The organism is Salmonella sp. GDC200615, from assembly GCF_050574145.1.
GTDB classification, from domain to species: domain Bacteria; phylum Pseudomonadota; class Gammaproteobacteria; order Enterobacterales; family Enterobacteriaceae; genus Salmonella; species Salmonella enterica.
In genome coordinates, this window is sequence record NZ_CP192247.1 from 861,147 (window position 1) to 1,091,832 (window position 230,686).

Annotated in this window: 186 protein-coding genes, 17 pseudogenes, 1 riboswitch and 1 other annotated feature (2 of these 205 only partly in view); of the genes and pseudogenes, 115 read left to right on the forward strand and 88 right to left on the reverse strand. The window is 52.6% G+C overall.

Annotated elements, in window-relative coordinates:
• The 3 genes in view from creB to creD are tightly spaced (at most 57 nt apart) and all read left to right on the forward strand, a layout consistent with a single transcriptional unit that may run on beyond the window.
• Positions 1–310, forward strand: partial view of a two-component system response regulator CreB gene (gene creB, locus ACQ29O_RS04105; protein WP_001541504.1) — the end only. 380 nt of this gene lie to the left of the window's left edge; 310 of the gene's 690 nt are visible here — the last part of the coding sequence; its start codon lies off the left edge, out of view; the stop codon is at positions 308–310.
• Positions 310–1,734, forward strand: a complete 1,425-nt coding sequence (creC, locus tag ACQ29O_RS04110) for a two-component system sensor histidine kinase CreC (RefSeq protein ID WP_001219533.1) — start codon at positions 310–312, stop codon at positions 1,732–1,734. Before creB ends, creC begins: the two co-directional genes overlap by 1 nt.
• Before the next feature lie 57 nt (positions 1,735–1,791).
• On the forward strand, positions 1,792–3,141 hold the full coding sequence (gene creD / locus ACQ29O_RS04115) for a cell envelope integrity protein CreD (protein ID WP_000920395.1): 1,350 nt from the start codon (positions 1,792–1,794) through the stop codon (positions 3,139–3,141).
• Positions 3,142–3,198: 57 nt separating this feature from the next.
• On the opposite strand, the pseudogene sthE reads toward creD, so the two are convergent.
• The 8 genes and pseudogenes from sthE to arcA form a co-directional block, all read right to left on the reverse strand.
• Positions 3,199–4,246, reverse strand: a pseudogene (sthE, locus tag ACQ29O_RS04120) (fimbrial major subunit SthE).
• 40 nt (positions 4,247–4,286) lie between these two features.
• Entirely contained in the window at positions 4,287–4,844 is a 558-nt protein-coding gene (locus ACQ29O_RS04125) for a fimbrial protein (protein WP_020937330.1), read from the reverse strand.
• Positions 4,845–4,861: 17 nt separating this feature from the next.
• Positions 4,862–7,399 (reverse strand): fimbrial outer membrane usher protein, encoded by a 2,538-nt coding sequence (locus ACQ29O_RS04130; RefSeq protein ID WP_001160707.1) that lies wholly within the window; start codon positions 7,397–7,399, stop codon positions 4,862–4,864.
• Positions 7,400–7,444: 45 nt separating this feature from the next.
• Positions 7,445–8,128 (reverse strand): annotated as a pseudogene (sthA, locus tag ACQ29O_RS04135) (fimbrial biogenesis chaperone SthA).
• A 70-nt stretch (positions 8,129–8,198) separates the two neighbouring features.
• The gene (locus tag ACQ29O_RS04140; RefSeq protein ID WP_000482236.1) at positions 8,199–8,744 is read right to left on the reverse strand and encodes a fimbrial protein; all 546 of its coding nucleotides are present in this window, start codon (positions 8,742–8,744) and stop codon (positions 8,199–8,201) included.
• 338 nt (positions 8,745–9,082) lie between these two features.
• A complete protein-coding gene (locus ACQ29O_RS04145; RefSeq protein WP_000811635.1) occupies positions 9,083–9,754 on the reverse strand; it encodes a winged helix-turn-helix transcriptional regulator in 672 nt (223 codons plus the stop codon).
• Between the two features lie 384 nt (positions 9,755–10,138).
• The gene (locus ACQ29O_RS04150; RefSeq protein WP_000749515.1) at positions 10,139–10,453 is read right to left on the reverse strand and encodes a hypothetical protein; all 315 of its coding nucleotides are present in this window, start codon (positions 10,451–10,453) and stop codon (positions 10,139–10,141) included.
• 266 nt (positions 10,454–10,719) lie between these two features.
• On the reverse strand, positions 10,720–11,436 hold the full coding sequence (gene arcA / locus ACQ29O_RS04155) for a two-component system response regulator ArcA (RefSeq protein ID WP_020937331.1): 717 nt from the start codon (positions 11,434–11,436) through the stop codon (positions 10,720–10,722).
• A 95-nt stretch (positions 11,437–11,531) separates the two neighbouring features.
• On the opposite strand from arcA, the gene yjjY reads away from it, so the two are divergent.
• The 6 genes from yjjY (at position 11,532) to thrC (ending at position 17,802) form a co-directional block, all read left to right on the forward strand.
• Positions 11,532–11,672, forward strand: coding sequence for a protein YjjY (gene yjjY / locus ACQ29O_RS04160; protein WP_001541509.1), 141 nt, complete (start codon positions 11,532–11,534; stop codon positions 11,670–11,672).
• A 399-nt stretch (positions 11,673–12,071) separates the two neighbouring features.
• Positions 12,072–12,758 (forward strand): tRNA/rRNA methyltransferase, encoded by a 687-nt coding sequence (locus tag ACQ29O_RS04165; RefSeq protein WP_001266771.1) that lies wholly within the window; start codon positions 12,072–12,074, stop codon positions 12,756–12,758.
• Positions 12,759–12,971: 213 nt separating this feature from the next.
• Positions 12,972–13,037: a thr operon leader peptide gene (gene thrL / locus ACQ29O_RS04170; protein WP_001575544.1), complete on the forward strand. Its 66-nt coding sequence runs from the start codon at positions 12,972–12,974 to the stop codon at positions 13,035–13,037.
• Positions 12,973–13,093 (forward strand) — a sequence feature (Thr leader region). Its footprint overlaps the gene before it by 65 nt.
• A gap of 25 nt (positions 13,094–13,118) precedes the next feature.
• Positions 13,119–15,581 carry a bifunctional aspartate kinase/homoserine dehydrogenase I gene (gene thrA, locus ACQ29O_RS04175; protein WP_001264682.1) on the forward strand — a complete coding sequence of 821 codons (2,463 nt, stop codon included), beginning with the start codon at positions 13,119–13,121 and terminating at the stop codon, positions 15,579–15,581.
• A 1-nt stretch (position 15,582) separates the two neighbouring features.
• Complete coding sequence (thrB, locus tag ACQ29O_RS04180; protein ID WP_000241682.1) at positions 15,583–16,512, forward strand: homoserine kinase; 930 nt, start codon at positions 15,583–15,585, stop codon at positions 16,510–16,512.
• Between the two features lie 3 nt (positions 16,513–16,515).
• Positions 16,516–17,802 (forward strand): threonine synthase, encoded by a 1,287-nt coding sequence (gene thrC / locus ACQ29O_RS04185; RefSeq protein WP_235645485.1) that lies wholly within the window; start codon positions 16,516–16,518, stop codon positions 17,800–17,802.
• A gap of 93 nt (positions 17,803–17,895) precedes the next feature.
• Here the strand turns inward: thrC and yaaA are convergent, their stop codons facing one another.
• Positions 17,896–18,669 (reverse strand): peroxide stress protein YaaA, encoded by a 774-nt coding sequence (gene yaaA / locus ACQ29O_RS04190; protein ID WP_000906175.1) that lies wholly within the window; start codon positions 18,667–18,669, stop codon positions 17,896–17,898.
• Between the two features lie 78 nt (positions 18,670–18,747).
• Positions 18,748–20,178 carry an alanine/glycine:cation symporter family protein gene (locus ACQ29O_RS04195; protein ID WP_001113812.1) on the reverse strand — a complete coding sequence of 477 codons (1,431 nt, stop codon included), beginning with the start codon at positions 20,176–20,178 and terminating at the stop codon, positions 18,748–18,750.
• A gap of 268 nt (positions 20,179–20,446) precedes the next feature.
• Here ACQ29O_RS04195 and tal point away from each other — a divergent pair, with 268 nt between their 5' ends.
• Together tal and mog are read left to right on the forward strand one after the other, a co-directional pair.
• The gene (tal, locus tag ACQ29O_RS04200) at positions 20,447–21,400 is read left to right on the forward strand and encodes a transaldolase (RefSeq protein WP_000130175.1); all 954 of its coding nucleotides are present in this window, start codon (positions 20,447–20,449) and stop codon (positions 21,398–21,400) included.
• 110 nt (positions 21,401–21,510) lie between these two features.
• Positions 21,511–22,101 (forward strand): molybdopterin adenylyltransferase, encoded by a 591-nt coding sequence (gene mog / locus ACQ29O_RS04205; protein ID WP_000380373.1) that lies wholly within the window; start codon positions 21,511–21,513, stop codon positions 22,099–22,101.
• A gap of 56 nt (positions 22,102–22,157) precedes the next feature.
• Here the strand turns inward: mog and satP are convergent, their stop codons facing one another.
• The 3 genes from satP to ACQ29O_RS04220 all read right to left on the reverse strand — a co-directional run bounded on the left by satP (position 22,158) and on the right by ACQ29O_RS04220 (position 24,027).
• Positions 22,158–22,724, reverse strand: a complete 567-nt coding sequence (gene satP / locus ACQ29O_RS04210) for an acetate uptake transporter (protein ID WP_000528525.1) — start codon at positions 22,722–22,724, stop codon at positions 22,158–22,160.
• 149 nt (positions 22,725–22,873) lie between these two features.
• On the reverse strand, positions 22,874–23,587 hold the full coding sequence (gene msyB, locus ACQ29O_RS04215) for an acidic protein MsyB (protein ID WP_001103477.1): 714 nt from the start codon (positions 23,585–23,587) through the stop codon (positions 22,874–22,876).
• Positions 23,588–23,622: 35 nt separating this feature from the next.
• Positions 23,623–24,027 carry a DUF2541 family protein gene (locus ACQ29O_RS04220; RefSeq protein ID WP_001258084.1) on the reverse strand — a complete coding sequence of 135 codons (405 nt, stop codon included), beginning with the start codon at positions 24,025–24,027 and terminating at the stop codon, positions 23,623–23,625.
• 348 nt (positions 24,028–24,375) lie between these two features.
• On the opposite strand from ACQ29O_RS04220, the gene dnaK reads away from it, so the two are divergent.
• The 4 genes from dnaK to ACQ29O_RS04240 all read left to right on the forward strand — a co-directional run bounded on the left by dnaK (position 24,376) and on the right by ACQ29O_RS04240 (position 29,216).
• Positions 24,376–26,292, forward strand: coding sequence for a molecular chaperone DnaK (gene dnaK, locus ACQ29O_RS04225; RefSeq protein WP_000516125.1), 1,917 nt, complete (start codon positions 24,376–24,378; stop codon positions 26,290–26,292).
• Between the two features lie 85 nt (positions 26,293–26,377).
• A complete protein-coding gene (gene dnaJ, locus ACQ29O_RS04230; protein ID WP_001119009.1) occupies positions 26,378–27,517 on the forward strand; it encodes a molecular chaperone DnaJ in 1,140 nt (379 codons plus the stop codon).
• A 280-nt stretch (positions 27,518–27,797) separates the two neighbouring features.
• A complete protein-coding gene (locus ACQ29O_RS04235) occupies positions 27,798–28,745 on the forward strand; it encodes a LysR family transcriptional regulator (protein WP_000534912.1) in 948 nt (315 codons plus the stop codon).
• Positions 28,746–28,871: 126 nt separating this feature from the next.
• The gene (locus ACQ29O_RS04240; protein WP_000026889.1) at positions 28,872–29,216 is read left to right on the forward strand and encodes a phage holin family protein; all 345 of its coding nucleotides are present in this window, start codon (positions 28,872–28,874) and stop codon (positions 29,214–29,216) included.
• Between the two features lie 60 nt (positions 29,217–29,276).
• Here the strand turns inward: ACQ29O_RS04240 and ACQ29O_RS04245 are convergent, their stop codons facing one another.
• The gene (locus tag ACQ29O_RS04245; protein ID WP_001068128.1) at positions 29,277–29,810 is read right to left on the reverse strand and encodes a glycoside hydrolase family 108 protein; all 534 of its coding nucleotides are present in this window, start codon (positions 29,808–29,810) and stop codon (positions 29,277–29,279) included.
• 16 nt (positions 29,811–29,826) lie between these two features.
• On the reverse strand, positions 29,827–30,270 hold the full coding sequence (locus tag ACQ29O_RS04250) for a winged helix-turn-helix domain-containing protein (protein ID WP_000860680.1): 444 nt from the start codon (positions 30,268–30,270) through the stop codon (positions 29,827–29,829).
• Positions 30,271–30,650: 380 nt separating this feature from the next.
• Between ACQ29O_RS04250 and ACQ29O_RS04255 the strand changes: the two genes are divergently transcribed.
• The 12 genes and pseudogenes from ACQ29O_RS04255 to ACQ29O_RS04310 all read left to right on the forward strand — a co-directional run bounded on the left by ACQ29O_RS04255 (position 30,651) and on the right by ACQ29O_RS04310 (position 45,226).
• Positions 30,651–32,750 (forward strand): glycosyl hydrolase family 18 protein, encoded by a 2,100-nt coding sequence (locus ACQ29O_RS04255; RefSeq protein ID WP_000235801.1) that lies wholly within the window; start codon positions 30,651–30,653, stop codon positions 32,748–32,750.
• A 91-nt stretch (positions 32,751–32,841) separates the two neighbouring features.
• Positions 32,842–35,838: pseudogene (locus tag ACQ29O_RS04260) on the forward strand (chitinase).
• A gap of 280 nt (positions 35,839–36,118) precedes the next feature.
• The gene (locus ACQ29O_RS04265; protein ID WP_000738617.1) at positions 36,119–36,823 is read left to right on the forward strand and encodes a winged helix-turn-helix transcriptional regulator; all 705 of its coding nucleotides are present in this window, start codon (positions 36,119–36,121) and stop codon (positions 36,821–36,823) included.
• A 429-nt stretch (positions 36,824–37,252) separates the two neighbouring features.
• The gene (locus ACQ29O_RS04270; protein ID WP_000743357.1) at positions 37,253–37,795 is read left to right on the forward strand and encodes a fimbrial protein BcfA; all 543 of its coding nucleotides are present in this window, start codon (positions 37,253–37,255) and stop codon (positions 37,793–37,795) included.
• Between the two features lie 100 nt (positions 37,796–37,895).
• Positions 37,896–38,582: a fimbrial biogenesis chaperone BcfB gene (gene bcfB / locus ACQ29O_RS04275; protein WP_000742558.1), complete on the forward strand. Its 687-nt coding sequence runs from the start codon at positions 37,896–37,898 to the stop codon at positions 38,580–38,582.
• A gap of 4 nt (positions 38,583–38,586) precedes the next feature.
• Positions 38,587–41,208, forward strand: coding sequence for a fimbrial usher BcfC (gene bcfC / locus ACQ29O_RS04280; RefSeq protein WP_253336207.1), 2,622 nt, complete (start codon positions 38,587–38,589; stop codon positions 41,206–41,208).
• The gene (locus tag ACQ29O_RS04285) at positions 41,209–42,216 is read left to right on the forward strand and encodes a fimbrial protein BcfD (RefSeq protein WP_000701246.1); all 1,008 of its coding nucleotides are present in this window, start codon (positions 41,209–41,211) and stop codon (positions 42,214–42,216) included.
• Between the two features lie 7 nt (positions 42,217–42,223).
• Positions 42,224–42,760 (forward strand): annotated as a pseudogene (locus tag ACQ29O_RS04290) (fimbrial protein BcfE); the annotation flags it as partial.
• Positions 42,761–42,775: 15 nt separating this feature from the next.
• Complete coding sequence (locus ACQ29O_RS04295; protein WP_001243232.1) at positions 42,776–43,294, forward strand: fimbrial protein BcfF; 519 nt, start codon at positions 42,776–42,778, stop codon at positions 43,292–43,294.
• The gene (gene bcfG / locus ACQ29O_RS04300; protein ID WP_001135028.1) at positions 43,260–43,991 is read left to right on the forward strand and encodes a fimbrial chaperone BcfG; all 732 of its coding nucleotides are present in this window, start codon (positions 43,260–43,262) and stop codon (positions 43,989–43,991) included. The genes ACQ29O_RS04295 and bcfG overlap by 35 nt, the downstream gene beginning before the upstream one ends.
• A 63-nt stretch (positions 43,992–44,054) precedes the next feature.
• On the forward strand, positions 44,055–44,900 hold the full coding sequence (locus ACQ29O_RS04305; protein ID WP_000291392.1) for a DsbA family protein: 846 nt from the start codon (positions 44,055–44,057) through the stop codon (positions 44,898–44,900).
• Between the two features lie 38 nt (positions 44,901–44,938).
• Entirely contained in the window at positions 44,939–45,226 is a 288-nt protein-coding gene (locus tag ACQ29O_RS04310) for a hypothetical protein (protein WP_000839833.1), read from the forward strand.
• 99 nt (positions 45,227–45,325) lie between these two features.
• Here the strand turns inward: ACQ29O_RS04310 and ACQ29O_RS04315 are convergent, their stop codons facing one another.
• Positions 45,326–45,775, reverse strand: a complete 450-nt coding sequence (locus tag ACQ29O_RS04315) for a winged helix-turn-helix domain-containing protein (protein WP_001250363.1) — start codon at positions 45,773–45,775, stop codon at positions 45,326–45,328.
• Positions 45,776–46,144: 369 nt separating this feature from the next.
• On the opposite strand from ACQ29O_RS04315, the gene ACQ29O_RS04320 reads away from it, so the two are divergent.
• Positions 46,145–47,149: a LysR family transcriptional regulator gene (locus ACQ29O_RS04320; protein WP_001247393.1), complete on the forward strand. Its 1,005-nt coding sequence runs from the start codon at positions 46,145–46,147 to the stop codon at positions 47,147–47,149.
• 7 nt (positions 47,150–47,156) lie between these two features.
• Here ACQ29O_RS04320 and ACQ29O_RS04325 read toward each other — a convergent pair whose 3' ends face one another.
• Complete coding sequence (locus tag ACQ29O_RS04325) at positions 47,157–47,597, reverse strand: winged helix-turn-helix domain-containing protein (protein WP_000158346.1); 441 nt, start codon at positions 47,595–47,597, stop codon at positions 47,157–47,159.
• Between the two features lie 522 nt (positions 47,598–48,119).
• Here ACQ29O_RS04325 and ACQ29O_RS04330 point away from each other — a divergent pair.
• On the forward strand, positions 48,120–49,838 hold the full coding sequence (locus ACQ29O_RS04330; RefSeq protein ID WP_001036511.1) for an aryl-sulfate sulfotransferase: 1,719 nt from the start codon (positions 48,120–48,122) through the stop codon (positions 49,836–49,838).
• A gap of 45 nt (positions 49,839–49,883) precedes the next feature.
• On the opposite strand, the gene ACQ29O_RS04335 is transcribed toward ACQ29O_RS04330, so the two are convergent.
• On the reverse strand, positions 49,884–51,455 hold the full coding sequence (locus ACQ29O_RS04335) for a bifunctional metallophosphatase/5'-nucleotidase (RefSeq protein WP_020936817.1): 1,572 nt from the start codon (positions 51,453–51,455) through the stop codon (positions 49,884–49,886).
• Between the two features lie 98 nt (positions 51,456–51,553).
• Positions 51,554–52,315 carry an outer membrane protein OmpK gene (locus ACQ29O_RS04340; protein WP_000791534.1) on the reverse strand — a complete coding sequence of 254 codons (762 nt, stop codon included), beginning with the start codon at positions 52,313–52,315 and terminating at the stop codon, positions 51,554–51,556.
• A 593-nt stretch (positions 52,316–52,908) separates the two neighbouring features.
• Between ACQ29O_RS04340 and ACQ29O_RS04345 the strand changes: the two genes are divergently transcribed.
• The 6 genes and pseudogenes from ACQ29O_RS04345 to nhaR all read left to right on the forward strand — a co-directional run bounded on the left by ACQ29O_RS04345 (position 52,909) and on the right by nhaR (position 61,095).
• Positions 52,909–54,402 carry a sulfatase family protein gene (locus ACQ29O_RS04345; RefSeq protein ID WP_000831880.1) on the forward strand — a complete coding sequence of 498 codons (1,494 nt, stop codon included), beginning with the start codon at positions 52,909–52,911 and terminating at the stop codon, positions 54,400–54,402.
• 98 nt (positions 54,403–54,500) lie between these two features.
• Positions 54,501–55,691 (forward strand): anaerobic sulfatase maturase, encoded by a 1,191-nt coding sequence (locus tag ACQ29O_RS04350; protein ID WP_000971148.1) that lies wholly within the window; start codon positions 54,501–54,503, stop codon positions 55,689–55,691.
• 18 nt (positions 55,692–55,709) lie between these two features.
• A complete protein-coding gene (locus ACQ29O_RS04355) occupies positions 55,710–56,963 on the forward strand; it encodes an IS1/IS1595 family N-terminal zinc-binding domain-containing protein (protein WP_001055836.1) in 1,254 nt (417 codons plus the stop codon).
• A 126-nt stretch (positions 56,964–57,089) separates the two neighbouring features.
• A pseudogene (locus ACQ29O_RS04360) lies at positions 57,090–58,805 on the forward strand (aryl-sulfate sulfotransferase).
• A 162-nt stretch (positions 58,806–58,967) separates the two neighbouring features.
• On the forward strand, positions 58,968–60,134 hold the full coding sequence (gene nhaA / locus ACQ29O_RS04365) for a Na+/H+ antiporter NhaA (RefSeq protein WP_000681340.1): 1,167 nt from the start codon (positions 58,968–58,970) through the stop codon (positions 60,132–60,134).
• A gap of 61 nt (positions 60,135–60,195) precedes the next feature.
• Positions 60,196–61,095, forward strand: coding sequence for a transcriptional activator NhaR (gene nhaR, locus ACQ29O_RS04370; RefSeq protein WP_000062872.1), 900 nt, complete (start codon positions 60,196–60,198; stop codon positions 61,093–61,095).
• A 54-nt stretch (positions 61,096–61,149) separates the two neighbouring features.
• Here the strand turns inward: nhaR and ACQ29O_RS04375 are convergent, their stop codons facing one another.
• The 3 genes and pseudogenes from ACQ29O_RS04375 to rpsT all read right to left on the reverse strand — a co-directional run bounded on the left by ACQ29O_RS04375 (position 61,150) and on the right by rpsT (position 65,319).
• Positions 61,150–63,189 (reverse strand): glycoside hydrolase family 31 protein, encoded by a 2,040-nt coding sequence (locus ACQ29O_RS04375; RefSeq protein WP_253336205.1) that lies wholly within the window; start codon positions 63,187–63,189, stop codon positions 61,150–61,152.
• 39 nt (positions 63,190–63,228) lie between these two features.
• Positions 63,229–64,601, reverse strand: a pseudogene (locus tag ACQ29O_RS04380) (MFS transporter).
• 454 nt (positions 64,602–65,055) lie between these two features.
• Positions 65,056–65,319: a 30S ribosomal protein S20 gene (gene rpsT, locus ACQ29O_RS04385; RefSeq protein ID WP_001518655.1), complete on the reverse strand. Its 264-nt coding sequence runs from the start codon at positions 65,317–65,319 to the stop codon at positions 65,056–65,058.
• A 105-nt stretch (positions 65,320–65,424) separates the two neighbouring features.
• Here rpsT and ACQ29O_RS04390 point away from each other — a divergent pair, with 105 nt between their 5' ends.
• The 8 genes from ACQ29O_RS04390 to rihC all read left to right on the forward strand — a co-directional run bounded on the left by ACQ29O_RS04390 (position 65,425) and on the right by rihC (position 73,860).
• Entirely contained in the window at positions 65,425–65,640 is a 216-nt protein-coding gene (locus tag ACQ29O_RS04390; RefSeq protein ID WP_001575565.1) for a YaaY family protein, read from the forward strand.
• A 7-nt stretch (positions 65,641–65,647) separates the two neighbouring features.
• A complete protein-coding gene (gene ribF / locus ACQ29O_RS04395; RefSeq protein WP_000767311.1) occupies positions 65,648–66,586 on the forward strand; it encodes a bifunctional riboflavin kinase/FAD synthetase in 939 nt (312 codons plus the stop codon).
• A 44-nt stretch (positions 66,587–66,630) separates the two neighbouring features.
• Positions 66,631–69,465, forward strand: coding sequence for an isoleucine--tRNA ligase (gene ileS / locus ACQ29O_RS04400; protein ID WP_024143561.1), 2,835 nt, complete (start codon positions 66,631–66,633; stop codon positions 69,463–69,465).
• Positions 69,465–69,965, forward strand: coding sequence for a signal peptidase II (gene lspA / locus ACQ29O_RS04405; protein WP_253336203.1), 501 nt, complete (start codon positions 69,465–69,467; stop codon positions 69,963–69,965). Before ileS ends, lspA begins: the two co-directional genes overlap by 1 nt.
• A gap of 154 nt (positions 69,966–70,119) precedes the next feature.
• Complete coding sequence (fkpB, locus tag ACQ29O_RS04410) at positions 70,120–70,569, forward strand: FKBP-type peptidyl-prolyl cis-trans isomerase (RefSeq protein WP_000047267.1); 450 nt, start codon at positions 70,120–70,122, stop codon at positions 70,567–70,569.
• A 2-nt stretch (positions 70,570–70,571) separates the two neighbouring features.
• Complete coding sequence (gene ispH, locus ACQ29O_RS04415; RefSeq protein WP_001166427.1) at positions 70,572–71,522, forward strand: 4-hydroxy-3-methylbut-2-enyl diphosphate reductase; 951 nt, start codon at positions 70,572–70,574, stop codon at positions 71,520–71,522.
• Positions 71,523–71,721: 199 nt separating this feature from the next.
• Complete coding sequence (locus tag ACQ29O_RS04420) at positions 71,722–72,924, forward strand: XAC2610-related protein (RefSeq protein ID WP_000516323.1); 1,203 nt, start codon at positions 71,722–71,724, stop codon at positions 72,922–72,924.
• Between the two features lie 15 nt (positions 72,925–72,939).
• Entirely contained in the window at positions 72,940–73,860 is a 921-nt protein-coding gene (gene rihC, locus ACQ29O_RS04425; protein WP_000127276.1) for a ribonucleoside hydrolase RihC, read from the forward strand.
• 21 nt (positions 73,861–73,881) lie between these two features.
• Here the strand turns inward: rihC and citB are convergent, their stop codons facing one another.
• From citB to citS, 6 genes are all read right to left on the reverse strand, one after another.
• Entirely contained in the window at positions 73,882–74,568 is a 687-nt protein-coding gene (gene citB / locus ACQ29O_RS04430; RefSeq protein ID WP_000377410.1) for a citrate response regulator transcription factor CitB, read from the reverse strand.
• Position 74,569: 1 nt separating this feature from the next.
• Positions 74,570–76,189 (reverse strand): citrate sensor histidine kinase CitA, encoded by a 1,620-nt coding sequence (gene citA / locus ACQ29O_RS04435; RefSeq protein WP_001670823.1) that lies wholly within the window; start codon positions 76,187–76,189, stop codon positions 74,570–74,572.
• A 134-nt stretch (positions 76,190–76,323) separates the two neighbouring features.
• On the reverse strand, positions 76,324–77,625 hold the full coding sequence (locus ACQ29O_RS04440) for an oxalacetate decarboxylase subunit beta (RefSeq protein ID WP_000444887.1): 1,302 nt from the start codon (positions 77,623–77,625) through the stop codon (positions 76,324–76,326).
• A gap of 12 nt (positions 77,626–77,637) precedes the next feature.
• A complete protein-coding gene (gene oadA / locus ACQ29O_RS04445) occupies positions 77,638–79,410 on the reverse strand; it encodes a sodium-extruding oxaloacetate decarboxylase subunit alpha (RefSeq protein ID WP_343095986.1) in 1,773 nt (590 codons plus the stop codon).
• Between the two features lie 15 nt (positions 79,411–79,425).
• Positions 79,426–79,668, reverse strand: coding sequence for an oxaloacetate decarboxylase subunit gamma (locus ACQ29O_RS04450; protein WP_020936820.1), 243 nt, complete (start codon positions 79,666–79,668; stop codon positions 79,426–79,428).
• A gap of 158 nt (positions 79,669–79,826) precedes the next feature.
• Complete coding sequence (gene citS / locus ACQ29O_RS04455; RefSeq protein WP_000183602.1) at positions 79,827–81,167, reverse strand: citrate/sodium symporter CitS; 1,341 nt, start codon at positions 81,165–81,167, stop codon at positions 79,827–79,829.
• Positions 81,168–81,411: 244 nt separating this feature from the next.
• Between citS and citC the strand changes: the two genes are divergently transcribed.
• The 10 genes and pseudogenes from citC (at position 81,412) to caiF (ending at position 93,461) form a co-directional block, all read left to right on the forward strand.
• Positions 81,412–82,455, forward strand: coding sequence for a [citrate (pro-3S)-lyase] ligase (gene citC / locus ACQ29O_RS04460; protein ID WP_001181446.1), 1,044 nt, complete (start codon positions 81,412–81,414; stop codon positions 82,453–82,455).
• A gap of 29 nt (positions 82,456–82,484) precedes the next feature.
• Positions 82,485–82,778: a citrate lyase acyl carrier protein gene (gene citD / locus ACQ29O_RS04465; RefSeq protein ID WP_000691461.1), complete on the forward strand. Its 294-nt coding sequence runs from the start codon at positions 82,485–82,487 to the stop codon at positions 82,776–82,778.
• A pseudogene (locus ACQ29O_RS04470) lies at positions 82,775–83,568 on the forward strand (aldolase/citrate lyase family protein). The gene citD and the pseudogene ACQ29O_RS04470 overlap by 4 nt, the downstream one beginning before the upstream one ends.
• Positions 83,569–83,578: 10 nt before the next feature.
• Complete coding sequence (gene citF / locus ACQ29O_RS04475) at positions 83,579–85,099, forward strand: citrate lyase subunit alpha (protein WP_000665573.1); 1,521 nt, start codon at positions 83,579–83,581, stop codon at positions 85,097–85,099.
• Positions 85,099–85,650, forward strand: a complete 552-nt coding sequence (gene citX, locus ACQ29O_RS04480) for a citrate lyase holo-[acyl-carrier protein] synthase (protein ID WP_000679046.1) — start codon at positions 85,099–85,101, stop codon at positions 85,648–85,650. Before citF ends, citX begins: the two co-directional genes overlap by 1 nt.
• A complete protein-coding gene (gene citG / locus ACQ29O_RS04485) occupies positions 85,628–86,536 on the forward strand; it encodes a triphosphoribosyl-dephospho-CoA synthase CitG (RefSeq protein WP_001103238.1) in 909 nt (302 codons plus the stop codon). Before citX ends, citG begins: the two co-directional genes overlap by 23 nt.
• A 179-nt stretch (positions 86,537–86,715) precedes the next feature.
• Positions 86,716–87,537 carry a 4-hydroxy-tetrahydrodipicolinate reductase gene (dapB, locus tag ACQ29O_RS04490; RefSeq protein ID WP_000544037.1) on the forward strand — a complete coding sequence of 274 codons (822 nt, stop codon included), beginning with the start codon at positions 86,716–86,718 and terminating at the stop codon, positions 87,535–87,537.
• Positions 87,538–88,398: 861 nt separating this feature from the next.
• Complete coding sequence (gene carA, locus ACQ29O_RS04495; protein ID WP_000597280.1) at positions 88,399–89,547, forward strand: glutamine-hydrolyzing carbamoyl-phosphate synthase small subunit; 1,149 nt, start codon at positions 88,399–88,401, stop codon at positions 89,545–89,547.
• A gap of 18 nt (positions 89,548–89,565) precedes the next feature.
• The gene (gene carB, locus ACQ29O_RS04500; RefSeq protein WP_253336194.1) at positions 89,566–92,793 is read left to right on the forward strand and encodes a carbamoyl-phosphate synthase large subunit; all 3,228 of its coding nucleotides are present in this window, start codon (positions 89,566–89,568) and stop codon (positions 92,791–92,793) included.
• A 272-nt stretch (positions 92,794–93,065) separates the two neighbouring features.
• Entirely contained in the window at positions 93,066–93,461 is a 396-nt protein-coding gene (gene caiF / locus ACQ29O_RS04505; RefSeq protein WP_000333324.1) for a carnitine metabolism transcriptional regulator CaiF, read from the forward strand.
• Positions 93,462–93,538: 77 nt separating this feature from the next.
• Here caiF and caiE read toward each other — a convergent pair whose 3' ends face one another.
• The 6 genes from caiE to caiT form a co-directional block, all read right to left on the reverse strand.
• Positions 93,539–94,135: a carnitine operon protein CaiE gene (caiE, locus tag ACQ29O_RS04510; RefSeq protein ID WP_000122863.1), complete on the reverse strand. Its 597-nt coding sequence runs from the start codon at positions 94,133–94,135 to the stop codon at positions 93,539–93,541.
• Positions 94,136–94,244: 109 nt separating this feature from the next.
• A complete protein-coding gene (gene caiD / locus ACQ29O_RS04515) occupies positions 94,245–95,030 on the reverse strand; it encodes a crotonobetainyl-CoA hydratase (RefSeq protein WP_253336192.1) in 786 nt (261 codons plus the stop codon).
• Positions 95,031–95,083: 53 nt separating this feature from the next.
• Positions 95,084–96,637 carry a crotonobetaine/carnitine-CoA ligase gene (caiC, locus tag ACQ29O_RS04520; RefSeq protein WP_020936821.1) on the reverse strand — a complete coding sequence of 518 codons (1,554 nt, stop codon included), beginning with the start codon at positions 96,635–96,637 and terminating at the stop codon, positions 95,084–95,086.
• A 62-nt stretch (positions 96,638–96,699) separates the two neighbouring features.
• Positions 96,700–97,917, reverse strand: coding sequence for an L-carnitine CoA-transferase (caiB, locus tag ACQ29O_RS04525; RefSeq protein WP_001016213.1), 1,218 nt, complete (start codon positions 97,915–97,917; stop codon positions 96,700–96,702).
• Positions 97,918–98,028: 111 nt separating this feature from the next.
• Positions 98,029–99,171, reverse strand: coding sequence for a crotonobetainyl-CoA dehydrogenase (gene caiA / locus ACQ29O_RS04530; protein WP_000347128.1), 1,143 nt, complete (start codon positions 99,169–99,171; stop codon positions 98,029–98,031).
• 46 nt (positions 99,172–99,217) lie between these two features.
• A complete protein-coding gene (caiT, locus tag ACQ29O_RS04535) occupies positions 99,218–100,723 on the reverse strand; it encodes an L-carnitine/gamma-butyrobetaine antiporter (protein ID WP_000787075.1) in 1,506 nt (501 codons plus the stop codon).
• A gap of 480 nt (positions 100,724–101,203) precedes the next feature.
• Here caiT and ACQ29O_RS04540 point away from each other — a divergent pair, with 480 nt between their 5' ends.
• The 8 genes and pseudogenes from ACQ29O_RS04540 (at position 101,204) to ACQ29O_RS04575 (ending at position 107,065) form a co-directional block, all read left to right on the forward strand.
• Positions 101,204–101,974, forward strand: coding sequence for an electron transfer flavoprotein FixA (locus ACQ29O_RS04540; RefSeq protein ID WP_000692191.1), 771 nt, complete (start codon positions 101,204–101,206; stop codon positions 101,972–101,974).
• Positions 101,975–101,989: 15 nt separating this feature from the next.
• Positions 101,990–102,931: an electron transfer flavoprotein subunit alpha/FixB family protein gene (locus ACQ29O_RS04545; RefSeq protein WP_001032201.1), complete on the forward strand. Its 942-nt coding sequence runs from the start codon at positions 101,990–101,992 to the stop codon at positions 102,929–102,931.
• 49 nt (positions 102,932–102,980) lie between these two features.
• Positions 102,981–104,267 (forward strand): FAD-dependent oxidoreductase, encoded by a 1,287-nt coding sequence (locus ACQ29O_RS04550; RefSeq protein WP_001287768.1) that lies wholly within the window; start codon positions 102,981–102,983, stop codon positions 104,265–104,267.
• Positions 104,264–104,551 carry a ferredoxin-like protein FixX gene (gene fixX / locus ACQ29O_RS04555; RefSeq protein ID WP_000203733.1) on the forward strand — a complete coding sequence of 96 codons (288 nt, stop codon included), beginning with the start codon at positions 104,264–104,266 and terminating at the stop codon, positions 104,549–104,551. Before ACQ29O_RS04550 ends, fixX begins: the two co-directional genes overlap by 4 nt.
• A gap of 146 nt (positions 104,552–104,697) precedes the next feature.
• Positions 104,698–106,038 carry an MFS transporter gene (locus tag ACQ29O_RS04560; RefSeq protein WP_001674927.1) on the forward strand — a complete coding sequence of 447 codons (1,341 nt, stop codon included), beginning with the start codon at positions 104,698–104,700 and terminating at the stop codon, positions 106,036–106,038.
• A gap of 88 nt (positions 106,039–106,126) precedes the next feature.
• Positions 106,127–106,357, forward strand: a complete 231-nt coding sequence (locus ACQ29O_RS04565) for a YgdI/YgdR family lipoprotein (protein ID WP_001172089.1) — start codon at positions 106,127–106,129, stop codon at positions 106,355–106,357.
• A gap of 26 nt (positions 106,358–106,383) precedes the next feature.
• A pseudogene (locus ACQ29O_RS04570) lies at positions 106,384–106,478 on the forward strand (glutathione-regulated potassium-efflux system oxidoreductase KefF); the annotation flags it as partial.
• A 170-nt stretch (positions 106,479–106,648) separates the two neighbouring features.
• The gene (locus ACQ29O_RS04575) at positions 106,649–107,065 is read left to right on the forward strand and encodes a hypothetical protein (protein WP_161600087.1); all 417 of its coding nucleotides are present in this window, start codon (positions 106,649–106,651) and stop codon (positions 107,063–107,065) included.
• Between the two features lie 223 nt (positions 107,066–107,288).
• Here ACQ29O_RS04575 and srfN read toward each other — a convergent pair whose 3' ends face one another.
• On the reverse strand, positions 107,289–107,579 hold the full coding sequence (gene srfN, locus ACQ29O_RS04580; protein WP_000745961.1) for a DUF1471 family virulence protein SrfN: 291 nt from the start codon (positions 107,577–107,579) through the stop codon (positions 107,289–107,291).
• Positions 107,580–108,476: 897 nt separating this feature from the next.
• On the opposite strand from srfN, the pseudogene ACQ29O_RS04585 reads away from it, so the two are divergent.
• A pseudogene (locus tag ACQ29O_RS04585) lies at positions 108,477–110,366 on the forward strand (sulfatase-like hydrolase/transferase).
• 204 nt (positions 110,367–110,570) lie between these two features.
• Here ACQ29O_RS04585 and ACQ29O_RS04590 read toward each other — a convergent pair.
• Positions 110,571–110,651, reverse strand: a pseudogene (locus ACQ29O_RS04590) (hypothetical protein); the annotation flags it as partial.
• 121 nt (positions 110,652–110,772) lie between these two features.
• Here ACQ29O_RS04590 and kefF point away from each other — a divergent pair.
• From kefF to folA, 3 genes are all read left to right on the forward strand, one after another.
• Positions 110,773–111,303, forward strand: coding sequence for a glutathione-regulated potassium-efflux system oxidoreductase KefF (kefF, locus tag ACQ29O_RS04595; RefSeq protein ID WP_000600699.1), 531 nt, complete (start codon positions 110,773–110,775; stop codon positions 111,301–111,303).
• The gene (gene kefC, locus ACQ29O_RS04600) at positions 111,296–113,158 is read left to right on the forward strand and encodes a glutathione-regulated potassium-efflux system protein KefC (RefSeq protein WP_000377163.1); all 1,863 of its coding nucleotides are present in this window, start codon (positions 111,296–111,298) and stop codon (positions 113,156–113,158) included. The genes kefF and kefC overlap by 8 nt, the downstream gene beginning before the upstream one ends.
• Before the next feature lie 198 nt (positions 113,159–113,356).
• On the forward strand, positions 113,357–113,836 hold the full coding sequence (gene folA, locus ACQ29O_RS04605) for a type 3 dihydrofolate reductase (protein WP_000624379.1): 480 nt from the start codon (positions 113,357–113,359) through the stop codon (positions 113,834–113,836).
• A gap of 105 nt (positions 113,837–113,941) precedes the next feature.
• Here folA and apaH read toward each other — a convergent pair whose 3' ends face one another.
• Genes apaH through lptD form a run of 6 tightly spaced genes read right to left on the reverse strand, consistent with a single transcriptional unit; the run spans position 113,942 to position 120,688 of the window.
• The gene (gene apaH / locus ACQ29O_RS04610; protein WP_000257211.1) at positions 113,942–114,790 is read right to left on the reverse strand and encodes a bis(5'-nucleosyl)-tetraphosphatase (symmetrical) ApaH; all 849 of its coding nucleotides are present in this window, start codon (positions 114,788–114,790) and stop codon (positions 113,942–113,944) included.
• Positions 114,791–114,800: 10 nt separating this feature from the next.
• Entirely contained in the window at positions 114,801–115,178 is a 378-nt protein-coding gene (gene apaG / locus ACQ29O_RS04615) for a Co2+/Mg2+ efflux protein ApaG (protein ID WP_000610894.1), read from the reverse strand.
• Between the two features lie 2 nt (positions 115,179–115,180).
• Entirely contained in the window at positions 115,181–116,002 is an 822-nt protein-coding gene (rsmA, locus tag ACQ29O_RS04620; RefSeq protein ID WP_001065397.1) for a 16S rRNA (adenine(1518)-N(6)/adenine(1519)-N(6))-dimethyltransferase RsmA, read from the reverse strand.
• Positions 115,999–116,988 carry a 4-hydroxythreonine-4-phosphate dehydrogenase PdxA gene (gene pdxA / locus ACQ29O_RS04625; protein WP_000093009.1) on the reverse strand — a complete coding sequence of 330 codons (990 nt, stop codon included), beginning with the start codon at positions 116,986–116,988 and terminating at the stop codon, positions 115,999–116,001. The genes rsmA and pdxA overlap by 4 nt, the downstream gene beginning before the upstream one ends.
• The gene (gene surA / locus ACQ29O_RS04630) at positions 116,988–118,274 is read right to left on the reverse strand and encodes a peptidylprolyl isomerase SurA (protein ID WP_000800482.1); all 1,287 of its coding nucleotides are present in this window, start codon (positions 118,272–118,274) and stop codon (positions 116,988–116,990) included. Before surA ends, pdxA begins: the two co-directional genes overlap by 1 nt.
• 53 nt (positions 118,275–118,327) lie before the next feature.
• A complete protein-coding gene (gene lptD / locus ACQ29O_RS04635; RefSeq protein WP_000746129.1) occupies positions 118,328–120,688 on the reverse strand; it encodes an LPS assembly protein LptD in 2,361 nt (786 codons plus the stop codon).
• Between the two features lie 253 nt (positions 120,689–120,941).
• Here lptD and djlA point away from each other — a divergent pair, with 253 nt between their 5' ends.
• Positions 120,942–121,754 carry a co-chaperone DjlA gene (djlA, locus tag ACQ29O_RS04640; RefSeq protein WP_001200595.1) on the forward strand — a complete coding sequence of 271 codons (813 nt, stop codon included), beginning with the start codon at positions 120,942–120,944 and terminating at the stop codon, positions 121,752–121,754.
• 94 nt (positions 121,755–121,848) lie between these two features.
• On the opposite strand, the gene rluA is transcribed toward djlA, so the two are convergent.
• From rluA to ACQ29O_RS04660, 4 genes are all read right to left on the reverse strand, one after another.
• A complete protein-coding gene (rluA, locus tag ACQ29O_RS04645) occupies positions 121,849–122,508 on the reverse strand; it encodes a bifunctional tRNA pseudouridine(32) synthase/23S rRNA pseudouridine(746) synthase RluA (protein ID WP_253336191.1) in 660 nt (219 codons plus the stop codon).
• A gap of 11 nt (positions 122,509–122,519) precedes the next feature.
• Positions 122,520–125,426, reverse strand: a complete 2,907-nt coding sequence (gene rapA / locus ACQ29O_RS04650) for an RNA polymerase-associated protein RapA (RefSeq protein ID WP_001116966.1) — start codon at positions 125,424–125,426, stop codon at positions 122,520–122,522.
• Between the two features lie 173 nt (positions 125,427–125,599).
• On the reverse strand, positions 125,600–127,951 hold the full coding sequence (gene polB / locus ACQ29O_RS04655; protein ID WP_001746602.1) for a DNA polymerase II: 2,352 nt from the start codon (positions 127,949–127,951) through the stop codon (positions 125,600–125,602).
• A gap of 43 nt (positions 127,952–127,994) precedes the next feature.
• The gene (locus ACQ29O_RS04660; RefSeq protein WP_000877512.1) at positions 127,995–128,615 is read right to left on the reverse strand and encodes a YdcF family protein; all 621 of its coding nucleotides are present in this window, start codon (positions 128,613–128,615) and stop codon (positions 127,995–127,997) included.
• Positions 128,616–129,132: 517 nt separating this feature from the next.
• On the opposite strand from ACQ29O_RS04660, the gene ACQ29O_RS04665 reads away from it, so the two are divergent.
• Positions 129,133–129,552 carry a DUF4751 family protein gene (locus ACQ29O_RS04665; protein WP_020936822.1) on the forward strand — a complete coding sequence of 140 codons (420 nt, stop codon included), beginning with the start codon at positions 129,133–129,135 and terminating at the stop codon, positions 129,550–129,552.
• A 5-nt stretch (positions 129,553–129,557) separates the two neighbouring features.
• Here the strand turns inward: ACQ29O_RS04665 and araD are convergent, their stop codons facing one another.
• From araD to araB, 3 genes are all read right to left on the reverse strand, one after another.
• Positions 129,558–130,253: an L-ribulose-5-phosphate 4-epimerase gene (gene araD / locus ACQ29O_RS04670; protein WP_000888706.1), complete on the reverse strand. Its 696-nt coding sequence runs from the start codon at positions 130,251–130,253 to the stop codon at positions 129,558–129,560.
• Between the two features lie 140 nt (positions 130,254–130,393).
• The gene (gene araA, locus ACQ29O_RS04675; protein WP_045161034.1) at positions 130,394–131,896 is read right to left on the reverse strand and encodes an L-arabinose isomerase; all 1,503 of its coding nucleotides are present in this window, start codon (positions 131,894–131,896) and stop codon (positions 130,394–130,396) included.
• A gap of 10 nt (positions 131,897–131,906) precedes the next feature.
• Positions 131,907–133,616 carry a ribulokinase gene (gene araB, locus ACQ29O_RS04680; RefSeq protein WP_000951811.1) on the reverse strand — a complete coding sequence of 570 codons (1,710 nt, stop codon included), beginning with the start codon at positions 133,614–133,616 and terminating at the stop codon, positions 131,907–131,909.
• A gap of 339 nt (positions 133,617–133,955) precedes the next feature.
• Here araB and araC point away from each other — a divergent pair, with 339 nt between their 5' ends.
• Both araC and ACQ29O_RS04690 read left to right on the forward strand, forming a co-directional pair.
• Complete coding sequence (gene araC, locus ACQ29O_RS04685) at positions 133,956–134,801, forward strand: arabinose operon transcriptional regulator AraC (RefSeq protein WP_000852387.1); 846 nt, start codon at positions 133,956–133,958, stop codon at positions 134,799–134,801.
• A 118-nt stretch (positions 134,802–134,919) separates the two neighbouring features.
• A complete protein-coding gene (locus ACQ29O_RS04690) occupies positions 134,920–135,687 on the forward strand; it encodes a DedA family protein (protein ID WP_001148372.1) in 768 nt (255 codons plus the stop codon).
• 38 nt (positions 135,688–135,725) lie between these two features.
• On the opposite strand, the gene thiQ is transcribed toward ACQ29O_RS04690, so the two are convergent.
• The 4 genes from thiQ to sgrR all read right to left on the reverse strand — a co-directional run bounded on the left by thiQ (position 135,726) and on the right by sgrR (position 140,822).
• Positions 135,726–136,433 (reverse strand): thiamine ABC transporter ATP-binding protein ThiQ, encoded by a 708-nt coding sequence (gene thiQ, locus ACQ29O_RS04695; protein WP_000915980.1) that lies wholly within the window; start codon positions 136,431–136,433, stop codon positions 135,726–135,728.
• Positions 136,417–138,027 (reverse strand): thiamine/thiamine pyrophosphate ABC transporter permease ThiP, encoded by a 1,611-nt coding sequence (thiP, locus tag ACQ29O_RS04700; protein WP_000235640.1) that lies wholly within the window; start codon positions 138,025–138,027, stop codon positions 136,417–136,419. Before thiP ends, thiQ begins: the two co-directional genes overlap by 17 nt.
• The gene (gene thiB, locus ACQ29O_RS04705) at positions 138,003–138,986 is read right to left on the reverse strand and encodes a thiamine ABC transporter substrate binding subunit (RefSeq protein WP_000915328.1); all 984 of its coding nucleotides are present in this window, start codon (positions 138,984–138,986) and stop codon (positions 138,003–138,005) included. The genes thiP and thiB overlap by 25 nt, the downstream gene beginning before the upstream one ends.
• A gap of 31 nt (positions 138,987–139,017) precedes the next feature.
• A riboswitch (TPP riboswitch) is annotated at positions 139,018–139,117 on the reverse strand.
• A 46-nt stretch (positions 139,118–139,163) separates the two neighbouring features.
• Positions 139,164–140,822 (reverse strand): HTH-type transcriptional regulator SgrR, encoded by a 1,659-nt coding sequence (gene sgrR / locus ACQ29O_RS04710; protein WP_001139043.1) that lies wholly within the window; start codon positions 140,820–140,822, stop codon positions 139,164–139,166.
• Between the two features lie 92 nt (positions 140,823–140,914).
• Between sgrR and sgrT the strand changes: the two genes are divergently transcribed.
• Both sgrT and ACQ29O_RS04720 read left to right on the forward strand, forming a co-directional pair.
• A complete protein-coding gene (sgrT, locus tag ACQ29O_RS04715; protein WP_001248755.1) occupies positions 140,915–141,037 on the forward strand; it encodes a glucose uptake inhibitor SgrT in 123 nt (40 codons plus the stop codon).
• A 318-nt stretch (positions 141,038–141,355) separates the two neighbouring features.
• A complete protein-coding gene (locus ACQ29O_RS04720) occupies positions 141,356–141,637 on the forward strand; it encodes a DUF5339 family protein (protein ID WP_000755258.1) in 282 nt (93 codons plus the stop codon).
• 53 nt (positions 141,638–141,690) lie between these two features.
• On the opposite strand, the gene leuD is transcribed toward ACQ29O_RS04720, so the two are convergent.
• The 5 genes and pseudogenes from leuD to leuL form a co-directional block, all read right to left on the reverse strand.
• A complete protein-coding gene (leuD, locus tag ACQ29O_RS04725) occupies positions 141,691–142,296 on the reverse strand; it encodes a 3-isopropylmalate dehydratase small subunit (protein ID WP_000818268.1) in 606 nt (201 codons plus the stop codon).
• Positions 142,297–142,306: 10 nt separating this feature from the next.
• On the reverse strand, positions 142,307–143,707 hold the full coding sequence (leuC, locus tag ACQ29O_RS04730; protein WP_001140625.1) for a 3-isopropylmalate dehydratase large subunit: 1,401 nt from the start codon (positions 143,705–143,707) through the stop codon (positions 142,307–142,309).
• A 2-nt stretch (positions 143,708–143,709) separates the two neighbouring features.
• Positions 143,710–144,801, reverse strand: coding sequence for a 3-isopropylmalate dehydrogenase (leuB, locus tag ACQ29O_RS04735; RefSeq protein ID WP_000042328.1), 1,092 nt, complete (start codon positions 144,799–144,801; stop codon positions 143,710–143,712).
• A pseudogene (gene leuA / locus ACQ29O_RS04740) lies at positions 144,801–146,372 on the reverse strand (2-isopropylmalate synthase). Before leuA ends, leuB begins: the two are co-directional and overlap by 1 nt.
• Positions 146,373–146,459: 87 nt before the next feature.
• Positions 146,460–146,546: a leu operon leader peptide gene (gene leuL, locus ACQ29O_RS04745; RefSeq protein WP_001575587.1), complete on the reverse strand. Its 87-nt coding sequence runs from the start codon at positions 146,544–146,546 to the stop codon at positions 146,460–146,462.
• 656 nt (positions 146,547–147,202) lie between these two features.
• On the opposite strand from leuL, the gene leuO reads away from it, so the two are divergent.
• From leuO to mutT, 23 genes and pseudogenes are all read left to right on the forward strand, one after another.
• Positions 147,203–148,147 carry a transcriptional regulator LeuO gene (gene leuO / locus ACQ29O_RS04750; RefSeq protein WP_001115420.1) on the forward strand — a complete coding sequence of 315 codons (945 nt, stop codon included), beginning with the start codon at positions 147,203–147,205 and terminating at the stop codon, positions 148,145–148,147.
• Positions 148,148–148,468: 321 nt separating this feature from the next.
• Positions 148,469–150,192, forward strand: a pseudogene (gene ilvI, locus ACQ29O_RS04755) (acetolactate synthase 3 large subunit).
• Between the two features lie 2 nt (positions 150,193–150,194).
• On the forward strand, positions 150,195–150,686 hold the full coding sequence (gene ilvN / locus ACQ29O_RS04760) for an acetolactate synthase small subunit (protein ID WP_001563086.1): 492 nt from the start codon (positions 150,195–150,197) through the stop codon (positions 150,684–150,686).
• A 283-nt stretch (positions 150,687–150,969) separates the two neighbouring features.
• Entirely contained in the window at positions 150,970–151,974 is a 1,005-nt protein-coding gene (gene cra / locus ACQ29O_RS04765) for a catabolite repressor/activator (protein ID WP_000762406.1), read from the forward strand.
• A 605-nt stretch (positions 151,975–152,579) separates the two neighbouring features.
• Positions 152,580–153,038, forward strand: a complete 459-nt coding sequence (gene mraZ / locus ACQ29O_RS04770; RefSeq protein ID WP_000488294.1) for a division/cell wall cluster transcriptional repressor MraZ — start codon at positions 152,580–152,582, stop codon at positions 153,036–153,038.
• 1 nt (position 153,039) lies between these two features.
• Positions 153,040–153,981, forward strand: a complete 942-nt coding sequence (gene rsmH / locus ACQ29O_RS04775) for a 16S rRNA (cytosine(1402)-N(4))-methyltransferase RsmH (protein ID WP_000970444.1) — start codon at positions 153,040–153,042, stop codon at positions 153,979–153,981.
• Positions 153,978–154,343, forward strand: coding sequence for a cell division protein FtsL (gene ftsL / locus ACQ29O_RS04780; RefSeq protein ID WP_000625651.1), 366 nt, complete (start codon positions 153,978–153,980; stop codon positions 154,341–154,343). The genes rsmH and ftsL overlap by 4 nt, the downstream gene beginning before the upstream one ends.
• Before the next feature lie 15 nt (positions 154,344–154,358).
• Positions 154,359–156,124, forward strand: a pseudogene (gene ftsI / locus ACQ29O_RS04785) (peptidoglycan glycosyltransferase FtsI).
• Complete coding sequence (murE, locus tag ACQ29O_RS04790; protein WP_000775076.1) at positions 156,111–157,598, forward strand: UDP-N-acetylmuramoyl-L-alanyl-D-glutamate--2,6-diaminopimelate ligase; 1,488 nt, start codon at positions 156,111–156,113, stop codon at positions 157,596–157,598. Before ftsI ends, murE begins: the two are co-directional and overlap by 14 nt.
• A complete protein-coding gene (gene murF / locus ACQ29O_RS04795) occupies positions 157,595–158,953 on the forward strand; it encodes a UDP-N-acetylmuramoyl-tripeptide--D-alanyl-D-alanine ligase (protein ID WP_000626627.1) in 1,359 nt (452 codons plus the stop codon). Before murE ends, murF begins: the two co-directional genes overlap by 4 nt.
• Positions 158,947–160,029, forward strand: coding sequence for a phospho-N-acetylmuramoyl-pentapeptide-transferase (mraY, locus tag ACQ29O_RS04800; RefSeq protein WP_000964141.1), 1,083 nt, complete (start codon positions 158,947–158,949; stop codon positions 160,027–160,029). The genes murF and mraY overlap by 7 nt, the downstream gene beginning before the upstream one ends.
• Positions 160,030–160,031: 2 nt before the next feature.
• Positions 160,032–161,348 (forward strand): UDP-N-acetylmuramoyl-L-alanine--D-glutamate ligase, encoded by a 1,317-nt coding sequence (gene murD / locus ACQ29O_RS04805; RefSeq protein WP_020936824.1) that lies wholly within the window; start codon positions 160,032–160,034, stop codon positions 161,346–161,348.
• Positions 161,348–162,592, forward strand: a complete 1,245-nt coding sequence (gene ftsW, locus ACQ29O_RS04810) for a cell division protein FtsW (protein ID WP_001239803.1) — start codon at positions 161,348–161,350, stop codon at positions 162,590–162,592. The genes murD and ftsW overlap by 1 nt, the downstream gene beginning before the upstream one ends.
• Positions 162,589–163,656, forward strand: coding sequence for an undecaprenyldiphospho-muramoylpentapeptide beta-N-acetylglucosaminyltransferase (gene murG / locus ACQ29O_RS04815; protein WP_000016615.1), 1,068 nt, complete (start codon positions 162,589–162,591; stop codon positions 163,654–163,656). The genes ftsW and murG overlap by 4 nt, the downstream gene beginning before the upstream one ends.
• Before the next feature lie 118 nt (positions 163,657–163,774).
• The gene (gene murC, locus ACQ29O_RS04820; protein ID WP_001096073.1) at positions 163,775–165,250 is read left to right on the forward strand and encodes a UDP-N-acetylmuramate--L-alanine ligase; all 1,476 of its coding nucleotides are present in this window, start codon (positions 163,775–163,777) and stop codon (positions 165,248–165,250) included.
• Positions 165,243–166,163: pseudogene (locus ACQ29O_RS04825) on the forward strand (D-alanine--D-alanine ligase). Before murC ends, ACQ29O_RS04825 begins: the two are co-directional and overlap by 8 nt.
• 1 nt (position 166,164) lies before the next feature.
• Positions 166,165–166,995 (forward strand): cell division protein FtsQ, encoded by an 831-nt coding sequence (ftsQ, locus tag ACQ29O_RS04830; RefSeq protein WP_000075728.1) that lies wholly within the window; start codon positions 166,165–166,167, stop codon positions 166,993–166,995.
• The gene (gene ftsA / locus ACQ29O_RS04835) at positions 166,992–168,254 is read left to right on the forward strand and encodes a cell division protein FtsA (protein WP_000588463.1); all 1,263 of its coding nucleotides are present in this window, start codon (positions 166,992–166,994) and stop codon (positions 168,252–168,254) included. Before ftsQ ends, ftsA begins: the two co-directional genes overlap by 4 nt.
• A gap of 60 nt (positions 168,255–168,314) precedes the next feature.
• A complete protein-coding gene (gene ftsZ, locus ACQ29O_RS04840) occupies positions 168,315–169,466 on the forward strand; it encodes a cell division protein FtsZ (protein WP_000462785.1) in 1,152 nt (383 codons plus the stop codon).
• A 100-nt stretch (positions 169,467–169,566) separates the two neighbouring features.
• A complete protein-coding gene (lpxC, locus tag ACQ29O_RS04845) occupies positions 169,567–170,484 on the forward strand; it encodes a UDP-3-O-acyl-N-acetylglucosamine deacetylase (RefSeq protein ID WP_000595487.1) in 918 nt (305 codons plus the stop codon).
• A 278-nt stretch (positions 170,485–170,762) separates the two neighbouring features.
• Positions 170,763–171,260, forward strand: coding sequence for a secA translation cis-regulator SecM (gene secM, locus ACQ29O_RS04850; protein WP_000014333.1), 498 nt, complete (start codon positions 170,763–170,765; stop codon positions 171,258–171,260).
• 61 nt (positions 171,261–171,321) lie between these two features.
• Entirely contained in the window at positions 171,322–174,027 is a 2,706-nt protein-coding gene (secA, locus tag ACQ29O_RS04855) for a preprotein translocase subunit SecA (protein ID WP_000905756.1), read from the forward strand.
• A 151-nt stretch (positions 174,028–174,178) separates the two neighbouring features.
• Positions 174,179–174,574, forward strand: a complete 396-nt coding sequence (gene mutT, locus ACQ29O_RS04860) for an 8-oxo-dGTP diphosphatase MutT (protein WP_000736053.1) — start codon at positions 174,179–174,181, stop codon at positions 174,572–174,574.
• Positions 174,575–174,607: 33 nt separating this feature from the next.
• Here mutT and ACQ29O_RS04865 read toward each other — a convergent pair whose 3' ends face one another.
• Positions 174,608–175,597: an aldo/keto reductase gene (locus tag ACQ29O_RS04865; RefSeq protein ID WP_001200037.1), complete on the reverse strand. Its 990-nt coding sequence runs from the start codon at positions 175,595–175,597 to the stop codon at positions 174,608–174,610.
• Between the two features lie 85 nt (positions 175,598–175,682).
• Here ACQ29O_RS04865 and ACQ29O_RS04870 point away from each other — a divergent pair, with 85 nt between their 5' ends.
• Positions 175,683–176,624 carry a LysR family transcriptional regulator gene (locus ACQ29O_RS04870; RefSeq protein ID WP_001747254.1) on the forward strand — a complete coding sequence of 314 codons (942 nt, stop codon included), beginning with the start codon at positions 175,683–175,685 and terminating at the stop codon, positions 176,622–176,624.
• Here the strand turns inward: ACQ29O_RS04870 and yacG are convergent.
• From yacG to coaE, 3 genes are read right to left on the reverse strand one after another with little or no spacing between them, the layout of a single operon-like run.
• A complete protein-coding gene (gene yacG / locus ACQ29O_RS04875; protein WP_001286419.1) occupies positions 176,621–176,812 on the reverse strand; it encodes a DNA gyrase inhibitor YacG in 192 nt (63 codons plus the stop codon). The genes ACQ29O_RS04870 and yacG overlap by 4 nt on opposite strands.
• A gap of 9 nt (positions 176,813–176,821) precedes the next feature.
• The gene (gene zapD, locus ACQ29O_RS04880; RefSeq protein ID WP_000557441.1) at positions 176,822–177,565 is read right to left on the reverse strand and encodes a cell division protein ZapD; all 744 of its coding nucleotides are present in this window, start codon (positions 177,563–177,565) and stop codon (positions 176,822–176,824) included.
• On the reverse strand, positions 177,565–178,185 hold the full coding sequence (gene coaE / locus ACQ29O_RS04885; protein WP_001270913.1) for a dephospho-CoA kinase: 621 nt from the start codon (positions 178,183–178,185) through the stop codon (positions 177,565–177,567). Before coaE ends, zapD begins: the two co-directional genes overlap by 1 nt.
• 225 nt (positions 178,186–178,410) lie before the next feature.
• Here coaE and ACQ29O_RS04890 point away from each other — a divergent pair, with 225 nt between their 5' ends.
• Entirely contained in the window at positions 178,411–179,454 is a 1,044-nt protein-coding gene (locus tag ACQ29O_RS04890; protein ID WP_001217365.1) for a GMP reductase, read from the forward strand.
• 30 nt (positions 179,455–179,484) lie between these two features.
• Here the strand turns inward: ACQ29O_RS04890 and hofC are convergent, their stop codons facing one another.
• The 4 genes from hofC to nadC form a co-directional block, all read right to left on the reverse strand.
• Positions 179,485–180,687, reverse strand: a complete 1,203-nt coding sequence (gene hofC / locus ACQ29O_RS04895; protein ID WP_000114102.1) for a protein transport protein HofC — start codon at positions 180,685–180,687, stop codon at positions 179,485–179,487.
• Positions 180,677–182,062, reverse strand: a complete 1,386-nt coding sequence (gspE, locus tag ACQ29O_RS04900; RefSeq protein WP_253336190.1) for a type II secretion system protein GspE — start codon at positions 182,060–182,062, stop codon at positions 180,677–180,679. The genes hofC and gspE overlap by 11 nt, the downstream gene beginning before the upstream one ends.
• Before the next feature lie 9 nt (positions 182,063–182,071).
• Positions 182,072–182,509 (reverse strand): prepilin peptidase-dependent pilin, encoded by a 438-nt coding sequence (gene ppdD, locus ACQ29O_RS04905; protein ID WP_000414989.1) that lies wholly within the window; start codon positions 182,507–182,509, stop codon positions 182,072–182,074.
• Between the two features lie 221 nt (positions 182,510–182,730).
• Positions 182,731–183,624 (reverse strand): carboxylating nicotinate-nucleotide diphosphorylase, encoded by an 894-nt coding sequence (gene nadC, locus ACQ29O_RS04910; protein ID WP_001135135.1) that lies wholly within the window; start codon positions 183,622–183,624, stop codon positions 182,731–182,733.
• Between the two features lie 87 nt (positions 183,625–183,711).
• Between nadC and ampD the strand changes: the two genes are divergently transcribed.
• Together ampD and ampE are read left to right on the forward strand one after the other, a co-directional pair.
• Positions 183,712–184,275, forward strand: coding sequence for a 1,6-anhydro-N-acetylmuramyl-L-alanine amidase AmpD (ampD, locus tag ACQ29O_RS04915; RefSeq protein WP_000936326.1), 564 nt, complete (start codon positions 183,712–183,714; stop codon positions 184,273–184,275).
• Positions 184,272–185,126, forward strand: coding sequence for a beta-lactamase regulator AmpE (ampE, locus tag ACQ29O_RS04920; protein WP_000171972.1), 855 nt, complete (start codon positions 184,272–184,274; stop codon positions 185,124–185,126). The genes ampD and ampE overlap by 4 nt, the downstream gene beginning before the upstream one ends.
• Before the next feature lie 91 nt (positions 185,127–185,217).
• Here the strand turns inward: ampE and ACQ29O_RS04925 are convergent, their stop codons facing one another.
• The 3 genes from ACQ29O_RS04925 to aroP all read right to left on the reverse strand — a co-directional run bounded on the left by ACQ29O_RS04925 (position 185,218) and on the right by aroP (position 189,111).
• Positions 185,218–186,168, reverse strand: a complete 951-nt coding sequence (locus ACQ29O_RS04925) for a glycoside hydrolase family 43 protein (RefSeq protein WP_000024768.1) — start codon at positions 186,166–186,168, stop codon at positions 185,218–185,220.
• Positions 186,168–187,574, reverse strand: a complete 1,407-nt coding sequence (locus ACQ29O_RS04930; RefSeq protein ID WP_000357537.1) for a glycoside-pentoside-hexuronide (GPH):cation symporter — start codon at positions 187,572–187,574, stop codon at positions 186,168–186,170. The genes ACQ29O_RS04925 and ACQ29O_RS04930 overlap by 1 nt, the downstream gene beginning before the upstream one ends.
• 163 nt (positions 187,575–187,737) lie before the next feature.
• Positions 187,738–189,111, reverse strand: a complete 1,374-nt coding sequence (gene aroP, locus ACQ29O_RS04935; protein ID WP_254486129.1) for an aromatic amino acid transporter AroP — start codon at positions 189,109–189,111, stop codon at positions 187,738–187,740.
• Between the two features lie 562 nt (positions 189,112–189,673).
• Here aroP and pdhR point away from each other — a divergent pair.
• The 5 genes from pdhR (at position 189,674) to ACQ29O_RS04960 (ending at position 197,358) form a co-directional block, all read left to right on the forward strand.
• Complete coding sequence (pdhR, locus tag ACQ29O_RS04940; RefSeq protein ID WP_000331767.1) at positions 189,674–190,438, forward strand: pyruvate dehydrogenase complex transcriptional repressor PdhR; 765 nt, start codon at positions 189,674–189,676, stop codon at positions 190,436–190,438.
• 159 nt (positions 190,439–190,597) lie between these two features.
• Positions 190,598–193,261, forward strand: coding sequence for a pyruvate dehydrogenase (acetyl-transferring), homodimeric type (gene aceE / locus ACQ29O_RS04945; protein WP_000003854.1), 2,664 nt, complete (start codon positions 190,598–190,600; stop codon positions 193,259–193,261).
• 14 nt (positions 193,262–193,275) lie between these two features.
• Complete coding sequence (aceF, locus tag ACQ29O_RS04950; RefSeq protein WP_000963607.1) at positions 193,276–195,159, forward strand: pyruvate dehydrogenase complex dihydrolipoyllysine-residue acetyltransferase; 1,884 nt, start codon at positions 193,276–193,278, stop codon at positions 195,157–195,159.
• Positions 195,160–195,360: 201 nt separating this feature from the next.
• Entirely contained in the window at positions 195,361–196,785 is a 1,425-nt protein-coding gene (gene lpdA, locus ACQ29O_RS04955) for a dihydrolipoyl dehydrogenase (protein WP_001519338.1), read from the forward strand.
• Between the two features lie 288 nt (positions 196,786–197,073).
• A complete protein-coding gene (locus tag ACQ29O_RS04960; protein ID WP_000765363.1) occupies positions 197,074–197,358 on the forward strand; it encodes an outer membrane protein in 285 nt (94 codons plus the stop codon).
• Positions 197,359–197,395: 37 nt separating this feature from the next.
• Here ACQ29O_RS04960 and ACQ29O_RS04965 read toward each other — a convergent pair whose 3' ends face one another.
• Both ACQ29O_RS04965 and ACQ29O_RS04970 read right to left on the reverse strand, forming a co-directional pair.
• A complete protein-coding gene (locus ACQ29O_RS04965; protein WP_000757458.1) occupies positions 197,396–198,187 on the reverse strand; it encodes a DUF2950 family protein in 792 nt (263 codons plus the stop codon).
• Between the two features lie 12 nt (positions 198,188–198,199).
• Positions 198,200–199,823 (reverse strand): annotated as a pseudogene (locus ACQ29O_RS04970) (DUF3300 domain-containing protein).
• 388 nt (positions 199,824–200,211) lie between these two features.
• Between ACQ29O_RS04970 and acnB the strand changes: the two are divergent.
• Positions 200,212–202,809 carry a bifunctional aconitate hydratase 2/2-methylisocitrate dehydratase gene (gene acnB, locus ACQ29O_RS04975; RefSeq protein ID WP_000888958.1) on the forward strand — a complete coding sequence of 866 codons (2,598 nt, stop codon included), beginning with the start codon at positions 200,212–200,214 and terminating at the stop codon, positions 202,807–202,809.
• Positions 202,810–202,848: 39 nt separating this feature from the next.
• Here acnB and ACQ29O_RS04980 read toward each other — a convergent pair whose 3' ends face one another.
• The gene (locus ACQ29O_RS04980) at positions 202,849–203,313 is read right to left on the reverse strand and encodes a membrane protein (RefSeq protein ID WP_000110443.1); all 465 of its coding nucleotides are present in this window, start codon (positions 203,311–203,313) and stop codon (positions 202,849–202,851) included.
• A 416-nt stretch (positions 203,314–203,729) separates the two neighbouring features.
• Positions 203,730–204,053: a low molecular weight protein tyrosine phosphatase family protein gene (locus ACQ29O_RS04985; RefSeq protein ID WP_001101536.1), complete on the reverse strand. Its 324-nt coding sequence runs from the start codon at positions 204,051–204,053 to the stop codon at positions 203,730–203,732.
• A gap of 270 nt (positions 204,054–204,323) precedes the next feature.
• Between ACQ29O_RS04985 and yacL the strand changes: the two genes are divergently transcribed.
• The 5 genes from yacL (at position 204,324) to ACQ29O_RS05010 (ending at position 208,892) form a co-directional block, all read left to right on the forward strand.
• Positions 204,324–204,686, forward strand: a complete 363-nt coding sequence (gene yacL, locus ACQ29O_RS04990; RefSeq protein ID WP_061672701.1) for a protein YacL — start codon at positions 204,324–204,326, stop codon at positions 204,684–204,686.
• Positions 204,687–204,920: 234 nt separating this feature from the next.
• Complete coding sequence (locus tag ACQ29O_RS04995) at positions 204,921–205,874, forward strand: 2-keto-3-deoxygluconate permease 1 (protein WP_001022089.1); 954 nt, start codon at positions 204,921–204,923, stop codon at positions 205,872–205,874.
• Positions 205,871–207,142 carry a D-threonate kinase gene (gene dtnK, locus ACQ29O_RS05000; protein ID WP_000782194.1) on the forward strand — a complete coding sequence of 424 codons (1,272 nt, stop codon included), beginning with the start codon at positions 205,871–205,873 and terminating at the stop codon, positions 207,140–207,142. The genes ACQ29O_RS04995 and dtnK overlap by 4 nt, the downstream gene beginning before the upstream one ends.
• Entirely contained in the window at positions 207,132–208,115 is a 984-nt protein-coding gene (locus tag ACQ29O_RS05005) for a D-threonate 4-phosphate dehydrogenase (protein ID WP_000448745.1), read from the forward strand. The genes dtnK and ACQ29O_RS05005 overlap by 11 nt, the downstream gene beginning before the upstream one ends.
• Before the next feature lie 9 nt (positions 208,116–208,124).
• Complete coding sequence (locus ACQ29O_RS05010; RefSeq protein ID WP_000678254.1) at positions 208,125–208,892, forward strand: DeoR/GlpR family DNA-binding transcription regulator; 768 nt, start codon at positions 208,125–208,127, stop codon at positions 208,890–208,892.
• A 29-nt stretch (positions 208,893–208,921) separates the two neighbouring features.
• On the opposite strand, the gene speD is transcribed toward ACQ29O_RS05010, so the two are convergent.
• The 3 genes from speD to ACQ29O_RS05025 all read right to left on the reverse strand — a co-directional run bounded on the left by speD (position 208,922) and on the right by ACQ29O_RS05025 (position 211,051).
• A complete protein-coding gene (gene speD / locus ACQ29O_RS05015; RefSeq protein ID WP_000734295.1) occupies positions 208,922–209,716 on the reverse strand; it encodes an adenosylmethionine decarboxylase in 795 nt (264 codons plus the stop codon).
• A gap of 20 nt (positions 209,717–209,736) precedes the next feature.
• Positions 209,737–210,597 carry a polyamine aminopropyltransferase gene (speE, locus tag ACQ29O_RS05020; protein ID WP_020936828.1) on the reverse strand — a complete coding sequence of 287 codons (861 nt, stop codon included), beginning with the start codon at positions 210,595–210,597 and terminating at the stop codon, positions 209,737–209,739.
• A gap of 106 nt (positions 210,598–210,703) precedes the next feature.
• On the reverse strand, positions 210,704–211,051 hold the full coding sequence (locus ACQ29O_RS05025; protein ID WP_000846613.1) for a YacC family pilotin-like protein: 348 nt from the start codon (positions 211,049–211,051) through the stop codon (positions 210,704–210,706).
• 201 nt (positions 211,052–211,252) lie between these two features.
• Between ACQ29O_RS05025 and cueO the strand changes: the two genes are divergently transcribed.
• On the forward strand, positions 211,253–212,863 hold the full coding sequence (cueO, locus tag ACQ29O_RS05030; protein ID WP_253336189.1) for a multicopper oxidase CueO: 1,611 nt from the start codon (positions 211,253–211,255) through the stop codon (positions 212,861–212,863).
• A gap of 77 nt (positions 212,864–212,940) precedes the next feature.
• Here cueO and ACQ29O_RS05035 read toward each other — a convergent pair whose 3' ends face one another.
• A complete protein-coding gene (locus ACQ29O_RS05035; protein ID WP_000829726.1) occupies positions 212,941–215,331 on the reverse strand; it encodes a glucose/quinate/shikimate family membrane-bound PQQ-dependent dehydrogenase in 2,391 nt (796 codons plus the stop codon).
• 205 nt (positions 215,332–215,536) lie between these two features.
• On the opposite strand from ACQ29O_RS05035, the gene hpt reads away from it, so the two are divergent.
• On the forward strand, positions 215,537–216,073 hold the full coding sequence (hpt, locus tag ACQ29O_RS05040) for a hypoxanthine phosphoribosyltransferase (protein WP_000683342.1): 537 nt from the start codon (positions 215,537–215,539) through the stop codon (positions 216,071–216,073).
• A 57-nt stretch (positions 216,074–216,130) separates the two neighbouring features.
• Here the strand turns inward: hpt and can are convergent, their stop codons facing one another.
• Positions 216,131–216,793, reverse strand: a complete 663-nt coding sequence (gene can, locus ACQ29O_RS05045) for a carbonate dehydratase (RefSeq protein WP_000651591.1) — start codon at positions 216,791–216,793, stop codon at positions 216,131–216,133.
• Between the two features lie 108 nt (positions 216,794–216,901).
• On the opposite strand from can, the gene ACQ29O_RS05050 reads away from it, so the two are divergent.
• Both ACQ29O_RS05050 and ACQ29O_RS05055 read left to right on the forward strand, forming a co-directional pair.
• Positions 216,902–217,828, forward strand: coding sequence for an ABC transporter ATP-binding protein (locus ACQ29O_RS05050; protein WP_000150619.1), 927 nt, complete (start codon positions 216,902–216,904; stop codon positions 217,826–217,828).
• Positions 217,825–218,595 carry an ABC transporter permease gene (locus ACQ29O_RS05055; RefSeq protein WP_000983418.1) on the forward strand — a complete coding sequence of 257 codons (771 nt, stop codon included), beginning with the start codon at positions 217,825–217,827 and terminating at the stop codon, positions 218,593–218,595. Before ACQ29O_RS05050 ends, ACQ29O_RS05055 begins: the two co-directional genes overlap by 4 nt.
• Positions 218,596–218,714: 119 nt before the next feature.
• Here the strand turns inward: ACQ29O_RS05055 and ACQ29O_RS05060 are convergent, their stop codons facing one another.
• The 4 genes and pseudogenes from ACQ29O_RS05060 to stiA form a co-directional block, all read right to left on the reverse strand.
• Positions 218,715–219,794, reverse strand: a complete 1,080-nt coding sequence (locus tag ACQ29O_RS05060; RefSeq protein ID WP_000794041.1) for a fimbrial protein — start codon at positions 219,792–219,794, stop codon at positions 218,715–218,717.
• Positions 219,795–219,802: 8 nt separating this feature from the next.
• A pseudogene (locus ACQ29O_RS05065) lies at positions 219,803–222,349 on the reverse strand (fimbrial outer membrane usher protein).
• A gap of 26 nt (positions 222,350–222,375) precedes the next feature.
• A pseudogene (gene stiB, locus ACQ29O_RS05070) lies at positions 222,376–223,058 on the reverse strand (fimbrial biogenesis chaperone StiB).
• 47 nt (positions 223,059–223,105) lie between these two features.
• Positions 223,106–223,645 (reverse strand): Sti fimbria major subunit StiA, encoded by a 540-nt coding sequence (gene stiA / locus ACQ29O_RS05075; protein ID WP_000777532.1) that lies wholly within the window; start codon positions 223,643–223,645, stop codon positions 223,106–223,108.
• A gap of 369 nt (positions 223,646–224,014) precedes the next feature.
• On the opposite strand from stiA, the gene ACQ29O_RS05080 reads away from it, so the two are divergent.
• Both ACQ29O_RS05080 and ACQ29O_RS05085 read left to right on the forward strand, forming a co-directional pair.
• Positions 224,015–224,455 (forward strand): PTS sugar transporter subunit IIA, encoded by a 441-nt coding sequence (locus ACQ29O_RS05080; protein ID WP_000901959.1) that lies wholly within the window; start codon positions 224,015–224,017, stop codon positions 224,453–224,455.
• 61 nt (positions 224,456–224,516) lie between these two features.
• On the forward strand, positions 224,517–225,746 hold the full coding sequence (locus ACQ29O_RS05085; protein WP_020936829.1) for a polysaccharide deacetylase family protein: 1,230 nt from the start codon (positions 224,517–224,519) through the stop codon (positions 225,744–225,746).
• Between the two features lie 6 nt (positions 225,747–225,752).
• Here ACQ29O_RS05085 and panD read toward each other — a convergent pair whose 3' ends face one another.
• The 6 genes from panD to gluQRS all read right to left on the reverse strand — a co-directional run.
• The gene (gene panD / locus ACQ29O_RS05090; RefSeq protein WP_253336179.1) at positions 225,753–226,133 is read right to left on the reverse strand and encodes an aspartate 1-decarboxylase; all 381 of its coding nucleotides are present in this window, start codon (positions 226,131–226,133) and stop codon (positions 225,753–225,755) included.
• Positions 226,134–226,227: 94 nt separating this feature from the next.
• Positions 226,228–227,082 carry a pantoate--beta-alanine ligase gene (gene panC / locus ACQ29O_RS05095; protein ID WP_000905354.1) on the reverse strand — a complete coding sequence of 285 codons (855 nt, stop codon included), beginning with the start codon at positions 227,080–227,082 and terminating at the stop codon, positions 226,228–226,230.
• Between the two features lie 125 nt (positions 227,083–227,207).
• Entirely contained in the window at positions 227,208–227,999 is a 792-nt protein-coding gene (gene panB / locus ACQ29O_RS05100) for a 3-methyl-2-oxobutanoate hydroxymethyltransferase (RefSeq protein WP_000805487.1), read from the reverse strand.
• A gap of 120 nt (positions 228,000–228,119) precedes the next feature.
• Complete coding sequence (gene folK / locus ACQ29O_RS05105) at positions 228,120–228,599, reverse strand: 2-amino-4-hydroxy-6-hydroxymethyldihydropteridine diphosphokinase (RefSeq protein WP_000150773.1); 480 nt, start codon at positions 228,597–228,599, stop codon at positions 228,120–228,122.
• Complete coding sequence (gene pcnB / locus ACQ29O_RS05110; RefSeq protein ID WP_125540466.1) at positions 228,596–229,993, reverse strand: polynucleotide adenylyltransferase PcnB; 1,398 nt, start codon at positions 229,991–229,993, stop codon at positions 228,596–228,598. The genes folK and pcnB overlap by 4 nt, the downstream gene beginning before the upstream one ends.
• A 161-nt stretch (positions 229,994–230,154) precedes the next feature.
• A protein-coding gene (gluQRS, locus tag ACQ29O_RS05115; protein ID WP_000132295.1) for a tRNA glutamyl-Q(34) synthetase GluQRS crosses the window boundary here: on the reverse strand, positions 230,155–230,686 show its 3' portion. It continues 365 nt past the right edge of the window; the window shows 532 of its 897 coding nt (coding positions 366–897); its start codon lies off the right edge, out of view — the gene reads right to left on this strand; it ends in the stop codon at positions 230,155–230,157.

A 230,686-nucleotide genomic window follows, 5' to 3' on the forward strand; every position in this document is an offset into this window, starting at 1 on the left:
GCCGTCGCCGGTGGTGCGTACCGGACATTTTGAACTCAATGAACCGGCGGCGCAGATCGCCTGGTTTGGTACGCCGCTCTCGCTGACGCGTTATGAGTTTCTGCTTCTTAAAACCCTGCTGCTGTCGCCGGAGCGCGTGTACTCGCGTCAGCAATTGATGGATATTGTCTGGTCTGATGCCCAGGAGACCTTCGAGCGGACGGTCGATACACACATCAAAACCCTGCGCGCTAAGCTACGCGCGATCAACCCGGATCTCTCGCCAATTAACACGCATCGTGGAATGGGATACAGCCTGAGGAGCGTCTGATGCGCATCGGAATGCGTTTGCTGCTGGGCTACTTTCTTATTGTCGCCGTCGCCGCCGTGTTTGTGCTGTCTATCTTTGTTCAGGAGATAAAGCCGGGCGTCCGCCGCGCGACGGAAGGGACGCTGATTGACACCGCAACGCTGCTGGCGGCGCTGGCCCGCGACGATCTCCTTTCCGGCAACCCGACTGACGGCCAGCTGGCGAAGGCATTCGCCCAACTGCAACATCGCCCGTTTCGCGCCAATATCAGCGGGATCGTCAAAGTGCGCAATGAATACCATGTCTACATGACGGATGCACAGGGGAAGGTGTTGTTTGATTCGGAAAACAAAGCGGTGGGGCAGGATTATTCTCGCTGGAATGACGTCTGGCTTACGCTGCGCGGACAGTATGGCGCCCGCAGCACGGCAAAAGATTCTGCCGATCCCAATAGCACCGTGATGTACGTAGCCGCGCCGATAATCAGCGATGGACGGATTATCGGCGTCCTGTCTGTCGGTAAACCGAATGCGGCAATGGCGCCGGTGATTAAGCGCAGCGAACGGCGCATTCTATGGGCCAGCGCCGTTTTACTGGGGATTGCGCTGGCGATTGGCGCGGGGATGGTCTGGTGGATTAACCGCTCCATCGCCCGGTTGACGCGCTATGCGGATTCCGTCACCGAAAACCGCCCACTTGCGTTACCTGCATTAGGCAGCAGCGAGCTGCGTAAACTGGCGCAGGCGCTGGAGAGTATGCGCATTAAGCTGGAAGGCAAGAATGACATTGAGCAGTACGTGTATGCGTTGACTCATGAGCTGAAAAGTCCGCTGGCGGCGATACGCGGCGCGGCGGAGATTCTGCGTGAAGGACCGCCCGCGGATGTGGTTACCCGCTTTACAGAGAATATACTGGCGCAAAATACGCGAATGCAGGCGCTGGTAGAGACCCTGCTGCGCCAGGCGCGGCTGGAAAACCGGCAGGATATCCCTCTCGCGCTGGTTGCTGTTGATGAACTATTTACGCAGCTTAGCGAGGCGCGCAGCATTCAGTTGGCGGCAAAAAATATCACCCTTACTCTACGGCCTTCCTCGCTGGTTGTCGTCGCCGACGCGGAGCTTCTGGCGCAGGCGCTGGGCAATGTGTTGGACAATGCTATCGACTTTACGCCTGAAAATGGCGTTATCACATTAAGCGCTCAGCCGATGGGGGAGAAAGCGATCCTGCAGGTGACGGATTCCGGCTGTGGTATTCCTGATTTTGCGCTGCCGCGCATTTTCGACCGATTCTATTCGTTGCCCCGTGAAAACGGACGTAAAAGCAGCGGGCTTGGGCTGGCGTTTGTCAGCGAGGCGGCGCGGCTCCTCAACGGTGAGGTGACGTTGTGCAACCGTCCCGAAGGCGGCGTGCTGGCCTCGTTGACACTTCACCGTCACTTCACATAACTTCAAATTCTCCCCACATCGCGTTCTTACACTGCTGGCATTGCAAAGGAGAACGCTATGTTGAAATCCCCCCTGTTGTGGAAAATGATTACGTTAGGCGGCGCCATGATCCTGCTGTTAATTCCCCTGATGATGGTACGGCACACCATCGTGGAACGTGCTGATTATCGAAGCCATGTGGAGAATGCTATTCGTCAGAGTACCAGCGGCCCACAAAAGGTTGTCGGCCCGCTGGTGGCGATTCCGGTGACAGAGCTCTATACCGTGCTGGAAGAGGAGAAAGAGGTCCAGTATAAGCGCAGCTATCTCTATTTTTGGCTGCCGGAGTCGCTATTGGTCGAAGGCAATCAAAACGTTGAAGCGCGAAAAATAGGTATTTATCAGGGGCAGGTGTGGCATACCGATATGGCGATAAAGGCGGAGTTTGATGTGGCCCGTCTGCATGAGCTGAACAGACCGAACATTACCCTTGGAAAGCCCTTTATCGTCGTGGGCGTCGGCGATGCGCGCGGTATCAGCGCAGTAAAAGCGCCGCAGGTCAATGGTGAAACGCTCACTGTAGAACCGGGGACCGGCTTACCGGAAAGTAGAGAGGGCATTCATATCCCGCTGCCGGACAGTCAGTGGGCGACGCGCAACCTGACGTTGGCGATGTCGCTAAATTTAAGCGGAACCGGCAGCTTTTCACTGGTTCCCGTCGGGCGTAGCAGTGAAATGACCCTGACCAGCAACTGGCCGCACCCAAATTTTGTGGGGGATTTTCTTCCCGGTAAACGCGAAATCAGCGGTTCAGGATTTCAGGCCCAGTGGCAAACCAGCCGGTTTGCCACGAATCTCGGCGAACAGTTTGCTGATGCGCAAAAGGTGGATTGGGACAACTTACCAGCGTTTAGCGTCGCTGTATCGACGCCAGCCGACCAGTATCAACTGACGGACAGAGCGACGAAATATGCCATTTTGTTGATTACGCTAACGTTTATGGCTTTCTTTGTCTTCGAAACCCTGACGGGGCAGCGGTTACACCCGATGCAGTATCTGCTGGTGGGGTTATCGCTGGTGATGTTCTACCTGCTGTTGCTGGCACTGTCGGAACATATCGGTTTCACGCCAGCCTGGATCGCCGCAAGCCTGGTGGGCGCGTTGATGAATAGCGTTTATTTGCAGGCGGTGCTGAAAGGATGGCGCAATAGCGTACTGTTTACGTTAGCGTTATTGGCGCTGGATGGCGTGATGTGGGGATTGCTGCGTTCGGAAGATAGCTCGTTGCTTCTGGGTACCGGCGTTCTGCTACTGGCGCTTGGCGGCGTGATGTTCCTGACGCGCCATCTGGACTGGTATTCGCTCTCTTGTCAGCAACGTAAGTCATTACCGCCAGTAAAAGATGACGAATTACGTTTGTGGAAATAAATATAACGGGCGCGCGCGTTAACGTTTTCCCGCGCAGCGCCAGAAAATGTGATGCCGTTAGTTATAGGTCAGGTTTAATGTTGCCGTGGCATTCGCTTGCCCGGCCGTTACCGTGGCGGCGGTTTTATAGTAGCGCGCGCTAATTTTCAGGGTGGTCGACATATTCATGGTTCCGCCGTTAACCGTCTGGCTGCCATCGGCATTGGTGGTAATCGTGTGAGTAAAGAGATCAATTTTTTGATTGATTGGCAAACTGTCGGTAAAGAAACCGGCGTCCGGCGCCTGAATACCCAACTGTACGCCAACGCCGGTTGCGCTGGTTGGCGCGCTCGCATTGCTCAACTGGATGACTGAATTATCAGGGTTATTTCCGCTGGCAGGCTGGGCGCTTAACGATGCGGAAATAGCGGTGCCTTGTTCGCAGGTCAATAAGATATCCTGCTCGCCTGTGCCCGCCGTTTGACTGTTAGCGAAACTGCCTAAATTGACGCTGCCTAAATCAACGGTGATGGCAGGTGTTTCTACCCGACATCCCATCGCTTTCATAATCAATTGCGTATTCCCCAAATACAGATGGGTCAGGATATCGCCGCCGGAGTCTTCCGTTGCGCTATCGCGAAAAGATACGCGCGCCAGTGGACTTTGGAATGTCGCGGTACCGGAGGTGATCGGACCTCCTAAGGCGACCAGTTCAACATTGTAGGCGGGAGCCATCGCATGGTGTGTTTTATTGCCATCGCCATTATGGTAGGTATTATCGATTGGCATGACATTATCGTAAGGGCCAGCATTCGTTTGGGTTTTAATCGCAACGCCCACGCCGGAAATCCCGGTGCTAAATACCGGCGTGTTGTTCCCGTCATTCGCATTGATTGTCGCTGATGTATTTGGCTGCGCGCTACCGGGTTCATATAAAAATCCGACCTTATAATCGCGACTACAGCCATCCATTGTGACTTCGGAGGTGGAAACCCAGCCCGATTGCCACAAGCTGCGACGGCGGGGTGATAGTGATCGCGCCTTCATTACCGGAACGTTTACAGGAGGCGTAACTATGACCGGAATACGCGAACAGCAGAATAAGCGCCAGATATAACCTTCTCATGAAAAATTCCTGCTTTTATACCAGGTGAAATAGAAAGATGTTATTGCCATGCAATAGTGATCGTCACAACGGACGTGAAATCCCCTGCCGTGACTTTTCCATACGGGGTATACATCTTTGCGGCGACAGGCAAATTGGCTTCATGGGTATTACTGTTGATATCCACCGTGTAAGTGACGTTGTTGGCCAGATTGACCAGACTTTTACCGTCCAGGTTAAAAAGCTGTAATCCTAAATCCTGCGCCGGATTGGCCGCGCTGTTTGCATAAATCGCAGAAGCATAATTTGGATCGGGATAAGGTACGCCGTTAAATGAAATCGCGGCTTTTGTGGTCGTTGCCGGGCAATTCGTCATTTTTATGGTGAAAGGAATGGTGGCGGTATTGCCGCCGGCCACGGCGATATCCGCCCGGGCATATTGTCCAAGAGAGAGCGTGTCGGGGACCGTCACGGTACACGGATCAGCATAAATTAATCCCGTAACGTTAATGTCTACGGCATCTGCGGTATTGTATGCCGCGCTGATCGATGGCGACCATAATGCCAGACCCGTGAACGTTAACAGGGCGGCTAATGCAGCAAATCTGTTCATATTCATCTTTTATCCCACCAGAATCACTGGCATTGCTCGTGTAAGATTTCTACGCCAGAAGCGGAGGGGGAGCTCGGTATACGATAAGAGACCTGACACCGGTCTGCTGCTGTTGGTCCCCACTTCACTAATAACCGCCCTTGTTTTTCCAGTCCGGTTAACCAGGCTTGCCCCGCATCACCAACAAAACTGCTGTGATTGTCTGGTTTTGTTAAAGACGAGACGGTCGCGCCAAAAGGAACAGGAAGATTGTTTATGCGGGTTAATACCATCAATGCCTTGTAACCAATATTGGTTTTATATTCAGCCCTGACCACCGCGCCACGGGTAGGCACCAGCGTTTTACTGGTATCAATGAGCTCAATATTTTTTCTAATGCCCGTCGTATCTAAAGAGACTTCATTACGATGGTAAGGCGAAGCATAAGGTACGACGGCATAACCCCGAAAATCGGTGTCCACGCCCGTTTCGTTATTCACGGGGACACCCGCTGCGCCAGGGGCTTTAACCAATATGATGGTGTCGTCCATTGGCTGGGATAGTGTCAGGCCATTTCGATGTAACAGTACGCCGCCCTGAACGCCATAATTCAGGCGACGCATATGATTATCGTAGCTATATCCGCCGTTAATATCCGCATACGTCCCGTTATAGGTTGCGCTCACATTACCGCTGGTGGCTTTCTCTTGAGAGGAATAACCTTCCTGAACGCTCCATGAGAGATTTTTCTGTGCCAGCGCTGTTCCGTTTAAACCGACAGTATGCGTGGTATCGCCGTCTTTCGCGGAGTTCATATTGTAGGTGGCATACGTTGACGGCATAAAGGCATCTAACGGAATGCTAATATTGATTGAAATTTGCTGGTCATTACTGTCTTCCGTATCGTCGTCTTCATCCTGAGAATTATCGGCGTTCAGCGTATAAGAATAGTTAATGCCATAGCTTACGTTATGCCATGTGTTGTTATAGCCAATACCTAATGATGTGGTATGAGTGTCATTCCAGTAATCTTCATTATATAAAGTGAGTGAAATGGAACCGTAGATAATGTCTTGCGATAACGACAGGTCGGTGCGATTACGTACATGATCATAGTGACTATTATCGCTATAGGTATCCAGCACATCCTCAAGAGCGTAGTAATCTTTGGTCGAATAACGGTAGCCGGCGACAGTGAAATTGGTACCTGTTGACTGAATATCTTTGCTGTAACGAATACGCCAGGATTGTCCGGTAAGCGTATCGCTAACCACATCGCCTGCTTTAATTTTTGACCATGAGTTGGTGACGTCTAAAGACAATGCGCCCAGATCGCCAAGGTTTAAGCCTGTCCCGATGAGCGCCGCATGATAAACATCATTGCTCAGCGTACTCTCTATTCCGCCATAGGCGGTTATGCCGCCTGCTAATCCGTATAAGGCCGTCAGTTCAGCGAAGTTCTGTTGCGCGGAATGCGTATCTGATGAACGCGTGCGGCCTACCGTCAGGTCGTATTTCAGGTGGCCTTCACGCTGTAATACCGGAACGCTGGCGTAGGGCACAATGAAATGCTGTTCAGAACCATCGGATTCTTTGATGGTGACGTACAGGTCGCCCGAACCGCCGGTTGGATAAAGATCGTTGATGGCGAATGGACCCGCCGGAACGTTAGTTTTGTAGATGGTATAACCGTTTTGTTCAACGGTTACCTGCGCGCTGCTTTTGGCCACCCCGCGAATGACCGGGGCGAACCCTTTCATACTGTCCGGCAACATATCGTCATCAGAAGAGATCTGTACGCCCTTAAATGAAATACTGTCAAAGACGTCTGCGGGCGTGTTATTTTCCCCGGCGATCAGCTGTCCTTTTAAAAATTCGATATCGCGAGAAACATAGGTGTAGGCAGAATCCCAGCTATTTTGCCCATCGCTATCATGATTCCAGGTTGAGTAGTTACGAAAACGCCATGCGCCAATGTTAATACCAGGGCGCAGGTTAGCGTATTCGCTATTTTCCGTCCGGTTTTCATCAATATCGTGATCCTGCGATCCGGTAAAACTGTAGTTCAGCAAAAAAGCATTAATGCCTTCATCCCATTCGCTGGTAGGGACGAATTCTCGCGGGTCGGCGATCAACGCGATTTGAGGGATCGCTAAATCCAGCCGGTTACCGATGACATTAAACTTTGCTACAGCGCCAGCCAGCAGACTAAGATCGGTACACCCGTTTGGGTCATTTTTAAGCTCGGGGAAGTTTTCTGTTTTTACGCCCCACTGCTTGAGTTGTTCAACGCTAAGACACGGCTGTAGGGAGAGCTTATTATCTGCTGATTTTTTATTTTTAAAGGCAATATTTTTTGTTTCAACACTGGTGTTATTAATATAAATATCAACATTATAGGTGCCTTCTGCCTGCCCCCCCTTTTCGAAAACCGATAGATCGACATTCTCCACGCCCGGTTCATCATTTTCCAACGATAATGGATTAAAATGATCATGCGCTAACGCTGGTTTTATGGAACAGCATATAAAGAGAAACGATAACGCTAATTGAGAACGGGGCTCTACTCTGGAGAATTGCACAGTAAAAGTCCTGAAAGGGTAAAAGTAAAGTGAAGTCGTTAATGGCTAGAATGAACCGGAATGCGGCTCTAAACTCATCCCATAATCGCTGATTAATCGCCACGTTACCGTGCCATGAGGGGCGGCAGTAGAACCCAATTTAAATGACGCTGATGATTTTGGCGGAACGAAGGTCGCTGATTTCACTTCATGGCTGTTAAGCGTCACACTGGCAAAGTTCATATAATAGGGAGTGGGGTTATTTACGGTAATAACATCACCTGCCGTCTGCCATTTTAATTGTTGGCTCTGGCTATCAGGCGTTGATTTTGTTAATGCTGGCGGTCGATATATAAGCTTTATTTGGGTATTAATGGAGATTTCCACGCGGTTCGCGGAGGCATTATCATCAATAGAAGGAATACCCTTAATATTGAGCCAGTACATAGATTCCCGATCTGCAGGTAGGGGGGCGCCAGAGCGAATAACCCGAATACTGTTCTTTTGCCCGGCATCAAGGCGAAAAAGAGGCGGGGTGATAATAAACGCCTGCTTATTTGTGACCTAGGGATCGGCAACCGATAACCATGACTGAACAAGATTCGCTTTGCTGTCTTTATTCTCTACATTGATTGACGACTCATCATTATTGCCGTCGAAAACCAGTCGGGTTCCGCCAACAACAATGCTGGCATGGGCAACATGGCTTGTCAGTAATACGACCAACACGGATTTCTTTATGTGTTTCATTTTTTACTCTGTAAAGATGTTTTACGCTATGGACTGGCATCCTGCCTGTCCACATCAGGATGAGAATGCCTTACTGATACGAAACGGTATACGTAACCTGAGTGCTAACATCTCCACCGGTTACGGTTGCGGAACCATCGTTTGCCATGGCGGCGTAATAGATAAAGTCTGCTTTCGAGCCGTCGGTTGGCAGGTTTACTGCAGCATCATCCGTGTTATCTGTCACATCGCTATGTGAGGCGTTCTGAATAGAAATACCGACACCCGCGGCGCCCGTTTCCGATCCTTCGTCCGCGTTTTTGAAGTACGTTGGGTTGGAATCATCCGTTGCGCCGTGGAAGCGGAACATGGCCTGGGTTGGCACGCCAGTCCCTGCTTCCGGGCAGCTAACCAGGCTTACGGTAAACGGCACGTAATCGGTTGTGGCGCCTTTTTCCGCGATGCGTTCTTTGCTGTAATTGCCTAAATCAATGGTGGTATCCGTGGAGCCATTAACCTGAACCGTACACGCCTGATCGTAAATTTTGCCATTGAACGTAATCGTGTTCTGGGCAAATACCGGTGTGGATGCTACGGCAGTTAACATTGCCAGGATGATAATTTTCTTATTAAACATATTAATTGTTGCCTGATTCTATTCGCTGAAAAATAAAGATAGCTATATAAAATAAAATATTATATTTTACTCTGTATGCGCTTCTTTCTGTTCTGTAGATAAGCAGGCGGCTATTCTACGTATATCAACTATGAACTCAATAAAAATTCTGATGCAATATTGAACGGCAGTCCAGTTTCGGACCCGGTAACAAAGTTTAATAAAATACCACTAAAGAAGTATGGTTGATGACTAGATTTATAGAGCAAGATCTCTTTTTTGATAATAGTTGTTATTTCCTGGAGGATTTATTTAACTCTATATTGCTTTATTTTTAAGAATATACGACGCTTGTCCGTTTAAAATGAAACCGGCAGGTTTCGAAGCTCTAACAGTCTTCCATGCAGTATTTTTATATAGTCTCCCGCTTTTAGTTCTGAAAGTACCTGCATGATACGGCTGCGTGAAAGCCCGGTTCTCTGTTGTATGAAGTTCTGTGCGTTGATCTCAAATCGTGAGCTTTCAGGATACGACCACAGTTCAAGTAACAGCGCTTTTATCTGGCTATAGGCGTCCTGCCCGATAAGGTTTCTGTCACGGTTAGTCATGAAAGCAATGCGGTACATCAGGATGTTCGAAATGTCACGCCAGAGATGCTTTTCATCGGCTATTTCCACAAAATCTTTTACTGGGACAGGATAATATTCACAGGTGGTTTCGGCGATAAAAAAGACGTCTGAATTCTCTTCTAACTGGTATAAGTCAGCATAGGCATCTACAAGGCCTAAAATCATTGGTGAGACACCGCAGCCCATTACAATGCTGTCGATACGCCGACATACTTTAATAGCGCCTTTAGTGATTAACAGGATGTGGGATTGATTATCAATCTTGATATCCAGTGTTTTACCGGCCGTAATAGTGACAGGGGAGATGTTTTGAATAACGTGCCGATGAATATTTAAAATGGCTTGCAGGTTTTTTTCTTTCCCTGTGGGACGATACACATTCCCGCCGTTTAACTGCTTCATATCTTCCCCATTATTATGGCTGATAAAGTGGTTGACTATTAAAAGGTAAACATAAATTTAATATTCACTTAAAATTATAATTAAGTAAATTAAAATAGCCAACAAGAATATTTAAGTCAATGTATTCACCTTATCAATGCATGAGCGACAACGCTGTTTGTAAGGTTAACCATAGTAAATGTGATGATTTTATTTGCAATCATTTTATGACAGCTATCATAGGTACCGTGCTTAACGAGCGTGTAGAGCGTACAGGATAGCGAAGCGATGAACATCGCTGTTGTAGGATACGAATGAGAGAAAAGTACAAAATGCAGGCGGGCGGCGTTTTACTGAGCGAAATCGCCGCCTGCCGGAACTCCTCCCGGCGGGAGCCATAAGCGGTTAGCGGTACTGGACGATCAGACTTTGAATCTCCGGATGATCTTTTAACGACACGTGCCGTACCGTGGCGATTCCATTCATCAACGAAATAGCGTTTCCAGACGGTGTGGCGACTGTCTGCAAATGGGGGATATTATTCCGCAAACATGATACCTCGATATTGCGATCGTGAGGCGCAAGATTACAACCATATTCGACAATCTGGCCTTTGAAATGAATAACGCCTGCGGAGACCGGCGCGGTAGCAGCCAGCGCGGCTGATGAAGCTGACATCGCTGCACAAAACAGGTAGCAGCATAATGGTGATTTTTTCATCCTGTGAAACCTCACGTCCTGTGAGCATCCCCTTATTTTTTGGGGACCAACAAATCCCGTATATTACTCTTTAATGTAAATACACAAACTACCTTAACTTTCGCAAGCTGAGATAAACAGCGCTATACGACAATTTTTATGTAAAAGAGTACGTCATAACGGCAGGTCAGGAGGGAAAGCGAGGCCGCTTAGCGGAAGGGGAGCATAAGAAACAGCCAGTAAGAATAACTTACCGGCTGTTTTTACGGTTCGGCGCCTGGGCCGAATTAATCCTGCAGGTCGCCGCAGAAGCGATAACCTTCGCCGTGAATGGTGGCGATGATTTCCGGCGTATCCGGCGTGGATTCGAAATGCTTACGAATACGACGAATGGTAACGTCAACAGTACGGTCATGCGGCTTCAGCTCGCGGCCGGTCATTTTCTTCAACAGCTCTGCGCGCGACTGAATTTTGCCAGGGTTTTCGCAGAAGTGAAGCATCGCGCGGAACTCGCTGCGCGGTAGTTTATACTGCTCGCCGTCCGGGCCGATCAGTGAACGACTGTTGATATCCAGTTCCCAACCGTTGAACTTGTAGCTTTCAACGCTACGACGCTCTTCGCTGACGGTACCCAGGTTCATGGTACGGGACAGCAGGTTGCGGGCACGGATGGTCAATTCGCGTGGGTTAAACGGTTTGGTGATGTAATCATCCGCGCCGATTTCGAGGCCGAGAATTTTGTCGACTTCGTTATCGCGGCCCGTCAGGAACATCAGCGCAACGTTAGCCTGTTCACGCAGTTCACGCGCTAACAGGAGACCGTTTTTCCCTGGCAGATTGATATCCATGATCACCAGGTTGATGTCATATTCAGAGAGGATCTGATGCATTTCCGCGCCATCTGTCGCTTTGAATACATCATAGCCTTCCGCTTCGAAAATACTTTTCAACGTGTTGCGTGTTACCAACTCGTCTTCAACGATAAGAATGTGCGGGGTCTGCATGTTTGCTACCTAAATTGCCAACTAAATCGAAACAGGAAGTACAAAAGTCCCTGACCTGCCTGATGCATGTCGCAAATTAACATGATCGGCGTAACATGACTAAAGTACGTAATTGCGTTCTTGATGCACTTTCCATCAACGTCAACAACATCATTAGCTTGGTCGTGGGTACTTTCCCTCTGGACCCGACAGTGTCAAAAACGGCTGTCATCCTAACCATTTTAACAGCAACATAACAGGCTAAGACGTACCGGACACCTAATAAAACTACGCTTCGTTGACATATATCAAGTTCAATTGTAGCACGTTAACAGTTTGATGAAATCATCGTAGCTAAATGCTAGCTTTCATCACAAATTTGCAATATTCCAACTAGTTACGTAAGCCAACTAATAAATGTGATGAATCCAAAGAACAGGATCTATTTTAAATTAAATTATCCTAAATAAACAGTAGGATAACGGTGTTCTGTTAACATAAACAGCAATAGTACAGATACGCAATAGTGTAGCGTCTTTTACGAAATCAAAAATGCTTTTTCAGTGATATCAGTTAAAATTTTGTAAATTTGCGAAGCGTAATATGCTTACAAACGCCAGCTAATTTCCTGTAAATTAGTCAAAAAGAGTAATGAAATGCGTGTAACAATCGTTCTTGTCGCTCCCGCCAGAGCGGAAAATATCGGCGCAGCCGCCCGGGCTATGAAGACCATGGGATTTACTGACCTGCGTATTGTCGACAGCCAGGCGCACCTGGAGCCCGCCACCCGTTGGGTCGCACATGGATCTGGCGATATTATTGATAATATTGAGGTTTTCCACACCCTTGCTGACGCGCTCCACGATGTGGATTTTACCGTCGCGACGACAGCCCGCAGCCGGGCAAAATTTCATTACTACGCTTCGCCCGCTGAACTGGTTCCCTTATTACAGGAAAAATCACGCTGGATGCGTCATGCCGCGCTGGTTTTTGGCCGTGAGGATTCCGGTCTGACCAATGACGAGCTGGCGCTGGCGGATGTATTGACCGGCGTGCCGATGGCGGCGGATTACCCTTCGCTCAATCTGGGACAGGCAGTCATGGTGTATTGCTATCAATTAGCAGGTTTAATGCAACAGACCACAGAATCCGTTGATATTGCTGATGAATCGCAGTTACAGGCGTTACGCGCGCGCCTTTTACGCCTGCTAACGACTCTGGAGGCGACCGATGACCACAAATTAACCGACTGGCTACAACAGCGAATCGGCCTGCTGGGACAGCGAGATACGGTAATGTTGCACCGTTTGGTCCATGATATTGAAAAAAAACTAACAAAATAACGTGCTGTAATTTTTAAAATAATAAGAGATTACGTCTGGTTGCAAGAGATCATGACAGGGGGAATTGGTTGAAAATAAATATATCGCCAGCAGCACATGAACAAGTTTCGGAATGTGATCAATTTAAAAATTTATTGACTTAGGCGGGCAGATACTTTAACCAATATAGGAATACAAGACAGACAAATAAAAATGACAGAGTACACAACATCCATGAACCGCATCAGCACCACCACCATTACCACCATCACCATTACCACAGGTAACGGTGCGGGCTGACGCGTACAGGAAACACAGAAAAAAGCCCGCACCTGAACAGTGCGGGCTTTTTTTTCGACCAGAGATCACGAGGTAACAACCATGCGAGTGTTGAAGTTCGGCGGTACATCAGTGGCAAATGCAGAACGTTTTCTGCGTGTTGCCGATATTCTGGAAAGCAATGCCAGGCAAGGGCAGGTAGCGACCGTACTTTCCGCCCCCGCGAAAATTACCAACCATCTGGTGGCGATGATTGAAAAAACTATCGGCGGCCAGGATGCTTTGCCGAATATCAGCGATGCCGAACGTATTTTTTCTGACCTGCTCGCAGGACTTGCCAGCGCGCAGCCGGGATTCCCGCTTGCACGGTTGAAAATGGTTGTCGAACAAGAATTCGCTCAGATCAAACATGTTTTGCATGGTATCAGCCTGCTGGGTCAGTGCCCGGATAGCATCAACGCCGCGCTGATTTGCCGTGGCGAAAAAATGTCGATCGCGATTATGGCGGGACTTCTGGAGGCGCGTGGGCATCGCGTCACGGTGATCGATCCGGTAGAAAAACTGTTGGCGGTGGGCCATTACCTTGAATCTACCGTCGATATCGCGGAATCGACTCGCCGTATCGCCGCCAGCCAGATCCCGGCCGATCACATGATCCTGATGGCGGGCTTTACCGCCGGTAATGAAAAGGGTGAACTGGTGGTGCTGGGCCGTAATGGTTCCGACTATTCCGCCGCCGTGCTGGCCGCCTGTTTACGCGCTGACTGCTGTGAAATCTGGACTGACGTCGATGGCGTGTATACCTGTGACCCGCGCCAGGTGCCGGACGCCAGGCTGCTGAAATCGATGTCCTACCAGGAAGCGATGGAACTCTCTTACTTCGGCGCCAAAGTTCTTCACCCTCGCACCATTACGCCCATCGCCCAGTTCCAGATCCCCTGTCTGATTAAAAATACCGGTAATCCGCAGGCGCCAGGAACGCTGATCGGCGCGTCCAGCGACGATGATAACCTGCCGGTTAAAGGGATCTCTAACCTTAACAACATGGCGATGTTTAGCGTCTCCGGCCCGGGAATGAAAGGGATGATTGGGATGGCGGCGCGTGTTTTCGCCGCCATGTCTCGCGCCGGGATCTCGGTGGTGCTCATTACCCAGTCCTCCTCTGAGTACAGCATCAGCTTCTGTGTGCCGCAGAGTGACTGCGCGCGTGCCCGCCGTGCGATGCAGGATGAGTTCTATCTGGAGCTGAAAGAGGGGCTGCTGGAGCCGCTGGCGGTTACGGAGCGGTTGGCGATTATCTCTGTTGTCGGCGACGGTATGCGCACGCTACGCGGCATTTCAGCGAAATTCTTCGCCGCGCTGGCGCGGGCTAATATCAATATCGTGGCGATCGCTCAGGGATCTTCTGAGCGTTCCATTTCTGTGGTGGTGAATAACGACGATGCCACCACCGGCGTGCGGGTAACGCACCAGATGCTGTTCAATACCGATCAGGTGATTGAAGTATTTGTCATTGGCGTCGGCGGCGTCGGCGGCGCGCTACTGGAACAGCTTAAACGTCAGCAAACCTGGTTGAAGAACAAGCACATCGATCTACGCGTGTGCGGCGTGGCGAACTCAAAGGCGTTGCTAACCAATGTGCATGGCCTGAATCTGGACAACTGGCAGGCGGAACTGGCGCAAGCGAACGCGCCGTTCAATCTGGGACGCTTAATTCGCCTGGTGAAAGAATATCATCTACTCAATCCGGTGATTGTTGATTGTACCTCCAGTCAGGCGGTGGCCGACCAGTATGCCGACTTCCTGCGTGAAGGATTCCATGTGGTGACGCCAAACAAGAAAGCGAACACCTCGTCGATGGACTACTACCATCAGCTACGTTTCGCCGCCGCGCAATCACGGCGCAAATTCTTGTATGACACCAACGTCGGCGCCGGTTTGCCGGTAATCGAAAACCTGCAAAACCTGCTGAATGCGGGTGATGAACTGCAAAAATTTTCCGGCATTCTTTCCGGGTCGCTCTCTTTTATTTTCGGTAAACTGGAAGAGGGGATGAGTCTCTCACAGGCGACCGCCCTGGCGCGCGAGATGGGCTATACCGAACCCGATCCGCGCGACGATCTTTCCGGTATGGATGTGGCGCGGAAACTGTTGATCCTCACCCGCGAGACGGGCCGCGAGCTGGAGCTTTCCGATATTGTGATTGAACCGGTGTTGCCGGACGAGTTTGACGCCTCCGGCGATGTGACCGCCTTTATGGCGCATCTGCCGCAGCTTGACGACGCGTTTGCCGCCCGTGTGGCGAAAGCTCGTGATGAAGGTAAGGTATTGCGCTATGTGGGCAATATCGAAGAGGATGGCGTGTGCCGCGTGAAGATTGCCGAAGTTGATGGTAACGATCCGCTCTTCAAAGTGAAAAACGGTGAAAACGCGCTGGCGTTCTACAGCCACTATTATCAGCCCTTGCCGTTGGTGCTGCGCGGCTACGGCGCAGGCAATGATGTGACGGCGGCGGGCGTGTTTGCCGATCTGTTACGGACCCTCTCATGGAAGTTAGGAGTTTAACATGGTGAAAGTGTATGCCCCGGCTTCCAGCGCGAACATGAGCGTCGGTTTCGACGTGTTGGGCGCAGCCGTCACACCCGTTGACGGCACGTTGCTGGGCGATGTGGTATCCGTTGAAGCAGCGGACCATTTCCGTCTGCATAACTTGGGGCGATTTGCCGATAAACTGCCGCCGGAGCCGCGTGAAAATATTGTTTATCAGTGCTGGGAACGTTTTTGCCAGGCATTGGGGAAAACCATCCCGGTGGCGATGACGCTGGAAAAAAATATGCCGATTGGTTCCGGGTTAGGGTCCAGCGCCTGTTCCGTCGTCGCCGCGCTGGTCGCGATGAATGAGCACTGCGGCAAACCGTTAAACGACACGCGTCTGTTGGCGCTGATGGGCGAGCTGGAAGGCCGTATCTCCGGCAGCATCCATTACGATAACGTCGCGCCGTGCTTTCTTGGCGGTATGCAGTTGATGATTGAAGAAAAAGGCATTATTAGTCAGCAGGTGCCGGGCTTTGATGAGTGGCTATGGGTACTGGCTTATCCGGGCATTAAAGTTTCTACCGCAGAAGCACGGGCCATTTTGCCTGCGCAGTATCGCCGTCAGGATTGCATTGCGCATGGACGGCATCTGGCCGGTTTTATTCACGCCTGTTACTCGCGGCAGCCGCAGCTTGCCGCCGCGCTGATGAAAGATGTTATTGCCGAACCATACCGCGCGCGTTTACTGCCGGGCTTTAGCCAGGCGCGACAGGCGGTGTCGGAGATCGGCGCGCTGGCGAGCGGGATTTCCGGATCGGGGCCGACGCTGTTTGCGCTATGCGATAAACCGGAGACGGCGCAGCGCGTCGCGGACTGGCTGAGCAAACATTATCTGCAAAATCAGGAAGGCTTCGTTCATATTTGCCGGCTGGATACGGCGGGCGCACGAGTAGTGGGATAATCAATGAAACTCTATAATCTGAAAGACCATAATGAGCAGGTCAGCTTTGCGCAGGCCGTCACGCAAGGGCTGGGCAAACAGCAGGGACTTTTTTTTCCGCACGAACTTCCGGAGTTTAGCCTGACGGAAATTGATGAGATGCTCAACCAGGACTTTGTCAGCCGTAGCGCAAAGATCCTCTCGGCATTTATTGGCGATGAAATACCGCAGCAAATTCTGGAAGAGCGCGTCCGCGCGGCGTTTGCTTTCCCGGCGCCGGTAGCGCAGGTAGAAAGCGATGTCGGCTGCCTGGAGCTGTTCCATGGTCCGACGCTGGCCTTTAAAGACTTCGGCGGGCGTTTTATGGCGCAAATGCTGACGCATATCAGCGGCGACAAACCGGTGACGATTCTGACCGCAACGTCAGGCGATACCGGCGCGGCGGTGGCTCACGCGTTCTATGGCCTGGAAAATGTGCGGGTCGTCATTCTCTATCCGCGCGGTAAAATCAGTCCGTTGCAGGAAAAACTGTTCTGTACTCTGGGCGGCAACATTGAAACCGTAGCGATCGACGGCGATTTCGACGCTTGCCAGGCGCTGGTGAAACAGGCATTTGATGACGAAGAACTGAAAACGGCGCTGGGGCTGAATTCAGCTAATTCGATTAATATCAGCCGCCTGCTGGCGCAAATTTGCTACTACTTTGAAGCCGTGGCGCAACTGCCGCAGGGGGCGCGTAACCAACTGGTGATCTCCGTACCCAGCGGCAACTTTGGCGATTTGACGGCAGGACTGCTGGCGAAGTCGTTAGGCCTACCGGTGAAACGCTTTATCGCCGCCACCAACATTAACGATACGGTGCCGCGTTTCCTGCAGGACGGGAAGTGGGCGCCAAAAGCGACGCAGGCGACCCTGTCGAATGCGATGGATGTCAGCCAGCCGAATAACTGGCCGCGTGTGGAGGAGCTATTCCGCCGTAAAATCTGGCGTCTGACTGAGCTGGGCTATGCGGCGGTGGATGACACTACGACACAACAGACGATGCGCGAGCTGAAAGCGAAAGGTTATATCTCGGAACCTCATGCGGCGGTAGCGTATCGGGCATTACGCGACCAGTTAAACCTTGGCGAGTATGGCTTGTTTCTCGGAACGGCGCATCCGGCGAAGTTTAAAGAAAGCGTGGAGTCCATTCTGGGAGAAACGCTGGCCTTGCCTGAAGCGCTCGCCGAACGCGCCGACCTGCCGCTGCTTTCACATCATCTGCCTGCGGATTTTGCCGCCCTGCGTAAGCTGATGATGACCCGCCAGTAACCATTGCGCCCGGTGGCGCTGTCGCTTACCGGGCCTATGGGGTGGTGTCGATTTGTAGGCCGGATAAGGCGTAACCGCCATCCGGCGATGCCGTTACTGCTCGTAGCGTTTAAAGACCAGCTCGTCTTGTGTGGAGGTTTCTTCATCAAAGAAATACCCTTCACGGTCAAACGCGGTAAGCTGTTCCGGCTTCGTTAAGCGGTTTTCAATAATAAAACGGCTCATCAGTCCGCGCGCTTTTTTGGCGTAGAAGCTTACCACCTTAAACTTGCCGTTTTTCTCATCAAGGAACACGGGCTTAATCAGTTCGGCATTCAGTTTCTTCGGCTTCACCGATTTAAAATATTCCTCAGAGGCCAGATTCACCACCACCCGATCGCCCTGCGCCTCAAGCGCTTCGTTGAGCTTATCGGTAATGATATCGCCCCAGAATTGATAAAGATCTTTGCCGCGCGGATTCTCCAGGCGAATCCCCATCTCCAGACGATAAGGCTGCATTAAATCCAGCGGGCGCAATACGCCATACAAGCCAGAGAGCATACGCAGATGTTGTTGAGCAAAATCAAAATCCGCGTCGTTGAACGTTTCCGCCTGTAGGCCGGTATAAACATCGCCTTTGAACGCCAGAATCGCTTGGCGTGCATTATCCGGCGTAAAATGAGGCTGCCAGTCATGAAAACGCGTGGCGTTGAGATCCGCCAGTTTGTCGCTAATTCCCATCAGCCTGGAAATTTGCGGCGCCGAAAGCTGGCGGGCCTGTTGAATAAGCTGCTGGCTGTGATCCAACAGCTCCGGCTGGGTATAGCGGGTCGTGGCCAGCGGGCTTTGATAATCAAGCGTTTTTGCAGGTGAAATCAGAATCAGCATATTCAGTCCTTGCAGGGAATTTTCTGCGACTTTAGCAAAAAAACGCCGCAGAGTTGACCGATGGTTGCGATTGTCGGCTTAATCGCGCGATGCCGCATCCCAGGTATCTGGCGCCAGTTGTGGTTCGATATCCGGGAAGCGCCGCGGATCGAACTGCGGTCTTACGCCCAGTTTCCGTTGTCGCAGATAATCGCCGGCGAGGGTATACACCACCGGTGAGAGCAACAAAATCGCCGTCAGATTGGTAATAGCCATACAGGCCATGATCATGTCAGCGAGCTGCCATATCAGCGGAAAACTGATGAGCGTACCGGCGATGACCATGCCAAGCGTCGCAAGGCGTAATAGCCAGATGGCCTTTGCGTTATGTAACCGCAGAAAAAACAGATTGTTCTCGGCGTAAATATAGTTGGCGACGATAGAACTGAACGCGAACAGAATGACGATAAGCGCGACAAAACTGGCGCCCCATTCACCGGTCAACGAAACCATTGCATGTTGGAGAAGCTGAATGCCTTCTGTTGACGAATGGGACGCGTGATTCCCCGCCAGCAGGATAATCATCGCGCTGGCGGTACAGATGATAATGGTGTCGCTGAATACGCCAATCATTTGCACAATCCCCTGCGCGACAGGATGAGGTGGATACGACGTTGCCGCTGCGGCCGCATTAGGCGTTGACCCCATTCCCGCTTCATTAGAGAACATCCCACGCTGAAAACCGCTGGTAATAGCCTGGGTGAGCGTATATCCGGCTGCGCCTGCCGCGGCTTCCTGCCAGCCAAATGCGCTTTTGACTATCGAGGCGATAACGCCAGGCATTTGCTCAATATGCCAGAGGCAAATGAATACGCTGCCGGCGACCCACAATAACGCGATGATGGGAATCAGCCATTGCATCAGACGGGCGACGCCTTTGATGCCGCGAATGATAATTAACAGGGCACAGAACGCCAGAGCAATGCCGGAGATAAGCGGCGGAATGTTGAAGGCGAAATGGAGCGCGCGTGAGACGGCATTCGCCTGCACGCTATTAAAAATCAACCCGTAGGCGACGAGCAGAAAGAGGGCGAAAACCACGCCCATCCAGCGCATTCCCAGCCCACGCGCCATATACCACGCCGGGCCGCCGCGGAACTGGCCTGTCGGGTCACGTTCTTTATAAAGCTGGGCAAGCGAACACTCGGCGAAGGAGGTCGCCATGCCAATGATGGCCGAGACCCACATCCAGAATACCGCGCCGGGACCGCCTGCGGCGATAGCCAGCGCCACGCCGGCCAGATTACCGCTGCCAATCCGCGCCGCGAGGCTGGTACACAGTGCCTGAAATGACGTCAGGCCGCCTGGCTGCGGGCTAAGGCTGCCTTTCAGACTGCGGCTAAATTGGCGAATATAACGAAATTGAATGAATCCGGTACGCCAGGTAAACCAACATCCTGCGCCGAGCAGCAGGTAAATCATTACCGAGCCCCAGAGTATTTCGTTAATAAAACTGAAAAACTCAGGCATTAACGTCCCTCTTGTTGATGCCGTCACGCTTTGATGATCCTGTATAAGCGTGACCCATGATGTAGATGACCTTGTCAGACTAATATTAACGGCAGTTTATCATAAATACGGCGGTATCCTTTAATTGCGCATCAACCGTCGGCAGATACGCAAACAGTGCACAAGGGCAGCCAGGTGCATGTAGGCGGTTGCGCTGTGAGTGCGTCGTGTTATCATCAGGGTAGACCGGTTACATCCCCTAACAAGCTGTTTAAAGAGAAACTCTATCATGACGGACAAATTGACCTCCCTTCGTCAGTTCACCACCGTAGTGGCTGATACCGGAGATATCGCGGCAATGAAGCTGTACCAGCCGCAGGATGCTACAACTAACCCTTCTCTCATTCTTAACGCAGCGCAAATCCCGGAATATCGTAAGCTGATTGACGATGCTGTCGCTTGGGCGAAGCAGCAGAGCAGCGACCGCGCGCAGCAGGTTGTTGACGCGACCGATAAGCTGGCGGTGAATATTGGCCTGGAAATCCTGAAGCTGGTGCCGGGGCGTATTTCTACCGAAGTTGACGCGCGTCTGTCTTATGACACTGAAGCGTCTATCGCCAAAGCAAAACGTATCATTAAACTCTACAATGATGCGGGTATCAGCAACGATCGTATCCTGATCAAGCTGGCGTCCACCTGGCAGGGCATTCGCGCAGCCGAACAGCTGGAAAAAGAAGGCATCAACTGTAACCTGACGCTGCTGTTCTCCTTCGCGCAGGCGCGTGCGTGCGCCGAAGCGGGCGTCTACCTGATCTCGCCGTTCGTAGGTCGTATTCTTGACTGGTATAAAGCCAATACCGACAAGAAAGACTATGCGCCAGCTGAAGATCCGGGCGTGGTTTCCGTAACGGAAATCTACGAGTACTACAAACAGCATGGTTACGAAACCGTCGTTATGGGCGCAAGCTTCCGTAACGTAGGCGAAATTCTGGAGCTGGCGGGCTGCGACCGCCTGACTATCGCACCGGCATTGCTGAAAGAACTGGCGGAAAGCGAAGGGGCGATTGAGCGTAAGCTCTCTTTCTCCGGCGAAGTCAAAGCGCGCCCGGAACGCATTACCGAAGCCGAGTTCCTGTGGCAGCATCACCAGGACCCCATGGCGGTGGACAAACTGGCGGATGGTATCCGTAAGTTTGCGGTAGACCAGGAAAAACTGGAAAAAATGATCGGCGATCTGCTGTAATCATTAACGCGTGGCCCTGATATGGGTCACGCTACCTCTTCTGAAACCTGTCTGTCCTTCCCTTCGCAGTGTATCATTCTGTTTAACGAGACTGTTTAAACGGAATAATCATGGATACCTTACGTATTGGCTTAGTTTCTATCTCCGACCGCGCTTCAAGCGGCGTTTACCAGGATAAAGGCATTCCTGCGCTTGAGGAGTGGCTCGCTTCTGCGCTGACCACGCCTTTCGAGGTCCAGCGGCGCTTAATTCCTGATGAACAGGAAATTATCGAGCAAACGTTGTGTGAACTGGTTGATGAGATGAGCTGTCATCTGGTGCTGACCACTGGCGGTACCGGTCCGGCGCGTCGCGACGTCACGCCGGACGCGACCCTTGCCATCGCCGACCGTGAAATGCCAGGTTTTGGCGAACAGATGCGCCAGATCAGCCTGCGCTTTGTGCCGACCGCCATTCTTTCCCGCCAGGTGGGCGTTATCCGTAAACAGGCGTTAATTCTTAATCTGCCTGGACAGCCAAAATCGATCAAAGAAACGCTGGAAGGCGTAAAAGCGGACGATGGCAGCGTTAGCGTGCCGGGCATTTTTGCGAGCGTGCCGTATTGCATACAGCTGCTTGACGGGCCGTATGTCGAAACCGCGCCGGAAGTGGTTGCTGCTTTCCGTCCAAAGAGCGCCAGACGTGAGAATATGTCGTCCTGACCGGGAGATACTGATAGTAGGGTTATTCCTCCCGGTGCGGGAGGAATAAAAGAGATTTAGTGCGCCTCGCCGATTGGCAGAATAGTGCGGCCAAATTGCTCGTTTAGCACTTCACCCATCGCCAGATAAATAGCGCTGGCGCCGCAAACCAGACCAACCCAGCCTGCGATATGGATAATGGCTTCGTTACCGGTGATATTGCCGACCGCCAGCAGAGCGAACAGTACGGTCAGGCTCAGGAAAACAAATTGCAGCGCGCGGGCGGCTTTCAGCGTACCGAAGAACATAAACAGCGTGAACACGCCCCACAGACCTAAATAAGCGCCGAGTAGCTGAGCGTCAGGCGCATCCGTCAGGCCCATTTTCGGCATCAGCAGGATAGCGACCAGCGTCAGCCAGAACGAACCGTAAGAGGTAAAGGCCGTTAAACCAAAGGTATTGCCTTTTTTGTACTCCAGCAGACCGGCAAAAATTTGCGCGATACCGCCGTAGAAAATCCCCATCGCCAGAATAATACCGTCCAGGGCGAAAAAACCGGCATTGTGCAGGTTAAGCAGAATGGTGGTCATGCCGAAGCCCATCAGGCCCAGCGGTGCCGGATTAGCCAACTTAGTGTTGCCCATAATTCCTCAAAATCATCATAATTGAATGGTGAAATAGTTTCCCAGAATAACGAGTTCCGTATTCGGGGCGCGGCATAATAATCAGGGGGAAGAGGACTGTCTATGATCTAATAAGGGGGAAAAGAAAATATTTCCCCCAGTGAGGGCATTCACGCCTGAACGGCTGCCATCATTCGTCGCAGGCAGGCTATTTGCAACACTGCCGGAATAGTCACGCGATACGCGCTGCCGCTCATCGCTTTGACGCCGTTTAACGCCGCGCCGACCGGGCCGCCAAGACCTGCGCCGCGCAGCAATCCGTGGCCCAGGATGCTCATTGCGGCATGGGTACGCAAAATGCGGGTAAGCTGGGTGGAAAGCAGGTGGGAGACCCCTTTTGCCAGACTGCGATCTTTCATGAGCAGCGGCAGCAGTTCTTCCAGTTCAGAAACTTTGGCGTCTACGGCTTGCAGAAATTCCTGCTTATGCGCCGCGTCCATCTTCTGCCAGGTATGACGTAAAAAATGCTCCAGCAGTTGCTGTTCTATTTCAAACGTCGACATGCTTTTATCTGCTTTGAGTTTTAGCCGTTTTGCGACATCCAGCAGAATCGCGCGGTACTGTTTTCCGTGCCCGCGCAATTTGTTGGCGATACTGTCGCCGCCGTAATGCTGAAACTCGCCGGCAATGAGCTGCCAGTTACGGCGGTGTTGCTCCGGGTGACCTTCCATCGCTTTGAACAGCTCGTTATGACTAAGGACGCTTGACAAGCGAGCCTTGCCCTTTTCGTTATGCGTCAGCAAACGGGCGAAATCGGCGAGTTGTTCTTCGCTACAATGCTGAAGAAAGTCTAAATCCTCGTCGTGTAAATAAGTGACGTTCATTTTCAGTCTGGCTTTTGGAATAGAAATAACAGCGATTAATCGTCGCCAATGACTTTAAGTCTCGCCATATCGGAAGAATTTACCGTATGGCCTGAGAAGGTAATCTTTGATACGCAGCGTTTGTTGTCGTTATCGCTATTAATATTGATCCAGCCTGTCGTCTGGCCTTCTTTGATTGAGGAAGGGACGTTCAGGCTTTGGCTGGCGCTACGCGCAGTTTTAAAATAGACGGATGCGCCGCTAAGTTCGATGTCGCCGTGATCCGCCGTGAGTTGAATGCGCTTCACGATGCGGCAGACGGGAATTTTTAGCGCGAGATCGTTCGTTTCATTTCTGGGCATGGCAATAACACCCAGTATTTTATGGTCGTTCGCGTGCGCGACGCTACTTAACGCCAGGCCGAAAAGCAGGCCGGCGGAAATCGTTAACACAGATCGCATGGAATTTCTCTTTGACGGGTTCAATAAGCAATTACCGTCTATCATACTCTGCTCATGACAACGATTCAGTTTTGTAATCTTTTCTTTTTATTACAATTTTTCTGTGAATAGTATTCGTTGTTTAATTTATTTCATGAATGTTTGTTTGTCTGGTTTTCCATCGCGCCCTCTCGTCACTAAAAAATTTTTTCATCTCCCCCTTGATGATGTGGGTTACGACCCCATCTTGTAGTCAACCGCAGTGGTGAGTCTGAAAAAAAACGATTCAGGGTAGTTGAAACCGCACGTTTCGCCCTTATTACAGATTCACAACCACATGATGACCGAATTTTTAGTGGAGACGTTTAGATGGGTAAAATTATTGGTATCGACCTGGGTACTACCAACTCTTGTGTAGCGATTATGGATGGAACGCAGGCACGCGTGCTGGAGAACGCCGAGGGCGATCGCACTACGCCTTCTATCATTGCTTATACCCAGGATGGTGAAACTCTGGTTGGTCAGCCGGCTAAACGTCAGGCAGTGACAAACCCGCAAAACACCCTGTTTGCGATTAAACGCCTGATTGGCCGCCGCTTCCAGGACGAAGAAGTTCAACGTGACGTTTCTATCATGCCGTACAAAATCATCGGCGCCGACAACGGCGACGCATGGCTTGATGTGAAAGGTCAGAAAATGGCGCCGCCGCAGATTTCTGCCGAAGTGCTGAAGAAAATGAAGAAAACGGCTGAAGATTATCTGGGCGAACCGGTAACTGAAGCGGTTATCACCGTACCGGCTTACTTTAACGATGCGCAGCGTCAGGCTACCAAAGATGCTGGTCGTATCGCGGGGCTGGAAGTTAAACGTATCATCAACGAACCGACTGCCGCAGCGCTGGCTTACGGTCTGGATAAAGAAGTCGGCAACCGTACTATCGCGGTTTACGACCTCGGTGGTGGTACTTTCGATATCTCTATTATCGAAATCGACGAAGTTGATGGCGAAAAAACCTTTGAAGTTCTGGCAACCAACGGTGATACCCACCTGGGTGGTGAAGACTTCGATACCCGCCTGATCAACTACCTCGTTGACGAGTTTAAGAAAGATCAGGGCATTGACCTGCGTAACGATCCGCTGGCCATGCAGCGCCTGAAAGAAGCCGCAGAAAAAGCCAAAATCGAGCTGTCTTCTGCGCAGCAGACCGACGTGAACCTGCCGTACATTACCGCAGATGCCACCGGTCCGAAACACATGAACATCAAAGTGACTCGTGCAAAACTGGAAAGCCTGGTTGAAGATCTGGTGAACCGTTCTATCGAGCCGCTGAAAGTCGCACTGCAGGACGCTGGCCTGTCCGTGTCTGATATCAACGACGTGATCCTCGTCGGCGGTCAGACCCGTATGCCAATGGTGCAGAAAAAAGTGGCTGAATTCTTTGGTAAAGAGCCGCGTAAAGACGTTAACCCGGACGAAGCTGTGGCTATCGGCGCAGCGGTACAGGGCGGCGTGTTGACCGGTGATGTGAAAGACGTACTGCTGCTGGACGTTACCCCGCTGTCTCTGGGTATCGAAACGATGGGTGGCGTGATGACTCCGCTTATCACCAAAAACACCACCATCCCGACCAAGCACAGCCAGGTGTTCTCTACTGCGGAAGACAACCAGTCTGCGGTAACCATCCATGTGCTGCAGGGTGAGCGTAAACGTGCGTCTGATAACAAATCTCTGGGTCAGTTCAACCTGGATGGCATCAACCCGGCGCCGCGCGGTATGCCGCAGATCGAAGTCACCTTCGATATCGATGCTGACGGTATCCTGCACGTCTCCGCGAAAGATAAAAATAGCGGTAAAGAGCAGAAGATCACTATCAAGGCGTCTTCTGGTCTGAACGAGGAAGAAATTCAGAAAATGGTTCGCGATGCAGAAGCGAACGCTGAATCCGACCGTAAGTTCGAAGAGCTGGTTCAGACCCGTAACCAGGGCGACCATCTGCTGCACAGCACCCGTAAGCAGGTTGAAGAAGCAGGCGATAAACTGCCGGCTGATGACAAAACCGCTATCGAGTCTGCGCTGAACGCGCTGGAAACTGCCCTGAAAGGCGAAGATAAAGCCGCTATCGAAGCGAAAATGCAGGAACTGGCGCAGGTTTCCCAGAAACTGATGGAAATCGCTCAGCAGCAACATGCGCAGCAGCAGGCTGGCTCCGCTGACGCTTCTGCAAACAACGCGAAAGATGACGACGTTGTCGACGCTGAGTTTGAAGAAGTAAAAGATAAAAAATAATCGCCCTTTGAACGGGTAATTACTGGCACGGGCGAAGAGGTTTCCTCTCCGCCCGTGTATGCATGTTAAGGGCAGATAAAAAGAGATGGCGAAAAGAGATTACTACGAGATTTTAGGCGTTTCCAAAACAGCGGAAGAGCGTGAAATCAAAAAGGCGTATAAGCGCCTGGCCATGAAATATCATCCGGACCGCAATCAGGGTGATAAAGAGGCCGAAGCTAAGTTTAAAGAGATTAAAGAAGCCTACGAAGTGCTGACCGATGCGCAAAAACGCGCAGCCTACGATCAGTATGGTCACGCCGCGTTTGAACAAGGCGGTATGGGCGGCGGATTTGGCGGCGGCTTTAATGGCGGCGCTGATTTCAGTGATATCTTTGGTGACGTTTTTGGCGATATCTTTGGCGGCGGGCGTGGTCGCCAACGTGCGGCGCGTGGGGCTGATTTGCGTTATAACATGGATCTCACCCTGGAAGAAGCGGTGCGTGGCGTGACCAAAGAGATCCGTATTCCGACGCTGGAGGAGTGCGACGTTTGCCACGGCAGCGGCGCGAAAGCTGGTACGCAACCGCAAACCTGTCCGACCTGTCATGGTTCTGGTCAGGTACAGATGCGCCAGGGATTCTTTGCTGTACAGCAGACCTGCCCACACTGTCAGGGCCGCGGTACGCTGATCAAAGATCCGTGCCATAAATGTCACGGTCATGGGCGTGTTGAAAAGAGTAAAACTCTGTCCGTTAAAATCCCGGCGGGCGTGGATACCGGCGATCGTATTCGTCTGGCAGGCGAGGGCGAAGCGGGCGAGCATGGCGCACCGGCAGGCGACTTGTACGTTCAGGTCCAGGTGAAACAACACCCTATTTTCGAGCGTGAAGGCAATAATCTTTATTGCGAAGTGCCGATCAACTTTGCGATGGCGGCGCTGGGCGGTGAAATTGAAGTGCCGACGTTAGATGGTCGTGTGATGCTGAAAGTACCGAGCGAAACACAAACGGGCAAGCTGTTCCGTATGCGCGGCAAAGGCGTGAAGTCCGTACGCGGTGGCGCGCAGGGCGATTTGCTGTGCCGTGTGGTGGTTGAAACGCCGGTCGGTCTGAGCGAAAAACAGAAGCAATTGCTAAAAGATCTTCAGGAAAGTTTTGGCGGCCCGACGGGAGAGAAAAACAGCCCGCGTTCAAAAAGCTTCTTTGACGGCGTGAAAAAATTCTTTGACGATTTGACTCGCTAATCTTTTTCCCGTTGTATTTTTCTTCAGCCCGGGTGTATATCCGGGCTTTTTTCTGCCTGTACGCGCTCAGGCTTCTGTTAAACGCATCGTATCCTCTCATTTGTTGATATTTTGTTTTTACTGATAAACAAATTGATGTTAATCAGCAGTTTTGTATACGCTTATTCTTTAAAAAAACGTAATGTGATGACATTAATGATTGCTTTTTTAGATGCTGTGAATTGATTTATCTTGAGTATTATCTATATTGCTTTTTTTAGTTTCCGGAGGCAGACAGCGAATGGGATCGAAAGGTGCCAACAAGAGCTTTGATTATAATTTAATCAAAATTCTTGACGCTGTTATTTTGTCAGGAAATGCGGCTATGGCGGCAAAAAAGTTAGGCATTACACCGGCTGCCGTTTCTCTGGCGTTAAAGCGCCTGCAGAGTTATTACCCGGAAGAACTGTTTAGCAGAGGGAAAGGCGGGCTCATCCCCACAGCTAAGGCTGTCGACATTCACCAAAATTTCAGTCAGGTGATGAAACTGGTGGATGACACCTTTCTCTGTAATAGTAAAAAAGATGAAGCGTTCCAGATAACGTTATTAGGCAGTGATATTGTTGAAAGCTATTATCTTTCTCAGCTCTATAACAGCGATATATTTGACCGTATTTTGATAAATCATTTCACTGTCAGAAATATGAGTCGGGAGCATATCAGCGAACTTCTGTTTACTGCGCAAGGCGATCTGTTGATTAGTGCCGAACCTTTGCTGGAGTCCGGCATAGAGAATCAAATTATTGATAGTTTTAAATCATTTGTTTGTATCTGTAGCAGTAAACACATGCTGAGTACCCTCTCACAACTGTCGCTACATCATTTTTATTCTTCGCGTCATGCGTTATATCAGCCGGGGATGGGGGCTTCAGTGATATATCATGATAGTGAATTATTTAAGGATGAGCTTTACTATACTGGCAGGCGTATTGTCGGCTATCGCAGTGATTCGCTTAACGGTTTGATGAGCATGATCGAACGAACCTCATTGATTGCATTGATGCCTTTGAAATTAGCGCTTTTTTATAAAAATCATCGTAAATATGACATTAAATTTATTCAGCCTCCGCCCGAACTGGCTTTGAAGTCAGTTCAGGTTTATGCATCCTGGAGTAAAAATAGTAGAAATATATCGACGATTAATGAGATGGTAAGTATGTTACAAACGCTCTCCTCCTTCCGTCGTTAATACACCTCATTTTTACGCTTTGATTTAATATGGTTTTAAATGATGTGCTTTGATTTTTACCCTCCTGACAGGGCGCTTACACTCCTTGTGTTAATTATTCATTTATAATGATTTCGGAGTGTTAAAATGTCTATTCCCAACCATGTGTCGACAACGGAAGTTGTGCTATTGGAGCTAGAGATCTTACTCACTATTATTTCGATTGGCGCGTGGGGAGGCTTTGTCAGCTATCTTTTACGCAAAGATAAGACAGAATATAATAGTTCTCATGAAAGTATTAAATATTGCTTAACGCAGATCGTGATTTCCTGCTTCACCAGTTTCTTGTTAAGCGCGATTGCGATCGAAAAAGAATGCAGTTTCAACATTGTTCTGTTGGCGGCAGGCTTAGGCGGTGTTTTCGCGAGTCCGATCTTAAAGATTCTTGGGCGGCGGATTAAAAAAATTATCGAAGGTAATAATTCAGATTAATTATCATTTGCAGTATCAGGCTCATCCGTGAGCCTTTTACGCGTCTTTTTTCAGCCTGGTCTAGGTCACTCTATTCTTGATCCAGCCATAAATAAATTGTTCGTTATTGTGGTTTTTCTCAGCAACGTTTAAGTAGTACGTGCCCTGACTGCAATTGAGGGCTTTCACCAAAACGGCTTCCCCTTCCTGGCCTCGCCAGGCCAAATAATGTTCGAGAGCGGCAAGCGTCCGCGGGCCAATATTGCCATCCACATGAATATCCGGGTAGCGTTTACCTTCGTGATTAAAGACGTTCAACCAGCGTTGCAGCCACGCGCTGGGGTGGTAAGCGCCTATGTTGACTGCCGCATCGCACAGCTCGAAGGAGACTGGACACGATAGCGTCGAGATGACGTCAAAACCTGGTTTTATCCAGTAATCCTCTTCGAGAATCGCGTAGGCTTCAGCGTGGGTCAGATCCCGCATATCGCCAGCATAGCCATGCGCTCGCGCCGTGGCTTCGGTAATGCCCCAATGGGTGGCGCCGCCTTTATCTTTAGGGTTAAATACGTAACCGCCTTCAAGCGCAATAATTCCATCTATAATTGGATTCATCTTCCCTTTCCTTCGCTTAGTGAATATGCAGATACATGAGAGAACCTAACGTTACTGAAAATACGGTCGTCAGGGCGGCGATGGTTTGCCGTACAATCTGTTTTTTTCCTCCCTTTGTTTCGCTATCCGTCGCGATAATGGCGATATCACTATTCACTTTGAGACCTTGTCTTGGAATGGTAATAAAAAGATCGTTAATACCAAGCGCTTTAAGGTCACGTCTGATTAAATAGAGAATCTGCGTTAGATTTGCATCATTAACATAATGGCTTCGACTTCCCCATAACGCAGTGGTTATTTTTTGTCGCTCGATAATCTCCAGATGAGCATTCTCGATGATGAAACTGAGACATTTGGCTCTCATCGCAGTCATTTTAATAACCTGTGAATTTGAGACCGTCCTCAGTTCATATTTACCTTCATTGTAAATGCAATTGCTATTAATGATATAAGTTTTCATAACGTCTTCCTTTAGAAATGTACATCCTGGTTGTCTGTGGTGACTATATTGTATGAGAAATGTCTTAATCCAATAAATGTCACTGGTTTTATTGTATTGTCATTGTCTATAGCGAGTGTAATCACATTATTTCATTGTAATTAAATGATATTTAATTACATGATAAATGATATTTACTATGTTCTCACCAGAACGGAGTAAGCGGGCGCTGAGAGGTGTTGTTTTCTCTTCGTTAGACGGTGTTGTTAACCTCATTTTTATGATTTTTATATCATCTAAAAAGATGATGTTTTGTGATTAGCTATTTTTTATGCCTGTAACGATTATGGACCCCGCAGAACGAGCTGCGACAATTTTGAAACGTAAAAGGAAATTTGAAAATGGCTACAAGCAAACTGATTCAAGGCGATACAATTACTGAAACTACTCATGCAGCGAATGGTTTTGACCCTGCAACAAGCGATGATAAAATAAGCTATACTTCCGCTCGTGTTGCGAAACCGGTATACAATAAATATAAAAATTCCACGACTAAACCGAAGGTATTCGGTTATTACACCGACTGGTCACAGTATGACAGCCGTCTGCAAGGCAATATGTCCCAACCGGGCCGTGGTTATGATTTAACCAAAGTTTCACCGACGGCTTATGACAAACTGATTTTTGGCTTTGTTGGCATCACCGGTTTCAGAAAAATTGATACAGAAGACCGCGATGTCGTAGCAGAAGCGGCAGCGCTGTGCGGCAAAGTGAAATATGAGCCGACCTTCCTCGACCCATGGGGCGACTTCCAGTCTTATATCAACCTCGGCTTTGATGTCAGCGGCTGGGATGTGGATCCGAAGACTGTAACTCAGTCTAACGCCAAGGGTCTGCTGGGCGCGCTGCGTGATATGCAGGCAAAAGCGAAAGCCGCAGGTCACACGCTGGCGCTCTCCATGAGTATCGGCGGCTGGAGCATGAGTAACGGGTTCCACGAAACCGCCGCTTCTGACTCTTCTCGTAAAATCTTCGCCAAAGGCGTGGTGAAACTGTTCAAACAGTTCCCGATGTTCAGCGAAGTGGATATTGACTGGGAATACCCGAACAATGAAGGGGCGGGCAACCCGTTTGGTCCGGAAGATGGCGCTAACTACGCGCTGCTGATTGCCGAACTGCGTAAACAGCTGGATTCCGCTGGTCTGAGCAATGTGAAGATCTCTATTGCCGCTTCTGCTGTCACTACTATTTTTGACTATGCGAAAGTAAAATATCTGATGGCTGCTGGCCTGTATGGCATCAACCTGATGACCTATGACTTCTTCGGTACGCCGTGGGCGGAAACTCTGGGCCACCACACCAACCGCAAAGCGCTGGAAGAGGGCGGCTGGGCTGTCGAAACCATCGTTGATCACCTGCTGGCGGAAGGTTTCTCCGCTGACCGTATCAACATCGGTTATGCCGGCTATACCCGTAACGCTCGTCAGGTAGAAATTGAATCCCTGTCGCCGCTGAAAGGTTCTTACAACCCAGGTTCAGGCCCTACTACCGGTTCCTTTGAATCCGGCACCAGTGAATGGTATGACGTCATTTATAGCTACCTGGATCTGGAAAACCAGAAAGGCCGTAACGGTTTCAACGTTTACACCGACCAGGTCGCTGACGCTGACTACCTGTATAGCCCGGAATCCAAACTGTTTTTATCCCTGGATACGCCGCGTACTGTCAAAGCAAAAGGCGAATATGCAGCGAAACTGGGCCTGGGCGGCGTGTTTACCTGGACTATCGATCAGGACAACGGCGTGCTGGTTAACGCCGTGCGTGAAGGTCTGGGTTATGAAATCGAATCTGAAGTTATCGATATGGAACCGTTCTACTTTGAAGGTATCAATGTAGAAAAAGATGAAGAGCAGAGCGACAGCGACGACGCGCAGAAGGTCAACCACGCGCCGAAAGCGGCGATTGAACTGCTGGTCGTAGGCGGATCTACGGTACAGCTGTCTGGCGCAGGTTCTTCTGATGAAGATAACGATGAGCTGTCCTTTAGCTGGGGCGTGCCTTCTCAAATCACTGTGGCAGACAAAACGGCTGAAATCATTGAGGTTGTGGTACCGGAAGTTAGCGAAAAAACAGCCTTCCAGTTCACCCTGTTTGTACGCGACTGCTACAACGAACCGTCCTCTCAACAGCGCTTTGTTCTGACGGCTGTGCCTGCGCTATCTCAGGTTCAACCGGAACCGGAAGAGGAAGAAGAGATTATCGTTCCTGTACCGGACGAGGAAGAAGATACCACACCGGCTGAGGATGATACGCCAGCAGATGACAAAACGTCACCTTACGCGCAGTGGGATGCTTCTACCGTTTATGGCGCAAACTGGGGTTCTTTCGAAATCGTTAGCTGGAAAGGCCATAACTATCAGGTGAAATGGTGGTCTATGGGCAACCAGCCTGACCTGAACTGCGGTGTCGGCGGTGCATGGACCGATCTTGGCGCTTACTAATACACGGTATTAAGCCGATGTATTGGGCTTCATGATTCAAGCCCCGGTTTACCGGGGCTTTTCTCCACCAGGGACAGAGGAAGAGTAGACCATGACCATTTCCATTCACGCCAGCGCATTTGACGTCAACAGCTGGTATCAAAAAATCACCTTAACCTTCATCAATGAGAGCGGTAATGCGGTCGATATGAACCATGCCGCAATATCATTCACGGCTTCCGGGCACATCGATCCATGGGGAAATAGCGGCGGTACGCTCAAAGGGAACCTGCCGCTTACGCTGAATGAGAGTTCGTATGGCACGCTGGAAACTAACAACATCATCATTAATAACAGCGATGCATTACTTCTTCAGCCGGGCGAACGCGGGACGCTCTCTTTCAGCCTCGCGGCGACGCAGGTGCCGGTAAAAATGTCCGCCATCACCTTGACGCTGGCGTCATCGTCATCCGAAGACGCAGAGTCTGAAACCCCATCCGATCAGGAGACGCCAGCGATACCCACCGCAGACGAACAACTCGCCGAACCCGATGTGCCGGAAAAGGACAATGATCTTCAGGAACACGGCCTTACGCTTAACGTTAGCGAGTTGAATACCGCAAGTTGGTATCAACGCGTCACCTTTACGCTGACCAACCTCTACGCCCAGGCGGTAGATCTCAATCAGCTTCAACTGAATTTTACGGCCAGCGCGCACCCCGATCCCTACAGTCCGTTTCAGGGAACAATGTTGGGGAATCAGGCCGTGACGCTGGCCAGCGATGGGGGATGGCCCATCGAGAAGAATACCATCACCATTAATCATGACGGCGCGCTGATGCTGGCGGCGGGGGATACCGCCGAATTATAGTGCTATCTGGCCGCCACGCAGACGCCAGTTGCCATCAGCGATTTGAACGCGACGTTGGCCCATGATCCTGCCCGTCAGGGAAAAGTTTGCGTTCATTTTCCTGCCATGACGCAGACCGTGGCGCTCAAACCGGTGATTGAGCTGCTGTTTCCTGCCGGCGAAACCCGGCGCTTTGTCGGTGAGTGGGGCGAGGTTCTGACAATAGGCGATCTTAGCGCAGGAACGTATCGGCTTACCGTACCGGTACTGGCGAATGATGAGATGCAAATCGCGCCAGTCGAGTCCTCTTTTACCGTTACGCTGCAATCCGGCGATGCCGCCGCGCAGGTCCAGGTATCCTGTCTGCCGATTGTCCGTTATGCCAGCGCGCGTCTGATGAGTGACGCCCCTGCGCTTGGTAATGCGAAATTGACCGTTGAGATCGCCGATGCTACGCAAGCGGATGAGCGTACCGTCACGCTGATCGCCAACCAACCGCAGTTAATCACCCGGCTACTGGCGGGGCATCATTATACGGTCAATCTGCAGCCTGCGATGATTAATAACCGCTTTATATCGGCACCCATACAGCTTACGGGATTTATCCCTGCTGCGGCGCAGATTGCCGAGGTTGCTGTCGCTTACCAACAGTCGGCGCTCGACACGGCGAGTTTCGTGACGGTGGATGCCACTATACTGGGCCTGCCCGATGGCGTCGCGCCGCAGCGTTATCTGTTCAGCAGCGGTAAATATCAGTACTCATTAATGCTGGAGAGCGGCAGCGATCGGCAGACGTTGGCATTACGCTTTGCGCCCGGGCTGTATGATGTTCAGACGGACGATATTTTCATCGACAGCGTGCCGTGGCGTTGTGAACAGGCCGGGCCGCTACGGTTGTTGCAAAAGGTCAACCATGTGGCGCTGGAGTTTCTGCCCGGCGTGACGCTACAGGTAAAAGGTTGGCCTGATTACCTTGCTCATGGCGGCGTGACGGTTAACGCGCCAGAGACGGTTTCTCTTTATCGCGATATACCGTTTAGCGCGTTGTTTAAATACGATGGTTTTGACGGCGGCGGCGATCCGGTTCCGGCCGCGGAGGTTGACGTGAACGGGGATGGTTTTCTGGATTACGCGACGTTACCGATCCATAAAACCGTTGCGCTGGTGCGCCAGATAGAAAAAGAAGCCGGGCGTAGCGTCATGCCGGTAATGGTCATTTATACCGCGAATGCCAGCGGCGGTAGCGCGCTGGCGGATTTACAGGATGCGCAAAAGCTACGTAACCATTTTGGTAACTTTATTACCCAGTGTCTGGCGGCGCAGTCATACAAAGATGAGACGCATCCTGTCCCGGCCACCTTTGTGCTTAACCCGGATTTTCTCGGGGCGCTACAGCAAGGACCGTATGGCTATACCGTAGTACGGCAAAAAAACAGTGTGCCGGTGAATGCCCAACTGGCGGCGGCGATACAAGCATTACCGGCGATGGCTGGCTTTATCGTGCCTTCGTTGCCGACGTTTAGCGACGATCTCTACGGCTATATTCAGGCGGTGAACTATCTTGTTCGTCAGTTTGCCCCGGATGTGGCTTTTGGCTGGCAGACGAATGTCTGGGCGACAGGAACGGCGGACTGGGTGCTGCGCGATACCGCTGATCCGGTAGCTGAAGGGCAGGCGATCGCCGGATTTATTCATGAACTGGGCGTTTACAGCGGAGAATATGCGCCGGACTTTATTGAGTTTGATAAATTTGAGCGTGACTGTTTCAGTCCTGATGCGCTTGCCCACTATGGCTGGAATGCGACATGCTGGCTTAATTACCTGGCGATGGTCAAACAGGTGACGAAAGCGCTGCTGACGCCCGCCATGCTGTGGCAAATCCCTGGCGGCCATATGCCTACAGTAGAAGAGGGCGTCAGTAAAATCAGCGCTGCGCACTTTGCATCCGGCGGAACCTTTTTTATGGGGGACGCCCGCATTGGCAGCGATCCTGACACGCTCTCTTTGCAGCTACTCAATACGGCCTTAAATAGCGCGACTTACGGCGTCCCGACCGTCGGCGACTTTTTACGTAAAGATAAAGGGTATGACTGGGGCCAGATGCAGGCGCTGAATCTACCGGACTTTAACGTCTTTTCGATCTTATGGGGCGGTGGTTCTACTATCAGTATTACGACAATCCATTCTAACGGTGAAGACGGCGGCTGGCTGGCGGATAAAATGGTAGAGTATTATGCTGCCCCTCGCTATTTCAGATAATATCACTGCTTATTTGCATTAATCTGGACTATTAGTTTGAGATTCGAAGGCGCGTTCTTTCGAATCTCTTTTCCTGCGCCCCCTGACCTCTCATTCTTTATGCGTAATTTGTTATTAATTTTCTGTAATCATTTTGTATTAAGAATTGTCTTAATCTTAAAAATATTGCGTATTAGTGCGTTGTGAATACAGAAATACTGCATAGCGATGTTATTTATTATTAATTTAAGTACTTTTTGAGAGGTTATACTGTGACGCTACATTGAGTAGACAACCGTTAATGAAAAAAATGATGAACGACGCTTTTGCTAAAGATAATAATGAGAATTCATTACACTCTTTTCTTTTTTCTCAGCAGGCTAAACCTCACGCGGCAATTGATGCCTTATTTTCGGCCTTGTTGCCATTTGGTCAACCGTTTACGCTGGGTATCGGCGATGAGTTTTATTTACAGGCAAATGATGAACACTACATTGTATTACTGGAGTCAGGCGTTGTTTCTTTCTGTCATGATGACAAACGACTCCATATATCTTCATCGTTTGCGCCATCGGTCGTGGGTATGGTTGACAGCTATGGCGCTACCTATAACGTCCCCGCGCGACCGGAACACTTTTTGCTCGCAGAAACGGTTTGTACCGGTAGATTTGTTCGCCTGCCGGATTTTATAAAAATCGCCGATGAATGCGATTTGTGGCACGACGTGGCCCGTTGTCTGGCTTACCGTCTGATGGTGATGAGCGCGCGCGATCGTGAATTAGTCGGCGTCGATTCTTATCTGAAAGTTCGGGCGCTGCTGACTGAAATCTGGGCTTATCCACAGGCCTACCGGGAAAGCATTATCGTGTTGAATTTTATTCAACGGCGTACCGGGATATCGCGCAGTCGGACCATGAAGATTCTGTCTGAACTAAAAAAAGGCGGGTATATCCATATTGATAATGGGCGGCTGACGGCGCTCGGAAAACTGCCAGTGGCGTATTAATGCACTATCCGCAACGATATATTTACATATCTCGACTGAATTTGCCTGGTATCGTTAATAGAATGTTTTACTGAAGGTTGTTATGAAAACTATTTTTAAAAAGTCAATATGGCTAAAGGAGATAGGCCGAACGACAGGTGTAAAGTTAATATAAAACAACATGTTATGCCTGGTCCTATAAAACCAAATGTCGATGATTGCAACTTGCCGTTGGCTTGCTAATAATTAATAACATCGTTATCTCATTATAACGTAAAGATTAACTCACGACGTTGAGTGGCTGTTTTATTGCCTCTGACATTTATATCAGAACAAGAAGACACTTTTTTTCGCATAAGAAAAAGTCGTGATATTGCTGTGAAGAAATATCAGCAGCCGTTTCGTTAAAAAATCTGATTACCCTCATTTTTATATTTAAAAGGAGCTTGAATGAAAAAGCCTGTACTAGCATTAATGGTCTCTGCCATTGCCTTTGGCGGAATGTTGTCCACCGCGCAAGCGGATACTACAACCGTCACTGGCGGTACGGTAAATTTTGTCGGACAGGTCGTTGACGCTGCCTGTTCTGTTTCCGCTGACTCTGTCGATCAGACCGTGACATTAGGCCAGGTTCGCGCCAGTAAATTAACCGAGGCCGGTATGGTGGCGAATCAAAAAGAAGATTTCACCATCAAACTGGAAGACTGCGATACTCAGACCAGCCAGAATGCGGCGGTGATTTTTAATGGCCAACAGGACGCAAACCAGCCGGGGTCGCTGGCGAATACCGCTGGGGCAGGTTCGGCGACGAATGTGGCATTACAACTTTATGGACCAGATGGCCAGGCGCTGAATATCGGTGAATCGTCCAGTACTGTTACCTTGAACGATGGCGAAAACGTTATTCCGCTTAGCGTGGATTATATCGCTACCGGTACGGCGACTGCCGGTAATGTTACCGCGACGGCGACATTTAGCATGGTTTATTCCTGATTCCTTATCGGGATTTTTTTCTCGTCTGTTGGGAGGCGAGAAAGGGGCGTTACGCGCGTCACTGCGCGTAACAAACCGACGGCATCAGGATATTACGCAGATGAAAAAAAACGTACCGATTTTCCTTCGATTATTGCTACTGCTGTCGGCGGCCGGCCTGTCGTTTGCCGTGCAGGCGGGAGGCATTGCGCTGGGCGCGACCAGGGTGATTTATCCGCAGGGAAGTAAGCAAACCTCCTTGCCGATTATTAATTCTTCTGCCAGCAATGTTTTTTTAATTCAGTCATGGGTCGCCAATGCCGATGGTTCACGCTCGACGGATTTTATCATTACGCCGCCTCTCTTTGTGATCCAGCCTAAAAAAGAAAATATATTACGTATTATGTATGTCGGGCCGTCATTACCGACCGATCGCGAAAGCGTATTTTATTTAAACAGTAAAGCGATACCCTCTGTCGATAAAAATAAATTGACCGGCAACTCCCTGCAAATTGCGACGCAAAGCGTGATTAAGCTATTTATCCGCCCGAAAAATCTGGCGGAGGCGCCAGCTCATGCCCCGTCGACGCTTCGCTGCCGTAACGAGCGCGGCCAGCTAACGATTACTAACCCTTCGCCGTACTACGTTTCGATGGTTGAACTGTACAGCGCGGGGAAAAAACTGCCGAATACTATGGTACCGCCGAAAGGCGCGATCACTCTCCCGGCGACGCCCGGCCAGGTATCTTTGCGCACGGTAAACGATTTTGGCGCAACGACGCCAGCACGCGTTTGTCCAGCTTCATGATGTTATGCGTAATCAGCTTTTCATGACGCGATATTACTCCAGCGTAACTAAACCCGTATTAACCCCGCTGGCGTTGGCTATCGCATTGGCGCCTGCGCCGGGGTGGGCGGAAAACTATTTCAACCCGGCATTTCTGTCTGACGACCCGTCTGCGGTGGCCGACCTATCGACCTTTTCCCGTAATGCCCAGGCGGCAGGGATGTATCGCGTTGACGTTTACCTGAACAATACGTTTCTCGCGACCAGAGACATTGCCTTCCAGGCGGTGAAAACGACGGGAAAAAGCGCGCCCACCGATGACAGCGGATTACGCGCCTGCCTGACGCCTGAAATGCTTAAAAATATGGGGGTAAACACCGGGGCGTTTCCACTGTTGGCGAAGGCGGCGGCGGGAAGTTGCCCTGATCTCGCCAGTGCGATACCGGCCGCCCGGACCCGCTTTGATTTTGCGCAGCAACGTCTCGACATTAGCATCCCGCAGGCGGCGATGGTTGCCAGCGCCAGAGGCTATATCCCACCGAAATACTGGGATGAAGGTATTAATGCGTTGCTATTGAATTACACCTTTACCGGCGCGAATAGTCAGGATCGGAGCCCAGGCGGCAGTGCGGAGAACAGCTATTTTCTTGGATTGAATAGCGGCCTTAATCTGGGGGCCTGGCGGTTACGCGACTACTCCACATGGAACGCGAATAGCGGCGATCAGAATAGCGACAGCGACTGGCAGCACATCAGTACTTATCTGGAACGTGATGTGGTCTTTTTGCAGGGAGAACTGACGGCAGGCGATAGTTATACCCCCTCCGCATTATTCGACAGCCTTCCTTTTCGTGGGCTACAACTGGAGTCTGACGACAATATGTTGCCAGACAGCATGAAGGGCTTCGCACCGACCATTCACGGCATTGCCAGAAGCAACGCGCAAGTGACCATTCGGCAAAACGGCTACATCATTAATCAGCGCTATGTGCCGCCCGGGGCATTTACTATTAATGATCTCTATCCTACCGCCGCCAGCGGCGATTTGACTGTGGAAGTCAAAGAGTCCGACGGTTCTATTAATCGCTATAACGTGCCCTATTCCGCCGTGCCGATTCTACAACGAGAAGGGCGGCTGAAGTATGCGGCGACGGTGGCGGAGTATCGTAGCGAGAGTAGTCAAAAAGAGAAGGTGAAATTCAGTCAGGCGACCTTGATATGGGGGTTACCGCATGGTTTTACGCTGTATGGCGGAACACAACTTTCCAGTCATTATCACGCGCTGGCGATCGGCAGCGGCGCAAATCTGGGAGACTGGGGCGCGGTGTCGCTGGATGTCACCCTGGCTACCAGTACGCTGGCGGATAATAACACCTACCAGGGGCAATCGCTGCGTTTCCTGTATGCCAAATCGCTTGCACAGTCAGGAACCAATTTACAGCTTATGGGCTATCGCTATTCAACCTCGGGCTTTTACACGTTGGATGATACCACGTGGAAACGGATGAGCGGCTATGACGATGACAGTCGGACTGACAGCGATAAAAGCAGGCCGGAATGGGCGGATTATTACAACCTTTATTACACCAGGAGGGGGAAAGTACAACTCGATATCAATCAACAGCTAGGCGGGTTGGGATCGCTTTTTATTACCGGCAGCCAGCAAAGTTACTGGCACACTGATGAAAAGGATTCTTTGTTGCAGGTGGGATACAGCGATACGCTGGCGGGTATTGCATGGAGCGTTTCTTACAACAATAACAAATCCGCAGGCGATGCGGAGCGCGATCAAATTTTCGCGCTGAATATCTCGGTGCCGCTAAGTCAATGGCTGCAACACGATGATGAGGTCACGCGCCATCACAATGTTTACGCTACCTTTAGCACCAGTACGGACAAACAGCATAACGTTACGCAGAATGCGGGCCTTAGCGGCACACTGCTGGACGAAAACAATCTTAGTTACAACATACAGCAAGGTTATCAGAATCACGGTATTGGCGAAAGCGGCGCCGCCAGTCTGGAATACGATGGCGCGAAAGGCAACGCCAACATTGGCTATAACGTTAGCGATAACGGCGATTACCAGCAGGTGAATTATGGCCTGAGCGGCGGCCTGGTGGCGCACGCGCATGGAGTGACACTAAGCCAGCCGCTGGGCAATACCAATATTTTGATTGCCGCGCCGGGCGCAACCAACGTCGGCGTTGTCGACCAGCCGGGTATTTATACGGACGCGCGTGGCTATGCGGTGGTGCCGTATGCGACAACATATCGCCAAAACCGTATGGCGCTGGACGTTAACGCCATGGCTGATGATGTCGATATTGATGACGCGGTGACTCGCGTTGTGCCGACCGAAGGCGCGCTGGTTCTGGCCCGCTTTAAAGCGCGGGTCGGCGCGCGTGCCCTGGTAACGCTGAATCATAACGGTAAGCCTGTACCCTTTGGCGCAACGGTGACGGTGAATGATCGCCATGCGGAGGCGATTGTTGACGAGGCCGGGGAAGTCTATCTTTCCGGGTTGTCAGCGCAAGGCGTTCTGCACGTTCGCTGGGGGAACCTGCCGGATCAACAGTGTGTCGCGTCCTATCATCTCTCTTCCTCCCGTCAGATTCTGAGTCGACAACATGCGGAGTGTCATTAAATGAAAATACCTCTTTTATTTGCTCTGCTGGCGGGAAGTGTCGTATCGCAGTACGCCTTCGCAGACGTGTGCAAAAACGTTAACGGCGTGCCTTCCAGTATTAATTACGATTTAACGACCACTCTGACGGCAGAACAAAACCAGGTGGGAAAGACGGTTCAACTGGAAAAAAGCCAGGAAGTTAATGTACAGGCGGTGTGTCCCGCCGGCGCGTCGACCTATAGCCAGACTTATCGCTCCTATGTGTCGCCATATCCGGTCGTAGAAACGAGCGGTAACTGGAAATATTTAAAGCTGGACCCGGACTACCTTGAAGGCGGAATGCGAATTGAGGATTCTTCGGCGGGCGATATCTATCCGCCAATGAACAACGTTCTGATGGGATATGATGAAAATGTGAAAGCGGGTCAACCGTTTTACGTTCGTGACTCAAATCTGGAGTTTCAGCTTAAAATTGTTAAACCGTTCGTCGGCACGGTGAATATTAGTCCTAAGACTATGTTCAATGTTTATGTCATGACCGCCGCAGGCGATCCGCTGACAGATGTCGTATACAGCATTCTTTATAGTGGAACGGTGACCGTACCGCAAAGCTGTGAAATCAACGCCGGACAAACGATTCTGGTAAATTTCGGCGCATTATACAGTGGCAATTTCAACCATGCAGGCCAAAAGCCGGAGGGGGTACGAGCGAAAAAATTCAGCGTACCGGTAAAGTGCAGCGGTCTGGATTCGCAGGTCAATTTAACAATGCGTCTTATCGCTACGCCGGATAGCCACGTTCCCCAGGCTATCGCTTCGGATAATGCCGATGTCGGCGTAGTGGTCGAAACCGATGAAGGAAACGCGCTTATCCCCAATGATGCACAGAGCGTCGCGCCTTTTATCACCGATAGCGCCGGACGCGCTAACATCACATTGCAAGCCTACCCGGTAAGTACAACAGGCGAAACGCCTGCGGAAGGGGCGTTTACCGCACTGGCCAGCCTGCGAGTGGACTTTGACTAAATGAACATCACACTGCGCTCTTTTTGCCATGGGACTAATGCTGTGTCCGCAAATCAATGCCAGCGCTGACGACCTCGCTTATAACCTCGAATTTACCGGCACTATTGTGGCGCAAACCTGCGACATAGATATTTCCAGTCTCAGTCAAAGTATTGATTTAGGACAGTTTGCGGTTGGCGACTTTCCTTCGACAGGAACAACGACAAAATTTAAGCCCTTTAATATCAACCTCAAAAATTGTTCCCGAGGAATTGCCGGGGCGAAGATCTGGTTTACCGGCGAACCCGATCCGGACAATCCCGCGCTACTGGCGATAACCGACACCGGGATGGGAGGCGGAAACATGTTAGCAAGCGGGGTTGGGGTGGAAATTCTGAATGATGATCAGGATACCATCAGTATCAATAATGCCGACTCGGTGGTCTATCCGTTGAAAGCCGGACGCAACACGCTGTCTTTTTATATTCGCTATAAATCGACCCGGCCGACGGTCACGTCCGGGAACGCGACGGCGGTCATGTATTTCGATATGCAGTATGAATGAGGAGCCATCGTAATTATGCGTAACGATATCCTGTACGGCATCGGGATGCTGCTGGCGGCATCCGGCGTCCAGGCGCACGATGGCCGGGTCTATGTTTCCGGAACCATCACGGACAATACGTGTTCGCTCTCTCCTGGCTCGGAAAATATTAACGTGGCGATGGGCGCGGTTTCTCAACGGCAGTTTTATCGCGCGGGCGACGGTTCCGCATGGCAACCTTTTGCTATCGATTTACAAAACTGCGGCAGCACTGCCAGCGGCGTAACGGTCAGTTTTAGCGGTGCGGCGGACAGCCGTAATACGGATTTATTGGCGCTTACCGCAGGGGAAAGCGACGCTTCAGGCATTGGGATTGCGCTTTATGATCAAAATAAAACTTTAATCCCACTGGGGCAAGAGAGTGATGTGGTGACGCTCAGTCCGGGTCAGGCGTCGGCGCATCTGCAATTTTACGCGCGTTATCTTGCCGATGGCGGCGCGGTAACGCCCGGGGACGCCAATGCCTCCGCAACCTTCATTCTTGCCTATGAATAAGTTCTTTTTACGCTGCGCGATATATTGGTGCTTGCTTCCCATATCATGGGCGCAGGCTGGCGTGGTAATTGGCGGTACTCGCTTTATCTATCATGCGGGCGCCCCGGCATTAAGCGTACCGGTAAGTAACCATTCAGAAGCGTCCTGGTTAATTGATACGCATATTTTACCTGGTGGCCGCTGGCCAGGAACCAAAAACGAAGGGAATATCATGCCCTTCGTGGTCACGCCGCCATTATTTATGCTTTCAGCGCGCCAGGAAAACTCAATGCGGGTGGTTTATACCGGCGCACCGCTACCCGCCGACAGGGAAAGTCTGTTTACCTTGAGTATCGCCGCTATTCCCTCCGGTAAACCGGAAGCGAACCGTGTACAAATGGCGTTTCGTTCGGCTTTAAAATTGCTCTATCGCCCTGAGGGACTCGCCGGCAATCCGCAGCAGGCCTACCGGCATCTGATCTGGTCGCTTACCCCCGATGGCGCGACGGTACGCAATCCGACACCCTATTACGTTACGCTCTTTTTATTACGCGCTAACGAGCGCGCCCAGGACAACGCCGGGGTCGTGGCTCCCTTTGCAACGCGTCAAACGGACTGGTGCCGGCACACGGTTCGCTGCACTGTGCGCTGGCAAAGTATTAATGACTATGGGCGGGTAATGACAGCGCAAACCGTGGATCTGACGCGTATTCATTAACTTTTTTTCAGGCGTCTCCCGATAGCGGGAGGCTTTCCGAACTTATCGAACGAGACTTTTATTATGTATTATCACGCGTTAAAACTTTCCCGACTGGCGATGTTGACGTTGGCAGGCGTTGCCGTATCCGCCTCGGCAATCGCCGCCGATTCTGCCCCGACGTCGCAAATTGGCCCGACGGCGGAAGCCTACATCGTCAGTCATCCGGATAAAGTGGGAGAGGTGGTGGCAACGTATTTGGCCGAACATCCGGAATTTTTGGTCGCCGCCAGCGAGACGTTGCATCAGCGTCAGCAGATTGCGCAACAACAGGCGTATGTTCAACTGGCATTACAGTATCGTGCTGAGTTGCTCAGTAGCAGCAGTCCTTCCGTTGGGCCCAACGAGGCAAAAGCGGCGGTGGTGATGTTCTTTGATTACCAGTGCTCGTGGTGCAGCAAAATGGCGCCTGTGGTCGAAAACCTGATTAAGGCGAACCCGGATACCCGGTTTATTTTCAAAGAGTTTCCTATTTTTTCCTCCCGCTGGCCGGTATCCGGACTGGCGGCCAGAGTCGGCGAACAGGTATGGCTTACACAGGGCGGGGCGAAATATCTCGACTGGCATAATGCGCTTTATGCCACAGGGAAGGTGGAAGGCGCGTTAACGGAACACGATGTCTACACCCTGGCGCAACATTATCTAACGCCGACGCAGCTGGCCGCCGTAAAAGAAGCGCAAAGCAGCGGTGCAGTACATGATGCGCTCCTCACTAACCAGGCACTGGCGCAGCATATGGACTTTAGCGGCACGCCTGCTTTTGTCGTCATGCCTCAGACGCAAGACGGTGATGTAAAACGGGTGACCGTGATCCCGGGAAGCACGACTCAGGATATGTTGCAAATGGCGATTCAGAAAGCGAAGGGGTGATATTCGCTCAGAGGAGAACGCACAGGAGTGAAAGTAAAATGAAGTCTATGCGTTGCGTCATACCGGTGATTTTACTTTCCTTTATCGTTCATGAAGGGACAGCGAAACCGACCGCTCAGATTCATTTTATGGGATCGGTTGTTGAGGCAGGCTGCTGGAATGACGTAGGAACCTTAGAAATTCAATGCCATAATAAAGAGGGAGTTGAACGTTATATTATTGTCGAGAATATTATCACGCCGATATCGTCTCCTCATGCAACGGTAAAACGAGATTATTTGGATGAAGATAAGCAATTAACAGTGCTACGCATTGTCTATGACTGAACCGCGTAGCAGACCGCAGATGGTGTCCCGTCAGTGTCGTGTGAGGATATTATGAAAAATGTTCTCACCTTCCCGGGACACGGTCTACAGACTTTATCTTCAGATAAACGGCGCTAAAAAGAAAAGCACGATCAATAAAAAAAGAGTGGGAATACCAATGGATATAATTTTATTACATCGGTGAGTATGATATTGAATAGCTTGTGGCGGTATGTCAGCAGCGTCAATGATAAATCTTTCATCGATTTTTATCCCCTGCCTGGGGAGCGTAACAAACAGTTCGAAAAGCCCGATTTGTTGTAAATCTCGTCGCAGCAGATAAAGAAGTTGCGTCAAATTAGCATCGCTAACAAATTGACTTCGCTCTCCCCAAACTGCGTGTGAAATCATCTCCCGCGTAATCAGTTTCTTGTAGGCATTTTCAAAAAGATAGCTTAAACAACGCGCACGCATTAGCGTCACCTTTAGTACTTTTTTATCATGTAATGATATTATTTCTCTTAACGACTCATTATAAATAAATTCGTTATTAATAGTATATTGTCTCATGAATTCACTCCGTTTTGATATTCATAAGGTACGTTTGACACTGTCAGTGTGTTCACTGGCGGTAAAGTACTCCTTACATCAGTACGGATAAGCGTAGAGAACCGCAAAGAAATAAGAGAATCATTTGTGATTAAACAGGATAATATTATGCTTTTTTACTTTTTTATAAAGTGTGCCAGATGTTTTTGATGTTTTTTATAAAATGGCATCATGTGTTTTTATTTCACACAGGCTGAAATGATATCAATAAAATTATAATTTAATAACAAACAGATAGAGGAAATGATTTACTTATTGAAATAAGTGTGGTGCAAGGTTAATCTGCGCCTTAAATGATGGTGCCAGATTATACCAGCCAGGATAACCTATATGCGGCCAATAAAAAATGCTAAAAAAATTGACTACAATCTGATCAAAGTGTTCGATACGGTTATTACTGAAGGAAATGCAACCAGGGCGGCGAGGAAACTGGATGTCACGCCTGCGGCGATCTCTCAGGCTCTTCTTCGTTTACAAAATCTTTATGGCGAAGAGTTATTTATCAGAACCCGCAAAGGATTAGTTCCGTCCAGCAAAGGTAAATCGCTTCACCAGGTATTTCGCCAGGCAATTGAATCTATAGAAAGCACACTGTGCGATAAAACAGATGCTCAGGAGAGTAATGAACTCATTGTTCTGGGAGGTGATATCACTGAAAATTACTATTTTCCAGCATTGCTGGATACTGTGTTGATGAATCGATATATTATTAAACACTATGCGATTAAAAAAACAGGGGAATACTCACCAGCCTCCATGCTGACGCATGGCTATGCGGATGTCATCATGGGAATTCTGGAAATTAAGAATGAGATGATTGAAAGTTATCTTATTGATAATTTATCTGATTTTGTTTGTGTTTGTGGTGAAAAAAGTCCATTGGTTGGGCTTGAAAAAATTTCTTTATATAATTTTTATGCTGCCAGACATGCTGTCTATCATTCAGATATGTTCTCTTCTTTCACCGCTGATAGCATTGATTTATTCAAGAGTAGTACGCCTTATGCGGGGCGCAGAGAAATAGGTTATTATAGTGATTCACTATTTGGAGTTATAGGTGTTGTTGAAAAAAGCGATATGGTTGCGATTTTGCCAGGAAAGATTGCTACTTATTTTAGAGATGTGCGGCGTTATAATATAAAAATACTACGTATGCCTGATGAAATAATTTTTCGTATGTTACCCGTTTATTCTTATCTGGCTACAAACAGCACCCATTATAAAAATGCCAAAAAACTGATATCAACATTTCAGTCGACCTTTCTTTTTAGCCAGGAAAAGCAGCCTGACGCTTTGGTTGAAGGAAGCACATCCTTATGCGATTTGTCGGTTTAATATCAAATTATCGTATTAAATGAATAACCGTTATGACCATGGTCAGTAAAGCGAAAAATAATGCCATATATTTATACGCTTCTTTTTTTAAAGAAGAGGGGAGGCAGCTTTTGTTTTCATTGCTGATAATAATGTTAGCATCTACTTTAATACCCGTTCGAGGCACCGTGGAAAAAAACTGGCTCAGGCCAAAGCCTTTAAGGTCGCGCCGCAGTAGATATAAAATCTGGGTCAGGTTGGCGTCGCTGATAAATTGACTTCTTTCCCCCCAAAGTTCATTAGTGAGTTGTTTTTTATAAATAATCTCTTGTTGTGCATGATTCAGCATATATTCCAGACACTTTATGCGCATTGCGGCAATTTTTATCATCTTTCCCGTTTTTATGTTTTTTAGCTCATTGGTCTTATCATTGTAAGTGTGCGTGCTGTTAATTAAATAAATAGTCATGATGTTATTTAATGGGTTTAATTGGGGTGGCGATAATAATATGCATATTAAATTTACGGATCAACTGGCGTGATTGTAATAGCGTCTTTTTTCCAGAGAAAATCGTATCGTGTCACAAAAATGATGTTTTTTTAGAAAAACTAAAATTTTATTTTTAGTCGCTCTAAAAATAAAATGATAGTAGTGTTAATTTTTATCAGTAGATTGATATGCTTTGATTGATTTATTGTTGACATAAAATAATTTGAATTATGGCGCAAGGCCTATGCCAACCATAAAAAAGGTATAGGCTATTGGTCACAATGCATTAATGCTACATAATTGTTATGCTTTTATAGTAGCGCCAGGGAAATAAAATCTTCGGACGATAAAGAATAGTTTTTGTCTGGGTGTTATTTTATGGATGTTTTATTTTAAATTATTAAACCGATTTCTCTTGTTGAGGTAGGGTTATTTGCTAAGCAACGGGCTGGCATGTTGTAGCTGCTCGTTGCCTATATCCCAATTAATCAGGAGAAACGTATGAATAAGAAAAGTTCGTCAATGGTTAACATGCCCGCACCGCGTGAGCCGATTAACCAGAAAATCGATACCAATAACGCACTGGTTTTAAACCATAACGCCATATATGAACAACGATTAGCGGAGATCACGCAATCTAATACCTGTGACAAGGCCATTGTCACCGTAAATCCCTACGGGACCGCCCCGTTGAGTCTCTATCTGGGGGTTTGGATGGATGAAGCTGCCGCGCTTGAGATCAATGTTGTTGATAGCGAAGCGACGACAGAGGCAGTGCGTTATCAATATGATGTACATCCGGGCGCTAACCTTATTCCTGTGTGTGGGATGGTATCCGCGGTGAATAATCAGATTACCCTACGCCTTGCCTCGCAAATTGTCGGGCAATATACAGTAATGACAGACGCATTACCGCCCACGGATTCGGCTAACGTGAGCCTCGGCTTCCCTATTATTAGCGTCTCCTGTCCTGCGCAGCAGGCCTCGCTGATGGAGGAAGGACTTTATTTCTCCACTTATTTTGATCGGTATAATCTGGCTTTTGATCATAACGGGATTGTCCGGTGGTATGTAAGTCAGGAAATCCCTTCTTATAATTTTGTCAGAATGGATAACGGCCATTTCCTGGCGACGTCACAGGGAATAAACCATTGTCTGAATATGTATGAATTTGACATTATGGGACGGGTTTATACGGTTTATCTTCTCGACAATGAGTTCCATCACTCCATTCTTCCCATTGAGAACAATCTGGCGATTGCGCCTTCAGAATATAGCAATGGACGGCCAGACGGTTACTCAACCGGGAAAGATGGCGTTTCTATTATTAACTTATCTACCGGACTTGAAGTCGCCTATTACGATATGCTGTATGTGATGGATTATTCCAGATCGCCGCGTCCTTCCGGAAGCGCGCCAGGTCAGGACGTATCAATGGATGACTGGCTGCATATCAACCAAAGCTATATTAATGAACCCAACAATTTGCTGATCTGTTCCGGTCGACATCAGAGCGCGATTTTTGGCGTAAATGTGGATTCCGGCGAACTGCGCTTTATTATGGCGAACCATGAGGATTGGTCTGACGAATTCAAGCAATACTTATTAACCCCTGTCGATGATGATGGTGTCCCGCTGTACGATCTTACCTCGCCGGGAGGGATTGATGCGGCAGATAAGAATTTCTGGACCTGGGGGCAGCATAACATTGTTGAAATTCCAAACGATGAGCCTGGTATCCTGGAGTTTATGGTCTTTGATAATGGTAACTATCGTTCACGCGAAGATGCGAAAAGTCTGTTGCCGCTCGATAACTTCAGCCGGGTGGTGCAGTTTAAAATAAACCTAAACACGATGACCGTAACGCGTCCGTATGAATATGGTAAAACGGAAGTCGGGAACCGGGGCTATAGCAGTTTTGTGAGCGCTAAGCATTTATTGACTAATGGTCACCTGGTTATTCACTTCGGCGCGACGACGGTTGATGAGTTTGAACATACCATTACCGCGCAACCAGGTTCCAGCGATCTTGTCGATCCGGATGAAGGGCAACAGGCGTTAGGTCGACTGGTATTACAAGAAATCAATAAAGAGACGAAAGAGGTCTTATTCGAAGCGATGGTGACGTCGGGCTATTTCAAGAACGAAGAGACGAATGGCACGAATTATCGTTATGATATTTCTGCATTTCGGGTATACAAAATGCCGCTGTTTGCATAACTAAGTATGTTATGCGGCCGGTTATCGACCGCATAACATTATGGCTTATTTGCTAATATCATCCACGCGCATGGCGTGGTCAGGTTGAATATTGTTAACCTGCTTCATATAGTTAACCAACGCCGGTGCGGTTTGTACCCCTATATATTTGATATTTTTACCTTTAGTGAAGGTAAATCCGCCACCACCTTTACCGATAAAGGAGTCCAGCGCGACGGTATAGAGTTTATTGTCTTCTACCGGTTTGCCTTTGATATCAAATTCAACAATACGCTGGCCCAGCGGTTTGGTGCTGTCATATTTAAACTGGACGGTTTTAGATACGTGCAGCATACCGTTTTTCAGATCGGCAGCGTGTGACATGATGGATTTCAGGTCTTTACCGCTGATTTCCATGCTCATGACATCGTTGGTGAACGGATACATACTCAGCACATCACCATAGGTGATATTGCCTTTTGGCAATTCGGTACGGATGCCGCCAGCATTATAGAAGGAAGCGTCGGCGCCAGGAGCGGTAGCCATCAGGGCATCGGTGATTAAGTTGCCGGTTGGCGCGGATTCACCGTAAGAACGGGTCAGCACTTCCGGAGAGTGCGCGACCACCTCATCGGTAATTTTCTTAACCTTGTTATCCCATTCGTCAATTTTGGCCTGCGTGACCGGATCTGGCTTATAAGTATCCGCATACATGGTGATCAACTTACCATTGTAGCTGTCCACTTTTTTGGTTTCCGGGTTCCAGTCAAGCACCAGTTTACCTAATTCGATGGTGTACGCATCCGTGGAAACGACAAGGGTATCGCCCACTTTAATCGGTTCTGGCGTACCTTTATGCGCATGGCCGGTAATCAGGACGTTAAGTCCATAGCCTTCCAGCGATTTCGCCATATCAACGTCGGTTTTCAGCGCGCGTGCGACATCAGCCTCGCCTGCGCTGGACTGCATACCCGGCACGCCTTCGTGGGCGAGCAGCACGGTCAGGTCAACTTTCCCTTTTAACTCTTCCAGCTGTTTTTTCACATAAGGAATCGGATCGCGGCAGTCAACGCCTTCACGCACGCCTGCGGCAATCGCTTCATAGAATGCGGAAACGCCGTGCATACCGATGACGCCAATCTTGAATCCATCTTTTTCCACGATGGTATACGGTTCTTTAATTAATGGCGTATCTGTGCCGCTGTAAAAAACATTATCCAACAATACCGGGAATTGCAATTTGCTGAGTTGTTTAACCAGATTCTCATGGCCATGGTCAAATTCATGGTTACCGACAGAGACGGCGTCGTAAGGCATGGTATTTAAAATATCAATAATAGCCTCGCCTTTGGTCAGCGTACTGATAAAAGGTCCGGTGAAATAGTCGCCAGCATCAAAGAAAAAGACATCTTTCTCTTTCGCTTTTGCATCTTTGACAATTTTCGAGATGGGCGCAAAGCCGCCTACCGGACGTGTCTTGGATACATAGGGGATAATTTCTGGGGTTACATGGGCATGTAAATCGTTTGTATAATAAATTGTGATGTCACGCGCATCGGCTGAAAAGGAAATGGCTGAAGACAAACCAATGCACAGCGACAGTAGGGATATCGAAAACTTTTTGTTCATATAAACCATCCATTTACGCTACATTAAAGAAAAACAATGCCTGTAGTCGTGTCATTCACGACTACAAACCGGGGAAATTAAGTAATATTCATCAAGTTTATTAATTATTAAAACTCGAAGCCGATCAGGTAATTCATACGGTCGCCGTAGCCGTCATACCCCAATTTATTATTGAAGTAACGGTAAGAGACGGAGGCGGTCCATCGCGGCATAAATTTCCATGTAAACGTTACCGCGCCGTTCAGGCCGGTCGTCCCACCCTGTTGTTCGGCGTAGGCATCATTACGATCCATTTCAACTTCGTTCCAGTTTGAAATGACGAACTTTTCATTAAACATATCGAAGTTATAAGCCGCGACCCAACCGAGAACATAACCGTTAAAGCCTGTCGCCTGTCCATACTTTTTAGAGGTATAATCGTTCGATAAGTTATGAACAGCGAAATAGGGCTTAATAAAGCCTGATGGGCTGGTTAAACCCAGATAACCTACCCCGTACATCATGTTTAATTCATCACCGAATTTATTCTCCATCGACATATAGAGTTTCATCATTGCGGTAAAGTTAGAGCCTTCTACTACCCTATAATGTCCCAGAAATTGGGTAACATGGTTACGGCCTTCTACCGGATGGTTGAGCACGTTCATTTCATAAAATGATGCAAATTCGCCCCTGTCAAACACGGCGCCGAAATCGGCTACCGCTTTCCACACTTCGCCGCGATCGACATTGACAAAGCCTTTATTCCAGTCGCCATATCCGAAGCTAAGTTTACCGTATACGCGTTTCAACTCCGCTGCCTGGCCATTAAAGCAAGAGAAAAGAACACATGCGGCGAGTAGACTATTAATATATTTCTTATTTTTCATGCTCAACTCCATGAGGTAAAAACACAGTGAAATGTTGTGTAAAGAAGCGAATTCTAAGGAGTGTCTTTTTATACGTAGGTGATAGATGTCTCAAAAATATCAGCGACATATAATCGTCAAATATTCGTGTCAGATAATGTTGTTTATTACGTGATAACTATTTGATTTATAGTTTATGTCTCTGTTGTAAAAGTCACACCGGATAGCATGAAATTAATGAAACTTCGAATGGGAATAATCTCTCGCAAAGACAACTTACTGCCATTAAATGAGGGTGTTACCGTTCAAACAGCAACATATATTGACATCACAATAGCGGTTCTGACATATGGGCCATATTTGAGATCTGCATCACTCGTTCGCGATTTCTTTTTTTATAGACTGCTTCAGGCGTGTTTTCTTTAGCACGAAATATATTTATGGCATTAATATTATAATGAGTGTGAATAATTTCTACGATAAAACGATGTTAATGGAAGAAATATAAGACAAATCGAATATATATAGTGCAATTAATTTAGGCTGTATTCCGCAGCCGGGTCTATCGGCAAATATATCGTAATCAGACCGTGCGATAACTCAAAGGAGTTGAAATGAAAAGAACAGTCGTTGCCAGTATGATAGGGTTGGCGCTATGCGCTGGATGCGTATTATCAACCGCGCAAGCGGCAACCGCAAAGCGTCCTAACTTAGTCATTATTCTGGCGGATGATTTAGGGTATGGCGATCTCGCCACCTACGGGCACCGCATCGTTAAAACACCTAACATAGACAAATTGGCGCAGGAGGGGGTGAAGTTTACCGACTATTATGCGCCAGCGCCTCTGTGTTCTCCTTCCCGCGCGGGCCTGTTAACCGGTCGTATGCCGTTCCGTACCGGAATCCGTTCCTGGATACCGGAAGGCAAAGATGTTGCGCTGGGGCGTAATGAACTGACTATCGCCAATCTGCTAAAACAGCAGGGCTACGATACAGCGATGATGGGGAAATTACACCTGAATGCGGGCGGCGATCGCACCGATCAGCCGCAGGCGAAAGACATGGGCTTTGACTATACGTTGGTTAATCCGGCGGGATTTGTCACCGATGCTACGCTGGATAACGCCAAGGAGCGCCCGCGCTATGGCGTGGTGCATCCTACGGGGTGGATTCGTAATGGCCAACATATTGGCCGCGCAGATAAGATGAGCGGCGAGTTTGTGAGCTCTGAAGTGGTGAACTGGCTGGATAATAAGAAAGACGATAATCCGTTCTTCTTATATGTCGCCTTTACCGAAGTCCATAGCCCGCTGGCGTCGCCGAAAAAATACCTTGATATGTATTCGCAGTACATGACCGACTACCAGAAGCAGCATCCGGATCTGTTCTACGGCGACTGGGCAGACAAACCGTGGCGCGGCACCGGCGAATATTACGCCAATATCAGCTACATGGATGAGCAGGTCGGTAAAGTGCTGGATAAAATTAAGGCGATGGGCGAGGAAGATAACACCATCGTCATTTTTACCAGCGACAACGGCCCTGTCACGCGCGAAGCGCGTAAGGTATACGAGCTGAACCTGGCCGGGGAAACCGACGGTCTGCGCGGGCGTAAAGACAACCTGTGGGAAGGCGGCATTCGCGTACCGGCAATCATCAAATACGGCAAGCACATTCCACAGGGGATGGTAACGGACACGCCGGTATATGGTCTTGACTGGTTGCCGACGCTGGCCAACATGATGGACTTTAAACTCCCGACCGATCGTACCTACGACGGTCAGTCTTTAGTTCCGCTCCTGAAGGACAAGACGTTAAAACGCCAGAAACCGCTGATCTTCGGTATCGATATGCCGTTCCAGGACGATCCGACGGATGAGTGGGCGATCCGCGACGGCGACTGGAAGATGATCATCGATCGCCAGAATAAACCTAAATATCTCTATAACCTGAAAACCGATCGTTTCGAGACGCTCAATCAAATTGGTAAACAGCCGCAGATTGAGAAACAGCTTTACGGTAAGTTCCTGAAGTATAAAAAGGATATTGATAACGATTCGCTGATGAAAGCCCGTGGCGATAAGCCGACGCCTGTCACCTGGGGCTAATGGAATAATTATAAAAAATTAAGTATGCCACTTAGGGCGATGCCCACCTGATCCGGTCACTCTGTGCCGGATCAGGTTCTTTTATTTCAGGGAAGGTAATGATGTTTGGGAAAAGTTGTCAGGTCATGGTTAAACCAACCGGATCGGTGTGTAACCTTGACTGTAAGTACTGTTTTTATCTGGAGAAAGAAAAGCTCTATCCGGATCGAAAAAACCATTACAAAATGTCGGAAGAGACCCTCGAACTCTTCATCAGGCAGCAGATTGCCGCACAGGATATTGATGAGGTCATTTTTGCGTGGCAGGGCGGGGAACCCACATTAATGGGCATCCCGTTTTATCGTAAAGCCGTTGAATTTCAGCAGCGCTATTGTGGCGGCAAAACCATCGTCAATACCTTCCAGACCAACGGCATCCTGATCAACGATGACTGGGCGACCTTCTTCCGGGAGCATGATTTTCTGGTTGGCGTCTCTATTGATGGCGATGCCGCGTTACACGATGAATGGCGAGTGACGCGCTCCGGAAAGCCGACGCATGAAAAAGTAGAAAATGCGGTGCGTTGTCTGGCGCAGCACGACGTAGAATTTAATACCCTCACGGTGGTTAACCGTACCAATATGCATCATCCTGTTCAGGTCTATCGCTACCTGAAAAGCATTGGTAGCCGCTATATGCAATTTATCCCTTTAGTTGAACGCTGCGGGGAAAATGGACTGGCGCAGCCGCAGGATAAACATATCGCGATGACGCCGTGGTCGGTCGATAGCCTGCAATTTGGTCAGTTTCTGAATGCGGTATTTGATATCTGGATCCGTGAGGATATCGGCGATATCGGCATTCAGCTATTTGAACAGACGCTGGCGGCCTGGTGCGGCCTGCCGCCGCAGGTTTGCGTTTTTGCGCCCACCTGCGGCAGCGCGTTTGCGATGGAAATGAACGGCGATGTTTATAACTGCGATCACTTCGTATATCCGCAATTTAAACTGGGGAATATCCACCAGAAGACGCTGCGTCAAATGAATCAGGGCGAACAAAATCGCCAGTTCGGCAGCGATAAACAGCGTTCAATGGCGCAGGAGTGTCATCGCTGTCAATGGAAGTTCGCCTGCTATGGCGGCTGTCCGAAACATCGTTTTTTACCCTCTGCGTCAGGCGCAACCAATCATAACTATCTGTGTGCAGGTTATCAGGCTTTTTTCTCGCATACCGCGACGGCGATGAGTGCCATGCGAACCCTGTATGAAAAAGGCATCTCACCTGCAGAAATAAAGTCAATATTTGTTTGAAGGTAGTATTCGCAGGGAGTGAATATGTTTTCTCACATTAATGTCGATGCTTGCAAAACGCCAGGCTGCAAAAATCTGGGGATTCTGGGGAGCCCAGACTATCTACCGCAAGGGAAAAATGTTCTCTGTCGAGCGTGCGGTTTTTTGTTCCCCATTATCTCAGCCAGATCGCTTAATCTTTTTCGCCAGGCGGCGAATCAACCCTGGAAAGGTCTGGTGAAGTCCTGTCCGCATTGTGGCGGGACGTCGCTGAAAAAATATGGATTTTCCACTAAAGGTGAACGGCGTATGTATTGCCGCCAGTGTAATAAAACGTTCATCTCCTATACCGCTGTCAGGAGCGACGCCAGACAAGAGAACCTTGCCACGTTGATTGGCGAAGGAGCGTCGCTAGTTGAAATACGCGCGGCGCTGGCGATAGACAGCACGGGTTTTAGCCGCGAATTACAAAAACTGTCCCGTCGCGCTAATCAAGCGGAACGCGATTTTGTGTTTCCCGCGTTTGATATCGCTATGAGCACGCGGGCGTTTCGTGTGAAATTTAACGGCGGCGACAGCAGCTTATACGTGCTGGTGACGGCGGAAGAGGAGAGCGGTAAGGTCGTCGCGATCTCAACGAATTACTCCGCCCAACCGGTGGAAGCGGATTATCAATATCATTCTGATTACGAAGAACGACTTCCGTCCGGCACGCTGGCGCATCTGGTGCAGCGAAAAGAGGCGCTGACCATGCGCCGCAATGTATTATTTGATGTGGATTACGGCCCCGCCGTTTTATATAAAAACGATCCGGGGATGTTAGTAAAACCCGTATTACCTGCTTATCGACATTTTGAGTTGGTTCAGGCGTTGACGGATGAGCGTTCCCTGAATGTCCAACATTATCTCGATCACGAATGCTTCATTCTGGGCGGCTGTATGATGGCGAATTTTAGCTATCTTCGTCAGGGGCGCTGCCATATTTCGTTTGTGCGTGAAAGAGGCGTTACGCCGCCCAAACGCGATCTCCCTCCGCGGTTGTTTTTGAGCGGCGGAATTCGCAACAACGTCTGGCGTACATTTTCCACACGGGATTATGCGATGGCGGTATGCAATCTCACAGGAAATAAAAAGGTGAGTTTGTTACGCCATGCGACGTTAAATAGCGCGACGGCGTTTATTCGCTATGTTCACAACCATCCCTTCCTGCCGCATCTTAACCGGATGTCTCCTGGCAATGTTGTTGCCGTACTGGATTACCTAAAATTTGAATATAACGCTTCACGTAACTGAATTGCTAAAATAAAAAGTGTGATGAGGTGTTGTTGCGGTATTTTATTCGGACGGCTTAAAAATCCAGAGTATTAATTTTCGTGGTCCCCATGAGGGGCGATGAGATTAATACACTGGAGATTTATCATGAATACGTTAACTACAACGTCTGTTGTCCTTCCTGCGCCGCGTCCGGCGATTAATCAGGGTATCGATATCAATAATGAAATGGTGCTTAACCATACCGCTATTTATGAAAATTGCCTTGCGCAGGTCACGCAAGAGAATACGGTAGAAAATGCGCTCATGTTGTTAGACCCTTACGGCACGGCGCCTTTAAGCGCTTATGCCGGGGTCTGGAGTCTGGAACCGGCTGAGATCATAGTCACGGTCCAGGATGCGGCAAAAACGGCGATGCCGGTAGAACATCTTTACACCCTTACGGCAGGCGCAAATCTGTTGCCGGTTCTGGGGCTGGTAGCGGATACTGAAAACCGTATTGTCTTTTCTCAGGCAGATACGCCGCTTGCCGTCTATACGCTCATCACACAGCCATTACCGCCGGTAGATTCCGCGGAGGTCGTATTAGGTTTTCCGATTATCAACGTGACGCAACCTGCTACCGATGCGGACAAGATGGCGCCAGGGTTTTATTTTATTACGCATTTCGATCGCTATAATTACGCATTAGATCAGAATGGTCTGGTGCGCTGGTACGTTACTCAGGATTATCCGTCTTATAATTTTGTTCGAATTGATAATGGCCATTTCCTCACTACTTCAGAAGCGAAAAATACCTATCTGGATATGTATGAGTTCGACATGATGGGGCGTCTTCACACATTCTATAATCTCGATAATCAATTTCACCATTCTATCTGGCCGTGGGATAGCAATACCATTGTTGCGCCCTCTGAATATACCTCGGGTCGGCCCGACGATTTGAAAACCAATGAAGACGGCGTATCGGTTGTCGATCTGACTACCGGACTGGAGACGGCTTACTACGATATGGCGAAGGTGCTGGATACGACGCGGGTTTCCCGTCCTTCAGGTACGGCGCCGGGAGAAGACCCGACGGTTAAAGACTGGCTGCATATAAACCAGAGCTACGTGAATGAGACGAATCAGTTGTTAATTGCGTCCGGGCGTCATCAGAGCGCGGTGTTTGGCGTCGATCTGCAAACGCAAGCGCTACGCTTTATTTTGTCAACGCATGAAGACTGGGACGACGCTTATCAGCCTTATCTTTTAACCCCGGTCGACAGTGAAGGTGTGGCGCTTTATGACTTTAGCAAACAGGAGGATATCGACGCGGCCGACCGTGACTTTTAGACTTGGGGCCAGCATAACGTCGTTGAAATCGCCAATAATACGCCGGGTATAGTGGAGTTTATGGTATTTGATAACGGTAACTACCGTTCGCGTGATGACAGCAAAAGCCTGTTACCGCCGGATAACTACAGCCGCATTGTCCATTTCGTGGTGAATATGAATGAGATGACCGTTATGCGGCCATTTGAATACGGCAAGGAGCTGGGCGCGCGTGGCTACAGTAGCTGCGTTAGCGCGAAAGCGATCCAGCAGAATGGCAATATTGTGGTGCATTTTGCCGACTGCACGTTTGATGAAAATGGCCGCGCCATCTCTTGCCAGCCTGGCGAGAGCGATATTATCGATCCGCAGGCGGGCAGCGAGGCGATGGGGCTGCTAATTTTACAGGAGATTGCGCCTACGGAGAAAACCGTGCTTTTTGAAGCGACCATGACGTCAGGTTACTACAAAAACGCGGAAACGAACGGGGAAGGCTATCGCTACGATATTACCAGTTTCCGGGTGTATAAAATGGATCTGTACGCGTAGCGGTCTATCATCAATGACTGACTGCACTAAAAAAGTCCGGCGTAAGTCGGACTTCATTTCGTAAAAAACGAGCTATTCATCATATATAATCTAATTTTAACGATGAGTCAGGCGAGGTAAGATAGTAGATCCGAAGAATTCACCTGATTGAGAGAATAAAAAGTGAAACATCTGCACCGATTTTTTAGCAGCGATGCCTCTGGGGGCATCATTCTCATCATCGCCGCTGCGCTGGCTATGCTGATGGCCAATATGGGCGCGACCAGTGGATGGTATCATGATTTTCTGGAGACGCCGGTTCAGCTACGGGTTGGGGCGCTTGAGATCAACAAAAACATGCTGTTGTGGATCAACGATGCGCTGATGGCCGTGTTTTTCCTGTTGATTGGCCTGGAAGTTAAGCGCGAACTGATGCAAGGCTCGTTAGCCAGTCTGCGCCAGGCCGCTTTTCCGGTGATTGCCGCCATCGGCGGGATGATTGTACCGGCATTGCTCTATCTGGCCTTTAACTACTCCGATCCGGTCACTCGCGAGGGCTGGGCTATTCCTGCCGCGACGGATATCGCCTTTGCGCTGGGCGTGTTGGCGCTGTTGGGCAGCCGGGTTCCGCTGGCGCTGAAAATTTTCCTGATGGCGCTGGCGATCATCGATGATCTCGGCGCCATCGTTATTATCGCACTGTTTTATACCAGCGATCTTTCTATCGTCTCGCTGGGCGTGGCGGCGTTCGCGATTGCCGTGCTGGCGCTGCTGAACCTGTGCGGCGTCAGACGGACTGGGGTATATATTCTGGTCGGGGCAGTGCTGTGGACGGCGGTACTGAAGTCCGGCGTTCACGCGACGCTGGCAGGCGTTATTGTCGGTTTCTTTATTCCGCTGAAAGAAAAACACGGTCGCTCGCCGGCCAAGCGTCTGGAGCATGTTCTGCACCCGTGGGTCGCGTACCTGATCCTGCCGCTTTTCGCTTTTGCGAATGCCGGCGTTTCTCTTCAGGGCGTCACGATTGACGGTCTGACCTCCATGCTGCCGTTGGGAATTATTGCCGGTCTGCTGATTGGTAAGCCGCTGGGGATTAGCCTGTTTTGCTGGCTGGCGCTGCGTTTCAAGCTGGCGCATCTGCCGCAGGGGACCACTTATCAGCAAATCATGGCGGTCGGCATTTTGTGTGGCATTGGCTTTACGATGTCCATCTTTATCGCCAGCCTGGCATTTGGCAATGTCGATCCGGAACTTATTAACTGGGCGAAATTGGGCATTTTGATTGGTTCATTGCTCTCCGCAGTGGTGGGGTATAGCTGGTTGCGCGCGCGTTTGAACGCGCCGGCATAATCAGTACGAAGGAAAGGGGGAGCGATGTATCGCTCCCTTGCGACATTGAACAGGGAGAGAAATGAGCATGTCTCATATTAACTACAACCATCTTTATTATTTCTGGCATGTCTATAAAGAAGGTTCTGTCGTGGGTGCCGCAGAGGCGCTTTTTCTGACGCCGCAAACCATTACTGGTCAAATTAAAGCCCTGGAAGAGCGTTTACAGGGGAAGCTATTTAAACGTAAGGGACGCGGTCTTGAACCCAGCGAACTGGGCGAGCTGGTTTTTCGCTATGCGGACAAAATGTTTACGCTAAGCCAGGAGATGCTGGATATCGTCAATTACCGCAAAGAATCAAACCTGTTGTTTGATGTCGGCGTCGCCGATGCTTTATCCAAGCGTCTGGTCAGCAGCGTTCTGGATGCGGCGGTGGTGGTGGACGAACCCATACATCTGCGTTGCTTCGAGTCCACTCACGAAATGTTGCTCGAACAGCTCAGCCAGCACAAGCTGGATATGATTATCTCCGACTGCCCGATAGATTCCACGCAGCAGGAGGGGCTATTCTCAGTTAAAATCGGCGAATGCAGCGTCAGTTTCTGGTGTACGAATCCGCTTCCTGAAAAAGCGTTCCCTGCCTGCCTGGAAGAGCGACGGTTGCTGGTGCCGGGACGGCGCTCAATGCTGGGGCGTAAGTTGTTGAACTGGTTTAATTCACAGGGGTTGCAGGTTGAGATCCTCGGTGAATTTGATGATGCGGCCTTAATGAAGGCGTTTGGCGCGACGCACGATGCGATTTTTGTGGCGCCGAGCCTTTATTCGCTGGATTTTTATGCCGATGAGTCGGTAATAGAGATTGGGCGCGTGGAGAATGTCATGGAAGAATATCATGCGATTTTTGCCGAGAGAATGATCCAGCATCCGGCGGTGCAGCGTATTTGCAATGCGGACTACTCGGCATTGTTTAAACTACAGTAGACGTACCTACCGTAATACTTCCGGCTGCGGTATTAACCCGCAGCCGGAATCATTCTACAAGTTCAGCAGGCTACGGTACTGCCCACCTTCGCGGATAAACACCGGAATTCTGTTCAGTGGCGTAGCGTAATGCAGCGTCTGCCCTCCTGAATAGCTTTCACCGGTCGCAAGATCCGTCCATGTTTCCCCTTCTGGTAGCCAGACATCACGCTCGCGCATACCTTCATGCATGACGGGGGCGATCAGCAGGTCAGGACCAAAACAATACTGGTCGGTGATTGTCCAACTTGTTTCCTGTTCGGGGAATTCAAAGAACAGGGGGCGCATCACTGGCGTATTGTGCTTATGGGTTTCCTCCATCAGCGCTTTGATATAGGGCTTGAGTTTTTCTCGCAACGCCAGGCAACCTGTCAGTACGTCGCATACTTCCTCACCGTAGCTCCAGACCTCGTTCGGCGCACCTGTAGGGCATTGAGCAATGCCATCCCGGTACGGTTGCGCGGGTAAAATCTGCGGATCGCGGTTGCCGTGCAGACGCATCACCGGACTAAAGACGCCCCACTGGAACCAGCGAATTAGCAATTCATGGAATTTCGGGTCGTGAATATTACCGCCATGGAAACCGCCGATATCCGTCGTCCACCACGGTATCCCTGCTATTCCCATATTGAGTCCGGCGGCAAACTGGTTGCGCAGCGATCTAAACGAGGAGTGAATATCCCCTGACCAGACCAGAGCGCCGTACTTCTGACTGCCGGCCCAGGCGCAGCGTAGCAGGTTGATAACCTGGTCTTCGCCATCGGCTTTCATGCCATCAAAAAAGGTTTTGGCGTACATGCGTGGGTAGATATTGCCCACTTCCAGTACCGGCCCGGCATGGTAGCGATAGTTGTCGTAGTCGTAAACGCTGAACTCAGGTTCGGCTTCATCTAACCAGAATAACTTCACGCCTTTATCGTAATAGTTGCGTTTGGCTTTGCCCCAGACGTAGTCGCGCGCGCCCGGATGAGTCGCATCAAAGTAAGTGGTATTGCCGAGGAAATCCATATTGATCGGCAAGCCACGTTCCGTTTGTACCAGCCAGCCGTTTTCGCGCATCTCCCGATAGCTTTCGGTACGGTTATCCACCGTCGGCCAGACGGAGACCATCAGCTCAATTCCCAGCGATTTCAGCTCGGCAATCATGGCATCAGGATCGGGCCAGTCGCGCGCATCGAACATCCAGTCACCCTGATTCGGCCAGTGAAAGAAGTCGATAACGATCACTGAGATAGGCAGATTGCGGCGCTTATATTCGCGGGCGACCTCCAGCAGCTCTTCCTGCGTACGATAACGGAGTTTGCACTGCCAGAAGCCCATGGCGTAGTCCGGCATCATCGGCGGCGTGCCGGTAGCCAGCGCGTAAGCCCGGCTAATTTCTGCCGGGGTATCGCCAGCCGTGATCCAGTAGTCTAACTGTTCGCTGACCTGCGCTTCCCATTCGGTAACGTTTTGGGCAAAGGTTACGCGTCCGACTGCCGGGTTGTTCCATAAAAATCCGTAGCCCAGACTGGAGAGCATAAACGGTACTGAGGCCTGGGAGTTATGTTGCGCCAGCTCAAGCACGCATCCTTTGAGATCCAGGTTGGCCTGTTGATACTGCCCCATGCCATAAATTTTTTCCCCTTCGGTGGCTTCGAAGCGGGCTTTCAGTGAATATTTCCCACCCTGAATAGGGCGGAACTCGCGTCCCTCAAGGTTGAGTGCGCTAACGTACTGGCCGTGAGATGATTCATCCTCGCCAATTTCGCCCCGCAGGCGCCAGAACTCCTGCAACAGGGGTTTGTGTGGATGGCGGTAAAAGGTAACTTGTCCTTTTTGATTGACGATAGCGATAATTTTGCCGTTGGTCAGCGTTGCCTGGTGGTGCTCATAATCAATGTGGCACTGACTTTCTGCGACTGGCTCAGTCAATGCCCAGTCTTCATTTCTCATTACCGGCAGATGACGGCCGCTGCGTACGCGCAGGCTGTTCTCGCCCCAGGGTTCAATCCATAAATAGCGATCGTTTTGCTGCCAGACCAGACGACGCGGGTCTTGTTGCATAAATGGCATGGTGGTGCCTCCCATATTCGAGGGTGAAGGTAAAGAACGTTATGAGTTGACGGTTTCCAGATCGTGGCGAATCTTCTCTTCCATCGCTTCGTATTTGCGAAAGAAAAGTAGTGGGATCGCTGCGAGCGCGAAGAGTAGGGCGGGTGCCCAGATAAAGGCCCAGATAATGCCCTCCAGACCCGCAGCACTCTGGGCATGGTTGGGGACATAGCCAAAACTGTTCATGATCCAGGCGGCGAAAGCGGTGCCGAGGCCACTACCCATCTTGATGCAGAAGGTGCTGCCGAAGGCGATAAGAATGCCGGTAGCCTTAATACCGGTCTTCCAGGCGCCGAAATCGACGGCGAACCCCAGCATGGCAAACGGCATTGAGCAGGCGATACCGCTGCCGATATTGCCGAGTATCCAGGCGGCGATGAGGAAAGTAATGTTGTCCGCTGCCAGCCACATCATGACGCCGCCAAACGTGGCGACCAGCAGACCGCCTACCCATATCCAGGTTTTAGCCAGGTATTTGCTAAAGAAGGGGATAGCGATGATAAACAGGATCTGAATCGTCGCCAGGCTGTTAATCAGCGGTACCAGATCTTTACGGTCGAGGTTGTAGGTCAGATAATAGACAATGGTCGTGTTGCGCTGCTGTAGGGCAATCCAGAAGATCAGATTAGCCAGCACCATCAGGATCCACGGCCAGTTACCTTTCATCGCCGCGAAACTTTTTTCATCGGCAACTTAGGTTCATGCTGTATTTTATCCGTATCCATTTCACGAATGTTTTTAAACGCAAAGAGCGTTAGCGCGCAGGATATAATGGCAAACGTAATTGCCGTATAAATAAAACCAGCGTGATCATCACCGTTACCTAAAAAAGCGACTAACGGCAAGGCGGTCGCGTTCATTAATAAAACCCCAATTTGTCCACCGGTCATTCGCCAGGAATTTAAAACCAGTCTTTCCTTGGGAGATAAGGTCATCAGGGGTAATATTGCACTGAGTGGTGTATTAAGTCCGGTAAATAGAATGCTGGCAATCATATAAGATATTGCTGCATAGATGGCTTTTCCTGTCATACTGATATCAGGAGACCAAAATGACAGTGCGCTGAATACCGCAAAAGGCAGCGGTAACCATAAAAACCAGGGACGACATTTACCGTAGCGTGAACGTGTTTTATCGATGATGATCCCCCATATGGGGGCGTCTATGCCATCGATAATACGCGCCAGCAGCAGGATAACGCCTGCTACGGCAAGGCTAATGCCCGCAACGTCTGTGTAGAAATATAAAATGTACGTTGAACCGAAGCAGTACAGCAGATTACCCGCCACATCCAAAGAGCCGTAGCTAATACGCTGTAGTAAAGACAATGATGCTGACCCGGAAGGCTGGGTATCCTCAATGACAGAACTCATAATGATAACTCCGATATTGGTACGATACGCCCAGAAAAACAACCTCTACTTTCTAAGCAAGTTTTGAATATTATTTTTATGTCGTTTTTGAATTTAACCTCAGATTAAAATGAGTAAGTAAGGTGTACATGAAAAGTAGTTAACCCGACGGCATCAATCAATTATTAAATCTTACATCAGGATTGCGTTTATTAGTTTTTGAATGAGCGATGTTTTTATTTGCTAAGGTGGTCACAGTTTTTTCAGTAATGAAATAAGAAAAGGAAAACAGTGAAAGAAAATAACTTTCAAGTATTACGTGACTAAGGGAGGGATAGCTGAAAAAATAGGCTGGTTAGTAAGAGCGTGAACGAGTGAGGTCAGCGCCAGCGGTTGACGAGCAAAACGGCAGATAGCAGGCATAAAAAACCCGCTTTACGCGGGTTTTTCTACAAAGCTGATAACAAGCAGGCGATTAAGCCAGTTTGTTGATCTGTGCAGTCAGGTTAGCTTTATGACGTGCAGCTTTGTTTTTGTGGATCAGACCTTTAGCAGCCTGACGGTCCACGATCGGTTGCATTTCGTTAAATGCTTTCAGTGCAGCAGCTTTGTCGCCAGCTTCGATAGCTGCGTATACTTTCTTGATGAAAGTACGCATCATAGAGCGACGGCTTGCGTTGTGCTTACGAGCCTTTTCAGACTGAACGGCGCGCTTCTTAGCTGATTTGATATTAGCCAAGGTCCAACTCCCAAATGTGTTCTATATGGACAATTCAAAGGCCGAGGAATATGCCCTTTTAGCCTTCTTTTGTCAATGGATTTGTGCAAATAAGCGCCGTTTAAATTGCAGCACTCGTTGCGTAGTGATGGCGCAGGATTCTACCAGCTTGCGTGCTGTGAATACAGCCTTTCCATGAGAAAAATTGCATTAAGCGGCGGGTTTTGGGGCGGAGTTTGCCGCATGGCGATGAAAAGCATCTTCTTTATGTTTCATCAGGGCAATCGCCGGTTAACCTTAACCGCTGTACAAGGTATACTCTTGCGATTTTCACTGTTTTGAGTCAGACATGAAGCTGATACGCGGCATACATAATCTCAGTCAGGCCCCGCATGGGTGTGTGCTGACCATTGGTAATTTCGACGGCGTACATCGGGGGCATCGCGCTCTACTGCAGGGTTTGCAGGAAGAAGGACGCAGACGCGGTCTGCCGGTGGTGGTCATGATTTTCGAACCGCAGCCGCTGGAGCTGTTCGCGACGGATAAAGCGCCCGCCCGCCTGACGCGCCTGCGTGAAAAACTGCATTACCTTGCGCAGTGCGGCGTGGACTATGTGCTGTGCGTGAAATTCGATCGCCGCTTTGCCGCTTTGACGGCGCAAACGTTTATCAGCGAACTGCTGGTGGAGCGACTTGGCGTGCAATTTCTTGCCGTCGGCGATGATTTCCGCTTTGGTGCTAGCCGCGCGGGCGATTTCTTGTTATTACAGAAGGCGGGGGCGGAGTATGGTTTTGCGGTTTCCAGCACCCAAACCTTTTGTGAAGGCGGCGTGCGTATCAGTAGTACCGCAGTGAGACAGGCGCTGGCGGAAGATAACCTGGCGCTTGCCGAAAGTCTGCTGGGACATCCCTTTACTATTTCCGGGCGTGTCGTTCATGGCGACGAGCTGGGACGTACCATTGGCTTCCCGACGGCGAACTTACCGCTGCGCCGTCAGGTCTCCCCGGTCAAAGGGGTCTATGCGGTGGAAGTCACCGGGCTTGGCGATAAGCCGTTACCCGGCGTAGCGAACATTGGCACTCGTCCAACGGTGGCTGGCGTGCGTCAACAACTGGAAGTGCATCTGCTGGACGTTGTAATGGACCTCTACGGTCGCCATATAGATGTAATACTGCGTAAAAAGATACGTAATGAGCAGCGATTTGCGTCGCTTGATGAGCTAAAAGCGCAAATCGCACGCGATGAGTTAACGGCCCGCAAGTTTTTTGGGCTAGCCGGGCAGGTGTAACCCTGACGGTGTTTATCAAACCGAAATACGGAACCGAGAATCTGATGAGTGACTATAAATCGACCCTGAATTTGCCGGAAACAGGGTTCCCGATGCGCGGCGACCTCGCCAAGCGTGAACCGGGAATGCTGGCGCGTTGGACCGATGATGATCTGTACGGCATCATTCGTGCGGCCAAAAAAGGCAAAAAAACCTTCATTCTGCATGATGGCCCTCCATATGCGAATGGCAGCATTCATATTGGTCACTCAGTTAACAAGATTCTGAAAGACATTATCGTGAAGTCCAAAGGACTGTCGGGATTTGACTCGCCTTACGTGCCGGGCTGGGACTGTCACGGTCTGCCTATCGAGCTGAAAGTCGAGCAGGAGTTCGGGAGGCCGGGCGAGAAATTCACTGCCGCTGAATTCCGCGCCAAGTGCCGCGAATATGCTGCTACGCAGGTTGACGGCCAGCGTAAAGACTTCATTCGTCTGGGCTTGTTGGGCGACTGGTCGCATCCGTACCTGACCATGGACTTCAAAACCGAAGCCAACATCATCCGCGCGCTGGGCAGAATTATCAAAAACGGTCATCTGCACAAAGGCGCTAAGCCGGTGCACTGGTGCGTTGACTGCCGTTCCGCGCTGGCGGAAGCGGAAGTTGAATATTACGACAAAACGTCACCGTCTATCGACGTGGCGTTCCGCGCCGTCGATCAGGATGCGGTGAAAGCGAAGTTTGGCCTGCCGGGCGTGAGCGGCCCTGTGTCGCTGGTTATCTGGACCACCACGCCGTGGACTCTGCCGGCTAACCGCGCCATCTCCCTGGCGCCGGACTTTGATTATGCGCTGGTGCAGATTGACGGCCAGGCGGTGATTCTGGCGAAAGATCTGGTTGAAAGCGTCATGCAGCGTATTGGCGCGGCTGAATACACCATTCTCGGCACCGTTAAAGGCGCGGAGCTGGAACTGCTGCGCTTTACCCATCCGTTTATGGGCTTTGACGTGCCGGCGATCCTCGGCGATCACGTCACCCTGGACGCCGGTACCGGCGCGGTACATACCGCCCCTGGTCACGGCCCGGATGACTACGTGATCGGCCAAAAGTATGGTCTGGAAACGGCTAACCCGGTTGGGCCGGACGGCGCTTACCTGCCAGGCACATATCCAACGCTTGACGGTGTTAACGTCTTCAAGGCGAACGATATCGTTATTGAACTGCTGAAAGAAAAAGGCGCGCTACTGCATGTCGAAAAAATGCAGCACAGCTATCCGTGCTGTTGGCGTCACAAAACGCCGATCATTTTCCGCGCGACCCCGCAGTGGTTCGTCAGCATGGATAAAGAAGGGCTTCGTCAACAGTCCCTGAAAGAGATCAAAGGCGTTCAGTGGATCCCGGACTGGGGTCAGGCGCGTATTGAATCAATGGTCGCTAACCGTCCTGACTGGTGTATCTCACGTCAGCGTACCTGGGGCGTACCGATGTCGCTGTTCGTGCATAAAGAAACGCAGGAGCTACTGCCGATTGAGCGTACTCTGGCGGCGATGGAAGAGGTGGCGAAACGCGTCGAAGTTGACGGTATCCAGGCGTGGTGGGATCTCGACCCGAAAGAGATCCTCGGCGAAGATGCCGATCAATACGAGAAAGTTCCGGATACGTTGGACGTTTGGTTTGATTCCGGTTCCACCAGTTACTCCGTGGTTGATGCACGTCCGGAATTCGCCGGTCATGCGGCCGATATGTATCTGGAAGGCTCTGACCAGCATCGCGGCTGGTTTATGTCCTCCCTGATGATTAGCGTGGCGATGAAAGGCAAAGCGCCATACCGCCAGGTACTGACTCACGGCTTCACCGTCGATGGTCAGGGGCGCAAGATGTCCAAATCCATCGGTAACACCGTGTCGCCGCAGGATGTGATGAATAAACTGGGCGCGGATATCCTGCGTCTGTGGGTGGCGTCTACTGACTATACCGGCGAAATGGCGGTCTCTGACGAAATCCTGAAACGCGCTGCCGACAGCTATCGTCGTATCCGTAATACCGCGCGCTTCCTGCTGGCGAACCTCAATGGCTTCAATCCGGCCACCGATATGGTCAAACCGGAAGAGATGGTGGTGCTGGACAGGTGGGCGGTGGGCTGCGCGAAAACGGCGCAGCAAGAGATTCTGAAGGCATACGAAGCTTACGACTTCCATGAAGTGGTACAGCGCCTGATGCGCTTCTGCTCCGTTGAAATGGGGTCGTTCTACCTCGACATCATTAAAGACCGCCAGTACACCGCGAAGGCCGATAGCGTCGCGCGTCGTAGCTGCCAGACTGCGCTGTATCATATCGCAGAGGCGCTGGTTCGCTGGATGGCGCCGATCATGTCCTTCACGGCTGATGAAATCTGGGGCTACCTGCCGGGCGAGCGTGAAAAATATGTCTTCACCGGCGAATGGTACGACGGGTTGTTTGGCCTGGAAGAGAATGAAGAATTTAATGACGCATTCTGGGACGATGTCCGCTATATCAAGGACCAGGTCAACAAAGAGCTGGAAAATCAGAAAGCCAATGGCATCAAATCGAACCTGGAAGCAAAAGTGACGCTGAAATATGCTGACGATGCTAACGGTACGATCAAGAAGCTGAAACTGTTGGGCGAAGAGGTCAGATTTATCTTCATTACTTCCCAGTTCGTGATTTCTGAGCAAGCGGGGGGTATTGATGATGAAAATATTCAGTACAATGCTGGTAATACGACAGTTCAGGCAGTGGTAACGCGTGCCGAGGGTGATAAGTGTCCGCGCTGCTGGCACTACACTACTGATGTCGGCAAGGTGGCGGAACATGCAGATATCTGCGGACGCTGTGTCAGCAACATCGCCGGTAATGGCGAACAACGTAAATTTGCCTGATGAGTAAACCACTCTGTTCAACAGGACTACGCTGGCTATGGCTGGTAGTAGTCGTGCTGATTATCGATTTGGGCAGCAAATACCTGATCCTCCAGAATTTCGCTCTGGGGGATACGGTAGGGCTGTTCCCGTCGCTTAATCTGCATTATGCGCGTAACTACGGCGCGGCTTTTAGCTTCCTGGCGGATAGCGGCGGCTGGCAGCGCTGGTTCTTTGCCGGGATTGCGATAGGGATCTGCGTAATTCTTTTGGTGATGATGTATCGCTCGAAAGCGACGCAGAAGATGAATAACATCGCTTATGCGTTAATCATCGGCGGCGCGCTGGGTAACCTGTTCGACCGCCTGTGGCACGGCTTTGTTGTCGATATGATCGATTTTTACGTCGGCAACTGGCATTTCGCGACGTTCAACCTTGCCGATAGCGCGATCTGTATCGGCGCGGCGCTGATAGTACTGGAAGGCTTTTTGCCGAAGCCGACAGCGAAAGAACAGGCATAAGCGTAAATACCGGGTGGCGCTTATCCGGTTTTGTAGGTCTGATAAGCGCAGCGCCATCAGGCAAACGTGGTGCCGGATGGCGGTGAAAACGCCTTATCCGGCCTACGGTTTTATCGTCCTTTGTGCCTCCGGGCAAAACACGTGAGCAATTTGCATGTCTAAATCCGTACAGAGCAACAGCGCTATCCTCGTTCACTTCACCCTGAAACTGGATGATGGCTCAACGGCGGAATCTACCCGCAATAACGGCAAGCCAGCCCTGTTCCGTCTTGGCGATACCTCGCTTTCCGAAGGTCTGGAGCAGCAGCTTCTGGGGTTGAAAGAAGGGGAAAAGAAAGCGTTTTCGCTGGAGCCTGACGCCGCGTTTGGCGTCCCCAGTCCGGACTTGATCCAGTATTTCTCGTGCCGTGAGTTTATGGCGGCGGGCGAACCGGAAGTCGGGGCGATTATGCTTTTTACCGCAATGGATGGCAGCGAAATGCCTGGCGTGATTCGCGAAATCAACGGCGACTCGATTACCGTTGATTTTAACCATCCGCTGGCCGGGCATACCGTTCACTTTGATATTGAAGTGCTGGAAATCGATCCGGCGCTGGAGGCATAAACATGCAGATCCTGTTGGCCAACCCACGCGGTTTTTGCGCCGGGGTAGACCGCGCTATCAGCATTGTTGAAAATGCGCTCGCTATTTACGGCGCGCCAATTTACGTTCGGCACGAAGTCGTGCATAACCGCTATGTAGTGGACAGCCTGCGCCAGCGCGGGGCGATCTTTATAGAGCAAATTAGCGAAGTGCCGGATGGCGCCATTCTGATCTTCTCCGCTCATGGGGTTTCACAGGCGGTGCGTAACGAGGCGAAAAGCCGCGATCTTACCGTTTTTGACGCCACCTGCCCGCTGGTGACGAAAGTCCATATGGAAGTGGCGCGCGCCAGCCGTCGCGGTGAAGAATCTATTCTCATCGGCCACGCCGGGCACCCGGAAGTGGAAGGCACCATGGGTCAGTACAGCAACCCGGAAGGGGGGATGTACCTGGTGGAGTCGCCAGAGGACGTCTGGACGCTGAATGTCAAAAATGAAGGCAAGCTCTCCTTCATGACGCAAACCACGCTTTCCGTGGACGATACGTCCGATGTGATTGATGCGCTGCGTAAACGCTTTCCGAAAATCGTCGGCCCGCGCAAAGACGATATTTGCTATGCCACTACTAATCGTCAGGAAGCGGTGCGGGCGCTGGCGGAGCAGGCTGACGTGGTGCTGGTGGTTGGCTCGAAAAACTCTTCTAACTCTAACCGATTGGCGGAACTGGCCCAACGGATGGGAAGAACCGCGTTTCTTATCGACGATGCGGCGGATATCCAGGAGGCGTGGGTGAAAGAAGCCGCCTGCGTCGGCGTCACTGCTGGCGCTTCCGCGCCGGATATTCTGGTGCAGAATGTTATTGCGCGTCTGCGCGAGTTTGGCGGCGGCGAAGCCGTCACGCTTGAGGGGCGCGAAGAAAATATTGTTTTCGACGTGCCGAAAGAGCTGCGTGTGGATGTTCGTGAGGTCGAATAAGATTTCATAATTCAGAAATCTGCCTGATGACGCTACGTTGACCAGATCTTAAGAATTTCTTTTGATATTCAATGTGCGACAGGAAAAATAAGGCGTAGTCGTCATCCGTTGCTAATGCCCCACCTTTTTGCTATTCATCTGAAAAACCAGCACAATCGTTGCTGGTTTTTTGGTTGTAATGCCTACAGGGATAAGGGAAATGGGCAAAATAAAATATGGATTGCCAACGTTACTCGCCATCGGCTTTTGGATGGACGCAACAAGCGCCACGGTGCTGGAGCTACCTGCCTGGGAGCGAAACTATACCGGGACTATCGCGGGGAAACCGGTAAACGTTAATATCACGCGATTTGGTAACTCTCTTAATGGGTATTACTGCTATGAACCTTGCAATCAGCACAAGGCAGTGATTGTTCTACGCGGCTCACTCCAGGATAAAGAGGTGCATCTTGAAGAACGCGTAAAGGCGCTTTCGGGTTACTGGAATGCGGAAATCTCCAGCAGTGAGATTAAAGGCGAATGGACGTCCGCAGATAAAAAACGACATTTTCCTGTTGCCCTTATCTATTACAAACCTAAAAACTCCCCTGATATTGTGCTGGTCACGAACACGAATGATGCAGGGGGTTACGACCCTTCCAAAGAGATTGATTGCGGCAATACGCCGGCCATTTCGGCGATAAAATTATACCGTGATGGTAAACTCATACAGACCTTAGATACCGCCTCGGTGGGCACTTGTAGCCCGTTTATGCCTCAATGGGGGGATGTCAATTTTGATGGCTACCCGGATCTATCGATTGTAACAGAGTTACTTGCTGGGCCGGATGCTCCAGTACAAACATGGCTCTATGACCCCGCCAAACAGCGTTATGTTGATGCGCCAGCGTCTTATCAGGAAATCACTTCACCAGAGATCGATGCTGAACATAAACAGATTGTCAGCTATTGGCGCGGCGGTTGCTGCAGCCATGGCGTCAATGTGTATCGCTGGAAAGGAAAAACGATTGAACTGATCGATCGCGGTGAAAGCTACTTTCAGCCTGTGATAAGTAAAGGCAAAATGTATAACTGCTACATGACACCTTCCTACGCTGATGGGCGTATTATTTATCCGCTAGTACGTAAAAATGGTCATTTGACGCCGCCTCTTAGCCTTGATGGGACGTGTCAATCTTTTTGGCTAACCGGTAATGTTCGTACCGTGATTCAGGCAGAAAAACCCGGCGCTGAGCCCGAATCGCTTGAGATTCAGTGGCAGGAAAACAAAGCATCGCCAGGGCGTTTTTGCCCATTAGTTCCGTTTGTCGAAGGTGATAAGCTAAGTCCGCGTCTGGTGACGGATGACGATGTGCCTGATACCTGTATCAGTCGCGCTGAGTATGAAGATATAAAACAATAGGTCAGGAGAGCGTTAATGACAGCATCCCTACACATTATTCTTGATACCGATCCGGGCATTGATGACGCGGCTGCGATTGCCGCTGCGCTGTTCGCCCCCCAGCTTGATCTGCAACTAATAACCACCGTCGCAGGCAATGTTTCCGTTGAAAAAACGACCCGTAATGCGTTGCAGCTTCTGCATTTCTGGGACGCCGATGTGCCACTTGCGCAAGGGGCCGCGACGCCGCTGCTGCGTCCGCTACGTGATGCGGCATACGTCCACGGCGAATCCGGTATGGAAGGCTATGATTTTGTCGACCATCAGCGCCAACCGTTGGCGAAGCCTGCGTTTATCGCTATCCGGGATGTGCTGATGAACGCCCCGGAGCCCATGACATTAGTGGCGATTGGGCCATTGACCAATATTGCGTTGCTACTGATGCACTATCCGGAGTGTGCGTGTAACATTCGCCGTCTGGTGTTGATGGGCGGTTCCGCAGGGCGCGGCAATTTTACGCCTAATGCTGAATTTAACATTGCTGTCGATCCGGAGGCCGCGGCGCTGGTGTTCCGCAGCGGTCTGGAGATTGTGATGTGTGGGCTGGACGTTACAAATCAGGCAATGCTCTCGCCAGATTTTCTGAATAAACTGCCCGCGCTGAATCGCACCGGTAAGATGTTGCACAGCCTGTTCAACCATTATCGCAGCGGTAGTATGCGCACTGGCGTCCGGATGCACGATCTCTGCGCTATCGCCTGGCTGGTGCGTCCGGAGCTTTTTACCCTGCAATCCTGTTTTGTGGCCGTAGAAACGCAGGGGGAATATACCGCAGGCACGACGGTCGTTGATATTGAAGGGCGTCTGGGGCAGCCCGCCAACGCGCAGGTGGCGCTGGCGCTGGATGTGGACGGTTTTCGTCAGTGGGTGGCTGAGGTGTTTGCCTATGCGCCGTAATTACATGTTGGCGCCATAATCTCATACTTTGCCGCGATAGAGTCTCTCCGGCCTGCCCACTTTCCCGTAGCTGATCTCCGCTTCGAGAAAGTTATTTTTCACGCCTTGTTCCAGATAGCGTCGGGCAGTGGTTTTACTGCTGCCCAGAATTTGCGCCAGAGTGTCTGCTGTATGTACTGCCTGCGGGTCGGCGAATATTTGTCGTACCCGGTTGAAGGTGTTTTCATCAATTCCCCGCAGTCCGCTATTCGGTTCTGCGGTTTGTTCTTTGGCCCGGATATTAAATAAGGCATCAACGTGCGTCTGGTTTGCCTGCTCACTGGAACGTAACGAACTGCGGTAACGGGTGAACCGCTCCAGGGTATGCTGCAGGCGCTGATAATGTACCGGCTTAATCAGGTAATCGAATACGCCCATGCGTAAGGCATCGCTGATGGTATCCATATGATTGTCGGCGGTAATGAAAATAATTCGCCCCGTGTAGTTGGTGCTGATGGTATGACGAATTAAATCGATCCCTTTGCCACCGGGTAAAAAATTATCCAATAGAATTAACTGTGGTTGATAGAGGCGTATTTGCTTCTTCGCACTTTCCAGTTTGTCTGCGATGCCGACGATTGAAAACTGGGGAAAAATCTTGATGGTGTCCACCAGGATTTCCGCTAGCATCGGTTCGTCTTCAACGATGAGTGTCGTAATGCTATCCATGTTATTCTTCTCTGGTAAAAGGGATATAGAGGGTAAAAATGGTGCCAAAAGGATTATTGTTATCGACGATAATGTCGCCATTGGCCTGCTTGACGTAGCTGTGCACCAACCATAATCCAATTCCGTGATCGCCGTTATTGTGGGTGGTCACTCCACGCTCGAAAATATGCTGGCGGATATTTTCGTCAATACCACATCCCTGATCGGCAACTTCAATAATGACTTCATTACCTTCGCTGTTGATCAGGCACTCAATCTGTCGCGAGCCTTCGCGATTGAGCAGGGTGGCGTTATAGGCGTTGTCCAATAAATTGCCAACAATCGAAATCCATTCATTATGCGAGAGCGATGACGGCAGGTGTTCAACAAAGCTTGAAGGATCGAAAATCAGCTCCAGTCCCAGCTCTTTTGCCCGATAATATTTACCGATTAATAGCCCCGCAAGGTGGTGGTCGCGGAAATTATGGGAAATAAAATCGAGTACTTTCTGGTGGCTTTCCGACTGCTGCTGAATCAGCGCCAGCGCATTATCGTAGCGCTTCAGGAACAGCAGTCCGGCAATGGTGGAAATAAGGTTGCGATGCTCATGCTGCACGGCGCGCAGGTTATCGGCGTATTGCCGCACCTGACTTAACTGCAGGCTGAGTGTATTGATATCGTCTTTGTTGCGAAAGCTAATAACCCAGCCCTGAGGCTGGTTGTCAATAATGACCGCCATGCGACTGGCGATGACTTTCATTTGGTTAAAGGTGACGATCTCATCTTTTTTGTTTTTTTGCGGCGCATCGTAAAAGAAGGCCTCCGGCAACACGACATGGTGGATTGCATAGCCAATGAGTTCAGACTCCGGTTGGCTCAGATTCAGTAAGCGGCGAGCCGTTTGGTTAATGGCGGTAATACGGTGATGGGAGTCAATGGCGATCAACCCTTCAAATACCGACTCAAACAACACGCTTTGCTGAATTAATAGTTGTGAAAGCTGCTGTGGCTCCATGTTAAGCATCTGCTTTTTAATATGCAGCGAGAAGCGGCGGGCACAGTACAACAGCACCAGCAGCAGTAACGCCATCGGGAACAGCAACGAGCTGATTTGTAAGTTAAGCCAGCTCTCCAGCTGTTCCAGAGTATAGCCGACGGAAACAATACCGATGACTTTACCGGTACTGTCCTGAATCGGGGATTTACCACGCAAGGAAGAGCCTAATGAACCTTTGCGCACCGATACGTAGCTTTTAGCATTATACAGCGCGTCGTCGCTATCGCCGCCCTCCATATATTTGCCGATCTCATCCGGGTTGACGTGATACAGTCGCTGACCTTTTTCGTTGCCAACGGTAATGTAAGTCGCATCCGAAAACGAGCGCATTGGGTCAATCAACGCTTTGATGCGTGACAAATCATGCGCCTCTACGGCTTCAACTAATTCTGGCATAGCGGATATTTGCATTGCCTGAATAAGCGCACGTTGGCCCACCTGATAATGCAGGCGTTCTTTCGTGATATCGGTCAGATACCAGGTGATTGCCAGCATCACGATGGTGGATGTAAACAGGATCAGTAGAAATATCCGGTTTTGAAACGAGTGTCTGGCAAACCAGCGTGTAATTTCCCGTATAAACATATTGGTATTTAAATATTTAATTACGGTATTTTCTTGCATTCGGCATCACCGGAACCTGAACCAGTTCATACTTACTTTTCTTTCAGAAAAAATTTGGATGAAAATGGGATACGACATGCGTATCCCATCCACTATTACATCGCCAGCACGTACTTCAGCATCACGCCCGCGGCAATGGCCGAACCGATAACCCCCGCCACGTTCGGGCCCATCGCGTGCATCAGCAGGAAGTTCTGCGGGTCCGACTCCAGGCCCACCTTGTTCGATACGCGTGCCGCCATCGGCACCGCCGACACCCCCGCCGAACCGATAAGCGGGTTGATTTTGTTCTTACTGCACAGGTTCATCAGCTTCGCCATCAGCACCCCGGCCGCCGTCCCAATCCCGAACGCAATCACACCCAGCAGCAGAATGCCCAGCGTCTGCGGCTGCAAAAACTTATCCGCCACCAGCTTCGCGCCCACCGACAGCCCGAGGAAGATGGTCACGATATTAATCAGCCCGTTCTGTACCGTGTCGCTCAGACGCTCCACCACGCCGCTTTCACGCATCAGGTTGCCAAAGCAGAACATCCCCAGCAGCGGCGCGGCGTCCGGCAGCAGCAGGGCCACCAGTAGTAACAGCACCACCGGGAAGAGGATTTTTTCCCGCTTACTCACCGTGCGCAGCTGCACCATGCGGATTTTGCGCTCTTTCTCGCTGGTCAGCGCGCGCATAATCGGTGGCTGGATTAACGGCACCAGCGCCATATACGAGTACGCCGCCACCGCGATGGCCCCCAGCAGCTCCGGCGCCAGCTTGCCCGACAGATAAATCGCCGTCGGGCCGTCCGCGCCGCCGATGATGCCGATTGCCGCCGCCTGCGGCAGGGTGAAGGAAATCAGGCCGAAGTAGTTCAGCGTCAGCGCCCCCAGCACGGTGGCGAAGATGCCGAACTGCGCCGCCGCGCCGAGCAGCAGGGTGCGCGGGTTGGCCAGCAGCGGGCCGAAGTCGGTCATCGCGCCGACGCCCATAAAGATGACCAGCGGCGCGACACCGGAGCCAATCGCCACTTTGTAGAACAACGCCAGCACCCCCGGTGTATAGCCCATGTCCACCGCCAGGTTCTCCATCTGGCTCTGCACCGACGGCAGCGCCAGCGCTAATGCCTCTTTAATGGCGTGCACGTCCGGCGCGCAGTTGAGCTTCGCGGCAATCACCGCCAGTTGCCCGGCGTCGTGGTGCGCCAGCAGGCTCTCCAGAGCGGTCAGCGCCATACCCGCTTCCGGGATATTGGAGAGCAGGCCGCCGAAGCCAATCGGCAGCAGCAGTAACGGTTCGAACTTCTTCGCAATCGCCAGCCACAGCAGCAGCAGGCTGACCAGCAGCATGATGGCCTGGCCTGCGCCAAGGTGCATCAGCCCCATGCCCTGAAGCAGGGCGTTCAGACTTTCCATTTCAGTTCTCCGTTACGCCAGCGTCATCAGGGTGTCGCCCACGGAGACCGCGTCCCCGGACTTCACCGCGATACCGCGTACCGTCCCGGCCTGCGCGGCGCGGATTTCGGTTTCCATCTTCATGGCTTCCAGAATCAGCAGCACGTCGCCTTCGGCCACGCTCTGGCCCTCGGTGGCAATCACCTTCCAGATGTTGCCCGCCAGCGGCGCGGTGACCGGGGTGCCGGCGCCTGCCGGGGCAACCGGGGATGCCGCCTGAACCGGCGCAGACGAAGCCGCCGTCAGCTGGCTGATATCGCCGCCGTCGCTGACCTTCACCACAAAGGCTTTGCCTTCCACTTCCACGGTGTAGATACCGGAAGCGGCAGGCTTCTCTGCTTTTGTCACCGGCTGCGCGGCTTCCGCCTGCGGTACCGGCTCAAACGCCGCCGGGTTGTGGCGGTTTTCGAGGAATTTGAGGCCAATCTGCGGGAACAGCGCCACGGTGAGCACGTCGTCGATGGCGTTTCCCGCAAGCTGAATGCCCTTCTCCTGCGCCTGGCGCCTGACGTCCGCTTCCAGTTCAGCCAGTTCCGGCTTCAGCAGGTCCGCCGGGCGGCAGGTCACCGGAGCGCCCCCTTCCAGCACGCGGGCCTGTAACGCGGCGTTCACCGGCACCGGGGTGTGGCCGTATTCGCCTTTCAGAATGCCCGCCGTTTCTTTGGCAATGGTTTTGTAGCGCTCGCCGGTCAGGACATTGAGCACCGCCTGGGTGCCGACAATCTGCGAGGTCGGGGTCACCAGCGGGATAAAGCCGAGGTCCTCGCGCACGCGGGGGATTTCCGCCAGCACCTGGTCGAGTTTGTCCGCCGCGTTCTGCTGCTTCAGCTGGCTTTCGAGGTTGGTGAGCATTCCGCCCGGTACCTGGGCCACCAGAATACGGCTGTCGTAGCCCTTCAGCTGGCCTTCAAAGGCGTGATACTTTTTGCGCACCTCGCGGAAGTACGCGGCGATATTTTCCAGCTTCAGGATATCCAGCCCGGTGTCGTGCTCAGTACCTGCCAACGTCGCCACCAGCGCTTCGGTGGCCGGGCGGCCGTAGGTGGCGCTCATGGAGGAAATCGCCGTGTCCACGCCGTCAACACCCGCCTCGATAGCCTTCAGCAGGGCCATCTCCGCCATCCCGGTGGTGGCGTGACAGTGCAGGTGCAGGCGCACGTCATAGCGTTTTTTGATTTCGCTCACCAGCTCATACGCCGCCATCGGCGTGAGAATGCCGGACATATCCTTGATGGCGATGGAATCGACGCCGGTCTCTAACAACTGTTCGGTTAAATCCAGCCAGGTCTGCAGGGTGTGCGCCGGGCTGGTGGTATAGCTCAGCGTGCCCTGGGCGTGCGCGCCGTGGCTGCGCACCGCCTGCAGGGCGGCCTTCATATTGCGCGGGTCGTTCATGGCATCGAAGACGCGGAACACGTCCATGCCGTTTTTCACCGCCCGCTCAACGAAGCGTTCCACCACATCATCGGCGTAATGGCGGTAGCCGAGCAGGTTCTGGCCGCGCAGCAGCATCTGCAGGGGAGTCTTCGGCATGGCCTTTTTAAGCTCGCGCAGGCGCAGCCACGGGTCTTCGCCGAGAAAGCGGATACAGGCGTCAAAGGTGGCGCCGCCCCAGCACTCCAGCGACCCGTAGCCCACGTCATCGAGCGCGGCGGCAATCGGCAGCATGTCATCAAGGCGCAGGCGGGTGGCGAACAGGGACTGGTGGGCGTCACGCAGGACGACGTCGGTAATGGCAATGGTCATGGATCCCTCCGGGAATTAAGCGTTAAGGCGGTGATGGTGGTGGATAGCGGCGGCAATCACCGGCTTTAAGCGGGTGAAGTCGTCCACGACGGGAACGGCACGCGGTGCGGGCGCGGCGACGGGTTCCGGGAAGAAGCGAGTAATCACGGCGGACATGCCGCGGATGGCAAAGATGAGCAGGAACAGAAAGCTCAGTACGAACCCCATCCCTAAAAACATCAGGGTGAAACCTTCACCCAGTAGTACAGCTTCATTCATGAATCATTTTCCATAATGAGAGGCACGACGGTGGCCTTGACGACAACCTTCCTGGTGAGTCCGGCTAAGGAGTAGAGTGGATTTCCCTTGGCCACCTCTGGCTTTGGCCTCTACTTTTCTCCAGGTCGTTTGCTGCCAAGACACCGCCGTGCGTTTTTTTACACCATCATGCTGAACACGATGCTAGCGATAACCAGCACAATACCGCCACCCAGACGAGAGGAAATTTGTGCATATGAAATGAGGTTCATACGGTTACAGGCGGAGAGCACTTCCAGATCGCCGGAGCCGCCGCGGTTGGCCATACAAAGACCCGCAGTAATGGATGATTCAATCGGGTAGAAGCCAATCAACCAGCCCCCGATAGCTGCGCCAACGACTGCGCCGACCACAATGATTGCGGCGATAACTACGTTCGCGAACGTCAGGGCATCGATAATCTCTTGCAGATCGGTGTAGCAAACACCCACACCGACCATCAGCACCCACAGCAGTTGTTTGGAGAAGAAGTCAGAAAGACGTTTCGCCCCGGCTTTAATCTCCGGTGAGCAAAGACCTGATGCGTTCAGCGCAGCAACAATCAGAACCATCCAGGCGAAGTAGTGAATAGAGACGCCGCCGATGCTTGGCAGAATTTTCTTGGCAACAACATAGGCCAGCAGGAAGCAGGTGGTGGATAACACCATGCCAACCGCCGTTTCACGATGGGTAATCTGACCGGCCTTTTCATCATCTTCGGTTTTGAAGGAAGCCTTACGAACCAACTCACCTTCACCGCTAAGCCAGGTGTATTTTTTGCCTATCATATCGAGGAGGGCGGCGAAAATAATGGCGAAGATATTCGCAATGGTCAGAATAGCAATAGCCGTTGAGTAATACTCTTCGCGAGAACGTCCGGTAACCGAGTGATAAATTTCAGACAGAGGCACGGCGCCCGCGCCGTTACCACCGCCCATAATCGGCAGAACGTACAGCATCATGATACGGTCGACCGGGATACCGAAGCACAGACCAATGACGATACCGAAAAGGGACGCGCCGACAATCCCGGCGAGGATGGTTGGGATATAGCCCAGCAGTGATTTTAATAGCAGCTTACGGTTTACCGACAGGATCGCGCCTGTGATCAACACTGCGATAAACAGGTTAAGGAAGTTGCTTTTATCCATTACGTTGCTGATCGCATCAATTTCTTTCTGCGTAAATATGCCAGCATAGACAAAATAAGCTGCAACCAGAAATATCATAACCGGTGCGCCGCCAATATATTTATTGAAGATCGGTAAACGTTTGCCGATTTCACCAAAAATGGCCCCCATCACAAACATAAGGGCAAAACCACCGACTAAGTCAGTCGGTATAGCATTATAAAAATGAGAAAGTAATAAAGTAATTAATGCAAAGGCATAAAGCGGTAGCGGCATACCAAAGATTTTGAATCTGAGTAAATCGCTAGCCCCCTTTTTCTCCGTCGCCGAAGCTTGGGTCATGTTGGTCATAAACATTTTCCTGTGTATTGATGGGTAACAAGACCCGCGCATACTAATAAATTCAATGAACCATGAGATGTGACTATCTTCACTGAATGGTTGTGTTTTTAATTAATTTAATTATTTTTATTAACTCTGGTTAATTAAGGAAATAAAAACCATAAAGCTTATAAAAGCAAGGGGGAAAGTGTGATGTCTATTCCAGACGAGTAATACAAACGCTGGCGAAATATGCGACGTTATTTGCTGACGGATGCAGAATAGAGTGAATCTAATATTTAAACGCATTTATTTGCAAAAGGATGTATTGCGTCGCGAGTCGGTCGCCATGTTTCTGGAGGGCGTGGGACTAGCCCTGGAAGACGATTGTGAAATCGCGGTATGCGCATATTGGCAGGGTGAGATAGTCGGGTGCGGTTCTCTGGCCGGGAACGTACTGAAATGCATCGCCGTTTCCCCGGTTTTACAAGGGGAAGGGCTCAGCCTCAAACTGCTGACCGAGCTGCTTACATTGGCCTACGAGTTAAACCGCAGCGAGCTTTTCCTGTTCACTAAGCCGCAAAATCGGTTGCTGTTTTCTGGCGCGGGGTTTTGGCCCATTGCGCAGGCAGGTGAGCTGGCTGTGTTAATGGAGAACAGCAGTGAACGGTTAGCGCGCTTTTGTCGCCAACTGGCGCTTTATCGTCAACCGGGAAAAACGATCGGCGCCATCGTCATGAACGCCAATCCGTTTACATTGGGCCACCGTTATCTGGTGGAGCAAGCGGCTGCGGCCTGTGACTGGTTGCATCTGTTTGTAGTCAAAGAAGATGCTTCATTTTTTTCCTATACCGACCGTTGGGCGCTGATCGAACAAGGAATCGGGGGCATTGACAACGTCACGTTGCATTCCGGCTCCGCTTATATGATCTCGCGTGCGACGTTTCCCGGCTATTTCCTCAAAGAAAAAGGGGTTGTGGACGACTGCCATTGCCAGATCGATCTGCAACTCTTCCGTGAACATCTGGCTCCAGCGCTGGGGATTACCCATCGTTTTGTCGGCAGTGAACCGTTTTGTCCTCTGACCTGTGCCTATAACCAGCGAATGCACGACATTTTACACGATCCGAAGCGCAGCGGCCCGGTTATTGAGGTCGTCGAGCTGGCGCGGGTGGAGAAAAACGGCGCGGCTATTTCCGCCTCTCGCGTCAGAAAACTGTATAGCGAACGTAATTGGCCGGCAATAAGCGCGCTGGTGCCTGCTGGCACCCTGGCATATCTGCAGCGGCATGCCGCCAGACACACTGAAACCATATGACGTAACACCGTTAACAAGGAACATAACTAATGAAAATCATTAAAGATGCCCTGGCAGGCACGCTGGAATCCAGCGATGTGATGATCAGGATTGGTCCATCCAGCGAGCCAGGAATTCGGCTGGAGCTAGAGAGTCTGGTGAAGCAGCAGTTTGGCGCGGCGATTGAGCAGGTGGTTCGGGAAACGCTGGCGAAGCTGGGCGTTGAACGCGCGCTGGTTAGCGTCGATGACAAAGGCGCGCTGGAGTGTATTTTACGCGCCCGAGTGCAGGCGGCGGCGTTACGCGCTGCAGAACAAACGGAAATTCAATGGAGTGCGTTATGAGACCTCGTCGCAGTATGTTGTTTATCCCCGGCGCAAATGCGGCCATGTTGAGCACCTCGTTTGTCTATGGTGCGGACGCGGTGATGTTCGACTTAGAAGACGCCGTAGCGTTACGTGAGAAAGATACCGCCCGTCTTTTGGTTCATCACGCGCTTCAACATCCGTTCTATCAGGATGTTGAAAAAGTGGTGCGCATTAATCCACTGAACACGCCGTTTGGTCTGGCCGATCTTGAGGCCGTCGTGCGTGGTGGCGCGGATATCGTGCGTCTGCCGAAAACCGACAGCAAAAACGATGTGCTGGAGCTGGAAGCGCAGGTTGAACGGATCGAACGTGAATGTGGACGTGAAGTCGGCAGTACCAGGCTGATGGCGGCGATCGAATCAGCGAAAGGCGTGGTCAATGCCGTCGACATCGCCACCTCCAGCCCGCGCATGGTGGCAATTGCGCAGTGCTGCATGCGGCGCGCGTTGCGGGTATTGCCGCCTATGATGTCGTTTGGTCGGATATCAATAATGAAGAAGGCTTCCTGAAGGAAGTGCAGTTGGCGAAAGGGCTTGGTTTTAACGGTAAGTCCTTAGTGAACCCACGTCAGATTGAGCTGTTACATCAGGCTTATTCTCCGACACGTAAAGAAGTTGAGCATGCGTATGAGGTGATTGCCGCCGCTGAAGAGGCTGAGTCTCGCGGTCTGGGCGTCGTTTCACTCAACGGCAAAATGATTGACGGCCCGATTATCGACCACGCGCGCAAAGTGGTGGCGCTGTCGGCTTCCGGTATTCGTGATTAAGGAAGGAACCATGAAAGAGACTGTAACCATGCTCAACCAGCAATATGTCGTACCGGAAGGATTACAGCCCTACCAGGGGGTAACAGCGAACAGCCCGTGGCTTGCCAGTGAAACGGAAAAGCGTCGGCGTAAAATTTGTGACTCGCTTGAAGAGGCTATTCGTCGTTCCGGGCTTAAAAATGGCATGACGATATCCTTCCACCATGCGTTTCGTGGTGGCGACAAAGTTGTCAATATGGTGATGGCGAAGCTGGCGGAAATGGGATTCCGCGATCTGACGCTTGCCTCCAGCTCATTAATTGATGCCCACTGGCCGCTTATCGAACACATTAAAAATGGCGTGGTGCGGCAGATTTACACCTCCGGGCTGCGCGGCAAGTTAGGGGAAGAGATCTCCGCTGGCCTGATGGAAAACCCGGTACAGATCCACTCTCACGGCGGCCGCGTAAAACTGATTCAGAGCGGTGAGCTGAATATTGATGTCGCTTTCCTCGGCGTGCCGTGCTGCGATGAATTTGGTAATGCGAACGGCTTTAGCGGCAAGTCACGCTGCGGCTCTTTGGGATATGCGCAGGTTGATGCGCAGTATGCTAAATGTGTGGTGCTCCTGACTGAAGAGTGGGTCGAATTTCCCAATTATCCGGCCAGTATCGCGCAGGATCAGGTTGATTTGATCGTACAGGTGGACGAAGTAGGGGATCCGGAAAAGATCACCGCGGGCGCGATTCGTCTGTCCAGCAACCCGCGTGAACTGTTGATCGCCCGGCAGGCGGCTAATGTGATCGAACACTCAGGTTATTTTTGTGACGGTTTCTCGCTGCAAACCGGCACCGGTGGCGCATCTCTGGCGGTCACCCGTTTCCTGGAAGACAAAATGCGTCGCCACAACATTACGGCGAGTTTTGGCCTGGGCGGGATCACCGGCACCATGGTGGATCTGCATGAGAAAGGGTTGATCAAAGCGCTGCTGGATACGCAATCATTCGATGGCGATGCAGCCCGTTCGCTGGCGCAGAATCCACATCATATTGAAATCTCAACCAATCAATACGCGAACCCCGCCTCTAAAGGCGCGGCATGCGAACGCCTGAATGTGGTGATGCTGAGCGCGCTGGAAATTGACGTGAATTTCAACGTTAACGTGATGACCGGTTCAAACGGCGTACTGCGTGGCGCATCGGGCGGCCATAGCGATACGGCAGCAGGGGCCGATCTCACCATTATTACCGCACCGCTGGTCCGTGGCCGAATCCCATGTGTGGTGGAAAAAGTGTTGACTACCGTCACGCCTGGGGCAAGTGTTGATGTGCTGGTTACCGACCATGGTATTGCAGTGAACCCTGCGCGTCAGGATCTGCTTGATAACCTGCGTGCTGCGGGCGTGGCGCTGATGACCATCGAACAACTGCAACAGCGCGCTGAGCAACTGACCGGTAAACCGCAGCCGATTGAGTTTACCGATCGGGTGGTGGCTGTGGTGCGTTATCGCGACGGTTCAGTGATTGACGTGATTCGCCAGGTTAAAGGCTGATGAAGGGCACAGACCTGCTGTACCAGGGCCAGGCAGTTACGCTGGAGGAGATGCTACAAGCGCGCGATAAACGTGCCGCCAGGCAGCGTCAGGCGTTGAACTGCTATCGGCTACCGTTGATTTCCCTCACGCTGGTTGCACCGGGCGCCGTTAAAAACTCAGCGGTCTGGCGGCGTGTCGCCGATTACGCAATTGCCGAAATACTGGCGCTTTGCGAACAGAAGGAGTGGGTCAACGTCTGGGAAATGCAGGTAAATGAACGCAGCGGCCCGGAATGGATGGCAGCGGTCTGTGCGCCGGCAATGGCGTTGAAACAGCACATGTCGACACTAGAGATGAGCCATCCGTTAGGGCGGCTTTGGGACATCGACATTATTGATAGCGACGGTAAGTCGCTATTACGCCGTGAACTCGGGCATCCTGCCCGGCCATGTTTGATATGCCAGCAGGATGCTCATCTCGGTGCCCGGGGCAAGCATCACACCCTTGACCTTTTGTTGGATGAAATTGCACGAAGGATTGAATGCTATGAACGTGAGCGTTGTGACTGAACGGCGTACGCCAGCGTACTCATCGCTGGCGGCTGGCGAACTTAATGGGTTGGTTGCAAGAGCGCTGCTGACGGAAGCCAGGCTGACACCAAAACCTGGTCTGGTCGATATTCGTAATTCGGGAGCGCATAGGGATATGGATCTGGCGGCATTTGAACGTAGCACTACCGCCATTGCTCCGTGGATGGAAAAGTTTTTTATCATGGGCAACAACACGGCGGCGCTGGCGGCAGAAAATGTCCTGGTGATGCTGCGTCCGCTGGGGATGGCCTGTGAGAACGATATGCTACAGGCGACCAATGGTGTGAATACCCATCGCGGGGCGATTTTCGCTTTTGGCCTGCTGAGCGCAGCGATTGGCCGACTTCTCGCGCGGGGAGAACCGTTGGAGCAAAATCGTATCTGCGACCAGGTTGCTCGCCTGAGTCGGAATATTGTTGCCCACGAGCTCTCAGCAAAAAAAGCGGGAAAACTGACAAAGAGTGAAACCCATTTCCAGTGCTATGGCCTGTCGGGCGCGCGGGGAGAAGCGGAAAGCGGTTTTCGAACCGTCAGAACGCAGGCTTTGCCGGTGTTTAACCGGGTCGTGCAGGAGCATGACGATACCCATCTTGCCCTACTGCAAACATTGTTGCATCTGATGGCGTGGAATGATGATACCAATCTGGTGTCGCGGGGAGGCCTGGAAGGGCTTTACTACGTGCAGCAGCAGGCACAAAAATTGTTGTGGCAAGGGGGCGTATTGGTTGAGGGGGGCATTGAAGCGATGCAGTCCCTCGATGATGAACTCATCCTGCGTAACTTAAGCCCTGGCGGTAGCGCGGATTTACTGGCAGTGACCTGGTTTTTAAGTCATTTTCCTGCCGGTTCCCTCTATCCTGAGTAAGTTTCTCTTCTTTCATTCTCTCCAGCAATGATTCATCCTGCGGGATGAATCATGTCTTTTACTGATATCGCTCCCTGTTTATCATTAATTTCTAATTATCGGCGATTTTAGATGGCGGCCTCCGGGCGCGCTGGTTACTCTGAAAACGGTTTACGCAATTTTTACAAAAGAGAATAGCTATGCATGAAGCACAAATCCGCGTCGCCATTGCCGGCGCCGGTGGCCGCATGGGACGGCAGTTAATCCAGGCCGCCATGGCGATGGAAGGTGTTCAGCTGGGTGCCGCGCTGGAGCGCGAAGGCTCTTCCTTGCTGGGCAGCGATGCTGGCGAACTGGCAGGGGTGGGAAAGTCCGGCGTGATCGTTCAAAGCAGCCTTGAGGCGGTAAAAGATGATTTTGACGTTTTCATCGATTTTACCCGTCCGGAAGGCACGTTGACGCATCTGGCGTTTTGCCGCCAGCATGGTAAAGGGATGGTGATTGGTACTACCGGCTTTGACGACGCCGGTAAACAAGCCATTCGCGAGGCGTCACAAGAGATTGCGATCGTTTTCGCCGCAAACTTTAGCGTCGGCGTTAACGTCATGCTCAAGCTGCTGGAGAAAGCCGCGAAGGTAATGGGCGACTATAGCGATATTGAAATTATTGAAGCGCACCACCGCCATAAAGTGGATGCACCGTCGGGTACGGCGCTGGCAATGGGCGAGGCAATCGCCGGGGCGCTGGATAAAAATCTGAAGGACTGCGCGGTCTACTCGCGTGAAGGTTATACCGGCGAGCGCGTACCGGGCACGATTGGCTTTGCGACCGTTCGGGCGGGCGACATCGTCGGCGAACATACCGCGATGTTTGCCGATATTGGCGAGCGCGTAGAGATTACGCATAAAGCTTCCAGCCGCATGACGTTTGCAAATGGCGCGTTGCGATCGGCGTTATGGCTAAAAACGAAGAAAAATGGGCTATTTGACATGCGGGATGTGCTGGGGCTGGATGTATTATAGCGACTAAATACCTTCGTGATGTGGTTGTGGTAATCAAGATTAATTGATTACAAAGGGCAATATATTATTGCCCTTTTGTTTTTGCCCCCCGGTTATTCGGTCAGATAAATAACGCCTTTCACCATTCATGTTTCGACAGTTTCTTCTCCCACGACATGTTCTGCCGCAGTGGCTTACCGTATGCAAAAGGCACCTCGACCAGACTGATAAGACTGATATCCATTGGGGGGTTAGTGCTGTTCCACGGGATCGTTTTATCTATTTTGCTTCAATAAGTTAGCTTTTTTATGCTGTAGTGAGGCTGTTTGTGGTCCAATCGTATGCGCCTGTCTTAAAGAAAAAGAAGTTAGATATTAATATCTAAATTGGATTTATCATTATATTGTCTTAACTTGCTGTTTTTTGTGATTTTATGATACGTTTGACTTGATTTTTTATTTTTATAACAAGTTGATTTTTAAGTTATTTTTGTTGTTAATTTGCTCAATTTTGAATTATTATTAATTTAATAACATTAATGGCTATTAAATGGATTTTTATCGTTGTTTTTTGTTGTTTTAATGTGAAATTTGACCATTTGGTCCACTTTTTATCATGACAGCCAGTTTTTTGCGAACTCAAGGAAGCGCAAGCGTTTTCTATCGTCACTTAGTTGATATTTTTGCCTCTTAAACAGAATAACTTACTTATAATGTGCAAAATAACATAAAAAATACCCGCTTTAAGTTGACTTTTATCCGGCTTAACTTCAGAATGCCGCCGTTTGCCAGAAATCCACGGGTAAGCAAATTTGCATTGCTTCATACTGACTTAATGAATTAATATGCAAATAAAGTGAGTGAATATTCTATGGAGGGTGTTTTGATTAAGTCAGCGCTATTGGTTCTGGAAGACGGAACCCAGTTTCACGGTCGGGCCATAGGGGCAACAGGTTCGGCGGTTGGGGAAGTCGTTTTCAATACTTCAATGACCGGTTATCAAGAAATCCTCACTGATCCTTCCTATTCCCGCCAAATCGTCACTCTTACTTATCCCCATATTGGTAATGTCGGCACCAATGAAGCCGATGAAGAATCTTCTCAGGTTCATGCGCAAGGTTTAGTGATTCGCGATCTGCCGTTGATTGCCAGCAACTTTCGTAACACAGAAGACCTCTCTTCTTACCTCAAACGCCATAACATCGTGGCGATTGCTGATATCGATACCCGCAAGCTGACCCGACTGCTGCGTGAGAAAGGCGCACAGAACGGCTGCATCATTGCAGGCGATAGCCCGGATGCGAAGCTGGCGCTGGAAAAAGCGAAAGCATTTCCTGGACTTAACGGTATGGATCTGGCGAAAGAAGTGACCACGGCGGAAACTTACCGCTGGACGCAGGGTAGCTGGACGCTGAAAGACGGTTTACCGGAAGCGAAATCTGAGGATGACCTGCCGTTCCATGTGGTGGCCTATGATTTCGGCGCGAAGCGCAACATCCTGCGTATGCTGGTGGATCGCGGCTGCCGCCTGACGGTGGTGCCAGCGCAAACCTCTGCTGAAGAGGTGCTGAAAATGAATCCGGACGGCATCTTCCTGTCAAACGGCCCTGGCGACCCGGCTCCGTGCGACTACGCGATTACTGCTATTCAGAAATTCCTCGAAACCGACATTCCGCTATTTGGCATCTGCCTCGGTCATCAGCTACTGGCGCTGGCGAGCGGTGCGAAGACCGTTAAGATGAAGTTCGGCCATCACGGCGGCAACCATCCGGTAAAAGATATGGACAGAAACGTGGTAATGATCACCGCGCAGAACCACGGCTTTGCGGTGGATGAAGACTCGCTGCCCGCCAACCTGCGCGTGACCCACAAGTCGCTGTTCGACGGCACCCTGCAGGGTATTCATCGTACCGACAAACCGGCGTTCAGCTTCCAGGGCCACCCGGAGGCGAGCCCCGGCCCGCACGATGCGGCGCCGCTGTTCGACCACTTTATCGAGCTTATTGAGCAATACCGTCAGTCCGCGAAATAATCAGGAGTAATAAGAGCCATGCCAAAACGTACAGATATAAAAAGTATCCTGATTCTGGGCGCGGGCCCGATTGTTATCGGTCAGGCGTGTGAGTTTGACTACTCCGGCGCTCAGGCGTGTAAAGCCCTGCGCGAAGAAGGCTATCGCGTCATTCTGGTGAACTCCAACCCGGCCACCATCATGACCGACCCGGAAATGGCCGATGCCACCTACATCGAGCCGATTCACTGGGAAGTGGTGCGCAAAATCATTGAAAAAGAGCGTCCGGATGCGGTGCTGCCAACCATGGGCGGCCAGACGGCGCTGAACTGCGCGCTGGAGCTGGAGCGTCAGGGCGTACTTGAAGAGTTCGGCGTCACCATGATTGGCGCCACCGCCGACGCCATTGATAAAGCCGAAGACCGTCGTCGCTTCGATATCGCGATGAAGAAAATTGGTCTCGACACCGCGCGTTCCGGTATCGCGCACACCATGGAAGAAGCGCTGGCGGTTGCCGCTGACGTGGGCTTCCCGTGCATCATCCGTCCGTCCTTTACCATGGGCGGCACCGGCGGCGGTATCGCTTACAACCGTGAAGAGTTCGAAGAAATCTGCGAACGCGGTCTGGACCTCTCGCCAACCAACGAGCTGCTGATTGATGAATCGCTGATCGGCTGGAAAGAGTACGAGATGGAAGTGGTGCGTGATAAAAACGACAACTGCATCATCGTCTGCTCTATCGAAAACTTCGATGCGATGGGCATCCATACCGGCGACTCCACCACCGTGGCCCCGGCACAGACGCTGACCGACAAAGAATACCAAATCATGCGTAACGCCTCGATGGCGGTACTGCGTGAAATCGGCGTCGAAACTGGTGGTTCTAACGTCCAGTTCGCCGTGAACCCGAAAAACGGCCGTCTGATCGTTATCGAAATGAACCCGCGCGTCTCCCGCTCCTCGGCGCTGGCGTCGAAAGCCACCGGTTTCCCGATTGCCAAAGTGGCGGCCAAACTGGCGGTGGGTTATACCCTCGACGAGCTGATGAACGACATCACCGGTGGCCGTACGCCGGCGTCGTTTGAGCCGTCTATTGACTACGTTGTCACCAAAATTCCGCGCTTTAACTTCGAGAAATTCGCCGGTGCCAATGACCGTCTGACCACTCAGATGAAATCGGTCGGGGAAGTGATGGCGATTGGTCGCACGCAGCAGGAATCCCTGCAGAAAGCGCTGCGCGGCCTGGAAGTGGGCGCCACCGGTTTCGACCCGAAAGTGAGCCTCGACGACCCGGAAGCGCTGACCAAAATCCGCCGCGAGCTGAAAGACGCGGGCGCAGATCGTATCTGGTACATCGCCGATGCTTTCCGTGCGGGCTTGTCTGTGGATGGCGTCTTTAACCTGACCAACATTGACCGCTGGTTCTTGGTACAGATTGAAGAACTGGTGCGTCTGGAAGAGAAAGTGGCTGAAGTCGGGATTACTGGCCTCAACGCCGACTTCCTGCGCCAGCTGAAACGCAAAGGCTTTGCCGATGCGCGTCTGGCGAAACTGGCGGGCGTGCGTGAAGCGGAAATCCGCAAACTGCGTGACCAGTATGACCTGCATCCGGTCTACAAGCGTGTGGATACCTGCGCGGCGGAATTCGCCACCGATACCGCCTACATGTACTCCACCTATGAAGACGAGTGCGAAGCGAACCCGTCCGTTGACCGCGATAAAATCATGGTCCTCGGCGGCGGCCCGAACCGTATCGGCCAGGGTATCGAATTTGACTACTGCTGCGTACACGCCTCGCTGGCGCTGCGCGAAGACGGTTACGAGACCATCATGGTCAACTGTAACCCGGAAACCGTCTCCACCGACTACGATACTTCCGACCGTCTGTACTTCGAGCCGGTGACGCTGGAAGACGTGCTGGAAATCGTGCGCATCGAGAAGCCGAAAGGCGTTATCGTGCAGTACGGCGGCCAGACTCCACTGAAGCTGGCGCGCGCGCTGGAAGCGGCAGGCGTGCCGGTTATCGGCACCAGCCCGGACGCCATCGACCGTGCGGAAGACCGTGAACGCTTCCAGCATGCGGTTGACCGTTTGAAGCTGAAGCAACCGGCCAACGCCACCGTCACCGCCATTGAACAAGCGGTTGAGAAGGCGAAAGAAATCGGCTACCCGCTGGTGGTGCGTCCTTCTTACGTGCTGGGCGGCCGGGCGATGGAAATTGTCTACGACGAAGCCGACCTGCGTCGCTACTTCCAGACCGCGGTCAGCGTCTCTAACGATGCGCCGGTACTGCTGGACCGCTTCCTTGATGACGCGGTTGAAGTGGACGTGGACGCTATCTGCGACGGCGAAATGGTGCTGATTGGCGGTATCATGGAGCACATCGAGCAGGCGGGCGTACACTCCGGCGACTCCGCCTGTTCCCTGCCGGCCTACACGCTGAGCCAGGAAATTCAGGACGTGATGCGCCAGCAGGTGCAGAAGCTGGCCTTCGAGTTGCAGGTGCGCGGCCTGATGAACGTGCAGTTTGCGGTGAAAGACAACGAAGTCTATCTGATTGAAGTTAACCCGCGTGCGGCGCGTACCGTACCGTTCGTCTCCAAAGCCACCGGCGTGCCGCTGGCGAAAGTGGCGGCGCGCGTAATGGCCGGCAAATCGCTGACCGAGCAGGGCGTGACCCAAGAAATTATCCCGCCGTACTACTCGGTGAAAGAAGTGGTGCTGCCGTTCAACAAATTCCCGGGCGTTGACCCGCTGTTAGGGCCAGAAATGCGCTCCACCGGGGAAGTGATGGGCGTGGGCCGTACCTTCGCGGAAGCGTTCGCTAAGGCGCAGCTGGGCAGTAACTCCACCATGAAGAAACAGGGCCGTGCGCTGCTCTCCGTTCGCGAAGGCGACAAAGAGCGCGTGGTGGACCTGGCCGCTAAGCTGCTGAAACAGGGCTTCGAGCTGGATGCTACCCACGGTACGGCGATTGTGCTGGGCGAAGCCGGTATCAACCCGCGTCTGGTGAACAAGGTGCACGAAGGTCGTCCGCACATTCAGGACCGCATCAAGAATGGCGAATATACCTATATCATCAACACCACCGCAGGTCGCCGGGCGATTGAAGACTCCAGGGTGATTCGCCGCAGCGCGCTGCAGTACAAAGTGCATTATGACACCACGCTGAACGGCGGTTTTGCCACGACGATGGCGTTGAATGCCGATGCCACCGAGAAGGTAACTTCGGTGCAGGAAATGCACGCGCAGATCAAAAAGTCGTAAACCAAGGGTCCGGCGGATATTGCTCTAACCGGACCTGTAATATAATGTTGAAAGGGTTTCTGTAAAGAAACCTTTTTTTATCTTGCGTAAGGTCATTCCTGGAGAAGTCCGTTTCCGTAACCACATTTTCAATGTAATAAGCACGATATTGCTCACACTAATCAATATTTAAGTCGCATACTATCTTGCATATCCACAATTTTAATATGGCTTAGTTTTTATTAGTTTGGACAGGCCGTAGCCAGATTTTTAATTTGTGAAATGGTGTGCTTATGTGTGAAAAATATGTTGAAAGACCGCTTTATTTGTTAATTGCTGACTGGATGATGGCAGAGAACCGATGGATCACTGCCAGGGAGATTTCCCGTCAATTTGATATTGAACATTGCAAAGCAATTAATACGCTCTCCTATATTCTGTCAGAAGTGGGGGAAATTGTTTGTGAAGTGAAGATGATCCCTAACCAAATTGCAGGACGAGGCTGCCAGTGCCAGCGTCTGGTGAAAGTCGTGAGTATCGACTCTCAACTCTATCGCCGATTGAATCATAATTTGCAGGAAAGAAAAGTGAGCGTGGCGAAAGCGCCGCGACTGTCTGCCGTTCCCCCCACAGAGCTAAACCGTGAGCAGAAATGGCAGATGATGCTGTCAAAAAGTATGCGTCGCTAATTGTCTGTTTAACCTGATGGCGGGGTAAACGGTAATTGACGCGTAGGCCGGATAAGCGTGAGCGCATCCGGCATCAATTACTGTGCTGATTTTGGCTTCACGTCCGTCGTGCCTTTCAGGCGCGGCCGGTTTTCTTCGACCTGCGTTAACGGCTTCGTTTCAGATAACCCCGTTCGACAACGGATCGCAAGATCCTGATATTCTTTGGTATTGAGGCGTTTCCAGTGCAGCTCCTGGTCCGTAACCTGGCGTAGTACGCGCGCAGGTGACCCCACCAGCAGTTGCCTTGCCTCACCCTGAAATCCGGCTTTGACAAAACTCATGGCGGCGACAATGCTCTCTTCGCCAATCACTGCGCCGTCCATAATGACGCTATTCATGCCGACCAGGGCGTCCCGTCCCACCACGCAGCCATGTAGAATAGCGCCGTGGCCGATATGGCCGTTTTCATGCACGATGGTATCGGTATCGCAGTAGCCATGCATAATGCAGCCATCCTGCAGATTAGAGCCTGCCTCCAGGATCAGGCGACCATAATCCCCACGCAATGACGCGAGTGGGCCAATATAAACACCGGCGCCCACGATGACATCGCCAATCAGCACGGCGCTGGGATGGACAAACGCGTCCGGATGCACCACCGGGATCAGTCCTTCAAAGGCGTAATAGCTCATAGTTGTACCTCGGTTTTTTTGCCGGATGGCGGTGTAAACACCTTATCCGGCCTACGGTTGCGCATGTGCTGTAGGCCGGATAAGCGAAGCGCCATCCGGCATAGTCACATTAACGACCTTTCCACACCGGATCGCGTTTTTCGGCAAATGCCTGCGGTCCTTCGAGCGCATCTTCTGAATGCAGTACCGACGGATAATGCTTCAGCACGCCGCTGCGGATGTAGCGGTAGCCTTCTTCTACCGGCATTTCGCTGGTCGCGCGATAAATCTCTTTCAGCGCCGCGATAGCCAGCGGGGCGCTATTGACCAGTTGTTGCGCCAGTTCGCGCGCGCTATCCATCAGTTCGCTCTGGCTGACAACGCGGTTCACGACTCCCCAACGCAGCGCTTCTTCGGCGCTCATTCGTCTGCCGGTCATTACCATTTCGTTGACGATAGCCGGTGGCAGCAGCTTAGGCAGACGCAATACGCCGCCGCTGTCAGGCACGATGCCTAGCTTTGCTTCCGGCAGCGAGAAGCTGGCGTTTTCGGCGCAGACAATAAAGTCCGCCGCCAGCGCCAGCTCAAAACCGCCGCCAAACGCGTAGCCGTTCACCGCGGCGATAACCGGCTTATCGAGGTCAAATATTTCGGTTAAACCAGCAAAGCCGCCGGAACCAAAATCAGCATCCGGCGCTTCACCTTCCGCTGCCGCTTTTAAGTCCCAGCTAGCAGAAAAGAATTTCTCCCCGCCGCCGGTAATGATTGCTACGCGTAATTCCGGATCGTCACGGAAATTAAGAAAAGCTTCACCCATTGCAAAGCTGGTTTTGGCGTCAATGGCATTCGCTTTAGGTCGGTCGAGGGTAATTTCCAGGATCGGGCCGTTACGGGTCAGATGTAATGACTCACTCATAGTTCATCTCCAGATAAATAGTTTCCCGGCGGGATGGATTCCTGCCGGAAGGTTTATTTCAGATTTTTTTTGATTATTTTTCCTGAACAGTTGCGCGGCAGGTCGGTTCTGATCTCCATAAAAGAGGGAACCTTGAATTTCGCCATATTGTTTTCGCAAAAGCTGAAAAACTCGGCTTCGCTTAATGTTTCACCTTCATTAAGGACGATAAACGCTTTAATGGCCTCATCACGGATCGCGTCTTTAATACCAACCACCACAATGTCCTGAATTTTCGGATGTGCAGAAATAATATTTTCCAGCTCGACGCAGGAGACATTTTCCCCGCCGCGTTTAATCATGTTGCAGCGTCTGTCGACAAAATAGAAATAGCCATCCTCATCCTGGTAACCCGAATCACCGGTATGTAACCAGCCCTCTGGTTCCAGCGCCCTGGCGGTTGCCTCCGGCTGCATGTAATACTCTTTGAAGATAGTCTTGCCGGGGATGCCTTTAATACAGATTTCGCCAATTTCTCCGGCGGGCAGCGGGCGATTTTGATCGTCACGGATTTCGGCTTCATAGCTAAATCCCACGCGGCCAATGGAGGGCCAGCGTCGTTTTTCTCCGGGACGGTCGCCGATAATACCGACGATGGTTTCAGTCATACCGTAGGAGGTCAGCAGCCTGACGCCAAAGCGTTCGGTAAAATCGTCTTTTTCCTGCTCGGATAAATTGAGATAGAACATCACTTCGCGCAGGTGATGCTGCCTGTCCGTTGGTGCGGCGGGCTGGACCATCAGCGTGCGGATCATCATCGGAATGCACTCGGTCACCGTCGCCTGATATTTACGTACCTGATCCCAGAATGCCCGGGCGCTGTACTTTTCCAGGAGCACAAAGGTGCTGCCGGCGGAAAAGGCTGGCATTGCGGCGGTACACTGGCAGTCGATATGAAAAGCGGGCATCACCGTCATGTACACGTCATCATCGCGCAGGGCGATTTGCCAGGCAGAGTAGTAGCCTGCAAAACGCAGGTTATAGTGGGTAATCACCACCCCTTTTGGACGCGAGGTGGTACCGGAGGTAAACAGAATTTCCGCCGTATCGTCAGTGGATAACGCGGGCGTATAGCACAGCGTGGCCGATTGACGTGCTTGCAGTTGGGAAAAGTGGCTCACGCCATCGTCAGCCGGAAGCTGCTCGCCAATCAGACAGATATGATTAAGCGGAGTGCTATTGTCCTGGCGTATTTCACGGTACATAGGATAAAACTGGACGCTGGTAACCAGCAGACTCACCTGGCTGTTTTGCAGGATCCAGGCGCTTTCTTCGCCCAGTAAGCGGGCATTAATCGGTACCATAATGGCGCCGATTTTTGCCAGTCCAAACCAGCAAAAGATGAATTCCGGACAGTTATCCAGATGCAGCGCGACCCTATCACCCTTGCGGATCCCTAAGGAGTAAAAAAGGTTCGCCGTGCGGTTAATCTCTTCATTGAGCGAAGCATAGCTAAACTGCCGAACGATTCCCTCACAGGATTCGAAAATTAACGCCGTTTTATCTCCGTACACCCCGGCCAGGTCGTCCCACATCTGACGTAAGTTTTGTCCGCCAACGATATCCATATTGCTTTATCCACTGAAATCAGGCGTGAGCGCTAACCGGAAAACCGATTAGCGCATCGCGTTTAATCCTCAACTTTGGCCAGGCCTTTGCCGACCAGTTCCTTAATATCTGCTTCGCTATAACCAATGTTTTTCAGAATGGCGGCGGTATCCATGCCGTGTGACGGCATGCCACGCCAGATTTTCCCCGGGTTGTTTTTAAATTTCGGCATGATGTTCGGCCCTTTACAGGTGCGACCGTCCATTGTTTGCCACTGAGTAATCGATTCGCGGGCAACGTACTGCGGGTTACCTTCCAGTTCCGGAATGGTGAGCACCTTCGCACAGGCGATATTCAGCTCAGCAAAGCGCGCCTGAACTTCGGCGATAGTGTGTGTTGCCAGCCAGGCGTCCAGTTTCTCTTCGACGAGCGGGCCGTAAGGGCATTCCACGCGATGGATGAGCTGCGTGCCTTCCGGAACTTCCGGCGTACCAAGAATATGGGCCAGGCCAATATCTTTAAAACACTCGTTGATTTGCGTGATGCCGACCAACTCCATGACGATGTAACCATCGGCGCATTTATACAGGCCGCAACCAGCGTAGTAGGGGTCTTTCCCTTTCGTCATACGTGGACAGATTTCGCCGCCGTTGAAGTAGTCCATCATGAAGTACTGACCCATGCGCAGCATCACTTCGTACATGGCGATATCGATGCTTTCACCTTTACCCGTTTCGCGTACTTTGTGCAGGGCCGCCAGCGCGGCTGTCGTCGCGGTCATCCCGGAGAAGTAATCGGCGGTATACGGGAAGGCTGGCATCGGCTGATCAACGTCGCCGTTTTGGATCAGATAACCACTGAATGCCTGCGCGATGGTGTTATACGCCGGAAGATTGGTGTACTCCTCGGTACCATACTGGCCGAAGCCGGAAAGGTGGGCAATGACCAGTTTCGGGTTATGTTCCCACAGCACTTCATCAGTAATACCACGGCGGGCAAAGGCCGGGCCTTTACTGGCTTCAATGAAAATATCGGTAGTTTCCATCAGTTTCAGAAACGCTTCCCGACCTTCATCTTTGAAAATATTCAGCGACAGGGCGTGCAGGTTGCGGCGTGAGAGCTGCGGGTAGTTAGGCTGTACGCGGATGGTATCGGCCCATGCGACGTTTTCAATCCAGATAACCTCGGCGCCCCATTCGGCGAACATCTGTCCGGCGAATGGACCGGCGATTTCGATTCCTGAAAAAACAACGCGTACCCCAGCAAGCGGGCCAAAGGTTGGCATTGGTAAATGATTCATCATTTTTCTCCTGGCATTTTTTGCGGTATGTAGGCCGGATAAGCACAGCGCCATCCGGCATGATTGCCTGATGGCGACGCCCCGCGTCTTATCAGGCCTACAAGGGATCGATTAGCGGTATTGCTTAAGTACCGCACGACCCAACGTCAGGATCTGCATTTCATCAGAACCACCAGAAACACGGTCAACGCGCAGGTCACGCCAGAAACGCGTGATGCGGTGGTTGCCCGCGATACCAACACCTCCCAGTACCTGCATGGCGGTGTCTACCACTTCAAACGCGGCGTTGGCGCAGAAGTATTTGCACATTGCCGCGTCGCCGGAGGTAATCGTGCCGTTATCCGCTTTCCACGCGGCTTCCAGCAGCATATTTTTCATGGAGTTCAGTTTGATCGCCATATGCGCAAACTTCTCCTGAATCAGCTGGAAACGGCCAATAGCTTCACCAAACTGCACGCGCTGATTCGCGTAACGCGCAGCGTCTTCAAAAGCGCACATTGCGGTACCGTAGTTGGTCAGCGCGACGAGGAAGCGTTCATGGTCAAACTCTTCTTTCACGCGGTTGAAGCCGTTACCTTCCCGACCGAACATGTCTTTCTCGTCCAGTTCAACGTCGTCAAAGGTGATTTCACAGCAGCTATCCATGCGCAGACCGAGTTTCTCCAGTTTGTTGACCTTGATACCCGCTTTGCTCATGTCCACAAACCACTCGGTGTAAACCGGTTTATCCGGCGATGCACCGTCTCTCGCCATGACCACGATGTACGGGGTATAGGCGCTACTGGTGATAAAGCACTTACTGCCATTAAGATAAACCTTACCATTTTTGCGTGTATAAGTGGTTTTCAGACTACCAACATCCGATCCCGCTCCCGGTTCGGTGATAGCAGAGTTCCACATCTGCTTACCGGTGCCCCGGAACGCCATGATTTTATCAATTTGCTCCTGAGTCCCTTCACGCAGGAAAGTGTTAAAACCTCCTGGCAATTGGTACAACACGTAAGTTGGCGCGCCAAGACGTCCCAGCTCTATCCAGACGGCGGCGACGGTAACAAAACCCGCTTCCAGACCGCCGTGTTCTTCCGGGATCAGCAGGCTATCAATACCCATATCCGCCAGCGCTTTTACAAAACGCTCAGGGTAGACGCTGTCACGATCGCACTCGGCAAAATAAGCTTCCCAGTTCTCACTGGCCATCAGTTCGCGAATACCGGCGACAAACAGCTCCTGTTCGTCATTTAAGTTGAAATCCATCTTTCAGCCTCTTGATCAATTGGGTTAATAAGAATTACTTGTCTTTTCAGTGCACCTTGGCGTCTTTAATAAAGGACAGCGTCACCATAATGTTGACGAAGAACAGCGGACATCCTCCGGCGATAATCGCGGTCTGAATCGGCTTCAACCCACCCAGCGCCAGCAGAACGATACCGATGATGCCGACCAGCACTGACCAGCCGATACGCACTAACAGAGGCGGCTCTTCACCATCGCGAACTTCACGACAGGTCGATATCGCCAGGGTGTAAGAGCAGGCGTTAATCAGCGTGACGGTGGCAATAAAGCAGAGGATGAAGAAGCCCCACATGGTGGCGGTGCTGAGCGGCAAGGCGGCCCAGGTTTCGATAATGGCGCGCGCCACGACGTGTTGCTCAATCAGTTGCGGAATGTTGAGGATGTTTTTATCCATCAGCAGCAGCGTGTTGCTGCCCAGCACTGTCCACAGGATCCAGGTAGACGCGGTCAGACCCATCACCATCCCGAAGCACAGTTCACGTACGGTACGACCACGGGAAATACGGGCCAGGAAGATACTCATCTGGATGGCGTATATAACCCACCACGCCCAGTAGAAAACGGTCCAGCCCTGTGGGAAGCCGCCTTTACCGATGGCGTCGGTATAGAACAGCATCCGTGGCAGATGCATTAACAGCATCCCGACGGAGTCGGTGAAGTAGTTCATGATGAAGCTGGCGCCGCTGACGATAAACACCCAGCCGAGCATCAGGAAGCTCAGGTAGCTACGCACATCGCTGGCGATTCTGACCCCTTTTTGCAGGCCGCAGGCCACGCAAATCGCGTTCAGAATGATCCAGCAGGTAATGATGATGGCATCCAATTGCAGCGTATGCGGAATACCGAACAGCCATTGCATACACTCGGTGACCAGCGGGGTAGCCAGACCGAGGCTGGTGCCCATCGCGAAGATCAGCGCCACCAGGTAGAAGTTATCGACGATGGTACCGAACAACCCTTTCGCATGCTTTTCACCGACGAGCGGTACCAGCGTGGAGCTGGGGCGGATGACATCCATCTTGCGTACAAAGAAGAAGTAGGCGAAGGCCACAGAAAGGAAGCTATAGGTTGCCCACGGCAGCGGCCCCCAGTGGAACAGGCTGTACGCCAGGCCTATCTCTTTCGCGCCCGTGGAATTTGGTTCCAGGCCGAACGGCGGGGTGGAGATATAGTAGTAGATCTCAATAGAGCCCCAGAACAGAACCGCAGCGGATGTACAGGAGGCGAACATCATGAAAATCCAGCTGGCGGTGCTAAACTCCGGTTTTTCGTCACCTAATCTCTTTTTGGCATAGGGGCCAAAAACCAGCCAGAACCAGCCGAAGAGCATGACGACCATATACCATTCAAATGCCCAACCCCAGACGTTGGTGACATAACTGAATACCGCATTAATAACGACGTTAGCGGCATCAAGATCTCTGACTGTTAGCCAGCAAAGTATCCCGACAATTATTAATGGCGGAAAAAAAACCTTCGGTTCAATTCCCGATTTTTTCTTTTCATTTTTCATAAGTGAATTCCAGTGTGAAAACGAAATTTATTTAGCGTGCCAGTCCATGAACGTTTGTTTATTTATTATTAATGATTTGTTGATAAGTTTTTAACCTCTGGGACGCCTCAATGAGTAACTCATGATGGGTATTCACTTCGGGTGATTCTGTTATCTTTGTCACACTTTTTTGCGTTGATTATTTTGTGTCTAAATTTTGATTTTTGCTTTATTTATCAATTTATTAGTTGTGGTTTTTTAACTTTTTTAAGTATCTGGCGTTCAATATTGTTGAGCCAGCAAACAATATTGAAAATTTTCATATTTGGCATATTTCTTTCAATATTGGTGAGGTGCGTAACACTATTGAAAGTTACGAATATCAATGTGTGACATTTTCAATATTGGTGATTAAGGTTTTATTTCCGAATTAAAGAGCGTGATATCTGTATTTAACACCGCCGATATAAATACGTTTCCTTCATGATTTCTGGAGATGCAATGAAGATAATTACTTGCTACAAATGCGTACCTGATGAGCAGGATATTGCGATTAATAATGCTGACGGAACACTCGATTTCAGCAAAGCGGATAGCAAAATCAGCCAATATGATCTGAATGCAATTGAAGCTGCTTGCCAGTTAAAACAGCAGTTGGGAGACGCTCAGGTTGTCGCCATGAGCGTTGGCGGCAAAGCGCTGACCAATGCAAAAGGGCGCAAAGATGTCCTCTCTCGTGGCCCTGATGAACTGATTGTGGTCATTGACGATCAATTTGAGCAGGCGCTGCCGCAACACACCGCTACCGCGCTGGCCGCCGCGGCGCAAAAATCAGGTTTCGATCTACTTATCTGCGGCGACGGTTCTTCCGATCTTTATGCTCAGCAGGTTGGTTTGCTGGTGGGCGAAGCGCTGAACATTCCGGCGATTAACGGCGTGAGTAAAATCCTCTCTCTTACCGACAGCACATTGACAGTAGAACGCGAACTGGAAGATGAAGTTGAAACGCTGAGCATCCCGCTCCCGGCGGTGATCGCGGTTTCCACCGACATTAACACCCCACAAATCCCTTCGATGAAAGCCATTCTTGGCGCGGCGAAAAAACCGGTTCAGGTCTGGTCGCCTGCGGATATCGGGCTGAACAGCGTATCCGCGTATTCCACACAACAGGTTGCCGCACCGAAGCAGCGCGAGCGTCAGCGTGTGGTGATTGAAGGTGACGGTGAAGAACAAATCGCCGCGTTTGTCGAGAATCTGCGCAAAATCATTTAATTATCAGGGGATGTTATGAACAAATTTTCCAGTGTCTGGGTATTCAGCGATACCCCTTCTCGTCTGCCCGAACTGATGAGTGGCGCGCAGGCTGTAGGTGAAAAAGTTAACGCGTTCGTACTGAACGAAGCGGATAGCGCGACAGCATGTCATTTGGGCGCCGATCATGTCTGGCTGCTCAGCGGCAAACCAGAAGACCGCATGATCGAAGACTACGCTGCTGCGATGGCTGAGACTATTCGTCAGCATAGTGAGGGCGGCGCGGTGCTGCTGCCGAATACGCGTCGGGGCAAGCTGTTGGCGGCAAAGCTGGGCTATCGCTTGTCGGCTGCGGTTTCCAACGACGCCAGCGAAGTCTCCCTGCAGGATGGAAAAGCGGCGGTCAAACATATGGTCTACGGCGGTCTGGCGATAGGGGCAGAAACCATCGCTTCGCCGTTTGCCGTGATCACGCTCAGCAGCGGAACGTTTGACGCACAAGACCCGGACACTTCTCGCAGCGGCGAGATGCATACCGTGCAGTGGCAGGCTCCGGCCACTACCGTGACCCGCACCGCAACCCAGGCGCGTCAGAGCAACAGCGTTGACCTCGACAAAGCGCGTCTGGTGGTCAGCGTGGGACGCGGCATCGGCAGCAAAGAGAATATCTCGCTGGCCGAAGCGCTGTGCCAGACCATCGGCGCCGAGCTGGCCTGTTCCCGCCCGGTAGCGGAAAACGAGAAGTGGATGGAGCACGAGCGCTACGTCGGTATCTCCAACCTGATGCTCAAACCTGAACTGTATCTGGCAGTGGGGATCTCCGGGCAGATCCAACACATGGTCGGCGCCAACGGCGCGCAGACGATTTTCGCCATCAACAAAGATAAAAACGCGCCAATCTTCCAGTATGCGGATTTTGGCATCGTTGGCGATGCGCTGAAGATCCTGCCTGCGCTGACGGCTGCCTTAGTGCGATAAACCATTTCGGGCAGGATGCGAAGGTATCTTGCCGCTGACAGGAGTACGTATGTCCGAAGATATCTTTGATGCCATCATCGTGGGTGCAGGTCTGGCCGGTTCGGTTGCGGCGCTGGTGCTTGCTCGCGAAGGTGCACAGGTGCTGGTTATCGAGCGTGGCAATTCTGCTGGCGCGAAGAATGTCACCGGTGGGCGCTTGTATGCACATAGCCTGGAACGCATCATTCCCGGCTTTGCGGATCAGGCCCCCATTGAACGCATGATCACCCACGAAAAACTCGCCTTTATGACCGACAAAGGGGCGATGACGATGGATTATTGCAACGGCGAGGACGCCGCATCGTCGCAGGTTTCTTATTCCGTTTTGCGCAGTAAATTTGACGCCTGGCTGATGGAGCAGGCCGAAGAGGCGGGGGCGCAACTGATCACCGGTATTCGCGTGGATAACGTTGTTCAGCGTGATGGCAGAGTCGTGGGCGTGGAAGCCGATGGCGATATTCTGGAAGCCAAAGTCGTAATCCTCGCTGACGGGGTGAATTCTCTGCTGGCTGAAAAGCTGGGCATGGCAAAGCGTGTTGAGGCATCGCATGTTGCTGTCGGCGTGAAGGAACTGATCGAATTGCCGAAGTCGGTCATTGAAGATCGTTTCCAGTTACAGGGCAACGAAGGTGCCGCCTGTCTGTTTGCCGGGGCGCCAACCGATGGTCTGATGGGCGGTGGCTTCCTGTATACGAATGAAACAACCCTTTCCCTGGGGCTGGTCTGCGGTCTTCATCATCTGAAAGACGCGAAAAAATCGGTCCCGCAAATGCTGGAAGATTTCAAACAGCATCCGGCAGTTGCGCCGCTGATCGCCGGTGGCAAGCTGGTGGAATATGCCGCGCACGTTGTACCCGAGGCGGGAATGAATATGCAGCCTGAACTGGTGGGCGATGGCGTGCTGATTGCCGGAGACGCTGCCGGCATGTGTATGAACCTCGGCTTTACCATTCGGGGTATGGATCTCGCCATATCCGCAGGCGAAGCGGCGGCGAAGACGGTGCTTTCGGCGATGAAGAGCGACGATTTTAGCAAGCAGTCGCTGGATGAATACCGTCAGCATCTGGACGAAGGTCCGATGCGCGATATGCGTATGTATCAGAAACTGCCAGCTTTTCTTGATAATCCCCGCATGTTTACCGCTTATCCCGAAATGGCGGTCAGTATCGCGCACGACCTGTTCACCGTGGATGGCTCCGCTCCGGTGCCGATGCGTAAAAAAATCCTGCGCCATGCGAAGAAAGTGGGCTTCATCAACCTGATGAAAGATGGCCTGAAAGGAGTGACCGTATTATGACATCTCCCGTTAATGTGGACGTCAAACTGGGCGTCAATAAGTTCAATGTGGATGAAGACAGCCCGCACATCATTCTCAAAACCGATCCTGATAAACAGGCGCTGGAGGTGCTGATTAAGGCCTGCCCGGCGGGACTGTATAAAAAGCAGGACGACGGCAGCGTTCGTTTTGATTACGCCGGGTGCCTGGAGTGCGGAACGTGCCAGATCCTCGGCCTTGATACGGCGCTGGAAAAATGGGAATACCCGCGCGGGACGTTTGGCGTGGAGTTCCGCTACGGCTAATAAGTACGAAGTTGTGCCCCCGTTGGCCGGATAAGATGCGGTAGCGTCGCCATCCGGCAATCATGTGGCGCCAATGCCGGATGGCGGCGGAAACGCCTTATCCGGCCTACAGATGCGCTTTGCCCGTGTTGAAACAGGACATCACCATGCAGCAGCCCAGGAACTTTGATGACCTTAAATTCTCCTCCATTCATCGCAGAATTATGCTGTGGGGAAGCGGCGGCCCGTTCCTTGATGGCTACGTGCTGGTGATCATTGGCGTGGCGCTGGAACAACTGACGCCGCTATTGCACCTTGATGCTGAATGGATTGGCGCGCTCGGCGCGGCTACGCTTGCCGGACTGTTTATCGGCACCTCGTTGTTTGGCTATATTTGCGATAAAGTCGGGCGGCGTAAAATGTTCCTGCTTGATATTATCGCTATCGGCGTTATCTCCGTGGCGACCATGTTTGTTTCCACGCCGCTTGAATTACTGGTGATGCGCGTTTTAATTGGCATTGTTATCGGCGCGGATTACCCTATCGCTACTTCCATGATTACGGAGTTTTCCAACACCCGCCAGCGCGCGTTCTCCATCGGTTTTATCGCCGCGATGTGGTACGTCGGCGCGACCTGCGCCAACCTGGTGGGCTACTGGCTGTATGACATGGAAGGCGGCTGGCGTTGGATGCTTGGCAGCGCCTTTATCCCGTGCTTAATCATTTTGATTGGCCGCTTTGACCTGCCGGAATCGCCACGCTGGCTATTGCGAAAAGGACGGGTAAAAGAGTGCGAACAAATGATGATCAAACTGTTCGGCGAACCGGTCTGCTTTGACGATGAGCCGCCGCAGGAGACCCGCTTCCTGCAGTTGTTTAACCGCCGTCATTTTCCGTTTGTACTGTTCGTTGCGGCTATCTGGACCTGTCAGGTAATCCCGATGTTCGCTATCTATACCTTTGGGCCGCAGATTGTCGGGTTACTCGGCTGGGAGCAGGGGCGCAACGCGGCGCTCGGCAATGTGGTGATTAGCCTCTTTTTTATGCTGGGCTGTATACCGGCGATGTTCTGGCTAAACAGTATTGGCCGTCGCCCTCTGCTTATTGGCAGCTTCGCCATGATGACTATCGCGCTGGCGCTGCTGGGGCTGGTGTCAAATCTGGGCATCATACTGGTCGTGGTGGCGTTTGCGGTATACGCCTTCTTTTCCGGCGGACCGGGCATACTGCAATGGCTTTATCCTAATGAACTCTTCCCGACGGATATTCGCGCTTCGGCCGTGGGGGTTATCATGTCGTTAAGCCGCATCGGAACCATTGTCTCCACCTGGGCATTACCGATTTTTATTACTCGTTACGGTATTAATAACGTCATGCTGATTGGCGCGTTGATTTCGTTAGTCGGGCTTGGCGTATCGGTGATGTTTGCCCCGGAAACTCGCGGCTTGACGCTGACACAGACCGGAAACATGACTTTGCGCGGAACGCCATCGGATAACCCTCATTAAGAGTGTTCTGCATTTCTCCCTGCTTTTCGCCAATAACGCTACAGTTAACAGTCACATGCTAAAACAACTGAAAAGCAGGGAGAACACCATGCAAAAACGTCTTATGACCGCACTGTTTACCGCAGCAACACTATTCACCGTCGCAGGATGCTCTTCTAACCAGGCGGTTGAAACCACGGATGGCAAAACTATTGTCACCGACGGGAAACCCGAGGTCGATAACGATACCGGTATGGTGTCTTATAAAAACGCCGCCACCGGGAAAACCGAACAGATTAACCGCGATCAGCTGAAAAATATGAGCGAGCTGGATAATTAATTAAATTTTTTCTGGTTAGCTGCTCAATAATATTCTCTCTTTATGCGCATCCATTTATTCCCATGCGAATAAACGGATGTCTGAACAGGCAGGGACGCCGGGAAACGTCGAAATACGTTCGCCCGTGTTCCCGCTTTCCCCACCGCGCTGTCCTCTTACATGAGGTTACACTCATCGACATTTCTCTGAACAGCGGCTCAACATTTCCCGGAAAAAAACATATCGCAGGGCATTTATCCTTATGATTAGGTATAAATGATGAGGTATAAGGAACAGGAGTCTGTAATGAAACTGAAACCAATACCTTTTTATTTGCTCGCGCTATTTTCTGCCGCCTCCGGGGCTACGGAGATAAACGCCTGCAAAGACCTGATCGGAACATGGAAAACCACGGCAGATAACCCGCCTTATACCATGACAATATTGCCGCCAGTAGAAAGCTGCGGGGAAAAATGTGTGAAACTGAACGTGCAGTATGAACTTGACGTGACTCACCGCAATGCGCTTTATTGCCATGAAGGACACGAGGGGGTAAAAGGGCAGGGACCCATGGTGATAGCATTTGAAGGGGCGTATGGTGGACACGCTATTGGAACCTATAACCGACAGCTGCAATTACTTTGGGCTGGCGTAATACCGAAAAATAAAAAGGGGAAATGGATAACGAAAATGGAAAATTACTGGTTCAGGCAGGTAAAAGCGCACTAAACATCATCTTAAAACAGCCCGCAAAACCGTCTTATTTACGAAGGGCTTACTGCCTGCGCGCGCCCATTCCAACGGCTTGCCTGCCCCGGATGAACTGTTGATAAAAAAGAGGGCCAGCATCTGTTTCCAGACGGCCCTGAGTGGATTGTGACGTAACATGGCACCTTGCTGGCGCTCTCTTATTATTTCATGCCTGTGCCCTCGTTATGGCGCAATCAGAGCTTTATTTCGTCGCATCGTTATAAACTTCGGCAACGGCTTCAAAATTCGGACCATGCTCACGTGCAGCGATAATATGATAATATTTTCCGCCTTTCGCATCGGCTAATTCTGACAGTTTTTCGCGTAGATCAGAGGGTGAGGAAATCTGCCCGCCACTCTGGGACACATTTATGGTGCCGACCTTAACCAGTTTGAAGTGGCTGATTTCTTGTTTAGAGACCTGCTCTGCCGCAAGTGTGCTGAATGAAGCAACCGTTGCCAGTAATGCGGCGGCAATAATGCGTTTTTTCATAGTTCTGTTCCTGTTGCATTGATGATAAGGTTTGCGCAATATCAGTAATCCGTAACGAAATTATTTATCCCCTTCATACTTCAGGTTGCTTATGGGTTGGCTACGGATTACTCGGCCCACCCATGGGCCTCGCCCTGACGGGCCGTCGCACGCGACGTTCAAATCTGCTCCCGGCAAATTTGTCGCTCACCTCAGTCACATAATTATCTATGCTCCTGGGGACTCACTCCCTTGCCGCCTTTAAGCAACTCGAATTATTTTGGGTAATAACCTCGGTTGATTATCTGAAAATAGCCTTATTTGGTGTGACCGTCTTATATCTTGTTATAGTCACCTCTTTATGTTGTTGTCAATGTAAAATAATGCACTGCCAGCTAAAAAGAAACTTAACCCCCTGTAAATAATAGTTTTTATATTATTTCTTTTAATGGCGTAATTTTTATTGAATCACGCGGCAATACGCTAGTTTTATTCATAAGCAACATAACAGAATTGAGTTATGTTTTAATTTCCCAGAGTGATATTACCGGTTGTATGTCTATGGTTGCGCGGCCTGTTACTGATAGTGTTTCTTTCGGGGCGATTTTATTGTAGCGGCATAGGGTAATCACCGTAGTTGAAGGGAAAAGGCACGAACACAGAGCTATAGAGTATGTTTAATAATGTATTTTTTTATGAAGTAATGTCTGCAGTTGTATCTCTAAAATAAAAACAATGAACTTTTCATCTAAATAATTTTTCAATGAATTATGCTCATTTATTAATATATTTCTAATTTGAAATACAAATCAATTTATAACACATATTCTTACCCGGAAGGCATTGATACATATCCACGCTTCCTCGTACAGTAATAAATGAATATGTGATAAAGTTACTGACTACAGGTATAATAATATGAGTAATAAAAAAAATCTGTCCGCAGAAGAGACGGATCTTACGCGTAGGAAACTGTTAACCAGCGCCGGTATTCTTGCCGCCGGCGGTATGCTATCCGGCGCGGTAAAAGCTGATGAAAAATGTGCCGTCAAGGCGAAACCGGCGTGGGATAAACCGTTTACCGGCGAAATCCCGGAAAAATTGCCAGAAGGATATAATATTCTGTTAGTCGTGACCGACCAGGAGCGTTTTTTTCCTACGTTTCCTTTCCCGGTACCCGGCAGAGAGCGGCTCATGAAAACGGGGGTGACATTCTGTAATCATCAGAATACCAGTAATGTCTGTACGCCTTCCCGCTCCGTATTGTATACCGGCTTACATATGCCCCAGACAAAAATGTTTGATAATCTGGGCTTACCCTGGATGCCTTATGACCTTGACCCCGCTCTTGGAACCACAGGCCATATGATGCGGGAACTGGGATACTATACGGCCTATAAAGGTAAGTGGCATCTTACAGAAAAACTGGAGAAGCCTTTGCCTGACGAAAAAGATGAGGATATTGATGTCGGGGATATTCCTGAACCAGAATTACATAAAATTATGGAAAAATATGGTTTTGCTGACTATCACGGCATCGGCGATATTATAGGCCATAGTAAAGGCGGCTATTTTTATGATTCAACCACCACGGCTCAGACTATAAATTGGTTAAGATGCAAGGGGCAGCCCTTGAATGACCAACACAAGCCCTGGTTCCTGGCCGTTAACCTCGTTAATCCTCATGACGTCATGTTTATTGATACCGATAAAGAGGGAGAAAAGGTACAGTGGCGTGGCGAGTTGGATCAGGATGATAATACCCTGGCGCCCACGCAGCCGCCGGAAAACGAGCTTTATCAGGCAAGCTGGCCGAACTATCCGCTGCCGGCAAACAGGCATCAATAATTCAATGAGCAGGGAAGACCGCCGGCGCATCTTGAATACCAGACGGCGCGCGCTGCGCTGGAAGGGCAGTTTCCTGATGAAGATCGTCGTTGGCGTAAACTGCTTGACTACTATTTCAACTGTATCCGCGATTGTGATACTCACCTTGACCGGATATTAAATGAACTGGATGCCCTCAAGTTAACTGATAAAACGATTGTTGTATTTACTGCCGATCATGGCGAATTAGGCGGAAGCCATCAGATGCACGGTAAAGGCGCTTCCGTTTATAAAGAACAGATCCATGTACCGATGATTATTTCTCACCCGGCGTACCCCGGTAATAAGAAATGTCAGGCGTTGACCTGTCATCTTGATATTGCGCCGACATTAGTTGGGCTGACCGGTTTGCCGGAAGAAAAACAGCACCAGGCGTTAGGCAACCGCAAAGGCGTTAATTTTAGCGGATTGCTAAAAAACCCGGAGAGCGTTGCGGTTAATGCGGTGAGAAATGCCAGCTTATATTGCTATGGCATGATCTTGTATACCGATGCCCATTATCTCCACCGTGTTATCGCGCTACAAAGAGATAAACAAAAAACGGTGGCGCAAATCAAGCAGGAAATATCCCATTTGCATCCTGATTTTAGCCATCGTTCAGGGACGCGGATGATTAACGATGGTCGTTATAAGTTTGCGCGTTATTTCTCGCTAAGGGAGCATAATACGCCGGAAACCTGGGAGGATCTTATTAAGTACAACGATCTTGAACTTTACGATCTTAAAAATGATCCCGATGAGAACCATAACCTTGCTGCTGATAAACAGAAATATCAGGATCTCATTCTTACGATGAATGAAAAACTGAATAAAATTATCAAAGACGAAATTGGCGTGGATGACGGCAGTTTTATGCCGGATGCGGCCCATGAGCCGTGGGATCTTACTATTGAGCAATTTAACCGCATGGCGAAAGATTAAGAGCCTGGCCCATTAGGCTATTTTATTCGTCGGCGATCTGGCATCCAGCGTGTCTGGAGGTTCAGATGCTGTTGGCGCTGCGCTTATTGGGTCTGTATCATCATGTAATGGATTGATATTACAGTCATTACAGGCAAATTTAGCGCAGCGCCGCCCGGTAAGAAGGCCTTAAACCGATTGGTCAGCGATTTAAGGCTACTATCATCACCGACCTTTCCACACCGGATCGCGCTTTTCCGCAAACGCCTGCGGCCCTTCGAGGGCATCTTCGGGGAGCAGGATGGCGTCAACTCCTTGCGGGCGTTAATTCAATTTTTTCTGGTTAGCCGCTCAATAATATTCACTATTAGCCTGGCGAATTTGTCACTACACTTTGTGATAAAAAACAGATCATCACAGGCTAATCATGATCCTCATTATTTATGCGCATCCGTATCCGCATCATTCTCATGCGAATAAGCAGATGCTTGAACAGGCAGGGACGCTGGAAAACGTCGAAATACGTTCGCTTTATCACCTCTATCCCGATTTCAATATTGACGTTGCCGCCGAACAGGAGGCGCTGTCGCGCGCGAGTCTTATCGTCTGGCAGCATTCGATGCAGTGGTATAGCGTCCCTCCTTTACTCAAATTATGGATGGATAAAGTCCTCACCCACGGCCGGGCTTACGGTCATGGCGGTACGGCATTGCACGGTAAACATCTGCTGTGGGCGGTAACGACCGGCGGTGGTGAAAACCATTTTACTATCGGTTCACATCCGGGATTTGACGTCCTTTCTCAGCCGCTACAGGCGACGGCGCTCTATTGCGGCCTCAAATGGCTGCCGCCGTTTTCCATGCACTGCACGTTCATTTGCGATGACGACACCTTACAGGCGCAGGCGCGTCAGTATAAACAGCGTTTACTGGCATGGCAGGAGGTGAATCATGGATAGCCATACTCTACTGCAGGCGCTGATCTATCTTGGTTCGGCGGCGTTGATTGTGCCGATTGCGGTACGTTTGGGCTTAGGATCGGTGCTGGGGTATCTGATTGCGGGTTGCATTATCGGCCCCTGGGGGCTACGGCTGGTAACGGACGCCGAATCTATTCTGCATTTTGCGGAAATCGGCGTCGTGCTGATGTTGTTTGTTATTGGGCTTGAACTGGACCCGCAACGGTTATGGAAGCTGCGCGCCTCGGTATTTGGCGGCGGCGCGTTACAGATGGTGGTCTGCGGCGGACTGATTGGTCTGTTCTGTATGTTTCTTGGCCTGCGTTGGCAGGTGGCGGAACTGATTGGCATGACGCTGGCGCTTTCGTCCACGGCTATCGCCATGCAGGCAATGAATGAGCGTAACCTGACCGTTTCACAAGTAGGGCGTAGCGCATTTGCAGTGCTCTTGTTCCAGGATATCGCGGCGATCCCGCTGGTGGCGATGATTCCGCTGCTGGCCGCCAGCGGCGCATCCACCACGCTTGGCGCGTTTGCGCTATCGGCGTTGAAAGTCGCAGGCGCGTTGGCGCTGGTGGTGTTGCTGGGACGCTACGTTACGCGCCCGGCGCTGCGCTTTGTCGCGCGTTCTGGTTTGCGGGAAGTGTTCAGCGCCGTGGCGCTATTTCTGGTGTTTGGTTTCGGCCTGTTGCTGGAAGAGGTTGGGCTGTCAATGGCGATGGGCGCGTTCCTGGCGGGCGTTCTGCTGGCGAGTTCGGAATATCGTCATGCGCTGGAAAGCGATATTGAACCCTTTAAGGGGCTGCTGCTGGGGCTGTTCTTTATTGGCGTCGGCATGTCGATTGATTTCGGCACGCTGGTGGAGAATCCGCTGCGCATTCTGCTGTTGTTGGCCGGTTTTCTGGCAATCAAAATCGTCATGCTGTGGCTGGTCGCGAGGCCGCTGGGCGTACCGGCAAAACAGCGTCGCTGGTTTGCCGTCTTATTAGGCCAGGGAAGTGAGTTTGCGTTTGTGGTTTTTGGCGCGGCGCAAATGGCGGATGTACTTGAGCCGGAATGGGCAAAAGCGCTGACGCTGGCGGTCGCGCTGTCGATGGCGGCAACGCCGATTTTTCTGGTGCTGCTGACGCGCATGGAGAAGACCGCGACGGGGGAAGCGCGCGAGGCGGATGAAATCGACGAAGAGCAACCGCGGGTTATTGTGGCCGGGTTTGGACGATTTGGGCAGATAGCCGGGCGTTTGCTGCTGTCGAGCGGGGTGAAGATGGTGGTGCTCGATCACGACCCCGATCATATCGAAACGCTGCGTAAATTCGGCATGAAGGTTTTTTATGGCGATGCGACGCGTATGGATTTACTGGAATCTGCCGGAGCGGCGAAGGCGGAGGTATTGATTAACGCCATTGACGATCCGCAAACCAATTTGCAACTGAGTGAACTGGTGAAGTCGCATTTCCCGCATCTGCAGATTATCGCCCGCGCCCGTGATGTCGATCATTACATTCGCCTGCGCCAGGCTGGTGTGGCGATGCCAGAACGTGAAACCTTCGAAGGCGCGCTCAAAAGCGGGCGACAGGCGCTGGAAGCGCTGGGGCTGGGGCGTTATGAAGCCCGCGAGCGCGCGGATCTGTTCCGTCATTTTAATACCCGGATGGTGGAAGAGATGGCGAAAGGGGAAAACGATCCGTTATCTCGCGCCGCCGCCTATAAACGTACCAGCGCGATGTTGAGCGAAATTATTACCGAGGACCGGGAGCATCTGTCGTTGATTCAGCGCCACGGCTGGCAGGGAACGGCTGAGGGCAAACATTCCGGGGAGGCCGCTGATGAACCCGAGGTCAAACCGTCAATCTAAAGTAAAAAATGTGATGTTCTGCAAACTTTACTGCTAATTGGCTGTTTTTGAACTACTGTAATGCTGGCGCTCCACATCAAATGAGTGGCGTCGCCAGCAGAACGAAAAATTTTCGTGCTCATCCTCTTTTCGTCAGTCGACGAAAGATTGCGCTTTACGTATAGTGGCGGCAATTTTTTTTGTATCAGGAAATAATTAATGATCAGTCTGATTGCGGCGTTAGCGGTGGATCGCGTCATCGGTATGGAAAACGCCATGCCGTGGAACCTGCCTGCCGATCTCGCCTGGTTTAAACGTAACACGTTAAATAAACCTGTCGTCATGGGACGTCACACCTGGGAGTCCATCGGACGCCCCTTACCGGGACGTAAAAATATTGTTATCAGCAGCCAGCCAGGCACCGACGATCGCGTGCAGTGGGTGAAGTCTGTCGATGAGGCGATTGCCGCTTGCGGCGATGCGCCGGAAATTATGGTCATTGGCGGCGGGCGCGTGTACGAGCAGTTCCTGCCAAAGGCGCAGAAGCTTTATCTGACGCATATTGATGCGGAAGTCGAAGGCGATACCCATTTTCCGGATTATGAACCGGATGACTGGGAATCGGTATTCAGTGAGTTTCACGATGCCGACGCGCAGAATTCTCACAGCTATTGTTTCGAGATTCTGGAACGTCGTTAACGCTGTAGTGCCGGATGGCGGCGAAACGCCTTATCCGGCCTACTCTTGAGCCAGATGTAGCCGGATGTAGGCCTGATAAGCGTAGCGCCATCAGGCATAAATCTATCAGGCGTTGACCGCTTCGCCTTCGCCCATATCCATCTGGCGGTTTGACGGCTGCACAAAATACTGTTTATCTTCCCAGCGTAAACAGGTCAACTCCCCGCCCCAGCAGCAGCCGGTATCCAGCGCGTAAATACCTTCCGGCGTCCCTTTCCCTTCCAGCGACGCCCAGTGCCCGAACGCAATACTGTAAGCCTCGCTCACCGGCCCCGGAATGGCGAACCACGGCTTCAGCGGCGCAGGGGCATTTTCCGGCGACGCTTTGCTGTACATATCCAGTTGACCGTTAGGAAAGCAGTAACGCATACGGGTAAAGGCATTAGTAATAAAGCGTAGCCGCGCCAGACCGCTTAACTCCGGCGACCAGTTATTCGGCATATCGCCATACATCGCGTCGAGGAAAAACGGATACGAGTCGCTCGACAGCACCGCTTCAACATCGCGGGCGCACTCTTTTGCCGTCTGCAAATCCCACTGCGGGGTAATACCCGCATGCGCCATGACCAGCTTTTTCTCTTCATCTACCTGCAACAGCGGCTGACGGCGTAACCAATTCAACAGCTCATCGGCGTCCGGCGCTTCAAGAAGCGGGGTCAGCCGGTCTTTAGGTTTGTTGCGGCTAATCCCGGCGAATACGGCCAACAGGTGTAAATCGTGATTCCCCAGCACCAAACGCACGCTATTGCCAAGTGATTTGACGTAGCGTAACACGTCCAGCGAACCGGGACCGCGGGCGACCAAATCGCCAGTCAGCCATAGAGTGTCTGTATCTGGCGTAAATTCCACTTGCTGTAATAAGGCGATCAGTTCGTCGTAGCAACCGTGAACGTCGCCGATGAGATAAGTTGCCATTGTTATAATTTTAGTGAATGAGTGTAGGGACGGCGAGTCGAAACACGGGAATGTCGATGGTAAAGGCGTCGCCATTTTCATCGATCATTTCGTAATGACCCTGCATGGTGCCCAGCGGCGTTTCAATTACCGCGCCGCTGGTGTACTGATACTCTTCGCCAGGCGCAATGCGCGGCTGGACGCCAACCACACCTTCGCCCTGGACTTCGGTTTCACGGCCATGACCATTGGTAATCAGCCAGTAGCGGCCCAATAGCTGCACTGGCGCCCGGCCCAGATTGCGGATGGTTACGGTATAGGCAAAAACGTAACGTTCATCGTCAGGTGAGGATTGCGCCTCAATGTAGACGCTTTGCACCTGAATACACACTCTGGGCGAATTGATCATGTTTAACTCTCCTTCAAAGGCGCGTTTTCCGACAGATAGTTGGCCATCTGGCAGTACTGCGCGACAGAGATATTTTCCGCGCGCATTGCCGGGTCAATACCCATTTCCGTCAACGTCTCAACGCTAAAAAGATTGCCGAGACTATTACGGATCGTTTTACGGCGCTGGTTAAAGGCCTCGGTGGTAATACGGCTCAACACGCGAATATCTTTAACCGGGTAAGGCATCGTTGCGTGTGGAACCAGACGCACCACGGCGGAGTCCACTTTGGGCGGCGGCGTGAAGGCGGATGGCGGCACTTCAAGCACCGGGATCACCTGACAGTAATATTGCGCCATCACGCTTAAACGACCATACGCTTTGCTGTTCGGCCCTGCAACCAGACGATTTACCACTTCTTTTTGCAACATAAAGTGCATGTCGGCAATGGCATCAGTATAGCTAAAGAGATGGAACATCAGCGGGGTGGAGATATTATAGGGCAGATTGCCGAACACACGCAGCGGTTGGCCCAACTGCGCAGACAGTTCGCCAAAGTTCATGGTCATGGCGTCCTGCTGATAAATAGTCAGCTTCGGCCCTAAAAACGGATGGGTTTGCAAACGCGCCGCCAGATCGCGGTCAAGTTCAATGACCGTGAGCTTATCCAGTCGTTCGCCGACCGGCTCCGTCAGCGCCGCCAGACCGGGGCCGATTTCAACCATCGCTTGGCCTTTTTGCGGATTAATAGCAGAAACAATACTGTCGATCACAAACCGATCGTTGAGAAAGTTTTGCCCGAAGCGTTTACGGGCTAAATGGCCCTGATGGACTCGATTATTCATTGGGTATTAACAATCATTTTGATGGCGAGATTAAGCGCCGTAATAAAACTGCCGACATCCGCTTTTCCACGGCCCGCCAGTTCAAGCGCGGTGCCGTGGTCAACGGAGGTTCGAATAAAAGGTAGGCCGAGCGTAATATTCACTCCCCGACCGAATCCCTGGTATTTTAGCACGGGCAGGCCCTGATCGTGGTACATTGCCAGCACCGCGTCGGCATTATCGAGATATTTGGGCTGAAACAGCGTATCAGCAGGTAGCGGCCCGTTGAGTTTCATCCCCTGCGCCCGCAGCTCGTCGAGCACCGGAATGATGGTGTCTATCTCTTCCGTGCCCATATGACCGCCTTCGCCCGCGTGCGGATTCAGGCCACAGACAAGAATGCGCGGTTCGGCAATACCAAATTTGGTCCGCAAATCGTGATGCAAAATAGCAATCACTTCGTGCAAAAGCGCAGGGGTGATGGCGTCTGCAATCGCCCGTAGCGGCAGATGCGTGGTCGCCAGCGCCACGCGAAGTTCTTCGGTTGCCAGCATCATCACGACTTTTTTCGCCTGCGAACGCTCTTCGAAAAACTCGGTATGACCGGTAAACGGAATGCCTGCGTCGTTAATAACGCCTTTGTGCACGGGGCCTGTGATCAGCGCGGCAAATTTACCGTTCAGACAGCCATCACACGCTCGCGCCAGCGTCTCTACCACGTAGGGGCCATTTTCTACCGTCAACTGACCGGGGATGGCAGGCGCGCGCAGCGAGACCGGCAATAGGGTCAGCGTTCCCGCGGGCTGCGGCGCAGCGGGGACATCAGGCGAGTAAGGGAGAAGCGAGAGGGGCAGGCCGAGCATGGCGGCCCGCTCCGTCAGGAGCGCGCCGTCCGCACAGACGACCAGTTCAATCGGCCACGCGCGTTGCGCCAGTTGGACGACAAGATCGGGGCCAATCCCGGCGGGTTCGCCGGGAGTGATAACAACGCGTTGCGCACTGCTCATTAGTTACTCAAAATCTTAACGTAAGCGCTGGCGCGCTGTTCTTGCATCCAGGTCGCCGCTTCTTCTGAGAACTTACGGTTCATCAGCATACGATAAGCGCGATCTTTCTGCGCCGCATCGGTTTTGTCTACCTTACGCGTATCCAGCAATTCGATCAGATGCCAGCCGAAAGAGGAGTGTACCGGCGCGCTTATTTGGCCTTTATGCAGCTTCGTCAGCGCGTCGCGGAACGCCGGATCGAAAATATCTGGCGTAGCCCAACCCAAATCACCGCCCTGGTTAGCGGAGCCCGGGTCCTGAGAGTACTCTTTCGCCGCAGCGGCAAATGTGGTTTTACCACTCTTAATGTCAGCCGCGATTTCTTCCAGCTTCAGGCGCGCCTGCTGATCGTTCATGATCGGCGACGGCTTAAGCAGAATATGACGAGCGTGAACTTCGGTCACGGAGATACTCTGGCTCTGACCGCGCAGGTCGTTTACTTTCAGAATGTGGAAACCGACGCCGGAGCGAATCGGGCCGACAATGTCGCCTTTCTTCGCGGTGCTCAGCGCCTGGGCGAAAATCCCCGGCAGCTCCTGGATACGGCCCCAGCCCATCTGACCGCCTTTTAACGCCTGCTGGTCGGCAGAGTAGGTAATCGCCAGTTTGCCGAAATCTGCGCCGTTACGCGCTTCTTCAACAATGCTTTCCGCCTGGCGCTGTGCGTCGTTAACCTGCTCGGAGGTTGGGTTTTCCGGCAGAGCAATCAGGATATGGCTCAGGTTCAGCTCGGTGCTGGCGTCGTTTTGGGTGCCAATCTGTTTTGCCAGCGCGTCAACTTCTTGCGGCAAAACGGTGATACGGCGACGAACCTCGTTGTTGCGCACTTCAGAGATAATCATCTCTTTACGAATCTGGTTACGGTAGGTTGAATAGTTCAGCCCATCGTAAGCCAGACGGCTGCGCATCTGATCCATCGTCATATTGTTTTGTTTGGCGATGTTGGCGATGGCCTGATCCAACTGCTCATCCGTGATCTTCACCCCCATCTTCTGACCCATCTGCAGGATAATTTGATCCATAATCAAACGTTCTAGGATCTGGTGACGCAGCGTGGCGTCGTCCGGAAGCTGCTGACCTGCCTGACCCGCGTTGAGTTTGACTGATTGCATTAAGCCATCAACGTCGCTTTCCAGCACGACGCCATTATTGACGACGGCTGCGACTTTATCGACTACCTGGGGGGCAGCGAAACTGGTATTCGCGATCATGGCGATACCGAGAAGCAGCGTTTTCCAGTTCTTCATACTTTTTCCATTTCAATTAACCGCAATGCGGATTACGTTGTAAATCAATCAGATTACATAGAGCTTTGGTACGGCAGAATGTTCGAACGCAACATTTCTTGCGTGCCGAGGCCGTAGTTAGAGCTCAAACCGCGCAGCTCAATGTTGAAGCCAATCGCGTTATCATAAATTGCGTGTTGTTTATCGTTATCCCAACCGTTCAGCTTACGTTCGTATCCGACGCGGATCGCATAGCAGCAAGAGTTGTACTGCAAGCCGAGCATCTGGTCTGCAGGTTTGCTCGAATTGGTATCGAAGTAGTACGCGCCGACAATCGACCAGCGATCGGCAATCGGCCAACTTGCCACCGCGCCCACTTGGTTGATGCCGTTTTTATACTGCTCTGCCGTGGAATAATACGAAGGCAACGTAGCCTGAATATATTCCGGGCTGGCATAGCGGTAGTTCAACTGTACCAGACGATCCTGATCCCGACGGTATTCGAGGCTGCTGCTGCTGGTAGCGACGCTATCCAGACGGGTATCGTACTGCACTCCGTTACGCAGCCCCCAGCGTTCTGAAATACGCCAGTAAGTGTCGCCTGCCCAAACCAGCGAACCGGTTTTGTCGTCATTCTCCCATTTAATGTTGTCATCGCCGGTGCGAGACTCCGTGAAATAGTAGATTTGACCAACAGAAACGTTAAAACGTTCAACGGCGGCATCATCATAAATGCGTGTTGTGACGCCGGTCGTGACCTGGTTGGCGGAAGCAATACGGTCGAGACCGCCATAAGTGCGGTCGCGGAACAGGCCGTTATAGTCGGATTGCAGCAAAGAAGAATCGTAGTTATAGATGCCGCTCTGGTCGCGGTACGGCACATACAGGTACTGCACGCGTGGTTCCAGCGTCTGGGTATACCCCGGCGCCAGCATCGCCATATCGCGTTCGAAGATGAGCTTACCGTCGACTTTAAACTGCGGCATGACGCGGTTAACCGAATCTTCCAGCTTATTTTTATTGTTTGGATCGCTGTTATAGCTGTCCAGATTCGTTTGCTGATAGTGCGTCGCCATCAGCTTCGCTTCGGTGTTCAGGCTGCCCCAGCGGTTGGAGAGCGGCAAATTGATGGTTGGCTCCAGGTGGACGCGGGTTGCTTCCGGCATATTGTCTTTGGTGTTAACAAAGTGCACCGCCTGGCCGTAAATCCGGGTATCAAACGGGCCGAGATCGTTATGGTAGTAGTTAACGTCTAACTGCGGCTCCGCTGAATAGCTGCTGGTGTTTTGATCGTTAAAGACCTGGAATTGTTTGGTCGACACCGTAGCGTCAAAGTTTTGTACGGCGTAGCCGACGCTGAATTTCTGCGTTGCGTAACCGTCGGTACTGGAACCGTACTTACTGTCGAAATCGTTAAAGTAGCTGGAGTCGCTGACTTTGGTGTAATCGACGTTAAAACGCCACACCTGATCCATCACGCCTGAGTGCTGCCAGTAGAATAACCAGCGGTGCTTATCGCCCTCTTTGGGATGATCGTCCTCGTAGACTTTATCAGAAGGCAGATAATCTAATTCCATCAACCCGGCGCCTGCCTGCGTGAGATAACGGAATTCGCTCTCCCACATAATATTGCCGCGGCGGTGCATATAGTGCGGGGTGATGGTGGCGTCCATATTGGGCGCGATGTTCCAGTAATACGGTAAGTAGAACTCGAAATAGTTCTTGGTCGTGTATTTCGCGTTCGGGATCAGGAAACCTGAGCGACGTTTGTCACCGACGGGTAGCTGTAAATAGGGGCTATAAAAGATCGGAACCGGACCTACTTTAAACCGGGCGTTCCAGATCTCCGCAACCTGTTCTTCACGGTCATGGATGACTTCACTCCCCACCACGCTCCAGGTATCGGAGCCAGGCAGACAGGAGGTAAAGCTGCCGTTTTCCAGAATGGTATAACGGTTTTCGCCGCGCTGCTTCATGAGATCGGCTTTACCGCGCCCCTGACGGCCCACCATCTGGTAATCGCCTTCCCAGACGTTCGTGTCTTTGGTGTTCAGGTTCGCCCAGCCCTTCGGCCCTTTAAGGATGACCTGATTATCATCATAATGCACATTACCCAGCGCATCGACGGTGCGTACAGGTTCCGGCTGACCTTCCGCCTGCTTCTGATGAAGCTGCACTTCATCCGCTTGCAGGCGGCTATTCCCCTGCATAATGTCCACGTTGCCGGTAAAAACGGCATCGTCCGGGTAGTTACCTTTAGCGTTATCGGCATTGATAGTAACCGGCAGATCGTTGGTATCGCCTTTTACCAGAGGACGATCGTAGCTCGGCACGCCCAACATACACTGTGAGGCGAGATCGGCTGCCAGCCCCTGATGACTATAAAGGGCGCTGGCGATCATGGTGGCCAGAAGAGTGGGAATACGTTTTTTCATACGTTGTATTTATTGTTCCATCATCGGTAGCGTTGCGCGTGACAAACGGTCACAGCCTAACTTACTCATCTTCGCTGCGCCAGTGTTAATCCTGCCGTTTAGCGTCTGTGGTGTTAGGCACGGCATTGAATGACAGGTATGATAATGCAAATTATAGGCGATGTCCCACAATTGACCGTAGCCTTCATTCGCAGAAAAGCACCTTATTTTGTGGGAGATAGCCTCACCGATAGCGTAACGTTTTGGGGAGTCTATGCAGTACTGGGGAAAGATAATTGGCGTCGCCGTAGCCCTGATGATGGGCGGCGGCTTTTGGGGCGTGGTCCTGGGTCTGCTGGTGGGCCATATGTTCGACAAAGCCCGCAGCCGAAAAATGGCGTGGTTTGCCAACCAGCGGGAACGGCAGGCGCTGTTTTTTGCCACCACCTTTGAGGTGATGGGCCACTTAACCAAATCAAAAGGACGGGTGACGGAAGCGGATATTCATATCGCCAGTCAGTTGATGGATCGTATGAATTTACACGGCGATTCACGTACTGCCGCGCAGAACGCCTTTCGGGTCGGAAAAGCGGATAATTACCCATTACGTGAAAAGATGCGGCAGTTTCGTAGCGTCTGCTTCGGGCGTTTTGATCTGATCCGGATGTTTCTGGAAATTCAGATCCAGGCGGCGTTTGCCGATGGCTCGCTACACCCTAATGAGCGGGAAGTGCTGTATGTGATTGCGGAAGAGCTAGGTATTTCCCGCGTACAGTTCGATCAGTTTCTGCGCATGATGCAGGGCGGCGCGCAGTTTGGCGGCGGTTATCATCAACAGTCCGGCGGCGGCTGGCAGCAGGCGCAGCGCGGCCCGACGCTGGAAGATGCCTGTAATGTGCTGGGGGTTAAAACCACCGACGATGCAACCACCATTAAACGCGCTTATCGCAAACTGATGAGCGAGCATCATCCGGACAAACTGGTCGCGAAAGGTTTACCGCCGGAAATGATGGAAATGGCGAAGCAAAAAGCGCAGGAAATTCAGAAAGCGTATGAGCTAATCAAAGAACAGAAAGGCTTCAAGTGATTGAATTGCCGGATGCGGCTAGCGCCTTATCCGGCCTACGTTAATGAATGTAGGCCGGGCAAGCGAAGCGCCCCGGCATAAATTGGCTCTGAATTTAAAAATCTGCCGGGACTTTAAACGTCATGTTGGTGCCGTAAGCGGGATGGGTAATGGTCAGCATTTCGGCGTGTAACTGCAAACGCGGCGCCAGTGACAACGCTTCCGGCGAGGCGTAAAACCGATCGCCTAAAATCGGGTGGCCTAACGCCAGCATATGCACACGAAGCTGATGCGAACGTCCGGTGATCGGCTTGAGCACCACGCGGGCGGTATTATCCGCCGCAAACTCCACCACGTTATATTCCATTTGCGCCGGTTTGCCGGTTTCATAACACACTTTCTGCTTTGGCCGGTTCGGCCAGTCGCAGATGAGCGGTAAGTCAACCAGTCCTTCCGCCGGGGAGGGATGCCCCCATACGCGCGCCACATACTGCTTTTTCGGCTCCCGTTCGCGGAACTGGCGTTTTAGCTCCCGTTCCGCGGCTTTGGTCAGCGCCACTACAATCACGCCGCTGGTGGCCATATCCAGACGATGCACCGACTCTGCCTGCGGGTAGTCGCGCTGGATACGCGTCATAATGCTGTCTTTGTGCGCTTCCAGACGCCCCGGCACGGACAACAGGCCGCTGGGCTTATTGACCACCATAATGTGCTCATCCTGATACAGGATAACCAGCCAGGGTTCCTGCGGCGGATTGTAGTTTTCCATCCCCATGTACGGCTCCGTTATTGGTGCGTGACGACGATAAGACGCAGCGCGTCCAGACGCCAGCCTGCCTGATTCAGGCTTTCCAGTACCTGCTGACGGTTGCTGTCGATAGCGGCAAGTTCGTCGTCGCGAATGTTCGGGTTGACGGCGCGCAGCGCTTCCAGACGCGACAGTTCCCCGGACAGTTTTTCATCCGCCTCGCGACGCGCGTTATCAATCAGCGCTCTGGCGGACTTTTCAATCTGCGTCTCGCCCAGTTGCAAAATGGCGTGGACGTCCTGTTGCACGGCGTTCACCAGTTTGCTGCCGGTGTGGCGATTCACGGCGCTGAGCTGGCGGTTGAAGGTTTCAAACTCGACCTGGGCGGCCAGATTGTTGCCGTTTTTATCTAACAGCATACGTACCGGCGTCGGCGGCAGGAAGCGGTTCAGTTGTAGCTGTTTCGGCGCCTGCGCTTCCACGACGTAAACCAGTTCGACCAGCAGCGTGCCGACTGGCAGCGCTTTATTTTTCAACAGCGAAATGGTGCTGCTGCCGGTATCGCCGGAGAGGATCAGATCCAGTCCGTTACGGATGAGCGGATGTTCCCAGGTAATAAACTGCGCATCTTCGCGAGACAGGGCTACGTCACGTTCAAACGTGATAGTACAGCCGTCTTCCGGCAGGCCGGGGAAATCCGGCACCAACATGTGGTCGGACGGCGTCAGCACGATCAGGTTGTCGCCGCGATCGTCCTGGTTAATGCCGACGATATCGAACAGGTTCATGGCGAACGCGATCAGGTTGGTGTCGTCGTCCTGTTCTTCAATGCTTTGTGCAAGCTGTTGGGCTTTTTCACCACCGTTGGAGTGGATCTCCAGCAGGCGGTCGCGGCCCTGTTCTAACTGGGCTTTTAGCGCTTCATGTTGCTCGCGGCAGGATTTGATCAGATCGTCAAACCCGTCGGTTTCTTCAGGCGCGGCCAGATAGTTAATCAGACTGGCGTAGGCTGAATCATAAATCGCGCGGCCGGTTGGACAGGTGTGCTCAAAGGCGTCCAGCCCTTCGTGATACCAGCGAACCAGCACCGACTGGGCGGTTTTTTCCAGGTACGGGACGTGGATCTGGATATCATGCGCCTGGCCGATGCGATCCAGACGACCAATACGCTGTTCCAGCAGATCCGGGTTAAACGGCAAGTCGAACATCACCAGATTGCTGGCAAACTGGAAGTTACGTCCTTCGGAGCCGATTTCGGAACATAACAGCACCTGCGCGCCGGTATCTTCTTCGGCGAACCAGGCGGCGGCGCGGTCGCGTTCGATAATCGACATGCCCTCATGGAACACGGCGGCGCGGATGCCTTCGCGTTCGCGCAGCACCTGCTCCAGCTGTAACGCGGTGGTCGCTTTGGCGCAGATCACCAGCACTTTTTGCGAACGATGGCTGGTCAGATAGCCCATTAGCCACTCAACGCGTGGGTCGAAGTTCCACCAGGTGCCAGTATCGCCTTCGAACTCCTGATAAATTTGTTCCGGATAGAGCATATCGCGGGCGCGATCTTCCGCGCTTTTACGCGCGCCCATAATGCCGGAGACCTTAATGGCGGTCTGATACTGGGTCGGCAGCGGCAGTTTTACCGTATGCAGTTCACGTTTCGGGAACCCCTTGACGCCGTTACGGGTGTTGCGGAACAGAACGCGGCTGGTGCCGTGGCGATCCATCAGCATCGACACCAGCTCATCACGGGCGGCCTGCGCGTCGTCGCGATCGCTATTAGCGGCCTGCAACAGCGGTTCAATATCCTGTTCGCCGATCAGATCGCCCAGCCTGTTCAGTTCGTCGTTGCTGAGTTTATTGCCCGCCAGCAGCATGGCCACCGCATCGGCGACAGGACGGTAGTTTTTCTGTTCTTCGACAAACTGTTCGAAATCGTGGAAACGGTTCGGATCGAGCAGGCGCAGACGGGCGAAATGGCTTTCCATCCCCAGCTGTTCTGGCGTGGCGGTCAGCAGCAGCACGCCCGGCACGCGTTCAGCTAACTGTTCGATGGCCATATATTCACGACTCGGCGCATCGGTACTCCACACCAGATGATGCGCTTCGTCGACCACCAGCAGATCCCACTCGGCGTCGCACAAATGTTCCAGACGCTGCTTATTACGGCGGGCGAAATCCAGCGAGCAGATCACCAGTTGTTCGGTTTCAAACGGGTTATACGCGTCGTGCTGCGCTTCGGTATAGCGTTCGTCATCGAACAGCGCGAAGCGCAGGTTGAAACGGCGCAGCATTTCTACCAGCCACTGGTGTTGCAGGGTTTCCGGAACAATGATCAATACGCGTTCCGCCGCGCCGGATAATAACTGTTGATGCAGAATCATCCCGGCTTCAATGGTTTTACCTAAGCCCACTTCATCCGCCAGCAGTACGCGTGGCGCGTGGCGACGACCCACATCATGAGCGATATTAAGCTGATGCGGGATCAGGTTGGTCCGCTGACCGCGCAGGCCGCTGTACGGCATCCGGTACTGCTCGCTCTGAAATTTACGGGCGCGATAGCGCAGCGCGAACCGATCCATTCGATCAATTTGACCGGCGAACAGACGATCCTGGGGCTTACTGAAAACCAACTTGCTGTCGAGCAGAACCTCGCGCAACGTCACATTGGTCTCTTCGGTATCCAGGCGGGTGCCGACATAAACAAGCAGGCCATTTTCTTCTTTTACTTCATCGATATGTAGCTGCCAGCCTTCATGGCTTGTAATCGTATCGCCAGGGTTGAACATGACGCGGGTCACGGGAGAATCACTGCGCGCATACAGGCGGTTTTCCCCCGTGGACGGGAAAAGTAAGGTGACGGTTCGCGCATCCATCGCAACAACGGTTCCAAGTCCCAGCTCGCTTTCTGTATCGCTGATCCAGCGTTGACCAAGTGTAAAAGGCATATGTGTTCGGCTCTATATCTTTAATTGCAGGCATTACTCGCCATTCCCAGGCGACAGCACTGGATAATTGCGAGTATACGACCCCGCTACCAGGCTAATGTGGTAGTGGCGTTAATTAGGTCCAGGAATGGAAAGGGCGCTATGGTACTGGAAGGCGGCGCTTTCGTCACGCGTCAAAATAGCCCCAGTTGCCCGGTCAGTAGTGTAGCAAAATTATCTTCAACGAAGGGAAGAATTCCTTCCGCCACGGGTTGTAGCTGGCGGGTAAGATAGTGTTCGTAATCCAGCGGCGACTGCTGGTAATCCACGGGCTCGGGGCCGTTAACAGTCCAGACATATTTTATGGCGCCGCGATTCTGATACTGCGTCGGACGACCCTGCTTCAGGTTTTGTTCATCCGCCAGCCGGGCGGCGCGAACGTGCGGCGGAACGTTACGTTGGTACTCATGTAAAGGGCGACGCAGACGCTTACGATAAACCAGCTGCGCGTCCAGTTCGCCCGCCATCAGTTTATCGATAGTCTCGCGCACATAGTCTTGATAAGGTTCATTGCGAAAAACGCGCAGATACAGCTCCTGTTGAAAGCGCTGCGCCAGCGGCGTCCAGTCGGTCCGCACCGTTTCCAGACCTTTAAATACCATGCGCTGGCTGTCGCCTTCCTGAATCAGGCCCGCGTAGCGTTTTTTACTGCCAGTATCCGCGCCGCGGATGGTCGGCATCAGAAAACGGCAAAAGTGGGTTTCAAACTCCAGCTCCAGCGCGCTGGTCAAATTTTGCTGTTGTAACGTCTGCGCCCACCATTCGTTCACGTGACGCACCAGCCTGTGCCCGATTTCCGCCGCATCGGCTTCTGAATGCGCGCGCCGGAGCCAGACGAAAGTGGAATCGGTATCGCCATAAATCACGTCATAACCCTGCGCCTCAATCAGCGCTTTGGTCTGGCGCATAATCGCATGACCGCGCATGGTGATTGACGACGCCAGACGGGGATCGAAAAAGCGACAGGCCGTGGTGCCGAGTACGCCATAAAAGGCGTTCATAATGATTTTAAGCGCCTGCGAGAGCGGTTTATTGCCCTGACGTTTGGCTTCATCGCGCCAGTGCCAGATTTGGCTAACAATTTCCGGCAGGCAGTGCTTTTCTCGTGAAAACCAGGCGTCAAGGAAACCTTCGGTACTGTGTTCCGGATCCGGCTGCGCCATGCCTTCGACCAGCCCGACGGGATCAATCAAAAACGTGCGGATAATCGACGGGTACAGGCTTTTATAATCCAGCACCAGTACTGAATCGTATAATCCGGGTTGTGAATCCATTACGTAGCCGCCGGGACTTGCCAGCGGCGGCACTTCGCCGAGATTGGGCGCGACATAGCCGGCGCGGTGCATTCGCGGAAAGTAAAGATGCCCGAATGCGGCGACCAAACCGCCGTGGCGATCGACCGGCAGGCCGTTGATCGTCGCGCGTTCCAGCAAAAACGGCATGATCTCGGTTTTATGGAAAATGCGCGTGACCAGCTCGCAGTCTTTCAGGTTGTAGGTGGCGAGGGCGGTTTTATCCTGGGCAAAGCGGCGATCGATCTCATCCATACGATCCCAGGGATTATCAATGGATTTTCCTTCGCCGAGCAGTTCCTGCGAGACGGCTTCCAGCGAAAAAGACGAAAAATTCCAGAACGCGGATTTAAGCGCGTCGATACCATCGATAATGACTCGCCCTCTGGCCTGGGCGAAAAAAACGCCGTTTTTGAAGCCATGTTCGCGCCACTCCAGTTCGCTATTGTCTCGCCCCAGCCGTAAAGGGATACGGTAGCGTTCGGCATGTTTTTGCAGCATACGCAGGTCGAACTGCACCACGTTCCAGCCGATGATGACGTCAGGATCATGTTCGGCAAACCAGGCGTTGAGTTTTTCCAGCAGCTGCGGGCGGCTGGCGACATACACAAGCTCGAAGTCCAGTTGGCGGTCATCGCCATTCGCCGGGCCCAGCATATAAACGGTACGCTGGCCGCAGCCTTCCAGACCAATGCAATACAGTTCGCCGTGTCGCGTGGTTTCGATATCCAGCGAGACCCATTTTAGCGGCGGTCGATAGTCGGGGTGGGGTTTAAGACGCGCATTGCGGATAACGCCGTTGCGCATCTCGCCGTCTACCCAAACGGGCGACGTAATAAAACGTTCCATCAGGTAACGTTCCGGCGGGCGGACATCCGCTTCATAAACGGTGACGCCGTTTTCGCGCAGCAGTTTCTCCATCCGCATAAGCTGGCGGTGAGTACGGCAATACAGACCGGAGACCGGCTGACGATGAAAGTCTCGCAGCTGGAGCGGCGTCAGGCGATAGTCTTTTTCCGCCTGTAGCAGCGAGGCGGCGCGGGAGGTCTGGCTGGTCGGAATAAACGCCACGGACTCTTGCGGGGCCAGCGTCGCCTGCACAGGGCCGTTGTCTGTCGCCAGCCAGAAAGAGACCTCTGTTCCTTGCGGCGTATCCCGCCAGTGCCGGGTTAAAATGAAACCTGCCTGCGCCACGATGATTACCTGTCTAAAAAATTCACGCTAATTATAACCTGTTTTAGGGGGTAATACTGTTATTTTGTACAGGCATATAACGTAAAAGCCGATATCCGCTGTAATAAAAAGTTTCTCGCAGTAAGAAGCGGGTTTGCGCCCACCAGGATTTATAGCGGGTGGATCGCGTGGGTGATGAGCGGCTATCGATACCATTATCCTGAGCGATAGTTTTCAGACGCAGCATATGCAGCGGATCGCTGACCAGTAACGCTGTGCGCCATTGTTGTTGTCGCAGTATCTGTTTTGCGTAACGAATATTTTCGCGCGTCACGGTAGAGCGCTCTTCAATAAAAATCGCCTTAGCCGGAATGCCTTTTTCCAGAACGTATTGACGGGCTATCGCCGCGTCGGAAACCGTTGCGCCAGCGCCGTAGCCGCCGGTTAATACCAACGCGCGGACAATGTGTTGTTGGTAAAGCCAGATGGCATGATCCAGTCTGGCCTGAAAAACGGGAGAAGGCGTTTTTCCGCTAACGCCTGCTCCTGCGACAATCGCGCAGTCAGCTACGCGCGTCTGGTTTTGCTGACTGAACTGATAAATAGCGATGGCATTATGGATAAACACCGTAGCCATAATGAGAATTATGCCTGCCGCGATTCTGATGATGTAGCGATATTTCATGAATGAGTTCGTTCCCCGTGACGGGTGTAATGGATATTTTAACGATAAAATGGCTTTTAGCGTCAGATATTTTTGCTGACGTATATTTATCAATATAATGATGCCGGTATATACAGCAGATATAATTATCCTATAACTGCTAATTTTGAATCATGTTTATTTACAGTTTTTACCCATGTATTAGCCGTTTTGTGTCAAGTCTGTTTTCATACATTAAGTATTTTTCAGAAAGGCGCTTGTTCGAATCTGTTACTTATTTCTCGGATTAACAAAAAAGCGATATTTTTTGTTTGTTTTACTTAATGAAAAGTGTAACAATTTCATTTGGAACATCCGCACCGTCAGGTAGAAATATAATATTCCAATTGGCCGCTATGGTTAAATAAAAATGGATTACAGTGCGAATTCGTCGGGAACTCTCTGCATAATTTAATTTTTATTTTAGAATATAATTTTATTTTGACTTTCGGGTGCGGGTGTTTTTATCAAAATTTGTGGTATTCGGGAATGATCTTTTATGAATGTGAGTATGCAGGCGCGTCTGGTAGGGAGCGACCGTTATCTTTTCGTCAATACTCAACGCGCTAACCCTTCCATAAAAACCGTGAGTCGATTTTTTGAGTATAAAACATGGACAGAACAGATTTGGCGCACCGAGATTATTGAAAACGGCAATGCTTTTTTTCACTGGCAAGGACACGACAGAAAAAACGGACATCGGGGTACCATTATTAACTATCTGTTAAATGGACAACGCTGGCAGTCAACAATCGAAGATTATATTTTCTTCCATGCGCTGGAAGGAAAAGCGTGGCAGGGACATTATGATAATATTATTGAATATGTGAGTTCTGATCATTACGTCTATCAAAGCGCATTTGCTGAATATATCACCGACCAGATTCATCAACGCGCCCCCCATGGGACGCGTTTTTAGAGGCATTACTGCCCGTAATAGGCTTTTGCGCCGTGTTTGCGTAGATAGTGTTTATCCAGCAGGGATTGCTGCATGTCGGGCAACTGCGGCGCAAGCTGGCGGCAGAAGATCCCCATATAGGCCACTTCTTCCAGCACGATGGCGTTATGCACGGCATCCTCGGCATTTTTACCCCAGGCAAACGGGCCGTGCGAATGGACAAGCACGCCGGGCATTTGAGCGGCGTCAATACCTTCTTTTTCAAAGGTTTCAACAATGACATTGCCCGTTTCCCATTCATACTCGCCATTAATTTCCGCCTCGGTCATTTTGCGAGTGCAGGGAATCGTACCGTAGAAATAGTCGGCATGGGTGGTTCCCGTCGCCGGAATCGGCCGACCCGCCTGCGCCCAGATAGTCGCGTGGCGCGAATGGGTGTGTACGATGCCGCTGATAGTCGGAAATGCCTGGTACAACAGACGGTGGGTTGGCGTATCGGACGACGGTTTCTTATGACCTTCAACGACTTCACCGGTCTCCAGGCTGACCACCACCATATCGTCAGCGGTCATGACGCTATAATCGACTCCGGACGGCTTAATCACCAGTACGCCGCGTTCGCGATTGACGGCGCTGACGTTACCCCAGGTAAGGGTGACCAGGTTGTGTTTTGGCAGCGCCAGATTGGCTTCCAGTACCTGGCGTTTGAGATCTTCTAACATTGTTTTCTCCCTGCCGGATGGCGCTTCGCTTATCCGTCCTACGAGCGACGGTGTGCCGGATGGCGACATAAATGCCTTATTCGGCCTACAGGACCGTAGGCCCGGTAAATGAAATGCCACCGGGCAATTCGTTTCACCGATTAACGTTTGAACCCGTAATACACCTCGTTCCAGCGCAGCGCGTCCTTAAAGGCTGGCAGACGGGTATCGTTATCAATCACCGCGATTTCGATATCGTGTATTTCTGCAAACTGGCGCATATCGTTCAGATCCAGCGCGTGGCTGAAGACGGTATGGTGCGCGCCGCCAGCCAGAATCCATGCTTCGGAGGCGGTCGGCAGATCCGGCTGCGCCTTCCACAGCGCGTTAGCCACCGGCAGTTTCGGCAGGGAGTGCGGCGTTTTTACGGTGTCAATGCAGTTGACCAGCAGGCGGTAACGATCGCCGAGGTCGATCAGGCTGGCGACGATCGCCGGGCCGGTTTGGGTATTGAAAGTCAAACGCGCCGGATCTTCCTTGCCGCCAATGCCGAGGTGCTGGACGTCGAGGATCGGTTTCTCTTCCACCGCGATGGAGGGACACACTTCCAGCATGTGCGAGCCGAGCACCAGATCGTTGCCTTTCTCGAAGTGGTAGGTGTAATCCTCCATAAATGAGGTGCCGCCCTGCAGACCGGTTGACATTACTTTCATAATGCGAAGCAGAGCGGCGGTTTTCCAGTCGCCTTCGCCCGCAAAGCCGTAGCCCTGTTGCATCAGACGCTGTACGGCCAGACCCGGAAGTTGTTTCAGGCCGTGCAAATCTTCAAATGTCGTCGTAAAGGCGTGGAATCCGCCCTGTTCCAGGAAACGCTTCATACCGAGTTCAATGCGCGCCGCTTCCCGCACGTTCTGGCGTTTATCGCCGTGGATCCGGGTGGCGGGCGTCAGGGTATAGCTGCTTTCATACTCGTCAATCAGAGCGTTGATATCGCCGTCACTAATTGCGTTCACCACCTGCACCAGATCGCCGACCGCCCAGGTATTGACCGAAAAGCCAAATTTGATTTGCGCGGCCACTTTATCACCGTCAGTCACTGCGACTTCACGCATATTGTCGCCGAAGCGGCAGACTTTTAGCTGGCGGGTATCCTGTTTAGAGACCGCCTGGCGCATCCAGGCGCCGATACGCGTATGGGCCTCTTTATCCTGCCAGTGGCCAGTGACGACCGAGTGCTGCTGGCGCATCCGCGCGCCGATAAACCCGAACTCGCGGCCGCCGTGCGCAGTCTGGTTCAGGTTCATAAAGTCCATATCGATGCTGTCCCACGGCAGGGCGGCGTTAAATTGGGTATGGAATTGCAGTAGTGGTTTGTTAAGGATACTCAGCCCGTTGATCCACATTTTGGCCGGGGAGAAGGTGTGCAGCCAGACCACCAGCCCCGCGCAGCGATCGTCATAATTGGCGTCACGACAAATGGCGGTAATCTCATCCGGCGAGGTGCCCAGCGGTTTTAATACCAGTTTACATGGCAGTTTAGCTTCGGTATTCAGCGCGTTGACCACATGCTCGGCATGTTGGGTGACCTGGCGCAGGGTTTCTGCGCCATACAAATGCTGGCTGCCAATCACAAACCATACTTCATAATTATCAAAAATCGTCATTGTCGTGTCCTTAATGAGTCAGGATTGCCTGATTGGCCGGGGTCGTTGGCGCCGGCGCGGCAGTCGGAAGATAATGTTGTTCTGCGCTTAGCGCCCACTGCTGGTAGCGGCGGTAAAGCCGTTCGAAGCGTTGCGCCTGTTCAGGGCGGGGACGCAGAGTGCGTTCTACCGCGCTCGCCATGCTTTGCTGGGCGGCAGGAATATCGGCATGGACTTTCGCGGCAACGGCGGCAAAGATAGCGGCGCCTAATGCGCAACACTGGTCGGAAGCGACGATCTGCAACGGACGATTCAGTACGTCGCAGCAGACCTGCATAATGACCTGATTTTTACGGGCGATGCCGCCAAGCGCCATCACGTTATTGACCGCGATACCCTGCTCGGTAAAACACTCCTGAATGGCGCGCGCGCCGAAGGCGGTCGAGGCGACCAGACCGCCAAACAGCGCTGGCGCGTCGGTGGCGAGATTGAGATCGGTAATGACGCCTTTCAGACGCTGATTAGCGTTTGGCGTGCGGCGACCGTTAAACCAGTCGAGCACCACCGGCAGGTGATCCAGGGACGGATTTTTCGCCCAGGCGTCGGTGAGCGCTGGCAGTAGCTGCTTCTGGCTGGCGTTAATCTGGGTTTTCAGTTCCGGGTGCTGCGCGGCAAGTTGTTCCAGCGGCCAGCTCAACACGCGGCTAAACCAGGCGTAGATGTCGCCGAAAGCAGATTGCCCCGCTTCCAGACCGATAAAGTTCGGCACCACGCTGCCGTCAACCTGACCGCAAATGCCTTTCACGGCGCGATCCCCGACGCTCTGTTTATCCGCAATCAGAATGTCGCAGGTAGACGTGCCGATGACTTTTACCAGCGTATTGGACTGTGCGCCCGCGCCGACCGCGCCCATGTGGCAGTCGAACGCGCCGCCGGAAATCACTACGCTTTCCGGCAAGTCGAGGCGCTGCGCCCATTCGGCGCACAGGGTGCCCACGGGCAGATCGGCGGTGAAGGTTTCGCTAAATAACGGGTAGTGCAGATGACGGTTAATGCACGGATCGAGTTCATCAAAGAAGCTCGCGGGCGGCAGACCGCCCCAGCTTTCATGCCACAGTGTTTTGTGCCCGGCGCTGCAGCGGCCACGGCGGATATCTTGCGGGCGAGTGGTGCCGGAAAGCAGCGCCGGCACCCAGTCACACAGTTCAATCCACGAGACGGCGGCCTGCGCGACGGCGCTATCCTGGCGGGTGACGTGCAGAATCTTCGCCCAGAACCATTCGCTGGAGTAAATGCCGCCAATATAGCGGGAGTAGTCGACCTTACCTGGCTTATGGCACAGACGAGTGATTTCGTCGGCCTCTTCCACCGCGGTGTGATCTTTCCACAGCACAAACATCGCATTCGGGTTCTCGGCGAACTCCGGACGCAGCGCCAGGACGTTACCGTCGGCGTCAATCGGCGCTGGCGTAGAACCGGTGCTGTCAACGCCAATGCCAACGACATTTGCGCGTTGCGCGGCGCTTAATTGTGCCAGAACGGCTTTCAGCGCGGCCTCCATTGACTCCATGTAGTCGCGCGGATGATGACGGAACTGGTTGTTCGGGCCGTCGCAATAACGGCCTTCTTGCCAGCGTGGATACCACTCTACGCTGGTGGCGATCTCGTCGCCGGTGGCGCAGTCCACTGCCAGAGCGCGCACTGAATCACTGCCAAAATCGAGGCCAATTGCAATTGCCATCGTCTTACTCCATCCAGAAAAACAGGTATGGAGAAACAGTAGAGAGTCGCGGCAAAAACCGTCAGGCAGGATCCGCTAATCTTATGGACAAAAATGCTAATGCTTTGCAAAGTGTGACGCTGTGCAAATATTCAATGTGGACATTCCAGCCATAGTTATAGACACTTCTGTTACTTAATTTTATCGCCTGAACTGTACGCTTTTGTTACAAAGCGCTTTTCACAAGCGGGGTTGATACGTGCTTTCATCAAGCGCAAGGTCTTGCGGAGACGGAAGCTCTGTCGTCCTGGTCAATATGGACAATTTGTTTCTTCTCTGAACATCGGGGGTAGAGAAATCATGGCTGAAACGCAAAATGATCCGCTATTGCCGGGATATTCATTTAATGCCCATCTGGTCGCCGGGCTGACGCCAATTGAAGCGAATGGATATCTGGATTTTTTTATCGATCGTCCGTTGGGCATGAAGGGATATATTCTTAACCTGACCATCCGCGGAGAGGGCGTCATTAATAATAATGGCGAGCAGTTTGTCTGTCGGCCTGGAGATATATTATTGTTTCCGCCGGGCGAGATTCATCACTATGGACGGCATCCGGACGCCAGCGAGTGGTATCACCAGTGGGTTTATTTCCGGCCTCGCGCCTACTGGCAGGAGTGGCTGACCTGGCCGACAATCTTTGCCCAGACAGGATTTTTCCGCCCGGACGAGGCGCGCCAGCCGCATTTCAGCGAACTGTTCGGGCAGATCATCAGCGCCGGGCAAGGGGAAGGCCGCTATTCTGAGCTACTGGCGATCAATCTGCTGGAGCAGTTGTTGCTCAGACGTATGGCGGTAATTAATGAGTCGTTGCATCCGCCGATGGATAGCCGTGTGCGCGATGCCTGCCAGTATATCAGCGACCATCTGGCGGACAGCCATTTTGATATCGCCAGCGTCGCCCAGCATGTCTGCCTGTCGCCCTCCCGGTTATCGCATCTGTTCCGCCAGCAGTTAGGCATTAGCGTATTGAGTTGGCGCGAAGATCAGCGTATCAGCCAGGCGAAACTCCTGCTTAGCACCACGCGAATGCCGATAGCGACCGTTGGGCGCAATGTTGGATTTGACGATCAGCTCTATTTTTCGCGGGTATTTAAAAAATGCACCGGGGCAAGTCCTAGCGAGTTCAGGGCCGGATGTGAATAAAAAGTGAATGATGTGTCCACAAAGATGTCATAAGCCGTAACTATTCGGATAATTGACGGCTTGACGAAGGGGGACGGGGTAAGCAGAATCCCTGCTTCATCACGCTGACGGACACACTATGCAAGCACTGCTGGAACATTTTATCACCCAATCCACTCTGTATTCGCTTATCGCCGTGTTGCTGGTCGCCTTCCTGGAATCGCTGGCGCTGGTGGGGTTGATTTTACCCGGCACGGTACTGATGGCGGGGCTGGGCGCGCTTATCGGCAGCGGCGAGCTCAATTTTTGGCATGCCTGGCTGGTGGGTATTATCGGCTGTCTGATGGGCGACTGGATTTCGTTCTGGCTGGGGTGGCGCTTTAAAAAGCCGCTACACCGCTGGTCTTTTATGAAAAAAAACAAGTCGCTGCTGGATAAAACCGAACACGCGCTGCATCAGCACAGTATGTTCACGATCCTGGTCGGACGTTTTGTCGGTCCGACGAGGCCGCTGGTGCCGATGGTGGCAGGGATGCTGGATCTTCCCGTGGCGAAATTTATTGGGCCAAACTTGATTGGCTGTTTGCTGTGGCCACCGTTTTATTTCCTGCCGGGCATTCTGGCGGGAGCGGCAATCGATATTCCTTCTGATATGCAGAGCGGAGATTTCAAATGGCTGCTGCTGGCTACGGCGTTGCTGCTGTGGGTCGGAGGCTGGCTATGCTGGCGGCTGTGGCGCAGCGGCAAAGCGGCAGTCGATCGTTTAACCGCGTATCTCCCCCGCAGCCGTTTGCTGTATCTGGCGCCGTTGACGCTCGGGAGCGGCGTGGTCGCGCTGGTGGTGCTGATTCGCCACCCGCTGATGCCGGTATATATCGATATTCTGCGCAAAGTTGTGGGTTACTAACGATTCCTTTGCCGGATGGCGGCTTCGCCTTATCCGGCCTACAAAAGATGGGATTTGATGCCCAATAGCGCTGAGGCGCTGGCCTGACCGCTTAGTAGCTCGTCTGTTTTGCCTTGCCACGCAATGCGTCCGTCGGCCACGACGATTGACCGGGGCGCAATTCGCGCCGCATCTTCCACGCTGTGCGAGACCATCAACAGCGTGAGCTGTCGCTCGCGGCAGATATCGCTGACCAACGTCAGCATCTCCTGGCGCAGCGCGGGATCGAGCGCGGAGAACGGTTCATCCAGCAGCAGTACCGGCTGTTCACGTACCAGGCAGCACGCCAGCGCTACCCGCTGACGCTGGCCGCCGGACAGTTCGCCCGGTAAACGCGTCATCAGACTCTCAATGCCCATCTGATGTGCGATAGCGTCCCGTTTTTCCCGCTGGCTGGCGTTGAGCGTTAACCCAGGGTTTAGCCCCAGACCGATATTTTGCTGCACATTCAGGTGGCTGAATAAATTATTCTCCTGAAACAGCATTGAGACCGGACGGCGTGAGGGCGGCGTAAGCGTATGATCGTCGCCGGCAATCAGTAGCGTACCGCTGGTAGGCGCAAGAAAACCGGCAATTAAATTCAACAACGTGCTTTTCCCCGCGCCGCTGGGGCCAAGAATCGCCACCTGCTCGCCGCGTTCTACCGCCAGCGTAAAACGCATCGGCAAATGATGGTAAAGCCAGGTGATATCAATCAGTTTTAGCATGTCGGCCCGGTAGTTTCTCTATGAGGGTAAATAACGTAAAGCAGAGCAGCAGCAGTATCAGCGCGGTCACCGCGCCGTCCTGGCTGCGGTAGGAGCCGATCTGCTGATACAGATAAAACGGCAGCGTGCGGAAATTGTCATTGCCGAAAAGCGCGACGACGCCAAAATCACCGATAGAAAGTACGCAGGCAAACGCCAGCGCCTGCGCCAGCGGACGTTTCAGCGCCCGCAGTTCCACGACCTTTAACCGCGACCAGCCTTCAATTCCTAATGACTGGCACAGCATTCCATAACGGGCGGTAATATCGCGCATTGGGTTTTCCAGGACTTTTAGCGCGTAGGGGATTGCCATCAGCGCATTGGTGAAAATCACGATGCCGTCGGCGGATTCCGGTAAGCCAACGCTGCTATTGAGCAGTAAAAAGAAGCCTGTCGCCAGCACGATCCCCGGCATCGCGAGGATCAACATCCCGCTGAGTTCCAGCGTTTGTCCGGCGAAGACTTGCTGGCGTTGGCGTAGCTCGCGGCTACTCCACAGTAGCATCATGGTCAGCACCACACACAGAACGCCCGCCGCCAGCGCAATGCGTAGCGATGTCCAGACAGCCTGCCACAGAATGGGTTGCGCCAGCACCTCCGGCAGGCTGCGGTTGACGCCATCGACCACCACGGCGACCAGCGGCGGAAGCAGCAGCAGCAGCGCCAGCACGATTAATAAGGCGTCCGTCAGACGGCTGTGGAGACGATCGTCAGGATCGCGCCAACCCTGCGTCAGCGTCATCCCCGGCGCAATCGCTTTGCTCAGCCGTTGGCTTAGCAGTACCAGCGCCAGGCAGCAGACCATCTGGATTAATGCCAGCATCGCCGCGCGGGCGGGATCGTAGTCATAACTAAGCGCCTGAAAGATAGCCAGTTCGATAGTGGTGGCCTGCGGGCCGCCGCCGAGCGACAGAACCGTTGCGAAACTGGCGAAGCAGAGCATAAAAATCAGCGCCGCGACGGGCGGAATTTGGCGGCGCAGCCACGGCCATTCGACAAAACGGAAAAAATGCCAGCCGCGCATACCGAGCTGGGCGGCGAGCTGGCGCTGCTCGCCGGGAATGCTTTCCAAAGATTGCAGCAACAAACGGCTCGCCATTGGCAGGTTAAAAAAGACGTGCGCCAGTAAAATGCCCTGCAAGCCGTAGGGGGAGAATGTCCACTGAAGCCCCAGCATCTGCCACAGCGAGGCCAGCCAGCCCTGACGGCCATACACGCTAAGAATACCGAACACGGCAACCAGTACCGGCAGAATCAGCGTCATGGCGCACAGACGCAGCAGCGCCAGACGTCCAGGAAAACGGCGTCGATAAAGCGCGCGGGCGAGAAAAACCGCCGGGACCACAGACAGCACTGCGGACAGAAACGCCTGCCAGAATGAGAAGCGCACCACATGCCACAGGTAGCTATCCCGCCAGATTGTCGACCACGCGCCCGACGGCGCGTTCAGCCAAAGCGCCAGAAAGGCCGCCAGCGAGACGGTTATCATCAGCGCGGCGGCGCACAGCCCCGGAATCAGCCAGCCGGGAATTAACGGCTGACGGCGCGTTGCCATTCGCTAATCCATGCCTGGCGTTGTGCTGCCACTTGTTGCGGCGTGAATTCCAGCGTTGTGGCGGGTTTGGCCAATGATTCAAACCCTGCTGGTAAGGAGACGTCCGCTACCGGGTACATCCAGTTGCCGGTGGGTATGGCGTTCTGAAACGCCGGAGAAACCATAAATTTGAGGAATTTCTCCGCCAGTTCCGGCTGCTTACTGGCGACGGTACGCGCCGCGACTTCTACCTGTAAGTAATGGCCTTCGCTGAAGTTCGCGGCGGCGTAATTGTCCTTCTTCTCTTCAATAATGTGATACGCCGGAGAGGTGGTGTAACTGAGCACCAAATCGCTTTCACCTTTCAGAAATAAGCCGTAGGCCTCGCTCCAGCCTTTCGTCACCGTCACCGTTTTGGCCGCCAGTTTTTGCCAGGCCTGCGGCGCGTTATCGCCATAGACTTTGCGCATCCACAGTAACAGCCCCAGCCCTGGCGTACTGGTACGCGGGTCCTGATAAATTACCCGCCATTTTTGATCGCTCTCGACCAGTTCTTTCAGGCTTTTCGGCGGATTTTTCAGCTTGCTTTTATCGTAGACAAAGGCGAAATAGCCGTAATCGAACGGCACAAATGTGTCGTTTTTCCAGCCGCCGGGCACCTTGACCGCCTCATTCGCCACGCCGCTTTTGGCAAAGAGTTTAGTTTGCGTGGCCGCTTCCAGCAGATTATTGTCCAGCCCCAACACCACATCGGCTTTGCTGTTCTTCCCCTCCATCCGCAGGCGGTTGAGCAGCGAAACGCCATCCTCCAGCGCCACCAGTTTCAGCTCGCAGTTGCAATCGGCTTCAAACGCTTTTTTCACCGCCGGGCCTGGCCCCCAGTCGGCGGCGAACGAGTCGTAGGTATAGACGGTGAGAACGGGTTTGGCGAAAGCAGGCGCCGCGCACAGGAGTAAAAGCGGAAGATATTTTTTTAACACTTTGCACCTCAGTTAAAGAGTGGCAAAGGACTTGAGAGGTAGCCTCAAATCCCTTCGCCGGCATTATCCGGATCAGGTTCGACGGGTATTTTCTCAGCGCGCGCATGAGCGCGGCACCCCGTTGAGTTCGGCGTTAGTGTAGTGATTTTGTTGCCGGGCAGCAATCAAGAGCTGGCGTTAAGGATCTGGCGGCGCAAACCACGCCGATTTAAAATCAAACCAGCCGAGGGTATTCATGCGCAGCCCGCGCATACTGCGTTGTCCCTGGATAATCAGCCAGTGGTGGATCAACGGCACAATCGCTTTGTTGGCCAGCAGTTGCTGGCACCAGTTCGCCAGGTTCATCTCGCCAGCGCGCCACTGCGCGGCGTCGTCCTGCCAGTCGCGCGGAATGCAGTTCTGCAAGAGCGGTACTTCGCACAAGTGCGCGAACAGCGAGAAATCCAGCGGCAGCGTAAAGTTAGCGCTATTGAGCCAGATATCGCTTTCGATGTCGCCGGCGTGCCATTGATCGTAGTCGATCTCCTGAATATGCAGATGCACCTGATGTTCAGCCAGAAGCGCGCTCATGATACGGGCGATAACCCGGTGCTCAATGTGTTCGCGATAGAAGGTCAGCGTGAGGGTTTCCAGCCCGGCGGGTTTTTCGCCCGGGCCTGGACGGGCGTGATGCCAGCGCGGTAAAAGCCCATAGGCCGGGAACCAGAGCTGCTGTAGCGGTTCATCGGCATGATAGAGTAAATTGGTGGGGGAGAGGACGTGGCTTACCCATTCTCTGACCTGCAGATGCGCGCCGCGCGGCGTTCTGGCGTCGAATAGCAGGTAATAGCACCCCTCTTCCAGTCGGCTTTCTATCGCTTTTTCACCGCCTTGTATCGGCCCTTCCAGCATCAAGCCGCAGGCCGGTTCTTCACTGATATCCGGCAGTACCCAGACATTCACTTCGTCTATCAACGCCCGATAGCCGAAGTAATCATCAAAGGCGAGTATCTTGAGCTGGTTTGGCGTATTACGCCGCACGGCATAAGGCCCGGTGCCGATAGGGTGGCTGGCGAAATTAGCCAGCGTTTCCCACTCCCGCGGCAAAATCATCGCCGGGACCTGGCCCAGCAGCCACGGCAACCAGCGATCCGGCTGGGAAAGATGAATATCCAGCGTCCACGCGGTAGGGGAGTCTATCTTTGTGATGTGCGAGTAAAGCGGAAGCGTATTGATACGCGTCAGCGAGGTGATGACATCTTCCATCTCCAGCTCGCGGCCATGATGAAAATGAATGCCGGGGCGCAGGTAGAAGCGCCACAGTAAAGGGGAAATTTGCTGCCAGTGGTGCGCAATGTCCGCTTCCAGTTCCCCGTTTTCCTCATTTACCCGCGTGAGCGAACTGAAAATTTGCCGGGCAATATGAGTTTCCGAGCGACGTAATGCGGTTCCCGGCAGGAGATTGTGCATCGGACGATAGTAAAGAACCCGCAGAATATGCCGCCCCTGGCGGAAGCTGCGTCCCAGATGGGAAATCAGCATTTGCCTGACAGCGCTTTTATCGCCGACCAGTTGTACCAGTTGATCGATTCGATCTTGTTCCAGCAGGTCTTCCGCCCGCTGCTGTTGCAGCGCCAGTCCGGTATACAGGAACGTCAGACGCGAACGCTTTCCGCGTCCAACCTCAGCTTCCCATGTTAGCCAACCGCGCGCCTGCATCGTATTTAGCAGCGTACGCATATGGCGACGCGAACAGTTCAGCAGATCCGCCAGCTCATTAAGCGTGGTGTCTTGCGTTTTACCGTCACAACATTGCCAGAGACGGATAAATTGTTGTTGCAGGCGACCTGAGGGCATAAAAGGGGAACTCCGATGAAAAACTCAGCAATTTTATTATCCCTATATTAGGCCAATAATATCTTTCGATGAAGCAAGAGGAAGAGGTCACTATGCGCCAGTTCTGGTTGAGATATTTTGCCGCGACGGAAAAAACGTCCTGGCTGGCTTGCCTGAGCGCGCCGCAGCGCTTAAAAATGCTAGCGGAACTGATGCAGTGGGAGGCGACCGATTGAAGCCAATTGCAGACATCATGTGTGACTGAGTATTGGTGTAGGCGATAGCCTAAAATCACCCGCCAGCAGATAATATCTGCTGGCTTTTTTTATTTCGGCTGTTTCTGGATGACGACGATGGGACGGCGTCTCAACGGGATTTATACGGCGGTTTCTGTGGTCACGCAGGTGATGACCGGGCGAGTAAAAGACGTGTAATGTTGCGTGACAAGCGCCATTTTGCATGGTACTGAAACAGACTTTTTTTATTTTTATCATCGCTAATCTTATACGCGTTATCGCATGGTGCTTTAACGTGTTTAGTACAAAGGAATGATAATGAAAAAGGTTTTTTTGCTTGCAGCGCTTTTTGCTATGTCCAATTCCTCTTTCGCGGCAATGGCTGAAAGTTGTCAGCAATATTTTAATGATATTGATGCCCTGGTTGAGCAGGCTGCAGCAACGAGTGAACAGGCAAAACAGCAATTTGACGCGATGAAGCCTCAACTCGAAGCGTCAAAAAAACAGTTGGAAACTGTAGCTGCATCTGACCAGGATGCTGCGTGTAAGCAGGCTCTGGCGTCAATGGTTCAGATTAAACAGGCTCTGGGATTAAAATAAGATAGATACCAGCAATAAGCGATGAGTATCGCTTATTGCTGGTCGTTTTGGTATCAACGCATAAACTCAGGCTGCTTGTCTTCGTACTCGGCAATCGCGTCTTCGTGCTGCAGCGTCAGCCCAATGCTGTCCAGACCGTTCAACATGCAGTGGCGGCGGAAGTCGTCGATTTTAAAGCTGTAGGTCTTATCGCCTGCTTTCACCACCTGTGCTTCCAGATCCACTTCAAATTTAATGCCCGGATTGGCTTTCACCAGAGCAAACAGCTCATCGACCTGTGCGTCGCTCAGGGTTACCGGCAGCAGTTGGTTGTTAAAGCTGTTGCCGTAGAAGATGTCGGCGAAGCTTGGCGCGATCACCACTTTAAAGCCGTAATCGGTCAACGCCCACGGCGCGTGTTCGCGTGACGAGCCGCAGCCAAAGTTTTCCCGCGCCAACAGAATCGACGCGCCTTGATATTCCGGAAAGTTCAACACGAATTCCGGATTTGGCTGTTGGCCCTTTTCGTCCAGGAAGCGCCAGTCGTTAAACAGATGGGCGCCAAAACCGGTGCGCGTAACCTTCTGCAAAAACTGTTTAGGGATAATTGCATCGGTATCGACGTTGGCGGCATCCAGTGGGACAACCAGGCCGGTATGCTGGGTAAATTTCTCTGCCATGGTAGTTTCCTTATTTGATGCTGCGAATGTCGGCGAAGTGGCCGGTAACGGCGGCAGCGGCGGCCATCGCCGGGCTGACTAAATGCGTGCGACCCCCGCGGCCCTGACGGCCTTCAAAGTTACGGTTGCTGGTGGAGGCGCAGCGCTCGCCCGGGTTCAGGCGGTCATTATTCATGGCCAGGCACATGGAACAGCCCGGTAAGCGCCATTCAAATCCTGCTTCGATAAAGATCTTGTCCAGACCTTCCGCTTCCGCCTGCGCTTTCACCGGACCTGAACCCGGCACCACCAGCGCCTGCACGCCAGGCGCAACTTTGCGCCCTTTGGCGACTTCCGCCGCCGCGCGCAAATCTTCAATACGCGAATTGGTACAAGAGCCGATAAAGACTTTATCAATAGCAACGTCCGTTAACGGTACGCCCGGCTGTAAGCCCATATAAGCCAGCGCTTTTTCGGCGCTGGCGCGCTCAACCGGATCGCTAAAAGAGGCGGGATCGGGGATGATGTCGGTGACGGAAATCACCTGGCCCGGATTCGTGCCCCAGGTCACCTGCGGCGCGATCTCTTCTGCTCGCAGGGTGACGACAGTATCAAAGGTCGCGCCGTCATCGGTTTTCAGCGTTTTCCAGTACTCGACGGCTTCGTCAAAATCGCGGCCCTTCGGCGCGTGCAAACGCCCTTTTACGTAGTTAAAAGTGGTTTCATCCGGGGCGACCAGACCGGCTTTGGCGCCCATCTCAATCGCCATATTGCACAGCGTCATGCGGCCTTCCATACTCAGCGCGCGGATCGCGTCGCCGCAAAATTCAACCACGTGCCCGGTGCCGCCGGCGCTGCCGGTTTTACCGATGATCGCCAGCACGATGTCTTTGGCGGTAATGCCCGGCGCGGCGTTGCCCGTGACTTCAATCTTCATGGTTTTAGCGCGCCCCTGTTTCAGGGTTTGCGTCGCCAGTACATGTTCTACCTCAGAAGTGCCGATGCCGAAGGCCAGCGCGCCAAACGCGCCGTGGGTGGCGGTGTGGGAGTCGCCGCAGACGATGGTCATGCCCGGCAGGGTGACGCCCTGTTCCGGCCCCATCACATGGACGATGCCCTGATATGGGTGATTCAGGTCATACAGCTCGACGCCGAACTCGTTACAGTTCTTAATCAGCTCCTGCATCTGGATACGCGCCATTTCACCGAAAGCATTAATGTCTTTAGTCTGCGTCGAGACGTTGTGATCCATCGTGGCGAAGGTTTTCCCTGGCTGACGTACCGGACGATGGTGCGCGCGCAGACCGTCAAACGCCTGCGGAGAGGTGACTTCATGCACCAGGTGGCGGTCGATGTACAGCAGCGGCGTTTCGTTTGGCGCCTCAAAGACCACGTGGGCATCAAATAATTTTTCGTATAACGTTTTGGCCATGATTACACCCCTTCTGCGACATAGCGGGCGATAATATCGCCCATCTCATCGGTACTGACTGCGGCAGCGCCCCTGGCTAAATCGCCGGTGCGAACGCCCTCTTCTAATGCGCGATTGATCGCCTGTTCAATGGCTGTTGCCGCATCGTTGGCATCCAGGCTGTAGCGCAGCAGCAGCGCCAGCGACAGGATCTGCGCAATTGGATTGGCGATATTTTTCCCGGCGATATCCGGCGCGGAGCCGCCAGCCGGTTCATACAGGCCAAACCCTTGCTCGTTCAGGCTGGCGGAGGGCAACATCCCCATTGAGCCGGTGATCATGGCGCATTCGTCGGACAGAATGTCGCCGAACAGGTTAGAGCACAGCAGTACGTCAAACTGCGACGGGTCTTTAATCAACTGCATGGTGGCGTTATCGATATACATGTGCGCGAGTTCCACATCGGGATACGTTTTCGCGACATCATTGACGATTTCACGCCACAGGATAGAGCTTTGAAGTACGTTGGCTTTATCAATAGAGGTGACTTTACGGCGGCGTTTACGCGCCGATTCAAAGGCGATACGGGCAATGCGCTCGATCTCAAAGCGGTGATAAACTTCGGTATCAAAGGCTTTTTCGTACTGACCGCTGCCTTCGCGGCCTTTTGGCTGTCCGAAATAGATCCCGCCGGTCAGCTCGCGCACGCACAGGATATCGAAACCGTTAGCGGCGATATCGGCGCGCAACGGGCAAAATGCTTCCAGTCCCTGATACAGTTTCGCCGGACGCAGGTTACTGAATAATTTGAAATGTTTGCGCAGCGGCAGCAGGGCGCCGCGCTCTGGCTGGCTTTCCGGGGGCAAATTTTCCCATTTCGGGCCGCCGACGGAGCCAAACAGAATGGCATCCGCCTGCTCGCACCCTTCAACGGTGGTTTTCGGCAGTGGATGACCATGATTGTCGATAGCAATACCGCCGACGTCATAGTGGCTGGTGGTTATACGCATATCAAAACGGCTGCGTACCGCATCCATAACTTTCAGGGCTTGCGCCATGACTTCCGGGCCGATACCGTCGCCCGGCAGTACGGCAATATGATAGTTCTTCGACATTACACGGTTTCCTTGTTGTTCTCTTTATTTTGAGCTTTGCGTTGCAATTCTTTTTCAACTTCGGCGGCGCGCCAGATATTGTTCAGTACGTGCACCATCGCTTTGGCGGAGGATTCGACGATATCCGTCGCCAGCCCGACGCCGTGGAAGCGGCGACCATGATGGTTCACGACGATATCGACCTGACCCAGCGCGTCTTTGCCCTAGCCTTTGGCGTTCAGGTCGTATTTAACCAACTCAACGTCGTAGCCAGTGATGCGGTTAATCGCCTGATAGATGGCGTCGACCGGGCCGTTGCCGTTCGCCGCTTCGGCCTTGATCTCTTCACCACAGGCCAGCTTCACGGAAGCAGTGGCGATATCGCTGGAGCCGGACTGCACGCTGAAGTAATCCAGACGGAAATGCTCTGGTTCTTCTTGCTGTTTATTAATAAACGCCAGCGCTTCCAGGTCATAGTCGAACACCTGGCCTTTTTTGTCCGCCAGCTTCAGGAACGCGTCGTACAGGTGATCCATGTTGTAGTCTGTGTCCTTGTAACCCATCTCTTCCATGCGATGTTTCACGGCGGCACGGCCAGAGCGGGAGGTCAGGTTCAGCTGTATCTGGTTCAGACCGATGGACTCTGGCGTCATGATTTCATAGTTTTCGCGGTTCTTGAGGACGCCATCCTGGTGGATGCCGGAAGAGTGGGCAAAAGCGCCGCTGCCGACAATCGCTTTGTTGGCCGGGATCGGCATGTTACAGATCTGGCTGACGGTCTGGCTGGTGCGCCAGATTTCGTGGTGATTGATGTTGGTGTGTACATTCATGATGTCTTTGCGCACTTTAATCGCCATGATCACTTCTTCCAGTGCGCAGTTACCGGCACGTTCTCCGATACCGTTCATCGCGCCTTCAACCTGACGCGCGCCCGCATGTACTGCCGCCAGCGAGTTGCCTACTGCTATCCCTAAATCGTCGTGGGTATGAACGGAGATGATAGCTTTGTCGATATTGGGGACACGTTCATACAGGCCGGAAATGATTCCCGCGAACTCAAACGGCATGGTATAGCCCACGGTATCGGGAATATTAATGGTTCTCGCGCCGGCGTTTATAGCGGCTTCCACCACGCGCGCCAGATCGTCAACAGGCGTCCGGCCAGCATCTTCGCAGGAGAACTCTACGTCATCAGTGTAATTACGCGCCCGCTTAACCATGTATACCGCGCGTTCGATGACCTCATCCAGCGTGCTGCGCAGTTTGGTGGCGATGTGCATTGGCGAGGTGGCGATAAAAGTATGGATGCGAAACGCGTCGGCGACCTTCAGCGCCTGTGCCGCGACGTCAATGTCTTTTTCTACACAACGCGCCAGGGCGCAAACGCGGCTGTTTTTAATGGTGCGGGCGATGGTTTGGACGGATTCAAAATCACCCGGAGAAGAGACCGGGAAGCCCACTTCCATGACATCAACACCCATGCGCTCAAGGGCCAGGGCAATCTGCAGCTTCTCTTTCGCGCTCAGGCTGGCCTGTAACGCTTGTTCGCCGTCGCGTAAGGTCGTATCAAAAATAATGACTTGCTGGCTCATGATGTGGTCCTTGTCTCCAGGGGCGCCTTGCGTCAGGCATAAAAAAACCCGCGCAACGGCGCGGGTTTTGTTTGACTTCGAGCTGACTTAATGTTGAATGCCGCCCACCGGTCTACCGCGCACAATAAATGCGTTGAGTAGTAGTAGCCCAGTGAAACGAACGATATGTGACATTAATTCAGCTCCAGCGAATGCGTTATGCTTTTAGTGGTACTGGATATGCCGTTTAATGTCAACTCTATTTTCTGTCGCCATTGCATTTTGTTGACGATATCCGGATACGTACTTTAGCTAATTGTGCTGGGCTGCGCGTCCAATAAAGGATAAAAGAACGAGTGGACATTCATACTTTTCATTGTTTGAAATATTTAGGCATTTTTGTTTGCAAATTGGTTAGGGGAATGGCCTGTTAAAGGTATGCTAAAGGTTTGGTTTATCTTTTTGATTTGTTTTATATTTTAACAAATAACCTTGTTTACTTAATGGATAAGGATAAAGTTATTGATAAATTAATGTTAACTTTTTAGCTATTAATAATATAAACATTTAATTGAAACTTAAATGATCATTCACTTGGTGTATGATTGTGTATTCGCCATAGTTATGGTTATATTGCTTGCGTAATTTAAACATTATGAATCGCAATGGTGTGACTCAGGACACATTATGCTTGCGCTGGCATTCTATTTGTCTCTGTCAGCGTCTTTATGTTTTCCGAATTTTAACGCTTTCCCTTTTTCTTATTTTATATGCATGGTAAATCATATTTTCAGGAATTATTTCTGCCTTCAGCCAGAAAAAGGGAGTTAAGCGTGACAGTGGAGTTAAATATGCCAGAGGTCAAAACCGAAAAGCCGCATCTTTTAGATATGGGCAAACCACAGCTTCGCATGGTTGATTTGAACCTATTGACCGTGTTCGATGCGGTAATGCAAGAGCAGAATATTACGCGCGCCGCCCACACGCTGGGAATGTCGCAGCCTGCGGTCAGTAACGCCGTAGCGCGTCTGAAGGTTATGTTTAATGACGAACTTTTTGTTCGATATGGACGAGGAATTCAGCCGACTGCCCGTGCATTTCAGTTATTTGGTTCAGTCCGTCAGGCGTTACAATTGGTGCAAAATGAATTGCCGGGATCGGGGTTTGAGCCGACCAGCAGCGAACGTGTATTCAATCTTTGCGTGTGCAGTCCGCTGGATAATATCCTGACGTCACAGATTTATAATCGTGTAGAAAAAATTGCGCCAAATATTCATGTCGTTTTTAAAGCGTCGTTGAATCAGAATACTGAGCATCAGTTACGCTATCAGGAAACCGAGTTCGTTATTAGTTATGAAGAATTCCGTCGTCCTGAGTTTACCAGCGTACCGCTATTTAAAGATGAAATGGTTTTAGTCGCCAGCCGAAAACACCCGCGTATTAGCGGCCCGCTACTGGAAGGCGATGTTTATAATGAACAACATGCGGTTGTTTCTCTCGATCGTTATGCGTCATTTAGTCAGCCGTGGTATGACACGCCGGATAAACAGTCGAGCGTGGCTTATCAGGGCATGGCGCTTATCAGCGTTCTGAACGTGGTTTCGCAGACGCATTTGGTCGCTATTGCCCCGCGCTGGCTGGCGGAAGAGTTTGCGGAATCGCTGGATCTGCAAATATTGCCGTTGCCTTTAAAACTGAATAGCCGGACATGCTACCTTTCCTGGCATGAAGCGGCTGGGCGTGATAAAGGGCACCAATGGATGGAAGATTTATTAGTTTCTGTTTGTAAGCGATAAAACCGGGCAGAATAAATCAGAAACAAATTCTGGTTTATTCTGCTTTTTAGCGTATATAAAAAATTTTATGCTGAATTAACGGTGAGCGATTCTTTTCGTCGTTGTGAAAAATAGATGAATTGCTGTAAGTCTGCATTTATAAGCGATTATTTATTACCTGGTGTGATTCAGACGGAGTATTTCTCCATTTCTTCTCTTCTTGCCTCCTGATTATTCTAACCTTCCCCATCTTTACGTCATTCCACCCAATTGCCAGGCGTGATAGCGAGCGGTTAAGGTGTCCGTCAAACCGTGATGACAGGTATAAAGTGGAGGCAAGCCGTGGAGATGTTGTCTGGAGCCGAGATGGTCGTCCGATCGCTTATCGATCAAGGCGTAAAGCAGGTGTTCGGCTATCCTGGAGGCGCAGTGCTTGATATTTATGATGCGCTACATACCGTTGGAGGGATCGATCATGTGCTGGTGCGTCATGAGCAGGCCGCGGTGCATATGGCGGATGGCCTGGCGCGAGCCACTGGCGACGTTGGCGTGGTGCTGGTGACTTCCGGACCGGGAGCGACCAATGCGATTACCGGGATTGCTACGGCCTATATGGATTCCATTCCTCTGGTGATTCTTTCCGGCCAGGTCGCCACCTCATTGATTGGCTATGATGCTTTTCAGGAGTGCGACATGGCGGGGATTTCCCGACCGGTGGTCAAACATAGCTTCCTGGTCAAACAGACGGAAGATATTCCCCTGGTGCTTAAAAAGGCCTTCTGGCTGGCGGCAAGCGGACGTCCTGGGCCGGTGGTCGTGGATTTGCCGAAAGATATTTTGAATCCGGCGAAAAAATGCCGTATGCCTGGCCGGAGACGGTCAGTATGCGCTCTTACAATCCCACAACATCAGGACATAAAGGACAAATTAAGCGTGCCTTGCAAACGCTGGCGTCGGCAAAAAAGCCGGTGGTCTACGTTGGGGGAGGGGCGATAAGCGCGGCCTGCTATGCGCCGTTGCGCCACATCATTGAAACCTTTAACCTGCCGGTGGTCTCTTCATTAATGGGACTGGGCGCGTTTCCTGCTACTCATCGCCAGTCGTTAGGAATGCTGGGAATGCATGGCACTTATGAAGCCAATATGACCATGCATAACGCCGACGTGATTTTCGCTGTTGGCGTACGATTTGACGACCGCACGACGAATAATCTCGCTAAATATTGTCCGAACGCGACGGTATTACACATCGACATTGACCCGACGTCCATATCCAAAACGGTTAACGCTGATATCCCGGTGGTGGGCGATGCCCGCCTGGTACTGGAACAAATGCTGGAGCTACTGGCGCAGGATGCGCCGTCTCAGCCGCAGGATGATATTCGCGACTGGTGGCAGCAGATAGAGAGCTGGCGCGCCCGTCAGTGCCTGAAATATGACGCGGAAAGCGAAAGCATTAAACCCCAGGCGGTGATTGAAACCCTCTGGCGTCTGACGAAGGGCGATGCGTACGTGACGTCCGATGTAGGACAACACCAGATGTTTGCCGCTCTCTATTACCCGTTCGATAAGCCACGTCGCTGGATTAATTCCGGCGGGCTCGGCACGATGGGTTTTGGCCTACCGGCTGCATTGGGCGTTAAAATGGCCCTGCCGAAAGAAATGGTGGTCTGCGTGACCGGCGATGGCAGTATACAGATGAACATTCAGGAGCTGTCGACAGCCTTACAGTATGAACTGCCGGTACTGGTTCTGAACCTGAACAACCGTTATCTGGGGATGGTAAAACAGTGGCAGGATATGATCTATTCCGGTCGCCATTCTCAGTCTTATATGCAGTCGTTACCGGATTTTGTGCGCCTGGCGGAAGCATATGGCCATGTCGGGCTGCAGATTAACCACCCGGATGAGCTGGAAAGTAAACTCAGCGAAGCCCTTGAGCATGTGCGTAATAGCCGACTGGTGTTCGTCGATGTCACCGTTGATGGCAGCGAGCATGTCTATCCGATGCAGATTCGCGGGGGCGGGATGGACGAAATGTGGTTAAGCAAAACGGAGAGGACCTGATGATGCGCCGGATTTTATCGGTATTACTGGAAAACGAATCTGGGGCGTTATCGCGGGTTATCGGCCTCTTTTCGCAACGCGGATATAATATTGAAAGCCTGACCGTCGCGCCGACAGACGATCCGACGTTGTCGCGCATGACTATCCAGACGGTAGGCGATGAAAAAGTGCTTGAGCAAATTGAAAAGCAACTGCACAAGCTGGTTGATGTGCTGCGCGTCAGCGAGCTGGGACAGGGAGCGCACGTTGAGCGGGAAATCATGCTGGTGAAAATCCAGGCCAGCGGCTACGGACGGGAAGAGGTGAAGCGTAATACGGAAATTTTCCGTGGTCAGATTATTGATGTCACGCCAACGCTGTATACCGTTCAACTGGCGGGCACCAGCGATAAACTGGATGCTTTTCTGGCCTCGCTGCGCGACGTGGCGAAAATTGTTGAAGTGGCGCGTTCAGGCGTCGTCGGGCTTTCGCGCGGCGATAAGATTATGCGCTGAGCAGATTCGCCGGATGACGACGCGGTTGCGTTTTATCCGGTCTACAGGCTGATATCTGGCCCAGGTCCGATAAGCGTAGCGCCATCAGGCAGGTTTGCCGGATATCAGCCAACAGGAATTATCGCCCAACCCAATATCACCGGTTGGGCTTTTTTTTGCGAAATCCGTGGTAACCCGGAATAAAAGCGGTTGCCGGAGTGATCAAACTGCGCTTAGATGTTAACGATTTTAACCCATGCCGACATAAAGGTTATGGTTTGTACAATTTACACAAGGGGCAATTGTGAAACTGGATGAAATCGCTCGGCTGGCCGGTGTCTCGCGCACAACTGCAAGCTACGTTATAAACGGTAAAGCAAAGCAATACCGCGTGAGCGACAAAACCGTAGAAAAAGTCATGGCGGTAGTGCGTGAGCACAATTACCATCCTAACGCTGTGGCTGCCGGGCTGCGTGCTGGACGCACACGTTCCATTGGTCTGGTGATCCCGGACCTTGAAAACACGAGCTACACCCGTATCGCAAACTATCTTGAGCGCCAGGCACGCCAGCGTGGCTACCAACTGCTGATCGCCTGTTCTGAAGATCAGCCGGATAACGAAATGCGCTGCATTGAGCACCTTTTGCAACGCCAGGTGGATGCAATCATTGTTTCAACTTCGTTACCGCCGGAGCATCCCTTCTATCAGCGCTGGGCCAACGATCCGTTCCCCATCGTCGCGCTCGACCGCGCGCTGGATCGCGAACATTTCACCAGCGTGGTCGGTGCCGATCAGGATGATGCCGAGATGTTGGCGGAAGAGCTGCGTAAATTCCCGGCGGAAACGGTGCTTTATTTGGGCGCGCTGCCGGAGTTGTCCGTCAGTTTCCTGCGCGAGCAGGGGTTCCGCACCGCATGGAAAGACGATCCGCGGGAGGTGAATTTCTTATATGCCAACAGCTATGAGCGCGAAGCCGCCGCGCAGCTGTTTGAGAAATGGCTGGAAACGCATCCTATGCCGCAGGCGCTCTTTACGACATCATTCGCGCTATTACAGGGCGTGATGGACGTTACGCTGCGGCGCGATGGAAAACTGCCTTCGGATTTGGCGATTGCGACCTTCGGCGATCATGAGCTGCTGGATTTTCTGCAATGCCCGGTACTGGCGGTGGCGCAGCGTCATCGTGATGTCGCGGAACGCGTGCTGGAGATTGTGCTGGCAAGTCTTGATGAACCGCGTAAACCGAAACCCGGCTTAACGCGTATTCGGCGAAACCTGTATCGTCGCGGCATTCTGAGCCGTAGCTAAAGGACCGGCGGTAAAAGACACTCTCTTCTGCCGCCGTCAAACAAATGCGTATCAGTAAAAATATCCCTTAAATAATTAAGACTATTCCTTAAAATTATCCGAAAATTCTTTTTTATTACCTTTCTTTTGTCCGAAATCGTCCATATTCCACTAATTAAGACGTAACGAGTCTTTTCCTTTGTCTTGTTTTGTTACAAGCAGACAAGAAATCGTCGAATTAACAGCCACTTTTTGTCTTTGGCGCGACAGTCGCTCGTAGGCGCTGGTATAGCAGGCGCTGCACACGTTAAACAGGCACTGTTAACACGGTGCAATATGTCCTAAAATGCCGCTCGCGTCGCAAACTGACACTTTATATTTTTCTCGGATTATATTGAGTCCGTTTTAAACGGCGGTGGGTCTTTGGTTTTTTTCTTACAAATATTCATAACGTTAATTTGACTTGCACGCTGGGTGGAAATTAATCAACGCAGATATTCGCCGTAAACATTGGCTTTTTTACTTAGGTAAGCGTTGTGACTTGCTTGACAAGCTTTTCCTCCGCTCCGTAAACTCCTTCGAGTGGGAATTTGTGGGATAAAGTGGTAAGAAGGGGTGAGACTGGCATGTTCCGGGGGGCAACGTTAGTCAATCTCGACAGTAAAGGGCGCCTGACCGTGCCGACCCGTTATCGGGAGCAACTGATCGAGAGCGCTACCGGTCAAATGGTATGTACCATTGACATCCATCACCCATGCCTGCTGCTTTACCCCCTGCCTGAATGGGAAATTATTGAGCAAAAGTTATCTCGTCTGTCGAGCATGAACCCGGTAGAACGTCGCGTACAGCGTTTACTGTTGGGCCATGCCAGCGAATGTCAGATGGATGGTGCAGGTCGATTACTGATCGCGCCAGTTCTGCGGCAACATGCCGGACTGACGAAAGAAGTGATGCTGGTTGGACAGTTCAACAAATTTGAGCTGTGGGATGAAACGACCTGGTATCAACAGGTCAAGGAAGATATCGACGCTGAACAGTCAGCTACCGAAACGTTATCGGAGCGGCTGCAGGACTTGTCTCTATAAGATGATGGAAAATTTTAAACACACTACGGTACTGTTGGATGAAGCCGTTAATGGGCTGAATATTCGTCCGGATGGTATCTATATTGATGGCACATTTGGTCGCGGCGGCCACTCGCGCCTGATCCTCTCGCAACTGGGCGAAGAGGGGCGCTTGCTGGCGATCGATCGCGATCCGCAGGCGATCGCCGTTGCGCAGACCATTAATGATCCTCGCTTCTCCATCATTCATGGACCTTTTTCCGCGCTGGCTGATTATGTAGCCGAGCGCGAGCTTACCGGCAAGATTGACGGGATCCTTCTCGATCTTGGCGTATCTTCTCCGCAGCTTGACGATGCGGAGCGCGGTTTTTCCTTTATGCGCGACGGTCCGCTGGATATGCGAATGGACCCGACGCGCGGCCAGTCTGCCGCCGAGTGGTTACAAACGGCGGAGGAGGCGGATATCGCCTGGGTGCTGAAAACATTCGGCGAGGAGCGTTTTGCCAAACGTATTGCTCGCGCCATTGTTGAGCGCAATCGCGAACAGCCGATGACCCGCACCAAAGAGCTGGCGGAGGTGGTTGCGGCGGCGACCCCGGTAAAAGACAAATTCAAACATCCCGCGACCCGTACCTTCCAGGCGGTGCGCATCTGGGTAAACAGTGAACTGGAGGAGATAGAGCAGGCGCTAAAAAGCTCGCTCAGCGTACTGGCTCCAGGCGGGCGGCTTTCAATCATCAGTTTCCACTCGCTGGAAGACCGTATTGTGAAACGCTTTATGCGTGAGCAAAGCCGCGGTCCGCAGGTACCGGCGGGATTACCGATGACGGAAGCGCAGCTCAAAAAACTGGGCGGTCGTGAGTTACGAGCGTTAGGCAAGTTGATGCCGGGTGAAAAAGAGGTAGCTGAAAATCCTCGGGCCCGTAGTTCAGTTCTGCGTATCGCAGAGAGGACGAACGCATGATCAGCAGAGTGACAGAAGCCCTAAGCAAAGTGAAGGGATCGATAGGAAGCAACGAGCGCCATGCCTTGCCTGGCGTGATCGGTGACGATCTTTTGCGGTTCGGGAAGCTGCCACTCTGCTTGTTCATTTGCATCATTTTAACGGCGGTGACGGTGGTCACGACGGCGCACCATACTCGTTTACTCACCGCGCAGCGTGAACAATTGGTTCTGGAGCGCGATGCATTGGACATTGAATGGCGCAACCTGATCCTTGAAGAAAATGCGCTCGGCGATCACAGCCGGGTGGAGCGGATCGCAACGGAAAAGCTGCAAATGCAGCATGTTGATCCGTCCCAAGAAAATATCGTAGTGCAAAAATAAGGATAAACGCGACGCATGAAAGCAGCGGCAAAAACGCAAAAATCGAAACGCCAGGAAGAACAGACCAACTTCATCAGTTGGCGTTTTGCGTTGCTGTGCGGCTGTATTTTACTGGCGCTGGTTTTTTTACTTGGACGCGCGGCGTGGCTACAGATTATCGCCCCGGATATGCTGGTGCGTCAGGGCGATATGCGTTCGCTGCGTGTTCAGGAAGTCTCCACCTCACGCGGTATGATTACCGACCGTTCCGGGCGTCCACTGGCGGTCAGCGTACCGGTTAAGGCGATCTGGGCCGACCCGAAAGAAGTTCATGACGCCGGCGGCATCAGCGTTGGCGATCGCTGGAAAGCGCTTTCTACTGCGCTCAATATTCCGCTCGATCAGCTCTCCGCTCGTATCAACGCCAACCCGAAAGGGCGTTTTATTTATCTGGCGCGCCAGGTAAATCCTGACATGGCGGACTACATCAAAAAACTCAAACTGCCGGGGATTCATTTGCGTGAAGAGTCCCGCCGCTACTACCCGTCAGGAGAAGTAACCGCTCACCTCATCGGTTTTACCAACGTCGACAGTCAGGGGATTGAAGGCGTTGAAAAGAGCTTTGATAAGTGGCTTACCGGTCAGCCTGGCGAGCGAATCGTGCGTAAAGACCGCTATGGCCGCGTGATTGAAGATATCTCCTCCACTGATAGTCAGGCAGCGCACAACCTGGCGTTAAGCATTGATGAACGCTTACAGGCGCTGGTTTACCGCGAACTGAACAACGCGGTGGCGTTTAACAAGGCGGAATCCGGTAGCGCGGTGCTGGTCGATGTCAATACCGGTGAAGTACTGGCGATGGCGAATAGCCCTTCCTATAACCCCAACAACCTTGCCGGTACGCCGAAAGACGCGATGCGTAACCGTACCATCACCGACGTGTTTGAACCAGGTTCTACGGTTAAGCCGATGGTGGTGATGACTGCGCTTCAGCGCGGTATCGTCAACGAAAATACGGTGTTGAATACCGTTCCATACCGAATTAACGGCCACGAAATTAAAGACGTGGCGCGCTACAGCGAATTAACCCTGACCGGGGTTCTACAGAAGTCGAGTAACGTCGGTGTATCCAAGCTGGCGTTAGCGATGCCGTCCTCAGCGTTAGTAGATACTTACTCACGTTTTGGGCTAGGAAAGGCGACCAATTTGGGGTTGGTCGGAGAACGCAGTGGCTTATATCCTCAAAAACAACGGTGGTCCGACATAGAGAGGGCCACCTTCTCTTTCGGCTACGGGCTAATGGTAACGCCGTTACAATTAGCGCGAGTCTATGCAACGATCGGCAGCTATGGCATTTATCGCCCGCTGTCGATTACCAAAGTTGATCCGCCTGTACCCGGCGAACGCATCTTCCCTGAATCCACCGTACGCACCGTGGTGCATATGATGGAAAGCGTGGCGCTGCCGGGCGGCGGCGGCGTGAAGGCGGCGATTAAAGGCTACCGTATCGCGATTAAAACCGGTACGGCGAAAAAAGTGGGGCCGGACGGTCGCTACATCAACAAATACATTGCTTATACCGCAGGCGTCGCGCCTGCGAGTCAGCCGCGCTTCGCGCTGGTGGTTGTCATCAACGATCCGCAGGCGGGTAAATACTACGGCGGCGCCGTTTCCGCGCCGGTATTTGGTGCCATCATGGGCGGCGTTCTGCGCACCATGAACATCGAACCGGACGCGCTGGCAACGGGCGAAAAAATGAATTCGTAATTAATCAAGGCGAGGGAACAGGTGGCAGATCGTAATTTGCGCGACCTTCTTGCTCCGTGGGTGGCTGGACTACCCGCGCGAGAACTGCGAGAGATGACGCTCGACAGCCGTGTGGCTGCGGCGGGCGATCTCTTTGTGGCAGTGGTGGGTCATCAGGCGGACGGGCGTCGATATATCCCGCAGGCGATAGCGCAAGGCGTAGCTGCCATTATTGCAGAGGCGAAAGACGAGGCGAGCGACGGTGAGATTCGCGAAATGCACGGCGTACCAGTCGTCTATCTCAGCCAGCTCAATGAGCGTTTATCTGCGCTGGCGGGCCGCTTTTACCATGAGCCATCTGAAAACATGCGTCTGGTGGCGGTGACCGGCACCAATGGCAAGACCACCACCACCCAACTACTGGCGCAGTGGAGCCAGTTGCTCGGCGAAACCAGCGCAGTGATGGGAACGGTAGGCAACGGACTGTTGGGTAAAGTGATCCCGACGGAGAACACAACCGGTTCCGCTGTGGATGTTCAGCATGTGCTGGCCAGTCTGGTTGCGCAGGGCGCGACCTTCGGCGCGATGGAAGTCTCTTCTCACGGCCTGGTGCAGCATCGCGTGGCGGCGTTGAAATTTGCCGCCTCCGTGTTTACTAATTTGAGCCGCGACCATCTCGACTATCATGGCGATATGGCGCATTACGAGGCGGCAAAATGGATGCTTTATTCCACCCACCATCACGGTCAGGCAATCGTCAACGCCGATGATGAAGTTGGACGCCGCTGGCTGACGTCGCTACCCGATGCGGTCGCAGTATCGATGGAAGGGCATATCAACCCTAACTGTCACGGTCGTTGGCTGAAAGCGGAGGCGGTGGAGTACCACGACCGCGGAGCGACGATTCGTTTTGCTTCAAGCTGGGGTGACGGCGAAATCGAAAGCCGCCTGATGGGCGCGTTTAACGTCAGCAACTTACTGCTGGCATTGGCGACGCTGCTGGCGCTGGGCTATCCGTTAACGGATTTGCTGAAAACCGCCGCGCGTTTGCAGCCGGTTTGCGGGCGTATGGAAGTGTTCACTGCGCCAGGCAAACCGACGGTGGTGGTGGATTACGCGCACACGCCGGATGCGCTGGAAAAAGCGTTGCAGGCGGCGCGTCTGCATTGCGCCGGAAAATTGTGGTGCGTCTTTGGCTGTGGCGGGGATCGTGACAAAGGTAAGCGCCCATTCATGGGGGCCATTGCCGAAGAATTCGCGGATATCGTCGTGGTGACTGACGATAACCCGCGTACCGAGGAGCCGCGCGCTATTATCAACGATATTCTGGCCGGAATGCTGGACGCCGGGCAGGTCAGGGTAATGGAAGGCCGCGCTGAGGCGGTAACCAATGCCATTATGCAGGCAAAAGACAATGACGTCGTGCTGATTGCAGGTAAAGGGCACGAGGATTACCAGATTGTCGGCACGCAGCGTCTTGATTATTCAGACCGCGTGACCGCAGCGCGTTTGCTGGGGGTGATCGCATGATTAGCGTAACGCTCAGCAAAATTGCCGATGTCCTTGGCGCCGAACACCGCGGGGCGGATCTCACGCTCGATACGGTCATTACCGACACACGGAAAGTGACGCCGGGATGCCTGTTCGTGGCGCTGAAAGGGGAACGCTTTGATGCGCATGATTTTGCTGATAAAGCAAAAGCGAACGGCGCTGGCGCCCTGCTGGTCAGTTGTCCTCTGGATATCGATCTCCCGCAGGTGATTGTAAAAGACACGCGTCAGGCATTTGGCCAACTGGCCGCCTGGGTACGTATGCAGGTACCGGCGCGGGTGGTGGCGTTAACCGGTTCGTCCGGCAAAACCTCGGTCAAAGAGATGACCGCCGCGATTCTTAGCCAGTGCGGAAATACTCTGTATACCGCAGGCAATTTTAACAACGACATCGGCGTGCCGATAACGCTGCTGCGCTTAAACCATGATTATGACTATGCGGTAATCGAGTTAGGCGCTAATCACCAGGGAGAAATCGCCTGGACCGTTAGCCTGACGCGCCCGGAAGCGGCGCTGGTCAATAACCTGGCGGCGGCGCATCTGGAAGGCTTCGGCTCGTTGGCCGGCGTGGCGAAAGCGAAAGGCGAAATCTATACCGGTTTGCCTGAGAACGGTATCGCGATTATGAATGCCGATAATAATGACTGGCTGAACTGGCAAAGCATTATTGGCGATCGTCTGGTGTGGCGCTTTTCGCCGAATGCGGCAAACAGCGACTTTACCGCTGCGAATATCCACGTGACGTCACACGGTACCGAATTTACCCTGCAAACGCCGATGGGCAGCATTGATGTGCTGCTGCCGTTGCCGGGGCGGCACAATATTGCCAACGCGCTGGCGGCCGCTGCTTTATCAATGGCGGTGGGGGCGACGCTGACGGCGATTAAAGCAGGGCTGGCGGCGTTAAAAGCCGTACCCGGGCGTCTGTTCCCGATTCAGCTAAGTGAAAACCAACTGGTACTGGATGACGCTTATAACGCCAACGTTGGTTCGATGACCGCCGCAGTGCAGGTCCTTTCTGAAATGCCCGGCTACCGCGTGCTGGTGGTAGGCGATATGGCCGAGCTGGGCGCAGAAAGCGAAGCGTGCCACCTCCAGGTTGGTGAGGCCGCAAAAGCGGCGGGTATTGATCGCGTGTTAAGCACCGGAAAACTCAGTCAGGCTATCAGCCACGCCAGCGGCGTCGGCGAACATTTTGCCGATAAAGCCGCGCTCATTGCGCGTTTACACGCTCTGCTTCAGGAGCAACCAATGATGACTATTTTAGTGAAAGGATCACGCAGCGCCGCGATGGAAGATGTGGTTCATGCGTTACAGGAGAAAGGTTCATGTTAGTTTGGCTGGCCGAGCATTTGGTCAAATATTATTCCGGCTTTAACGTCTTTTCTTATCTGACGTTTCGCGCCATCGTCAGCCTGTTGACCGCGCTGTTCATCTCTTTATGGATGGGCCCGCGTATGATCGCTCGTCTGCAAAAACTCTCTTTTGGCCAGGTGGTACGTAACGATGGCCCGGAATCGCACTTCAGTAAACGCGGTACGCCGACGATGGGCGGCATCATGATCCTGACGTCGATTGTGATTTCCGTTCTGTTATGGGCTTACCCGTCTAACCCGTACGTCTGGTGCGTGCTGGTGGTATTGATCGGCTACGGCATTATCGGTTTTGTCGATGACTACCGCAAAGTGGTGCGGAAAGATACCAAAGGGCTGATTGCGCGCTGGAAATATTTCTGGATGTCGGTTATCGCGCTCGGCGTGGCCTTTGCGCTTTATCTCGTCGGGAAAGACACGCCCGCGACCCAACTGGTGGTGCCGTTCTTTAAAGATGTTATGCCGCAATTGGGGCTGTTTTACATTCTGCTGTCCTACTTTGTTATCGTCGGTACGGGTAACGCCGTAAACCTGACCGACGGGCTTGATGGCCTGGCGATCATGCCGACTGTTTTCGTTGCCGCCGGCTTTGCGCTGGTGGCCTGGGCGACCGGGAACATGAACTTCGCCAATTACCTGCATATTCCGTATTTACGCCATGCGGGCGAGCTGGTGATTGTCTGTACGGCGATTGTCGGCGCGGGATTAGGATTCTTGTGGTTTAACACCTATCCGGCGCAGGTTTTTATGGGCGATGTCGGATCGCTGGCGTTGGGCGGTGCGTTGGGCATTATCGCCGTGCTGCTGCGTCAGGAATTTCTGCTGGTGATCATGGGCGGCGTCTTTGTGGTGGAAACTCTGTCGGTCATCCTGCAGGTGGGCTCCTTTAAACTACGCGGACAGCGTATTTTCCGTATGGCGCCTATCCATCACCACTATGAACTGAAAGGCTGGCCGGAACCGCGCGTGATTGTGCGCTTCTGGATTATTTCGCTGATGCTGGTGCTGATTGGCCTGGCAACGCTGAAGGTACGTTAATCATGGCTGATTACCAGGACAAAAACGTCGTCATTATTGGTCTGGGCTTAACCGGACTCTCTTGCGTGGACTTTTTTCTCGCTCGCGGCGTGACGCCGCGGGTGATGGATACTCGCGTGACGCCGCCGGGTCTGGATAAGCTGCCGCAAGAGGTTGAGCGTCACGTTGGCGGCCTGAACGACGAGTGGCTCTTAGCGGCGGATTTAATCGTCGCCAGCCCTGGTATTGCTCTGGCGCACCCTTCGCTGAGCGCTGCCGCCAGCGCTGGAGTAGAAATTGTCGGCGATATCGAACTGTTTTGCCGCGAAGCGCAAGCGCCGATTGTAGCCATCACCGGCTCGAACGGCAAAAGCACCGTGACCACCTTAGTGGGCGAGATGGCGAAAGCGGCGGGCGTCAATGTCGGCGTTGGCGGCAATATCGGTCTTCCGGCGCTGATGCTGCTGGATGCCGATCGCGAATTGTACGTGCTGGAATTATCCAGTTTCCAACTGGAAACTACCTCAAGTTTGCAAGCGGCGGCGGCAACGGTGCTCAACGTCACTGAAGATCATATGGACCGGTATCCGTTTGGTTTGCAACAGTACCGGGCGGCGAAACTGCGCGTCTACGAGAAGGCGAAAGTGTGCGTAGTGAATGCCGATGATGCGTTGACGATGCCGGTTCGTGGGGCCGATGAGCGCTGCGTCAGCTTTGGCGTCAATATGGGCGATTATCACCTTAATCGTCAGCAGGGCGAAACCTGGCTGCGAGTCAAAGGCGAGAAGGTGCTGAGCGTGAAAGAGATGAAGCTTTCCGGTCAGCATAACTATACCAATGCGTTAGCGGCGCTGGCGCTGGCGGATGCCGTAGGTCTGCCGCGCGCCAGCAGTTTGAAGGCGTTGACGACATTTACTGGTCTGGCGCATCGCTTCCAGCTGGCGTTGGAGCATAACGGCGTACGTTGGATCAACGACTCGAAAGCGACCAACGTCGGCAGTACCGAAGCGGCGCTAAACGGTTTGCATGTGGACGGTACGCTACATCTGCTGCTGGGCGGCGACGGTAAGTCGGCAGACTTTTCTCCGCTGACACGCTATCTGACCGGCGATCGTATCCGCCTGTATTGCTTTGGGCGCGATGGCGCGCAGCTTGCCGCACTGCGTCCGGAAATCGCCCAACAGACTGAGACGATGGAAGAGGCGATGCGTTTGCTGGCGCCGCGCGTTCAGCCGGGTGATATGGTGCTGCTGTCGCCCGCCTGCGCCAGCCTCGATCAGTTTAAAAATTTTGAGCAACGGGGCGATGTCTTTACCCGTCTGGCGAAGGAGTTAGGTTGATGCGTTTATCTCTCCCCCGTCTGAGAATGCCGCGCGTACCAGGCTTTGGCCTCCTGGCCTGGCTGTTTGCGGCGCTTAAAGGCTGGGTGATGGCTTCGCGCGATAAAGACGCCGACAGTCTGATCATGTATGACCGCACGCTGCTATGGCTGACCTTCGGGCTGGCGGCGATTGGTTTTGTCATGGTGACGTCGGCCTCCATGCCAGTCGGGCAGCGCCTGGCGAACGATCCGTTTTTGTTTGCCAAACGTGATGCGCTCTATATCTTCCTGGCATTTTGTCTGGCGATGGTCACGCTACGTTTGCCCATGACCTTCTGGCAAAAATACAGCACGACGATGCTGATTGCGTCGATCATTATGCTGCTTATCGTGCTGGTCGTCGGGAGCTCGGTCAACGGGGCGTCGCGCTGGATTGCGCTGGGGCCGCTGCGTATTCAGCCTGCGGAGTTTACCAAGCTGTCGCTGTTCTGCTACCTCGCGAACTATCTGGTGCGTAAGGTTGATGAAGTGCGAAATAACCTGCGCGGCTTTTTAAAACCAATGGGCGTGATTCTGGTGCTGGCGGTGTTACTGCTGGCGCAGCCTGACCTCGGGACAGTGGTCGTACTGTTTGTCACCACGCTGGCGATGCTGTTTCTCGCCGGGGCGAAATTATGGCAGTTCATCGCCATTATCGGGATGGGCATCTCGGCGGTGATTCTGTTAATCCTCGCCGAACCGTATCGTATTCGCCGTGTTACCTCGTTCTGGAACCCCTGGGAAGATCCGTTCGGCAGCGGTTATCAGCTGACGCAGTCGCTGATGGCTTTTGGTCGCGGTGAGATATGGGGGCAAGGGCTGGGGAATTCGGTGCAGAAACTGGAGTATTTGCCGGAGGCGCACACTGATTTCATCTTCGCCATTATTGGGGAAGAACTGGGTTATATCGGTGTGGTATTGGCGCTTTTAATGGTATTCTTCGTCGCTTTTCGCGCGATGTCGATTGGCCGTAAGGCATTGGAGATTGACCACCGTTTTTCCGGATTTTTAGCGTGTTCTATCGGTATCTGGTTTAGTTTCCAGGCGCTGGTAAACGTTGGCGCGGCCGCGGGGATGCTGCCGACCAAAGGTCTTACGCTGCCGCTGATCAGTTATGGCGGGTCGAGTCTGTTGATTATGTCGACGGCCATTATGTTTTTATTACGTATTGATTATGAAACGCGTCTGGAAAAAGCGCAGGCGTTTACACGAGGTTCTCGATGAGTGGTCAACCGAAGCGGTTAATGGTGATGGCGGGCGGTACCGGCGGGCACGTGTTCCCGGGACTGGCCGTTGCGCATCATTTGATGGCCCAGGGCTGGCAGGTTCGCTGGCTGGGTACCGCCGATCGTATGGAAGCGGATTTAGTGCCGAAGCATGGCATCGACATTGACTTTATTCGGATCTCCGGTCTGCGCGGTAAAGGCGTAAAAGCGCTTCTGGCGGCGCCGCTGCGGATTTTTAACGCCTGGCGGCAGGCGCGGGCGATCATGAAGCGGTTTAAGCCGGATGTTGTGCTGGGAATGGGCGGTTATGTTTCCGGCCCCGGCGGTCTTGCCGCCTGGTCATTGGGTATTCCGGTCGTTTTGCATGAGCAAAACGGTATCGCCGGGCTAACCAATCAGTGGCTGGCCAAAATCGCGACCACGGTGATGCAGGCGTTTCCCGGTGCGTTTCCGAACGCGGAAGTGGTGGGTAACCCGGTGCGTACCGACGTACTGGCGTTGCCGTTGCCGCAGGTGCGTCTGGCCGGTCGTGACGGCCCGATTCGCGTGTTGGTGGTCGGCGGTTCTCAGGGGGCGCGAGTCCTGAACCAGACGATGCCGCAGGTTGCCGCCAGACTGGGCGATACGGTTACAATCTGGCATCAAAGCGGAAAAGGCGTGCAGCACACGGTAGAGCAGGCGTATGCCGGGGTGGGACAACCGCAGCATAAGGTAACGGAATTTATCGATGACATGGCCGCCGCCTATGCGTGGGCGGATGTGGTGGTGTGCCGTTCCGGCGCTTTAACGGTGAGCGAGATCGCCGCCGCCGGGTTACCGGCGATATTCGTGCCGTTTCAGCATAAAGACAGGCAGCAGTACTGGAATGCGCTGCCGTTAGAAAACGCCGGCGCAGCTAAGATTTTTGAGCAGCCGCAGTTTACTGTAGAGGCTGTCGCCGACACCCTGGCGGGGTGGTCGCGCGAGGCGTTGTTAACCATGGCGGAGCGTGCCCGCGCGGTATCCATTCCGGATGCTACCGAGCGCGTCGCCAGTGAAGTCAGCCGGGTTGCCCGGACATAATTTGTGGCGGTGCCTTTTGCATCGCAGGGTTTTTCTACCCTCAATAATTTGGGTTGCAGGCAAGCCAACGCATCTGCAATTTGAAGTATGGCGGGTATTGGAGTTAATGGCGTAAAGAATGAATACACAACAACTGGCAAAACTGCGTTCCATCGTGCCCGAAATGCGTCGCGTTCGGCACATTCACTTTGTCGGCATCGGTGGTGCTGGTATGGGCGGTATTGCCGAAGTTCTGGCCAATGAAGGGTATCAGATCAGTGGTTCCGATTTAGCGCCGAATCCGGTGACCCAGCAGTTGACGAGCCTGGGGGCGACGATTTTCTTTAACCATCGTCCGGAAAATGTGCGTGATGCCAGCGTGGTCGTCGTTTCCAGCGCAATTTCCGCGGATAACCCGGAAATTGTCGCGGCGCATGAAGCGCGTATTCCGGTTATTCGCCGTGCGGAAATGCTGGCGGAACTGATGCGTTTTCGCCACGGCATCGCCATTGCCGGGACGCACGGAAAAACCACAACGACCGCGATGGTGTCCAGTATTTATGCCGAAGCGGGGCTGGACCCGACTTTTGTGAATGGCGGACTGGTGAAAGCCGCAGGCGTTCATGCGCGTCTGGGCCATAGTCGTTACCTGATTGCCGAGGCAGATGAGAGCGACGCGTCCTTCCTGCATTTGCAGCCGATGGTCGCGATCGTCACCAACATCGAAGCCGACCATATGGATACCTATCATGGCGACTTTGAAAATTTAAAGCAGACGTTTATTAACTTCCTGCATAACCTGCCGTTCTACGGTCGCGCGGTAATGTGCGTCGACGATCCGGTCATCCGCGAGCTGCTGCCGCGGGTGGGGCGTCAGACCACGACGTATGGCTTTAGCGAGGATGCTGACGTCCGCGTAGAAGATTATCAGCAGATAGGGCCGCAGGGGCACTTTACGCTGTTGCGCCAGGGAATGCCGGATCTGCATGTCACGTTGAATGCGCCGGGTCGCCACAATGCCCTGAATGCCGCCGCAGCAGTGGCGGTAGCGACCGAAGAAGGCATCGACGATGACGCTATCCTGCGCGCGCTGGAAAGCTTCCAGGGGACCGGGCGTCGTTTTGACTTCCTCGGCGAGTTCCCGCTTGAGCCGGTGAATGGTAAAGCCGGGACGGCGATGCTGGTGGATGACTATGGCCATCATCCGACTGAAGTAGACGCCACCATTAAAGCTGCGCGAGCAGGGTGGCCGGATAAAAACCTGGTGATGCTGTTTCAGCCGCACCGTTACACGCGCACGCGCGATCTGTATGACGATTTCGCCAATGTGCTGACCCAGGTCGATGCGCTGCTGATGCTGGACGTTTACCCGGCGGGTGAAGCGCCGACTCCGGGCGCGGATAGCCGTTCTTTATGTCGTACGATTCGTAATCGGGGAAAAATTGACCCGATTCTGGTTTCCGATCCGGCTCAGGTTGCGACAATGTTAGCGCCGGTGCTGACGGGTAACGACTTGATATTAGTGCAAGGCGCAGGAAATGTTGGCAAAATTGCGCGTTACTTATCTGAAATCAAGCTGAAGCCGCAAATCCAGGAGGAAGAGCAACATGGCTGATAAAATCGCGGTCCTGTTGGGCGGAACCTCTGCGGAGCGGGACGTTTCGTTAAATTCCGGCGCGGCAGTGTTGGCCGGGTTGCGTGAAGGCGGTATTGATGCGCATCCCGTCGATCCGCAAGAGGTCGATGTCGCGCAGCTTAAAGCAATGGGCTTTCAGAAGGTCTTTATTGCGTTGCATGGCCGCGGCGGTGAAGATGGCACCTTACAGGGAATGCTTGAGCTGCTCGGCCTGCCTTATACCGGCAGCGGCGTGATGGCCTCGGCGCTTTCCATGGATAAACTGCGCAGTAAATTGCTGTGGCAGGGCGCGGGCTTACCGGTTGCGCCGTGGGTCGCATTGACGCGCGCTGAGTTTGAAAAAGGCCTTAGCGAAGAACAAAAAGCGCGAATTTCGGCGCTGGGTTTACCGCTGATCGTCAAACCCAGCCGTGAAGGCTCCAGCGTCGGTATGACGAAAGTAGTAGAAGAAAATGCTTTACAGGGTGCGTTATCATTGTCTTTTCAGCATGATGACGAAATACTGATTGAGAAATGGCTGTGCGGTCCGGAATTTACGGTGGCGATAGTTGGCGAAGAAATTTTACCGTCAATTCGTATCCAACCGGCAGGAACCTTCTATGATTATGAGGCGAAGTATCTCTCTGATGAGACTCAGTATTTCTGCCCTGCCGGTTTAGATGCGTCCCAGGAAGCCGCGCTACAGTCTCTCGTCCTGCAGGCATGGAAAGCTTTAGGCTGCACGGGATGAGGGCGTATTGACGTCATGCTGGACAGCGATGGTCAGTTTTATCTGCTGGAAGCCAATACTTCTCCGGGGATGACCAGCCATAGTCTGGTGCCGATGGCGGCGCGTCAGGCGGGAATGAGCTTCTCGCAGTTAGTGGTACGAATTCTGGAGTTGGCGGACTGATATGTCGCAGGCTGCGCTGAACACGCGAAACAGTGATGAAGAGACGCCTTCTTCACGCCGCAATAATGGAACGCGTCTTGCAGGAATTTTATTCCTGCTGACGGTACTGTGCACCGTGTTTGTTAGCGGGTGGGTCGTGTTAGGGTGGATGGAAGATGCGCAGCGTTTACCGTTATCAAAGCTGGTATTAACCGGCGAGCGTCACTACACGCGTAACGATGATATCCGTCAGGCGATACTGGCTCTGGGCGCGCCGGGAACCTTCATGACGCAGGATGTGAACATTATCCAGAGCCAGATTGAGCGTTTGCCGTGGATTAAACAGGCCAGCGTCAGAAAACAGTGGCCTGATGAATTGAAGATTCATCTGGTTGAATATGTGCCGATTGCGCGTTGGAATGATCAACATATGGTCGATGCTGAAGGGAACACCTTCAGTGTGCCGTCAGACCGCATCGGCAAACAGGTTTTACCCATGTTGTATGGCCCGGAAGGCAGCGCGAGTGAAGTGTTGCAGGGATACCGCGAGATGGGGCAGGTGCTGGCTAAGGATAAATTCACTCTAAAGGAAGCGGCGATGACCGCACGTCGCTCCTGGCAATTGACGCTTAATAACGGCATTAAGCTCAATCTCGGCAGGGGCGATACGATGAAAAGGTTGGCTCGCTTTGTAGAACTCTATCCGGTTTTACAGCAGCAGGCGCAAACCGATGGCAAACGGATTAGCTACGTTGATTTGCGTTATGACTCAGGTGCGGCAGTTGGCTGGGCGCCGCTCCCCCCTGAGGAATCTAATCAGCAACAGAATCAGGCACAGGCAGAACAACAATGATCAAGGCGACGGACAGAAAACTGGTAGTAGGACTGGAGATTGGCACCGCGAAGGTTGCCGCTTTAGTAGGGGAAGTTCTGCCCGACGGTATGGTCAATATCATTGGCGTGGGCAGTTGCCCATCGCGGGGTATGGATAAAGGCGGGGTGAATGACCTTGAGTCAGTGGTGAAATGCGTTCAGCGCGCCATTGACCAGGCGGAATTGATGGCCGATTGCCAGATCTCCTCGGTATATCTGGCGCTTTCCGGCAAACATATTAGCTGTCAGAATGAAATTGGCATGGTGCCCATTTCCGAAGAGGAAGTGACGCAAGAAGATGTGGAAAACGTCGTGCATACTGCGAAGTCAGTGCGCGTGCGCGATGAGCATCGCGTGCTGCATGTGATTCCTCAGGAGTACGCCATTGACTACCAGGAAGGCATTAAAAATCCGGTCGGTCTTTCCGGCGTGCGTATGCAGGCGAAAGTACATTTGATTACCTGCCACAACGATATGGCAAAAAACATTGTCAAAGCTGTTGAACGTTGTGGTCTGAAAGTTGACCAACTGATATTTGCCGGACTGGCGGCCAGTTATTCCGTGTTAACGGAAGATGAACGTGAACTGGGCGTCTGTGTCGTGGATATCGGCGGTGGTACAATGGATATCGCCGTTTATACTGGCGGCGCGCTGCGTCATACCAAAGTGATCCCTTACGCGGGGAACGTGGTGACCAGCGATATCGCTTATGCCTTTGGTACGCCGCCGAGCGATGCTGAAGCCATTAAAGTTCGCCACGGTTGCGCACTGGGCTCCATCGTCGGTAAAGACGAGAGCGTTGAAGTACCGAGCGTGGGCGGGCGTCCGCCGCGCAGCCTGCAACGTCAGACGCTGGCGGAAGTGATTGAGCCGCGTTACACCGAGCTGCTCAATCTGGTCAACGAAGAGATATTGCAATTACAGGAACAGCTTCGCCAACAAGGGGTAAAACATCACCTGGCGGCGGGGATTGTGTTAACCGGCGGCGCGGCGCAAATCGAAGGGCTTGCTGCTTGCGCTCAGCGCGTGTTTCATACGCAGGTGCGTATCGGCGCGCCGCTGAATATCACCGGTCTGACGGATTATGCCCAGGAGCCGTATTACTCAACGGCGGTGGGATTGCTTCACTACGGGAAAGAGTCCCACTTAAACGGTGAAGCAGAAGTGGAAAAACGTGTTACGGCATCAGTTGGCTCGTGGATCAAGCGACTTAATAGCTGGCTGCGAAAAGAGTTTTAATTTTTATGAGGCCGCCAGATATTACGGCCTCAGGCGACAGGCACATGACGGAGAGAGATTATGTTTGAACCTATGGAACTAACCAACGACGCGGTGATTAAAGTCATCGGCGTCGGTGGTGGCGGCGGTAACGCTGTTGAACACATGGTGCGCGAGCGCATCGAAGGTGTTGAATTCTTCGCGGTGAATACCGACGCTCAGGCGTTGCGTAAAACGGCGGTTGGCCAGACCATTCAAATTGGTAGCGGCATTACCAAAGGTCTGGGCGCCGGCGCTAACCCGGAAGTCGGTCGTAACGCGGCGGACGAAGACCGTGAAGCGCTGCGTGCGGCGCTTGAAGGCGCAGACATGGTATTTATCGCGGCAGGCATGGGCGGCGGTACCGGAACCGGCGCGGCGCCAGTGGTTGCTGAAGTGGCAAAAGATTTAGGTATTCTGACCGTTGCCGTGGTGACTAAGCCTTTCAATTTTGAAGGCAAAAAGCGCATGGCATTTGCGGAGCAGGGTATTACCGAGCTGTCCAAGCATGTGGACTCGTTGATCACCATCCCGAACGACAAGCTGCTGAAAGTGCTGGGCCGTGGTATCTCCCTGCTCGACGCGTTCGGCGCGGCTAACGACGTGCTGAAAGGCGCGGTTCAGGGTATCGCAGAGCTGATCACCCGCCCGGGCCTGATGAACGTCGACTTTGCTGACGTGCGTACCGTGATGTCTGAAATGGGCTACGCAATGATGGGCTCCGGCGTGGCGAGCGGTGAAGACCGTGCGGAAGAAGCGGCTGAAATGGCTATTTCTTCTCCGCTGCTGGAAGATATCGACCTGTCCGGCGCGCGCGGCGTGTTGGTCAACATTACGGCGGGCTTCGACCTGCGTCTGGACGAGTTTGAAACCGTCGGTAACACCATTCGCGCGTTTGCGTCGGATAACGCCACCGTGGTTATCGGTACCTCTCTGGACCCGGATATGAATGATGAACTGCGCGTGACGGTAGTGGCGACCGGTATTGGTATGGACAAACGTCCGGAAATCACCCTGGTGACCAATAAACAGGTGCAGCAGCCGGTGTTGGATCGTTATCAGCAGCACGGTATGGCGCCGCTGACGCAGGAGCAAAAAACGGTCGCGAAAGTGGTTAACGACAATACACCACAGGCGGCGAAAGAGCCGGATTATCTGGATATCCCCGCATTCCTGCGTAAGCAAGCTGATTAAGAATTAGCTGGAATTTGGGATTCTGGGCTCTTTGTGCTAAACTGGCCCGCCGAATGTATAGTACACTTCGGTTGGATAGGTAATTTGGCGAGATTATACGATGATCAAACAAAGGACACTTAAACGTATCGTTCAGGCGACTGGCGTCGGTTTACACACCGGCAAAAAAGTCACCCTGACATTACGCCCTGCGCCGGCCAATACCGGGGTCATCTATCGTCGCACCGACTTGAATCCACCGGTAGATTTCCCGGCCGATGCCAAATCTGTGCGTGATACCATGCTCTGTACGTGTCTGGTGAATGAGCATGATGTACGGATTTCAACCGTTGAGCACCTGAACGCTGCTCTGGCGGGCTTAGGCATCGATAACATCGTTATTGAGGTTAATGCCCCGGAAATCCCGATCATGGATGGCAGTGCCGCTCCGTTTGTCTACCTGCTGCTTGACGCCGGTATTGATGAACTGAACTGCGCCAAAAAATTCGTACGCATCAAAGAGACTGTTCGGGTTGAAGATGGCGATAAATGGGCTGAATTCAGACCGTACAATGGTTTTACGTTGGATTTCACCATCGACTTTAACCATCCGGCGATCGATTCCAGCAGCCAGCGCTACGCGATGAACTTCTCTGCGGATGCGTTCATGCGCCAGATCAGCCGTGCGCGTACCTTCGGTTTTATGCGTGATATCGAATATCTGCAGTCCCGCGGCCTGTGCCTGGGCGGCAGCTTCGATTGTGCCATCGTTGTTGACGATTATCGCGTATTGAACGAAGACGGCCTGCGTTTTGAAGATGAATTCGTTCGTCACAAAATGCTTGACGCGATCGGTGACTTGTTCATGTGTGGTCACAATATTATTGGTGCGTTTACCGCGTATAAATCCGGTCACGCATTGAATAATAAATTGTTACAGGCAGTCCTGGCAAAACAGGAAGCCTGGGAATTTGTGACCTTCCAGGACGACGCAGAACTGCCGTTGGCTTTCAAAGCGCCTTCGACGGTACTGGCATAACGACATACGCTGTCGTATAAAATTCGACTGGTTAACCTGGCACTCTCTCCGGCCAGGCGAGCCAGTCGTTTTTTTTACTATCCTTTATCTGCGCTTTCCTTAATACAGCCATTTTGACAGGGTTAAATGGAAACACGGCGCGTTCGCTGTTTTCTTAGCCGATTTTCACCTTAGCTTCTCGTCATTACTGCTGTAGCGCGTACGCTTTAATGATAAGATTTGTGCGCAAATTGTTTTGATTCCGTAAGCCCATGAGGGGCATATCAGGTGGCAATGACGTGAGTGGAATACTGACGCGCTGGCGACAGTTAGGCAGACGATACTTCTGGCCGCATCTCTTATTAGGGATGGTCGCGGCGAGTTTTGGTTTGCCCGCGCTCAGTAACGCCGCTGAAACCAATACGCCTGCAAGGACGACCGCCAGCACCGCGTCTAAAGTTAACTTTAGCCATTTTGCGCTGTTAGAAGCCTCTAACCGTCGTCCCAATTTCACCGTAGATTACTGGCATCAGCACGCTATTCGCACGGTGATTCGCCACCTTTCTTTTGCAATGGCGCCGCAAACGCTGCCCGTTGCCGACGCGCCGTCGCCATTACAGGCGCATCATATCGCCTTACTGAATACGCTCAGCGCGATGCTCACGCAGGAGGGCACGCCGCCGGCGATTGTTCGTCGCCTCTCCCTGGCGTATTTTGCGCCACAAACCGCATTTAGCATCCCGGCCTGGATAAGTCAGGCGCAGGGTATCCGCGCCGGTCCGCAACGTCTCAGCTAACGAAAAAAGACCCTTTTACTTTATTTGTAGCTCCGCGGCGCGGGGCATTTGAGACTTTATTATGCTAATCAAATTATTAACCAAAGTATTCGGTAGCCGTAACGATCGTACGCTGCGTCGTATGCGTAAGGCCGTCAGCCTTATTAATGCGATGGAACCGGAGATGGAAAAACTCTCCGATGACGAACTGAAAGCGAAAACCAACGAATTTCGCGCCCGTATTGAAAAAGGCGAAAGCGTAGAGAGCCTGATTCCGGAAGCGTTCGCGGTGGTGCGTGAAGCCAGTAAACGCGTCTTTGGGATGCGTCACTTCGACGTTCAGCTATTGGGTGGTATGGTGCTCAACGATCGCTGTATCGCCGAAATGCGTACTGGTGAAGGTAAAACGCTGACCGCAACGCTGCCAGCCTACCTGAACGCGCTGTCCGGCAAAGGCGTTCATGTGGTAACCGTGAACGACTATCTGGCGCAGCGTGACGCCGAAAACAACCGCCCGCTATTCGAATTCCTCGGTATGTCCGTTGGTATCAACCTGCCAGGTATGCCTGCGCCAGCCAAACGTGAAGCTTACGCTGCCGACATCACTTACGGCACTAACAACGAATACGGTTTTGACTACCTGCGCGACAACATGGCGTTCAGCCCGGAAGAGCGCGTGCAGCGTAAACTGCATTATGCGCTGGTGGATGAAGTCGACTCCATCCTGATCGATGAAGCGCGTACGCCGCTGATTATTTCCGGCCCGGCGGAAGATAGCTCGGAAATGTACAAAAAAGTGAACAAAATCATTCCGCACCTGATTCGTCAGGAGAAAGAAGATTCTGACACTTTCCAGGGCGAAGGCCACTTCTCCGTTGATGAGAAAGCGCGCCAGGTTAACCTGACCGAGCGCGGTCTGGTGCTGATCGAAGAGCTACTGGTGCAAGAAGGCATTATGGATGAAGGCGAGTCGCTCTACTCGCCTGGCAATATTATGTTGATGCATCACGTCACCGCCGCGCTGCGCGCGCACGCGCTGTTTACCCGTGACGTGGATTACATTGTGAAAGACGGCGAAGTCATCATTGTTGATGAACATACCGGTCGTACCATGCAGGGGCGTCGCTGGTCTGACGGTCTGCACCAGGCGGTAGAAGCGAAAGAAGGCGTTGAAATTCAGAATGAAAACCAGACGCTGGCGTCTATTACCTTCCAGAACTACTTCCGTCTGTATGAAAAGCTGGCCGGTATGACCGGTACGGCGGATACTGAAGCCTTCGAATTTAGTTCTATCTATAAGCTGGACACCGTCGTTGTTCCGACCAACCGTCCGATGATCCGTAAAGATTTGCCGGATCTGGTCTACATGACCGAAGCGGAAAAAATCCAGGCCATTATCGAAGATATTAAAGAACGTACCGCGAACGGTCAGCCAGTGCTGGTCGGGACGATTTCTATCGAGAAATCTGAAGTGGTCTCCAGAGAGCTGACCAAAGCGGGCATCAAACATAACGTACTGAACGCAAAATTCCACGCCAACGAAGCAGGCATCGTTGCGCAGGCTGGTTATCCAGCGGCGGTCACTATCGCTACCAACATGGCGGGTCGTGGTACCGATATTATGCTGGGCGGTAGCTGGCAGGCGGAAGTCGCTGCGCTGGAAGCGCCGACGGAAGAACAGATTGCGCAGATTAAAGCGGACTGGCAGGTACGCCATGACGCGGTTCTGGCTGCCGGCGGCCTGCATATCATTGGCACCGAGCGCCATGAATCCCGCCGTATCGACAACCAGCTGCGTGGCCGTTCCGGTCGCCAGGGCGATCCGGGTTCTTCCCGTTTCTACCTGTCGATGGAAGATGCGCTGATGCGTATTTTCGCCTCCGATCGTGTCTCCGGTATGATGCGTAAACTGGGGATGAAGCCGGGCGAAGCGATTGAGCACCCGTGGGTGACGAAAGCTATCGCTAACGCGCAGCGTAAAGTAGAAAGCCGTAACTTCGATATTCGTAAGCAACTGCTGGAATATGATGATGTGGCGAACGATCAGCGTCGTGCAATTTATACCCAGCGTAACGAACTGCTGGATGTGTCTGACGTGAGCGACACCATTAACAGCATTCGCGAAGATGTCTTTAAGGCGACTATCGACGCCTACATTCCGCCGCAGTCGCTGGAAGAGATGTGGGATATCCCGGGTTTGCAGGAACGCCTGAAAAACGACTTCGACCTGGAGATGCCGATTGCCGAATGGCTGGATAAAGAGCCGGAGCTGCATGAGGAGACGCTGCGTGAGCGCATCCTGGCGCAGTCCATCGAGGTGTATCAGCGTAAAGAAGAGGTGGTTGGCGCTGAAATGATGCGTCATTTCGAAAAAGGCGTGATGCTGCAAACGCTCGATTCCCTGTGGAAAGAGCACCTGGCGGCGATGGATTACCTGCGTCAGGGTATTCATCTGCGCGGCTATGCGCAAAAAGATCCGAAGCAGGAATACAAGCGCGAATCCTTCGCTATGTTCGCCGCGATGCTGGAATCGCTGAAATATGAAGTGATCAGTACCCTGAGCAAAGTCCAGGTACGTATGCCTGAAGAGGTCGAAGCGATGGAAATGCAGCGTCGCGAAGAGGCGGAGCGCCTGGCGCAGATGCAGCAGCTAAGCCATCAGGATGACGATGCCGCCGTGGCTGCCGATCTGGCCGCCCAAACCGGCGAACGTAAGATTGGACGTAACGATCCTTGCCCTTGCGGTTCCGGTAAGAAATACAAACAGTGTCATGGTCGCCTGAGCTAATGCGATAAACTTACCGGCCTGATAAGACATAATGTGTTGCCATCAGGTCAGTACTGGCATTATTGCCGAAGGGCGCTACGCTTATTCGGCCTGGCATTGAACACAGATAAAAAGGCGCAGGCGACTGCGCCTTTTTTATGGATGCAACAAGATGAAAAAACTGCAAATCGCGGTTGGGATTATCCGCAACCCGAACGACGAAATTTTTATTACCCAACGCGCCGCTGATGCGCATATGGCGAACAAGCTGGAATTTCCCGGCGGAAAAATTGAAGCCGGCGAAACACCAGAGCAGGCGTTGATCCGGGAGCTACAGGAAGAGGTGGGGATTACGCCAACACAGGTGACACTATTCGACACTCTGGAATATCAATTCCCGGATAGACACATTACGCTGTGGTTTTGGCTGGTTGAACGCTGGGATGGCGAACCGTGGGGGAAAGAAGGACAGCCGGGACGGTGGATCGCGCAGAACGCGTTGAGTACGGACGATTTTCCGCCGGCCAATGAACCGATTATTCGTAAATTACGCCAATTTGCGCTTTAGTGGGGGATCGCAACACGATCCCCATCGATCTTATTAGCGATTTAATGTCGACATAATTTCCGGCCAGTAGCGGGGGCCGGCCGCGGCGTCGTGAGGAAAAACCGCCTCAATTGCCGTCAGCTCCTGCGGGCTTAGGGTCAGTGATAACGCGCCGAGGTTTTCATCCACCCTGGCGCAGTGGCGGGTGCCGGGAGTGGGAACGATGTGCCTGTTGCGGGCCAGCAGCCAGGCCAGCGCTAATTGTGCGGGGGTACACTCTTTTTCGCGTGCCATTTGTTTTATTGCTTCAGCCAGACGTAAATTGCGCGAGAAGTTCTCACCCATGAACCTGGGATTTGTGCGACGGAAGTCATTCGCAGCAAAATCTTCTGGCGTTTTAATCGTACCGGTCAGAAATCCGCGTCCCAGCGGGCTGTAAGCGACGAATCCTATACCCAACCGTTCACAGGTGGAAAGTGCTGAAATTTCCGCTTCGCGGGACCAAAGCGAATACTCACTTTGCAGCGCGGTAATAGGGTGAACGTTATGGGCGCGTTCCAGCGTTTGCGTTGATGCTTCGGATAGCCCGAGATAACGCACTTTTCCCTCGCGCACCAGGTCCGCCATTGCACCGACAGTCTCTTCTATGGGAACTGATGGATCAACGCGATGTTGATAGTACAGATCGATATGATCGACCCCCAGGCGTTGCAGGCTTTGCTCACAACTACGGCGAACGTACTCCGGTCTGCCATTGACGCCACGCGCCATAGGGTTAGCAGGGTCGAGAACGATACCAAATTTCGTCGCTAAAAATACCCGATCGCGACGATCGGCGATGGCTCTTCCAACTAACCTTTCATTGGTATAAGGGCCATACATATCTGCGGTATCGAGCAGTGTTACCCCCTGATCTAACGCATAATGTAGCGTCTTAATTGAGGTGCTGTCGTCATGAGCGCCGTAAAATGCGCTCATGCCCATACATCCCAGTCCGATGGCTGACACTCGCGGTCCGTTTGCGCCTAATGTACGATATTGCATACTACCTCCATGAGGATATTTTGTGCATGGCAGGCAGTCTATACCTGGCGTATAAGATGAAAAATAGGGGGAATAAGCATGGTTTATGAAGGCTGGCTTAATAATGCGTCATGATGTGATGTCCATATTGCATGCTTTTTGCATGATTGCTGAAAACCATAGCTTCACGCGGGCAGCGGCGCAGTTACATATTTCTACATCGGCGTTAAGTCAGAATATGCGCCAACTGGAGGATGAACTTGGCGTGAAATTGTTGAACCGAACCACCCGGCGTGTCGGTTTGACAGAAGCAGGACATGCCTTTCTTGCCAGTATCAGGCCCGCATTAAACCATATTGATGAGGCGATGGAACATGCCCGCCAGAGCCGCGATATACCCGGAGGGACATTACGCCTGACCGTACTGCGCACGGCGGCTACGCTTCTGTTACAACCTAATCTCGCCGGTTTCATGCGCGATTATCCCGATATTCGGCTGGATATCGATGTGAATGACGGTTTTGTGGATTTAATTAACGAACGCTTTGATGCCGGTATTCGCTTTGGCGATACGGTACAACTTGATATGAATGTCGTTCCGCTCGGTGATGTTTTACGCCCGGCGATCGTAGCATCCCCTGCATACCTTGCGCGTTTTGGCACGCCGCTGCACCCTCAGGAACTCATCAATCACCGCTGCCTTTGCCATCGTTTTACGCGTGAGAGCGGGCTATATCGGTGGGAGTTTGTTCACGGAGCGCAACGGCTGGAAATTACGCCGGAAGCCGCGTTAATGGTGAATGATAAAGCGTTGCGTCTCTCCGCCGCGCGTGATGGGGCAGGGCTAACCTATGTTTTTGAACAGGATGTCCACGAAGACTTACAGGATGGGCGGTTGTGTTCCGTACTTGAGGAGTGGCTGCCTGCGGCGGACCGGTTTTATTTGTATTATCCCGGCCGCGCGCATATGGCGCCAAAACTACGCGTATTTATTGATTATTTTTGTCATAAGGCGATATTGCCGTCTCAACAGAGCCATCACCGTTAGCGCTCTTCGCTCCAGTCGTCGCTATCAGACTGGTCGCCGCTGCTGGCGATTCGTTTCTCTTCGGCGGCCCATTCGCCCAAATCAATTAACTGACAGCGTTTAGAACAAAATGGGCGGAAGGGGCTAATTTCCCCCCAGACGACCGGTTTACCGCAGGTCGGACAGTTTACGACGGTCACGTCAGACATTTTTACTCCTTAGCAACAGGCCAGTTCAAAATCAAGACGCTCCGGCACCAGACCATTTTCACTATCCAGCGGCATAAAGCGAATGGCAAAACGGCTCTTATGGCCGGAAATTTGCGGATAAAGTTGTGAATCGAGCGTCAGCATAAGACGCAGCAAATCGGCGTCGTCCCCGTTATCCTGATAAAAACCGTTCAGGCTGGTTTGCTTACGGAAAGGCGCTGAATTACGGATCAGATCAAGCACCAGCGTCAGCGCCTGGGTGAGGGGATTCAGGCTGGCAAGCCAGCTTTCAATCTGGGCGTCGCGCTGCGCCTGTTGTAGGTGTAACCAGATATGCAGAGTGGGTAAATCGAAACTGCAACAGCCGCCAGGAATACTTAAGCGTTGACGCACAAGGGCAATCAAGCGATCTTCGCGTAGCTGCTGGCCAATCCTCGGGGCGGAGATCAGCACGCTGCCCGCGGATTTTAACTGCTGGCGCAGGGCTTCAATACGGTCTTGATCGACGCCGGGAACCTCAACCCAGGCCTGTAATTTACGCTGCTGGCGCTCCAGTTCTTTCAGCAGTTCGGTACGGACTTCGCCCCGTTCGAATACATCCAGTAGATCGCTGATGTTACGGAAAAAATGCAGTGCGCCAGCATGGTCTGCAATTGGCAGGTTGATGGAGAGCTGTTGGATTAAAAACTCTATGCGCAGCCACGTACGCATCTTCTCATTGAGAGGGTGTTCAAATAGGACCTGGGTGTGCATTACGGTTTTTCCTGTGAGACAAACTGCGACGCGAGCTTAAGATAACTGGCGTGCAGGCGGGCCACATCTGATGCGATAGCATCCGGTGCGCCGTTATTATCAATAACATCGTCCGCCACGGCAAGGCGCGCTTCACGCGTCGCCTGCGCAGCGAGAATGTGTTCAACATGCTCGCGCGTAACATCATCACGCTGCATTGTGCGTATGAGCTGCGTTTCGGGCGTCACGTCAACCACCAGTACGCGGTTGGCTTTTTGATACAGCCTGTTTTCAACCAGCAGAGGCACAACCCATAACACATAGGGCGACGTAGCCTGTTGAAACTGTCGTTGGGTTTCCTGCTGAATTAAGGGATGAAGCAGAGCGTTAAGCCAGGCTTTTTCTTCCGGATGCGAAAAAATACGCTCACGCAGCGCCCGGCGACGTAACGTGCCGTCGGCGGCGATAAGTTCAGAACCAAAATGTTCCGCTATTGCGTTCAGGGCGGGCTGCCCTGGCTCAACCATCTGGCGCGCAATAATATCCGCGTCGATGACGGTTATTCCGAGGTCAGCGAAGGCATCAGCGACGGTACTTTTACCGCTGCCAATACCGCCGGTTAAGGCTACGGTATACCTCATATCTCCAGCTTCCGGAATTTTAGTTTGACAATCAAAAGGTTAAATTTTAAGCATGCAAAGACGATACGCTCTGAGCATTAACCTACTATTCGCCAGGTAAATTTATGGGATTGTAACGTAAAAAAAGAGAATTTCGCAGTCTTGTACGGCCATGATTAGTGCGTATGATAGCGTCACTGGAGTTGTGAGTTTCGATTTTTCGCCATTAACCCCAGGAATCCGTACATGCGTATTGAAGAAGATCTGAAGTTAGGTTTCAAAGACGTTCTTATCCGTCCTAAGCGTTCTACCCTCAAAAGCCGTTCCGATGTCGAACTGGAACGTCAATTCACCTTTAAACACTCAGGTCAGACCTGGTCTGGCGTACCGATTATTGCGGCCAATATGGATACCGTCGGGACGTTTGAAATGGCGCAAGCATTGGCCGGGTTTGATATTCTGACTGCTGTACATAAACATTATACCGTTGAAGAGTGGGCAGCTTTTATCAACACGGCTTCGGCTGATGTTCTGAAGCATGTGATGGTTTCCACCGGGACCTCTGATGCTGATTTCGAAAAAACCGTGCAGATTCTGGCGCTGAATCCTGCGCTGAACTTTGTCTGTATTGATGTGGCCAATGGCTATTCAGAACATTTTGTGCAGTTCGTCGCGAAAGCACGTGAAGCATGGCCGACAAAAACAATCTGCGCAGGCAATGTGGTAACGGGCGAGATGTGCGAAGAGCTTATCCTCTCCGGCGCCGATATCGTGAAAGTGGGAATTGGTCCCGGCTCCGTATGCACGACGCGTGTAAAAACTGGCGTTGGTTATCCGCAACTGTCGGCGGTTATCGAATGTGCTGACGCGGCGCATGGCCTGGGCGGCATGATCGTCAGCGATGGCGGCTGCACCATGCCAGGCGACGTAGCAAAAGCCTTCGGCGGCGGCGCGGATTTCGTTATGTTGGGCGGCATGCTGGCGGGTCACGAAGAGAGCGGCGGCAGCGTGGTAGAAGAGAACGGCGAGAAATTTATGCTGTTCTACGGCATGAGTTCGGAATCTGCGATGAACCGTCATGTCGGCGGCGTTGCGAAATACCGCGCGGCAGAAGGTAAAACGGTTAAATTGCCGCTGCGTGGGCCGGTGGGCAATACCGCCCGCGATATCCTGGGCGGTCTACGCTCAGCCTGCACTTATGTCGGCGCGTCTCGCCTGAAAGAGTTGACCAAACGCACCACCTTTATTCGGGTGCAGGAACAAGAAAACCGCATTTTCAATAGCCTCTAATATTCTGGCTGGCGTAAATGTGCGCCAGCCTTATCCCATCCCGCTCATCGCGTCTCCCAAATGAAAAATCGGCAAATACATCGCCACCACCAGCGTACCGATAATTAAGCCGGTGATGATCAATAACGCCGGTTCCAACAGCGACGCCAGATTATCGGCCAGCGCCAGCGTAGATTCACTGTGGTGACGGGCAAGGTTATGCAGCATGATATCGAGTGAGCCGGACGCTTCGCCCGTTCTGACCAGTTGCAGGCATAGTGGACTAAATTCCTGGGTATTTTTTAGCGCCAACCAGACCGGATTGCCCGCGGCGATCTCCTGATGTACCTGCGTTAAACGCTGTGACCAGTAAGGGCAGCCGAGACTCTCGATAGCGCTTTCCAGTCCCTGAAGAAAAGGAATGCCTGCGCTTTGGGTTAATGCCAGTACGGTGAATATTTGCGCTAGTTTCTGGCCTCTTATCAGGCGACCCATAACGGGAAGCCGTAGCAGAAGACGCTGCCGCTGCGCTTGCCAGGACGGCTTTTGTTTTACCCTGCGGTGAGCGATAGCAACGAGCATCGTCAGGAACAAGATGAGCCAACCCCATGCCGACCCCCATTGCGCTATCGCAATAATACCGCGCGTCAGAAGAGGAAGCGGGGTATTGAAGCTACGGTAAATGGCGGCAAATTCCGGCAGGACAAAGTGCAGCATGGCGAAAACGACCAGGGCGGCCATTGTTAGAATAATGGCGGGATAGCGCAGCGCCTTTTTCACGCTAACCGTAATCTGCCGTTGCGCTTTTTGCTGACGGGCCAGTTCAAAGCAGCATTCGGCCAGTTTGCCGGTCAGTTCTCCGGTGCGGATCATCGTCTGGTAGAGCGGCGGAAATACCTGCGGCCAGGAGACTAATGCGCTGGAAAAAGGGACGCCCTGTTCAAGCTCGTGAGCCAGCGTGCGCAACAGCGCTTGCCATTGTCGGTGGGGATGCTGTTTCGCAAGGAGTTCCAGCCCTTCTGAAAGCGTCAGCCCGGCATGAATGAGCGTGGCCAACTGATGAATAATTTCAGCGCTTTGCTCTTCTTTCCACAGTGCGGCGTTAACGCCTATGCGCTTGATGCGAAGCGGCATAATGCGCTGATGTTGCAGGGTGATGATCAGCGCCAGACGATTGTCCACCCATACAACGTCTTGTTCCAGTTGACCTTTATCGTTAACGCCTTGCCAGCGCCAGAGCTGTTTAACGCTCATGGGGCATTCCCAGAACGCGCAGTATCTCTTCAAAGGACGTCATGCCTTGCTCAACGGCGCGACAGCCATTTTCAAAAAGCGTCCCTGTACCGGTCTGTTGGAGGTGGGCTTCCAGTGCTTGCGCCGATGCGCCGCTCGCAATTAACTGACGTAATGCCGGGGTAACGGTTAACACTTCGAATAACGCGGTTCGGCCATAAAAGCCGTGGTAGCAATGCTGACAGCCGTTTGCCTGCCAGCGCGGTAGCGCGCTGGGCCAATGATTGGGCGATAGCACTACGGGATCGCTCAGGCGCTGTTTGCAGTGCGGGCAAAGCTTCCTTACCAGGCGTTGCGCTACCACCAGCGTAAGCGCCGATGAGATCATCCAGCGTGCTACGCCCATTTGCTGCAAACGTATCAGGGTTTCACTGGTGGAGTTCGTATGTAGCGTTGAAAGTACCAGATGGCCCGTTTGTGCCGCCTTAATGGCGATTTCTGCGGTGTCGCCGTCACGAATTTCACCTACCATGATGATGTCAGGGTCCTGGCGTAATAGCGCACGCAGCACATTTTGAAAGGTGAGCCCGGCGCGGGGATGGATCTGCGTCTGGTTAATCCCATCCAGTGGAATTTCTATCGGATCCTCAACGCTACAGAGGTTGATACCCGGCGTATTCCGGGTTTGTAGCGCGCTGTATAGCGTGACCGTTTTTCCGCTACCGGTGGGGCCAGTCACCAGTACCAGCCCCTGAGGTTGCTGTAGGGCTTGTCTAAAAGCGGTAAGTTGTGCCCCGTACATGCCCAGCGTGTCCAGATCCAGCGTTTGTTCAACCTGATGCAACAACCGTAAGACGACTTTTTCGCCTTCTTTACAGGGAAGCGTGGCGATACGAAAAGAGATGCTGTCGCCCGCCAGGTCAACGGTAAATTGCCCGTCCTGCGGCAGTCGATGTTCAGCGATGTCCAAATTTCCCAGGACTTTCAATCTGGCCGTCAGCGCAAGCCCCGTCTCTTTGGCGATGTCCTGCAGAATATGAAGAACGCCGTCGATGCGGAGTCTTATTCGGTAGCGGCTGGCGCCGGGTTCGAGATGGATATCAGAGGCGCGTTTCGCCATCGCCGAGCGTAATGTCTGATTGAGAAGCTGGGCTGCGGTTTCTCCGCCTTTCGCGGCGTTTGCCGAGGGTGCCTGATCCGGCTTATGCCGATGATTTTCCATTTGCTGGCGAGTCCAGCACACAATATCAATCTGTTTTTGCGTGGCGAAATGCAGAGCGTCCAGTAACGCATGAGAGGGCGCGTCGACCACCGCAACAGTGATACTGTTGCTGGCGCTATTGATCAGTACAGCCTGATGACGTTGACACAAGGTGTTGAGCTGAGCGTCTTTCATCTTGTCTCCTTAGTTGGCGTCAAAACGGAAGACATCTTCACAAGCCTGTTGTAACGCGCTGTCGCTTTGAATATTGCAGTTACGCGTCCAGCCAGTAATGCCGTTAGCATTGTCCCAGGCGGGCGTCATGATGACGCTAAGCCCGCTCAGACTCTCCTGGCCGGTAAGCGTGATGACGCCTTTTTCCACGCTCATGCCCGAAACATAACGGGTGATGACGGGCGAGGGGATACCGTTGACGCCCGCATCGCATGTGCTCGTCCCACCATGTTCCAGAGCGCAGAGTTCGACGGCAGTACGGTAGGGGACAAACGTTTGCAACATATCCGTCAGCGCCGCTTTACGCAGATAGTTCTGGTAAGCCGGAATGCCAATGGCGCTTAAAATGGCGATGATGCCAATAACGACCATCAGTTCGATAAGCGTGAAACCGCGTTGTTTTTCCATTGTTCGCTCCTTGAGTTAGCTGGCGCTACTGTGGCAAACGCGGGAAGAGCGGGCGAGCGGCAAAAGGTAAAACGGGAAGGCGGATTCTGAAGATTTTCGCTGCGTTACATGACACGGCAACGTTATTGCGAGGCGCTACGAATGTTTTACCGAATAATGACGCGGATCTACGGACAGGTGATTTATAGACCCGACGGCGCAGCGCCATCGGGTGGAGAGGATCAGCAAAAACGCATGGAGAGATCGAGCGCGCGCACGTGCTTGGTCAGCGCGCCAACGGAGATGAAATCCACCCCGGTTTCAGCAAATTCGCGTAAGGTTTCCGCGGTGACGTTGCCGGATACTTCCAGCCGCGCCTGGCCGTTGACGCGTTTCACCGCCTCGCGCATCTGGTCGGTGTTGAAATTATCCAGCATGATGATATCCGCGCCTGCTTTCAGCGCATCGTCCAGTTCATCCAGATTTTCGACCTCGACTTCTACCGGCACGTCCGGATGTAGCCAGAACGCTTTTTCCACCGCCTGACGAACCGAACCGGAGGCGATGATATGGTTTTCTTTAATCAGGAACGCGTCAGTGAGGCCCAGACGATGATTGGCGCCGCCGCCGCATAAAACCGCATATTTGAGCGCGGTGCGCAGACCCGGCAGCGTTTTACGCGTGTCGAGCAACTGGGTTTGGGTGCCAGCCAACAGTCCAACGTAGCGGCGTACTTCACTGGCGACGCCGGAAAGGGTCTGGACAAAGTTTAGCGCCGTGCGCTCGCCGGTCAACAATACGCGAGCCGGACCGTTCAGTTCAAACACTGTTTGGTTGGCGTGAATGGCGTCGCCGTCATCGACATGCCAGGTGAGGCGCACATCATCGCCCGCCAGTTGGATGAAGACCTCTTCAACCCAGCGCTTGCCGCAGAAAACGCCGTCTTCACGAGTGATCACCGTGGCATGGGCTTGCGTATCTGCCGGCAAAAGTTGCGCGGTGATATCGTTGCCAGCATCGACTTCTCCACCTAAATCTTCACGCAGCGCCTGAGCAACGGCGGCAGGGATATCGAGATTAATGCGTTCCAGTAGCGCGTCACGTCGGTCGTCTGGGTTATAACGGCGAGGCGGCATGATAAAACTCCAAATTGCTAACGAATCATAAGGTAGAAACATGCTACTCTGAAGCAGCTATAAGCACCACTCAAAAGGAGACTCCGCATGTTGCCAGATAAGGGTTGGTTAGTAGAGGCGCGACGCGTCCCTTCTCCGCATTATGATTGCCGTCCGGATGACGAAAAACCGTCCTTGCTGGTGGTGCATAATATTAGCCTGCCCCCCGGCGAGTTTGGCGGTCCGTGGATCGATGCATTATTCACCGGAACGATAGATCCAGACGCCCATCCTTTTTTTGCAGAAATCGCTCATCTTCGTGTTTCGGCCCATTGTCTGATTCGTCGCGACGGTGAAATCGTCCAGTATGTGCCTTTTGATAAGCGTGCGTGGCATGCGGGCGTATCAAACTATCAGGGGCGGGAACGTTGTAATGATTTCTCCATTGGTATTGAGCTGGAGGGGACAGATACGCTGGCTTATACCGATGCGCAGTATCAGCAGCTAGCCGCCGTGACGCGCACGCTTATCGCTTGCTATCCGGCGATCGCCGACAATATGACCGGACACTGCAACATTGCGCCTGACCGCAAAACGGACCCTGGCCCTGCCTTTGACTGGCCGCGCTTTCGCGCTTTGGTAGCCCTCTCGTCGCACAAGGAGATGACATGACGCTGTTTACGACATTACTGTTGCTGATTGTCGAGCGCCTGTTTAAGCTGGGCGAGCACTGGCAGCTCGATCATCGGCTGGAGGCGCTATTCCGTCGGATTACGCATTTTTCGATGTTGCGCACGATGGGAATGACAGCGATCGCGATGGTGGTGACTTTTCTACTGCTCCAGGCGTTAAAAGGGCTGCTATTTAACGTGCCGACGCTGGTGGTGTGGATTCTCCTGGGCGTGCTGTGTATCGGCGCGGGCAAAGTGCGAGTACATTATCACGCCTGGCTGAAAGCGGCGTCCCGTAACGATCCGCATCCTTGCGAGGCGATGGCCAGCGAGCTTACGCTGATTCACGGCGTGCCGCCGGATTGTAATGAGCGTGAGTTTTTGCGTGAGCTGCAAAATGCGTTGTTATGGATAAATTTCCGTTTTTACCTCGCACCGCTATTTTGGTTTATCGTTGGCGGTCCATGGGGGCCGGTAACGCTGGTGGGCTATGCGTTTTTACGGGCCTGGCAGACTTGGCTGGCGCGCTATCAGACGCCGCACCAACGTTTGCAATCCGGCATTGACGCTATTCTTCATGTGCTGGACTGGATTCCGGTACGTCTGGCGGGCGTAGTGTATGCATTACTGGGGCATGGCGAGAAAGCGTTGCCGGCCTGGTTTGCCTCGCTGGCGGATCTGCATACTTCGCAGTATCAGGTGCTCACACGTCTGGCGCAGTTCTCACTGGCGCGCGAACCGCATACTGACAAAGTAGAAACCCCCAAAGCGGCGGTATCAATGGCGAAGAAGGCCTCGTTTGTGGTGGTGGTGATTATTGCGTTGCTCACCATTTATGGGGCATTAGTGTAGCGTTGTGCCGATGGCGCTAACGCTTATGCTGCCTACAATGGAAAAATCTGTAGGCCCGGTAAGCGCTAGCGCCACCGGGCAGTGCAACGGCTTAGATCGTATCGGCTGGCGGCACGCCAAAATCAGGCATCCCGTTTTCGTCCCAGCTCACCCGTTTCAGACGCGTATGGCGGTTGGGATCGTACAACGGATCGCCTTCAATTTCGGTGTAATTTCTCGCGTGGTACACCAGTACATCTTCACCTTCCGGCGTTTGCGTAAAGCTGTTATGTCCCGGCCCATACTGGCGATTTTCATAGCTGGTGGTAAAGACCGGGCGCGGTGATTTATGCCAGTTGGCCGGATCGCGCGGATCGTCGTTTACGTTAATCCACAGTAATCCCATACAGTAGTTTTCATCGGTGGCGCTGGCCGAATAGCTGATAAACAGCTTGTCGCCATGCACCACGACGGCCGGACCTTCGTTAACCCAAAAACCCCGACACTCCCAGTCGTACTCTGGCTTACTGAGTCTTACCGGCTCGCCTTTAATCGTCCACGGATTTTCCAGTTCAGCCAGATAAATATTTGAGTTACCGGCAATATCCGGCGCTTTTTGCGCCCACAGATACCACTGCTTTCCCTGATGATAAAAAGTGGTGGCATCGAGGGCGAAGGTATCAAACGGTGTTTTAATTTGACCTTTCTCCGTCCACTTGCCGGTGAGTGGGTCGGCATCGGCGCACTCCAGGGCAAACATGCGATGCTGGAACATTCCCAGCTTATCAAGCGCTTGAGTATGGGTAGCGGCAAAATAGATGTACCACTTGCCGTTGATGCGGTGCATTTCCGGTGCCCAGATGAGCTGGCTCATCGGGCCACTTTCCGGTTTGCGCCAGACGACAACGGGGTCGGCGGCGCGCAACCCTTCCAGCGAATCAGCCCGGCGGATTTCCAGCCTGTCATATTCCGGTACGGAGGCAATAAAGTAGTAATCGCTGCCGTCGCGTAAAATAAACGGATCGGCACGTTGTTCAATAAACGGGTTTGGCCAGTTTGCCATCAGGCTTTCCTTACGCTTTCAGCGGCTTTGAGGTCCTGCAACTCACTCAATTCGCGGTAATTAGTGCGACGTTTTTCCAAATCGTCCTGGATTTTTTTCATCAGTTCACGGTCAACTTTCAGCAGACGTACCACGCCTGCGGTAATCAGATAGCCAACGCCGGGGATAACGGTAAACAACAGCATAATACCGTTCATCGCCGAGGCGCTTTGCGCTTTGGCGCTGGCGTCATAACCGTACCAGGAGAGCAAAAAGCCGACCATCGCCCCGGCAATCGCCAGGCCCAGTTTCAGGAAGAACAGATTACCGGAGAAGCTAATACCGGTAATGCGTTTGCCGGTTTTCCATTCGCCGTAATCATCGACGTCCGCCATCAGCGACCAGTGCAACGGGGAAGGGATCTGATGCAGAATATTGAGCAGGAAGTAGAGCGCCACTATCATCACGGTAGCTTTCGGATCAAAGAAATAGAACGCGCAGGAGAAAATCGCCAGCGCGATATTGGTCCAGAAAAATACCTTCAATTTACACCAGCGATCGGTTAAGACTTTTGCCAGCATACTGCCGATCATCATACCGACCACGCCAAGGCTAATAAAAAGCGTAGCGAAATGGGTGCTTTGTCCCATCACCCAGGTGACGTAATACATGGTCGCCGCCATACGGATAAACCCCGGGCAGACGTTACATAAGGTCAATAGCAGAATGCGTACCCATTGATCGTTTTTCCACACGTCTTTGAAATCATTCTTCATATCATCGTGCGTCGGAACGGCAGGGCGAACGCGTTCGCGGACGCTGGCAAAGCAGAACAGAAACATACCCATGCCGATAATCGCCAGCACGGTCATCGCCAACTGATAGCCTTTGGCTTTGTCGCCGCCGCCAAACCAGTCCACCATCGGCAATAGCGTTAACGATAGCAACAGCGTCGCGATGCCGACTAACACGAAGCGATAAGCCTGACAGGCCACGCGCTCTTTTGGATCGTTGGTGATCACGCCGCCCAGTGAGCAATAGGGAATATTGATGGCGGTGTAGGTCACGGAAAGCAGAAAATAGGTGACGAAAGCATAGACAACTTTGCTGTTATAGCCCCAGTCCGGCGTCGTGAACATCAGCACGCTGAACAGCGCGTAGGGAAATGCAATCCACAGTAGCCAGGGGCGGAAACGACCATATTTACTTTGGGTACGATCGGCAAGCGCGCCCATCACCGGATCGGTAACGGCATCGATAACGCGTACTGAAAGGAGTAAAACACCGACTAACGCCGGGGCAAGACCAAAAATATCCGTATAAAAGTAATTAACAAACAGCATGATAGCGCCAAAAATAATGTTACATCCGGCGTCACCCATGCCATACCCGATTTTCTCTCTTACCGAAAGTCTGCCCTTATCCATTGAGACTTCTCCCCATCAGATGATGGCGGTAATTATTCGCCTGCGAGCTTTTTTTTGCGTAGCAGGATCACGCCGCTGATATGGATAAAATGGTTATACGTGGGAAACTGTGAGGCAGATAACACCCTCCCCGGACGGGGAGGGCGGAAAAGTAACGTCACGATCAGTGGGCTTTCACCGTTTTTGCCGTTTTTTCTTTACACAGATAGCCGACGCCCAGGATAAGCAGCCATACCGGAATCAGCCACACGGAGATCGCCATACCTGGCGTCATCAGCATAATGATCAATACCGCCGCCATAAACAGCAGGCAGAGAACGTTGCCGAACGGATAAAACAGGGCCGGGAAGCGGGTTTTCACGCCCTGCTGCTGTTTCGCGCGACGGAACATCATATGGGCAAGGCTAATCATCGCCCAGTTAATGACCAGCGCGGAGACCACCAGCGCCATCAGCAGTCCGAATGCGGACTCTGGGGCCAGGTAGTTGAGCAGCACGCACAACGCAGTCACGACGGCGGAAACCAAAATGGAGCTCACCGGCACGCCGCGTTTGTCGACGTTCAGCAGCGCTTTCGGCGCATCTCCCTGCTGGGCCAGACCGAACAGCATACGGCTGTTGCAGTAAACGCAGCTGTTATAAACCGATAGCGCGGCGGTGAGAACCACGATATTCAGCGCATTGGCGACAAACGTATCGCCCAGCTCATGGAAGATAAGGACAAACGGGCTGGTATCGGCGGTGACGCGAGTCCATGGCAGCAGCGAAAGCAGAACCGCCAGCGAGCCGATATAAAAAATCAGGATGCGATAGATAACCTGATTGGTAGCTTTGGGAATGCTCTGTTCCGGGTTATCGGCTTCAGCGGCGGTGATCCCTACCAGCTCCAGTCCGCCGAAAGAAAACATAATAATGGCCATCATCATCACCAGCCCGGTCCAGCCATGCGGCAGAAAGCCGCCCTGTTCCCACAGGTTGCGCACGGTGGCCTGCGGACCAGCGGTATCGCTGAAGAGTAACCACGCGCCGAACAGAATCATAGCGATGACGGCGATCACTTTAATAATGGCGAACCAAAACTCCATCTCACCGAACACTTTAACGTTGGTCAGGTTGATGGCGTTGATAATCACAAAGAAGGCTGCCGCAGAAGCCCAGGTGGGGATCTCCGGATACCAGAACTGGATATATTTACCCACTGCGGTCAGTTCCGCCATGGCAACTAATACGTACAGCACCCAGTAGTTCCTGCCGGAAGCGAATCCGGCAAAGCCGCCCCAGTATTTATAGGCGAAGTGGCTAAAAGAGCCGGCGACCGGTTCTTCAACCACCATCTCCCCCAGCTGGCGCATAATCAGAAAGGCAATAAAGCCTGCAATCGCATAGCCCAGGATAATTCCTGGCCCCGCCGACTGAATAACGGAGGCGCTTCCCAGGAACAAGCCTGTCCCTATCGCGCCGCCCAATGCGATAAGCTGAATATGGCGGTTTTTCAGGCCGCGCTTGAGCTGCTCGCCGTGCTGCTGACTGTCCATTATAAAACCTCGTGTATCGAGCGCGGTTTATTCATAACGCGCTTATTTTGAACGATGCAGTAGTGCGTGTGTAAGTTTGCAATTCCGCTTTTTGTATTGATTTATTTACAGATTCGTTTTTTTAAATGTCACTTCAACTCTTTCGTCTTGATCAGAATAATGGTATGTGGCCGCGAATGCACCTGCTTTGTGCAGGGGTGATGACGAGTTGCGTAAAAAGAAAGCACTTGTAAATACCTCCTTTTATTTTCCCTTACAGATGTTAATTTGTTTTTATTCATTATTTATGCATAAAAATGCATTTAATCTACTGTTGAATCGGTTCAGATGAGATTTTTTATCGTTTCAAATACGTTAAATCTACCTCCAGGTGGGTAAATTTAACATTTGTGCACAGTTACAGTTTTGAAACATGATTTCTGTAAAATTGTTAAAATGTGCCTCCTTTACTGATTTCAATCAAAACCTGTATGGACAGAAGGTGAATACTTTGTTACTTTAGCGTCACAGACATGAAATTGGTAAGACCAATTGACTCCGGGCAAATGGCTTAAGACAGGAAATCATGGCCTACAGCAAAATCCGCCAACCAAAACTCTCCGATGTGATCGAGCAGCAGCTGGAGTTTTTAATCCTTGAGGGAGCATTGCGTCCCGGAGAAAAACTCCCACCGGAACGTGAACTGGCAAAACAGTTCGACGTCTCCCGTCCCTCCTTGCGCGAGGCGATTCAACGTCTCGAAGCGAAGGGATTGTTGCTTCGTCGTCAGGGCGGCGGAACCTTCGTGCAGAGCAGCCTGTGGCAGAGCTTTAGCGACCCGCTGGTGGAACTGCTCTCCGATCACCCTGAATCCCAGTTTGACCTGCTCGAAACGCGCCATGCTCTGGAAGGCATTGCGGCTTATTACGCGGCGCTGCGCAGCACCGATGAAGATAAAGACCGTATTCGCGAGCTGCACCACGCTATTGAGCTGGCGCAAGAGTCCGGCGATCTGGATGCCGAGTCCGAAGCCGTGCTCCAGTATCAAATCGCCGTCACCGAAGCGGCGCACAACGTGGTATTGCTTCATCTGCTAAGGTGTATGGAGCCGATGCTGGCGCAAAACGTGCGGCAGAACTTCGAATTGCTGTATGCGCGTCGGGAGATGCTGCCGCTGGTGAGTACGCATCGCACCCGTATATTTGAAGCCATTATGGCCGGAAAACCAGAAGAAGCGCGTGAAGCGTCACACCGACATCTGGCGTTTATCGAAGAGATTATGCTGGACAGAAGCCGTGAGGAGAGCCGTCGTGAACGCGCTTTACGCCGCCTGGAACAGCGCAAGAATTAGTTTTTTCTGGCAGAACGTTAACCAGAAGATGTTGTGAATAACGCGCAAAAATGTGCGCGGCAACTAAACGCAGAACCTGTCTTATTAAGCTTTCTGACGAAAGTTTAATGGGACAGGTTCCAGATAACTCAACGTATTAGATAGATAAGGAATACCCCCATGTCAGAACGTTTCCAAAATGACGTGGATCCGATCGAAACTCGCGACTGGCTACAGGCGATCGAATCGGTCATCCGTGAAGAAGGTGTTGAGCGCGCTCAGTATCTGATTGACCAACTGCTTTCTGAAGCTCGTAAAGGCGGCGTGAAAGTCGCGGCAGGCGCAGGGGCCAGTAATTACATCAACACTATTGCCGTTGAAGACGAACCGGAATACCCGGGTAATCTGGAGCTGGAACGTCGCATTCGTTCTGCGATCCGCTGGAACGCCATCATGACCGTGCTGCGCGCGTCTAAAAAAGACCTTGAGTTGGGCGGCCACATGGCGTCCTTCCAGTCTTCCGCCACGATCTATGATGTCTGTTTTAACCATTTCTTCCGTGCGCGCAACGAACAGGATGGCGGCGACCTGGTGTACTTCCAGGGCCACATCTCTCCGGGCATCTACGCTCGCGCGTTCCTGGAAGGTCGTCTGACCCAGGAACAGATGGATAACTTCCGTCAGGAAGTTCACGGCAATGGCCTCTCTTCCTATCCGCACCCGAAACTGATGCCGGAATTCTGGCAGTTCCCGACCGTCTCTATGGGGCTGGGCCCAATCGGTGCTATCTACCAGGCGAAATTCCTGAAATATCTGGAACACCGTGGCCTGAAAGATACCTCTAAACAGACCGTTTACGCCTTCCTCGGCGACGGCGAGATGGATGAGCCGGAATCCAAAGGCGCGATCACCATCGCCACCCGTGAAAAACTGGACAACCTGGTCTTTGTTATCAACTGTAACCTGCAGCGTCTTGATGGCCCGGTCACCGGTAACGGCAAGATTGTTAACGAACTGGAAGGCATCTTTGCAGGTGCTGGCTGGAACGTTATTAAAGTCATGTGGGGCGGTCGTTGGGATGAACTGCTGCGTAAAGACACCAGCGGTAAGCTTATCCAGCTGATGAACGAAACCGTTGACGGCGACTACCAGACCTTCAAATCCAAAGACGGCGCTTACGTACGTGAGCACTTCTTCGGTAAATATCCTGAAACCGCCGCGCTGGTGGCCGACTGGACTGACGAGCAGATTTGGGCGCTGAACCGCGGTGGTCACGATCCGAAGAAAGTCTACGCGGCACTGAAAAAAGCGCAGGAAACCAAAGGCAAAGCGACGGTAATCCTGGCCCATACCATTAAAGGTTACGGCATGGGCGACACCGCGGAAGGTAAAAACATCGCTCACCAGGTTAAGAAAATGAACATGGACGGCGTGCGTTACGTCCGCGATCGTTTCAACGTGCCGGTTGCCGATGCTGATCTCGAAAAACTGCCGTACATTACCTTCCCGGAAGGTTCTGAAGAACACAAATACCTGCATGAACGCCGTCAGGCGCTGCATGGCTACCTGCCAAGCCGTCAGCCGAACTTCACCGAGAAGTTAGAGCTGCCTCAACTTTCAGATTTCGGCGCTCTGCTGGAAGAGCAAAGCAAAGAGATTTCCACCACTATCGCTTTCGTGCGTGCCCTGAACGTGATGCTGAAGAACAAGTCGATCAAAGATCGCCTGGTGCCGATCATCGCCGACGAAGCGCGTACTTTCGGTATGGAAGGTCTGTTCCGTCAGATTGGTATCTACAGCCCGAACGGCCAGCAGTACACCCCGCAGGACCGTGAGCAGGTTGCTTACTACAAAGAAGACGAGAAAGGCCAGATTCTGCAGGAAGGTATCAACGAGCTGGGCGCAGGCGCATCCTGGCTGGCTGCGGCGACCTCTTATAGCACCAACGATCTGCCGATGATCCCGTTCTATATTTACTACTCTATGTTCGGGTTCCAGCGTATCGGCGACCTGTGCTGGCAGGCTGGCGACCAGCAGGCTCGCGGCTTCCTGATCGGCGGGACTTCCGGTCGTACAACGCTGAACGGCGAAGGTCTGCAGCACGAAGATGGTCACAGCCACATTCAGTCGCTGACTATCCCGAACTGTATCTCTTACGACCCGGCTTACGCCTATGAAGTGGCTGTCATCATGCATGATGGTCTGGAGCGTATGTACGGTGAGAAACAAGAGAGCGTTTACTACTACATCACCACCCTGAACGAAAACTACCACATGCCGGCCATGCCAGCAGGTGCCGAGGAAGGTATCCGTAAAGGTATCTACAAACTCGAAACCCTTGAAGGTAGCAAAGGTAAAGTTCAGCTGCTGGGCTCCGGTTCTATCCTGCGTCACGTGCGTGAAGCGGCAGAGATCCTGGCGAAAGACTACGGCGTAGGTTCTGACGTGTACAGCGTAACCTCCTTCACCGAACTGGCGCGTGATGGTCAGGATTGTGAGCGCTGGAACATGCTGCACCCGCTGGAAACCCCGCGCGTACCGTACATCGCTCAGGTGATGAACGACGCTCCGGCAGTGGCATCTACTGACTATATGAAACTGTTCGCCGAGCAGGTTCGTACTTACGTACCGGCTGACGACTATCGCGTACTGGGTACGGATGGCTTCGGTCGTTCCGACAGCCGTGAGAACCTGCGTCACCACTTCGAAGTTGATGCTTCTTATGTGGTTGTTGCAGCGCTGGGCGAACTGGCTAAACGTGGCGAAATCGACAAGAAAGTGGTAGCGGATGCGATTACCAAATTCAACATCGATGCAGATAAAGTTAACCCGCGTCTGGCGTAAGAGGTAAAAGAATAATGGCTATCGAAATCAAAGTACCGGACATCGGGACAGATGAAGTTGAAATCACCGAGATTCTGGTCAAAGTGGGCGACAAAGTGGAAGCTGAACAGTCGCTGATCACCGTAGAAGGCGACAAAGCCTCTATGGAAGTCCCGTCTCCGCAGGCTGGCGTCGTGAAAGAGATCAAAGTCTCTGTCGGCGACAAAACCGAGACCGGTGCACTTATCATGATTTTCGATTCCGCCGACGGTGCAGCTGACGCTGCGCCTGCTCAGGCAGAAGAGAAGAAAGAAGCGACTCCGGCAGCAGCACCTGCTGCGGCAGCGGCGAAAGACGTTCACGTTCCGGATATCGGCAGTGACGAAGTTGAAGTGACTGAAGTGATGGTGAAAGTGGGCGACACCGTTGAAGCTGAACAGTCGCTGATCACCGTCGAAGGCGACAAGGCCTCTATGGAAGTGCCGGCGCCGTTCGCGGGCACCGTGAAAGAGATCAAAGTGAACACCGGTGATAAAGTGTCTACCGGCTCACTGATTATGGTCTTCGAAGTGGCGGGCGCAGCGCCTGCCGCAGCACCAGCGAAAGCGGAAGCCGCTCCGGCTGCTCCAGCAGCAGCGACGGGCGTGAAAGACGTTAACGTACCGGATATCGGCGGCGACGAAGTTGAAGTCACCGAAGTGATGGTCAAAGTCGGCGATAAAGTTGCCGCTGAACAGTCGCTGATCACCGTCGAAGGCGACAAGGCCTCTATGGAAGTTCCTGCGCCGTTCGCGGGCACCGTGAAAGAAATCAAAATCAGCACCGGCGATAAAGTGAAAACCGGCTCTCTGATTATGGTCTTCGAAGTAGAAGGCGCAGCGCCTGCGGCCGCTCCGGCTAAACAGGAAGCGGCGGCACCGGCTCCGGCGGCGAAAGCTGAGAAGCCTGCTGCCCCGGCTGCCAAAGCGGAAGGCAAATCTGAGTTCGCTGAAAACGACGCTTACGTTCACGCTACCCCGCTGATTCGCCGCCTGGCGCGCGAGTTTGGCGTAAACCTGGCGAAAGTGAAAGGCACCGGTCGTAAAGGCCGTATTCTGCGCGAAGACGTTCAGGCTTACGTGAAAGACGCAATCAAACGCGCGGAAGCTGCACCGGCTGCTGCGGGCGGTGGTATCCCGGGTATGCTGCCGTGGCCGAAAGTGGACTTCAGCAAGTTTGGTGAAGTTGAAGAAGTGGAGCTGGGCCGTATCCAGAAAATCTCTGGCGCGAACCTGAGCCGTAACTGGGTGATGATCCCGCACGTTACGCACTTCGACAAAACCGATATCACCGATCTGGAAGCGTTCCGTAAACAGCAGAACGCCGAAGCTGAGAAGCGCAAACTGGATGTGAAATACACGCCAGTGGTCTTCATCATGAAAGCGGTTGCCGCTGCTCTGGAACAGATGCCGCGCTTCAACAGCTCTCTGTCCGAAGACGGTCAGCGTCTGACCCTGAAAAAATACATCAACATCGGCGTGGCGGTTGATACCCCGAATGGCCTGGTGGTTCCGGTCTTTAAAGACGTGAATAAGAAGAGCGTGACCGAGCTGTCTCGTGAACTGACCACCATCTCCAAAAAAGCGCGTGATGGTAAGCTGACCGCTGGCGAAATGCAGGGTGGTTGCTTCACTATCTCCAGCATCGGCGGCCTGGGAACTACCCACTTTGCGCCGATTGTCAACGCGCCGGAAGTGGCTATCCTCGGCATTTCTAAGTCGGCGATGGAACCGGTGTGGAATGGGAAAGAGTTTGTGCCGCGTCTGATGATGCCTATCTCTCTTTCTTTCGACCACCGTGTGATCGATGGTGCTGATGGTGCGCGTTTCATTACCATTATCAACAATATGTTGTCTGACATTCGCCGTCTGGTGATGTAAGCGAAAAAGCCGGCCCGACGGCCGGCTTTTTTTTGATAATCTCATGTATTTTGTGAGGTTATTAGCGAAAGCGATAATTCGTGATCCGTTTGTTGTTTCAAAATTGTTAACAATTTTGTAAGATACGGGCGGATAGAACGACCCGGTGGATGATGGGCGATCAAGTACCCCGGACCGCCGGATACAAATAAAGAGGTCATGATGAGTACTGAAATCAAAACTCAGGTCGTGGTACTTGGGGCGGGCCCGGCAGGCTATTCTGCCGCTTTCCGTTGCGCTGATTTAGGTCTGGAAACCGTAATTGTAGAACGCTACAACACCCTTGGCGGTGTTTGTCTGAACGTCGGCTGTATCCCTTCTAAAGCGCTGCTGCACGTAGCAAAAGTTATCGAAGAAGCCAAAGCGCTGGCTGAACACGGTATCGTCTTCGGTGAGCCGAAAACCGATATCGACAAGATTCGTACCTGGAAAGAGAAAGTGATCACGCAGCTGACCGGCGGTCTGGCGGGTATGGCCAAAGGTCGTAAAGTGAAAGTGGTCAACGGTCTGGGTAAATTCACCGGGGCGAACACCCTGGAAGTGGAAGGCGAAAACGGCAAAACCGTGATCAACTTCGACAACGCGATCATCGCGGCAGGTTCTCGTCCGATCCAATTACCGTTTATTCCGCATGAAGACCCGCGCGTATGGGATTCTACCGACGCTCTGGAACTGAAAGAAGTACCGAAGCGTATGCTGGTCATGGGCGGCGGTATCATCGGTCTGGAAATGGGTACCGTATACCACGCGCTGGGTTCAGAGATCGACGTGGTTGAAATGTTCGACCAGGTTATCCCGGCGGCTGATAAAGATATCGTTAAAGTCTTCACCAAGCGCATCAGCAAGAAATTCAACCTGATGCTGGAAACCAAAGTGACTGCCGTTGAAGCGAAAGAAGACGGAATCTACGTTTCGATGGAAGGCAAAAAAGCCCCGGCTGAAGCGCAGCGTTATGATGCGGTTCTGGTGGCGATTGGTCGTGTGCCGAACGGTAAAAACCTCGACGCGGGCAAAGCTGGCGTGGAAGTTGACGACCGTGGCTTTATCCGCGTGGACAAACAGCTGCGCACCAACGTGCCGCACATCTTCGCTATCGGCGATATCGTCGGTCAGCCGATGCTGGCGCATAAAGGCGTTCACGAAGGCCACGTTGCCGCTGAAGTTATCGCCGGGAAGAAACACTACTTCGATCCGAAAGTTATCCCGTCTATCGCGTACACCGAGCCAGAAGTGGCATGGGTTGGCCTGACCGAGAAAGAAGCGAAAGAAAAAGGCATCAGCTATGAAACCGCCACCTTCCCGTGGGCAGCTTCTGGCCGTGCTATCGCTTCTGACTGTGCAGACGGTATGACCAAACTGATTTTCGACAAAGAATCTCACCGCGTGATCGGCGGGGCGATTGTCGGCACCAACGGCGGCGAGCTGCTGGGTGAAATCGGTCTGGCGATCGAAATGGGCTGTGACGCGGAAGACATCGCGCTGACCATTCATGCGCACCCGACTCTGCACGAGTCCGTCGGTCTGGCTGCTGAAGTGTTCGAAGGTAGTATTACCGACCTGCCGAACCCGAAAGCGAAGAAGAAATAATCTTCTGTAGGTGGCAATGCGCCACCCGATACAAAAAAGCGGCTTTACAGCCGCTTTTTTTATGCATGGCAAATCAGATGTGTCAAATGATGGCGAAGGATAACGAAACCGCAAAATTTATCGTTTCCGCAGCAGTACGTTTTTCAAAGCTTATGCCGTCGGTAGTGCCTTTGTCTGTCATTTTCGACCAACTAATTGTTTCATAAGAAATACCTCTCCTTACTTTGTCATCATCCTGAAATTGGTAACGCTATAAAATAATAGCGAGATAATTATGAGGTTTGATATATGAAACTTTTTCTGACAACAGCAGCGCTAACTGCGACCTTGATTTCCGGCATGGCATTTGCCAGCGATCCCGTCATCCCCTGGGCGACTAACAGCGGCGGTACGGAAAGCACGCATATTGCGGCAATGGGCGAGGATTTGAATGCGCAGCATCAGCAGATCACCCACACGCATGAAGGCGTATGGGCGGCTAATTCCGGCAGCATTCAGGCTGATGAAGCTGCGCTGACCAGCAACAAGCCGCCGGTACAAGGCCATCCGGAATTAATGCCGCATCAGGGCTAATGATCATGGCCTGGCGATAACGCCAGGCGCTTACGGGTTATTCGGCGACCTGCCACTGCGCGTCTGGCGCAAAACGCGTGATAGCCTGAACTTTACTCTCCGTCTCCTTGCCTAAATCCGCCTGATAAATACGATCGTCCTGGTTGACCATAAAACTCATCACCCCGGTTTCGCCGTAATGCATCGGCCAGGCCAGAAGCGCCGCGCCGTGACCGTCGTTATCGCTGATAATACGGAAATGGTAGCCGTGGTAACCCTCGTCTGGCGCTGCGGGACTAAAGTTTGGGCCTAACGGACTGGGGACGTCGCCTGCTTTGGTTGGCCAGTACAGGCCATCTTTTTGGCCTTCGCTACTGATTATCCTGTGCGCCCAGCGATGGTTTTGTAAGTAATAATCCTGCTGCGCATCAACGTAAGCATGCATGGCCTGTAAGGTAGAAAGTTCATTTCGCCCAATAGTACGGGTGAGGATCTCATTCCCGGCTGCCGCCATATCAAAGCGCCAGCCGCCAGTCTCTTTCACCATGGGCACCGGGAGCTGCCAGTCTTCTCGTCCGACATTCAGGTGCGCCGTATTGTCTTTTTGTACAATGCGATGGCCTTCGCGCCAGTCACGATTGAAGCGGGCCACGGCCTCGGGATCGGCACCTTCCGGCGGCAGAAATTGCCGCCAGTCATCGCTCAGTAGCGCGGTAAGCTGCGTTTCGTTTTTTCCGGCTACCGCCGCGGCGAAGGCGCTGGCGGCCGCTTCCGGGGAGGGGAACCGTTCCTGCGCGTAGCCCAGCAAGGGTAACGACAGTAACAGAGCGCTTAACATAACCTTTTTCATTATCTGCTCCGGTTAACGGCGATGAAATTCATGATGTTCAGAAAAATGTTCCCGCGCGGCGGCGCGTTGCTCGGTGTTTAAGTGACTGCCGAGACGGCTTTCCAGGCCGCGTAGCTGTTGCGATTGCCATGACGGCGATCGACTGTCGTTCCCGCTAAACACATTGGCGTGCATATTCTGGCGAAATGCCTGACGCTGTTGCGGCGTAGAGGATTCAATACGCTGGCGGGCGGTGTCTCTCTGCTGTTGTGAAACAGGGTGCTGCTGGGCTTTAGCCTTCAGCTCGGAACGATGCTGCTGCGTGGTGGATTTATTCAGTGTCTGCTGCGCCGCCTCGCGACGACTGCTGTTTTGTGTTCCGTCATAGCCACGGTAATTATTACGCTGGGCAATTTGATTTAACTGCTGCGATGCCGCTTTGCGCTGTCTGTCGCGGGATGTCTCGCCTGACAGGTTAGCGGGTGATGTATGGCTGCGCTGTTGGAATTGCGCCATGGCCGCCTGGCGCTGACTGTCGCGAGACACTGGCGCTTGCTGCGTTGCGCTTAACCCGCCGCTAACATTGGTGGGATGGAACCGTTGCGCAACGGTATTATTCGGATAGGGGACGCCATTGCGCCAGGCGGGATTATGCTGCCAGCCCATCGTTTGGCCCGGCAGGTTTTGCCCGGATATCCGGTTGAAATTATTGACATTGATGTTGATATTATCGCCATTATGTTGATAACCGTTACCACCATGATGGTAATCATCATCATGATGGTCGTCGTCATGGTGGTGATGATCGTCGTCATCCCAGTCTATGCTGCTGAACAACGCATAGGTGGTGGCGACGCCCAGACTATAACCAAAACCTTTAACAAAACTATCGGCAAACTGCTGCCCCGGAGGGGGCGGTAAATACACCGGCGGATAAGCGGTATTGGGCCAGGCGCCATACACCGTCGCGGGGTTATAGTTCGGCACGTACACCACCTGCGGATTCGCGGGTTCAATTTTTATAACGGTCGACGGTGTCGCTGGCGTACTGGCGGATGTGGTGGTTGTCGTCGTGACGGCGGTAGAAGCGCTGGACTTCGGCACGCTGGTGACGGTTTGCTGTGGCGTGGATTTTAGCGAACCGGTTTGTTGAGCGAGCAGACGCAGCCTTTGCACCGCATCCATCACATCCTGTGGCTGGGCTAAGAACGCATCGCCCAGGTTTTGCACCCATTGCGGATTCTCGCCCATAAGCGCCATCAACTGAGGAAAGGCGACCAGCGATTTGACGCTGGGGTCCCACGGTTGGCTGGCCACCGCCTGAATAGCGGCATCGCCCTGCAGCGTTGGGGTTATCTCGCGACCACTGGACGGCCTGAACCACGTTCGCCGGGTAGGTGGAGGCCATGAGCACCTGAGAAAGCAGGGCATCGGGATAAAGCGCGACAGGCGCGACCCATTGATCAATTTGCGCAGTGGTAAAGGTCGTTTTCGCGACAGGCGCGGGCACAGCGGTCTGCGTTTGCTCAGGGGCGGGAGTCGCCGCCTGCGCGGGCGCTTCGGGAGCGCGGCTTTTAACATACAGTACGCCCGAGGCGGCAAATAACCCGGCACTGCACACAAGGGCAATGAGACGGGGTTTAAAGGGCAACGTCATTTTATCTCTCCCGATTCCCGAGAATCGCTATGGTCATTATGCCTGCCGCCGACGGGGTGCAGTTTCGCGTGAGTATAAAGGGACGATAGTTTAATTTTTAGCTAATGTTGGGATCGGTAACGTTACGTGACGATCAAAGCACGAAATGAGGTAAGCATTTATGGCTGCAGCTCCCGTCTCAGTAGAGCATTAGACCATCCTTAACGATTCAGCCACTTTTTTATGTTGCTTTTTTGTAAACAGATTAACACTTAAAGAAAATCCTGTTATTGTGCCTTATGCGGTACCGGGCATTTACCCTACTAACTACTGTCTCACAGGAGCGTGAAGAGAATCGCCCATCAACAAAAGCGCCGCATTATGACAATGAGAGCGAGGAGATATCGTCGTGCTAGAAGAATACCGTAAGCACGTAGCTGAGCGTGCTGCCCAGGGGATTGTGCCGAAACCTTTAGACGCAACCCAAATGGCTGCGCTTGTCGAGCTGCTGAAGACCCCGCCTGTGGGCGAAGAAGAATTCCTGTTAGACCTGTTGATCAACCGCGTTCCTCCTGGCGTAGATGAAGCCGCTTATGTTAAAGCCGGTTTTCTCGCTGCTGTCGCGAAAGGCGACACCACCTCCCCGCTGGTATCCCCAGAAAAAGCCATTGAACTGCTGGGCACCATGCAGGGTGGTTACAACATTCATCCGCTGATTGACGCGCTGGACGATGCGAAACTGGCGCCGATTGCGGCCAAAGCGCTGTCTCACACCCTGCTGATGTTCGATAACTTCTACGACGTAGAAGAGAAAGCCAAAGCGGGCAATGAATATGCCAAACAGGTGATGCAATCCTGGGCCGACGCCGAATGGTTCCTGAGCCGTCCGCCGCTGGCGGAAAAAATCACCGTCACCGTTTTCAAAGTGACCGGCGAAACGAATACCGACGATCTCTCTCCGGCGCCGGATGCGTGGTCGAGACCGGATATCCCGTTACATGCGCAGGCGATGCTGAAAAACGCCCGTGAAGGCATTGAGCCGGATCAGCCAGGCGTTGTCGGCCCCATCAAACAAATCGAAGCATTGCAGAAAAAAGGCTACCCGCTGGCCTACGTGGGCGACGTGGTGGGCACCGGTTCTTCCCGTAAATCCGCGACCAACTCCGTGCTGTGGTTCATGGGCGATGACATCCCGAACGTGCCGAACAAGCGCGGCGGCGGCCTGTGCCTCGGCGGCAAAATTGCGCCTATCTTCTTTAACACTATGGAAGATGCGGGCGCACTGCCAATCGAAGTTGACGTTTCTAACCTGAATATGGGCGACGTGATTGACGTCTACCCGTACAAAGGCGAAGTGCGCAATCATGAAACCGGCGAGCTACTGGCAACCTTCGAACTGAAAACCGACGTGCTGATCGACGAAGTGCGTGCCGGTGGTCGTATCCCGCTGATTATCGGCCGTGGCCTGACCACCAAAGCGCGTGAAGCGCTGGGTCTGCCGCACTCTGATGTTTTCCGTCAGGCAAAAGACGTGGCGGAAAGCAGCCGTGGCTTCTCGCTGGCGCAGAAAATGGTCGGTCGCGCCTGCGGCGTGAAAGGCATTCGTCCGGGCGCGTACTGCGAACCGAAAATGACCTCCGTCGGTTCTCAGGATACGACCGGCCCGATGACCCGCGACGAGCTGAAAGACTTGGCCTGTCTGGGATTCTCCGCCGATCTGGTCATGCAGTCGTTCTGTCACACCGCAGCCTATCCGAAGCCGGTTGACGTCACCACGCACCACACGCTGCCAGACTTCATTATGAACCGTGGCGGTGTCTCTCTGCGTCCGGGCGACGGCGTGATTCACTCCTGGCTGAACCGTATGCTGCTGCCAGATACCGTGGGTACCGGCGGCGACTCCCATACCCGTTTCCCGATCGGTATCTCCTTCCCGGCGGGCTCTGGTCTGGTGGCGTTTGCCGCCGCGACCGGCGTGATGCCGCTGGATATGCCGGAATCCGTGCTGGTACGCTTCAAAGGCAAAATGCAGCCGGGCATCACCCTGCGCGATCTGGTCCATGCCATCCCGCTGTACGCCATCAAACAGGGCCTGCTGACCGTTGAGAAGAAAGGCAAGAAAAACATCTTCTCTGGCCGCATCCTGGAAATCGAAGGTCTGCCGGATCTGAAAGTGGAGCAGGCGTTTGAGCTGACCGATGCTTCTGCCGAGCGTTCCGCTGCCGGTTGTACCATCAAGTTGAACAAAGAGCCGATCATTGAATACCTGACCTCCAACATCGTCCTGCTGAAGTGGATGATTGCGGAAGGCTACGGCGACCGTCGTACGCTGGAACGCCGTATCCAGGGCATGGAAAAATGGCTGGCGGATCCGCAACTGCTGGAAGCCGATGCTGACGCAGAGTACGCGGCGGTGATCGACATCGATCTGGCGGATATCAAAGAGCCAATCCTCTGTGCGCCGAACGATCCGGACGACGCGCGTCTGCTGTCTGACGTGCAGGGCGAGAAGATCGACGAAGTGTTCATCGGTTCCTGCATGACCAACATCGGCCACTTCCGCGCGGCTGGTAAGCTGCTGGATAGCCACAAAGGCCAGTTGCCAACCCGCCTGTGGGTAGCGCCGCCAACCCGTATGGACGCTGCGCAGCTGACCGAAGAAGGTTACTACAGCGTGTTTGGTAAGAGCGGGGCGCGTATCGAGATCCCGGGCTGTTCCCTGTGTATGGGTAACCAGGCGCGTGTGGCCGACGGCGCGACGGTGGTCTCCACCTCTACCCGTAACTTCCCGAACCGTTTAGGTACCGGTGCGAACGTCTTCCTGGCTTCTGCGGAGCTGGCGGCGGTGGCAGCGCTTATCGGCAAACTGCCGACGCCGGAAGAGTACCAGACCTTTGTGGCGCAGGTAGATAAGACGGCGGTGGATACTTACCGTTATCTGAACTTTGACCAGCTTTCTCAGTACACCGAGAAAGCGGACGGCGTGATTTTCCAGACTGCGGTGTAACAGAGACGGGCCCGGATTTCCGGGCCCGAATGGCGCTTCTTATTTATTATTACGCTTCACTTCCCGTAGCCCCGGCAAATACGTAATTACCCCGCCCATTAATGCCCCGGCTACAATCGCTGGAATAAGCATAATCAATACTTCACCATATATTAATGGCAGTATGCTTATGTCAAAACGATATCGCACCAAATTAAACAACGTCGTGATCAGACCACCTGCAATGGCGCAAAGGATCATCCTGTTAATTATTTTTTGATATAATTTCAGGGGTATCAGCGCGCAGGCGACACCGGTTAACCATGCGGGGAGGAGACTGTATATCCAGCCGGTAATAATCACTAATGCTGGTATTGTTCTGTAGAAACAGAACAAAAATGAGTCTGGTCCACCAATAATGGCGGGTGAATAGTTTATGACACCTATCGCGGTGGCTGCGCCTATTAACGGCCCAAGCAGAATAAACCAACCGCTATGATAAATTATTCGTCGAAATACAGACATAATGTATCCTTCCTTAATTTTCCTTCAACCGTCTGACAAAAAATACAACTCACTACGGCTTCTCTGCTGATATCGCCCATTGCTGGAGCTCAGTTGAAAAGTGCTTATCAAGTAGCCAACAATTTCATGACAACGACCCGGATGATAAGGAAGCGTCTGAAAGACTAGCAGGCGTCGGCGTGGGCAGGGTATTGATGATTTCTGAAAAAACGCCAGAGGGGCGCCGGGCTGGTAATGCTATAGCTGGATGAGGGGCAGCCGTTTTTAATGACTGCTCTCTTCCGGCGCATAATAAAAGTTCATCTAAACGGCGCGCTGTCTGATGTGAAATTTGTCGTCGAGTTTTCGCTTAACGGAGATTAAGTGAATGTAAACGTGATGGATGAGGGAAATTTTCTTGCAGCTATTGGTAATGCCTATATCCCCAGCACTTCCGGCACCAGCTCTTCCAGTTGCCTGACCAGTTCAGGGTCCATATAGCGATAATCGTCGGGGATATCGAGTACGTGCAGGGGCTTATTTTCAATAATACGACGATATTCAGCCATCAACCGGTCTTTATGTTTCTGCTCCATAACGCAGATAACGTCAGCCCACTGAAGTAACCCGCACGACACGCTTTTTTTGGCGTTGCGGCTGGTGCCAGCGGAACGGACGCTAAGGCCAGGATAGCGGCGGAACACCTGCTCCGCCGTGGGGCTGCGCCATTGATTTCGGCTGCATATGAAAAGCACATTCATTAAATAAATACTCTTCCAGATCGCGCTTCGCTAACGGCGAGTTTGTGAATCGTGGAGACTTAATACCCCACGGTGCGGCACGTAGCACTTTGTCGGAGTGCGTGTAGATATATTGAAGCGCTAGAGTGACTTTCTGTATGAATAATAAACTGTTTTGGCATTTTTATTTTATCTTTTGTGCGCCCCGCTGTTTTTCTTTCACCGTGCTGCGATAATTACCTTAAGGCGCAATGCGGTATTGGCGCATTGCCAGGGCAGAGGAAAACAATTATGGATTACGAATTTCTGCGCGACGTTACCGGAGGGGTAAAAGTACGAATGTCGATGGGCCACGAGGTGGTCGGTCACTGGTTTAATGAAGAGGTTAAAGACAACCTCTCGCTACTGGATGAAGTAGAACAAGCCGCGTGTACGGTCAAAGGCAGCGAACGCTCCTGGCAACGAGCAGGGCATGAATACACGATCTGGATGGACGGCGAAGAGGTGATGATTCGCGCCAATCAGCTGGATTTTTCCGGCGATGAGATGGAAGAGGGGATGAGTTATTACGATGAAGAGAGTTTATCCCTGTGCGGCATGGAGGATTTTCTACGGGTCGTCGCCGCGTATCGGGAATTCGTCAGTAAAGCCTGACCCTCTCTTCGTTATTGTCCCGCAACGCCAGTCGACGGACAGTTGGGGGCGGTAGTGGAAACGAAATCACCACACATTCCAGCCGGGAGTATCCCGGCTTTTTTATTGCAGAATGATTTTTTGATTTTTATTAATCATTTTAAAACTGTGATCTGACGCGTTTGTGATCTTAATTTGATTGAATATAATCGTTATGATTTTATTCAATCACAACAAGCAACAGGCGGTAAGACCATGAACATCAAAAAAGCAATAGAGCGCGTACCCGGCGGCATGATGGTCGTACCGCTCGTTATTGGCGCAGTCATTAACACCTTCGCTCCACAGGCGCTTGAGATCGGCGGTTTTACCACCGCCTTATTTAAAAACGGCGCGGCGCCGCTGATTGGCGCTTTTCTGCTGTGTATGGGAGCCGGTATCAGTGTGAAAGCCGCGCCCCAGGCGTTATTGCAGGGCGGGACGATTACGCTCACTAAGTTGCTTGTCGCCATCGGCATTGGCCTGGGCGTGGAGCATCTTTTCGGCGCGGAGGGTATTTTTGGCCTGAGCGGCGTGGCGATTATCGCGGCGATGAGCAATTCGAATGGCGGACTTTATGCTGCGTTGGTAGGCGAATTCGGCAATGAGCGCGACGTCGGCGCTATCTCTATTTTGTCTCTTAATGATGGCCCTTTCTTTACGATGATTGCGCTGGGCGCGGCAGGGATGGCGAACATTCCCATTATGGCGCTGGTGGCGGTGCTGGTTCCGCTGGTTGTCGGCATGATCCTCGGCAATCTTGATCCTCATATGCGCGATTTTTTGACCAAAGGCGGCCCGCTGCTCATTCCTTTCTTTGCTTTTGCGCTGGGGGCGGGCATCAACCTGGAAATGTTACTGCAAGGCGGACTTGCCGGAATTCTGCTCGGCGTGCTGACAACGTTCGTTGGCGGTTTTTTTAATATTCGCGCAGATCGTCTGGTTGGCGGAACTGGCATTGCCGGGGCGGCGGCCTCCAGCACCGCGGGTAATGCCGTTGCGACGCCGCTGGCTATTGCGCAGGCCGACCCTTCGCTCGCCGAGGTGGCCGCTGCTGCCGCTCCGCTGATTGCCGCCTCGGTGATCACCACGGCAATCCTGACGCCAGTGTTGACCTCCTGGGTTGCGAAAAAACAGGCGCGTCAGGCTTCTTTGGAGAAAAACGCATGAAAATGATAGTTATCGCCGATGATTTTACCGGATCGAATGATACCGGCGTCCAGTTGGCGAAGAAGGGGGCGAGAACGGAAGTCATGTTGAGCGCGTCGCAAAAACCGTCCCGCCGCGCCGATGTGTTAGTCATTAACACCGAAAGCCGGGCGATGCCCGCAGATCAGGCGGCATCTGCCGTTTATGCCGCGCTTTCGCCGTGGTGTGAGACATCGCCAGCGCCGCTGGTGTACAAAAAAATCGACTCCACATTTCGCGGCAATATCGGCGCCGAAGTGACGGCGGCCATGCGCGCCAGTCAGCGAAAACTGGCCGTTATCGCCGCCGCGATCCCTGCGGCCGGACGCACGACGCTTGAAGGAAAATGTCTGGTTAATGGCGTCCCGCTACTGGAAACCGAATTTGCCAGCGATCCGAAAACGCCCATTGTCTCTTCCCGTATTGCCGAGATAGTGGCGTTGCAAAGTGAGATCCCTGTGTATGAAGTCTTTTTGCAGGATGTCCGACGCGGCGGGTTAAGCGCCTTACTTACGGCTTATGCGGCTGAGGGCGAAGGGATTATCGTCGTGGATGCGGTGGAAGAGCGGGACCTGACGTTGATTGCGCAAGCGGCGTGTGGACAACCGTCGATGCCGCTGCTCGTCGGCGCAGCGGGTCTGGCGAATGCGTTGCCGGTTGAACTTTTTATGCAAGACCGGCAGCGGCTGCCGGTACTGGTGGTGGCCGGTTCGATGAGCGAAGCCACGCGACGTCAGGTGGATAATGCGCTGTGCCGGGGACGTGCGGAGGTCGTGGATATTGATGCCGCGCGCATGGTGTCGGATAGCGCGGAGCAGGAAATCGCGTCTGTCGTAGAGCAGGCCTGCGCGCTGTTAAGTCAGCATCGACATACGATTTTACGCACCAGCCGTCGCGCAGAAGATCGACAGCTAATCGACGCGCTGTGCGAAAAATCCGCGATGAGCCGTCAGCAATTGGGCGAGCGACTGAGCCAGCGGCTTGGCGTCGTCACGTTAAACATTATCGAGCAGGCGCGGATTGGCGGGTTGTTTCTGACCGGCGGCGATATCGCTACCGCCGTCGCCGGCGCGCTTGGCGCTGAAGGTTATCGCATTCAGAGCGAGGTGGCGCCCTGTATTCCCTGTGGAACGTTTGTAAACAGCGAAATTGACGATCTGCCGGTCATTACCAAAGCGGGCGGATTCGGTTCAGACAGTACGTTGTGTGACGCGCTTTATTATATTGAGGAGATGTATTGTGGAGACTAAAACCGTTGCCATTACCATGGGCGATCCAGCGGGCATTGGGCCGGAAATTATTGTTAAAGCGCTAAGCGAAGACGGTCTCAACGGCGCGCCGCTGGTGGTTATTGGATGCCTCGCAACGTTGAAACGTTTACAGGCGAAGGGCATCACGCCGAACGTCGAGTTACGGGCCATTGAACGGGTCGCCGAAGCGCGTTTTGCGCCCGGCATCATTCATGTGATTGATGAGCCGCTGGCGCAGCCGGAGGCGCTGGAGGCCGGGAAAGTTCAGGCGCAGGCGGGGGATTTAGCGTATCGCTGCGTGAAGCGCGCCACCGAGTTAGCGTTACGGGGCGACGTACAGGCTATCGCTACCGCGCCGCTGAATAAAGAGGCGCTGCACCTGGCGGGGCACAACTATCCGGGCCATACCGAGCTGCTCGCGACCCTGACCCATAGCCGCGATTACGCGATGGTACTTTACACCGATAAACTAAAAGTGATTCACGTTTCAACGCATATCGCGCTGCGTAAATTCCTTGATACGTTAAGTACCGCGCGTGTCGAAACGGTGATTGGCATTGCTGATACTTTCCTCAAGCGTGTGGGTTACGTTAAACCGCGTATCGCCGTGGCAGGCGTGAATCCTCATGCGGGCGAGAATGGCCTGTTTGGCGATGAAGAGACGCGTATCCTGACGCCAGCCATTACCGATGCCCGCGCAAAAGGTATGGACGTTTATGGGCCGTGCCCGCCGGATACTGTATTTCTCCAGGCTTATGAGGGACAGTATGATATGGTGGTGGCGATGTATCATGATCAGGGGCATATCCCGTTGAAATTGCTTGGCTTTTATGATGGCGTGAATATCACCGCGGGGCTGCCGTTTATTCGGACCTCTGCCGATCATGGCACCGCATTTGATATCGCCTGGACGGGAAAAGCAAAATCTGAGAGCATGGCCGTATCGATCAAACTGGCAATGCAACTGGCATAATTCCCTGTTATGAAAGGACAACACCGTCTGGATCTCATTGTGGCGTATCTGAAAAACCATACGCTGGTTACGGTAGAACAGCTGGTTGAGGCGGTTGACGCATCGCCAGCCACTATCCGTCGCGATTTGATCAAGCTGGATGAGCAGGGCGTGATCAGCCGTAGTCATGGCGGCGTGGCGCTGCGGCGTTTTGAACCCGCCCAGCCCACCACCAATGAAAAACAACTGCGATCGCCCGCTGAAAAACGGGCGATCGCACGCGTTGCCGCATCGCTGGTCAATGCTGGCGATGCCGTCGTGCTGGATGCCGGTACGACAATGATGGAACTGGCGAAATGCTTAACCCATCTTCCGCTGCGGGTCATCACCGTCGATCTGCATATTGCGCTGTTTTTAGCTGAGTTCCGGCAAATTGAAGTGACGATTGTCGGCGGTCGTATCGATGACAGCAGTCAGTCCTGTATCGGTGAGCATGGGCGCAAGCTGTTGCGCAGCGTTTACCCGAACATCGCGTTTATGAGCTGTAATTCATGGGGGGTAAAAACGGGCGTGACGACCCCAACGGAAGATAAGGCCGGGCTTAAACAGGAGATTATTGCTAATGCGCAGCGCAAAGTGTTGCTGGCGGACAGCAGTAAGTATGGCGCGCATTCGCTCTTTAATGTGGTGCCGCTTGAGCGCTTTAATGATGTGATTACTGACGTCAATCTGCCGCCGTCAGCGCAGGTTGAACTGAAAGGGCGCGCTTTTGCGCTAACGCTGGTGCAGCCGGAGTGACAGCGCCGTCAGGCGCTGTCAGTGGTGAATCAGACCGCCGAAATATTGCGGCCGTAGTAAATCTCGCGCATCTCTTTCCACAGCGCGGCGGTGATCTCCTGGCGTTCGGTTTCAGTGAGATTTTCCGGTTTGGTGTGAAACATGTAGTGCTTAAGATCGAACTCTTTAAGCAGCATCTTGGTATGGAAAATATTTTCCTGATACACGTTTACATCCACCATGTCATACAGCGACTTCATATCTTCCGACATAAAATTCTGAATAGAATTAATCTCATGATCGATAAAGTGCTTCATACCGTTGACGTCGCGCGTAAAGCCGCGCACGCGGTAATCGATGGTGACAATATCGGACTCTAGCTGGTGGATCAGGTAATTGAGCGCTTTTAGCGGTGAAATCACCCCGCAGGTTGACACTTCGATGTCGGCGCGAAAGGTGCATAGCCCGCCTTCCGGATGGCTTTCCGGATAGGTATGCACGCAGATATGACTCTTATCGAGGTGCGCCACCACGGTTTCCGGCAGTGGGCCGGGATGTTCGGTTTGATCGATAAGTTTCGGGTCGACTGGCTCTTCGCTCACCAGAATCGTGACGCTGGCGCCCTGGGGTTCATAATCCTGACGGGCGATGTTCAGGATGTTCGCGCCGATAATGGAGCAGGTCTCCGACAGGATCTCGGTCAGTCGGTTGGCGTTATAGAGTTCATCGATATAGGCGATATAGCCATCGCGCTCTTCTGCGGTTTTGGCGTAGCAGATATCGTAAATACAAAAACTCAGGCTTTTCGTCAGATTGTTAAAGCCATGCAGTTTCAGCTTTTTCAATTTTTATCACCTCCTTAACGTCACTGTGCGGACAGTGCGTCATGTAGATATTGCGGTAGCGCAAATGCAGCGGCATGAATAGCCGGGTTGTAATAGCGACATTTGAGGCCGGCGGCATGAAAACGCGCCTGAATAATTTCGCTCGACAGGTGACGAAGAGCGTCGTTGTCCGTCGCCCAGGCGAAGGTCATGATGCCGCCGTAATAGGTCGGAATCGCCGCCTGGTAGAAGCCGACATCGCTGAAGTAATGACTCAGCTTGCGGTGGCTGTCGAGCGCTTCATCCTGTTGCAGGAAGCACACGCCGTTCTGGGCGACAAAAATGCCGCCCGGATTCAGGCAACGCTTACAGCCTTCATAAAAGGCGGAGGTAAACAGGCTTTCGCCGGGGCCTATCGGATCGGTACAGTCGGAAATGATCACATCAAAGGTCTGATGGGTCTGATTGACGAAATTCACGCCGTCGTCGATCACTAGCGTAAAGCGCGGATCGTCGTAGCTGCCGGCATTGTGGTTGGGTAAATACTGGCGGCAAAACGAGACTACGCCAGCGTCGATCTCTACCATGGTGATGGTTTCGACGTTTTTATGCCGGGTAACGTCACGTAGCATTGCGCCGTCGCCGCCGCCGATAATCAGAACGTGTTTCGCATGACCGTGCGCCAGCAGCGGGACGTGGGTCATCATTTCATGATAAATAAACTCGTCGCGTTCGGTGGTCTGTACCACGCCGTCCAGCGCCATCACGCGGCCAAAAGCGGCGTTTTCAAAGATGATTAAATCCTGGTGGTCGGTTTTTTCATGATACAGAACGTTGTCTACGGCAAAGTACTGACCAAACTGGTCGTGTAGCGTTTCATGCCACATCGTATTTTCGGCCATTGGCTGATACCTCCATTGTTAACACCCGTAAAAAAAGGGCGCAACATCATAGCTAACAATGACCGTGGATGCACGGTCATTATTTCAGCAATAGGATCGCGGAGGATTATTTAACGTAGGCTAACAGGCTCAGAGAATCGCGGGCCAGAGCTTTGCATTTTTTAGCGACCGGAATACCGATGCCGCTAAGATCGCGGTAGCTGTCTTCGCCCAACGATTTCATATCGAAGGTGTCGTAGTTACTCAGGTCCCACTGATTTTGCTGGGCAAAAAAGACCAGCGCACGGCGAATCTGACTATTGGGTAAATTTTGGTAACCACAGTCATTTTTCAGAAAAACGAAAACTGCCGTTAAATCGGCCATATCTTCAGCTTCGGATTCAGTAAGCGCATAGCTATTTGCGCATAAGGCCATCAGGCTGCCAAACAACACGGGTCTGAAAAACGTCTTCATTGCTTCTACCACGGCATCAGGGAAAGTCAACGTTAGCATACTGAGAACGTAGCGACGACTTTTATTATCAGGATTGGTCGCGGCGTTTTCATTCTTATTGTATTGCTGTCAGGAATGGTAAAGACGTGTTGCTGGCTTGACCTTCCCGTTAGGGCAGGGTCTAAGCTTAGACACCTGCCTGTTCATTATAAGGAAATGATTATGTTACGCCGTGATTTCTTAAAATATTCAGTGGCGCTGGGGGTTGCATCAGCGCTGCCGCTGTGGAGCCGCGCCGCTTTTGCCGCCGAACGTCCCGCGTTGCCTATTCCTGACCTGTTAACGGCAGATGCGAGCAACCGTATGCAGTTAATTGTTAAAGCCGGACAGTCCACATTCGCCGGTAAGAACGCGACAACTTGGGGCTACAACGGTAATTTGCTGGGGCCAGCGGTACAGCTTCACAAAGGAAAAAGCGTGACCGTTGATATCCATAACCAACTGGCCGAAGACACGACGCTTCACTGGCATGGTCTGGAGATTCCAGGCATCGTCGACGGCGGTCCGCAGGGGATTATTCCCGCAGGCGGAACCCGTACGGTGACGTTTACGCCGGAGCAACGCGCCGCGACCTGCTGGATTCATCCGCACAAACACGGCAAAACCGGGCGCCAGGTGGCGATGGGCCTTGCCGGACTGGTGCTGATTGAAGATGACGAGATTCGCAAATTGCGCCTGCCGAAACAGTGGGGCATCGACGATGTGCCGGTGATCATTCAGGACAAACGCTTCTCCGCCGATGGCCAGATTGATTATCAACTGGATATTATGACCGCCGCCGTCGGCTGGTTTGGCGATACGCTGCTGACCAATGGCGCTATCTATCCGCAGCATTCCGCGCCGAAAGGCTGGCTACGTCTGCGCTTGCTAAATGGCTGTAATGCGCGTTCGCTGAATATCGCCGCCAGCGATAATCGCCCGCTTTATGTGATCGCCAGCGACGGCGGCCTGCTGGCGGAGCCGGTGAAAGTCACCGAACTGCCGTTATTAATGGGCGAGCGTTTTGAAGTGCTGGTGGATATCAGCGACGGGAAAGCCTTTGATCTGGTGACCCTGCCGGTCAGCCAGATGGGAATGGCGATCGCTCCGTTTGATAAACCGCATCCGGTAATGCGTATCCAGCCGCTGCGGATTACCGCCTCCGGTACGCTGCCGGATACGTTGACGACGATGCCGGCGTTGCCGTTGCTGGAAGGGCTGACGGTGCGCAACCTGAAACTGTCGATGGACCCGCGTCTTGATATGATGGGGATGCAAATGCTGATGAAGAAATATGGCGCTCAGGCGATGAGCGGCATGGATCATGACAGCATGAACGCGCATATGCAGGGCGGCAATATGGGGCATGGCGAAATGGATCATGGCAACATGGATCACAGCGGGATGAATCATGGCGCGATGGGCAATATGAATCACGGCGGAAAATTCGACTTCCATAACGCTAACTTTATCAACGGCCAGGGCTTCGATATGAACAAACCGATGTTCGCGGCGCAAAAAGGCCGACATGAACGTTGGGTGATTTCCGGCGTGGGTGACATGATGCTGCATCCTTTCCATATTCACGGCACCCAGTTCCGTATTTTGTCAGAGAACGGCAAAGCGCCAGCGGCGCACAGAACGGGCTGGAAGGATACGGTACGCGTTGAGGGGGGGATCAGCGAAGTGCTGGTCAAGTTCGATCACGACGCACCGAAGGAACATGCCTATATGGCGCACTGTCATCTGTTAGAACATGAAGATACGGGAATGATGTTAGGATTTACGGTCTGACCGATGTCTCCGACGCAGGCCGGGTAAGGCGAAACCGCCACCCGGCACAATGCCCGGCATACGCCGGGCATTAATGGTTATTTCGCGTCGTCAGGCAAAGCATAGGCCACGATATAGTCGCCCATCTTCGTACCAAACGAACCGTGGCCTCCGGCAGAAACGACCACGTACTGCTTACCGTTTACCTCATAGGTCATCGGCGTTGCCTGGCCTCCGGCGGGTAAACGTCCCTGCCACAGTTTTTCCCCGTTGCTCATGTTATAAGCGCGCAGGTAGTTGTCGGCGGTCGCGGCGATAAACAGCACGTTACCGGCGGTTGAGATTGGCCCGCCCAGCATGGGCATCCCCATGTTGAACGGCACCGGAACCGGCATCGGGAACGGCATGCTGTCGCGCGGCGTCCCTATACGTTTCTTCCACACGATTTCATTGGTCTTCAGATCCAACGCGGAAATATAGCCCCAGGCCGGTTGTTTACACGGCAGGCCAAACGGCGAAAGGAACGGATTCAGCGTGACGCCGAATGGTACGCCGTACTGTGGCTGAATACCCGCTTCTGTACCAGTACCTTTCGCGTCTTTCGGCGGCTCCATCGGATTACCCGGGCCGCGTGGGATCAGCTTCGAGACAAACGGCAGCGCCATCGGGTTAGCGATAGCGACCTGACGGTCTGGATCGACGGAAATACCGCCCCATTCAAACATCCCCAGGTTGCCAGGGAATACCAATGTCCCCTGCTCGGACGGCGGGGTGAAGATACCTTCATAGCGCAACTGGTGGAACATGACGCGGCACACCAGTTGGTCGAACATGGTCGCGCCCCACATATCCGCGCCGGAGAGATCTTTTTTCGGGCGGAAGGTTAAATCAGAGAACGGCTGAGTTTTGGCGACGTAATCGCCTTTTGCCGCGCCCTGCGGGACCGGTTTTTCCGGGGCGGGCACGACCAGCTCGCCATTACGTCTGTCCAGCACAAAGATATTACCGGTTTTCGCTGGCGCATAGATAACCGGAACGGTAGTACCGTCAACGGTAATATCCGCCAGCGTCGGCTGTGCCGGCAGGTCCATATCCCACAGATCGTGATGGACGGTCTGATAACTCCAGGCCAGTTTCCCGGTGGTGGCATTCAGCGCCAGGATGGAGCTGGCATAACGTTCCTGCTCCGGCGTGCGGTTACCGCCCCAGATATCCGGCGTGGTCACGCCCATCGGCAGATAGACCAGATCCAGTTTCGCATCATAGGCGGCAGGCGCCCAGGAGTTCGGCGAGTTAAAGGTAAAAGCGTGCTCATCGGCTGGAATCGCGTTCGGATCTTTCGCCCCCGGATCGAAGGCCCACATGAGTTTACCGCTATTAACATCAAAACCACGGATAACGCCGGACGTTTCGCGGGTAGAGAAGTTATCCGTGACCGAACCGGCAATGACAATTGTTTTATCGGTGATAATCGGCGGCGACGTCGGTTCATACAGTCCCGGCGTGGTATCCGGCATATTGGTTTGCAGATTCAGGACGCCTTTGTTGGCGAAGGTTTCACACAGCTTGCCGGTTTCGGCATTCACCGCGAAAAGGCGACCGTCGTTGACCGGGAGGATAATACGGCGCGGACAGTCGGCGATGGCCTCCGGCGAGGCGGTATCCGCTTTGGCCTCATGATAAGAGACGCCGCGGCAGGTCACATGCTGGAAAGACGAATCGGTCTTCAACTGAGGATCAAAATGCCACTTCTCTTTACCGCTGGCGGCGTCCAGCGCGAACAGACGCTGGTGAGCTGTACACAGATAAAGCGTATCGCCGACTTTAATCGGGGTCACTTCGTTGGTGATTTCGCCCGGATCGTTGGGTTGTTTCAGATCGCCGGTGCGGAAGACCCACGCTTCTTTCAGTTGGTGAACGTTATCCGCAGTGATCTGTTTCAGCGGCGAATAGCGTTGGCCTTCCTGATTACGTCCATAGGCCGGCCAGTCTTCGTCGGCGATCGACGAACTTGTTGCGGCGGGCGTGGCGTCGGCGCGAAGCGTACCGTTGATCTCCTGCGGGTCGTTGAAGCCGGCCCAGGTCAGAATGCCGCCGCTAATCAGCAGCGCCACGACCAGCGCCGCCACTGCGCCGCTGGAAGGAACCACCAGCCGATGCCAGACAAACGGCAATATTAGCCAGATGCCGAAAAACACCAGGATATCGCTACGCGGCGTGAGCGCCCAGAAGTCGAACCCGACTTCCCACACGCCCCAAATCATTGTCGCCAGCAGCAGGGCGGCATACAGCCACAGTGCGGCACGTTTACTGCGCCATAGCAATCCGGCCACAACCAGCATCACGAGGCCCGCGATGGGGTAGTACCAGGAACCGCCAATAGCAACCAGCCAGACACCTCCGATAAGAAGATACAGCCCACAAAGTGCTGCAAAGAGGGCCGTCAGCGTCACGAGTAATCGTGGCGATCGTGCGTTATTTTCTGCCATAAAAAGACACCATCCCAAATTGTTAATTTTTTAGTAGCAATTAAGTATAGGAATTAACATGTGTGATCGTCATCACAAAATGAGCTTTCTTATCAAATGCCGCGAATGAATACGTTTGCTGTTATACTACGTGCCTTGCGCGTCAATGCGGCGTTATTAGTCACCGGCATTGAGTGATTTGTTTTTAAATCATATGGTTATAAATATGAAACATACTGTTGAAGTCATGATCCCCGAAGCGGAGATCAAAGCACGTATTGCCGAGCTGGGTCGTCAGATTACCGAACGTTATAAAGACAGCGGCAGTGAAATGGTGCTGGTAGGTCTGTTGCGTGGCTCATTTATGTTTATGGCGGACCTGTGCCGTGAAGTCCAGGTTCCTCATGAAGTCGATTTTATGACCGCCTCCAGTTATGGTAGCGGCATGTCCACCACACGCGACGTGAAAATCCTCAAAGATCTGGATGAAGATATTCGTGGTAAAGACGTGCTGATTGTCGAAGACATTATTGATTCCGGTAATACGCTGTCGAAGGTCCGTGAAATCCTGGGCCTGCGCGAGCCGAAATCGCTGGCGATTTGTACGCTGCTGGATAAACCTTCTCGCCGCGAAGTGGACGTGCCGGTTGAGTTCGTTGGCTTTTCGATTCCGGACGAATTTGTAGTCGGTTACGGTATCGACTACGCTCAGCGTTATCGCCATCTACCGTATGTTGGTAAAGTGGTGCTGCTGGACGAGTAAGCGCAGAAATGCCGGATGGCGTCGCTAAAGCGACTTATCCGGCCTATAGCTAATGGCTTATTGGTGGGGAATGTATTTCAGACTTAGGGCGGAAATACCCTTATGATAGCCGTTCTCCAGCGTTTCTCTGTTGGTGGCGGTGACGTCAAGATCGCGCAGCAGGCCATCATTGATACTGTACGCCCAGCCGTGAATGGTCACATTCTGACCGCGTTTCCACGCTGACTGCATAATGGTGGAATGCCCCAGGTTATAGACCTGTTCCATGACGTTCAATTCATAGAGCGCGTCCAGACGTTGCTCTTCGGGCATTTTTCCCAACAGCGAGCTATGTTTAAGCCAGATGTCGCGGATATGCAGCAGCCAGTTATTAATCAAGCCCAGCTCAGGGTTTTCTACCGCAGCCTTGATACCGCCGCAACCGGAGTGGCCGCAAATGATAATATGCTCAACTTCCAGAACATCTACCGCATACTGAACCACGGAGAGACAGTTCAGATCGGTGTGAATAACCAGGTTAGCCACATTACGGTGAACAAACAATTCGCCCGGTTCAAGCCCGGTTAAACGCTCTGCGGGAACGCGGCTGTCGGAACATCCAATCCATAGAAAGCGCGGTTTTTGCGCTTGCGCCAGTTTCTCAAAAAATCCGGGGTCCTCTTCCACCAGCATTTTTGACCATAGTGCATTGTTGCTGATGAGTGTATCTATGTCTTTCATGGAAGTTAACGACCTGTAACCAAATAAGTGCGTTGGGCTAATATAGGGCAACTCCGTAATTATTTAAACCATATATAAAGTGTAAGAACGTAAAGTAAGTGAGAATTTATGACCATTGCGCTGGAACTTCAACAACTTAAAAAAACCTATCCCGGCGGCGTTCAGGCGTTGCGCGGCATAGATTTGCAGGTCGAAGCGGGGGATTTTTACGCGCTTCTGGGGCCAAATGGAGCAGGGAAATCGACCACCATCGGTATTATCAGCTCATTGGTTAATAAAACGTCCGGGCGCGTTAACGTTTTTGGTTACGACCTGGAAAAAGACGTGGTTAACGCCAAGCGACAGCTTGGACTGGTGCCACAGGAGTTTAACTTTAACCCGTTTGAAACGGTGCAACAGATCGTAGTGAATCAGGCGGGTTATTACGGCGTGGAACATAAAGAGGCGGTTTTACGTAGCGAAAAGTATTTAAAACAGCTCGATCTGTGGGAAAAACGTCATGAACGCGCGCGGATGCTCTCCGGTGGGATGAAGCGCCGCCTGATGATCGCCCGCGCGCTGATGCATGAGCCTAAACTATTGATTCTCGATGAGCCGACGGCGGGCGTCGATATCGAATTGCGTCGCTCGATGTGGGGATTCCTGAAAGACTTAAACGCCAAAGGCACCACCATTATTCTCACCACCCACTATCTGGAAGAGGCGGAAATGCTGTGCCGCAATATCGGTATTATTCAGCACGGCGAGCTGGTGGAAAATACCTCCATGAAAAATCTGCTTTCAAAGCTGAAATCGGAGACGTTTATTCTGGATTTAGCGCCAAAAAGCCCGCTACCTAAGCTTACGGGTTATCAATATCGTCTGGTGGATACCTCGACTCTGGAGGTGGAAGTGTTACGCGAGCAGGGGGTTAACAGTGTCTTTAGCCAACTGAGCGAGCAGGGGGTTCAGGTATTAAGTATGCGTAATAAAGCCAACCGTCTGGAAGAACTGTTTGTGTCGCTGGTGCATGAAAAACAAGGAGATCGCGCATGATGCAGCTTTACTGGGTTGCCCTTAAAAGCATCTGGGCGAAAGAGATCCACCGCTTTATGCGGATCTGGGTGCAAACGCTGGTGCCGCCTGTCATCACCATGACGCTCTATTTTATTATTTTCGGTAACCTGATTGGTTCGCGCATCGGCGAAATGCATGGTTTTAGCTATATGCAATTTATTGTGCCGGGCCTGATTATGATGGCGGTCATTACTAACTCCTACGCGAATGTCGCGTCGTCATTTTTTAGCGCCAAGTTTCAGCGCAATATTGAGGAACTGCTGGTCGCGCCGGTGCCAACGCACGTGATCATCGCCGGATTTGTCGGCGGCGGCGTAGCGCGCGGGCTATGCGTAGGGATTCTGGTGACGGCGATTTCGCTCTTTTTCGTGCCTTTCCAGGTGCATTCCTGGGTATTTGTCGCGCTAACGCTGATTCTGACCGCGATTCTGTTCTCGCTGGCCGGACTGCTGAACGCCGTGTTTGCGAAAACCTTTGACGATATCAGTCTGATCCCGACCTTTGTGCTGACGCCGCTGACCTACCTCGGCGGGGTATTTTACTCGCTGACGCTGCTGCCGCCGTTCTGGCAAGGGCTGTCGCACCTGAACCCGATCGTCTACATGATCAGCGGTTTCCGTTATGGTTTTCTGGGTATCCATGATGTGCCGCTGGTGACAACGTTTGGCGTACTGGTGATCTTTATCGCTGCTTTCTATCTGCTGTGTTGGTCGCTGATCCAGCGCGGGCGCGGGTTGCGCAGTTAAGCGCTGACTGGGGAGATGGGGCGTTGGGTTGCACTTCGCTTCACCCCATCTACGGGCCCGTAATATCAATGGGTTACGGGGCTGTAGGTGGGAGGGCTTGCTGAAACCCAACGCTTCTCTCAGCGAATCTGAATCTCCAGCGTGGCGGTAGCCTGGTATTCTCCGGTGTGGGGAACATGTCCGGTGGTATTGACCGGCGCGGCGGTGAACTCGGTGCTGCCTTTACCGTCGGCGTAATCTTCAATCGGCAATTCGGCGCTGCCGCCGGGAACGATGGTATTATCGTATTTATCGGAAATCCGTATCCCCAAATTCTCATTGTCGGTTTTCAGGTAGTCCGGGTTGTGCGGATCGGTTGCGCCATTTAATGACATTGACAGGTTGGTGCCGTCCGCCACGTTGCTACAGGTAAAGTTTACCTGAGTGGTGACGTGCGAGTTCTGCGGACTGTCGCCGAGGTGACGAATATCTTTGCCCTCAATATCCGGTAGCCTGACCTCGATAACCTGCCCGGCATTGATGGAGCAGGACTGCGGCACGGTAATGGTCCCGGACATGGTGACGTGCGCCATCGGTGGAACGGAAGGGGGAATATTATCTCCGCTGCTGCCCGGCGTTTTTGACAAATAGAGATTCATAATCGTCGTCTCAGGAATGGTGATTTCACCTACCAGTGGGTGAGTAATATAAATACGCACGTTACCCTTATTCCCTGCGGACATTTTGTTTATGTCCGCGCCCGTACACCCGCCTGCGGTGGGGTCCTGATTACTGATCGCTGAAAAGGGAACGGGGATATACTGTTTCAGGTTACCGACGATGTAGGTTTCCGTACCAATCTCCAGCTTACCCGCGACCAGAACATAAAAATCCATCTGTTGCCCATTGCTACCCGCTTCGCTGTACGTTCCTTTTTGTGTTAAATCGCCGGTCGTGGCGGTGAAATAGTTAACGCCCTGATAATCTTTATTATCGCAGTCGCACCTGGCGCTGTATTCGCCGCCGACCGACCAACTCTCTTTGACTATTTTCCCTGCCTGGTTCTCATCCGTATCGGTAATGGTCTGGTCAAGGGGAAAAAAGAAATTATGCGTGCCGCTGGTGGGTTGACACCAGCCGCTTCCGTTGCCCATCGTTCCGTCTGCCAGCGCATGGCCTGAAAATAGCGACAGCGCCAGCAGCATCCATAAATTCTTCATTGTGTTCCTCACTGGCAGACGGCGTTCGCCATCACGATGCCGTTCATATTTTTGCTGATATCCAGGCGGTAATCCGTGCGGCAAGAGGCGCTTCCCCAGTTCACCAGCAGCAGGCCCTCTTCCGGCAGGCCGCTGAGGAAGACCTGGCCTTTATCGCCGACGATACTGGCTAGGTTCGCATCCTGCCCATCGACGCTTGCCGTCGCGCCAAAGGGCACGGGCTCGCCATTGCTGCGCGTCAGCGTTAACAACACGCGATAGCCCTTATGCGTGTCATACGCCGCGCGCACCACCGCATTACGCGTCGGGTAGACGGTCTGGTTGTTGAGCGGAATATCCACGTTGTCAGCAAACGTGCTGCTGTCGAGCGAGATATCGTAGCGATAATACGGCGTGACGTTGGGGATCACCGTATAACCCCGGAAGTCGGTGGCGACGCCGGTCTGTTTTTCAACCGAAACGCCGCTGGCGCCGGGCGCTTTAATTAAAATCGCCGCGCCGGTAATCGGCTGGCTCAGGGTAATACCGTTTTCGTGCGCCAGAATGCCGCCGCTGATGCCGTAGCTGACCTGTTGGCTATCTGGCGACTGATTGTAACCGGCGTTGAGGTTGGCATAAGTGCCTTTGTAGCTGGCGTTTACCCCGCCGGAATCACCGTCTTGTGTGCTGTGGCTCTGCTGTAACGACCAGTTCAGGTTTCTGTCACGCAGCGCGGTGCCGCTAAGGGTGGTGCTGTTCACCGTGGCATCGTGCTTACGCGTGTTCAGCATATAGCTGGCGTATAGCCTGGAATCGAACACCGTAAACGGAACGTGCAGCGACAGCGTGAACAGCCGATCGTTCTGGTTATAACGATCGTCGTCGTTATCATCATCGTCATTGTCCGATCGGTACTGGTAGGTGTTTTTGTTATAGCTGTAGCTCAGCGTATAGCTCACCGGACCTCAGCTATTGTTGTAGCTGGCGCTCAGGGATTCCATCTGCTGCGCGCTGTGCCAGTAATCTTCTTTGACCCAACTTAGCGTTAAGGAACCGAGCGTATCGCTAATTTGCTGGTTGACCGAAGCTTCGAAACGATTATGGCGCTTGCCGTAGTTATCATAAAAATCGTCGTCCGGGTTGATCACCTCGCTCAGCGAATTGTAGTTTTCGCTGGCGTAACGATAGCCAGCCAGCGAAAACGTGGTACCCGTACTGACGACGCCCTTGCTGTAGCGGACGCGCCAGGATTGCCCGATTTCTTTGCGGCCATCGTCAAATTTGGCGTGCGACCAGATGCCGTCCAGGGAAATGGCCCCCAGCATCTGCATATTTTGCCCGATGCCGAAGGCGACGGACTGGTATTTATCGCCGGCAATCTGGCTGCCGCCGTACAGGGTGATGCCCCACGGCAGGCCGTACAGCAGGGTCGCCTGGCCGAAGTCGTCCAGCGTGTGGTTGTTATAATCGCGATATTTACCCACGGTCACGCTGTATTTTGCCCGTCCGGTGCGCTGCAGAATCGGCAGCGAAGAGTAGGGCACGATAAAGTGCTGTTCGCTGCCGTCGGTTTCTTTTACCGTCACGTCATAGTCGCCGTTGCTGCCGGTGGGAAACATATCGTTGATTTCAAATTCGCCCGGCGAAACGGCGGTCTGATAGGCGATATAGCCGTTTTGCCGCACGATAACCTGCGCGTTTGAGCGGGCGATGCCGCGAATCGTCGGGGCGTAACCACGCTGGCTGTTGGGCTGCATTTGATCGTCAGAGGTGAGCTGGAGGCCGCGAAAAGGTACGCTGTCGAACACGTCGGATGGCGTATTGCTGTCTCCGGCGGTGAACTGGCTTTTCAGCGCGATAATGTCGCGCTGAAAATAGTTATAAACGCTGTTCCAGCTACCGCTCTCGCCGTTATTTGAACTCCAGTTACTGTAGTTGCGAAAACGCCACGGCCCGAGGTTAAAACCCGGCTGGAGAGCGAGATACTTCGATTCCGCATCGTCGGAATCCTCACTGGAACCGTACTCTTTATAGCCGCTGAAGCTGTAGTTCAGCATCAGCGCGGTAATCCCCTCCTGCCACTTTTCCGGCGGTACGTAGCCGCGTGCGTTGTTGGCGATGTAGAGTTGCGGGATGCTTACTGATAATGCCTGTTGCTGAAAATCAAACCGCTGGCTGGCGCCGGGGATAACGCTGAGATCGACGCAGCCTTTTTCACTCTCCAGCGTTGGAAAAAGGTCGGTTTTGACGCCGTTATCTTTTAGTTCCTGGAGCCGTAAACAGCCCTGTAATGCCTGTTGACCGTCACTGAGCGTCGCGAGTTGAAAATCAACGTTTCGTGCGCCGATTTCTGTTTTATTGATATTGATAGTGACGTAATAGGTGCCAGGCAGCTGGCTTTTGTCGTTATCAAATGTCGACAGATCGACGCTTGTGCGACTCGCCTGCCCATGGTTTTCAATAAATGCCGGATTGAAATAGTCGCGCGCCCATGCAACGTGTGCGAACGTGCTGCCCAGCGCGATACACACAGCGCAGCGCGATAAATAAAATACCCGGTGTTGCCTTTTGCGCATCGGCACTCTCATCCCTGTCACTCTTCTCAAGGCGTTTGTTTATGTTCGGGGCCAGTACCGCCAAAATCGTTGATGATAGACCAGACAATCGGGCCGCTGGCGGCGGCAGGCAGCGTGTACTGCGTGTTGCCGAAAGGCGCCACATAGCGCGGGGCTTTCACTTTTTGACTGCCAACGGAAAGGGTGGCGAAGTTCATATAATAGGGCGTGGGGTTCTTCACGGTGAGCGTGCGACCCTGACGCGACCACGTTAACCGATCGGCAACCTCTTCTGGTTTTTGGGTTAACGCTTTTGGCCGGTAAATCAGCTTAAATTCCGCTTTAACGGCCAGCATGAGCGTGTTGTGTTTATTGTCCGGATTGCTGCTGGGAATCGATTTAATATCCAGCCAGTACAGCGACTCGCGATCTTCCGGCAAATTGCCGCCGGTACGGATAATTCGTAGTACGTTCTTTTGCCCGCCATTAAGGCGAAAAAGCGGCGGGGTGACCATAAACGGCGCATCACCGCTCGCCCCGGTTTCACTGATCGATTGCGCCCAGGACTGAATTAAATAGGGAACGTTGTCGCTATTGCTTATCGATATGGACGCATCTTTGGCATCGCCGTGAAAATAACCCGCGTTGTGCCGATGTTTATCCCTGCGGCATGCGCCAGCGAACCGCACAACAGGCAACAAAGCAACCCTGCTTTAGCCAATGAATTCATTGATGACCTCAATAAACAAAGGGGCCAGCCGACGCTGGCCACCAGGATCAGTTATATTGCAGATAGAATGTTGCGGTTGCATCGACCGTTCCCGACTTAACGGGAACCGCGGTGGCGATATAGCGGGCGGTGAAAGGCATTGAGAGTTCCGTCACCCCCTCTGCTGTAGGGAGGTTGACTGGGGCAGACCATGCCTGAAGATCGTTAAAGGTCATAGGGGTGCTAGTTTTATCAAGAATTTGCACGCCAATATTCTCAGCATCATCCTCATTTTTCAGGATGGTCGCATCGGTTCCGTCGAGTGTGCCTTCAAAGCGCGCCTGTACACTGCTGTAGACGTTTGCGTCGCAGTTTTCGAGTTCGATGGTGAAGTCTGTATCCCCTGCCGTCTGCCCTGCGGCAGTGAAAAGAGAGGCAAATTCTTCCTGTAATGTCACCTCTACTGAATCCGTTTTTACCGTACAGGCGTTTTGCTTAATGAGGCCGGTGATATGTACGGTGCCGTCTTTGGCGGTGTCTGCCAGCGCGGCGGGGGAGAGGGTGATGGCGGCCAGTGCCACAGTGAGTGTTTTTAAGGAGAGTTTCATTATCTTTGATCCTTTAAGATATTATAAATATTGACATAGTAACAATATCTATAGTGTGGAAAGTTATTGTTCTTTTTATTCCCGAATGAGTAAATATAATGTCCGATGATTTTTACGGCGCGAAGAAAAATTCAGAATACATAAATATGAAATATTTATAATATATATTTAATCAATTATTTTGGTGAGTGTTTGTTTAATTGAATCGCCGTGATTACCCTTTAATGGGTCAGATTCTATGAAGGCTGCTAACAATTTTAAAAATAATGCAAATTTTTTTGAATAAAAAATGATCGTGGTCATAGTGTGTTGTCGGCCAAAAAAACATGCTGACATCATGCAGGATTGGAGCTCAATGGAGGAGAAGTTATGCTGGGATGGGTCATTTCCTGTCATGACGATCGGGCGCAGGAAATGCTCGAAGGTCTTGAAAAGAAGTATGGGCCGTTGGCGCAGTGTCGGGCGGTCAATTTCTGGCGTGGGTTAAGCGTAAATATGCTCAGCCGCATGATGTGTGACGCCCTCCATGCCACCGACTCCGGTGAAGGCGTGATATTTTTAACCGACATTTCCGGCGCGGCGCCTTATCGTGTAGCGTCGCTGATGAGCCATAAACATTCTCAATGTGAAGTTATTTCCGGTGTTAGCTATTCATTGATGGAGGAAATGATTACCTGGCGAGAGTCAATGAGCAGTTCAGCATTTTGCGACCAGATTGTCGCGCTTGGCGCGCCGGATGTCACCAGTCTCTGGCATCAGCAGCAGAAAAATCCGCCTTTTGTATTGCTGCATGATTCGTATGAGTTTTGATCAATACCATTGACGACGCTTTTGCTACAGTGACGGCGTTTTTTCGCCTCGGTTATGATATATGGTTATGCGCGTTGTTCTTATCTTGCTGTTCTTTTTCGCCGGTAATGTGTTGGCTGCCTTGCCCGCTCGTTATATGCAAACGACGAAAGATGCCGCCATCTGGTCGCAGATTGGCGACAAAATGGTGACCGTAGGGAATATCCGCGCCGGACAAATTCTTTCCGTAACGCCTGTTGCGGCTGATTATTATGCCTTTAAATTCGGCTTCGGTGTGGGCTTTATCGATAAAGGCCATCTGGAATCCGTGCAGGGAAAACAAAAAGTGGAAGATGGCCTGGGCGATCTTAACAAGCCGCTCAGCAATCAGAATCTGGTGACCTGGAAGGACACGCCGGTGTATAACGCGCCGGACATCAGTAGCGCCCCGTTTGGCGTATTGGTGGATAATTTGCGTTACCCCATTATTAGCAAGCTGAAAGGCCGGCTACATCAAACCTGGTATCAGATCCGTATTGGCGACAGGCTGGCTTATGTCAGCGCCATGGATGCGCAGGAAGACAACGGCATTCCGATTTTGACCTATCATCACATCTTACGTGATGAAGAGAATACTCGTTTTCGCCATACGTCCACCACGACTTCGGTTCGGGCATTCAGCAACCAAATGACCTGGCTTCGCGATCGCGGCTATGCCACGTTGACGATGTACCAACTGGAGGATTACATCCATAACCGCGCGAATTTCCCGGCGCGCGCGGTGGTTATCACCTTTGACGATGGCCTTAAATCGGTGAGTCGCTATGCATATCCGGTATTAAAGCAGTACGATATGAAAGCGACGGCATTTATTATCTCATCGCGTATTAAGCTCCATCCGCAAACATGGAATCCCAGGTCGCTGCAATTTATGAGCGTGTCCGAATTGCGCAAGATAAGCGATGTTTTTGATTTTCAGTCGCATACCCATTTTTTACACCGGGTAGACGGGCATCGTCGCCCGATTTTATATAGCCGCAGCTACCATAATATTCTGTTTGATTTTGAACGCTCGCGGCGGGCGCTCGCACAGTTTACTCCGCACGTATTTTATCTTTCTTATCCCTTTGGCGGTTATAACGCGACCGCGATCAAAGCAGCAAAAGACGCCGGTTTCCATCTGGCGGTCACCACGGTGAGAGGGAAGGTGAAGCCGGGAGATAATCCGATGCTGCTCAAAAGGCTGTATATTCTGCGCACGGATTCGCTGGAAACCATGTCGCGGCTGATCAGCAACCAGCCGCAGGGATAAGGACTATCAGGCAACCTGTACCGGAATAGCTTTCGCGGTGCGCTTCATTTCGTTGTCGCCTTCAAAATAGGCCACTTTCGGACGCCATGTACGCGCTTCTTCATCAGACATGGTGACGAAGCTGGCGATAATCACAATGTCGCCAACTTCAGCACAGTGCGCCGCCGCACCGTTCACCGAGATGATTCTGGAGCCGCGTTCAGCCGCAATCGCATAGGTTGAGAAACGTTTCCCATTGGTCACGTTCCAGATATCAATCGCTTCGTTTTCCAGAATACCGGAGGCATCAAGGAGATCCTGGTCAATGGCACAGGAACCTTCGTAGTGCAGGTCCGCCTGCGTGACTTTTACGCGGTGGAGCTTGCCTTGCAGCATGGTGCGAATCATAACTTCTTTACCCTGTCGTTTACCTTGGCTAAGCAGGCGCTTGTGGCCTGCTTTGGAAATTCTCAGGCAGTATTGCCCGATTTTTAACCCCTGTCTACTGGGCTAATGTAACGCTTTGATTATCGATCAGACGCGCCTGACCCAGCCAGGCGGCGGCCAGAATCACTGCGCGTTTGCTGGTTTCCGTCAGCTCCTGCAGCGTGTCGGCATCACGGATTTGAATGTCGTCGGCACGGAAGCCTTTTTCATTCAGTTCCTGTTCGGCAATGGCAATAATCTCTTGCAGCTCACGATTACCCGCAATCAGTTTTTCAGCGATGCTATTCATCACGTTGTATAGACCCGGCGCAATTTTGCGCTGCTCTGCGGTCAGATAAGCGTTACGCGAGCTGAGCGCCAGACCGTCTTTAGCGCGAATAATCGGCACGCCGACGATCTCAATGTCATAACTCATATCCGCCACCATTTTGCGGATCAGCGCCAGTTGCTGGAAATCCTTCTCGCCAAAGCAGGCGATATCCGGCTGGATCAGGTTGAACAGCTTGCTGACGATAGTCGAGACGCCGCGGAAATGACCTGGACGGCTGGCGCCTTCCAGCATGGTGGAGAGGCCGGGAACATCAACGTACGTCTGGCCTTCCAGCCCCTGTGGGTAGATTTCCTCAACGGCTGGCGCAAAGACATAATCGACTTTGCGTTTGTTCAGCTTTTCACAATCTTCCTGCAGCGTGCGCGGATAACGCACCAGATCGTCCGGCCGATCAAACTGCATCGGATTGACGAAAATGCTGACGATCACCACATCAGCCCGGGCTTTTGCCTCATCGACCAGCTTCATATGGCCGTCGTGCAGGTTGCCCATGGTGGGAACCAGTGCGACGCGTTTACCTTCCTGACTCAGACGACGAATATGCTGGCGCAGCAGCGGCAGGGTTTCAATGATTAGCACAACAAAACTCCTTGAGTTGCTTGATGATCCTGCCCGATGGCGCTGCGCTTATCAGGCCTACATCCGTTGAGGATCTGTAGGCCGGATAAGACGCGTCGCGTCGCCATCCGGCACGGTCAGAAAAATTAGTGAAAGCTGTGTTCTTCGCCCGGATAAACGCCGGACTCCACTTCAGCCATATACTGCTGTACGGCGGCGCGCATGTCGCCCGCTTCGGCGAGGAAATTTTTCGCGAATTTTGGAATATGACCGCCGGTGATGCCAAACGCATCGTGCATCACCAGGATCTGACCGTCGGTGACGTTGCCCGCGCCGATGCCGATCACCGGAATCGACAGCGCTTCCGTGACGCGCTTCGCCAGCTCAACCGGCACGCACTCCAGCACCAGCAGTTGAGCGCCAGCGGCTTCTAAAGCCAGCGCGTCATCCAGCAGCACTTGTCCTGCATCTCCACGGCCCTGAATTTTATAGCCGCCGAAGATATTCACCGACTGGGGCGTTAACCCCAGATGACCACAAACCGGCACGGCACGTTCGGTGAGCATTTTCACCGTATCAACCAGCCAGGCGCCGCCTTCAATTTTGACCATATTGGCCCCCGCACGCATCACGATAGCCGCGTTTTCACATGCCTGTTCCGGGGTGGCGTAAGCCATAAACGGCAGGTCGGAGAGCAATAGACAGTTGGGCGCGCCACGTCGCACGGCACGAGTGTGGTAAGCGATATCTTCCACGGTGACCGGCAGGGTGGAGTCGTGCCCCTGAATCGTCATGCCCAGTGAGTCGCCAACCAGCATCACATTGATACCTTCGTCGGCAAATAACTTAGCGAAGCTGTAGTCGTAGGCGGTAATTGTCGCGAAGCGTTTTTTCTCTTGCTTGCATTTCTGCAGCAGTGAAATGGTGGTGGGTTTCATAACGTTTCCTGATGGTAAAAGTTATATTTCCCGGCATTCTAACAGTCATATTCAGGGGGGCAATTGATTTAAGCAATCGTTTGGCGCTAAAGCAGTAAACGCTAAAGGGGAGGCGATGTTTTACCAGTGGGCGGGTTTTGCAGCACCAAGATGGGTGAGATGCTGATGCAGGCTGATACCATCCGGAAAGATCAGATCAGGAGCGATTTCGAATAACGGCCACAGCATAAAACCGCGATTTTTCATGTCGTAGTGCGGCACGGTCAGACGGTCGGTGTTAATGACTTCATCGCCAAACAGCATAATGTCGAGATCCAGCGTGCGCGGCCCCCAGCGTTCGGCCTTGCGCACCCGGCCCTGTTGCAGCTCAATGCGCTGGGTATGGTTAAGCAATTCTTCGGGGGCGAGAGCGGTATCCAGCGCCACCGCAGCGTTCAGGTAATCGGGCTGATCCTGTGGGCCAAGCGGCGGCGTGCGGTAAAACGAAGAAACCGCGACGATACGGCTATCGGGAATGTCGGCGATAGCCTTCAGGGCGGCATTGACCTGCTCCAGCGGAGAGGCCAGATTACTGCCAAGCGCGATATACGCGATCGTCATACGGTGCCCTCGCGGCGCGGCGCGCGTTTGCGCGGACGTGAACGACGGCGGCGTGGAGCAGGATCGTCGTCCAGCTCGTTGAGCATCCCTTTTTGTTCCGGCGGCGCGGAAGCCTGAAACTCGGCCCACCACTGCGCCAGACGTTGCAGTTCAGTATTATTTTCCACCTGAGCGCGCAGCTCCAGCAAATCAAACGCGGCGCGGAATTTGGGATGTTCCATCAGCTTCCAGGCGCGTTTGCCCTGGCGACGGGACATGCGTAACTGAAGCTGCCAAATATCACGGGTAAGCGTGGTAAGGCGTTTCGGGATCGCCAGTGAACGGCAGGCCTCATCCAGCACATCATTCATGGCTAGCGCGAAAGCATCGTAATAGGCAAGGCCGCTCTCCTGAGCGATTTTTTGCGCCATCTCCAGCAGCGGATACCAGAACATGGCGGCAAACAAAAATGCCGGATTAACGCGCATCTCGTTACGGATGCGGTTATCCGTATTCTTCAACACCTGCGCAATGATGCGTTCCATTGCGCTGTCGCCGTTTTCGGTGAAATAACGCGTAATGGTAGGAAACAACGGCTGGAAGAGGTGGTATTCCCGCAGTTGTTGATAGGTTTCATAACCGTTCCCCGCCTGCAACAGCTTCAGCGACTCTTCGAACAGGCGCGCGGGAGGAATGTCGTTTAGCAAGGTTGCCAGACGCGGGATTGGCTCAGCCGTTTCAGGGCTGATACGCATATTGAGCTTCGCAGCGAAACGCACGGCGCGCAGCATTCGAACCGGATCTTCGCGGTAGCGCGTTTCCGGATTGCCGATCAGGCGAATCACGCCTTCTTGCAGATCCTGCATCCCGCCGACGTAATCGCGCACGGTAAAATCCGCCACGCTGTAGTAAAGGCTGTTGATGGTGAAATCGCGGCGCTGGGCATCTTCTTCGATAGAGCCGAAGATGTTGTCGCGCAGCAGCATACCGTTTTGCCCACGCTGGGAGGTCGTACGGTCGCTTTCACTGCCTTCATGATGACCACGAAACGTTGCCACTTCGATAATTTCCGGGCCAAACATCACGTGAGCCAGGCGGAAACGACGCCCCACCAGACGGCAATTGCGGAATAATTTCCGTACCTGATCCGGTGTTGCGTTGGTGGTCACGTCGAAATCCTTCGGCTTTTTACCGAGCAGGAGATCGCGGACGCCGCCGCCGACCAGGTAGGCTTCATAGCCCGCTTTGTTCAGCCTGTACAGTACCTTGAGGGCATTTTCACTGATATCTTTGCGGGAGATAGCGTGCTGTTCACGCGGGATAATCGTCATATGTGGACGGGCGACGGCTTGTTCTGCCTCGCTCTCCTCGCGGCTTAACACCTTACGGCAAAAATTAGCGACTCGGGTAAAAATAGCGCACCTCGGTAGTGTCATACATTAATAAGATCAACTTACTCTATGTCTTTCGCATTACGGCAGACGGGCGTAAGAGAGCAACGCGACCTGGGCTGTAAGCATCATTAACGCCGCAGCAATGCGAAAGACGATGAGCAAAAATAGCGGCTAATCATAGCTCAGCGAGACGCATTTGAGAATGCCGGATTTACATTAGCCGATGTGGGTACGGCTGTAAGCCTCCAGTGCGCCACTGCAAAGCGCAGCAACTCCTCAACAGACATCTCCTGCCACGCTACGACGTCGCGTTGGCCTAAAAAGCGCAATGCCTGGACCAGTACCGGGCGCGGATCGCCTGTCGCAAGCGCAGGGGCATGATTTTGCTTGGAAAGTTTAGCGCCTTGTTCGTTGAGCGCCAGCGGAAGGTGCACGTAGCCTGGCGCACGCCAGCCAAACTGTTTATACAGCGAAAGTTGTCGGACAGTGGGTTCGATTAAATCTGCGCCGCGGACGATCTCCGTCACCCCCTGAAAATGATCGTCGACCACCACGGCCAGATTATAAGCAAACAGTCCGTCGCGGCGGTGGATAATAAAATCTTCGCTCGCCAGCTGTGGGTCAGCCTGGATGTCGCCGCGCAAGGCATCATGGAAATGCATCACCGGATGCTGCTGTTTAATTCTGACGGCGGCATTCTCCGGCCCGTGGCAT

Excerpts from the sequence above, each read along its gene's own strand:
- creC (WP_001219533.1), top strand. The coding sequence starts at position 310 with ATGCGCATCGGAATGCGTTTGCTGCTGGGCTACTTTCTTATTGTCGCC.
- creD (WP_000920395.1), top strand. The coding sequence starts at position 1,792 with ATGTTGAAATCCCCCCTGTTGTGGAAAATGATTACGTTAGGCGGCGCC.
- ACQ29O_RS04125 (WP_020937330.1), bottom strand. The coding sequence starts at position 4,844 with ATGAATATGAACAGATTTGCTGCATTAGCCGCCCTGTTAACGTTCACG.
- ACQ29O_RS04140 (WP_000482236.1), bottom strand. The coding sequence starts at position 8,744 with ATGTTTAATAAGAAAATTATCATCCTGGCAATGTTAACTGCCGTAGCA.
- ACQ29O_RS04145 (WP_000811635.1), bottom strand. The coding sequence starts at position 9,754 with ATGAAGCAGTTAAACGGCGGGAATGTGTATCGTCCCACAGGGAAAGAA.
- ACQ29O_RS04150 (WP_000749515.1), bottom strand. The coding sequence starts at position 10,453 with ATGAAAAAATCACCATTATGCTGCTACCTGTTTTGTGCAGCGATGTCA.
- arcA (WP_020937331.1), bottom strand. The coding sequence starts at position 11,436 with ATGCAGACCCCGCACATTCTTATCGTTGAAGACGAGTTGGTAACACGC.
- yjjY (WP_001541509.1), top strand. The coding sequence starts at position 11,532 with ATGACTAAAGTACGTAATTGCGTTCTTGATGCACTTTCCATCAACGTC.
- ACQ29O_RS04165 (WP_001266771.1), top strand. The coding sequence starts at position 12,072 with ATGCGTGTAACAATCGTTCTTGTCGCTCCCGCCAGAGCGGAAAATATC.
- thrA (WP_001264682.1), top strand. The coding sequence starts at position 13,119 with ATGCGAGTGTTGAAGTTCGGCGGTACATCAGTGGCAAATGCAGAACGT.
- thrB (WP_000241682.1), top strand. The coding sequence starts at position 15,583 with ATGGTGAAAGTGTATGCCCCGGCTTCCAGCGCGAACATGAGCGTCGGT.
- thrC (WP_235645485.1), top strand. The coding sequence starts at position 16,516 with ATGAAACTCTATAATCTGAAAGACCATAATGAGCAGGTCAGCTTTGCG.
- yaaA (WP_000906175.1), bottom strand. The coding sequence starts at position 18,669 with ATGCTGATTCTGATTTCACCTGCAAAAACGCTTGATTATCAAAGCCCG.
- ACQ29O_RS04195 (WP_001113812.1), bottom strand. The coding sequence starts at position 20,178 with ATGCCTGAGTTTTTCAGTTTTATTAACGAAATACTCTGGGGCTCGGTA.
- tal (WP_000130175.1), top strand. The coding sequence starts at position 20,447 with ATGACGGACAAATTGACCTCCCTTCGTCAGTTCACCACCGTAGTGGCT.
- mog (WP_000380373.1), top strand. The coding sequence starts at position 21,511 with ATGGATACCTTACGTATTGGCTTAGTTTCTATCTCCGACCGCGCTTCA.
- satP (WP_000528525.1), bottom strand. The coding sequence starts at position 22,724 with ATGGGCAACACTAAGTTGGCTAATCCGGCACCGCTGGGCCTGATGGGC.
- msyB (WP_001103477.1), bottom strand. The coding sequence starts at position 23,587 with ATGAACGTCACTTATTTACACGACGAGGATTTAGACTTTCTTCAGCAT.
- ACQ29O_RS04220 (WP_001258084.1), bottom strand. The coding sequence starts at position 24,027 with ATGCGATCTGTGTTAACGATTTCCGCCGGCCTGCTTTTCGGCCTGGCG.
- dnaK (WP_000516125.1), top strand. The coding sequence starts at position 24,376 with ATGGGTAAAATTATTGGTATCGACCTGGGTACTACCAACTCTTGTGTA.
- dnaJ (WP_001119009.1), top strand. The coding sequence starts at position 26,378 with ATGGCGAAAAGAGATTACTACGAGATTTTAGGCGTTTCCAAAACAGCG.
- ACQ29O_RS04235 (WP_000534912.1), top strand. The coding sequence starts at position 27,798 with ATGGGATCGAAAGGTGCCAACAAGAGCTTTGATTATAATTTAATCAAA.
- ACQ29O_RS04240 (WP_000026889.1), top strand. The coding sequence starts at position 28,872 with ATGTCTATTCCCAACCATGTGTCGACAACGGAAGTTGTGCTATTGGAG.
- ACQ29O_RS04245 (WP_001068128.1), bottom strand. The coding sequence starts at position 29,810 with ATGAATCCAATTATAGATGGAATTATTGCGCTTGAAGGCGGTTACGTA.
- ACQ29O_RS04250 (WP_000860680.1), bottom strand. The coding sequence starts at position 30,270 with ATGAAAACTTATATCATTAATAGCAATTGCATTTACAATGAAGGTAAA.
- ACQ29O_RS04255 (WP_000235801.1), top strand. The coding sequence starts at position 30,651 with ATGGCTACAAGCAAACTGATTCAAGGCGATACAATTACTGAAACTACT.
- ACQ29O_RS04265 (WP_000738617.1), top strand. The coding sequence starts at position 36,119 with ATGAAAAAAATGATGAACGACGCTTTTGCTAAAGATAATAATGAGAAT.
- ACQ29O_RS04270 (WP_000743357.1), top strand. The coding sequence starts at position 37,253 with ATGAAAAAGCCTGTACTAGCATTAATGGTCTCTGCCATTGCCTTTGGC.
- bcfB (WP_000742558.1), top strand. The coding sequence starts at position 37,896 with ATGAAAAAAAACGTACCGATTTTCCTTCGATTATTGCTACTGCTGTCG.
- bcfC (WP_253336207.1), top strand. The coding sequence starts at position 38,587 with ATGCGTAATCAGCTTTTCATGACGCGATATTACTCCAGCGTAACTAAA.
- ACQ29O_RS04285 (WP_000701246.1), top strand. The coding sequence starts at position 41,209 with ATGAAAATACCTCTTTTATTTGCTCTGCTGGCGGGAAGTGTCGTATCG.
- ACQ29O_RS04295 (WP_001243232.1), top strand. The coding sequence starts at position 42,776 with ATGCGTAACGATATCCTGTACGGCATCGGGATGCTGCTGGCGGCATCC.
- bcfG (WP_001135028.1), top strand. The coding sequence starts at position 43,260 with ATGCCTCCGCAACCTTCATTCTTGCCTATGAATAAGTTCTTTTTACGC.
- ACQ29O_RS04305 (WP_000291392.1), top strand. The coding sequence starts at position 44,055 with ATGTATTATCACGCGTTAAAACTTTCCCGACTGGCGATGTTGACGTTG.
- ACQ29O_RS04310 (WP_000839833.1), top strand. The coding sequence starts at position 44,939 with ATGAAGTCTATGCGTTGCGTCATACCGGTGATTTTACTTTCCTTTATC.
- ACQ29O_RS04315 (WP_001250363.1), bottom strand. The coding sequence starts at position 45,775 with ATGAGACAATATACTATTAATAACGAATTTATTTATAATGAGTCGTTA.
- ACQ29O_RS04320 (WP_001247393.1), top strand. The coding sequence starts at position 46,145 with ATGCGGCCAATAAAAAATGCTAAAAAAATTGACTACAATCTGATCAAA.
- ACQ29O_RS04325 (WP_000158346.1), bottom strand. The coding sequence starts at position 47,597 with ATGACTATTTATTTAATTAACAGCACGCACACTTACAATGATAAGACC.
- ACQ29O_RS04330 (WP_001036511.1), top strand. The coding sequence starts at position 48,120 with ATGAATAAGAAAAGTTCGTCAATGGTTAACATGCCCGCACCGCGTGAG.
- ACQ29O_RS04335 (WP_020936817.1), bottom strand. The coding sequence starts at position 51,455 with ATGGTTTATATGAACAAAAAGTTTTCGATATCCCTACTGTCGCTGTGC.
- ACQ29O_RS04340 (WP_000791534.1), bottom strand. The coding sequence starts at position 52,315 with ATGAAAAATAAGAAATATATTAATAGTCTACTCGCCGCATGTGTTCTT.
- ACQ29O_RS04345 (WP_000831880.1), top strand. The coding sequence starts at position 52,909 with ATGAAAAGAACAGTCGTTGCCAGTATGATAGGGTTGGCGCTATGCGCT.
- ACQ29O_RS04350 (WP_000971148.1), top strand. The coding sequence starts at position 54,501 with ATGATGTTTGGGAAAAGTTGTCAGGTCATGGTTAAACCAACCGGATCG.
- nhaR (WP_000062872.1), top strand. The coding sequence starts at position 60,196 with ATGAGCATGTCTCATATTAACTACAACCATCTTTATTATTTCTGGCAT.
- ACQ29O_RS04375 (WP_253336205.1), bottom strand. The coding sequence starts at position 63,189 with ATGCCATTTATGCAACAAGACCCGCGTCGTCTGGTCTGGCAGCAAAAC.
- ribF (WP_000767311.1), top strand. The coding sequence starts at position 65,648 with ATGAAGCTGATACGCGGCATACATAATCTCAGTCAGGCCCCGCATGGG.
- ileS (WP_024143561.1), top strand. The coding sequence starts at position 66,631 with ATGAGTGACTATAAATCGACCCTGAATTTGCCGGAAACAGGGTTCCCG.
- lspA (WP_253336203.1), top strand. The coding sequence starts at position 69,465 with ATGAGTAAACCACTCTGTTCAACAGGACTACGCTGGCTATGGCTGGTA.
- fkpB (WP_000047267.1), top strand. The coding sequence starts at position 70,120 with ATGTCTAAATCCGTACAGAGCAACAGCGCTATCCTCGTTCACTTCACC.
- ispH (WP_001166427.1), top strand. The coding sequence starts at position 70,572 with ATGCAGATCCTGTTGGCCAACCCACGCGGTTTTTGCGCCGGGGTAGAC.
- ACQ29O_RS04420 (WP_000516323.1), top strand. The coding sequence starts at position 71,722 with ATGGGCAAAATAAAATATGGATTGCCAACGTTACTCGCCATCGGCTTT.
- rihC (WP_000127276.1), top strand. The coding sequence starts at position 72,940 with ATGACAGCATCCCTACACATTATTCTTGATACCGATCCGGGCATTGAT.
- citB (WP_000377410.1), bottom strand. The coding sequence starts at position 74,568 with ATGGATAGCATTACGACACTCATCGTTGAAGACGAACCGATGCTAGCG.
- citA (WP_001670823.1), bottom strand. The coding sequence starts at position 76,189 with ATGTTTATACGGGAAATTACACGCTGGTTTGCCAGACACTCGTTTCAA.
- ACQ29O_RS04440 (WP_000444887.1), bottom strand. The coding sequence starts at position 77,625 with ATGGAAAGTCTGAACGCCCTGCTTCAGGGCATGGGGCTGATGCACCTT.
- oadA (WP_343095986.1), bottom strand. The coding sequence starts at position 79,410 with ATGACCATTGCCATTACCGACGTCGTCCTGCGTGACGCCCACCAGTCC.
- ACQ29O_RS04450 (WP_020936820.1), bottom strand. The coding sequence starts at position 79,668 with ATGAATGAAGCTGTACTACTGGGTGAAGGTTTCACCCTGATGTTTTTA.
- citS (WP_000183602.1), bottom strand. The coding sequence starts at position 81,167 with ATGACCAACATGACCCAAGCTTCGGCGACGGAGAAAAAGGGGGCTAGC.
- citC (WP_001181446.1), top strand. The coding sequence starts at position 81,412 with ATGCAGAATAGAGTGAATCTAATATTTAAACGCATTTATTTGCAAAAG.
- citD (WP_000691461.1), top strand. The coding sequence starts at position 82,485 with ATGAAAATCATTAAAGATGCCCTGGCAGGCACGCTGGAATCCAGCGAT.
- citF (WP_000665573.1), top strand. The coding sequence starts at position 83,579 with ATGAAAGAGACTGTAACCATGCTCAACCAGCAATATGTCGTACCGGAA.
- citX (WP_000679046.1), top strand. The coding sequence starts at position 85,099 with ATGAAGGGCACAGACCTGCTGTACCAGGGCCAGGCAGTTACGCTGGAG.
- citG (WP_001103238.1), top strand. The coding sequence starts at position 85,628 with ATGAACGTGAGCGTTGTGACTGAACGGCGTACGCCAGCGTACTCATCG.
- dapB (WP_000544037.1), top strand. The coding sequence starts at position 86,716 with ATGCATGAAGCACAAATCCGCGTCGCCATTGCCGGCGCCGGTGGCCGC.
- carB (WP_253336194.1), top strand. The coding sequence starts at position 89,566 with ATGCCAAAACGTACAGATATAAAAAGTATCCTGATTCTGGGCGCGGGC.
- caiF (WP_000333324.1), top strand. The coding sequence starts at position 93,066 with ATGTGTGAAAAATATGTTGAAAGACCGCTTTATTTGTTAATTGCTGAC.
- caiE (WP_000122863.1), bottom strand. The coding sequence starts at position 94,135 with ATGAGCTATTACGCCTTTGAAGGACTGATCCCGGTGGTGCATCCGGAC.
- caiD (WP_253336192.1), bottom strand. The coding sequence starts at position 95,030 with ATGAGTGAGTCATTACATCTGACCCGTAACGGCCCGATCCTGGAAATT.
- caiC (WP_020936821.1), bottom strand. The coding sequence starts at position 96,637 with ATGGATATCGTTGGCGGACAAAACTTACGTCAGATGTGGGACGACCTG.
- caiB (WP_001016213.1), bottom strand. The coding sequence starts at position 97,917 with ATGAATCATTTACCAATGCCAACCTTTGGCCCGCTTGCTGGGGTACGC.
- caiA (WP_000347128.1), bottom strand. The coding sequence starts at position 99,171 with ATGGATTTCAACTTAAATGACGAACAGGAGCTGTTTGTCGCCGGTATT.
- caiT (WP_000787075.1), bottom strand. The coding sequence starts at position 100,723 with ATGAAAAATGAAAAGAAAAAATCGGGAATTGAACCGAAGGTTTTTTTT.
- ACQ29O_RS04540 (WP_000692191.1), top strand. The coding sequence starts at position 101,204 with ATGAAGATAATTACTTGCTACAAATGCGTACCTGATGAGCAGGATATT.
- ACQ29O_RS04545 (WP_001032201.1), top strand. The coding sequence starts at position 101,990 with ATGAACAAATTTTCCAGTGTCTGGGTATTCAGCGATACCCCTTCTCGT.
- ACQ29O_RS04550 (WP_001287768.1), top strand. The coding sequence starts at position 102,981 with ATGTCCGAAGATATCTTTGATGCCATCATCGTGGGTGCAGGTCTGGCC.
- fixX (WP_000203733.1), top strand. The coding sequence starts at position 104,264 with ATGACATCTCCCGTTAATGTGGACGTCAAACTGGGCGTCAATAAGTTC.
- ACQ29O_RS04560 (WP_001674927.1), top strand. The coding sequence starts at position 104,698 with ATGCAGCAGCCCAGGAACTTTGATGACCTTAAATTCTCCTCCATTCAT.
- ACQ29O_RS04565 (WP_001172089.1), top strand. The coding sequence starts at position 106,127 with ATGCAAAAACGTCTTATGACCGCACTGTTTACCGCAGCAACACTATTC.
- srfN (WP_000745961.1), bottom strand. The coding sequence starts at position 107,579 with ATGAAAAAACGCATTATTGCCGCCGCATTACTGGCAACGGTTGCTTCA.
- kefF (WP_000600699.1), top strand. The coding sequence starts at position 110,773 with ATGATCCTCATTATTTATGCGCATCCGTATCCGCATCATTCTCATGCG.
- kefC (WP_000377163.1), top strand. The coding sequence starts at position 111,296 with ATGGATAGCCATACTCTACTGCAGGCGCTGATCTATCTTGGTTCGGCG.
- folA (WP_000624379.1), top strand. The coding sequence starts at position 113,357 with ATGATCAGTCTGATTGCGGCGTTAGCGGTGGATCGCGTCATCGGTATG.
- apaH (WP_000257211.1), bottom strand. The coding sequence starts at position 114,790 with ATGGCAACTTATCTCATCGGCGACGTTCACGGTTGCTACGACGAACTG.
- apaG (WP_000610894.1), bottom strand. The coding sequence starts at position 115,178 with ATGATCAATTCGCCCAGAGTGTGTATTCAGGTGCAAAGCGTCTACATT.
- rsmA (WP_001065397.1), bottom strand. The coding sequence starts at position 116,002 with ATGAATAATCGAGTCCATCAGGGCCATTTAGCCCGTAAACGCTTCGGG.
- pdxA (WP_000093009.1), bottom strand. The coding sequence starts at position 116,988 with ATGAGCAGTGCGCAACGCGTTGTTATCACTCCCGGCGAACCCGCCGGG.
- surA (WP_000800482.1), bottom strand. The coding sequence starts at position 118,274 with ATGAAGAACTGGAAAACGCTGCTTCTCGGTATCGCCATGATCGCGAAT.
- lptD (WP_000746129.1), bottom strand. The coding sequence starts at position 120,688 with ATGAAAAAACGTATTCCCACTCTTCTGGCCACCATGATCGCCAGCGCC.
- djlA (WP_001200595.1), top strand. The coding sequence starts at position 120,942 with ATGCAGTACTGGGGAAAGATAATTGGCGTCGCCGTAGCCCTGATGATG.
- rluA (WP_253336191.1), bottom strand. The coding sequence starts at position 122,508 with ATGGGGATGGAAAACTACAATCCGCCGCAGGAACCCTGGCTGGTTATC.
- rapA (WP_001116966.1), bottom strand. The coding sequence starts at position 125,426 with ATGCCTTTTACACTTGGTCAACGCTGGATCAGCGATACAGAAAGCGAG.
- ACQ29O_RS04660 (WP_000877512.1), bottom strand. The coding sequence starts at position 128,615 with ATGAAATATCGCTACATCATCAGAATCGCGGCAGGCATAATTCTCATT.
- ACQ29O_RS04665 (WP_020936822.1), top strand. The coding sequence starts at position 129,133 with ATGAATGTGAGTATGCAGGCGCGTCTGGTAGGGAGCGACCGTTATCTT.
- araD (WP_000888706.1), bottom strand. The coding sequence starts at position 130,253 with ATGTTAGAAGATCTCAAACGCCAGGTACTGGAAGCCAATCTGGCGCTG.
- araA (WP_045161034.1), bottom strand. The coding sequence starts at position 131,896 with ATGACGATTTTTGATAATTATGAAGTATGGTTTGTGATTGGCAGCCAG.
- araB (WP_000951811.1), bottom strand. The coding sequence starts at position 133,616 with ATGGCAATTGCAATTGGCCTCGATTTTGGCAGTGATTCAGTGCGCGCT.
- araC (WP_000852387.1), top strand. The coding sequence starts at position 133,956 with ATGGCTGAAACGCAAAATGATCCGCTATTGCCGGGATATTCATTTAAT.
- ACQ29O_RS04690 (WP_001148372.1), top strand. The coding sequence starts at position 134,920 with ATGCAAGCACTGCTGGAACATTTTATCACCCAATCCACTCTGTATTCG.
- thiQ (WP_000915980.1), bottom strand. The coding sequence starts at position 136,433 with ATGCTAAAACTGATTGATATCACCTGGCTTTACCATCATTTGCCGATG.
- thiP (WP_000235640.1), bottom strand. The coding sequence starts at position 138,027 with ATGGCAACGCGCCGTCAGCCGTTAATTCCCGGCTGGCTGATTCCGGGG.
- sgrR (WP_001139043.1), bottom strand. The coding sequence starts at position 140,822 with ATGCCCTCAGGTCGCCTGCAACAACAATTTATCCGTCTCTGGCAATGT.
- sgrT (WP_001248755.1), top strand. The coding sequence starts at position 140,915 with ATGCGCCAGTTCTGGTTGAGATATTTTGCCGCGACGGAAAAAACGTCC.
- ACQ29O_RS04720 (WP_000755258.1), top strand. The coding sequence starts at position 141,356 with ATGAAAAAGGTTTTTTTGCTTGCAGCGCTTTTTGCTATGTCCAATTCC.
- leuD (WP_000818268.1), bottom strand. The coding sequence starts at position 142,296 with ATGGCAGAGAAATTTACCCAGCATACCGGCCTGGTTGTCCCACTGGAT.
- leuC (WP_001140625.1), bottom strand. The coding sequence starts at position 143,707 with ATGGCCAAAACGTTATACGAAAAATTATTTGATGCCCACGTGGTCTTT.
- leuB (WP_000042328.1), bottom strand. The coding sequence starts at position 144,801 with ATGTCGAAGAACTATCATATTGCCGTACTGCCGGGCGACGGTATCGGC.
- leuL (WP_001575587.1), bottom strand. The coding sequence starts at position 146,546 with ATGTCACATATCGTTCGTTTCACTGGGCTACTACTACTCAACGCATTT.
- leuO (WP_001115420.1), top strand. The coding sequence starts at position 147,203 with ATGCCAGAGGTCAAAACCGAAAAGCCGCATCTTTTAGATATGGGCAAA.
- ilvN (WP_001563086.1), top strand. The coding sequence starts at position 150,195 with ATGCGCCGGATTTTATCGGTATTACTGGAAAACGAATCTGGGGCGTTA.
- mraZ (WP_000488294.1), top strand. The coding sequence starts at position 152,580 with ATGTTCCGGGGGGCAACGTTAGTCAATCTCGACAGTAAAGGGCGCCTG.
- rsmH (WP_000970444.1), top strand. The coding sequence starts at position 153,040 with ATGATGGAAAATTTTAAACACACTACGGTACTGTTGGATGAAGCCGTT.
- ftsL (WP_000625651.1), top strand. The coding sequence starts at position 153,978 with ATGATCAGCAGAGTGACAGAAGCCCTAAGCAAAGTGAAGGGATCGATA.
- murF (WP_000626627.1), top strand. The coding sequence starts at position 157,595 with ATGATTAGCGTAACGCTCAGCAAAATTGCCGATGTCCTTGGCGCCGAA.
- mraY (WP_000964141.1), top strand. The coding sequence starts at position 158,947 with ATGTTAGTTTGGCTGGCCGAGCATTTGGTCAAATATTATTCCGGCTTT.
- murD (WP_020936824.1), top strand. The coding sequence starts at position 160,032 with ATGGCTGATTACCAGGACAAAAACGTCGTCATTATTGGTCTGGGCTTA.
- ftsW (WP_001239803.1), top strand. The coding sequence starts at position 161,348 with ATGCGTTTATCTCTCCCCCGTCTGAGAATGCCGCGCGTACCAGGCTTT.
- murG (WP_000016615.1), top strand. The coding sequence starts at position 162,589 with ATGAGTGGTCAACCGAAGCGGTTAATGGTGATGGCGGGCGGTACCGGC.
- murC (WP_001096073.1), top strand. The coding sequence starts at position 163,775 with ATGAATACACAACAACTGGCAAAACTGCGTTCCATCGTGCCCGAAATG.
- ftsQ (WP_000075728.1), top strand. The coding sequence starts at position 166,165 with ATGTCGCAGGCTGCGCTGAACACGCGAAACAGTGATGAAGAGACGCCT.
- ftsA (WP_000588463.1), top strand. The coding sequence starts at position 166,992 with ATGATCAAGGCGACGGACAGAAAACTGGTAGTAGGACTGGAGATTGGC.
- ftsZ (WP_000462785.1), top strand. The coding sequence starts at position 168,315 with ATGTTTGAACCTATGGAACTAACCAACGACGCGGTGATTAAAGTCATC.
- lpxC (WP_000595487.1), top strand. The coding sequence starts at position 169,567 with ATGATCAAACAAAGGACACTTAAACGTATCGTTCAGGCGACTGGCGTC.
- secA (WP_000905756.1), top strand. The coding sequence starts at position 171,322 with ATGCTAATCAAATTATTAACCAAAGTATTCGGTAGCCGTAACGATCGT.
- mutT (WP_000736053.1), top strand. The coding sequence starts at position 174,179 with ATGAAAAAACTGCAAATCGCGGTTGGGATTATCCGCAACCCGAACGAC.
- ACQ29O_RS04865 (WP_001200037.1), bottom strand. The coding sequence starts at position 175,597 with ATGCAATATCGTACATTAGGCGCAAACGGACCGCGAGTGTCAGCCATC.
- ACQ29O_RS04870 (WP_001747254.1), top strand. The coding sequence starts at position 175,683 with ATGAAGGCTGGCTTAATAATGCGTCATGATGTGATGTCCATATTGCAT.
- yacG (WP_001286419.1), bottom strand. The coding sequence starts at position 176,812 with ATGTCTGACGTGACCGTCGTAAACTGTCCGACCTGCGGTAAACCGGTC.
- zapD (WP_000557441.1), bottom strand. The coding sequence starts at position 177,565 with ATGCACACCCAGGTCCTATTTGAACACCCTCTCAATGAGAAGATGCGT.
- coaE (WP_001270913.1), bottom strand. The coding sequence starts at position 178,185 with ATGAGGTATACCGTAGCCTTAACCGGCGGTATTGGCAGCGGTAAAAGT.
- ACQ29O_RS04890 (WP_001217365.1), top strand. The coding sequence starts at position 178,411 with ATGCGTATTGAAGAAGATCTGAAGTTAGGTTTCAAAGACGTTCTTATC.
- hofC (WP_000114102.1), bottom strand. The coding sequence starts at position 180,687 with ATGAGCGTTAAACAGCTCTGGCGCTGGCAAGGCGTTAACGATAAAGGT.
- gspE (WP_253336190.1), bottom strand. The coding sequence starts at position 182,062 with ATGAAAGACGCTCAGCTCAACACCTTGTGTCAACGTCATCAGGCTGTA.
- ppdD (WP_000414989.1), bottom strand. The coding sequence starts at position 182,509 with ATGGAAAAACAACGCGGTTTCACGCTTATCGAACTGATGGTCGTTATT.
- nadC (WP_001135135.1), bottom strand. The coding sequence starts at position 183,624 with ATGCCGCCTCGCCGTTATAACCCAGACGACCGACGTGACGCGCTACTG.
- ampD (WP_000936326.1), top strand. The coding sequence starts at position 183,712 with ATGTTGCCAGATAAGGGTTGGTTAGTAGAGGCGCGACGCGTCCCTTCT.
- ampE (WP_000171972.1), top strand. The coding sequence starts at position 184,272 with ATGACGCTGTTTACGACATTACTGTTGCTGATTGTCGAGCGCCTGTTT.
- ACQ29O_RS04925 (WP_000024768.1), bottom strand. The coding sequence starts at position 186,168 with ATGGCAAACTGGCCAAACCCGTTTATTGAACAACGTGCCGATCCGTTT.
- ACQ29O_RS04930 (WP_000357537.1), bottom strand. The coding sequence starts at position 187,574 with ATGGATAAGGGCAGACTTTCGGTAAGAGAGAAAATCGGGTATGGCATG.
- pdhR (WP_000331767.1), top strand. The coding sequence starts at position 189,674 with ATGGCCTACAGCAAAATCCGCCAACCAAAACTCTCCGATGTGATCGAG.
- aceE (WP_000003854.1), top strand. The coding sequence starts at position 190,598 with ATGTCAGAACGTTTCCAAAATGACGTGGATCCGATCGAAACTCGCGAC.
- aceF (WP_000963607.1), top strand. The coding sequence starts at position 193,276 with ATGGCTATCGAAATCAAAGTACCGGACATCGGGACAGATGAAGTTGAA.
- lpdA (WP_001519338.1), top strand. The coding sequence starts at position 195,361 with ATGAGTACTGAAATCAAAACTCAGGTCGTGGTACTTGGGGCGGGCCCG.
- ACQ29O_RS04960 (WP_000765363.1), top strand. The coding sequence starts at position 197,074 with ATGAAACTTTTTCTGACAACAGCAGCGCTAACTGCGACCTTGATTTCC.
- ACQ29O_RS04965 (WP_000757458.1), bottom strand. The coding sequence starts at position 198,187 with ATGAAAAAGGTTATGTTAAGCGCTCTGTTACTGTCGTTACCCTTGCTG.
- ACQ29O_RS04980 (WP_000110443.1), bottom strand. The coding sequence starts at position 203,313 with ATGTCTGTATTTCGACGAATAATTTATCATAGCGGTTGGTTTATTCTG.
- ACQ29O_RS04985 (WP_001101536.1), bottom strand. The coding sequence starts at position 204,053 with ATGAATGTGCTTTTCATATGCAGCCGAAATCAATGGCGCAGCCCCACG.
- yacL (WP_061672701.1), top strand. The coding sequence starts at position 204,324 with ATGGATTACGAATTTCTGCGCGACGTTACCGGAGGGGTAAAAGTACGA.
- ACQ29O_RS04995 (WP_001022089.1), top strand. The coding sequence starts at position 204,921 with ATGAACATCAAAAAAGCAATAGAGCGCGTACCCGGCGGCATGATGGTC.
- dtnK (WP_000782194.1), top strand. The coding sequence starts at position 205,871 with ATGAAAATGATAGTTATCGCCGATGATTTTACCGGATCGAATGATACC.
- ACQ29O_RS05010 (WP_000678254.1), top strand. The coding sequence starts at position 208,125 with ATGAAAGGACAACACCGTCTGGATCTCATTGTGGCGTATCTGAAAAAC.
- speE (WP_020936828.1), bottom strand. The coding sequence starts at position 210,597 with ATGGCCGAAAATACGATGTGGCATGAAACGCTACACGACCAGTTTGGT.
- ACQ29O_RS05025 (WP_000846613.1), bottom strand. The coding sequence starts at position 211,051 with ATGAAGACGTTTTTCAGACCCGTGTTGTTTGGCAGCCTGATGGCCTTA.
- cueO (WP_253336189.1), top strand. The coding sequence starts at position 211,253 with ATGTTACGCCGTGATTTCTTAAAATATTCAGTGGCGCTGGGGGTTGCA.
- ACQ29O_RS05035 (WP_000829726.1), bottom strand. The coding sequence starts at position 215,331 with ATGGCAGAAAATAACGCACGATCGCCACGATTACTCGTGACGCTGACG.
- hpt (WP_000683342.1), top strand. The coding sequence starts at position 215,537 with ATGAAACATACTGTTGAAGTCATGATCCCCGAAGCGGAGATCAAAGCA.
- can (WP_000651591.1), bottom strand. The coding sequence starts at position 216,793 with ATGAAAGACATAGATACACTCATCAGCAACAATGCACTATGGTCAAAA.
- ACQ29O_RS05050 (WP_000150619.1), top strand. The coding sequence starts at position 216,902 with ATGACCATTGCGCTGGAACTTCAACAACTTAAAAAAACCTATCCCGGC.
- ACQ29O_RS05055 (WP_000983418.1), top strand. The coding sequence starts at position 217,825 with ATGATGCAGCTTTACTGGGTTGCCCTTAAAAGCATCTGGGCGAAAGAG.
- ACQ29O_RS05060 (WP_000794041.1), bottom strand. The coding sequence starts at position 219,794 with ATGAAGAATTTATGGATGCTGCTGGCGCTGTCGCTATTTTCAGGCCAT.
- stiA (WP_000777532.1), bottom strand. The coding sequence starts at position 223,645 with ATGAAACTCTCCTTAAAAACACTCACTGTGGCACTGGCCGCCATCACC.
- ACQ29O_RS05080 (WP_000901959.1), top strand. The coding sequence starts at position 224,015 with ATGCTGGGATGGGTCATTTCCTGTCATGACGATCGGGCGCAGGAAATG.
- ACQ29O_RS05085 (WP_020936829.1), top strand. The coding sequence starts at position 224,517 with ATGGTTATGCGCGTTGTTCTTATCTTGCTGTTCTTTTTCGCCGGTAAT.
- panD (WP_253336179.1), bottom strand. The coding sequence starts at position 226,133 with ATGATTCGCACCATGCTGCAAGGCAAGCTCCACCGCGTAAAAGTCACG.
- panB (WP_000805487.1), bottom strand. The coding sequence starts at position 227,999 with ATGAAACCCACCACCATTTCACTGCTGCAGAAATGCAAGCAAGAGAAA.
- folK (WP_000150773.1), bottom strand. The coding sequence starts at position 228,599 with ATGACGATCGCGTATATCGCGCTTGGCAGTAATCTGGCCTCTCCGCTG.